Source organism: Bradyrhizobium sp. Mp27, assembly GCF_029953005.1.
Lineage (GTDB): Bacteria > Pseudomonadota > Alphaproteobacteria > Rhizobiales > Xanthobacteraceae > Bradyrhizobium > Bradyrhizobium barranii.
On record NZ_JASAUS010000001.1, the window covers coordinates 173,015 to 362,916 of the forward strand.

Genomic DNA, 189,902 nt, shown 5'->3' on the forward strand with positions numbered 1-189,902 from the left:
CGTCTTGCCAACCAAAATGAGCGCGGTGCGCTCCATCTCGGTGCCGACGGCGGCATCGAGTGTCGCCAGCGTGGCGCGAACGATGCGCTGGTCCGGCCAGCTCGCGCGCCAGACGATCGCGACCGGGCAGTCCGCGCCGTAATGCGGCGTCAGCTCGGCGACGACCTTGTCGAGCAGATGGATCGACAGATGGATCGCGAGCACCGCACCGGTGGCGGCGAACGCCGCGAGCTTTTCGCCCTCAGGCATCGCGCTGGCGCGGCCCGGCGTGCGCGTCAGCACGACTGACTGGGCAAGACCGGGCAGCGTCAGCTCGGTCTCCAGCGCGGCTGCCGCGGCCGAGAAGGACGGCACGCCCGGCGTGACCGTGTAGGGGATACCGAGCGCGCGGAGGCGGCGGAGCTGCTCGCCCATCGCCGACCAGATCGCGAGATCGCCGGAATGCAAGCGGGCAACATCCTTGCCGGCGGCATGCGCGGCGGCGATCTCCGCGATGATCTCGTCGAGCGACAGCGGCGCGGTGTTGACGATGCGCGCACCGGGCGGGCAATGCGCCAGCACGCCCTCGGGCACCAGCGAGCCCGCATAGAGGCAGACCGGACAGGCCGCGATCAGGTCGCGTCCGCGCAACGTCAGCAAATCCGGAGCGCCCGGTCCTGCACCAATGAAGTGCACCGTCATGCGCCGTCTCCTTCCGCGATCGCCGCCGTTGCGGTGCGATCCCGCGAGACCGCCCGCGTCGCAATCAATCGCGCGCGAGGGCCAGCGGCAACGAGCGCCGCGGCTTCAGCGACCGAGCCCGTGCCGAACTTTTCCGCGACGAGTTTTGACTGCGTCGGCGTCTCGATGCCCGCCAGCATGTCGGCCGGAACCGGCTTGATCGGCACGCCGCATTCACGCGCGAGCTGTTTGAGCGGCTCCGCGTCGGCCTTGTCGCTGACAGTCGCGACCGCCGCAAGGCCTTCGGAACCACCGGCTGCCAGCAGCGCCTCGCGCAGCGAAGCGAGCGTCACACCCTTCTTGAATCCGAGTCCGGCGACTCTCATCGAACCGCACTCCACTGCACCACGGGCCGCGACGCTTCCCAGGAGCGGTAGCGGCCGAGCGGGCCGGCATGTGCGATTTCGACCCGCATCAACTCACCGCCATGGCGCTGGTGCAGTTCGCCGAGCAGCGCCTCCGTCTCCAGCGTCACCGCATGCGCGACGAGCCGCGCACCCGGCGAGAGCCGCGGCCAAATGGCATCGAACATTGCGATATCGAGACCGCCACCGATGAAGACGGCATCCGGCGCTTCCAGTCCGGCGAGAGCGCCCGGCGCGCTCCCCGCGATGACGGTGATCCGATGCGCCAATCCGAACGCCGCCGCATTGCTGCGGATATTCGCGGCACGATCCTCACGCGCCTCGATGGCGGTCGCCGTCCCGCCGCACAGCGCCCATTCCACAGAGATCGAGCCAGAACCCGCGCCGATATCCCACAGCCGCTCGCCGGGACGCGACGCCAGCGCCGAGAGCGCCAGCGCGCGCACCGGCCGCTTGGTGATTTGGCCGTCATGAGCAAAGAGATCGTCGGACAGGCCGGAGCTGCGGGGAATGCCTTGCCCGCCCCTCGCCTCGACGGCCACCGCGACCAGGTTTTCGGCGAGACCGCCAGCAAAGCTGTCGGCACGATGCTCAGCAATGCTTTCGCGCGCCCCGCCGAGCGCGGCGAGAGTCCAGAACGCCGAGGCGCCCCATCCGCGATCGCTCAACCATTTGGCGAGCTCACCGGCTGCCTTGCCGTCACGCACAAGGCAAATGATGCGCGCACCTCGCACCAGATGCGGCACGAGACGCTCGAATGGTGCAGCATGAAGCCCGAGACAAGCAATGGCTTCGAGGCGCCAACCCAGCCGCGCGGCGGCAAGCGAGAAGGTCGATGGCGCCGAATGCGCGATCCACTCGTTGGCATCGAGCTTCTCGGCGAGACTTGCACCCGCGCCGTGCCAGAACGGATCGCCGGAGGCGAGTACCACCGTCGGCCGGCCGCGGCAGCTCAGCACGATGTCTGCGTCGAACGGCACCGGCCACGGACGACCGCGCCCCCCAACATCAGCAAGCGCGAGATGACGCTCGCCACCAAAAACAGTTTCTGCCTTGGCAAGCGCCTTTCGGCTTGCCTCGGACAGCCCGGCAAGGCCATCTTCGCCGATACCGATGATGGTCAGCCAGGGATCAGCCATGACGCGCGCCCTCATTCTGGGCGGAACCGCCGATGCGAGCTTGCTCGCCGCGGAAATCGCACGCGCGCGCATCGACGCCGTGTATTCCTATGGCGGCCGAACCCGCGCGCCCGCCGATCAGCCGCTGCCGACCCGCATCGGTGGCTTCGGCGGCGTGAGCGGGCTTGCCGGCTATATTCGCAGCGAAGGCATCACGCATGTGATCGACGCGACGCACCCCTTCGCCGCCGAGATGAGCCGCCACGCGGTCGAGGCCAGCGCGGAAACCGGCACGCAATTGATTGCGTTGGAGCGCGCACCCTGGACCAGGGCGCCCGGCGACAACTGGATCGAAGTTCACGACGTCAACGCCGCGGTCGCCGCGCTGCCCGAGGCGACGGCTAAAGTGTTCCTCGCCATCGGCCGCCAGCACATCGCGCCGTTCGCGACGAAGCCACAGCATGCCTACACGTTGCGTTTCGTCGATCCGCCCGAGGCACCCCTGCCCTTCGCTGCCGACGTGATCGTGTCGCGTGGACCATTCACGCTTGAGGGTGAGCTGGAGATGATGCGCACACGCAGCATCGCGTGGATCGTCGCCCGCAATTCCGGCGGCGATGGTGCGCACGCCAAGATCGACGCGGCCCGCATGCTCGGCCTGCCCGTGATCATGATCGGGCGACCAAAACTGCCCGAACGGTTGCGGGTCGAGAGCGTGGGCGAGATCATGCAGTGGCTCGGTCATCGCGCCTGCCTCGGGGCATAGACCCAGCGGCCGACGCGGCGCGTCTGCGAATTGCCGACGATGACCAACGTGCGCATGTCGGCCATCTCAGGCCGCGCGTCGTTCAGCGCGACAGTTTCGATCCGCTCGTCCGAACTGCTGATCGCGCGCGCGAAGATCACGAGGCGCTCGCCGCAGCCGGCGTCCTTCAACACCGCAAGCGCACGGCCAAATCCCTCCGGCCGGCTTGCCGAGCGCGGATTGTACATCGCAATGGCAAAATCGGCTTCGGCAGCCAGCCGCAGGCGCTTCTCGATCACCGCCCACGGTTTGAGATTGTCGGAGAGATTGATCGCGCAGAAATCATGGCCGAGCGGCGCGCCGGCACGCGCGGCCGCCGCCAGCATCGCGGTGATGCCGGGCAAAACGCGAATGGGAAGCTCGCGCCATTGCGGCGCCTGTTCGAGCGCCTCGAACACGGCCGACGCCATCGCGAAGACGCCGGGGTCGCCGGAGGAGACGACGACGACCTGCCCGCCTTCGGCCGCGAGCCGCAGGGCCTCGCTTGCGCGCTGCAGCTCTTCGCGATTGTCGGAGGGGTGCAAGGTGAGCCCTGCCCGCGGCGGCACGCGCGCGACATAGGGCGCGTAACCCAGAATGTCCGTGGCAGCGGCAAGGGCGGCGGAGACCTCGGGCGTCACCAGCGCATCGCTGCCCGGCCCGAGGCCCGCGATGGTCAGCGTGCCCGTCATTCGGCGGCGTCCAGATGCCGGCCCTTGCCGTGCACGAGCACGATCGCAAAATAAGGACAGTCGGCGGCATCGATATCGGCGAGCCGCACCACGCGCTCGCCCGGCATGGTACCGCGCTCGACCAGCCAGGCATCGTCCAGCCGGCCGGCGGAAGCCAGCGCGCGGCGCACCTTTGCGAGATTGCGGCCGGTCTTCATGATGACGAGCGCATCGGAATCGCGCATGCGCCGTTCGAGCTCGTCTTCGGGAAGCGTGCCCATCAGCACCGTCGTCACATCGTCGCCGAGCGCGATCGGCTGTCCGACGCCGTTCCAGCAGCCGACCATGCCGGGAATGCCCGCGATCACCTCGATCTCGACGCGCCCTTGCAGGCGCGTGTGCAGATGCATGAAGGAGCCGTAGAAGTAAGGATCGCCCTCGCAGAGCACGACGACGTCCACCGCACGCGAAAGCCGCGCCAGCCGCTCGGCCCATTCGTCGTAGAAGCCGGCGAGCAGCTGCACATATTCCTGGCTATCGAAAGCGAGCTCCGTCGTAACAGGATATTCCATTGCGTATTCGGTAACGTCGGAGGCCAACATGCCTTCGACGATCCGCCGCGCCTGGCCGGGCCGGCCCTTCTTGCGAAAATAGGCGACATGCTTCGCAGCCCGCACCGTCCGGTCGGCGCGCACGCTCATCAGATCAGGATCGCCGGGGCCGAGACCGCAGCAGATGATGCGTCCCATGGCTATTCGCTCCGGCTCGCGAGCGCATTCACGGCGGCGACCGTGATCGCGGAGCCGCCGAGGCGACCCTCGACCGTCAGCGCCGGCACCGGCGGATCGGCCATCAGCGCGGCCTTGGATTCGGCCGCGCCGACGAAGCCGACGGGGCAACCGATGATCGCCGCGGGCCGCGGGCAGCCCGGGTCTTCGAGCATGTTGAGGAGATGAAACAGCGCGGTCGGCGCGTTACCGATTGCAACGATTGCGCCGTCGAGATGCGGTCGCCACAACTCCAGCGCCGCAGCCGAGCGCGTGTTGCGCATCGACTGCGCGAGCGCGGGAACGGCTTCGTCGCCGAGCGTGCAGATCACGGCGTTGGCCGCAGGCAGTCTCGCGCGCGTAATTCCTTCCGAGACCATGCGCGCATCGCACAGGATCGGGGCGCCTCTCTGCAAGGCCGCGCGCGCAGCAGTCGCCATGCCTGATGTGAAGCGGATATGCGCCTCGAGGCCCACCATGCCGGCGGCGTGGATCATCCGCACCACCACCTGCTCCTCGTCCGGCGTGAAGCGCGCAAGGTCGGCCTCGGCCCGGATGGTCGCAAAGGACTGCCGGTAGATCGCAGCGCCGTCAGTCTCGTAAGTGTGCGGCATCAGTGCCCTCCAACCAGGATGGCGGGATCGCTGACGATGTCGTCACCATTCAGGCCGCGCAGAACCGGCTCGTCGCGGGTCGAGCCGGCGCGGACGAGATCGAAGCCGGCGCTGGTTGCAACCAGCGTCACCGCGGACGCGCCGGAACGCGCGCAGCCCTTGGCGCAGCCGGAGACGTGAAGGCGCGTATCGAGGGCGATACGCGGCGCAAGGGCGGAAGCGAGCGCTCGGGTATCGGCATGCGCCTCGAGGCAACGCGGGGCGCCGCTACAAGCAATCACGCGCAACGCGGGATCGTAAGGCTCGGTGATGAGGCCTGCCCCGCTCGGCATCTCGCGCTTGCCCTCGCTCAGCACCATCCGCCATGGCGTCATGCGCAGCGCATGTCCGCAGCCGGAAAATTGATGGAGCGTCGTGTGCAGCATCTGCCCGAACGCGACGCCGACCAGGGCGCCATGCGGATAATGCCCGGGTCGTGACGCGGCCATGACCGGAGCGGGCTCGGCTTCGCCGCTCAACGACTGAGGCAATTCCGCGCCGGCCGCGATATGAGCCGCCATGCGCCCTCGCCCGCCCTTCGCGCCGCCGGACGAGATGAACCAGCTCGCGAGCGCGAGCGCGGTGCTCACGGCCTCTCCGCGTGCGACCGAGCGGCCGAGCCTCGCGCCATCGGCCCGCACCAGGAGCCGGCCGCTGCGATCGCGCTCGATGCGCAAATCGGCTGAATCGCCGGCGAGTACGCGCGACTTTCCATCGTCGATCGCGAAGCCGAACTTTGTGGGAAGATCGAGCGCGCTGTCAGCGAGCGCTTCTTCAAGCTCCGCGGCGAGCGCCTGCGTCTCGTCAACGTTGTTCCAGAACGGCGTCACCAAAATGTTGCGCCGGGCTTCGATGTCGGAATCGGGGTCGAGCAGCCGTAGCAACGCGAGTCCATCGAGCAGCCGGCGATGGCCCTGCTCGCTGACGCCTCTGATCTGGAGGTTGGCCCGGCTCGTCACATCGATGAGACCGTTGCCGTAGCGTTCGGCGAGCTCGGCAAGCCCGGCCACCTGTGCAGCTTCGAGGCGCCCGCCGAACGGACGCACGCGAACCACGAGCCCGTCGCCCGATTGCATCGGGCGCAGCGCGCCGGGACACCAGCCCTTGATCGCGGCCGCACTCATGAAGCCTCCTTCAGCGCAGCCGCGATCGAATTGCGGCGCGTTCGCCAGAGCGAGGCTTCGTGCAGGCGCGTGAAGCAGGTCTCCATCGCGGCGAGCGCCGCCGGATTCTCGCGGGCCATGAAGCTGCGGACATCGGCGTCGCCGAGCGTCGCATCGTAGTAGAGATCGAACAGATGCGGCGGCACAGCGCCGGCCAGATGCGCGAAGGCGGCCATATGCTCCAGCGTCGCGGTGATCTCGGCGGCACCACGAAAACCGTGCCGCATCATGCCGGCGATCCAGGCCGGATTGGCCGCGCGTGCACGGACGACACGGGAGATTTCCTCGGTCAGCGTCCGCGCGTGCGGCTGCTCAGGCCGCGTCGTATCGAGGTGATAGAGCGATGGTCCTGCCGCACCGATATGCGCTGCGGCCGCCGCGATGCCGGCTTCATGCGCGGCATAGTCGGCGGCAAGCAGAAGATCGGTCTCCGGCAGATCCTGGACGTGCACGAAAGCATCGGCGGATGCGAGCCGCGTCTCGATGCCGGCACGATCCGGCTGCATCGCACCGTCCGCCGAGAACGCCCAGGACGATGCCGACAGCCAGGCTTCGCCGGCGGCATCGCGCGTCTCGGCCGTGAAGGCATCCGGGATCGCCGAGAGGCCGACGCCGTATTGTCCGGGACGCGGCGCGAACACGCGCGAGGCGCGGTGGCGATAGGGATTCTCGTCGCCCTCATCCTCGCGCGACGCGAGCGCCTCGGCGGCGGCCTCGAACAATTGCGCAAGGCCGGAGAAGACATCGCGGAACAGGCCCGACACGCGCAGCGTGACGTCGATACGGGGGCGCCCGAGCTCGGCCGGCGCGATAATGTCGTAGCCGGTGACGCGGCCTGAGGCGTGGTCCCAGCGCGGCGCAAGGCCGGCGAGATGCAGCGCCATGGCAAATTCCTCGCCGGCGGTCCGCATCGTCGCCGAGCCCCAGAGATCGACCACGAGGCCTTTCGGCCAGTCGCCGTGATCCTGCAAATGGCGACGCAGCAGCTCTTCCGCGAGCCTGATGCCTTGCGCATGCGCCGACGGCGTCGGCACCGCGCGCGGATCGACGGCAAAGAGATTGCGCCCCGTGGGCAGAACGTCCTGGCGTCCGCGATACGGCGAGCCCGACGGCCCCGGCGCAACGCGCTGCCCCGCGAGCGCGGCACGCAACGCATCGCGCTCCGCGTCGGCGCAGGCGCCGCGGCCGAACACGTGCAAGCCGTCGCCGAACTGGCTCTCCTTGAGATCGCAGACGAAGCGATCGATCCGCGGGATCGCTTCCGCCGGTGCTGCGGATGCATCGAGACCGAGATCGTCTTCGAGCCCTGCCGCACGCGCTTCGTCGCGAATCGCGGCGATCAGACGCTGACGTCGGGCGGGGTCGAGGCCATCGGCGGTCGAATATTCGTCCAGGAGACGTTCGAGCCGACGCAGGCCTTCCGGCACCGCGGATTGTTCGAGCGGCGGCGGCAGATGGCCGATGGTGACGGCACCCAAGCGCCGCTTGGCCTGCGCGGCCTCGCCGGGATCATTGACGATGAAGGGATAGATGACCGGCAGATCGCCGATCAGGGCTTCCGGCCAGCAATGTGAGGACAGCGCCACGGATTTTCCGGGCAGCCATTCCAGCGTGCCATGGGCGCCCATGTGCACAACGGCATCGATGGCCTGCCCGCGGAGCCAGAGATAGAACGCGACATAGGCATGGCGCGGCGTGCGGGCGAGATCGTGATAGTCGCCATCGCGCGCGGCCGTATCGCCGCGCTCGGGCTGAACGGCGATGATAGATCGGCCGCATTGGATAGCAGCGAAATGAAAGGCGCCGTCGCGGCAACCCGGATCGGTCTCCGGCGCGCCCCAGGCCTGCGCGAGACCGTCCTGCAAGACTTGCGGCAGGCGCGAGAGCGCGGCGCGGTAATCGGCGCCACCCCAGGTCAAGTTCTGCTTGAGCAGCGTTTCACCGAGCGCCTGAACCGGCGCAACATCGAAGCCGGCCTCCGTCAGATCGGACAACAGCGCCTCGACCGACGCCAGCGCATCGAGACCGACCGCATGCGCGATCTGATGCGGACGGCCCGGGTAGTTCGAGAGCACGAGCGCCACCCGTTTCCCGGCGGCAGGCGTCTCGGCGAGGCGCCGCCAGGCCGCAACGCGCGCGGCGACGGCCTTGACGCGCTCCTCATCGGGCCGGTGCGCCAGATGCGAAAATTGCAGATCGGGATCACGCTCCGCCGCCGATTTGAAACTCACCACGCCCGCGAACAGGCGGCCGTCGACCTCCGGCAGCACCACATGCATCGCGAGATCGCCGGGCGACAGGCCGCGCAGCGATTCCGCCCAGTCCTCGCGCCGTGCCGATGAGAGCGCGACCTGGAAGACGGGACATGATGCCGCATCAAACGGTGTCGTGCCGTCGTCGCCCATCGCCGAGAACGCGGTCGCGTTGACGATCGCGGCCGGAGGATTCGTCGCGAAATACGTCCGCAGCCAATCCGCAACGCCCGGAGCCTTCAGCGAGGTAACGAACACGCCGTACGCGTCAAAGCCGCGCTCGCGCAGCACCGCGATCAGGGCGTCGACCGGCCCGGTATCCGCGGCGGTGAGATAGGAACGATAGAAGGTCACGAGCGCGAGCGGCTTTCCCTCGCCTGCCATCGGCGCAGCAATGACGCCACGCGCGGGATCGTAAAGGCCCATCTCAGGCAGGTTCATCTCGCCGACGACCGGGCCTGCGTAAAGGCCCGAGGCCAGCGCGAGCTGCGCAATCGCGGCCTGGGCGGCAACGGGACCGCCGGTGTCGCAGAGCACTTTGAGCCGGCGCAGCGTCGAAACCGGCAGGGTCGAGTAGGCATCGAGCCGCGTGTCGTCGCGGCCGTCGGCCGGCAGCACGGCCAGCACGATGTTGCGGTTCTTCGCAAGCTGCTGCAGGGCCGCGAGCCCGTACGGCCAGTAGGACTCACCGCCGATCAGTCGCACCAGGATGCCGCGTGCCTGCGACAGCGTGCGCTCGATATAGGTGTCGACCGACAACGGATGACGCAGCTCCGCGAGATTGGCGAGCCGCAGCGACGGCAGGCTGTTGCGGCCGCGCCGCCAGCCGGCCGCGAACGCGGCAAGGTCGGAATCCGAGTACGAGAGCACCACGAGATCGGCCGGGTCCTGGCCGATGTCCCTTGGCGTCGCGGTCTCCTCGAGACCGCGGCTCTCGCGGAAGACGACGTGCATCAGATACCAGATCCTGAAAGCCCAAGTCCGACCTTGATCGCGGCCTCGTCGATATCGCCGTGCTCGCCGATCACGACAAGCTTCGACTGCCTGAGAGCTGCGCCCCAGGGCTTGTCGAACTGGTGGCGCACCCGCTCGCCGACCGCTTGCAGCAACAGGCGCATCGGCTTGCCCACGACCGCGATATAGCCCTTGACGCGCAGCACGTTCTGCTCGCGCGAAAGACGCTGCACCGACGCGACCAGTGCGTCGATGTCGCTGATTTCAGGAAGATCGATCACGACGGAGGCGAAATCGTCGTGCTCGTGATCGTCCTCGCCGTCGTGATGCGAGGGGCGCGCGGCGAGATCATTCTCTGCGGCGGCGCCGAGGCCGAGGATGACACGCGCATCGATCGCGCCATCGGTGACGGATAGCATCGGCACCCGGCGCGGCATCTCCGCGGTGATGGCGGCTTTGGCGGCTTCGATCCCTGCAGGCCCAGCAAGATCGGCCTTGGTCAGCAGCACGATGTCGGCGCAGGCGATCTGGTCCTCGAACACTTCCGACAGCGGCGTCTCGTGATCGAGATTTTCATCCGCGGCGCGCTGCGCTTCCACCGCAGCCGGGTCCGGCGCAAAACGGCCGGCGGCGACAGCCTCGGCATCGGCGAGCGCGATCACGCCGTCGACCGTGATCCGCGAGCGGATCTCCGGCCAGTCGAACGCCTTCAGCAGCGGCTTCGGCAGCGCCAGGCCAGAAGTCTCGATCAGGATGTGATCGGGCCGCACCGGCCGCGCCAAAAGCTTTTCCATGGTCGGAATGAAATCGTCGGCGACGGTGCAGCAGATGCAGCCATTGGCGAGCTCGACGATGTTCTCCTCGGGGCAATTCGCGTCGGCGCAGGATTTCAGGATCTCGCCGTCGACACCCTCGCTGCCGAACTCGTTGACGAGCACGGCGAGCTTCTTGCCGTCAGGGTTTGCGAGCAGATGCTGGATCAGCGTCGTCTTGCCGGAGCCGAGAAAACCCGTGACCACCGTCACAGGGACTTTTGCGAGCGAGTTCATTCGGCGGCCTCCGGCAACACGGCAATGGGGGGAATGCGGGCAAGCGATTGCTTGCGGAAGATTTCGGGACGGCTGCGCCAGGGCACGAGGCCGTCGGGCGCGGCGGCATAGGCCGCAGCACCCGCGACCACGTCGCTCGCATGGGCCTCTGACAGACGGCCATAGACATAGGACCAGCGGCCGGGCGCGCTGAGCGCAACCGAGCAACCCTGGCTGCATGCCGACAGGCATTCAACGGGAACCACATTGACGCCCTCGGGCACGCCGGCGTCGAGGATTGCACCATGCAGGCGCTTGCCGGGCGTCGTCTCACCCTCGTCGAGCGTCTGGCCGGCACGGCAGGTAATACAGACGTGAAGTGTGACGGTCATCGCCTCTTCCAGGATAGACAGCGGGAGGCGAAGAGGCACACGGACCATTCCCCCGAAGGTCCGTTTCCCCGTCGCGGAACACCCCGTCCGCCGGTCCAAAACTCGTCCGCGCTGGCAGGTCTCCCGGCTTGCGGAGCAGGGCTTTTGGCCCTTCGATCCCCGCCTTCCCGATCCCCTAGGGGATCAGTGGCTTCGGGCATCTCTCCGGTCACGGTCGCGGGGGCGGCTGCAGTTTGGACCGAATCTTGTCGATTCGGACCCTATCGCATTCCCTCTTCGCCTGTCATAGGACAGGAACCAACGCCGGGCCACCATTTGCCCCCGGCCGCCTCTTGTCAAGCCGACGGACCCTGTCAGATGACGCCTGAACCGGATACCCAAACGGCCGAGGAAACCGACGCCCGCCACGCCGCGAAAATGGCGAAAATCAAGGTCGCCCGCGACAAGATCATGGCGACCAAGAGCGGCGAAAAGGGCCTCATCATCGTCCACACCGGCGCCGGCAAGGGCAAGTCCTCCTCCGCCTTCGGCATGATCGTCCGCTGTGTCGCCCATGGCTTCCCCTGCGCGGTCGTGCAGTTCATCAAGGGCGCCTGGGACACCGGCGAGCGGCGCCTGCTCACCGGCCATTTCGGCGAGCTCTGCCAGTTCCATGCGATGGGCGAAGGTTTCACCTGGGAGACGCAGGACCGCGCCCGCGACATCGCCGCAGCACAGGCCGGCTGGGCGAAGGCCAAGGAGCTGATCTCAGATTCCAATCTGCGCATGGTCGTGCTCGACGAGATCAACATCGCGCTGCGCTACGACTATCTCGACATCGCCGAGGTCGTCGACTTCCTGAAAACGCACAAGCCGCCGATGACGCATGTCGTGCTCACCGGGCGCAATGCCAAGGACGAGCTGATCGAGATCGCCGACCTCGTCACCGAGATGACGCTGGTCAAGCACCCCTTCCGCTCCGGCATCAAGGCGCAAGCCGGCGTCGAGTTCTGAGCACGGCCCCAGGTTCTGAAAACACCATGGCGCGCGCATTGATGATCCAGGGGGCCGGCTCGGACGTGGGCAAGTCGCTCATCGTCGCCGGCCTCGCCCGCGCCTTCACGCGGCGCGGCCTGCGCGTGCTGCCCTTCAAGCCGCAGAACATGTCGAACAACGCGGCCGTCACTGTCGACGGCGGCGAGATCGGTCGCGCCCAGGCGCTTCAGGCGCTGGCCGCCGGCGTCGAACCGCACACCGACATGAACCCGGTGCTGCTGAAGCCCGAGACCGATGTCGGCGCACAAATCATCGTCCAGGGAAAGCGCATCGCGACCGCGCGGGCGCGTGAATATGCGGCGATGAAGCCGTCGCTGATGGGCGCGGTGCTGGAGAGTTTCGAGCGGCTAAAAGCGCGCGCCGATCTGGTGCTGGTCGAAGGCGCCGGCAGCCCGGCCGAGGTCAACCTGCGCAAGGCCGACATCGCCAATATGGGCTTTGCGCGCAAGGCCGACGTGCCGGTCGTGCTGGTCGGCGACATCGACCGCGGCGGCGTGATCGCCCAGCTCGTCGGCATCAAGACGGTCATCGACCCCGACGATGCCGCGATGATCCAGGGCTTTGTCATCAACAAGTTTCGCGGCGACCCCTCGCTGTTCGACGACGGCTACAAGCTGATCGAGCAGAAGACCGCGTGGCGCGGCCTTGGTGTGCTGCCCTGGTTCACGCGCGCCGGCGAGCTGCCGGCCGAGGATGCGCTGGGGCTGAGCGATGCGCGCAAGCCGGGCCAATGCAAGATCGCCTGCCTCGCGCTGTCGCGAATCGCCAATTTCGATGATCTCGATCCGTTGAAGCTCGAGCCTGGCGTGGATCTCGTGATGGTGCGGCCGGGCGAAGCGATTCCCGGCGACGTCCGTCTCGTCATCATCCCCGGCTCGAAATCCACCCGCGGCGATCTCGCCTTCCTGCGCGCGCAGGGCTGGGACATCGATCTCCTGGCGCATCACCGCCGCGGCGGCCATGTGCTTGGCCTCTGCGGCGGCTATCAGATGCTCGGGCGCAGCGTCGCCGACCCCGATGGCATCGAAGGCCCTGCCGGCGACACGCCGGGCCTCGGACTTCTGGACGTGGAAACGGTGATGAGCCCGCAGAAGACGCTGACGCGCGTCGCGGCCGTGCATGCCGCCACGAACCAGCCGATCGAGGCCTACGAAATCCACATCGGCCGCACCGACGGACCGGATCGCGCGCGCCCGTTTGCGAAACTGAACGGCGAGCCCGAAGGCGCGATCTCCAGCGATGGCCGCGTGCAAGGCAGCTATTTGCACGGCCTGTTCACGTCGGATGATTTCCGCAGGGCGTATCTCGCGAAGCTCGATATTCCCGCAGGCGACGAGCCTTATCACAGCAGGGTCGAGAGCGCGCTCGACGCCCTCGCCGATCACATCGAACAGCATCTCGACGTCGGCAGCCTGCTGGCGCTAGCGCGCTAGCGCCTCGGCAAGGCGTGTCCATTCGGCTTCGCTGCCCGGAAGTCCGAGGCGCAGCCATGTCGGCTGTTTCGCGAACACGCGCGACCAGATCTGGCTACGCGCCAGTTTCTCCTGCGCAGCAAGCGCGTCAGCTGTCTCGTAAAGACGAAACAGCGGCGCACCACCGACGAGCCGCCAGCCTTGCGACTCCACGATGTCGTCGAGGCGGGTACAGTCGCGCGCAAGCCGCGCGGTCGTGGCCTCGGCCCAGGCGTCGTCGCGCAAGGCGCGGCAGCCGATCGCGATCGCCGCTCCTGACACCGGCCATGGACCTGACGCCGCCGCGAGCTTCGTGATGTCGACAGCATGGCCGAGCGCAAACCCAAGCCGCAGGCCGGCAAGACCATAGAACTTGCCGAACGAGCGCAGGACCAGCAGTCCAGGCCGATCCGCCCCGGCTGCGAGCGACAGCTGCGGGGCAGCATCGGCAAAACTCTCGTCGATGACGAGACGGCCGACGCGCGGCAGCAGCGCCAGCAAATCCTGTGGCGCAAAACGCCGGCCATCGGGATTGTTGGGATTGACGACGACGGCGAGATCCGCGCCCGCCAGCGCGTCGAGCTCGCCGACCTCCTGGACATCCCAACCCGCGGCCGACAAGACCCCGGAATATTCATTGTAGGTCGGCGCGAGGATGCGCGCGCGGCCGGCTGGCGCGAGTTGCGGAAGCAATTGAATGGCGGCCTGCGCACCGCCCATTGCGACGATCGGCGCGCTTGTGCGGTAGGCGTGCCGCGCGGCCTGATGCAGGCTCTCGATCTCCGCGCGCGACGGCAGCGCGTTCCATGCACGCGCGCTCACCTCGCCCACCGGATAAGGCAGGCGGTTGATCCCGGTCGACAGATCGATCCAGTCCTCCGCGCGCCCGCCAAAACGTTGCTGGGCCAGATCGAGATTTCCACCGTGCTCGCGCATGCCCCGTTCTTTCACGCGAAGGCCAGGATCGCAAGGATTCCAGCAAGCAGCAGCATGGCGCGGCGGTAGATCGTCAATCCCTGGCTGATGTCCGCGGCAAGCGGATCGCGCGCGCCTTCGTTGAGCCAGGGCTCATCGGTCGCGCTGCCGTGATAGATACGGGGGCCGCTGAGCCGCACGCCAAGCGCACCCGCCATCGCCGCCTCCGGCCAGCCGGCATTGGGCGAGCGGTGACGGCGGGCATCGCGCGTCATGCACGACAGTGCCTCCGATCGCCGCGACGCCAACAGGGCGAACAAGAACCCGGTCAGGCGCGCCGGAACAAAATTTGCGACATCGTCGATGCGCGCCGCGGCCCAGCCAAAAGCTTCGTGGCGTTCGCTGCGATGACCGATCATGGAGTCCAGCGTGTTGATCGCCTTGTAACCCAAAATGCCGGGCAGTCCGAACAGCGCGCCCCAGAACACCGGCGCCACGATGCCGTCGGAGGCGTTCTCGGCGAGGCTCTCGATCGCCGCGCGCGCGATGCCGGCTTCGTCGAGGGTCGCGGGATCGCGTCCGACGATCCGCGACACCGCTTCGCGCGCAGCGGTGATGTCGCCGGCCAGCAACGGCTTTGCGACGGTAGCGACATGATCATGGAGCGAGCGCAAGGCGACCAGCGGCCAGGCCAGGATGCCGACCAGTACGATCTCGATCCAGCCCAAGGGAAGCAAGGACTGAAGCACCCAGCCGAGCGCGACCGAAAGCGCAATGACGACGAGCGCTCCGGCAACGCCCGCAGCACGGCGAAATGCCGGCGGAACAGACGCGCGATTCCAGGCGGCGTCGATGGCAGAGATCAGCCGGCCCAGCCAGGTCACGGGATGGCCGATCCGCGCGAACAGCCACGACGGCCAGCCCAGCAGGGCATCCACCGCCATCGCCACCGCCATCGCCCCCGCAAAACCCACGCACGCCTCCTGTCCCGCCCCTGTTGCGCAAAGCGAAGGCGGAGCGCAAGCCCCCGGCCGTCTGATTTCGGCTTTGTCTTTGGCCGCGATTGGTGATTAGTCAGGCCCACAGGAGACCTTTATGGCCGTCATCTTGATCACCGGCGGAGCACGATCGGGCAAGAGCGCCCACGCGGAAAAGCGCGCGCGCAGCTTTCCGGGCCAGCCCATCTACATCGCGACGGCCGAGGCGCTCGATGCCGAAATGGAGGTGCGCATCGCCAAGCATCGAGCCAAGCGCGCGGCCGTCGACTGGATCGAGCGAGAGGTACCACTCGATCTCCTGCAGGCTCTGATCGAGACCGATGGCGGTGGCCCAAGGCTGGTGGATTGCCTGACCTTGTGGCTCTCCAACATCATGCATGCGGGGCGTGACTGGGAACACGAACTCATGAAGCTCGCCGCTTTCATGGGCGGCCAGAAGAGCCCCGTCATTTTCGTCACCAACGAGGTCGGGCTCGGTATCGTGCCCGACAACGCGCTGGCGCGCAGCTATCGCGACGCCGCCGGAATCATGAACCAGGTCATCGCGGCGGTTTCCGACGAAGTCGAGTTCGTCGTCGCCGGCCTGCCGATGAAGCTGAAATGATGCCGCGCGCCGAATTTTTGCGAGACGTCCTTGCCGATCTCAGGATGGCGGCATCGTTCGTCACGATCCTGCCGGTGGCATCGTCCAAGCCAGCAGCCGAAGGCGCCGTCGCGCGCGCGACATGGGCACTCCCCGTCGCCGGACTGCTGGTCGGCCTTGCCGGCGCTTTGGTCTACAAGATCGCCAGCCGGTTCGGACTGACGCCGCACCTCGCCGCCCTGCTCACGCTGGCCACGACCGCGCTCATCACCGGCGCGCTGCATGAGGATGGCCTTGCCGACACGGCCGACGGGCTTGGCGGCGGCCGGACGCGCGAACGCAAGCTCGAGATCATGCGCGACAGCCGGATCGGCACCTATGGCGTCTGCGCGCTGATCCTGTCGTTCGGCCTGCGCTGGAGCGCGCTCGCGGCGATCGCCAATCCCTGGGCCGTCGCGCTCGCGCTGTGCGCCGCGCACACTGCCGCCCGCGCGGGCGTGCCGGCTTTCATGTCGCTGGTCCCGCCGGCACGATCTGATGGACTGTCGGCAAGCGCGGGATCGCCGCCGGACCGCAGCGTCGCCATCGCCTTCGCTGTCGGAACGCTCGCCCTCGCGCTCGTGCTCGGGCCTGGCAAGGCGCTGGTCAGCCTGATCCTGCTGTCCCTCACCGGCTTGATGCTGGCGCGGCTTGCCATCCGCCAGATCGGCGGGCAGACCGGCGACATTCTCGGCGCATTCGAGCAGACCGGCGAGATCCTCATTCTGCTGGTGGCGGCATCCTTCCGGATGGGAACCTGATCTCATGGTCGAGTTCGACGACACCTTCCGCCAGCACTTGCGCGAGCTGTTCGTGTGGCGCCGCGATGTGCGCCGCTTTCGCGCCGATCCGCTGCCGGCCGGCGCCATCGATCGCCTGATCGAGACCGCCTGTCTCTCGCCCTCGGTCGGCCTGAGCCAGCCCTGGCGCTTCGTTGTCGTTGAAGATGCCGCACGACGCCGCGCCGTGATCGACGACTTCAGGGCATGCAACGCCGATGCGCTGAATGCCTATGCCGGCGAACGCGCCGCGCGCTATGCGACGCTAAAGCTGTCCGGTCTCGAACAGGCGCCCGGCCACCTTGCCGTGTTCGCGGACAAGGCGAGCGACATCGGCCACGGCCTCGGCCGCGCGACCATGCCGGAGACGACCGAATATTCCGTGGTGGCCGCGATCACCGCCATGTGGCTCGCCGCGCGCGCCGACGGCATCGGCATCGGCTGGGTGTCGATCCTCAATCCGGAGCGCGTTCACACCACTCTCGACGTGCCCAGCTCCTGGAAGTTCATCGCCTATCTCTGCATCGGCTATCCGGAAGTCGAATGCGACCAGCCCGAGCTCGAGCAGGCGAAATGGGAGCACCGTCGCGGCGCTGAGGAATTCACGCTGCGGCGTTGAGACGCCCCGAGTTCGTCATGCCCGGGCTTGTCCCGGGCATCCACGTCCTGGTTTCTATGTCGAAGAACGTGGATGGCCGGGACAAGCCCGGCCATGACGGAGAGAGAAGCAATCCGCGCTACGACCTGCTCTTGCCGGCGGCAGCCGCCACCGGCGCAGGGCTCTCCTGCTTCTGGAACATCAACAACGGCCGGAAGATGACGCGGCCATAGGCCTCGTAATGGTTCTGGGTCGAGACGGCCATCTTCAACGGCGTCGCGTAATTTGCCTCGAACGTCATGAACGACGCGTAGGTCCATGAGAAGCCGACGCCGACCGACGCGAGCTCGGTGATCCCCGGGAATGTCGAATAGACCGCACCCCAGTCGGTGAAGATGTAGGTGTCAAAGCCCTTCAGCCATTGCGACCAGTTGTAGTGCAGCTCGGCGTTGAAATAATAACCGCTGTCGCCGGACGCGGAGTTGGAGGGATAGCCGCGCACGGTGGTGGGACCGCCGATCGAGAAGATCTGGTCGCCCGGCAGCTGCTTTTCCTGCGTGTACTGCCAGCTCGCCAGCACGTTGGCGCTGAAATTCTGAGGCCCCGCCGCGCTGGTCGCGATCAGCGAGCCGGTATAGGTGTTGAACGCGCGGTTGTTGCCGAGCACATAATCATGCCAGGTGATGTAGTTCACCGCCGGCGAGACCGTGATCGAATAGGTGTTGCCGGAATTGGTCACCGAGAGCCCGGCGGTGGCCTTGTCGTAATGGTCGTCGGTCACGGAGACCGTGGCAAAGCGGCTGACCGTCTTGCCCTCGGTCTCGGCGGCGTTGAGCAGTACCAGCCAGTTCTGCGTCACCCAGATCGGCTGGCTGAAATTGACCGCGGCCTGGCTCGAGCGTCCGGTGACGTCGAGCGCGACGAACGGCCCCTGGATGATCTTGATCTTGCCTTCGGTATAGCTGACGCCGACGCGGCCGCCCCAGGGATTGACCGGAATGCTGTAGGCGGCGTTGCCGTTGAGATTGCCGTCGGAGCGGACGCCGTAGAAGGTCAGGCGATCGTCGACGCCGAACAGGCCGTGGCGCTTGTAGAAGGCGCCCCCTTCCCAGCGGCCGGTATTTTCCACGCCCTGGTTGTCGGTGAAGAGCTGCAGGGTGTCGATCGGCGGCTCGATCACCGCGAACTGGAGATCGGTCAGGCCGAAGCTCGTGCCGGGCTGGAGCAGCGCCTTGATCTGCACGTCGTTGGTCCGGTTGAACCAGATCACGTCGCGATTGAGCTTTGGAACGTCGAGGACCTCGCCTTCGGGCTCCTTCACGCGCTGAAGGATGTAATCGGTGCGGGTCTGCTTGTTGCCCTCGATGGTCGTCTTCTGGAGCCGGCCCTCGGTCAGCTTGATCTTCACCACACCGCCTTTGGCATCCTGATCCGGCAGCGTCGCGATGCCCGTGACGATGCCGCGCTCGGTGTAGATGGCGTTGATGTCGGCGACGAGTTGCAGCAGCGCGGCGATGTCGACGTTCTTGCCGACATACTTCTTCGCGATCTCATCCAGCTCCGCCGGCGTGATGAACTTGGAGGAGTCGAACTCGACCTTCCGCAGGCGGAATTTGGGCCCGCCCGGCTTCAGCTGCGATTTTTCCCGCTCGCCGCCAATCACCGCGGGACCGCTCAGCTTTGGCGGCGCGCTCTGCTGTTCGAGCTGGCGGCGCTGCCGGTCGATGTCGTTCTGGATCACGCCGGGATTGATCGACTGGGCGCGAGCGGAGGCGATGCAGCAAGCTGCAAGCCCCACCCCCAACGCTGCCCCCCAAATCCGCATCCCGAATCCCGTTACCATGCCTGTGCGAGACGGCCAACGGACGGCTTCGCCGTCTCGACCGCCGCATCCTTCCAGCCCGGACGACCCACGCGCTGTCCCTGACGGCGCAGCTTGCGCAGGTCGCTCAGTCCCTCGATGTTGACGGCGGGACCGGAGCCGATGGTCTCGACCGGACGCGGCGTCAGCAGCGCATCGAGCCGCGCCTGGCCGGAGAGACCGAGCAAATAGAACGTCCCCCCATCCTTCTTCGCGAGCCAGGTCTCGATGCTCTCCTTGCCCTCGCCGTCGACCGGGATGTTGCGCACCATGCTGGCGCCGGTGAAGTCGTAGCAGCAGGTGTGGGTCGGCCCGTAATTGGTGACGCTCGCCGAGACGTCGCCGGTGTAGAACACCACATAGGCGTTGCTGACATTGGCGTTGCCGATCTGGCTCATCGTGAACACGCCGCCCGGCTGGTAGAGCTGGAGCGTCGGCCCGTTGGTCGGCGCCAGCGTCCGGTTGTTCAGGAACACCTGCTGGGTGGCGGTGGTGAGCATGAGCTGGCCCGGGACATAGCCGTTCAGGATCGTGACCGCATGCGCGTCGGTCCAGAAGTTCGCGTCCACCACCCTGAACTGGTTGACGATGATGCTGTCCGGGTCGATCGAGATGTTGGCGGACTTCGCGACGCCGCCGTTATAGCCGGTGATGTTCATGATCAGCGGGATCGCCGGATTCGAACGGATCTGCTCGCCCCTGACGTTGATCGTGTCTGCCGCCAGGTCGAGCTCCCGGACGACGCTGACCCAGTTGATCGTCAGGTCACCCGACGACGTCATCTTGACGATGTCGCCGCTGATCCGGTCGAACGAGACCGATCCGGCCACATCGAAACGCGTCTCGCCGTTGGCGGTGATCGATCCGCCGCGGAGCGAGCCCGTGTCGGACTTGACGTTGAGGTCGCCGGCATCGCCCGGGATACCGGTCGTTGTGAGCTGGCTGAAGACGATATCGTTGACGGCATGAAGGGTCTGCGTGCCGCCGCTGATGGCGGTGCCGACGGTGATCCCTCCGGCCGTCGCGGTGACGTCGAGCGTGCCGCCCACGTTGAGATTATCCCAACGAACGACGGTGCCGCTCAGGACCGCGTTTCCGGTCGTGGCCGTGAGGTTATGACCGGTGTTGGTCCCCGCCGCGATCAGCCTCGCCGAGCCGTTGGCCGAGACCGAGCCGAGCGTCGCCACGCCGCTCGACATCACCGTCTGCGCGAGGATGAAGCCATTGTCGGCATTGACGTTGATGCTGCCGGCGTCGCCGTTGATGCCCGTCGCCGTCAGCGCGTTGAAGGTGACGTTGTCGTGGGCATGGATGGTCTGCGTGCCGCCGCTCTGCGCCGTCTGGAACGTGATGCTGCCCTGGCTTGAAGTCACGCCCAGCGTCGTGCCGACATTGAGGACATTCCAGTTGACCGGACCGCTCGCGGTCAGCAGGCCCGAGCCGGTCGTGGCAGCGAGCGTGTTGCCGGTGATGGTCGTGGCGGCAAGCAGCGTCGCCGAGCCGTTGGCCGAGACCGAGCCCTGGCTCGTCACGCCGCCAGACGTCACCGTCTGCGCGAGGATGAAGCCGTTGTCGGCGGTGACGTTGATGCTGCCGGCATCGCCATTGATGCCGGTCGTCGTCAGCGCATTGAACGTCACATTGTCATGGGCGCTGATGGTCTGCGTGCCGCCGCTCTGCGCGGTCTTGAAGGTGATGCTGCCCTGGCTTGCCGTCGCACCCAGCGTCGTCCCGACGTTGAACGTGCTCCAGTCGATCGGGCCGGTCGCGGTCAGCACGGCCGAGCCGGTCGTGGTGGCAAGCGTATGGCCGGTGATGGTCGTGGCCGCCAGCAGCGTCGCCGAGCCATGGGCCGAGACCGAGCCCAGCGTCGTCACGCCGCCCGACGTCACCGTCTGCGCCAGGATGAAGCCGTTGTCGGCGGTGACGTCAATGTTGCCGGCGTCGCCGGCATTTCCGGTCGTCGTCAGCGACTTGAACGTCACGTTCTGGCTGGCGTGGACCGTCTGCGAGCCGCTGCTGTCGGCGGTCCCGATGACGATGCTGCCGTTGTTCGCGACGGCACTGAAGCTGCCGCTCGCGCCGGTCGCCGTGCCCGCCAGCACCTGGTCGAGCGTCAGCGCGCCGGTGCCGATGATGTCCACGTTGCCCTTCACCGCGGAGAGCAGGCTCGCCTCGGTGTCGGTCAGCGCCTTCAGGTAGATGCCCCCGGCGCTCGCGCTCGCCGACAATTGTACGGCGTTGAAGGCGAGCCGGCTCGTGGCACTTCCGATGCCGTTCGATGCACTCAGCGACAGCTCGGCGCCCGCGCCGGATGCGACGAACCTGGTCTGGCCGTCGCCATTGTCGAGGATCGCGCCCAGCGAGGCGACGCCACCGGCGGTGACGATGATCGAGGGCGCGTTCGAGGCAGCCGCATAAGACAGCGACGAATTCAGCTGGCCGATCGTCGCATCGCCCGTGGTGGTCACCGAGATCAATCCGGCCGCGTTGATGGCCGAATAGGCGCCCATCGTCAGCGTCGCGGCGACCAGGGTGACGCCGTCCGAGCTGCTGGTCGCAACCACCGGCGCCGCACTGGTGCCGGCCGCGAAACTCATGCCGCGGTTGGCGAGCAGCTGCATCAGGCCGCCGCTTGTGATGTCGGCATTGACGGTGAGCCCGCCGCGCGCTGCGTTGAGGGTCAGCGCGCCGCCGGCCGTCAGCGTCCCATAGGTGCCGCTTGTGCCGACCATGAGATCGCCGGTGACGGCGAGGATGCTGAGGTCGCCGACCGCCGAGCCGGTCACCGCGCCGGAGATATTCACCTGCAGCGGTTGGAAGGTCGAGCCGTTGAAGCCGATGTTGCCGCCGGCGCGCAGATCGAGGTCGGCGCCCAGGATGTGGATTGCCGTACGGTCGGTGAAGCCGGCCTCGGCGTAGATGCTGCCGGTCGCGGCGAGCTGGATCGCATTGCCGGCGGCGATGTTGCCGAGAATGAGATCGCCGGTGGTCTGCTTCAGGTAGATGCCCTGCGCCGACGAGACCTGGTCGAGCTGGTCGTTGGACGGATCTGCGAACGCGATCTGAAGCGCGTTCGTATTGTTCGCGGGGTTGCTTCCGGCGGTTCCCGAGGGGGCACCGACATTGCCGTGCTCGGCGATCAGGGTCAGGTTGCCGATATCGCCCGAAATCACGGCTCCGCCCGCATTGTTGGAAATGCTGTTGACGGCGTCGAGCTTGACGTCGCCGCGGCCGGTCACCTGGATGCCATTGGCCTGCGCGGCCGTGATCGGGCCGTAATTGGCGGTGACGCCGCCGAGCGCGAGGCTGTTCTTGCTGCCGAGATAGATATTCGTCAGCGCCTTGGCCGAGATCGCGATCGGGTTGTCGACGACGACGAGGTTTTGTTGCGACAGGCTGACCGTATAGGTCGTGACATGGGTCGTCGGATCCGTGACCGCGCCGACGGTGAGCTGACCGGGACCGGCGGTGGCGAGCAATCCCCTCTGCTCCGGTGTCAGCGACGAGGAATCGACGCTGGTGAAGGTGAAGGTCTGGGGCGCGGCCGAATTGCCGACCGAGCCGCGCGGCGCGTAGAGCATGATCTGGTTGGCGCTGACATTGGCCACGACGTTCTCGTCGATCGGCGGCGGCGCCGCGCCGACGGCCGACGACGACACGGTGTAGGCTAGCTGGCTCTGCGTCCACTGCGAGCCCGCGGTGATGATGCTGTAGACCCGCTCGGTCGATGCGAGCGTGTAGCTGTAGTTCGCATTATAGGTGTTGAGCGCAGTCTGCAGCGCCGTGTTGCTAGGCAAGCGCTGATTGGCTGTCGTCACACCCTCGAACAGCTTCGTGAACAGGGTCGCCGACAGCGAGCTGCCGAACACGGTCCCCAGCGGATCGGTGGGAGCGGTGCCGAGCAATGTTGTCAGCGAGGTCTTGAGTTCGTCGGTGGTGATCTTGCCGAGCAGGAACTGGTCCCGCAGGAACCGCGTCGTGGCCTCGACCTTCATGTCCGTCGTCGAGACGTTGGCGGGATCGATGCCGAGCTTGGCCGCCACCTGCGCCCGCAGCACCGTCTGCCCCACCGAGGTCGGGTTGTAGGTGCTGCCGTCCTGGAACGCGATGTTCTTGAGCTGGAAGTAGTCGTTGTAGGCCGACGTCACCATCGACTGGTAGCTGTTGACGGCGTTGGTGGCGGCGTTGCCGCTGAGCAGGTCGAGGCTGGCCCAGACGTCCTGCAGATGCTGGCTCTGCGCCTGGGTGAGGCCGACCGCCGCGCGGCCATTGAGGATGCTGGCCTGGTTGCCGTCGGAGCCGGCGGCTTCCAGGAAGACCGGACCGCCGGTCGACTGGATCGTGCCGAGGCGGAGATCGCCCTTGGACTGGACGATGTAGGTGCCGGTCGCCGAGGCGCTGTCGAGAACGCCCCCATCGACGGCTCCGCTCGCCTGTGTCGTGCCCGTCGCCTGGATCACCAGCGGGTTGATGTTGGTCAGGGTGCTCGCGCCGTTGACCACGGCGCTCTTCGCGCCGATCGCGCCGGAGGTGGAGTTGATCTCGATGTTCTTGCCGATCACGACGGGATTGGCGATGTTGTAGGCGGACGCCGAGTTGATGTCGCCGGTCGCCGAGAGGAAGACGCTGCCCTGCGGCGTGGCGCCTGCCGAATTCACCTTCACCTGGTTGATCGACAACGCGCCGATCGCGGAGATCGCGATGTCACGGTCGATCGAGCTGGCGGTCAGGCTGCCGCCATAGATCTGCACCTGGACGGGAGCCTTGGTGGTGCCGAGCGTGCCGATGCCGCCGTCACCCCGAAGCGTCACGCTCGTACCCGATATCACCGGGTTGTTGGCATTGGCGCCGACCGTAATGGACGAGTTGGCGCCGGTGGCGGCGAGCGTCGTCGTGCCCTGAAGGTTGTTGATCGACCCGTTGATGACGATACCGGAGGTCGAATTGACGACGACGTCGCTACTCCCGCCGCCGGTGAACTTGATGTTGATCGGGTTCGACGCCTTGACCGTGTTGGTCAGCGTGAGCGTCAGGTGATCATAGATCGCCTGGTACCAGTTGAACTGGGCGTCCGCGCCGCAGCACTTGTCGGGGTGGGTGCCGAGCGGGACGGGACTTCCGTCCGCATACGTTCCGTCGGCCCAGTGATAGCTGCCGGTGGCGGTGGTGACTTTCTGGTAGTTGCTGGTCTGCGGGCCGGTGGAGCCGCCGCCGCCCGTGGCCTGCTGCACGTTCTCAACCAGGCTGATCGTGCGGGTCCAATTCTCTCCGGTGGTCGCGTTCGGCGTGAAGTGCCAGCCATAGTCGAACTGCGTGCTGTTGGTCGGACGATCGATCGTCGCCGTGTCGACCCACTGATAGTACATATTCTCCTTCGTCGCATATTGGATGCCCGCCGTACCTGTCCTGGCTGCAAGCATCGAGGGATCGATCGCGTTCGCGGTGACACTGTTGACCTCGTACCGCGACACCTGCTGGCTGCTCGCAGCCTTGGGATCGTAGACCCACCACGTGGTCTTCCCCTTGAGCTGATCGACGATCTCGACCACGCTCTGGGCGGTAGCGCCGGTATTGATGGTGTTGGTGACGAGCGCAAGCCCGCTGGTGTTGTTGACCGTGATGGTGCCGGCGCCGCCCTTGATCTCGATATTACCCTGGGTCTGGGTGCTGTCGGTCGAGGTCGAGATGATCTTGCCGTTCAGATAGACATAGCCGCCCGCGCCCTGCACCACGCCGTTGAGGATGAACTGGTCGGTGAGCGCGTTGTACTTGACCCCGATCTTGACGTCGCCGGTACCCGACGTCGTCAGATTGGTCCCTGAAATATCGACATAACTGCCGTTCCGCGCGTTGGCCTGGGCCTGGGCAAAGGCGGCGCTGTTGTTCTTGAGATCCGTGACCTGCTGCGCCGCGGCGGCGCCGATATTGACCGAGTAGTTGCTGCTTGAGCCGGCCTGGATGGTGCCGTTGATGTTGATCACCGACGCCGAGATGATGACCGCCTGGCCGCTGATAGTCTGGGTGGCTGTCGCGGTGGCCGGTGTATCCGCAGTCTTGGGCGTGATCGCATCCGGCTGGATGTTGATGACCTGGAAGAAGGCTGAGCAGCCCGAGCAGTTGAACGGCGTCTTGTACGGACCGCTATCCGCGTAGACGTTCCGCCCGTCATAGGTCGTTTTCTCCCACGGTGCAGTCGAGATGACCTGACTGGTCGGCCCCTCGATCTGCTGGAGCGTGCTGACGCTCGGCACGCTGCCGGCGTTGGGATTGCCGTTGCCGGGCGCGCCTTGGCCCACCGGCAGGAAGATCGATGAATAGAGCGAGGTGCCGTCGTAATACGTCATCAGCATGCGCGCGGTGAAGATCGTGCTGGCGTCGGCGTTGCCGACGGGTTGATACACGCCGTGGCTGCCGTCGGTGCAGCAGTAATAGAAATAGGGGTGATCGGTTCCCGAAGCGATATGCGGAGCGGTATAGTAGTCGCCGTAGGCGCCGAGATAGGTCGCCGCCGTCATCACCGCGGTCAGCGTGTCTTCCGGCCTGTTTTCGGTGGTGGCCCATTGCGAGGTGACTGCGCTGCCGCTGTCGTAGAAGCTCCCGATACCGCCGAGGAAGGTGAACGTGCCTTTGGGCACCACGATCTGGACGGTCGCGGCACTGAGCGACTGCGATGCGACGACGCTGCCGAGATTGTTGATGATCTTGAGCAGGCCGTTCGCGTTGTTGACGGCGCCGTTGAAATAGATGTCGGGCGTGCGCGTCAGCACGTTGCCGTTCTGGTCGATGCCTTGACCGGAGTCAGGATCCAGGCGGTTGTAGGTGGCCGAGACGTCGATGACCGGCGTCGCGCTCGGCATCGCGGTGAAGGTCACATTGGAGTGCGAGTCCGGGTCGACATGGTCGATCTGGCGGTAGGTGATGTTTCCTCCGGTCACATCGGTGACCGTGAGGTTGCCCAGGCTCATGAAGTCGAGGCCCTTGTTCTCGATCTTGATCAACGGCGAGCTGCGCGCGATGACCGCCGGTGCCGCGGGATTCGATCCGCTGTTGCCGGTCAGCTTCTGAGCCAGGATCGAGACGTTGCCGGCGGACACCATGATGTCGCCGAACGCGAAGGCGTTGCCGGGCGCGTCGGAGGTAAACGGCGCCTGCTTGATCAGCGTGTCGATCTGGCGCTGCTTGTCGCCGGTCGGGTCGGTGCCGGTCGGCGACATGCTGGCGGGCGCGGTGGGTGTCGCCGCCGCGAGCTGGGAGCGGACCTGCGCCTCGGTCAGGCCGGTCAGCGACGCCAGCTGGTTGACCACCAGCTGGTAGGGATTGAAGTTGCCGACGACGGCATACTGGACCGTCTGGTGGTTCCAGCTCATCACCGGGCTCAAGTGATTGACGTCGGAGACGAGCTCAAGGACCGATGAAGAGCCGTTTGTCAGCAGGGAATAGGGACTGGTCGTGCTCAGCGTCGGCGCGGCCGCACCGAGCTCGATCGTGATCGTCAAATCGTTGTTGACGCCGGCCACCACCAGGCCATTGAGCGCGACATCGCCGATTCCGCTGGTGTGGCTGTGGTTGTCGCTGTTCTTGGCGCTGAAGATGTCCAGATACGGATTGTAGTTGCTGCCGTTGCCGGCCGCCGTGACCTGCCCTTGCGTTGCACCGAGATAGATGTCGCGCGCGCCGAGGATGCTCGAGGTCGGGGCCAGCGTCAGGCTCGTCGTGTCGTCGGCATTGGCCGTGCCGCGATAAAGCGTGGAGATCGGAACGGCGGTGTTGTTGTAGACGACCGTCGTCGCCGTCGCCTGCACGCTGCTGAAGACGGTGCCGTCGCCGGACATGCCGGCATAGATGGTGATGTCGCGCCAGGCCGCGATCTTCGCGCTGTCGCCGACATTGACGGACTGGTTGGCGTGGACCCAGCTGTTGGTGCTGGCGCCGACGCCCGCGATCGCGCCGTAGAGGCTGGCATTGGCGTTGTTCGCCGCCGCCATCTTCGCGGCCGTCCCGATATAGATCTTGCCCACGCTGAACAGCTCGCGGGCATTGATGTTGACCGCGAGCGTGGCGTTCGCCGTCATGTTGGATTCGGCGCCGCCGCCGGCGAAGAAGCTGGCCGTGGCCAGGCTCGCCGTATCGTTGGTGTTCAGCGTGTTGTAGGCCTCGATATTGATGAACGCCGCCGACGTCCGCGGATCGCCGTTGAGGCTCAGGACCGTGCCGGCGCCGATATTGGTGTTGATGTGCTGGGTGACGGTCGAGGTGCTGAGTGCGGCTGCGCCCGAGAACGAGCCGCCGGAGCCCGACCGCGCGCCGCCGCCGCCCTGGTTGACGATGTCGTTGGCGATGACGACCATGTTGCCGCCCGCCGAATTGATGATCAGGTGCGTTCCGATCTCGGCAGTGGTGGTGGAGTCGACGTCGTTCTGGGCCTTGCCGGCCGAGACGCCGGCCGTGGACGCCTGATAGGCATCGCCGCTCGCGGCATAATTCGTGGTGTGGATGGCATTGATGCGGAGGCCGCCGAAATAGAGCGTGTCATCCGCTGTGCCGCCGTCGAACCGCGCATTGGTCACGGCGGTCGAGCTGGTGGTCGCGACCGCTGCGGCGCCGGCATAGGTGCCGCCGGCGCCGACCGTCGCATTTGAGACGTTGGTATCGGTGCCGGTCGCCGTGATCCGGAGGATACCCGTGTAGCTGCCATGGTTCAGGGTATCCATGTCCGCGGGCGCACCCAGATAGGCATAGGTGTGCGCGCTCGACGACGTCTGCGCGACGGTGGCGCCGAGCGCCAGGAACCCGGTCGAAAGGCCCGTCCCCTCGGCATATTGCGCGCTGTCGTTCTCGGCCGCGATGGTCACGTTGGCGTTGGGCAGCACGATGCCCGTTCCGCCATAGGCGTTCACCGTCGCATTCTCCGAAGCCACGGCCAGGCTGCCCTGCGCGCCGATCAGCGAGCCGCCGCCGCCGGCGAGCGCCTTGGCCCAGGTCGTGGTGCCGCTGGTCGGGACCAGCGCCATGGCGGTCACCGCGAGCGCACCGCCCGAGAAGCTGACGTTGTCGCCGACATCGGCCGTCACCGTGGCGCCGACCGTGGACTTGGCGATGGCAACGCCCACGGCACCGCCGCCGACCGAAACGCCGATCGCCTCGCTCGACAGATTGGGCGTGATCGACGCCGACACCAGCGTGCCGACGCCGGTCGCCGATGTCGTGATCGAGGCACTGCTGCCGATCTCTGCCAGCACGGACGAGTTCTCGTGAGCCTCCGCATCCGCACCGACGCCGGCGACGATGCCGCCGCCGAGGGCGGTGGACGTCGTCGTCAACGTGCCGGCGCCGCTTGCGCCAACCGCCAAGGTCGCGACGTTGACGGTGGAGCCGTTCAGAACCCTTGCTGCGACCGAGTTCGTTCGGCTTGCCGTCGCGACCGACGCGCCGACAGCCACGGCGCCGCCGGTGACGCCGCCGGTGAAGACCACCTGGGTCGTCGAGTCCTGCGCCATGACGGCGGCGCCATTGCCGGTGCCGCTCGCGCCGGTGATCTGGCCACCGAGCAGCGCCACCACGGAATTGCTGACATTGCCGACCGCCACCGCCGCCTGCGCGCCGAAGTAAAGCGCGGCACCGCCGGCGACCGCCTCGGTGTCGATGGTCTTGCCGGCATAAGGTCCAGTGGTCGCGTCCTTGACGACCGCCGCAACGGTGACGACAGGTGCCGTGACGGCCAAGGGCGTATCTGCGGCCACCAGCACGCCGGAGCCGTCGCGTCCGTAGTCACTCAGATTGGCGAGCACGGTGCTGTTGACGCTGGTGTAGCCAATGCCGGCCCCGATGCCGACATTTTTCGCAAAGCCGGCGCCGAGCAGATACATCTTGGCCGCATTGGCGCTGGTGGCAGTGACATTGACCTGCGTGCCCGTGACGTTGCCGCCCGTGATCTGCGCGACGACGGCGTCGTTGCCGCCGCTCAGCACGCTGCTGACGTCGTAGGTCGAGCTGACGTTGGCGCTGTTCGGATTGCCGGCCGTGCCGCTGGCGACCGCGTTGCTGCCTTGCGTGTGGTTGGTGCCGTTGTTCACGGACGCGATGGTGCCGTTGTTGCCCTGATTGAGCTGGCCGGTCTGCTGGCCCTGGGTATCGGCATCGGCGGTGTTGGTGCCGATGATGATGACGCCGACGGTCGCGCCGATACCGACGCTGCCGCCGATGCCCGCGGTGACCGCGTAGGACAGCACCTCCTTGGTGCTGAGCGCATTGACGTTGATCGCGCCGGCCGAGTTCAGATTGCTGTTGCGGCTTTCCGCAATGGTCTGGCTCTTGAAGCTGATGACGTTAGCCGCAGCGCCCACGCCGACGCCTGCGCCGCTCGCACCGACCGCAAGCGCGCCTGCGATCTCCTTGATCGCCACGTCCTCGTTGGCGTTGATGGTGACCGCACCGGCCGCACCGCCCGTCACCGATTGCAGCGTGGTGTCGTAGACGCCGGCGATGGTGGTGTTGTTGGCGATCTCGATGTTCGCCATGCCGGCGATCGCGGCCGTGCCGGTCGAGAGCGCACCGCCGATCGCATAGGCCTCGAAGCGGTTCTTGGTCTTGGCCTCGACGTCGAGCGCGCCGCTCAGATTGAGCGCGGTCGTGTGTGCAGCGCCATTGCCCTGATAGTGGAACTCGTCGCCGACATAGGCCTCGGTCCGGTTCGAGGAGACCTGGACCAGGAACGCCGCGCCGATCGCGGCCTGGCTGCCATAGGCCCCGGAGCCGTTCGCGGAGAAGATGCCGGTGTTGTTGGTGGCGTTCACCGTCAGCGACGCAGCCGTCAGCGCGCCGCCGTCGACATAGGCTTCCGTCGTGGCCTGGAAGACGTTCAACCCGACCGAGCCGGTGTTGAAGCCGATCGCGATCGAGGACGCGTCCTGCTCGGCATTGGCCTTCACGGTGACGGCTCCGACCGTCGCGCTCGACGACTGCACGCCGCCGACCGTGGCATTGGTGATGTACGCGAACGTCCCGCGCTGCATCGTGGTGCTGATGATGGTGGCACCACCGCCGCCATTGCCGGTGGGCGGGATGATGCCGGCGCCGAATGCGCCGGAATAGGAGAAGCTCGACGCGGCAACCTCGATCTGCGGCGCCAGCGTCGACGAGGTCAGGCGCGTGTCGATGGCGGCGCTGTCGATATAAGCCCGGGTCTGCCCGCTCATCACATTGGTGATCGGGTTGATCATGATGGCGATGCCGCTGCTCGCGGCGAGCGAAGCGACGTTGGTCACGACCGCCTGGTGCGAGCTCGCGACCACGGCAAGGCCGCGCACGGTGTCCTGGGTCTCAGTGAGGTCGGGCGTGGTGTCGGTCGGCGCATGCGCGGTGCCGAGGTCGAAGGCATGGGCGAGCGAGCCGCTGTTGACCGACAGCGTATCCGCGCTGCTGGTCCCGAGCGCATCGACCTTGGTGTTCGCCCCGCTGATATAGGCCGCGGTGGTGCCCGTGATCTGGTTGGTGACCAGCGAGCCGGCGCCGCCGGCCGCCCCCTTGCTGATCGACACGGCGCCGGCGAACACGCCCGCCTTGTCGTTGTTGCCGGCGATTACGGCGACGTTGTTGGTGGCGGTGACGTCGGCGCCGTTGATACCATTGGTGCCGGCGGCGGTGATGCTGGCGGTGACGTTGGTCCCCATCAGATTGGTGGCGACCGAGCCGGCCAGACCGACCTGCGAGGACATCGCGATACCGACCGCAACGGTCGAGATGTTGGCGTTCGAGTTCGCACCGACGGCGACGCTGCCCGAGGCGGTCAGCTTGGACCCGGTGACGCCGGCGCTGACATTGTTGGCGATGCTGCTGTAGACGAGCGCCAGACCCGCAGCGCTGCCTTGCGTCGAGGCGCCCGCGACCGCGGCGGTTCCGGTGATGCTGGAGTTGTCGGTCGCGGAGACGGAAATGTTCTTGGCCGTGACGCTCGATTGCGTCGCGCTGGACTGGCCGTTGCCGATGGCCGCCGTAACGGTATTGGAGATGCTGCTGATCGTGGTGCCGCCGACGCCCGCAAATTGTCCGGTCGCCAGACCGAAGCCGATCGTGACCGCCTGGATCTTGGAGGAGTCGACCGCGCTCACACTGACATTGCCGTTGCTGCCGGCCGTCATCAGGACGTTGGCGATATAGGCCGAATGCGTGGTTGCGATGGTGTTGTAGACGATCGAGGCGCCGACATTGTTCTTGCCCGCCTGGATGAGACCCGCAACGGAGACGATGCTGGCTCCCGGACCGTTGCCCGTGCCGCCGTTGAGCGCAGCTGCGCCGAAGTCGATGCAGTTCTGCCCGCCGGTGCCGCCGGCGACCGTGCAGGTGTCCTCGGCGAGATGATTGTTGTTCGACTTCTTGACGAGGTTTCCGAGCGCAGTGTCGAGCGCCGACACCGCGCCGCTGTCCGCCAGCACCGTCACGCGGCCGACATTGATGCTCACCGTCGAGCCGCTGTTGATATAGGCTGTCGTGGTCGGCGTGATCTCGCTGACGACGATCGCGCCGGCAAGTCCGTTGGCGCTGGCCCCGCCCCCGCCTGAGGCCGCACCGGCCGCAATCACGCTGGCGCTGTCGGCCATCACCAACAGGGTGTCGTAGTTCGAGATCGCCGTGCTGCGGATGTGCGCGTCGGTCGCGTTTCCGCCCGTGGGATCGGCGATCGAGGCATAGGTCAGCCCGATGCCGACTCCGGCCTGGCCGCCCGATATATAGAGAGAGCCGCCGCCGATCGCGATGTTCGTGGTCTGGTAGGCATCGACCTCGAGCGCCCGGTTGACGCCGGACGCCTGCCCCGTGATCGTCGAGCTCTCGATATAGGCGTTGGCGCTGTCCGTGATGATGCCGACGGAGGCCGACAGCGACGCTGCATTGGATTTCGATCCCGCCACGCCGATGGCAACGACGGTCTCCGAGCCGCCATTGAGCGCCTGCACCGTCACCGAACTCTGATTGTTCATGGTGGTGCCGTAGATATAGGCGAGCGTCGCATTGTTCGACATCGCCGCCGCGATCGCGCCGCCGATCGCAGCCCCCGTGGCAGACCCTCCGGCCAGATTGAGCGCCGCGGAGCCGGAACCATTGTTGAGCATAGTGTCGTTCAGCGCCTGAACGATCGTGTTGGTCAGCACGGCGCCGGTCGTGGTGTACTTGTTGACCGTCGTGTTCCTGATATAGGCGCTGGTGCCGAGCGAGACGTCGCTCACCGACGAGCTGCCGGCGAGATCGAGGCTGAAGCCGCTCGTGCTCGATCCCGAGGTCGAACCAATCTTGCCCGCCGCCGTCGTCACGCCGGCGGTGCCTCCGGTCGAGGCGGCGCCGGCAGCGCCTGCCTTGTCGGAGAAACTCGACGACGCCGGGTCGGAGACGGCTGCCGCGACGGCGGCCGCCGTGATGCGTCCCGAAGTGGTCGCGCTGAGTGTCAGATTGTCGACATTGACCGCCCCGCTTCCGCCGCTGGTGCCGGCGAACGGATCGTTGGCGCTGAACACGCCGGGCCGGATGTCGGAATGGTTGTCGCCGATATAGGCGGAGGTGTCGGTATTTGCGCCGAGATAGGCGACCGACAAGCCGACCGCCGAACCGCCGCTCCCGTTATAGCTCATCGCGCCGGACAGCGTCACGACCGACAGATCCTGCTGCGCCAGAATGCCGACGGTCGGGGCATAGACGGTGGCCTGGCTCGAGATCGACGCGTGCGTCGTGTTGTTCAGGAAACCGAGCGAAGTGATGCCGTTCAGCGCCAGCGTGCCGGCAGCCTTGCCGGACGACGGTGCGACAGCGACGAACCGGTCGGAAGTGATCGCGTTGACGGCGATGTCGTCCGCAGCACGCAGCGTCGCACGGTCCGAAACGCCGGCGATGGTATTGGTGTTGAACTGGACGAGATTGAGCGCGCCGCCGACCGAGGAGCCGCCCGAGGTGTTGCCGAACAGGAAGCCGAGCGTGCCGACATTGCCGGCGGCGTCGATCGACGCCGTGGTCGTGGTGGCCGCGATCTGGAGGCTGGCGTTGTAGGTATGGACGTCGCCATTGTCCATGCCGGCCGACCAGCTGCTGCCGCAGGTCGCGGTCGTGCAGGTCGCAGTCAGGCTGGCGGAGCCGGCCACCCACGCCGTCGTGTTGTTGTTCACCACGAAATGGTTCAGCGAACCTGCGATGCCGATCGTGTCTCCGGCATCGGCCGTTGCGTTGGCATAGCTGGTCAGGATGTTGCCGCCGACGCCGAGATTGCCGTTGAGATGGCTCAGGACCGCACCCAGCCCGTCCCACTTCAGCCAGGTGTTGGTGATCGGCAATTCGGTGGTGGCATCGACGGCGATATTGGCCGCGTTGATCAGCGTGCCGTTGCCGACATAGGCGTTCGAATTGTGGGTGAAATTGCCCCAGGCAATGGCTGCGCTGATCGCCGTCCCCTCGCCTGTCGACACGTCCTTCGTGATCGCGCTGGACGTCGCATTGCTGCGAACGCCGCGATCGATGACGTTGCTGGCGACAGCGACGTTGCCGCTGGCATAGATGCTCGGCGCGCCGCCGCTCGGATTCTGCGCGATCGCAGCGGTCGCGCTCTGCGTGCTGTTGGCCAGCGAGAGTGCGCCTGCGACCTTGAAATCGAAGCTCAGCGGCACCAGCGAGGTCATGTGGTCCATGACGAAGTGCGTCGGCGAAGCGACGTTCGAGACCGCGAATTCCTGGATGGCCGCGACCAGCGCCGGCAGGCCGGCGATGGCCGAGGCCATCGTGGAATTGCTCGTGGTGTCGGACGTCGCCTCGACCAGAACAGAACCGTTCATCCGGTCGCCGGCACTGGTTCCGAGCGATGCGCCGAGCGTCGCGGTCGCAGACGTCGTGACGTCGCTGATGGCGACCGCGGCGCCGACAGCGCCGCTCGCATTCGGCCCGCTCGCCGCAACCGACGTTGCGCTGGTCGAGAACGAATTGTTGTTGATCGCGCGGACCTTCAGGGTGCTGCCGCTCGTGTTCACCGTGCCAGCCGCAATATGCGCGCCGGTTGCAACGTTGGCGGTCGTCGTCACCGATCCCGTGGAATAGGCCACCGTCGGGACGATCTGCGCGCTGGTCGACGCTGCGACAGCGGAGACGGCGATGGTCGCATCATTGAGCGCCTTGATCTCGAGGTTGCCACCAGCGTTGACCGTCGCACCCGAGGCCACGTTGGTCGTGGCAGTGCCGTCGATCTTGCCGACGACCACACCGGCCGCGACCGGCGTGAGGCTGCCGAGCAAGGTGGTAGCGACCGCCGGATCCGACACGGTCTCCGTGGCGTGCGCCGAAATGGTCACATCGCCGCGCCCGTTGATGTCGGCATGGCTGTTGATGTTGAGGGTCGCCGTAGCGCTTGCGGCGAGATAGCCGCCATTGAGCCCGAGCACCGAGGCGGCAAGCGTCGAGCCGACAAGCGCGAAATCACCGGCCACCGAACCGTTCAGGAAGCTCGACACGGCCGTCGAGGTTGCGCTGATCGAGATGATGCCGCCGGTGACCTTGCCGTCGACCGTGATCGACGTCGTGGCGGTGGCCTGGCCGGACAGCTTGATGTCGCTCGCGGTTGCCCTCAGCGTCACGTTGCCGTCGGCGTAGGTGGTCCCGCCGAAGTTGACCGACTGGGCCAGGATCTGCGCGCCATTCATGATCTCGATGTTCGGCGCGTCGATGATGACGTTGTTGGCGTTGCCGGTCGAATGGCCGGAGCCATCGAGACGGCGGGCATCAATCATCGCATGCGCGGCGAGCGTGATGGAATGATCGGCCTGGATGAGGTAGTCGGCACCGGCGCTGAGCCCGGCGAGCGCATTCACGATGGAGCTGTTCGACAGCGTCACGCCGGTGTCGCCCTGAGCGGCATCACCCACGACCACGTCGGTCGGGTCGATCAGCAGCGTGCCGGCCTTGCCGTTGTCCGCACTGAGGTCGACCTTGATGCCTTTCCCAATGTCGATGATCCCGTTCGCGCTGAAGTCGACGAGACCGGCATTGCCCGTCTTCGCGCTGGCATCGAACCTGGCGCCGCCCGCGACGGTCAGGTTCTGCGCCGCCTTCAGGCGGATCTCTCCGGCATTGCCGTTTGCGCTTGCTATGTTGAGATTGGCCTTCTTGCCGACATCGATGTTGTTGCCGGCCTGAACCGTGATGTTGCTCGGCGTCGAGGTCTTGCTTTGCGCGGTGAGACGCCCGTTGACCCTGGCATTGTTGACGGCGCCGATATGGATCGAGCCGTTGCTCACGGTGATCGCGCTGGCGCTGCGCAGGCCCTTGGAGTTGACGGAGGCTGCGAACTTCGCGGCGTGGTCGAGATTGGCGATGTCGCGCTGGCTGGCGCCGCCGACAAAGACGTTCTGCCCGGTCAGGCGCACACCGTCGATCGCGTTGATGCGGCCATAGATACGGATGTTGCCGTCGGGCGAGACCGGGAACGAGCCCGCCATCAGATTGCCGACCGCCGACTGGTTGATCTGCCCGCCTGCGCCGATCAGGCTGTCGGTGAACTCGCGTGTCGGCGTCGAGACGTTGAGGCTGCCGACATTCACCGTGCCGCTGCGGCCGACCACGAACCCCTTGGGGTCGGCGAAATAGACGTTACCGCCGATCGCGCCGTTCATGTAGGAGTTCAGCGTGCCGTTGACGTAGACCGGGGCGTCGCGAACGATGTTGACCAGGTTCTGCGTGCCGGTCGGCAGCTGCAGATTGACGGTGTTGCCCTGCCCGACGCTGAACTGCGAGAACGAGTTGAAGGCGTTGTTGCCCGAAATCGTCGACGTCGTGACGTTGGTGACGCTGCCTGATGTCTGAAGGCTCGTCCCGGTGCGGCCGTCCGGGGTGATCACGTTCGCCGTCTGCGCCTGCAGGCGGACGCTGAACACCGGCAGGAAGACCATCTGCATCGCGCAGAGCAGCGACATCGAGCGGAAGCGTGCCAGCCTCCGCAGCGTCGTCAGCTCGTCATTGTGTTGCGTCGCAGATGGTCCGCGCATTTCATATCCTCTTCATCGACATTCGCGCCGATCCACAACTGGGTGGGAGAATGTCGTGAGGTCGTCCGGCATCAGAACTGGCCGGGCGGCAGCTTGAAGATGTCGGGGCTCTTGGCGTCGGCCACGTAGAACAGCAGCAGGCTCGTGGGGGTCAGCACACGCTGGTTGTTCTCCTTGTTCTCGAACGTGCCCTGCAGAAGCAGGATCACCGAGCGATCCTTGGCGTCGCTGCCACGGAACATCACGATGCCGCCGGCGACAGGCATGTTCATCGCGATCGAATCGGGCTTGAAGCCTTCGCCCATGAAATGGGCGCGCAGGATGTTGGCGTTGGAGAACAGCTTCTCCGGCGTCATCGCCGTGTCGGTCCCCTTCGACCAGACCGAGCCGACCTGGATCAGCGACTTGGACTTGTAGCCGAACACATAGGAGAGCTCGGCGGTGCCGCCGTTCGGCAGCAGCTCGGGAACGGAGAGCAGCAGGCTGTGCGTCAACTCGGACGCGTTGTCCTGCGCCCTGATCGCGTCGGGCTTGGCGCTGAAGTCCTTGGTCATCGCCGCGCGCACGTCGGCTTCGTTCATGCCGAATTTGGCGGAGCGGAAGCCGTCGATCGCCTTGGTCGTCTTGTCGTCCGCACCGGCGGCCGGCATCTCGGTCGCAGCAGCGACCGGCGCACCGGCGGCGGCAGCCGGCGCCGCACCGGCAGCTCTGGGTGCCGGCGCAGCCTTCTGCTTCGGCACCACTCCCTGAGCCGCGAGCGGCCCGGCTGCAACTGAGGTCAGCAGGCCCACGAGGGCCGGAAAAAGATAGATTTTGCGCATCGACAACCTTCGAAACAAACCTGAAACAACGCTTCAAAAAATCAGCCGCTCAGAAATCGACTTCTCCGAACCGTCGTCTCAACGAGACGGAAAATGTTGCAACGCCACAATGCGTTGCAGATCGTCACGGAGCAGACAAAGCTCGAAACAGCGACTCTTTGGCGGGGTAGGAATACGGTATCGGACTGCCGAATGCTGCGAATGAACATTCATAAGCGCATTTTTTCATCAATTGTGGACACCGCCCTTTCGCGTTAAGCATCCGGCTGGGACAGACCATCGTGCAAAGAATTCCATGACCGAACGGCCTTCCGCGTTCGCGCTCGATCGCCGCGGCTTCATTCGCCTCGCAGGCACAACCGCCGCAGGCTGGATTGCGCTCGGCGCAACGTCAGATCGCATGCGGATCGTTGCCTCGCTGACGGGATTGCCGCTCGACGACGAACTGACCAGACGGAGCATGACCGACAGCCCGACCTCCCGCCTGGGTGGTCTCATCGTCGGCTTGAGGCAGCGAGGCTGGGTCGAAGGCGTCAACTTCCGCCTCGAACTTCGTTCGACCTTCGGCGGACCGGACAAGCTCAAGACCGCGGTCCAGGAGTTGCTCGAGCTCAAGCCGGACGTGATCCTGACCGGCTCGACCATCGAAACCGCCGCAGTCTTTGCCGCCACCAAAACCATCCCGATCGTTTTCGCGACCGCCAACGATCCCGTCGGCAACGGCTTCGTCGAAAGCCTCGCGCATCCCGGCGGCAACGTCACCGGCTTCACCAACAGCACCGCCGAAATGGGCGGCAAATGGCTTCAGCTCATCCGGGAGGCGGTGCCGGGTCTCGCGCGCGTCGGCGTCCTTTTCAACCCGGCGACCACGCCGCGCGCCGGGCGCTTCTTCCTCGACTCGATCGAGCAGGAAGCTGCGACGTCAGGGGTGTCCGTGACCCCCGCGCCCGTCAATGCGCCAACGGACATCGACGAAACCATCAGGCGCTTTTCCGAATCGCCCAAGGCGGCGATGGTTGCGCTGGTCGACAGCTTCCTGGTGATCCACCGTCAGGCGGTCGTGGCGGCGGCGGCCAAACATCGCGTCCCCACGATCTATCCGTTCCATTATTTCATGGATGCGGGCGGACTGATGAGCTACGGGCCGACGCTGGAGGTGCGCTCGGCCGACTACGTCGATCTCATCCTGCGCGGCACCAAGGCCGGAGATCTGCCGGTGCAATCGCCGCGGAAATACGAGCTCCTGATCAACCGCACGGTCGCCCGCTCGCTCGGATTGACCATTCCATTCACGCTGCTGGCGCGCGCCGACGAGATCCGCGAGTGAACGAGGCGATCGACCAGGGACATTTGCGGACGCCCCCGGGCCAGTTGTTCCGAAAATATCTCTACTCGATCGTCGCCCTCGCCTTTGCCGCACTCGCCATCAACACCGGCTTCGACGTCTGGTTCTCCTATCGCGAGCAGAAGCAGCTTCTCGCGGCGACCCAGCGCGAGCAGGCAGCGAGCGCGGCTATCCAGATCGGCCAGTTCATCGGCCAGATCGAAAGCCAGATCAGATGGCTCTCGCGGCTGCCTCCGGAGCTGTCGAGCAACGAAGACGACCGCCTGAACGCGATCCGGCTCCTGCGCCTCTCGCCCGCGATCGCGGAAATTGCCGAGCTCGATTCGCAGGGCCACGAGCAGGTGCACGTGTCGCGCCGCGTCGCGGACAGGGTCGGCAGCAAGGCCGATCTCTCGGCCTCGCCGGCCTTCCGCGGTGCCAACGAGAGCCGGGCCTATTACGGGCCGGTCTACTTCCTCGGCGACACCGAGCCGTTCATGACGCTCGCCACGCGCGGGACCGGGCGGAATCCCAATGTGATCGTGGCCGACGTCAATCTGCGCTTCATCTGGGACCTCGTCGCCGGGATCAGGGTCGGCAACACCGGCAAGGCCTATGTGGTCGACCGCATGGGAGTCCTGATCGCACATCCCGATCTGTGGCCGGCGCTGCAACGGAGCGATCTCTCCGGGCATGCGGACGTGCGCGCCGCGCTCGATGGCGTGGGGCCGCCTTCGGGCGGCCTGGTCAAGGAGGATCTGTCGGGCCAGCGCGTGCTCTCGACTTATGCGACGGTCCCCTCGCTCGGCTGGCTGGTGTTCGTCGAGCTTCCGCTCAGCGAGGCCTACGCCCCGATCTATGCATCGATCGGACGCGCGACGTTTCTCCTGGTCGTCCTGCTCGCCTGCGCGGTCCTGGTGTCGCTCTGGCTCAGCCGGCGCATGACCGTGCCGATCCAGATCCTGACGCAGGGCGCGCGGCGGATCGGCAGCGGCGATCTCGGCCTGCGGCTCGCGATCAAGACCGGCGACGAGCTGGAAGCGCTCGGCGACCAGTTCAACCGGATGGCCGCGCATCTTCGCGACTCCTATGCGACCCTCGAGCGCAAGGTCGCCGAGCGGACCGCCGAACTCGAAAAGACCCGCGATCAGGCCCTGGCCGAACATGACGCCGCCGAGCGCGCGCGCAGGGCCGCCGTGCTGGCCAACGAGACCAAGTCGCGCTTCCTCGCCGTCGTCAGCCACGAGCTGCGCACGCCGCTGAACGGCGTCATGGGCGTGCTGCAGCTGCTCGACGACAGCAGCCTCGGCGAGGCCCAGCGCCGCCACCTCGCGACCGCGGAAGCATCGGGCGAAACGCTGATCGCGCTGGTCGATGCCATCCTGGAATATGCCCGCCTCGAGGCCAGCACCGAAACGCTGGAGACGCGCGACTTCCGCCTCCGCCAGCTGATCGAGACCGCGGCGGAGCTGATGTGTCCGCAAGCCTTCGGCAAGGGCCTGACCTTCGACCTCGCCTGCGATGCGACGGTCGACACATCCGTGCACGGCGATCCGGTCAGGCTCAACCGCATCCTGCTCAATCTGATCGGCAACGCCATCAAGTTCACCCCGCACGGCGGGATTGCGCTCGCGGCGGCCACCGAGCAACGCGACGATCATGTCCTGCTGCGCATCACCGTTCGCGATACCGGCATCGGCATCGCGCCCGACATGCACGAGCGCATCTTCGAGGATTTCGTCCAGGCCGACGATAGCATCGCGCGACGGTTCGGCGGCACCGGCCTCGGACTCGCGATCGCGCGCCGGCTCACGCGCCTGATGCGCGGCGAGCTGACGGTGGAGAGCACGCCGGGCGCGGGCAGCACGTTCACGCTTCAGGTGCCGCTCGGCCTCGCCGCAAGCGGCGTGGCGCAAGGCGCGGTCCCGCCGCCGTCGCGGCAGCTCCGCGTGCTGCTGGTCGACGACGATCCCGTCAATTGCGAGGTCGGTGAAGCCATTCTGAACCGGCTCGGCCATCGCGCGACGATTGCGAGAGACGGCGCGTCGGCCATCGCGCTCGCCCGCGATCAGGCGTTCGACATCATCCTGATGGATCTGCACATGCCCGACATGGACGGCGTCGAGGCGGCGTCGCGGATCGGCAAGCTCGATCTGCCGAAAATGCCGCGCATCATCGCCGTGACCGCCGACGTGTCGCGCAGCGCCCGCGAGCGGCTCGCCGGTGCCGGCATCGCCAAGGTCGTCAGCAAGCCGATCCTGATCAACGCGCTGCGCGAGGCGATCGAGGACGATCCAGCGCAGAAGATGCCCACGGCACAGCTTGCGGCCGGCGCATTGATCGATCGGCATTTCCTCGACGATCAAAAAGAACTGCTGGGCCAGGCACAAATCACCAAGCTGCATCATCTGCTCCAGGAGACCAGCGACAAGCTGATCGATGACATCGCCAAGGCCGCGGCGATCGGCGATCACAAGCAGCTCGCGCGGCTCACGCACCAACTCGGCAGCGCCGCCGGCGCGCTCGGCCTCGTCCGCCTGTTCGAGCGCTGCCGCGAAGTCGAGCTGGCAGCGGCCTCAATGTCCCCGCCTGAATGCCAGAGCGCAACGCGCGAGCTCGCCGCGCTTCAGAAGGCCTCGATGCGCGCGCTGGACGAATTGCTGCGGCCAGAAGAGCAGCGCGCGGGGCCCAAGACTGAGATTTCCAGCCATTGACACCTCGCATCGAACTGGCTTGTCTCAAGCTTGGCGGACGCGTTCAAACAGGCCGCGGACAAATTAGCGCAGCCACCCTGTGCGGGACTGAGAGGGGCGAAATTGCTGCAGACCAGGGGTTTTCTGTTTTTGGCGTTGACGCTGATCATCAGCCTAACGATCGTTCATGGCTCGCTTTGGGTCCGAGGAGTTAGGCCATCACCTCGAACGAGCTTATGGGAGCACTTGATCTGGGAGGTTTTCCCCAGGGATGATCAGCAAAGGCAATACCTGAAGCAGCGATTTTTGACGGTGATCGTCGTGCTTCCAATCGTCGCGTTCGCGGTCCACGCACTTCTTGAAAAGCTTGCCGGATAGCTTGCGACCTAAAGGGGATATCGCCGCACGGCCCGCTTCTCGGGCTCGGCAGACATCGGCCCCTTGGCCTCAACGCGCCTCGTCGCCGCTAAACCGCTCGACCAGAAAATCAATAAACAGCCGCACCTTCACCGACAGATGCCGCGTCGGCGGATACACCGCATAAAGCGCGAGCGGCGGCGCGGAATAATCGTCCAGCACCGTCCGCAGCTCGCCCTTCTTCAACGCATCGGCGGCGATGAATTCCGGCAGCAGTGCCAGCCCCCTGCCCTTGATCGCGACGTCGCGCAGCACTTCGGCGTTGTTGACGCAGAGCGACCAGGCCGGCTGGATCCAGTGATCGCCATCAGTGCCGGTGAGCTTCCACTGATTGCCTGTCAGCAGGAAGCCGTAGGTCAGCGAGGCATGCTCGCGCAGGTCCTGCGGGTGCTTTGGCGTGCCGTGACGCGTGAGATAATCCGGCGAAGCGCAGATCATGCGCGCCACCGGCATGATTTTTCGCGCGATCAAACTCGAGGATTCCAATTCCGCGATCCGCAAGGTCACGTCAAAGCCGTCCTGGACGGGGTCGAGCAGATCGTCGCTGAGCACGATCTGGAGCTGAAGCTCGCCATAGCGCGCCATGAAATCGGCCAGCACAGGACCTAGCCGCATCGTCCCGAACGACATCGGCGCGTTGGCCCGCAGCAGGCCGCGCGGCGCCGACTGGGCCTGCGCCACCGCCTGGTCGGCGGCCTCGATCTCCGAGAGGATCACGACCGCGCGCTCGAAATAGCGCTGGCCGTTCTCGGTCGGACTGGCGTGGCGCGTCGTCCGGTTCAGGAGCTGGACGCCGAGGCTCTCTTCGAGGTCGGCGATGTATTTGCTGATCGCCGAGCGCGACAGCCGCAGCTGCCGGCCCGCCTCGGCAAAACTGCCGCTTTCGACCACCTTCACGAAGGCCCGGAGGCTGGCGACCTTATCCAAGGGGCGGCCCCGGCGATTGTTTCCAAATCGTAGACATAGACGTCATATTTGCATGGATTGTCTCCAATCCAAAGCGGAACGATATTTCGACCCAGAGCAAGACCGCTCCCCGAATTTTGGAGGACGACAATGTCTGGACTGCACCACGTCACCGCGATCGCCGGCGATCCCATCCGCAATTTCGGCTTCTACACCCGGGATCTCGGCCTGCGCTTCGTCAAGAAGACGGTCAATTTCGACGATCCCGGCACTTACCACTTCTATTACGGCGACGAGACCGGCCGCCCCGGCACCATCCTGACCTTCTTCCCCTGGGCCGGCGTGCCGGCCGGGCGTCGCGGCGTCGGCGAGACCCATCAGACCGCCTTCCGCGTGCCGCAGCGCTCGCTCGGCTACTGGACGCAGCGCTTCACCGAGAAGGGCATCGCCTACGAGGCGCTGGAGAAGCGTTTTGGCGAGTCCGTGCTGCCGTTCACCGACCCTGACGGCATGGCGCTCGCGCTGGTCGGCATTCCCGGCGCCGAGACCGAGCCCGGCTGGAGCAATGGCGACGTCCCGGCCGAGCACGCGATCCGCGGGTTCCACGGCGTGACCTTGCTGCTCGACAGCGCGGCGAAGACGGCTGCCGTCCTCACCGACGTGTTCGGCTTCAAGGAGACCGGACGCGAGGGCTCGGTGATCCGCTTCAAGGCGCTGGGCGATGCCGAAGGCAGCGTCGTCGACATCTACGAAGCCAAGGGCTTCTTGCGCGGACATCAGGGCGGCGGCTCCGTCCACCACATCGCCTTCCGCGCGGCCGATGACGCCGAGCAGGGCCGGATGGCGCAAAAGCTCGTGAGCAATCACGGCCTGCATCCGACCGAGCAGAGGGACCGCAACTACTTCCGCTCGATCTACTTCCGCGAGCCCGGCGGCGTGCTGTTCGAGATCGCGACCGATATCCCCGGCTTCGCCGTCGATGAACCGGTCGCAACGCTGGGACGCGACCTGAAGCTGCCGAGTTTCCTCGAAGCGCAGCGCAAGCAGATCGAAAATGTTCTGCCGAGCCTGGAAGAAAGCGCGTCATGACCGAGAGCACATTCATCCATCGTTTCGAGCCCGCGACCAGCGCGGGCTCCCCTCCGCTGCTGCTGCTCCATGGCACCGGCGGTGACGAGAACGACCTGCTCGGGCTCGGCAAGATGATCTCGCCCGGCTCTGCCCTGCTCTCGCCACGCGGCCGCGTGCTCGAGCACGGCATGCCGCGTTTCTTCCACCGCCTCGCCGAGGGCGTGTTCGACGAGGACGACGTGCGCCGGCGCGCGCTGGAGCTCGGCGACTTCGTCGCGGACGCGCGGCAGCAATACGGCATCGCCGCTCCCGTTGCGGTCGGCTTCTCCAACGGCGCCAACATCGCAGCCGCGCTGTTGCTGCTGAAGCCGGACGTCCTGGCAGGCGCGATCCTGCTGCGTGCCATAGTGCCGCTGTCGGATCCGCCGGAGGCAGAGCTTGGTGGCAAGCCGATTCTGCTGCTGTCCGGGCGGGCCGATCCGATCGTGCCCGCGAGCAATTCGGCAAAGCTTGCGGCGCTGTTGTCGGAAGCCGGTGCGTGTGTCGACCACAGGGTGCTCCCCGCAGGCCATCAATTGTCGCAGGCCGACGTCACGCTGGCCCGCAACTGGATCGGCAGCATCGACGCCAAAGCGGCATGAACCAACGAGCGGCGCATCGTTCATGAACGGTGCGCCGCTCATTCGCCTTGCGAACTGTCAGGCAGATTTTCGAAGCGGTTGTTTCTTCGGCTGCGGTCTCGCCGCGCGGCCAATGGCGGCGATCGCCTCCATCTCGTCGACCAGGCCGGACCGATCGATATCGACTTTCATGGCCTCGCCGAGCAGACGGGCCGCCTTCCTGAATTGCGGCTCCGCAATCAATCGGTTCACCGCCGCGGCAATCTCCGCTTCGGACGCGGTTGGAGGCAATTGAAGCCCTGCCCCCTTCGCTTCGACGCGCGCGGCATTGGCAGCCTGGTCGCGCCCCATTGGCAGGATGAGCTGCGGCAGTCCGTTGATGAGTGAACGCGTGGTCGTTCCGTGGCCGCCTTGCGAGATCACTACGGAAACATCCTTCATGACGAGGTCATGGGGGGCGCCCCGGACCAAATGCACGTTGTTCGGAGCCCGGAGATCGGCGACGTCGACATTGGGACCGGCTGTTGCAAGCGCATCGATCTCGACCGCTTCCATCGCTGTGATAATGCGCTGAAACAGTTCGCGCTGACCTTGCGCGCCCGTGCTGCATGCGATCAGCCCGCGAGGACGACCCGACTGAGCCGACCATGGCGCTCGCCACGCCTCCGTCTGCCGAGATTTGGACCAATTCGGCACATCGAGCAGCGGTCCGACGTAGCGGAAATTCTCGGGCAGCGAGTCAGCTTGAAAGTCGAACACTCGACTGGTCGCGAGCAAAAGCCGGTTGGCCCGATCGAACAGATCGTAGACATCTGCGAGAGGCGGAAGACCCAGATCGGCACGCGCGCGGTTGAGACTTGGCAGAAACACATTGAGTGTTTCGGCCAGCCTGGCATTGGCGGCGTCGACTTCGGCGCGCTCTTCCGGCGTTTTCGGTTGCCTCAACCCGCTGGTGGCCGGCGGCATGCCCGGCAGGGGCCGAATGCTGACATGAGGGGACAGAAGAGCGAAAGGCTCGCCTGACGCCTCCGCCCCGAGCGCAGCACCAAACAGCACGTCGAGCACGAGAACGGCATCCGTCGGCATACGGCCGATCTCATCCCGGACATCGGCCGCATAGAGCGCGGCAGGATCAAAGACGGCCTGGCGTAGAAAGTCCTTCACATCCGAGACGTCCACCGGATCCGCGGCCTTTCCGGTCGGGGCACGGCGCCATGCTACAAATGCAAAGCCGGAGGCCTCGACTTCAGAGCGCATCGCCGGATCCGCCATCACCCGGATATGATGTCCATTCCGGTGCAACCTTCGCGCCGCAGTCAGCAGCGGGCTCAAATTCCCGAGGGTCCCCCACGACGCCAGCAGAAAATCATAAGACATCGTAGAACCTCTTTCGCCACAGGGATGAATTCGCCGGTGCAATCCATCCTGGGCGCAGGCTTCCGGACGGATGCTTGGCCGCGCCTGTGTCCGCGCGGGCCACGCCAAGAATGGCGGGGCGCGCGCTACCGAACGATGTCTCCTCAGAGTGAGATGGTTACACCTGTAAGAATGAGGATGGCCGCTAAAGGGCGCATCGGGTGGGGGCAAAAGCAGTCCATCAGTTCAGAACGCGAATTTGTCCGCTAAGCGATAGTGCTTAGCCACTCGTTTCGGTTGCCCGCCCCTTCTTCAGTGCAATAATTCAGGGCATCCAGCACGAGGCAGGAACCGTAGTCAGTCGCCGCCCCACTCCAATTGACAGTCAATCCGACCGCTGAGTTTTCCTCCGGGCTCGCGAGCCAATACCCGTTTGCCTGGACGAGCTTGAGGAAGCGTCGCGCTTGCTCTTCCGGCAAAGAGCCGGCAGCTGAACTCGATATCTCCTGCAGAAACCGGGCCATCTTTGTTGTTGTCACGCATATGATCGAAGCAGCCAGTTGCGACGAATTTCTCCAAGCGTGCTTGGCACCGTCTCGCACATCGAAGACATCGCCTGGTCCAAGCTCCTCCCAGCGGTCTCCGCGAAGAGCATTTATGCTACCGGACACCACGTAAAACGTCTCTCGATCGGCGTGACTGTGCATCGGCACCACCGCGCCCGCGGGCAGGGTACATCGGATGAGACAGTAGTCTCCTGCATTATCGGAAACCTCAGTGAGATACTCGTTCATCGGACGCAAGTTTTGCTGCGGGGAAAACACTTCTTGGGCATTGATTGCGCTCGTCGAGCGACAATCATTCGGATTGAGATTGTCAGACATCGTCAGAGACCTCTTGCATGATGCTGCAGGCAAGACACTTGCAGATAACGCTCGGCTTGTTGACCGCAGCAGTTTGCCACCAGAGCGCCGTCAGATCGGCACAAGGATTGCTGTGCTGGTCCGATCACTCTCTCGAGCGGTTGACATCTAGAGCAATGAGGAATGAACGTGGAGTGGCTGGCGCGCCCTTTCCGATGCGGTGACGCGCACTCCTTAAACGAACAGGAGCGCGTCATTTCCCAGCAACGGCTGGGAACACATTTTTGTGTGCCGCTGTTGCAGCATTCAGACTTGTGCGCACTTGCGGTAAAGAGGTCGCCTCATTCCTTGGTTGCGAAAGGGAAAGCGAGATGCCTAGCCGCAGTGAATTTCTCATCGGGCCAACATCGGATTACGAGACGTGGCTAACCGGCATCCGCTCAATCGGTGTTTTCGGTTCTCAAGGCGTCGATTCCAGAATTTGTAGAGGTTCGGTCCGTGGCTCATGCATGTGGGGAATGACTGCGCTCGATACTGCATTTGCGAGCCCCAACATCAGCCGGTTCGATCGGATGCGCCGGGACCCTCGCCTCAATAGCAGCGATTATTACAACGTGGTGTTTCAGATCTCCGGTCGGTCGACACTGATACAGGACGATCATGAGGCCGAGCTTGCTGTGGGCGACATTGGACTTGTCGATATGGCCCGACCAGTGAGCTTGATCTCTGGGAGCACATCCTGCCGATGGCTTTCTCTGTCTATCCCACGACGGCGGCTGATCTCCCATTTGGGCTTGGAACCACGCGGCGGAATATGCTGGCATGGTGCAACACCCGCGTGTCGCCTCCTATTCCGTCTCGTTTCGGCCGCCCCTGGCGAAGACGATAGTTCATCCACTGCGGCCGAACCCTACAGCCAGTTCGCGATCTACGATCTGCTCGGCGCCTTATTCGCCGAGTCCGATTTGCCGCCTAATTCCTCTCACACTGACAAGCTGTTCACGCGCGTCTGCAGCATCGCCAGGAACCACTTCTCAGATCCTGACCTTTCCCTTCGCGATGTGGCCAGCGAAGCAGGAATTTCATTGCGCTATCTCCAAAAGCTGTTCACGGCGCGCGGACTAACGTGCAGCCGGTTCATTCAGTCGCTTCGTTTGGATCACGCGGCACATCTTCTGACCAGACGAAAGCCAACCAAATCGCACCAGATGCTTAGCGAGATCGCCTATTCCTGTGGCTTCCGCGACTACGCGCATTTCTCTCGAATGTTCCGCCTTCGATTTGGGTGCAGCCCAAGCGTAGCCTCGGACGCGCATGTCCGAGCTGGTTCAAATTGAGAAGACCTCGGTGCGAGCAAGTGTTTTCCGGCTAGCCCTCGAACGCAGAGATTTCAACTGACGGTCGGCATGTCTCAGAAGAACCCAGGAACGGTCACCAGCTTGAGCGGGCATTCAGTCAAAGCGATGTTGGCGCCAGTCCGGGTTGAGCGCAGGTTGGCGGCGATAGTGGCAGCTGACGTGGCTGGCTATTCGCGGCTGATGCACGAGAATGAAGAGGCGACCTACGCCAAGGTGACGGCGCTCCTCGCGGACGCTGTCGCACCGGCAGTCGCCGAACACGGCGGCCGCATCGTGAAGAACATCGGCGATGGCTTCTTGGCGGAGTTTCCGAGCGCTGTCGAAGCCGTCCGAACTGCGGTGCAGTTTCAGACCCGCATCGGGGAACTTACAATCGACGACGCGGAAGACAGGCGCATTGCTTTCCGTGTGGGTGTCAACATCGGTGACGTCATCGTTGAGCCTCATGACATCTTTGGAGACGGCGTTAACATCGCTGCGCGGCTTGAGAGCATCGCTGAGCCCGGCGGTATCTGCATCTCGTCCGCCGCCTACGATCAAATCCGAGACAAGATCGAGGTTGAGTTTGCCGATCTTGGCGAGCAGAACCTCAAAAACATCGACCGCCCAGTGCGAGCCTACGCTGTGCTCCAGGAAGGACCTAACCCGCCGGTACAAGCCGACCGCGCGAGGCCGGCCGTGCTTCCAGCGCCACGACTTTCGATCGTCGTCCTGCCTTTCATGAACCTTGGGGGCGATACCGAGCAGGATTATTTTGTCGATGGCGTGACTGAGAACCTCACGACGGACCTGTCGCGCATCAGTGGCGCATTCGTAATCGGCCGACACACCGCATTCACCTATAAGAACAAAGTGATTGATCTCAAACAGATCGGTCGCGAGTTGAATGTTCGCTACCTGCTCGAGGGCTCCGTGCAGCGTGGCGGCAATCGGCTTCGAGTAAATGTGCAGCTGATTGACGCCGAAACCGGGTCGCATCTATGGGCCGAGCGCTTCGACAAGCCTGTCACCGACCTTTTCGATACGCAGGACGAAATCGTAGCAAGGCTCGCCAATGCGCTGGACGCCCAGCTTATCGCGGTTGAGGCGCGCCGAGCGGAACGTTCGCGGCATCCCGATGCGATGGACTTCTATTTCCGAGGCGTGGCCTTGTGGAACAAGGGGATCACGTCCGAATCGATGGCACAAGCCCGCAGCTTTTTTGAACGAGCCTTGGCGCTCGATGCTGGAAATATCGGAGCAATGGTCGGTGTGGGGTTGGTGGATGCGTCCATCGGAGCGATCTTCCTGGCCGACGACCGGGCCGCGCATCTCGCGGCAGCCGAGACGACGTTGACAAAGGCGCTGTCTCTCGCGCCGAACCACGCCTTGGCCCACATGATATTAGGGGTAGTCCAGATTTTTACGAATCGTGCGATTCAAGGCATCGCCGAATGCGAGCGAGCGTTGGCGTTGGATCGAAATCTGGCTAACGCGCACGCGGCCATCGGTTTCGCCATGAATTCTCTCGGGCGCGGCGCAGAGCTGAGGCCCATGTCAACGAAGCGCTCCGCCTCTCTCCTCGCGACATCTCCGCCTTCCGGTGGCTGCAGATGGTCGGCTTCGCCAAAGTGCAGCTCAATGCCGACGCCGAAGCGGTAGCTTGGTTCCGTCGAAGTCTCGAGGCCAACCGAAATTATCCGATTACGCATTTTGGACTCGCCGCCGTCCTGGCGCTGCTCGGCTCGCTGGATGAGGCGCGGGCCGCTGCGAAGGCAGGACTTGCGCTTGATCCAAGCTTTACCATCCGCCGGTTCCGCCTCGGCGCAGCGAGTGATAACCCCACCCATCTCGCCGGACGCGAACGCGTCTATGAAGGTATGCGTTTGGCCGAGGTACCGGAGGGATGATGTCTGGTATGGGTCCAAGCCGAAATCTGCATCGAGCAACGCCACGTCCGCGAAGGGCCACAAGCGGACATTGCATACTGCGCCGTTGATGGGAATTGGAATGAGACCGGTCTTTCCCGACAACCGCATGCACTCATGGGGGCAGACCCATGATGGAGCAAGCTCGCATGACCCTTTCGAGGTATTCCGGCCCGTAAAATCGAGCGAGCTTTGGAACGAGTGTGGAGACGCGGAGAGCCGGCCTCGCTTCCATCAGGCGTGCACCGATCATCCGGGCTTCCTCGACCCTTCCAGACATTGCGTGGCATGCCGCCAGAATGAATTGTGCGTTGAGATAGTTGGGCCGGTGCAGCACAGCCGACTTGGCCCATGACGCCCCGTCCTCGTATCGATCCGTCAGGAAATGCGCAAACGCTATGCCGGTCTGCGTCAGAAAAAGAAACGGATCCATCGGGCTTAGACGCCCCCCGGCGTGGAACTGCTTAAGCGCCCCCTCTATGTCGCCGCGCCGTATGTGTTCCCAGCCGATCGTATACCGTGCGACAGCCAGGTTCGGGTTAAGTTCATACGCTCGGGAGACGAGGGCCACGCCTTCGTCGATCTCATATAATACGGCGCCAATTGCCTGCCCGGCTCTCACAAGTACGGTTGGATCATCCTTATCGAGCTCGATCGCACGTCTTGCCAACCGTCGGGTGTCGTTCAGTTCCTGAGCCGCGTCGATCGTCCAGCCGAAGATCTTTCGTTGCAGATAGCAGTAAGCACCAAGCGCGTACGCTGAGGCCAATCCGGGATCGATCTCGACAGCAAGACGGATCAGCCTGAGGGCTTCAATGTTCTGTTCGCGGGTGAATTCATAGAAGCTCGAGAGTGCACGCAGATAGTAGTCGTAGGCCTGAAGATTTTCGGTTGGCTTGCGTTTTGCGCGCTCTATCTCGGCGCGCTCCAATTGAGGAAAGAGCGCGCTAATCACGCTACTCGTCACTTGGTCCTGCAGATCGAAGATATCTTTGAGTTGGCTGTCGAACCGGTCCGCCCAAAGATGAGCACCCGTCGTGGCCTCGATCAACTGCCCGGCAATGCGAACCCGATCGCCGGACTTGCGCACACTGCCTTCGAGCACATACCGAACGCCCAGCTCGCGCCCGACCTGCCTGATGTCGATAGCCTTGCCTTTGTAGGTAAAAGTGGACTGTCGCGCGATGACGAACAGCGATTTGGACCGTGAAAGGCCGGTGATGATGTCCTCGACCATGCCGTCGGCGAAATACTCCTGCTCTGGATCGGAGCTCAGGTTGGTGAATGGCAGAACGGCGAGCGACGGTTTGTCGGGAAGTGGGAGGGCGGGTTCAGCCGTCTCCTTCTGGATTTCTGTTACCGCCACAGTGGGGGCGCCGTCAGCCTCCTGCACCATACCGATAAAGCGATAGCCCTTCCTTGGCAGCGTCTTGATCAACCGCTGTTTCTCCCCGGAATCGCCAATTGCGGACCGGGCGGCATTCAGGCGGGTCGTCAGCGCGGCATCCGATACGCACCGCCCCTTCCAAATGGTTGTGATGAGCTCATCCTTGCAAACCACGCGCTCACGGTTGCGGATGAGGTAGTCCAGAAAGTCAAAGGTCTGTGGCGCCAGGGCAACGACGTTTGTGTCGCGGTACAGCTCGCGGCGGCCGGAATCCAGTTGGTAGTCTTCGAAGAGATAGCGCAAGACGCGAAATCCCTTGGACGGTCTCCGGTCAGGCCCGGCAACACCTTGGAAAATAAAGAATAAGCTGTCCGTAAGGAAAATGTAAGCAGCAGATCAAGCGCGCTGACCCGGATTTTGGCAGCATGCCAGGGTGGAAACAAGGTGCCCGAGGATGCTGCGATGAGCATGATTTATCAGACAACGGGCTTGGTCCAGACGACAGACTCTCAGCGACGCAATGTCAGCGTTTTCAAGAATTGCTGGAACGCTTTTCAGGAGTGGCGGAAATGGGAGCGCCTGCGGCGCGATCTTTGCAGCCTAAGTGATCAGGAACTGAAGGATATCGGGATTACGTATGGCGAGATCGACTACGTGGCCTCGAACCGAAATACTGACCCGCGAGGCATCCGATCGGTCGGATGATGTCGACCTCCAGGAGCGGTGGACGGTCCGTCGGAAATTGGTCGACGCGAGCCGCTTGGCGGCCCAGATACCGGCTTGCGCTCGGGGTCAAAAGCCGACACCGCGCCAACGCCCCAACACGCCAGCTTGGGATCACAAGCCGAAATCAGCATCGAGCAACGCCACGTCTGCGAAGGGCCACAAGCGGAAGTAGTCAGCTACCCAACAGCCGTGTACGCTGGCTTTTTCGCTTTGGAGAATTGCCATGACTGCCAATACTCCTGAACAGCTGCCGCCGCACATCCAATTGATCCAAATGAGAGCGGCGGTTACCTCAAGAACCGTTTGCGTCGCTGCAAAGTTGGGACTAGCCGATCAGCTCGCATCTGGGCCGAAGAGCGCTTTGGAACTAGCTGGTCCGATGCAGGTGCATGCACCATCACTGCATCGATTGATGCGCACTCTAGCGAGCCTGGGCATCTTGACAGAGCAATCGGCGCAGCGATTTGCGCTGACTAGCTTAGGCGAGGCTCTGAAGACCGGTGCGCCGGGCTCGGCAAGATCGTCCCTGCTTGTTTTCGGGAGTGCCTGGCAGCGCGGTGCTTGGGATTATATGGAATACTCTGTTCAAACGGGCAAACCCGGCTTTAACAAAGCGCATGGTGTGCCATTCTTCGAATATCTCGCACATCATCCAGAACAAGCATCGCTGTTTAGCGAGACAATGATCGGCCTCCACAATCAGGAACCTCCTGCCGTCGCCGCTGCATATGGATTTGCGGCTTTCAAGACCATCGTTGACGTTGGCGGTGCGACCGGCAACATGTTGGCCACTGTGCTTTCCCGTCATGAGGGACCGCGCGGCATCCTGTTCGATCGTCCGCATGTCGTGACTGACGCGCCGGCATTGCTAACTGCCAGGGGTGTAAGCGACTGGGTGACAATAGTGCCTGGTGATTTCTTCCAGAGCGTCCCTGCTGGGGCGGACGCTTACATTCTTTCGCACATCATTCATGACTGGGACGAGGACCAGTGTCTCACAATCCTTGGCCACGTCCGCAAGGCAATGAACCCCGCCGGACGGCTGCTTGTCGTCGAAATGGTTCTTCCGTCCGGCGATGCAGCACATCAGGGAAAGATGCTCGATATGGCGATGCTAGTGCTATTGGGCGGGCAGGAAAGAACGGAGTCCGAGTATGCGTCACTTCTTGGCAAAGCCCGTTTTCGCCTTGCGCGGGTCGTCCCCACCAATTCAGCTGCAAGCATCCTCGAAGCAGTAGCGGCTTGAGCGAGAGAAGTTTGACCGACGTCCGCTGTGGGTCAAAGGCCTACACCGCGCCAACGCCCCAACACGCCAGCTTAGGGTCCAAGCCGAAATCAGCATCGAGCAACGCCGCGCCTGCGAAGGGCCAAGAGCGGCCGTTGCACACCGGCCCATGAATGAGAGAGGTCGCCTTGCGAACGACCTCTCCTTCGTGTCCGGAAATGTACGCTTGTTGCGATCAGCTTTTTTGAACGGCGGCCGCGGCTTTGCGTATCACGTCGATCACCACATTTGGCTGGGAGAGCATCGGCACGTGGCTGCTCGCCACCTCGGTGACGGTCGCTCCCATGCGCTTCGACACCCAGCGCTGCAGATCCGGATGCACAGTATGGTCTTGCGTGGCCAGAATGTACCAGCTCGGCTTCGACCTCCACGCGATCTTGTCGGCGCTGAGCCTCTGTTGCTGGAACAGATTGTAGACGGGCGCATAATGGGTGGCCCAAACCAGCTTCTGGTCTTCTGCGGAGAGGTCTCCTGCGAAGAACTCGGTGCCGCTCGGAAGCATCCAGGCACGCCCATCGGCGACCTCGACGCGGGAGAAGATATCCGACGGATACTTGTCGAGCTGGTCCTGAACGGTCTCGCCGGCATCCGGCGCGACCGCTGCAATGTAGACGAGACCGACCACGCGTTCATCGGTGCCCGCGCCTGTGATGGTGGCGCCGCCATACGAATGGCCGACGAGAAGGACCGGGCTGCCAACACGATTGAGTGTGCGCTTCACCGTCGCCAGGTCCTCCTCGTAGGAGTCCAGGCCATATTGAACGGCGATCACTTCGTACCCCTCGGCCTGCAATGCTGGAATGACTTTGCTGAAACAGGAGCCATCGGCCCAAATGCCGTGACAGAAAACGATCGTTGGCTTGGTTTGCGCAGACATACTGCTTTTCCTTTTTTGCACGAACTTCAGCGATGGAGGGCATTGGAAGACTAACTCGGTTGCCGGGGCCCCCATTGCGAAAGTCAGACTATTCGTTCATAAATGGCCGATTAGCCGTCTTTCGTTCGGTTCTTTCGCGATCAAAAGTCCTGAATGACAACGATTCTAGAAAGAACGGCCGGTCTGCTGGCCTTCGTGCGGACGGTTGACGCGGGTTCTTTCGCCGGCGCCGCGCGATCGATCGGCGCCAGCCCCTCAGCGGTATCGAAAAGCGTTTCGCGCCTCGAACAACGTCTCGGTGTGCGCTTGCTGCAGCGCTCAACGCGCACACTCAGCCCGACGTCCGAAGGCGCCGCTTACTACGAGCACGTCGCTCCCCATCTGCGCGCGATAGAGGAAGCCGACGACATCGTGCAGGTTCCAGGAAACGTCCGTGGCCTGCTTCGGGTCACTGTGCCGAGTACATTTGGGCGCCCGTTGATTTCCGCATGGGCGGGCTCGTTCCTGGAGCGCTATCCAGACATCAAGCTTGATCTCAGCGTCACGGACCGCCGTGTCGATCTCATCCGCGAGGGTTTCGACCTCGCTGTCAGAATTGGCGAACTGGAAGACACAAACCTGATCGGCCGCTCGTTAGGTGTCCTGCAATATGTTCTGGGCGCATCGCCGGAATACCTTCAGCGACGAGGAATCCCGCAGTCGATCGACGATCTCACGCAGCATGCCTGCCTTCGCCATCTGCTTGGCGGCCGGCCGCAAGCATTTACTTTTGCGGACGGCACACGGGTCATCCCCAATGGCCCCTTCGATAGCGACGATGCTCAGTCGTTGATTGAGGCGGTCATAAAAGGCGTTGGCATCACGCAGTTCATGCGCATCGCAATCGAGGACGAGCTCGCCGCCGGCGATTGAATGTCGTGCTGCCGGGCATACCGATGTTCACCACACCGGTTTACGTCCTGCACGCATTCGGACGACAACTCCCCCTGCGAGCCCGCCTGTTCATCGATTTTCTTGTCGATGCCTTGGGCGTGTCGCGCAATTTGTCGCTCTGAACTTTTGGAGCTGGCCGGGAACGCGATCCGACGCGCGAGCAGGGATTTCCGCCTGATGCTCTCGGCCAGTGAAATCTAAAGCGCGGGCAAGCCGGGCGGCGGCTTGCGCGTGTTTGGAGGCCTGCTCACAGGCGTAGGCCAGGCGCAGCAGCCTGTACTTGCTCCAGGCTCGATCCGCGAGAGTTGCGCCAAAATACACGCTAATGTTGTGACTCTATTAATAGTTGTTGTGGCACGTACATTCCCGCAACACAGGGAGTGGCTGCAAATGGCGCCGGGTTTCTGTTGGATGCCGTCACAATCGCCCAAGAGGAGCAAGGCTAGCGCCTGATCGCGTGCATCGATGGGCCTCTTGCGATTACTCCTGGCGCTGGCCGTTGTCGGCGACCACGTGCTGCCGCCATTCCCGTGGCTGCGTCTCACCACAGGGGTCATGGCGGTCGAAGTCTTCTTTGTTGTCTCCGGATTCTACATGCAGATGGTCCTGTCGCAGCGCTACGCGTCCGCAGGAGCATTCTATCTCAGTCGAGCCTTTCGAATTTTCCCGACATACTGGCTCGTGGCTGCGCTTGCCTTCGCGCTCTGGCCCGTGAACGATTTCCGCGAGATTGCCAGCCTGGGGTGGCAGCCCGCCATTCTCGTGTTCGCATCCAGCATCCTGATCTTTCTTCAGGACACATTGCTGTTCCTCGGAGTGGATCGCGGCGAGCTGTTCGTTACCGCAAATTTCCACTCCACTGCCCCTCAACTGTCCTCGTACCTGGTTGTGCGCCCATCGTGGACGCTGGCATTGGAGCTGTATTTCTACCTGATGGCTCCGTTCCTGGCGCGGCTGAGCAGCTTCCGCCTGGGTGCAATCGCTCTCATACTCACCGGAGCGAGACTTGCAGCGTATAGCGTCGGATTGGATCACGATCCCTGGTACTATCGCTTCTTCCCGTTCGAGCTTCCCCTGTTTGTGCTCGGCATGCTCAGCTTCCGATTGTTCAACCAGATCGAAACGCTTCCGCTCTCGAAACCCAGGGCCGTGGCGCTCGTCGCAATCGCCAGCTTGATCGTGCTCGGACAGTATTTTGTTCTGAACGTGCCGGAACAGTACGGCTTCGTTGCGGCTGCAATGGCCGCGGCGGTCGTTCCGGTTGCCTTCGCAGCCTTCAAGGACGTCAGCATCGACCGGTTTGTCGGCGATCTCTCATTTCCGATCTATCTCGTGCATTTTCCGGTCATTCAGTTTCTGAGCAACAATTATGTTGTCGTAGTCGCGACAAGCCTGTTGGTGTCTTGTCTCATCGTCGTTGGTCTTGAGAGGCCACTGAATCGCCTTCGCCATCGCCTCGCCGGCGAAAATCGGGCCAAGAAGCAGCCCATACCAGCGATCACGGCCGAAGCGGCGTTTGAATTGGCCAACACAGCCGACCAGAAATCCTGATACATCGCCCAGTGAAATCTAAAGCGCGGGCAAGCCGGGCGGCGGCTTGCGCATGTTGGTGGCCTGCTCATAGGCGTAGGCCAGACGCAGCAGCTGGTGCTCGCTCCAGGCACGGCCCGCGAAGGTGACGCCGAGCGGATAGTCGGGCGTGTCCTTGTCGTCTGCTCCCGAAATGAAACCGCCCGGCACGATGACGCTGGGATAGCCCGCCTTCGCTGATATCACGCAGCCTCCGCTGCCTGGAAACAGCACCGCGTCGAGCTTGTGCTGGTTCATGTAGGCGTCCATGCCGCGCGTCTTGGCGGAGAGCAGGTCCATGGCCCGCGCCGATTTGTACTCGCGCTCGCTGAGATCGCCTCTGGTCAGGTTGGCGGCGAGGAACAGGTCCTGGCCGAACCGCAGCGCCGTCTCCGCGTTCACCTCGTTGAAGGCCACGATGTCGGCCATGGTCTTCATCTCTGTGTTCGTCGCCCAATCCCTGAGGTAGAGGTTGAGATCGTGCTTCAGCTCGTAGAGGAAGACGATCGGCGGCGCCGCCAGATTACCCCTATTGCGACTCAGGGGATTGCGGTTGAGCACACTCATGCTCGTGCCCGGGCCGCCGATCCAGCCGAGTGTCGGCATGTTGGCGCGCACGATGATCGCGCCGAGATCCTCCAGCACCTTGATCGCGTCGGCCATCACCTTGGCCGACCTGGGCGGCAGCTTGCCGTAGTAGCGATCGTTCAGCGGATCGGCCGGGTCGCTCGGCACGCCGATGCGTGCGCCCCTCATCGCGTCGGTTGCAAGATCGGCGCTGTAGTCGACCGGCCGCCGCTGCCGCTCGGTCGCGGGGTCGAGTGGGTCTTCGGCCGCGAGCACGTTCAACAGCATCGCAGCGTCGCGCACCGTGCGCGTCATCGGTCCTGCGGTGTCCTGGCTGTGCGCGATCGGCACGATCCCGGCCCGACTGACCAGCCCAACGGTCGGCTTCACGGTGACGAGGCCGTTTTGGCTCGCGGGATACAGCAGCGAGCCGGACGTTTCGGTGCCGATCGAGGCTGCGCACAGGCCGGCCGCCACGGCGACGGCCGAGCCCGCGCTCGATCCGCCCGGCGGCACGACCGGGATGCCGCGATCATCCATCAGCGCCGGCGCATAAGGGTTCTTCACCTGACCGCCCAGAGAGGAATATCCCGCGGGCATGTCGGCCGCGAGAATGTTGGCGAACTCCGTCAGGTTCGCCTTGCCCAGGATCACCGCACCGGCCTTTCGCAGCAGCTTGACGACGGTCGCGTCTCTCCTGGCGCGCGCGCCCTCCAGCGCCAGCGAGCCCGCGGTCGTCGGCTGCTTGTCGCCGGTCGCGATGTTGTCCTTCACCAGGATCGGGATGCCCGCCAACGGCCGCCTGGCCGATGGTTTCGTGTCGTCGAGCTTGCCCGCGATCCCAAGCGCGTCGAGATTGAGCGCGCGCACGGAGTTGAGCGCGGGCCCGTTGCGGTCATAAGCTTCGATGCGCGCGAGGTAAGCTTTAGTCAGCGCCGTGGCAGTGACCTGCCCGCTGGCCAGCGCACGAGCGATATCGCTCATCGGCGCATTGTCGAGCTTCAGGGTGATCGGTGCTTCAGCGCTGACGACAGCCGCGGCGATGCCGGCATCGCGGCGGGATGGCTTCTTCATGGCGTGCCTCGCCTGACGGCGCGTCCCGAACCATGACGCCGCGATGATCGTATATTGCCGGTGTTTTGCCCGACGGGTCAACCGCATCGCGTGGCTCAGCAAGCCATCGAGCGGACCGTGCAAGCCATTGAAATATTTAAGCCCGGCTACTGTGCATGGGGTTGTTTTTCAGGTTTATGTTTGGGTTTCCCAAAAAGATTGACCTCTCCCCGATGGGGAGAGGTCAACGTTGCAGCAGGTTCGACTTGATCGAACGGCCCCTACTCCCAGGACCAGGTCGAGAAATCGTTCTCGTATTGCGGGACGTCCTTCCAGACGCCCTTCAGCTTCTTGTTGGTGATGGTGATGAGCTGCGGTTGGTACAGGAAGCCGGCGACCGCGTCGGTGGCCAGCATGCGCTGGGCATCGCCGAGCAGCTTAGCGCGGCCGGCTTCATCCGGCGTCGACACGATCTGCTTGTAGAGCGCGTTGAAGGCCTCGTTGTTGTAGCCGAGATAGTAGTCCGGCTCGGTGATCTTGACGAGGTCGAACGGCTCGACATGGCTGACGATGGTGAGGTCGAAATTGTGCGGACCATTGCCGGCGAACACCTGCGACAGCCACTGCCCCCATTCGACATTCTCGATCTTGGCGATGATGCCGACCTTGGCGAGCTGCGCCGCCAGGATCTCGCCGCCCTGCCGCGCATAGGACGGCGGCGGCAGCTTCAGCGACAGTTCGAGCGGCGTGGTGACGCCGGCTTCCGCCAGCAGCTTCTTGGCCTTCTCGGGATCGTAGGGGTTGATGCCGGAGGTGTCGACGAAGCCAAGCGCGCCCGGCACGTAGAAGCTGCCGATCGGCGTGCCGAAACCGTCAGCCGCGCCGTCGATCATCGCCTTGCGGTCGATCGCGGCGAGGATGGCACGGCGCACGCGGACGTCGTCGAGCGGCTTCTTGCGCTCGTTGATGCCGACGATGGTCTTGGCCCGGGAGCCGCCGACCATCACGTTGAAGCGCGGATCGGCCTTGAACTGTCCGATGGCGCGCGCTGCCGCAACGCGTGGGAACGCATCGACGTCGCCCGAGAGCAGCGCCGCGGTCTGCGCGGCCGGATCGGAGATGAAGCGGATCGTCACCTTCGAGAGCTTGATCGCGGCGGCGTTGCGATAGTCGGCCCATTTGTTCAGCGTGAGCGAGGACCCCTTGGCCCAGGCCCCCAACTGATAGGGCCCGGTCCCGACCGGCTGCGTGCCGTTGGTCGCAGCGCTCTTCGGCTCGACGATCGAGCCGCTCGCCTGCCCGAGCAGGAACGGCAGGTTCGGCTCGGAATATTTCACTGCGATCACGACCGTGTCGGCGTCGGGCGCGTCGACCTTCTCGAAGGCCTGGAACAGGCTCTTGTCCTTGTTGGTGCTGGTCGCGATCGCGTTGCGCTCGAACGAGAACTTCACCGCCGCGGAATCGAACGGCTCGCCGTTCTGGAATTTGACGCCCTTGCGCAGCTTGAACGTGTAGGTCTTCAGGTCGGGCGAGGCGGTCCAGCTCTCCGCCAGCAAGGGCGAGACGGAGCCGTCCTCGTTGATCTTGGTCAGCGTCTCATAGATGTTGTAGAGCGTCACTTCGGCGATCGCGGCCGCGGCGGCGATGGTGGGATCGAGCCCCGGCGGCTCCAGCGCCATCGCCATGACGACGCTGTCCTTCTTGCTCTGCGCCTGGACCGGCAGCGGTGCTGCGACAAGCGCGGCGGCAAATGCGACGATCGATAACTTCCTGAACATGCGTAACTCCCCGGCCTTCTCTTGTCTCAGCCTACGCCAATCCCATGGGGGACACTAACCTTCCATGACCGTGTGCGGCAATGCCATCACGGCCTCCGCCTTGTGGCAGGCGGCGAGATGGGCTTCGCCGGCCTTGCGTAGCAAGGGCGGAACCTCGCGGCAATGCTGGTCGGCCAGCGGACAGCGCGCGACATAGGGGCATCCGGCAGCGGCCGCCGATTGCGAGGCGATCGCCTGGGCCCCGCGCCGCCGCCGGCCCCCGCCGGCGCGTGCCCGCGGCACGGCGTCCAATAGCGCCCGCGTATAGGGATGGGCACAGCGCTCGAACAGGTCCTCCGGCCTGCCCTGCTCGACGATCCGGCCGAGATACATCACCGCGACCTCGTCGCAGAGATAGTCGACCACGGCCAGGTCATGGCTGATCAGGATGTAGCTCAGGCCGAACTGCTCCTGCAGATCCTGCATCAAATTGAGCACCTGCGCCTGCACGGAGACGTCGAGCGCGGAAACCGGCTCGTCGGCGACGATCAGCTTGGGCTGGGTGATCAGCGCGCGCGCGATCGCGATGCGCTGGCGCTGGCCGCCGGAAAATTCGTGCGGATATTTGTCCATGTCGGCATCGCGCAGGCCAACCTGCCGCAGCACCGCGGAGACGCGGGCGCGGAACGTGGTGCGGTCGGCATCTTCCAGCACGGTGAGCGGCTCGGCGACGATGCGCGCGATGGTCTGGCGCGGATCGAGCGACCCGTAAGGATCCTGGAACACCATCTGGAAATCGCGGCGCGCGCGGCGCAACTCGTCGGGCGAGATGCGGTTGAGATCGCGCCCGAGCAGTGCGACCTGCCCCGACGTCGGTCGCTCCAGCGCCATCACCACCCGCGCGAAGGTCGACTTGCCCGAACCGGACTCGCCGACAACGCCGAGGCTCTTGCCGGCATCGACCTGCACGCTGACGCCGTTGAGCGCGCGCACCTGGCCAGGCGGGCGGAACAGGCTTTCCCGCGGCAGCGTGTAGCGCTGCTCGAGATTTTTGACGTCGAGAAGCGGTGCTGCGGTCATGCGGGCAGCGCTCCGACATTCGCGGCCATGGAAACATCGGTGCGCACACAGCGCACGCCGTGACCGGGACCGACTTCGACCATCGGCGGCAGCGCCACGCGGCACTTGTCCTCGACCAGCGGGCAGCGGTCGCCGAATGTGCAGCCGGCAGGCAAATCCGCAAGTTCGGGCACCGTGCCCGAGATCGTCGTCAGCCGCGTCCCCTTGCGCGCGCCGAGCTTCGGCCGGGCGCGGAACAGGCCCTGCGTATAGGGATGGCCCATGCGGCGGAACACCTCGTCGGTCGGCCCGCTCTCGACGACCGTGCCGCCATACATCACCATCATGCGCTGCACGTTCTCGGCGATGACGCCGAGATCGTGCGAGATCAGGATCATCGACATGCCGCGCTCCTCGACGAGATCGGCGATCAGGTCGAGGATCTGGCCCTGGATGGTGACGTCGAGCGCCGTGGTCGGCTCGTCCGCGATCAGGAGGTCGGGCTCGCAGGCCAGCGCCATCGCGATGGTGACGCGCTGGCGCTGACCGCCGGAGAACTGATGCGGATAGGCGTCGATCCGCCTTGCGGGATCGGGCAATCCGACACGGTCGAGCAAGGCGATCGCTTCTTTGCGCGCCTGCGCCGCCGAATACTTCTTGTGACGCCGCAGCGGCTCGGCGACCTGATGGCCGATCGTGTGCATCGGGTTGAGCGCCGTCATCGGCTCCTGGAAGATCATGCTGATGCGATTTCCGCGCAGCTTGCAATAATCCGCATCCGACAGACCGGCGAGCTCGCTGCCATCGAGCTTGATACTGCCGGTCACGACAGCACTGTCCGGCAAGAGGCCCATCAGCGACAGCGCCGTCACCGACTTTCCGCAGCCGGATTCGCCGACGAGACCCAGCGTCTCGCCGCGCTTGAGGGTGAAGCTGACACCGCGCACGGCCTGTGCCGGTCCGCGGCTGGTGTTGAGGCGAACGCCGAGATTGGCGACCTCGATCAGCGGCAGGGTTGAGCGCTCCCCCATCGTCATCGCTCCCGCGCCAGTCGCGGATCGAGCAGATCGCGCAGTCCGTCGCCGAGCAGATTGAGCCCGAGCACCGCGATGGCGATCGCCGCGCCCGGATAGACCGCGAGCATCGGCGACTGGAACAGCAGCGTCTGCGCATCGTTCAGCATCCGTCCCCAGGACGGCTGCGGCGGCTGCGTGCCGAGGCCGAGATAGGACAGCGCGGCTTCGGCCAGGATCGCGAGCGCGAACTGAATGGTGACCTGCACGATCAGGATCGACAGGATATTCGGCAGCACATGCTCGATAGTGATGCGGAATTTGCCCTTCCCCGAGGCGCGCGCCGCCAGCACGAATTCGCGCGCCCAGATCGCGTTGGCCGACCCGCGCGTCAGCCGGGTCAGCGTCGGGATCTGGAAGATGCCGATCGCGATGATCGAGGTCACCATGCCCGGCCCGACGACGGCGGCGAGCATGATCGCGGAGAGCACCGCCGGAAAGGCGAAGGTGAAATCGGAGAAGCGCATGATGATCTCTTCGGTCCAGCCGCGCTTGGCCGACGCGATCAGGCCGAGGCAGACACCGAAGGTGAGACCGATGCTCACGGCGATGATGCCGACCAGAATGGTCGAGCGCGCGCCCGCGAGCAGCAGCGAGACGATGTCGCGGCCGAAGGAATCGGTGCCGAGCCAGTGCGCCGCCGACGGCGGCCGGAGTTTCGAGGCGATGTCGATCTCGTAGGGCGACCACGGCGTCCACACCAGCGACAGCAGCGCCGAGGCGAGTACCAGCAGGCTCAGCACTCCGCCCAGCACAAAGCTGCGGTGACGCAGCGCGCGGGCCCAGAAGGTGCGGGCCGGCAGCGGACGCGTTGCGATCGGGGCGTCGACCGAAGTGGTCAGAGGCGCGCTCACAAATCGTGGACCTTGATGCGGGGATCGATGAAGGCGTAGAGTACGTCGACCACGAAATTCACGATGACGACCATGGCCGCAAGCAGCATCACGCAATTGCGCACCACGATCAGGTCGCGGTTGGCGATCGACTGGAAGATCAGGCGGCCGAGGCCTGGCAGGTAGAAAACGTTCTCGATCACGATGGTGCCGGCGAGCAGATTGGCGAATTGCAGCCCCATCACCGTCATCACGGGGATCATGGCGTTGCGCAGCACGTGGCTCCACAGCACCTCGCGCTTGCCGAGACCCTTCGCGCGCGCCGTGCGGACGAAGTCTTCGCGCAGCACTTCGAGCACGGCCGAGCGCGTGACGCGCGCGAGAATCGCGGCCTGCACCACCGCGAGCGAGATCGCCGGCAGCAGCAGCGACTTGATGCCGAGCCAGATGCCATCCTCCCAGCCGGGAAAGCCGCCTGCGGAGAGCCATTGCAGCCGCACCGAGAACAGCAGGACCAGGAGGATCGCGAACCAGAAGTTCGGCAGCGCGATGCCCACTTGCGTCAACGACATCACGCCGACGTCGCCGAGCTTGTTGTGGTTGGCCGCGGTGTAGATGCCGGCCGAGAGCGCCAGCGTCACCGTGATCAGCATCGACATAATCGCGAGCGGAACGGTCAGCACCAGCCGCTCCGCGATCAGGCTCGCGACCGGCGTACCGTAGACATAGCTGTTGCCGAGATCGCCGACGAAGAGGCCCTTGATCCATTGCAAATAGCGAACCGCCAGCGGCTGGTCGAGCCCGAGCTTGACGGTGAGCGCGCGCACCGCGTCGGCCGAGGCATCGGCGCCCATCAGCATCTGCGCCGCGTTGCCCGGAAGAGCGTCCAGCACCAGGAAAATGATCACGGATGCGCCGACCAGCGTCGCCAGCAAGGTCAGCAGACGTCGAAGAAAGAATACGCTCATGCGCGCTCGGCTTCAGGGCTCATCCGCCGCACGATCAACATGTCCGGGCGCCGGAGGCAAGTCCTTTGCGGCATGTGTCTCACCTCAGCCGGGCCGGCGGGACAGAAGATCGTGCGAGGCCTCGAACAGCGCGCTCACCCGCAGCAATTCGGCATCGGCGCGGAAGCGCCCGATGAGCTGAAGCCCGATCGGCAGGCCGTCACGGCCGAAGCCGCAGGGCAGACTGATCGCGGGGTGTCCGGTCATATTGAATGGCATGGTCCAGGGGAACCAGTGCGGCCGGACGCTGTCGAAATGCTTGCCGTCGATCTCGATGGTGCCGAACAGGTCCTGGTCGATCGGCAGCGCGGTGCGGGTAAGGGTCGGCATCGCCAAGAGGTGCCCGCGCGCAAGCAGGGATTGCACGCGGCGGAACAGCGCGGTACGCGCGAACATCGCCTCCTGATAGGCGACGCCGCTGACATTGGTCGCGAGCGCGACCTGCTTGACGAAGGCCTCGCTGAGGACGTCGCCATGCTCGGCCACCAGCTTCGCGAAACGCGTGCGCCAGACGGTGTGGTTGATGGCGCGCCAGATCGGCTCGATGTCAAACCCCTCGCCGGAGAACTCCTCGAGCTCGGCACCGAGACCGGCCAGCCGGTCGAGGCTCGCCTTGAAGCTGGCAGCGACATCTGACGACACCGGGCGGCCGGGCGGCGACGCACAGAACAGGATCCTTTGCCCGCGCAGATCGCCGCGCGGCAAGGCGGTGCCGATGAAATCGGGCACGGGCACGCCGATCGACCAGGGATCGCAGGAATCCTCGCCGGCCATCGCCTGCATCATCAGCGCGGTGTCTGCGACCGTGCGCGTCGTCGGCGTGACATAGGTCTGATTGCCGAAGGCGTCGAGCGCCTGGCTGTGTGCGATCACCCCGTTGCTCTGCTTCAGCCCGACCACGCCATTGCAGGCGGCGGGAATTCGCGTCGATCCGCCGCCATCGGTCGCAATCGCGAGCGGCGCGATGCCGCTCGCCACCGCCACGGCCGCGCCGCCACTGGAGCCACCGGAGGACCGCTCCGCACTCCACGCATTGCGGGTGCGGCCGAACAAGGGCGAGTCGGTCAGGCACTTGCTGCCGAATTCGGGCGTCGTGGTCTTGCCGATCAGGATCGCGCCTTCCGCGCGGAGCTTTGCAACCGCGACGGCATCCTCGCTCGGCACGTTGTCTTTGTAGGGAACGGCGCCGAACGTGGTCTTCACGCCGCTGGTGTTGACGATGTCCTTGACGGTGACGGGAAGGCCATGCAGCAGGCCAAGCGGCTCGCCGGCCATCATTTTGCGCTCGGCCTTGCGTGCCGCCGCCATCGCCTCGTCGCCGCAGAGCGTAATGAAACAGTTCAGCTCGGGCTGAAGCGCCTCGGCGCGCGCGAGCACGGCGCGGGTGACTTCGACAGGCGAAATCTTCTTCGTGGCAACGAGGCCGCGCAGCTCGGTTGCGGACAGCAGGCAGGGATCGCCGTTCATCGTCAAATCATCGCTCCGGAGCCGGCCCTCGTTGGCCGATGGCATTGACAGCGAGAATGACACTTCTGTTAACTCAGCGTCCAATACCATTTTGATGGTCAACCCATACGTTTTCGGTATGCCAATGGATCTTCACCGGCTTCGCTATTTCGTCGCCGTGGCCGAGGCGCGCAGCGTCGGCAAGGCCGCCGAACGGCTGCGGATGGCGCAGCCGCCGTTGTCGGTCCAGATCCGCAAGTTAGAGGCCGAGGTTGGCGCGCCGCTGTTCCGCCGCGGCACGCGCGGCATGGACCTGACGGAAGCGGGCCAGGCCCTGCTGGTGCGCGCCGGCGAGGCGCTGGCGCTTGCAGCCGACGGGGTGGAAGCCGCGCGCGCGGTCGCGGCCGGGAGCCGCGGGCGGATTTCGGTCGGATACATGTTCGTGCTGGCGAACGCGATGCTGCCGCGCCTGATCCCCGAGCTGCGACGATCCATTCCCGGCGTCGACCTCGACTTCGCCGAGCTCAGCGCCTCGACGCGCGAGGCGCGGCTGCTCGACCGCAGCGTCACCGTCGCGCTGTGCATGCCGGCGATCCACCATCCCGAGATCCAGGTGGCGCGGATTGGCGCGCAGCCGTTCATGCTGGCGATGCCGAAGCGTTCGCCGCTTGCGCGCCTGAGCGCCGTGCCGATGGCGCGACTGCAGGGCCGCCCGCTGATCGCGCTGCCGCCGCCGGAGCAAGACCCCGCCTCCTCCGCGGTCGCAGCCCTGCTGCGGCGGCATCAGATCGTAATGCCGATCGCGAGCCGGGTGGAGACGTTGCATTCGGCGATGAGCCTCGTTCTCGCCGGTGAAGGCCTTGCGATCCTGCCGGCCTGCGCAAAACTCGGCGCGCCGCAGGGCATCGTGTTCAGGCCGCTGCGAGATGCCGCCGACTCCATCGATATTGCCGTGTGCTGGCGGCGGGATTCGCAGAGCCCGCTGATCCGCACCTTCCTCAAATGCGCCGAGAAGGTCGTGGCACGGCTGTGATGCGCAGCCGCGCTAGACGCCCCACGTGACTTCATGGCTCCACGGCGGATCGGCACCCGGGCGGGTACAGGTCAGGCCGGCGCATTTGGCGGCAAAGGACAGCGCGCGGCGGAGCTCGTCCGCGCTGATGTCTTTCAGCTGCTGCCGGCTGATGCGGCCCTGCTTGTGCAGGGCGAACAGGAGCGCAGCCTGAAAACTGTCGCCGGCGCCGATGGTGTCGGCGATCTCGACCTTCGGCGCCTGAACTTCGATCTGCCCTGCTCCCGCGTGCCAGGCAATGGCCCCGTTGTTGCCGCGGGTGATGACGACGAGGCTCGTGCCCTGCCCCAGCAACGCGTTCGCGCGCTGCTCGTAGGGCTCCTCGCCGAAGAGATACGCGAAATCGACATCCGACATCTTGATGAGATCGGCGTGGCCTGCGAACTCGGCCATGCGCGCGAGATAGGCCGGCTTGTTCTTGACCAGATTTGGCCTGCAGTTCGGATCGAAGGAGATCGTCGACGACGCGCGCGCGTCCGCGATCAGGGCTTTCGTCTCGGCCGCGCCCTGGTCGTTCACCAGCGTGGTCGAGCCGACATGAACGGCCTCGATATTCGCGAACGGAACTGCGCCGCGCCGGTAGGTCCAGTTCCGTGTCGCGGTTTCGGCATCGTAGAAGGCGTAGTGCGACTCGCCCGCGACGATGCGCACGAAGGCGAGCGTGGTCTGGTGATCGCTGCGGGTGGCCAGCCCCAGCTCGACGTTCGACGCCGTCGCATGATCTGCGATCATTCGTCCGAACATGTCGGTCGAGACGCCGCCGACAAATCCTGTCGGCGCGCCCAGCCGCGCCATGCCGATCGCGACGTTGAGGCAGGAGCCGCCGACCGCAGGCATCACCGCCTCTCGCCCCTCGGTGTTTCGCGTCGGGACGAAATCGATCAGCGCATCGCCGCAGGCAATCAACATCCGCTTCAATCTCCGTCACCCTCGCGCATCGCTTTACGGCTGCCGCGATCGACCTCGCGCAGCAGCTTGTAGACCTCGCGCTTGCGGGCATGAAACGCGGCCATGCCGGGCGCGGTCGGCTCGCTCTTCCGTCCCAGCGCCGACATCTTCGCCATGGTCTCGCCGATCGAGGCATAGGCGCCGCCGGCCACCGCGCCGAGCATCGCAGCGCCCAGCAGCACGGGCTCTTTCGTTTGCGGCAGCGCAACGGTGAGACCGGTGGTATCCGCCATGATCTGCCGCACCAGCGGGCTGCGGCTCGCGCCGCCGCCCATGATCATGATGCTGGAATGGACGCCATGCGCGGCAAAGGCCTCGATCACCTCGGCAAGTCCATATGCCAGACCGCAGAGGCCGGCGACGAACAGCCGCTCCATCGCACCAACGTCGCTGTCGAGATCGAGGCCCGCGATCACCGCGCGGGTGTCGGGGTCGGCGTAGGGCGAGCGGTTGCCGATGAATTCGGGAAGCACATGGACGTCGCGGGCGAGCAGCGCGGCGCGGCTGGCGTCACCGGCGCGCGCGATGATGCGCCGCTCGAGGTACTCGATGAGGTCGACGCCCTCGCTCAGCGCCGCCGCGCTCGCCTCGGCATGGCCGGGATGCGACTTGAGGAGATGGTCGATCGCCGCGCCCGCAGCCGACTGGCCGCCCTCGTTGAGCCAGAAGTCCGGCACCATGCCGGAATAATAAGGGCCCCATACGCCGGGCACGAAGCACGGCTCCTTCGTCGTCGCCATGATGCAGGCCGACGTCCCCATGATGTAGGCGAGGCGGTCGCTGACATCGCTCGTTCCGCCCGATCCGTCGCGCCCGCCGATCGCGCCGATGCCGCCGGCATGGGCATCGATCAGCGAGGCGCCGATCGGCGTGCCCGGCGACAGGCCGAGCTCCGCAGCCGCAGTTCGGGTGAGGCCTTCGCCGAGCCGCGTGCCGGGCGCGACGATCTCGGTGCCGATGCGGGCGTATTTCTCGCTGACGAAATCGGAGAGGCCGATGCGCTTGAAGAACGGCGCGCTCCAGCCGCCGCCGTCGTGTGCGAGGTAGTTCCACTTGCAGGTGACCGTGCAGGTCGAGCGCTGCAGCGACCCGGTCGCGCGCCAGGTCAGATAATCTGCCAGATCGAAGAAATCACCGGCGGCATCGAAGCTCGCGCGCATGTGCCGCTTCAGCCAAAGCAACTTCGGCATCTCCATCTCGGGCGAGATCGAACCGCCGACATAACGCAGCACCGCGTCCCCGGTCTCATTGATCAGCCGTGCCTCGGCCGTGGCGCGATGGTCCATCCAGACGATGACATTGCGCTGGCGGTCGCCGGAGGCACTGACGGTGACCGGCTCGCCTTGCCGATCGAGGACGACCAGCGAACAGGTGGCGTCGAAACCGATGCCGCCGACACTGTCGGGCGCGATGGCAGCTTCCGCCATCGCCGCTCGCACTGACTTGGCGCAGGCGTCCCAGATGTCGGACGACGATTGCTCGACGATGTCGCCGGCCTCGTGCCAGATCCTGATCGGGTGCTTGGCGGTGGCAACGAGGGTGCCGGCCTCGTCAAACACCCCTGCCCGCGTGCTCGTGGTCCCCACGTCGACGCCAATATACGCTCGCGGCATTGTCGCTCCCGGTCGCTCTCGTCAGTTTTGACGCAAGCCTACCAGCAAGTGTAGCCGCCATCCACCAGCACGATGCTGCCGGTCATCAGGCTCGCAGCCTCCGAGGCCAGGAACAGCACGACGGAGGCGATCTCCTCGACCTGCCCCATCCGCGCCATCGGGGTTCCGCCGATCCAGGCGTCATACATTTTCGGGGTGCTTTTCACGAAAGCATTGAGCGGCGTGTCGATATAGGTCGGCGCCACCGCGTTGACGCGGATGCCGCGCGCGCCCCATTCGGCGGCCAGCGACTTGGTCAAATGGTGCACGCCGGCCTTGGAGGCGTTGTAGAAGCACTGCTCCTGCGGCTTGTTGACGATGAAGCCCGACATCGAGCCGACATTGACGATGGCGCCGCTCCTGGCCTTCAGCATGTGCTTGCCGAACTCGCGGCAGCACCAGAAGGTGCCGTTGAGATTGACGTCGATGACGTTGAGCCAGTGCTCGTCGGTGACGGTCTCGGCCGGCGTCTCGCTGCGGGCGATGCCGGCATTGTTGACGAGGATGTCGACCTTGCCGTGGCGGGCGACGAGGTCGGCCGCGACCTCCGCCACGCGCTTCGTGTCGGTGACGTCCATGATCGCCGTCTCGATGTCAAAGCCCTTCGCCTTCAGGCTGGCCTTCGCGCTGTCGGCAACCTTGCTGTCGCGGTCGCCGATGATGACCTTCGCGCCGGCTTCGGCCAGCGCTTCCGCGCAGGCGAGGCCAATGCCTTGCCCGCCGCCGGTGATGAACGCGGTCTTGCCGCTCAGCTTGAATTTTTCGAGATACATGGTGGTCTTTCCGTTTCTTGCCGTCTCTTGCCGTTTCTTGTCAGCCCCGAAGCGCGTTGCCGCTGTCGTCGAAGCGATGGATGCGCGCGGGATCCGGCACCAGCGACACGTGGTCGCCGGCATGCAGGCTCAATTCGCCGATGTAGCGCGCCGTCAGCATGCCGAGCGGTCCGGCATCGACATAAAGGAAGGTGTCGCTGCCCAGATGCTCGGCGACCGCGATCGTTCCCTGCCAGCCGCCGGCGCCGTCGCGCTCGATCTTGAGATGCTCCGGCCGCACGCCGATCGTCGCCGCGCCCTTCTGCAAGGCGTGCTCGCCAGTGACGAAGTTCATCTTCGGCGAGCCGATGAAGCCGGCGACGAAGAGATTGGCGGGCCGCTCATAGAGTTCCAGCGGCGAACCATATTGCTCGATCTTGCCGCCGTTGAGCACGACGATCTTGTCGGCCATGGTCATGGCCTCGACCTGATCGTGGGTGACGTAGATCGCGGTGGTGCCGAGCTGCTTCTGGAGCCGCGTGACTTCTATCCGCATCTGCACCCGCAAGGCCGCATCCAAATTGGACAGCGGCTCGTCGAACAGGAACGCTTTGGGCTCGCGGACGATGGCGCGGCCGATCGCGACCCGCTGGCGCTGGCCGCCGGAGAGCTCGCGCGGCTTGCGGTCGAGATAAGGCGAGAGATTCAATGTCGCTGCGGCGGCCTCGACCTTGCGGTTGATCTCGTCCTTGGCCAGGCCCGCCATCTTCAGGCCGAAGCCGATATTGCCGCGCACGCTCATGTGCGGATAGAGCGCATAGGACTGAAACACCATCGACAGCCCGCGCTTGGCCGGCGGCGTGTCGACCACGTTCTTGCCGTCGATCAGGATCTTGCCGCCTGAGACGTCTTCGAGCCCGGCGATCAACCGCAGCAGCGTGGTCTTGCCGCAGCCTGAGGGACCGACGAACACCACGAAGGAGCCGTCGGCGATGTCGAGATCGGCGCCCTTGATGATGTGCACGGGGCCGAACGATTTCTGCACGTCCTGAAGTGTGATCTGACCCATGATCCGCCGGCCCCTTTACTTCACCGCGCCGAAAGTGAGCCCGCGTACGAGCTGCTTCTGGCTGAACCAACCGAGGACGAGAATGGGCGCGATCGCCAGCGTCGAGGCCGCCGACAGCTTTGCCCAGAACAGCCCTTCCGGGCTCGAATAGGAGGCGATGAACGTTGTGAGAGGTGCGGCGTTCGACGTTGAAAGGTTCAGCGTCCAGAACGCCTCGTTCCAAGCCAGAATCAGATTGAGCAGCATGGTCGACGCCAGCCCCGGGATCGCCATTGGCGTCAGGACGTAGATGAGCTCGCGCCCGATGGTGGCGCCATCCATGCGCGCGGCTTCGAGGATGTCGCGCGGAATCTCCTTGAAATAGGTGAACAGCATCCAGATCACGATCGGCAGATTGCCGAGGCAGAGGATGAAGACGAGGCCGATACGGGAATCGAGCAGGCCGAAGGTCTTGAAGATCAAATAGATCGGCACCAGCACGCCGACCGGCGGCATCATCTTGGTCGAGAGCATCCAGAGCAGGATGTCCTTGGTGCGCTTGGTCGGCGAGAATGCCATCGACCAGGCCGCGGGGATCGCGATCAGCATCGCAATGAGCGTCGAGCCGCCGGCGATGATGATCGAGTTCAGCGCGTGGTGGAAATAGTCGCTGCGCTCCTGCACGGTCGCGTAATTTTCCATGGTCCAGTGGAAGAACAGGAAGGACGGGGGAATGGCGAAGGCCTCTAACTCGGTCTTGAAGCTCGCCAGCACCATCCAGAGGATCGGGAAGAAGATCAGGAAGCCAAAGAACCACGCCCCGATCGTCGAAACCACCACCCGCTGCGTCGTCGCCATCCGCGCCATTTTTCATGCCTCCAGATTGCGGCCGACGATGCGGACGAGGAAGAAAGCGACGACGTTGGCGATCACGACGGCAACGAGGCCGCCTGCGGAGGCGCTGCCGACGTCGAACTGGATCAGCGCCTGCGAATAGATCAGGAAGGCGATGTTGGTGGTTTGCAGGCCCGGTCCGCCGCCGGTAGTGACGAAGATCTCCGCGAACACCGTGAGCAGGAAGATGGTCTCGATCAGGATCACCACGGTGATGGGCCGCGCCAGGTGCGGCAGCGTGATGTAGATGAAGGTCGAGACGGCGCTGGCGCCGTCCATCTCGGCGGCCTCCTTCTGCTCCTCGTCGAGCGATTGCAGCGCGGTCAGCAGGATCAGGGTCGCGAAGGGCAGCCATTGCCAGGCGACGATCAGGATCACCGCGAGCAGCGGCGCGTCGGTGAACCAGTCGATCGGCGTCAATCCGACCAGCTTGGCGAGCCAGGCGAACAGGCCGGAGACCGGGTGCATCAAGAGATTCTTCCAGACCAGCGCGCTCACCGTCGGCATCACGAAGAACGGCGCGATCACCATCAGCCGCACGATGTTGCGGCCGATCACGGGCTGGTCCATCAGCAGCGCCAGGGGGATGCCGAGCAGGATCGTCAGCGCCAGCACCGAGCCGACCAGCACCAGCGTGTTCTGGAGCGAGGCGAGGAAGGCGGGGTCGGTGAGGAAGTAGCGGAAATTCTCCAGGCCGACGAACGCCTCGGAGCCGGGATCGAGCAGGCTGTAGCGCAGGGTCGAGAAATAGATCGTCAGCGCCAACGGAACGATCATCCAGATGAAGAGCAGCCCGACCGCAGGCGTCAGGAGCGAGCGCGCAAGAAACTGCGTCTGCCGGGTTGCCATCCTTGGCGTCTCCGCTCAGAGGAAGAAGGCGGCCATCCATTCGGGGCTGGTTGGTGGATGGCCGCCAGTTTGAGCTCAGGAGGGAGAGCTCGGGTTCACTTGATGTAGCCGGCGCGCTTCATCTCGCGCTCGGTGGCGGACTGCGCCGCGGTAAGCGCGGCATCGACCGTCATCGATCCCGCGAGCGCGGCGGAGAATTGCTGGCCCACCTGGGTGCCGATGCCCTGAAATTCGGGGATCGCGGCGTATTGCACGCCGACGTAAGGCACCGGCTTCACGGTGGGCTTGTTCGGGTCGGCAGCATCGATCGAGGCCAGCGTCAGCTTCGCGAACGGCGCGACTTTCAGATAGTCCTCGTTCTGGTAGAGCGAGGTCCGCGTGCCCGGCGGCACGTTGGCCCAGCCCTCCTTCGACGCCACGAGTTTTGTGTAATCCTTGCCCGTCGCCCAGGCGATGAACTTTTCGGCGGCCTCCGTCTTCTTGGAGCCGGCGGGGATCGCGAGGCTCCAGGCCCACAGCCAGTTGGCATTCTTGCCGAGCCCGGTGTTGGGCGCGAGCGCAAAACCGACCTTGTCGGCGACCTTGGACTCCTTCGGATTGGTGACGAACGACGCCGCCACTGTCGCGTCGATCCACATCGCGCACTTGCCGGCGTTGAACAGCGCCAGATTCTCGTTGAAGCCGTTCGAGCTCGCGCCGGGCGGGCCGGCCTCCTTCATCAGATTGACGTAGGTCGTGAGCGTCGTCTTCCATTCCGGCGTGTTGAACTGCGGCTCCCACTTCTCGTCGAACCAGCGCGCGCCGTAGGAATTGGCCATGGCCGACAGGAACGCCATGTTCTCGCCCCACCCGGCCTTGCCGCGGAGACAGATGCCGTAGGTACCGGCGCTCTTGTCCGTGAGCTTCTTGGCGGCATCGATGACGAAATCCCAGGTCGGCTTTTCCGGCATCTTCAGACCGGCCTTCTCGAACAAGTCGGTGCGATACATCACCATCGAGCTCTCGCCATAGAACGGCGCGGCGTAGAGCTTGCCGTCGACGGAGACCGCGTCCTTGATCTTGGGCAGCAGGTCGGCGATGTCGTAGTCCGCGCCGAGATTGGCAAGCGGCACCAGCCAGCCTTTCTTGGCCCAGATCGGCACCTCATAGGTGCCGATGGTCAAAACGTCGAACTGGCCGCCCTTGGTGGCGATGTCCGTGGTGACGCGCTGGCGCAGCACGTTCTCCTCCAGCGTCACCCATTTGACGGTGATGTCTGGATTTTTCTTGGTGAATTCGCTGGTCAGCCCCTGCATGCGGATCATGTCGCCATTGTTGACGGTGGCGATGGTCAGGGTCGTTTCGGCCATCACAGGGACGGCCAGCAACAGGCAAGACGCGCCGCAGACGGCGCCGAGGACGTGTTTCACGGTGACCTCCCTAGGATCGCGCTTCTGAGCATATGCCCACGCGTTGGGCGTATGTTCGGCCGAGGTGCAGCGCTTGTCAAGCAGGCGCGCGGACGTTCCCGCAACTTATGAGTGCTGCGGTGCGGGAGGGGATGAAGATGTTGCCTCGCCCACGGCTGTCATGCCCCGCGAAAGCGGGGCATCCAGTACTCCGTGTCGTCTATTGGTTTGCCCCAAGAGGAGCCGCGGCGTACTGGATCGCCCGCCTTCGCGGACGATGACAGTGTCGGGGGTGGTGAGACCGTCAGCCTCGCTGACGCTGGAAACGCGCCCGCCCTACCGCTCCAAAATCGCCCTTGCCGTCGCCTCGTCCGTGATCAGGCCGTTGATCAGGCGCCCGTTCAGCGCGGCCGCGATCGCCGGCACCTTGGCCGCACCGACCGCGGCGCCGATCGTGGTGGTCTTGGCCGGCACCTCCGGCGGAATGCTGGTGAGGCGCTTGTTGGTGCCGGCCTTGAGCAGGCGGCCCTTGGAATCATAGGCCCAGCCGGTGATTTCGCCGATCGCACCCTGCCGCATCATCTCGAACAATTCGTCGCGGGTGACGAAGCCGTCGATGTGGATTTGCGCCTTCTGGTCCATCTGACCGATGCCAACGAGGCGCAAGTCCGCCTTGGCGGCGACCGCCTTGACCTTCGCGATCGGCTCGATCCGCACCATCTTGTTGCGCTCGTCCTCCGACGACATCAGGAACGGCAGCGGCATCGGATAGTGCCGCGCACCGGTGCGGTCGGCGAGCCGGCCGACGGTGTCGTAGAAGCTCGCAGAACCGTCGGCGGAGATGTTGCCGACCAGCGAGACGATCTGGTGGTTGGGCCGGTCGATCGGCGTCACGCGCTCGACCGCGGCGCGCACCGCCCGCCCCGTGCCGAGCGCGACGATGACGGGCGTTTCCGAACGCAACGTCGAATCCAGCAGATTGGCGCAGCGTTCGGCGATGCCCGCCGTGGCCTGCGGCGCGGCAGGATCGGCCGGCACCACCTCGCAATGGCTGAGGTCGAAGCGCGCCTTCAGGCGTGCCGCCAGTTCCATGCAGGCGGCGATGGGATGTTCGAGACGGAAGGTGATGAGACGCTCGGCCAGGCACAGCGAGACCAGCCGCTGCGCGGAGGCCCGCGAGACCTGGAGCATCTTTGCGATCTCGTCCTGGGTGTGACCGGCAATGAAATAGAGCCAGCCGGCACGCGCGGCATCGTCGAGCCTGGACTTTTCGTTCTCGACGGCCATGGCGGCCTATGCCTCCCAGAAATCGCTCATGCGCGCGAAGACCCGATCGGCCCCGGCACGGGACAATATAGCCTGCCCGTCGCGCCCGCGATAATGGCTGCCGCCGACAAATCCCCAGACGGTCATGCCGGCAGCCTTCGCGGCCAGCACGCCACTGACGCTGTCCTCGATCACCAGCGTGCGCGCGGGTGTCACGCCCATTTTCTCCGCCGCGTGGAGAAACAGATCCGGCGCGGGCTTGCCGTGCGTGACCATCTGCGCCGTGTAGATCCGGTCGCCGAAATGGGGCGCGAGACCGGTCACCCTCAGCGACAGCGCGACGCGGTCGAGATCACTCGACGAGGCCACGCAATTCGGCACGCGCAGGCCGGACAGGACGGTATCGGCATCGGGAATCGGATGGAGCGCCTTCTCGAAAGCGGTCAGTACGCGCGACTTCAGCCGGACAGGAAAATCGGCCGGCATCGCCTGGCCGAGTTCGCGATAATGCTGCGTGACCGCGCTCGTGCTTCGTCCGAGAAACAGCTCGAGCGCCTGCGCGAGTGTCAGCGATACCCCAAATCCGGACAGCTCGTCCACAAGGCACTGGCAGCTCACGAGTTCGCTGTCGACGAGCACGCCGTCGCAGTCGAAGATGACGAGATCGGGCCTTTGCCGGCTTCGGTCCATCCGGCCATTCGATCATATACCCATGCTTTGAGCAATAGTTCACCCGGTGGAGGACATATGCGGGTTCTCCGGGGTCAATGGGCGACCTGTCGATAGATCGCCGGCAAGGCCGCAGGCAAGCGGCGGATGTTGCCGACGATGGCGTAGCCGCTGCGGCCGAACAGCGTCGGGACGTAGGATTGCGCCGTCGCATCGACCGTCACGCCGAAGACTGCGATGCCGAGCCGCCGCGCCTCCTGCACGGATTTGCGGGTGTCCTCGACCGCAAAGCGTCCCTCATAGTGATCGACGTCGTTCGGCTTGCCGTCGGTGAGAACAAGCAGCAGCTTCTTGCGCTGCGGCTGGCGCGCCAGCTGGGCCGAGGCGTGACGTACCGCCGCACCGATCCGCGTGTAATAGCCGGGCTTCAGCGCGCCGATCCGGCGCTCGATCGCGCCACTCATCGGCTCGCCGAAGGCCTTGACGGTTTCGAGCCGCACCCAGGAACGCCGGCGCGAGGTGAAGGTGAGGATACTGTGGTGATCGCCGCAGGCTGACAGGCCGTGCGCAAGCACCAGCAGCGCCTCCTTCTCGACGTCGAGGACCCGATAACCATCGACCCAGGCGTCCGTCGAGAGCGAGACGTCCACGAGCAGCGTGACGGCAAGATCGTCCCCTCGCGGTCGCATCGCGACATGGACGCGATCGAGACCGCCTCCGCCACTTCCGGCGCGGAGATCGCACCGCGCACGCACGAGCGCGTCGAGGTCGAGGTCGTGCCCATCGGCTTGGGCGCGCATCAATTCACGACGCGGCCGCAACACCTCGAAGCGGCGGCGCACCTGGCGGATATGCCGACGCATGGCGTCATCAGGCGTCCAGCCCTCACCCAGCTCGGAGGCCGCACCCGCGAGCACGCGGCAATGATCGGGCAGATAGGAGCCGCTGCGATAATCCCATTCGGGATAGCTCAGGTCCGCGTTCAATGGCGATAAATCGAGGGCTTCCGGCGGCAGGTCGAGATCGAATTTGAGTCGGCTCGCCGGCTTGCTGCTGCGGCGGCTGAGCGTGATCTCCTCGAGGTCGTCGGCTGCCTTCTGCGCATCCTCGTCCTCACTGTCGTCGGCCGGGCGGTCGACATTGATCATCTCGGCCATCGCGAGGATCTTTTCAAAGCGATTGAGCACGAAAGGATCGCGGCGATTGGTACCGTCTTCGCGCTCGCGGACGGCGAAACGCTTGCGATCGTCCGATGGCGCTGGCGCGGCGGTCGGCGCCCACTCGTCGTCGCCTTCATGTGTGGGCGACAGCGCCCGTGTCCAGCAATCGCCCCAGAGCGGGCATGGCAGGATCGAACGATAGCCGGGCGGCGCCCTGTCCGGCAGCGGCCCCGTCCCCATCATCGCCGGCCACAGCTTTCCCACCGGCGGCGTATCGGCGCCGAGCAGAGCAAGCACGATCTGCTCCATGTCCTGCTCGACGCGCGGCAATGGCCGGTGTGGCCGCGCCATGGCCGTGGCCGCGGCCAGCCGGGCGTAGTGCTCGGCAAGGCCGGGACATTCCGTCAGCACAAGCACCGCGACTTCGCTGGCCTGCCGCAGCGTCAGCAGATCGCGCCGCAGCGGATCGGCCTCGGCGATCGCGTCGACCGGCGCAAAGGCAAACCACGCGGCCAGCCACCGGTACAGCGCAGCATTCAGCCCGCGATCGGCGAAGATCGCGATGTTGTTGGGCAGGAAGATCGTCGCGGCGTCACGCCCGGGTTGCCCGAGCCGCTCGTCGCCGAGCCCGATGCGCTGCCGCCATCCGAGCCGATGCCCGGTCCGGCGGGCACTCGCGCTCGCGATCTGCACGCCCGTCTCCCCGCCAAGCGCGCGGAACATGATCGCGATCCGGCTGCGCACCTCCGCGAGCGACACCGCGTGTTCGGCATGGGCCGGATAGCTCGCGGTACCGCCGACCAGACGATGCCAGGCGCGGCCGACGGTTTCTTCAAGCTCGAGGAAATCGAGCATCGCATCCCCCTCAGGATATCACGGCGCGTGCGACGTCGAGCAGCGCCGCCTTGACGTCTGCGTCATCGGTGAGCGGTTCGATCATGCCGGCCAGCACCGCATCCGTAATTGAGGCTCCCGCCGCAATCAGGGTGGCGCAATAGACGACGAGACGGGTCGAAACGCCCTCCTCCAGGTCGTGCCCCTTCAGCGCGCGCAGCCGGCCGGCCAGCAGGACCAGCGGTCGCACATAGTCGGGCGCGAGCCCGCTCTCGGCCGCGACCACCGCGATCTCCTGCTCCGGGGCTAAGAAGCCGAACTCGATGGCAACGAAGCGCTGACGCGTCGACGGCTTCAACGCCTTCAGCAGCGTCTGGTAACCGGGATTGTAGGAGACCACGAGCATGAAGCTCTTCGGCGCGACCAGCTCCTCGCCGGTCCGCTCCAGCGGCAGGATACGGCGGTCGTCGGTGAGCGGATGCAGCACCACCGTGACGTCCTTGCGCGCCTCCACGACCTCGTCGAGATAGCAGATGCCGCCCTCGCGCACCGCGCGTGTCAGCGCACCGTCGGTCCATACGGTGTCGCCGCCCCTCAGCAGGTAGCGGCCGGTAAGATCGGCGGCGGTGAGATCGTCGTGGCAGGCGACGGTATGAAGCGGCAATCCCAGCCGCGCCGCCATGTGGGCGACGAAGCGCGTCTTGCCGCAGCCGGTCGGTCCCTTCAACAGGACCGGGAGCTGATGCCGCCAGGCCTGCTCGAACAGCGCGCATTCGTTGCCGCTCGGAACGTAAGCCGGGAGCACGAGCGCGGGTGCCGCCAGGGCGTGAAGTGCTGCTGTCATGGTTCTTCTCCGGAAATCATTCTGGAACGGCGGCCGCGACTTGCGCGGCCGCCTTGTGTTTATTCGGCCGGTTGCAGGGCGCCCGGGATAGTCGCCTGCTTCTCGCGACCGGGCACCAGCACCGCCCAGACGAACATCAATGCCGAGATCGCGACGAACACGCCGGAGCCGAGCCGCACCCAGTAGAAGAAGGCAAGCTGGTCCTGCACGTCCATGTAACTCTGGCCAAGCACGCGCTGGAGATGGACCTGAATCACGCCGGCAAAGGTCAACGCGAAAGTCATGGTCATCATCGCCGTGCACATGATCCAAAAGCTGGTCATGCTGAGCCACTGGTTATAGGGCGCACGTCCCTTGATCTGCGGGATCGCGTAAGCCATCACCGACAGGTTCAGCATCACATAGGCGCCGAAGAAGGCGAGATGGCCATGTGCGGCGGTGACCTGCGTGCCGTGCGTGTAGTAGTTCACCGAGGACAGCGTGTGCAGGAAGCCCCAGACGCCGGCGCCGAGGAACGCCATCACAGAGCAGCCGACCGACCACAGCAGCGCGGCGCGGTTCGGATGCTTGCGGCCGGCCTTCCAGGTCATCTGCACCGTGAAGATCACCATAGTGAAGAAGGGCGCGACCTCGAGCGTGGAGAACAGCGAGCCGATCCACTGCCAGTAGCCGGGCGCGCCGATCCAGTAGAAGTGGTGGCCGGTGCCGAGGATGCCCGAGAACAGCGCAAGGCCGATGATGACGTAGAGCCACTTCTCGACCACCTCGCGGTCGATGCCGTTGAGCTTGATCATCAGATAGGCGAGCACGGACGCCATGATCAGCTCCCAGACGCCTTCGACCCAGAGATGCACGACGTACCACCAGTACATCTTGTCGACCGCGAGATTGGCCGGATTGTAGAAGGCGAACAGGAAGAAGATCGCAACACCCCACAGGCCGAACAACAGGATGTTGGTGACCGTCGTCTTGCGTCCCCTAAGCGCCGTCATCGTCACGTTGAACAGGAACATCAGGCAGACGACCACGATGCCGACCTTGATGATGAAGGGCTGCTCGAGGAATTCGCGGCCTTCGTGGTAGTGGAAGAGATAGCCGACCACGGCCACGCCAGCGGCGCCGAAGAACATCCAGAACTGGATCTTTGCGAGCAGCGGGCTGTAAAGCTCGGTCTCGGTTTCCTCAGGCAGCAGGAAGTAGGTCGCACCCATGAAGCCGATCAGCGACCACACGATCAGCGCGTTGGTATGAATCATCCTGACGATGTTGAACGGAAGCAGCACCGAGAGCGTGTTGGGCAGGACGTAGATGGTTCCAGCAAGCAGGCCAAACAGGACCTGCGCCAGGAACAGCGTCAGCGCGCCGTAGAAATACAGCATCGCGACTTTCTGGGTCTGATATTTCATTTCGGGTTCTCTCTGTCTTGAAAGAGGCAAGGTCTTGAAAGAGGCAAGGCCCTGAAAGAGGAAGGCGTCAGCCGGCCTTGTTCGGCGGCCACTCCTGGCGCTTGATCTTGCTGGTCCATTGCAGGAAGTCGGCGAGATCGTTGAGCTCCTGGTCGGTGAGGTTGAACTGCGGCATCTGCCGCCGGCCCTCCGCGCCCGAGGGCTGCGATTGCATCCAGGCCTTCAACGTCTCGCGCGCACCGGCCGGATCCTCATTGCCGCCCCAGCGATCCCAGACATTGCCGACCTCAGGGGCGAAATAGGCGCCCTCGCCGAGCAGCGTGTGGCAATTGATGCAGGAGTTCTTCTCCCAGACATGCTTGCCGCGCGCGACCGACGATGTCAGCGTCGTCGCATCCGTCGAGGTCGTCGCCATATAGTAGTGGCTGTGCGCCGTCAGCCCGATGAAGATGGCGAAGAAGAAAGCCGAGCCGCCGTAGAAGACGTTTCGAGCCGCCGACTTGGTCAGGCGTTCAGCCATTGCCAGTCCTTTCCGTTGTGAGTCCAGTCGTGAGGAAGCAGTGATGCTGTATCTTGCCGATTGGTGCCGTCGGGTCTTTGTCCGGGCGCAATGAGCGCTGCGTTGGCGGCGTCAGATCAATGCGACGACGGCGGAGGCGAGCCAGGCAACCAGCACCACGATGAGGATCCATGCGCTGACGAGGCCGCGCCAGAGCGCCGGCACCGCCCGAAGGTCCATGAAATCGAGCGCGATTCGGCGGCCCTTGATGGCGGCAAGGACCAGGAGAAGTGCGTTGGCGAGCAGCGGACGCGGCATCAGCGGCGGAAGCAGGATCGTCGCGAGCGCGAAGCCGATCAGCACGAGCCAGGTGATGTCGAGACGGCCGGGCATGATCAGCGCACCAGATAGAGGATCGGGAACATGACGATCCAGACCAGATCGACCATGTGCCAGAAGGCGGCGCCGGTCTCGACGCCCGAGATCTCGGCGCGGCGGCAGACCACGGCAAGGATGATGATGCCGAGGCCGACATGCAGGAGATGGAAGCCGGTCAGGAGGAAGTAGAGGGTGAAGAACGGGCTGGTCTCGAGGCCAACGCCGCGACCGATCTCCTCGGCATATTCGGTCAGCTTGATCGCGATGAAGAGGCCGCCGAGCGCCATGGCAATCAGTAGCCAGCGGCGCGATGCCCGCTTTTCACTGGCGCGCGCAGATCTGGTCGCCCTCGCCGCGGCCCAGCCGCTGGTCACCAGCACGATTGTGTTGAGGCCGGCGAGATTCGCGTTGAGTGCCGCCTGCCCCGCCGCGAACACAACGGGATGGATCGCCCGGGCAACGACGAAGGCGCCGAGGAACAGGCCGAAGGCGACGAGCTCGCTGAAGATCAGTACCCAGATCATGGGATCGCCGGGGAGATCCTCCAGGATTCCCCAGCCGGTTCCCTGTTGCTCGCAATCGGCTGCCGACATCTGCTTTCCGGATCAGGACACCGGCCAGACTTAGCTCAACCGTCCAGTTCGGAATTTGTCGCAGGACAAACTGGGGGGCCACCGGCCGAGATGTTTGCGCCGACGCAACGTCCCGCTCGCCGGAGCCCGGTACGAACAGACTCAGGGTTCGCAAGGAGCGGTGAGCAATGACATGAGCGATGCACAAATCGGGCTAATGACCGCGACACCCATCATCATCGCCTTCGCCATCGCGCTCCGGCGCATGGGCGTGCTGTCGACGGTGGCGACGGTATCGGCGGTGAGCCTCTCCGTCGCGATCGCGACGGTGCTGTTCACGACGCAGTAGCCGGGCACTACCGATGAGGAAACGATCAGCTATCGCCGGTCGGGCGCCATTCTCGGCAGGATGAGCTGAAACCGCGTCCCCGCGCCGGGCAGGCTCTCGAGCCGGAGCTGCCCACCCAGCCGGTCGACGACGATGCTGTGCACGATATGCAGACCGAGGCCGCTGGCGCCGTCGTGCCGTCGCGTGGTGAAGAACGGGTCGAAGGCCCGCCGTTCCACATCGGGAGCCATGCCGCAACCGTCATCGGCAAACAGCAGCTCAACGTGGTCATCATTGACCGCACGGAGCGAGACGTTGATCGTCCCTGTCTCACCATCGGAGAACGCGTGCGTCATCGCATTGACTGCGAGGTTGGTGAGCACTTGGCCGAAAGGCCCGGGATAGCTGTCCATGGCGAGATTCGTTTCGCAGTGGAGGCTGAACGCGATGTCGCGCACCCGCAACTGCCGCTCGAACTGCGACAGAACCTGGCCGGTCAGCTCGCCTGCGTCGAAGCTGCGCCGCAGTGACTCGGTCTGGTCAGCCGCCACCTGCTTGAAGGATTGCACCCGCTCGGCGGCGCGACCGAGATTCGTGACCAGCTGCGCCGACGCATCGCTGACCAGTTCCAGAAACCCTGTCAGTGTCGAGCGCTTGAGATTACCCCGCGCGACCTCCGCCGCGAACTGCTCCGCCTTGCGCTGGAGCGTCGATGCCACCGTCAGACTGCTGCCGAGCGGCGTGTTGATCTCGTGCGCGACACCGGCAACCATGCGCCCGAGCGCCGCCAGCTTTTCCGCCTCGATCAGGGTGTCCTGGATATCGCGCAGATGGCGAAGCGCGGTCTCAGCGGCGTCCCTGGAGCTGCGAATCTCCCGCTCGGCGCGCTTGCGCTCGGTGATCTCCTCCGCCGCCACGTTGACCGCGACAATCTCGCCATCCGGCATTCGCAGCGGGTGCCAATAAGTAACCCAGGAACGCTCCTCGACCTGATCGGCCCGCTGCCCCGCCACCTCGATACCGATCACGGGTTCGCCCGTCGCGACGATCGAGCGCACAATCTGCTCGACGGAATCCGCCAAGGCCGGCACGCAGTCCCTGACCGTACGTCCAAGATGGCCTTCGATGGATATGCCGCAGATCTCGGTCAGACGCTGGTTGATCAGCAAATAGCGGCAGTCCGGCGACAGACAGGCCAACCCGATCGGGGCGGTGTCGTAGATCAGCTGCAACGCCGGCAAAGTCGAGACCAGCATCACCTCCGAAGCCGGCGATGACCTCACTGTACTCGTCACTCAGGTTCCCCGTGGTCCCTTGCGTCGACCACATGAGATTAGCACGGAATGGGCGATCGGTTGATCTAGATCAAGAAGACGCGCCGGCGCCTCTCGTTCCGAGGCTCTGGCGTGAATCGCCTCGTTCAAAACAGAACAAAGGCCCCGATCAATAAACCTGCAGCAAAGGAGCCTAGCCCGAGGGTGCAGACGGAAACGATGCGCAAGAGGATGCGAAGCCGGCCCTCAAATTCATCGTCTGTCATCTCGTGGATATGAGCCGCCACTGGTGCTGCCCTGCCCGTGCCCTGCTCGGCACCCCCCGGATCTAGTCCCCAAATCATGGTCATCGCGAGGCATCGGTTCCGGTCGCGATGCCGTGATCGAAATTGACGAAAGTGGTAGTCGCCTGGCGGGGCGGCGCCAGAGCCTCCCCCGCGACGTGATTTTGCGCCTACCGCCGCTGGTTATACACGTCGATGCACACGGCCCCGAGCAGCACCAGGCCCTTGATGACCTGCTGATAGTCGATGCCGATGCCGAGGATCGACATGCCGTTGTTCATCACGCCCATGATCATGGCGCCGACCACGGCGCCGCCGACGCGACCCACCCCGCCATAGGCCGAGGCGCCGCCGATGAAGCAGGCGGCGATGACGTCGAGCTCGAAGCCGAGGCCCGCTTTCGGCGTCGCGGTGTTGAGGCGCGCGGCAAAGACGAGGCCGGCAAGCGCGGCCAGCACGCCCATGTTGACGAAGGTGAGGAAGGTCAGCCGCTCGGTCTTGATGCCCGACAGGCTTGCCGCCTTGGCGTTGCCGCCGACGGCATAGATCTGCCGGCCGATCACGGTGCGGCGGGTGACGAAGCCGTAGAGCGCGATCAAGGCGCTCATGATCACCAGCACGTTCGGCAAGCCGCGATAGGTCGCGATCAGGTAGGTGAAGTAGAGCACGGCGCAGGCCAGCACCACGCTCTTGCCAAGGAAGAACGCATAAGGCTCGACCTCGATGCCATGCGACTGCTCGCGCGCGCGGCTCTTGGCGCTGGCATAGACCAGCCCCAGCGCCAGCACCGCGCCGATCAGCATCGAGGTCGGATGCAGCGTGCCGGTTTCAGGCAGGAACTCCGGAATGAAGCCCGACGACAATTTCTGGAAGGTCGGCGGAAACGGCCCGAGCGACTGCCCCTGCAACACCGCCAGCGCAAGTCCCTTGAACACGAGCATGCCGGCCAGGGTCACGATGAAGGACGGTATCTTGAAATAGGCGACCCAATAGCCCTGCGCCGCGCCGATCGCAGCACCAACCACGAGGCAGGCGATGAAGGCGAGCGTATAGTCGACCTTGTACGTCACCATCAGCAGAGCGGCGACCGCGCCGACGAATCCCGCGACCGAACCGACCGAGAGGTCGATATGGCCGGTGACGATCACGAGCAGCATGCCGAGCGCCATGATGACGATGTAGCTGTTCTGGAGCACCAGATTGGTCAGGTTGAGCGGCTGGAGCAGCGTGCCGCCGGTCATGACCTGGAAGAACAGCATGATCGCGATCAGCGACATCAGCATGCCGTAGTTGCGCAAATTGTTCTTGATGAAGCTGCCGGTCCGGCGCTCCTCGGGCAGCGACACCGTCTTGTCGGTCATGGCTGCAATCCTCCCATCTCCGCGGCCTCAGGCACGCCGTTTCCGTTGCTTCTTTCGTTGCGCATGATGGCGCGCATGATCTTCTCCTGCGTCGCCTCTGCGCCCTTGAATTCCCCGACGAAGGCGCCGTCGTTCATGACGCAGATGCGATCGCAGATACCGAGCAGCTCGGGCATCTCCGAGGAGATCACCACGACGCCGCGCCCGGCCTCCGCAAGCTCGTTGATGATACAGTAAATCTCGTATTTGGCACCGACGTCGATGCCCCTTGTCGGCTCGTCCAGGATCAGGACTTTTGGATCGGTCATCAGCCATTTCGACAGCACCACTTTCTGCTGGTTGCCGCCGGAGAGCTGGCCGGTCTCCTGGTACACGTCGGAGCAGCGGATGCGCATGCGGCTCCGGTAGTCGCTGGCGACCTTCAGCTCGGCGATGTCGTCGATCACCCGGCCGGGTGCGACCTGGTCGAGGCTTGCGAGCGTGATGTTCTTGCGGACGTCGTCGGCCAGGATCAAGCCGAGCTGCTTGCGGTCCTCGGTGACATAGGCAAGGCCGGCGTCGATCGCGGCCGCAACGCTCGGCAGCACGATCTCCCTGCCCTCCAGCCGGATCCGGCCGCTGATAGTGGTACCCCAGGAGCGGCCGAACAGGCTCATGGCAAACTCGGTGCGGCCGGCGCCCATCAACCCGGCAATGCCGACGACCTCGCCGCGCTTCACGCCGAAATTGACGTTCTTGATCACCTGCCGCTCGGGATGAATGGGGTGATAGACCGACCAGTTCTCGACGGTCAGGACAGGCTCGCCGATCTTGGCGCTGCGCTCGGGAAAGCGATGGGCGAGATCGCGGTTGACCATACTGCGGATGATGCGGTCTTCCTGGATCGGCTCGCTGCGGCAGTCGATGCTGTCGACGGTGCGGCCGTCGCGCAGCACGGTGATGTGGTCGGCGACCTTGGCCACCTCGTTGAGCTTGTGCGAGATCAGGATCGAGCCGATGCCCTGCTCGCGGAAGGCCATCAGGCGTTCGAGCAGCGCGGCGCTGTCGGCCTCGTTGAGGCTCGCGGTCGGCTCGTCCAGGATCAGCATCCGCACCCGCTTGGACAGCGCCTTCGCGATCTCGACCAGCTGCTGCTTGCCGACGCCGAGATCCGTGATCAGCGTATCCGGCGATTCCTTCAGTCCGACCTGCGCGAGCAGCTCGCGGGTGCGCCGGTAGACCTCGTCACGGTCGATGACGCCGAATTTTGACGGCGGATGCGACAGGAAGATGTTCTCCGCAATCGACATCAGCGGGATCAGCGCTAGCTCCTGGTGGATGATGATGATGCCGAGCGCCTCGGAATCGTTGATGTCGCGGAAGCGGCGCTCCTCACCCTCGAAAACGATGGTGCCCTCGTAGCTGCCGGCCGGGTAGACGCCGCTGAGCACTTTCATCAGTGTGGATTTGCCGGCACCGTTCTCGCCGACAAGCGCGTGGATCTGCCCGGCCTCGACCGAGAAGTTCACGTCACGCAGAGCCTGCACGCCTGAAAAGCTCTTGCTGACGTTGCGCATCTCCAGCATGGCGGTCATGATTTCACATCCCTCGATCGCTGCTAGTTCACCTCTCCCCGCTTGCGGGGAGAGGGAGAAGAGGCCCTCCCCGCAGGCGGGGAGAGAGGAAAGAAAGAAGCTTACTGGAACTGCGACTTCTTGTAGTAGCCGCTGTCGACCAGAGTCTTCTCCCAATTGTCCTTGTAGACCACGACCGGCTTCAAGAGATAGGATGGCACCGTCTTGGCGCCGTTCTCGTAGGTCTTGGTGTCGTTGACGGTGACCTGCTTGCCGGCGAGTGCGGCGTCGACCATATCGGCGGTCACCTTGGCGAGATCGCGGGTGTCCTTGAAGATGGTCGAATACTGGTCGCCGCGCAGCATCGCCTTGATCGAGGGCACCTCGGCATCCTGGCCGCTGATGATCGGCATCGGCTGGCCGGCGCTGCCATAGCCGACGCCCTTCAGCGAGGAGATGATGCCGATCGAGAGGCCGTCATAGGGCGACAGCACAGCGTTGACCTTCTTGTTGCCGTAGTAGGCGCTGAGCAGGTTGTCCATGCGCGCCTGGGCGGTGGCGCCGTCCCAGCGGAGCGTCGCGACCTTGTCCATGCCCATCTGGCCGGAGACGACGACGAGCTTGCCGCTGTCGATGTACGGCTTCAGCACGCTCATCGCGCCGTTGTAGAAGAAGTAGGCGTTGTTGTCGTCGGGCGAGCCGCCGAACAGCTCGATGTTGAACGGGCCCTTGCCGTCCTTGAGGCCGAGCCCCTGGACAAGCGACTCCGCCTGCAGCACGCCGACCTGGAAATTGTCGAAGGTCGCGTAATAGTCGACGTTCGGCGTGCCGCGGATCAGGCGATCATAGGCGATCACGGTGATGCCTTTTGCTTTCGCCTGCTTGAGCACGTCGGACAGCGTGGTGCCGTCGATCGCGGCGATCACCAGCGCTTTCGCACCCTTGGTCACCATGTTCTCGACCTGCGAGAGCTGGTTCGGGATGTCGTCCTCGGCGTATTGCAGGTCGGTGTTGTAGCCGCGCTCCTTCAGCACCTTGACCATGTTGTTGCCGTCGTCGATCCAGCGCGCCGACGATTTGGTCGGCATGGCAATGCCAACCGTCGCCTTGTCCTGGGCGGAGGCGGTGATGCCCGAGGCCATCGTCGCTGCGCCGGCAAGCGCCAGCGCGAGGAATGTCGTCTTCAGTTTCAGCATGTTTTACTCCCTTGGGTGTCAGACTGTTTCTTCGTTTCGTCGAGAACGTTGGTCGTGTGCGGCTTCGAGCCTCCTATGCAAGCTTGACGTCAGGCTCCGCGCGGCCACGCGCAGATGCCTGCAACAGGAAAGTGCAGCCGGCTTGCGGATCGGCGGCGCGCGCCGCCGCGTCCATATCCTGCCAGGCCGACGTGACGAGGAGGCGCGACAGATCAGGGCCGACGAAGGCCGGGCAGCTCGACTGCTTTGCCGGCACGCGCAGCGAGCGCAGACGCTCGCCCTGCGGAGAGTAGACATCGATCCGGCCCGCACCCCAGCAGGCGTTCCAGATCTGCCCATCGGCATCGCACACCGAGCCGTCGAGGCCCCCGATGCCGGTGTGGCGCAACAGAACGTCCGGCTCGCCTCGCGGCAAACCGGTCGCCGGATCAAGTGGAACGGCGTAGAGCACGGCGCGCGCGGTGTCGGCGAAGTAGCCGGTCGCACCATCAGGTGAAAAGCAGATCGAATTTGGAATGGTGATGCGGGGGAACAGCATCGAGATCTTGCCGCGATGAAACGCGTAGATCGCGCCCGCTCCTGCCTCCGCATTGCGGCCCATGGTGCCGATCCAGAACGTGCCGGACTGGTGCACACGGGCATCGTTGGAGCGCGTCGCGGGATTGTCGGCTTCAAGCGGACAGACCAGCGTCAACGCGCCGTCGGCGAGCTTGCGGATGTAGAGGCCGTCTTCGGCGACGATCAACTGGCGCTCGGCGTCGATGCGCCCGAGACCGCTCGCCATCCGGCCGAGCGCGTGGACGCGAATGCTGCCGCCGCCGAGATGCGCCTCGAACAGCCGCCCCTCGCGGATATCGAACCACCAGGCCGTGTCGGTGGCCAAATCATAGGTCGGCCCCTCGCCGAGATGGCATGGATCGTCCGAGAGAACCGAGGTCGGCACCTCTTCCATCATGGCGTCCTCACTCCAAGCGATAGACCGTGTGATGGCGGTAGAGCTCGCCGGGATTGAGGCGCGGGCTCGGGAAATCCGGCCGGTTCGGCGCATCCGGCCAGATGTGCGGCTCGAGACACATGGCATCCGACTGCCGGATGAGCTTGCCGCCCTTGCCCGAGATCGTGCCGTCGAGATAGTTGCCGGAATAGACCTGAAGGCCGGGCTGATTGGTCAGGAGCTCCATGATGCGCCCTGAACGCAGCGCCTCCAGGCGGGCCGCGAACGCAAGCTTGCCGTCACGCCCGAGGCAGTAGGTATGGTCGTAGCCCCTGCCGTTGCGCAATTGCTGATCGCTCTCGCGGATGCGCGCGCCGACGGCCTCGCCGTCGCGGAAGTCGAACGGCGTTCCGGCCACCGCGCGCGGCGGCTCAGGCAGCGGGATGGCGGTGGGATCGATGGCGAGGAAATGCTCGGCGGCGACCGTCAGCTTGTGGTCGAGAATGGGTGTGCCTGAGGTCGCGCCGTCCAGATTGAAGAAGCTGTGATTGGTCAGGTTGACGATGGTCGGCCGGTCGGTTCGCGCCTCCATCGTCAACGACAGCTCGGCCGGGCCGATGACGCGATAGGTCAGTTGTACGTCGAGCCGGCCGGGATAGTTTTCTTCGCCATGCGGACTCGAATAGGTGAGCGTGACGCCCGGCTCCGCGCCGTCGTCGATGCCGACGATCTCCCAGAGCTTGCGATCGAACCCATCGAGGCCGCCATGCAGCGCATTCGGGCCGTTGTTGACCGGAAGCTGCACCGTTTCGCCGTCCAGCGAAAATCGTCCGTTGGCGATGCGGTTGGCGTAGCGGCCGACGGTGGCACCGAAGAACTTTCGTTCGGCGAGATAACCGGCAAACGTGTCATGGCCGAGCACGACGTCGTCGTAACCGCCTTTGGCATCCGGCGCGATGAGCGCCTGGATCGCCGCGCCATGGGTGATGATGCGGGCTTCGAACCCGCCCTCCCCGCGCAGCACGATGCGCTCGACGTTGCGGCCGTCCGGCAGCGTTCCGAAGATGTCTTTTGTTATTCTTGAGCCAGCCATGTTCAGTCCACAAACGGTTCGACGATGTTACGCTTGCCGAGCAGGAAGGCATCGGCAACGAGACGCAGCGGCGCCAGGTCGACGTCGCGCGCGCCGGTCGCGGTGAGCTTGACGAAGCGCCCGTACAGCTCGCGATATTCCTGATCGGGCGCCTCTGCAACGGTCTCGCCGTCGATCGCCATGCGCCGGCCGCCGCCCGACAACGTCATTCGGCCCTGGTCCGTTTCGACGAGGATATCCCAACTCTGCGGCCCGGTCTGGCGGAAATCGAACTCGGCGGTCACAGGCAGGCCGCCGATGTCGGTCAGCGTCAGGTTCGCGGCGATCGGGGCCTGGCAATTGGCTGGAAAGGCCAGCTCGGCCGCGGTGACGAACACCGGCCGGGGCAGAATACGGGTCAGGATCGAGAGCGCGTTGATGCCGGGATCGAACACGCCGAGCCCGCCCGGCTCCCAAATCCAGCCCTGCCCGGGATGCCAGACGCGAACGTCTTCCTTCCAGTTGATGTGCACAGACTTGATCTGCCGCGTGAGAAGCCACGCGCGCGCCGGCTCGACCGCGGGCGCATAGCGCGAATGCCAGGTCGCAAACAGCGTTCGCTTGGCCTCCTCCGCCATCGCGATCAGCGGGTCGAGCTCGGCAACGCCGGTGCCGGGCGGCTTCTCCAGCATCACGTGCTTGCCCGCGGCGAGCGCCACGGCGGCCTGGGCGCGCCGTACCTGCGGCGGCGTGCAGAGCGAGACGGCATCTATCGGCGGTCCCTTTTCCAGCAATTCCTCGATGGTCGCAAAATGCGGCACGCCCGGCAGCGATGCGTTGCGGCTCGCGACGGCCGCGAGCGTGGCGCCCGTCGTCGCGGCAATCGCACCGACATGCTGATCGCGCGCGATCTTGCCGAAGCCGACGATGGCAATGCGAAGTTCGGTCACGCTTTTTCTCCAATATCCGCGGACGGCAGCGCCTCGGCCTCGTGGCGGCGCATACCGTTGTGAATGACATAAACCATCGCTTCCGAGGCGGTCTGGGCGTCGCCGGCGGCGATGCCATCGACGATCTTCTGGTGCCAGAGCAGCACGGTGTCGCGGTCCTCCGGCTCGACCGGAGCGCTGAGCAGGAACGAGGCGCGCAGGGCGGCCTCGATGACGTGGCCGATCGAGCGCATGAACAGATTGCCCGAAGCGCGCGCCACCGCAACATGGAGCGCGAGGTCGGCGTCGGCAAAGCCGACGGAATCGGAAGCCTCAAACCGCATGCGGTCCATGCAACGACGGAGCTCGGCGAGGTCGTCCTCGGACCGCTGCGCCGCCGCCAGCATGGCCGCGCGCGGCTCGACCGCGAGGCGAATCTCGGCGAGGTCGTTGAGGAAGCGCTTGTCGATGCCGGCGTCCAGATGCCAGGCCAGCACGTCGGCGTCGAACATGTTCCAGGCGGCGCGCTCGCGCACGACCGTGCCGACCCGCGCCTTGGTGGTGAGCAGGCCCTTGGCGACCAGGGTCTTCACGCTCTCGCGCAGCACCGGCCGCGACACGCCGAACATCGCAATCATCTCGGCATCACCAGGCAGGCGCGTTCCCTCGGCGTAGCGGCCGGCGATGATGTCGACGCCGATCGAGCGGGCCACTTCCGCATGGTTGGAGTGAGCCCGGCGCGTCGGGATGACGACGATGCGCGACGTCATGTGGCTGCTCCTGCGCGCTTCGCCGCCGGCCGCCGCGCGAGCGCGACCAGCCCCTGCTGCAAGGCGATGAAGGCGAACAGTAGCACGCCGGTTGCGATCTTGGTCCACCAGCTCGACAGCGTTCCGTCGAAATTGATGTAGGTCTGAATCAGGCCCTGGATCAGGACGCCGAGGAAGGTGCCGATCACCGAGCCCTGTCCGCCCGTGAGCAGCGTACCGCCGATCACGACGGCCGCGATGGTGTCGAGCTCGACGCCGACCGCGGAAAGCGAATAGCCGGCGCTGGTGTAGAAGGAGAACACGATGCCGGCGATGCCCGCGAGCAGGCTCGACAGCATGTAGATCCTCACCGTCATCTTGCCGACGGCAACGCCCATCAGGCTCGCGGTCGCCCGGCTGCCGCCGAGCGCATAGACGTTAGCGCCGAACCGGGTGAGCTGCAGCAGCAGCGCGCCGCCGATCACGATCACGAGCATGATGATCGCAATCGCCGTCAATCGCCCCCCGCCGGGCATCCGCAGCGCGAAGTCCGACACGGTGGAATAGACCGGCGCGGTGATCGGCACCGATTCCGTCGAGAGCAGGAAGCTCGCGCCGCGGGCCAGGAACATCCCCGCCAGCGTCACGATGAACGGCGGCAGGTCGAAGACATGGATCACCGCGCCCATCGCCGCTCCGAAGGCCGCCGAGAGCGCGAGGATCGCGACGAAGGCAAGCAGCGGCGGTACGCCCCAGCGCTCGATCGCAAGCGCGACGAACACCGTGGTGAAACCGATCACCGAGCCGACCGAGAGGTCGATGCCGCCGGAGATGATGACGAAGGTCATGCCGGTCGCGACGATGCCGAGAAAGGCGTTGTCGGTGAGGAGATTGCCGACCACGCGGGTCGAGGCGATATTGGGGAATTGCACGGCGCACAGCGCAAAGCCGGCAACGAGCACGATGGCGGTGATGAGGACGGGCGGCAGGCCTTTCATGCTTTGGACCTCCGCAGCCGCGCGGCGATGCCGGCAATCCCCGAAAATTTCGGCGATTGCAGCAACAGCACCGTCATCACGACCACCGCTTTGACCAGCAAATTGAACTCCGGTGGATAGCCCGACAGCAGAATTCCGGTGTTCATGGTCTGGATGATCAACGCACCGAGCACGGCCAGCACGAGGCTGAAGCGGCCGCCGAACAGGGAGGTGCCGCCGATCACCACCGCGAGGATGGCATCGAGCTCGAGCCAGAGGCCGGCATTGTTGGCGTCCGCGCCCATGATGTCGGCCGCCGCAATCACGCCGGCGAGCGCGGCGCAGATGCCGCACCAGACGTAGACGGCCAGAATCATCGCACGCGTGCCGACGCCGGCAAGCTCGCTCGCCCGCGCGTTGCCGCCGGTTGCCTCGATCAGCAGTCCGAGCGCCGAGCCGCGCACCACCGCGCCGGTGAGAATCAGCATACCCAAGGCGATCGCGACCGGCATCGGCACGCCGAGCACCGCGCCATTGCCGAGCCAGACCAGATCCGGCGAGGAGAAGGTCACGATACGCCCCTCGGTAATGAGCTGGGCGATGCCGCGTCCTGCCACCATCAGGATCAGCGTCGCCACGATCGGCTGAATGCCGAGCACCGCGACGAGAAATCCGTTCCACAATCCGCAGACCAGGCCAGCGCCGAGCGCGGCCGCAAGGACCACGGCCAGACTGTGAGTGTCGGCAAGGCTCGCCGCGATCGCGCCCGAGATGGCCATGACCGCACCGACCGACAGATCGATGCCGCGCGTCGCGATCACCAGCACCATGCCGAGCGAGAGCAGCGCCACCGGCGTGCCACGGTTGAGCACGTCGATCAGGCTGCCGAACAGCCGGCCGTCCTGGAGGCGCAGATCGAAGAATTGCGGCGACACGATGCGATCGACCGCCAGGATGACGATCAACGCGAGGATCTGGGCAAGGCCGCGGCGCGGCAACAGCGCTGTCATGCCCGGCCCTCATGCGCGACAGCGGCGCCATCCGCGGCGATGGCCGCGAGAATGTTGCCGACGTCGATCGCCTCGCCCGCGAGCTCCTCGACATGGGCGCGGTCGCGCAACACGACCACGCGGTCGGAATAGGTCACGATCTCGTCCAGCTCGGAGGAGATCACGAGCAGCGCCAGCCCGTCGTCGCAGAGCTCGCGGATCAGGCGGATGATCTCGGCATGCGCGCCGACGTCGATGCCGCGGGTCGGCTCGTCCAGCACCAGGAGGCGCGGCGAGGTCGCGAGCCAGCGGGCCAGCAGCACCTTCTGCTGATTGCCGCCGGACAGCAGCCCCACGGGGCGCTCCGGATCGGGCGGGCGGATGTCGAGCACCTTGACGTAACGGCCTGCGATCTCGTCCTGTTCGCGGCGCGACAACGGCCGGTGCAGGCCGCGCTTGGCCTGGAGCGCGAGCACGATGTTCTCGCGCACGGTGAGCTCGGCGACGATGCCGTCGGTCTTGCGCTCCTCCGGGCAATAGCCAAAACCGTGGCGCACGCCGTCGCGCGGCGATTGCAGCCGCACGGGCGTCCCCTCCACCCTCGCCTCCCCGCCATCGGCGCGCTCGGCGCCGAACACCAGCCGCGCCGTCTCGGTCCGGCCCGAGCCGAGCAGGCCGGCGAGACCCACGACCTCGCCATGGCGCAGCTCGAGATTGAACGGCGCGACATAGCCGGCCTTGCCGTAGTTCTCGAAACTCGCGCAGACCTCGCGCGCCTGATGCTCTCCCGCCGACGCGCGGGCGCTGGTGGTCTCAGCCAGCTCGCGGCCGAGCATCATCCGGATCAGCTCGAGCCGCGGCAGCGAGGCGGTCTCGCGCTCACCGACCAGGCGGCCGTTGCGCAACACCGTGATCCGGTCGGAGATCTCGTAGACCTGATCGAGGAAGTGGCTGACGAATACGATGCCGATGCCGCGCTTGGCGAGCTGGCGCATGATGCCGAACAGGATCTCGACCTCGTGGCGGTCGAGGCTCGCGGTCGGCTCGTCTAGGATCAGCACGCGGGCGGAAAGATCGACCGCGCGCGCGATCGCGGTGACATGCTGGATGGCGACGGAATAGCTGCCGAGCGGCGCGCCGACGTCGATATCGAGACCGAAGTCCGTGAGAAGCGCCTTGGCGCGACGCCGCATCTCGCCTTCACGCACCATGCCGAAGCGCATCGGCTGTCGGTCGAGGAACAGGTTCTGCGCGACCGAGAGATTCGGCAGCAGATTGACCTCCTGGTAGACGGTGGCGATACCGGCCTGGAGCGCGGCTTTGGCCGAGCGCGGCGCGACCTCCTCGCCGCCGAGCCGGACGATGCCGGCATCGCGCGGGAATACGCCGGTGATCACCTTGATCATCGTGGATTTGCCGGCGCCGTTCTCGCCGAGCAACGCATGAATCTCGCCGGCACGAAGCGTGAAGTCGACCTCCTGCAACGCACGCACAGCACCGAAGCTTTTGCTGATCCCGCGCACCTCCAGCAGGGAAGGAGCAGGATCGGGGCTGTTCTCCATAACGACGTCACTCCCACCGGCGTCCGCTTATGCTGCGGACACCCAGCCTATTCGTTCGCGCAACGGTTTCGAAGGGGGGAGCGCCGGACCACGGGGAGCGGTCCGGCGCGGCACTCCGCCTCAGTAACCGAGGCCCTTCTTGCTGTCGTAGATCTTCTGCGGATCGTCGGCCGCTGTATAGAGCTTGGAGTCGGTCTGGATCCACTTGGGCGGAACGGTGCCCTTGCCCTTGAAGGCCGCAATGGCATCGAGCGCGGGGCCGGCCATGTTCGGCGTCAGCTCGACGGTGGCGTTGGCTTCGCCGGCAGCCATGGCCTTGAAGATATCGGGGACCGCGTCGATCGAGACGGTGAGGATCTCCTTGCCCGGCTTGAGGCCGGCTTCCTTCATCGCCTGGATCGCGCCGACCATCATGTCGTCATTGTGCGCATAGACGGCGCAGATCGACTTGCCGCCGCCTTCAGCCTTGATGAAGCTCTCCATCACCTCTTTGCCCTTGGCGCGGGTGAAGTCGCCGGTCTGGCTGCGCACCACCTTGAGGTTCGCATGCTTGGCGATGGCGGTGTCAAAGCCCTTCTTGCGGTTGGCGGCGACGCTGGCGCCGACCGTGCCCTGCAATTCGACGACGTTGCAGGCCTTGCCGCCTACGGTCTTGGCCAGCCAGTCGCCGGCAACCTCGCCTTCATGCACGCTGTCGGAGGTCACGGCGGTGAGATAGAGCTCCTTGCCGGAGGGATCGATGTCGCGGTCGAGCAGCACGACCGGGATCTTGGCCTCCTTGGCTTCCTTCAGCACCGAGTCCCAACCGGTCGAGACCACGGGTGCAAGGAAGATCGCATCGACGTTCTGCGCGATGAAGGAGCGGATCGCCTTGATCTGGTTCTCCTGCTTCTGCTGCGCGTCGGCGATCTTGAGATTGACCTTTCGCTTGGCAGCCTCCTGCTTGGAGACCGACGTCTCGGCCGCGCGCCAGCCGGATTCCGATCCGATCTGCGAGAAGCCGATGGTGAGCTCGGCGGCGCTGGCCGGGAGCGCGAGCAGCAACGCGGCCGTGGCGCTGGCCGCAAAGAGGGCTTTGAGGGTCATCAGGCGTGTCTCCCAAGAAGTCATCTTGTGTTATCTCGGGCGCCGATTGGTAGCATGGCACCCGCAGGCCGGCCCTTGAGGCGGCGGGAGGGACTATTTCACGGAAGACGAGTTCCGACTAGTCATATTATTTTACTATTAGCGCGAAACTTCGATTTGGCGGCATGGACGGTTTCTATGACACGCCCAGAGCGATTTTGTTCCGTGGATGCAACGGGGAGATGAAGGAGTATGTGCGGCTCGCAACCTCTCCTCCGCGTCATTGCGAGCGCAGCGAAGCAATCCAGAAACTGTCCACGGAGGGACTCTGGATTGCTTCGCTGCGCTCGCAATGACGGTGTGGATAGAGTTCGGCGTAGGCCGACCAAATCGACTCGCGGAGAGTCCGCATCACCCGGATTGCATCTTCGATGCAATCCGGCCTCTCCCCGCGTGCGGGGAGAGGCGAAGGGCAACGGAGCTAGATCAGCTTCCGTTGCGCGAGGTTCTTCATCAGCGCGCCGATTCCAAACGTCCAGGGCTCGCACTCGTCGCTGGTGCGCATGCGGTTGACGAGCTTGCCCAGCTGGGGCGCTGCGATCGTGACGATGTCGTCGCGCTTGTGGGTGAACCCCTGCCCCGGCGCATCGCGATCCTTGACCGGCGCGAACATCGTGCCGAGAAACAGCACGAAGCCATCGGGGTATTGATGCACCTTGCCGATCGTCTGCTCGACGAGGTCCGTCGGATCGCGGCTGATCATGCTGATCGAGGAATGGCCGTCGAGGACAAAGCCGTCCGCGCCCTTCACGTTCAGGCTGATATCGAGCTTGCGCGCATCGTCGAGTGTGAAGGTGTCGTCGAACAGGCGCAGCAGCGGTCCGATCGCACAGGAGGCGTTGTTGTCCTTGGCCTTTGAGAGCAGGAGCGCCGAACGCCCCTCGAAGTCGCGCAGATTGACGTCGTTGCCGAGCGCGCCGCCGACGATCTTGCCGCGGCTCGAGACGAACAGCACCAGCTCCGGCTCGGGATTGTTCCAGGTCGATTTCGGATGCAGGCCGGCATCCATGCCGGTGCCGACCGAGGACAAGGTCGGAGCCTTGGTGAAGACCTCGGCATCCGGACCGATGCCGACTTCGAGATATTGGCTCCAGGCGTTCTGATCGATCAGCACCTGCTTCAAATGCATCGCCTGGTCGGAGCCGGGCTTGAGCTTCGACAGATCGTCGCCGATCAGCCGCGTCACTTCTTTCCGGATGGCTTCGGCCGAGGCCGGATTGCCCTTGGCCCGCTCTTCGATGACGCGCTCCAGCATCGAGATGGCGAAGGTGACGCCGGCGGCCTTCAGGGTCTGGAGATCGAGGGGCGCAAGCAGCCACGGCTTCTTCGGATCGCGTCCATCTGGTGCCGTGTTGGCCACGATCGCTTCGAGATCGCCGATGCGCTCGCCCTTGACCGCGGCGAGCGCCTTGGCCGGGTTGTCTTCCTCGCAGAGCGCGCTGACGGTCGGAAATTTGGCGGTGACGTCGAAGACGCCGTCTCCACGGACGGCGACAACGGCCGGGCCGTTCGCCTGCGGCAGCCAGACGCGGCCGACCAGCGTCCCCTTCGTTCCATCCTCGGGGAGAAGATCTTTAACAGACAGTGTCGTCATGGCCGCGTCCTCGCTCTTTCTCGGATCGGCCACGCTGAAATAGCAGCCGATCCCATTGGCGAAGACCAATAAACGTCTGGCAGGGGAAGTCCAGACCGGCCGCGAAGAGCCGCTATGCCCCTGTCCGGGCCTTTATGCGCCTGCTCGCGCTTTGCGCGCCGCGATCTGCTGGAGCGCCCAGCGCGCGTTCTTGCGAACGTCTGGGTCGGCATCGTCGGCGATGACGGCCAGGAACGCCTCGCCGTCGGGATGGGCGATCTCGCCGAGCGCCGCGGCCGCCTCCTTCCGCAAATTGGCCTGGTCGTGGTTGATGCAATTGCCGATCGGGCGTACCGCGCGCTCGATCTTCATCCTGCCGAGGCTGCGGATCGCCTTCAGCCGCACCTGCCAGAATTCATCGGCAAGCGAGCCGACAAGCTGATCGGCCGCGAGCGAGCCGTTGACGTTGAGGCCGAGCGTTTCCGCGGCCATCTCGCGCACCATCCAGTCCGAGTCCTTCAGCCCGCGTGTGATCGTCTCGGCCGCGGGCTTCAGCTGCGAGAAGGCCAGCGCGCTCACCGCGGCGCGACGCACATGGGCGTCGGGATCGTTGATCAGCGCGGTCAGCGCGGGGATGGATTCCTCCAGCTTGAGGAAGCCGATCACGCCGATCGCCTGCACGCGAACGGCCGCATCTTGATCCAGGAGCGCTTCCAGTGCCGGCTTCAGCGTGTCCTTGCAGCGCAGCTCCTTCAGGGCGCGCAGCGCGCCCATGCGCACGAAGGCGTGGGCGTGCTTGACCAGCGGCAGGATGATCTCGGCGCACGCCGGATCCTTGAATTCGGCCATGCTGTCGGCCGCGGTCGCCGCCACGATTCTTTCGGGATCGACCAGCAGCTTGACCAGCCCATTCGCGGCCTCCGGCCCGTCGAACTCGCCGAGCGCCATCGCGACCTGCTGGCGCACGCCGGCGTCGGGATCGGATACCATGTTGGCGAGATGCGCGACGGCTGCGGGATCACCGGAGTGACCGAGCGCGATGATAGCGACACGGCGCTCGGCGGGATCAGCAGCTTGCAACCGCTCATCGGCATCTTCGAGGTCGTCATAGGATTCGAACGGGCTCGACATGATCACCTCAACAGATAGGGAATGTTGACGGTGACGGCGCCGGTCGGGCAATCGGCCTCGCACGGCATGCAGTACCAGCACTCGTCATAGGCCATGTAGGCCTTGCCGGTCATGTCGCTGATGCGCAAGACGTCGAGCGGGCAGACGTCGACGCACACGGTGCAGCCCTTGTCGGCGATGCATTTGACGTCGTCGACGACCACCGGAACCGATGTCTGATAGGACGCGAGAGGCATTTTATGTCTCCTGTTGCGATGTTGCGGTGGATCAGGCGGAGGCGCGGATGCGCTGCTTGTCGTAGAGGTCCTTCTCGTCGTCGGCGATCGGCACGACATAGGGCTCGACGGCGCGCTTCTCGCTGGTCATCTTGCCGTTCTGCTTGGAGAGCAGCGTGTGGCAGAACCAGTTCTCGTTGTCCTTCTCCGGGAAATCCGTGCGCCAGTGGTAGAGGCCCCAGCGGCTCTCCTCGCGGTACAACGAGGCGTGCACCGCCATGTCGGCGCAGTCCATGATCGACTGCACTTCGAGCGCGCGGAGTAGCTCGTGCGCGCTGCGCGCGATCATTTGCTCCTGCATGTCCTGCCGCGTCTCGGCGAGGCGGCGCATGCCGAGCTCGTATTTGCGGGTGACCTTCGGCGGCTGGAGATAGTCGTTGACGAGGCGGCGGGTCTTGTACTCGACCTGGTTCGGCGGAATGCCGTCTTCGCGTTTGGTCGGCGCCAGTACGCGGTCGCGCTCCAGCGCGACATCGGCCGCATCGAACTCCGCAAAGTCTTGGTTGTCGGCGAACTCCATGGCGTCGATGCCGGCGACCGAGCCGTTGGTGAAGGCGCCGAGCATGTAATTGTGCGGCACGCTTGCCATGTCGCCGGCGGCATAGAGGCCGGGCACCGTCGTGCGGGCATTGTCATCGACAAACACGCCGGAGGCGCTGTGGCCGGAGCAGAAGCCGATCTCCGAGATGTGCATCTCGATCGACTCGCTGCGGTAATCGACCCCGCGCCCCTGCTGGAACAGGCCGCGCGTGGGACGCTCCACCTTGTGCAGCGTGGATTCGATCTCGGAGATGGTGTCGGGATGGAGATGCTTGAGCTGGAGGAAAACCGGGCCCTTGCCTGACAGCAGTTCGTTGTAAAACTCCAGCATCATCTGGCCGGACCAGTAGTCGCATTCGATGAAGCGTGATCCCTCGTTGTTGGCGGTGAAGGCGCCGAAGGGACCGGCGACATAGGCGCAGGCCGGGCCGTTATAGTCCTTGATCAGCGGATTGATCTGGTAGCATTCGAGGTTCGCCAGCGCCGCGCCGGCGTGATAGGCCATGGCATAGCCGTCGCCGGAATTGGCGGCGTTCTCGTAGGTGCCGAACATGTAGCCGGAGGTCGGCAGACCAAGCCTGCCGGCGGCGCCCATGCAGAGGATCACGGCCTTGGCCTTGATCACCAGGATCTCGGCGGTGCGGGTGTTGACGGAGATCGCGCCGGCGATGCGGCCGTCGGACGATTTGAGCAGCCGCGTCGCCATGTAGCGGTTGGAGATCAGGATGCGGGCGCGGCGGAGCTGGCGATAGAGCGCTTTCTTGACCGTCTCGCCGTTCGGCATCGGCAGCACATAGGTGCCGATGTGGTGCACCTTCTTGACCGCGTAGTCGCCGTTCTCGTTCTTGAGGAAGCGGATGCCGAAACTGTCGAGCTCTTCGATGATCTTGTAGCAATTTTGCGCGTATTTATAGACCGCCTTCTGATCGACGATGCCGTCGTTGGCGATGGTGATTTCCTTGGTGTACTGCTCCGGCGTGGCGTAGCCGGGGATGACGGCGTTGTTGAGCCCATCCATGCCCATCGAGATCGCGCCGGAGCGCTTGACGTTGGCCTTTTCGAGCAGGACGACGTTGGCCTTCGGATTCTTCAGCTTCGCCTTCAGCGCCGCCATCGGGCCGGCCGTGCCGCCGCCGATGACGAGCACGTCGCAAGAAACCTCCGAAAGTCCGTCGACGATCTCATCTAGTGCCATCACTTGCTCCTGGTTCGCCGGTCCGGCGCCTTCGCATCAGATTTGTTCAGGTGGTCGTCCGGCGATAGCAATTAGTTGTCGCCGGGACGCGATTTGCGCCTCAGCGCTCGACGAAGGCCTTTTCAATGACGAAATGGCCGGGCTGGCTGTAGTTGCCCTCGACAAGGCCGCGCGCGGCAAACATCGCGGGGAGTTCCTCGAGCATCGCCGGGCTGCCGCACAGCATGATGCGGTCGGTCTCGATATCGAGACCTGTTAGCCCGATGTCGTCGAACAGCTGATTGGAGGCGATCAGGTCGGTGATGCGACCGCGATTCCGGAACGGCTCGCGGGTGACGGTCGGATAGTAGACGAGCTTGTCGCGGATCAGGGAGCCGAAGAATTCGTGCTCACGCAGGCCCTCGACAAGGTGCTCGCCATAGGCGAGCTCCGAAACCTGGCGGCAGCCATGGGCGAGCACGATGGTCTCGTAATTCTCGTAGACATCCGGATCCTTGATCAGGCTGGCGAAAGGCGCGAGGCCCGTGCCGGTCGAGAGCAGCAGCAGGCGCTTTCCCGGGATGAGGTTGCCGGTGATCAGCGTGCCCGTCGCCTTGCGGCCGACCAGGATGATGTCGCCCTCCCGGATGCTCTGGAGACGCGAGGTCAGCGGACCGTCCTGCACCTTGATCGAGAAGAATTCGAGCGCCTCCTCGTGATTGGCGCTCGCCATGCTGTAGGCCCGCATCAACGGCTTGCCCTCGACTTCCAGCCCGATCATCGCGAACTGGCCGTTCTGGAAACGGAAGCTCGGATCGCGCGTCGCCGTGAAGCTGAACAGGGAGTCGGTCCAGTGCCGGACCGACAAAACCGTTTCCTTCTGAAATGCGCTCATGGTCTCTCCTCGGCCATCGTTGGCGCACAAGGTTTCGGAGAGAGCAGAGCCCGGCAATTCGGAAGTGAAATTCCCGGTCGATTAGTTTCACATTTGGTGGACGGTGATTGAAGAGGAGGCAGACGGCCACGCGTCCGCGCTGGCAATTAGTTGCTATTCGTGCGCGCCGGCGCCGACATAGAAAGAGGCTGGAGGTTCGTCATGACCATGACCTTGGTGGCGCCGACTGTGGCCGACTATGAAGCCAGCGCCGATCTCGCGACGCTCGTCGTGCGCACCACGCAGGACGATGTGGTCGGGATCGCTGCCGAGCAGCTCCGCCTCTCCTGCAAATGCGCCCACTGCACTCGCGCCCGCTTCGACGATCGCTTCCCCGAACGCTTTCCCGGCATCGCCATCACCGAGATCGGCGATCTCGGCTACGGGCTGAACATCTCGTTTTCGGATGGGCATAACAGGGGGATTTATCCGAAGCCGTATCTGCTGAGCTTGGCGGGGCGGTAGCGCCTCGACCGTTCCCCTTGCTCCGTTGTCATTCCCCGCGAAAGCGGGGAATCCAGTACGCCGCAGCCTATCCGTAACCCATTGCTGCCTCTGGAATACTGGGTCGCCCGGTCAAGCCGGGCGACGACAGCGGAGTAAAGCTGGCACGGACATTGCTCCTCTTTAGAACGATTTGAACGTTCCGGAGGCAGATGATGTTGCAGGCGGCCAATGTGGTTCGCGGGGCGGTTCCCGCAACGGTCCGGCCTGCCGGCGGCTCGTCGCTGCTGCTCACCGAGAACCAGCAATGGATCGGCGGACCGCCGCCGCTGATGGACAAGCTCACGCCGCGCGAGCGGGAGCTAGTGCTGAAGCAGGGCCGGCGAAAGGTGCTCAACCGCGGCCAGACGCTGTTCAGCCAGGGCGGCAAGCATGACGGTATCTGGCTGATCGAGAGCGGCCGCATCCGCGTGTTCTACACTTCGCCGCTCGGACGCGAGATCACGCTGGCCTATTGGCATGTCGGTAATTTCGTCGGCGGGCCCGAAGTGTTCGAGGGCACCGTGCATCAATGGTCCGGCGTCGCATCCAGCAATTGCAGCGTCGTGCACCTGCCCGGAAAGGAGCTGCGGTCGCTTGCCGTGGAGATCCCGAACCTCGCCATCGGCCTCATTGAAGGCCTCACCTTCAAGGGCAAATGCTATTCGGCGCTGGCGCAGATGCTGGGAACACGCTCGATCACCCAGCGCCTCGCGCATCTTCTGCTGCATCTGGTCGAGCTCTACGGCGTCGACGATGCCGACGGCCGGGTGATCGCGGCGGCCTTCACCCATGCCGACATCGCCCACATGGTCGGCGCCACCAGGCAATGGGTCACGATCAGCCTGAAACGGATGCAGGAGAAGGGAATCGTCGTCACCAAGCGCTCGCAGATCGTGGTGTGCCGGGCCGACGCTCTCGAGGAGATGCGCGGCCAGAATGGCGACTAGGGTCGATGCACAGGCAAGCGGCTTTATAGTGCAGGACTGCCCAAGGAGTATGCAATCAGCTTTTCCCGGCAACTAATCGACTGCGGCGGTCACTCCGGATTTGCCCTGCCCGCGGCCTCACCCAATCATGGCAACCACAGCACATCCAACCGAATGAGGATGAGAATGGTCCGCCATCTTCCCACGCTCTCGATCGCGATGTCGGTGACCTCGCTGGCGCTACTCCTTGCGCAGCCGGCTTCGGCGGAAACCGTCACGCTCGGCATTGGAACGCAGGACACCACGACCAACACGGTGACCGCCGGCGTCGTCATCCGCCAGCTGCATCTCCTCGAGAAATATCTGCCGAAGGACGGCAAATACGCGAACATCAAGTTCGAGCTGGAGTGGCAGAACTTCACCTCCGGCCCGCCCGTCACCAATGCGATGATGGCGAACAAGCTCCAGATCGGCATGATGGGCGACTATCCGCTGATCGTGAACGGATTCACCTTCGAGAGCAATCCGGAGAGCAAGAGCCGCCTGATCGGCGTGGCCGCCTACAGCCTGTCCGGCTCCGGCAACGGGCTCGTCGTCCACAAGGACTCGCTCTATTACGATCTCGCCGATCTCAAGGGCAAGCTCGTCAGCGTGCCGTTCGGCTCGGCCGCGCACGGCATGGTGCTGAAGGCGATGCAGGATCGCGGTTACGCCTCCGACTTCTTCCAGCTCGTCAGCCAGAGCCCGGAGGTCGGCTCGACCAATCTCCAGGAGAAGAAGATCGACGCGCATGCCGACTTCGTCCCCTTCGCCGAGCTGTTGCCGTTCCGCGGCTTCGCGCGAAAGATCTTTGACGGCGTCGAGACCAATCTGCCGACCTTCCACGGCATCGTGGTCCGCACCGATTTCGCCGAGAAATACCCTGAGGTCGTCGTTGCCTACTTCAAGGCGCTGATCGCCGCCAACCAGTGGCTGCGCGACGATCCGAAGCTCGCGGCCGAAAAGATCCAGGAATGGACCGGCATCAACAAGGAAGTCGTCTATATCTTCCTCGGTCCCAGCGGCAACATGACCACCGATCCCACGGTTAAGCCGGCGCTGATCGACGCGGCCGCGACCGACGTCAAGGTGCTGCAGAATCTCGGCCGCATGAAGGAGTTCGATCCGAAGAAGTGGGTGGATGATTCCTACATCCGCAAGGCCTATGCCGAGATGAAGCTCGACTACGACGCGCAGCTCGACAGCACGAAGAACTACGAAATCTCCGGCGAAGACTCGTTCTGCAAGAAGCCGATCACCCACCCGCGCAAGGCCGGCGAGGTCTGGGTCGACGATGCCGGTATCCTGCCGTTTGCGTCCGCCGCCTGCACGTTAGGGGCCTATGCCGACTACAAGGCCAAGGGCAAGAAGATCAACGTCGCCTATGTCTTCGACACCACGCGCGGAATCAAGCTGTTCGCCGACCAGGCCTTCTTCGCGGTCGGCGACGGCGAGGTCGCGCCGTTCCTGCTGAAGAAGGACGCGGAAGCCCATGCCGCCAAGATCGGCGGCAAGGTGCTCGGCTTCGACGGTGAAGGCTGCGGTCGGCGGAGGCAAGACGTGAGCAGTCCCGCCCTCGTCAGACATCCCGAGGACAGCATGTCGGCAGCAACTGCAATCGCCGAGGCGGGCCCCGTACCCGCCCCTTCCCCGCCCGCGACACCGCCTTCCTTCGGCACGCTTGCGCTGCGCTGGTACCGGCTCAATCGAGCGGGGCTACGCGCGACGGCGATCGGCATCATATCGCTGCTCGCCTTCCTGCTGGTCTGGCACCTGCTCACGACCTATCGCGTCGTGTTCTTCGTGCGCTTCACCAACGTGCCCTCGCCGCTCGCGGTCTATGCCAGCTTTACCAAGGCGATCCACGATCCCAAATTCCTGCTGCACATCCTCTTGAGCTGCCGGCGCATCTTGTTCGGCTTCTCGCTCGCGGCGGTGGTCGGCGTGCCGCTCGGCCTGATCATGGGCCGCTTCAAGCTGGTGCATGAAATCATCTTCCCGGTGGCCGAGGTGCTGCGGCCGATCCCGGCAATCGCCTGGGTGCCGATGGCGATCATGCTTTGGCCGACCAACGAGCAGAGCATCGTCTTCATCACCTTCCTCGGGGCGTTCTTCCCGATCCTGGTCAACACGCTGCATGGCATGTCGCTGGTCGATCCCGTGCTGGTGCGCGCCGCGCAATGTCTCGGCGCGCGAGAACGATCGATCTTCCGCGAGGTGTATTTCCCGGCGTCGATGCCGCACATCTTCACCGGCCTCACCGTCGGCATGGGCGTGGCCTGGGTGTCGCTGATCGCCGCCGAGATGATCTCGGGTCAATACGGCATCGGCTACTTCACCTGGGAGGCCTATTCCCTTGTCCAGTATGCCGACATCGCGCTCGGCATGATCGCGATCGGCGTGCTCGGCCTAGGATCGAGCCTGCTTATCAGGGGCGCCGGGCAGTTGGTGATGCCGTGGAGGCTGAAATGAGCGAAATCCTGACCAAAGCACCGCAGGGCCATATCGAGGTCAGGAATTTCTCCCTCAGCTATGACAGCATCGAGGGGCCGGTGCAGGCCGTCACCGACACGCAGATCCATGTGAAGCCCGGCGAGTTCGTCTCGATTGTCGGCCCCTCCGGCTGCGGAAAGTCGACGCTGCTCAATGCCGTTGCCGGCTTCCTCAAGCCGACCACCGGTGTAGTCACCGTCGACGGCGAGCGGGTCAACGGCCCCAGCGCCGAGCGCGGCATGGTGTTTCAGCAATATTCGCTGTTTCCGTGGAAGACGGTGCGGGAGAATGTCGAGTTCGGCCTGAAGATGCGCGGCATGGCGCGCTCCCAGCGCGAGCGCGCGGCGCGCACGCTGCTCGGGCTCGCGGGGCTCGAGGCCTTCGAAAAGCATTATCCGGAGAAGCTGTCCGGCGGCATGAAGCAGCGCGTCGGCATCGTCCGCGCGCTCGCCACGGGCCCGAAGGTGCTGCTGCTCGACGAGCCCTTCGGCGCGCTCGACGCGCAGACGCGCGTCATCATGCAGCAGATCCTCACCAACATGTGGCAACGGCTGAAGATCTCGGTGCTGTTCGTCACCCACGACATCGATGAAGCCATCTTCCTCTCCGACCGCGTCTATTGCATGACCGCCCGCCCCGGCTCGATCAAGGCGGAGATCCCGATCCCGCTGGAGCGGCCGCGGCAGCAATCGATGATGATGTCGTCGGAGTTTTTGGCGCTCCGCCGCGGGCTGATGTCACTGATCCGCGAGGAGAGCCTGAAGGCGATGGGCGGCGAGATCAGCGACATGGGCATGCAGGGGCTCAACATCGAGCTGCATGGGCATTCGCTGGCGGATGTGATTTAGGCGCCCCATCTCGACGATTGCGCGCTTACTTCCCTTCTCCCCTTGTGGGAGAAGGTGCCTTGCCGAAGGCAAGGCGGATGAGGGGTCTGCTTCGGCAAACTCCCCTCTCAGTTCGGACTCGCTGATAGAACCCCTCATCCGGCGCTTCGCGCCACCTTCTCCCACAAGGGGAGAAGGAAGAGGAGTTCGCAGCCGCTGCGCTCCCCTTACTTAAACCAGTGCACCAGCGCGATGCTGATCCCGAGGAGCAGCATCAGCGACAGTGTCACGGCGGCCGTCACCCGGCCCCCGACATTCGCCAGCACCTTCACGTCGACACCGAGGCCGAGCGCGGCCATCGAGACCACCGTCAGGAAGCTCGTGATCTTCGTCACCGGCCCGACCACCGTGCCCGGCACGATCTCCAGCGAGCGCAGGGTCGCCAGCGCAAGGAAGCCGAGGATGAACCAGGGGACCAGGCGGAAGAAGCCGACATTGGATTTCTTGGCGCCGGTCTGCCAGCGCGAGGCGACCAGGGAGAGACCGACGACGACGGGCCCGAGCATCAGCACGCGCATCAGCTTCACCAGCGTGCCGATCTGCGTCGAGACGAGCCCGGCCGGGACCGTTGCCGCAAGCACCTGCGGCACCGCGTAGACGGTCAGGCCTGCGAGGATGCCATATTGCGTGGCCGACAATTGCAGCAGCGGAATCAGCAGCGGCAGGCCCAGCACCATCATCACGCCGAGGATCGCCGTAAAGGAAATCGAGGACGCGATCTCGTCGTTGTTGGCACCGATGATCGGCGCCACGGCGGCGATCGCGGAATTGCCGCAGATGGAATTGCCGCAGGCGATCAGGATCGAGAGCCGCGTCGACAGGCCCAGCATGCGACTGAGGCCGAAGGAAACGCAGAGCGCGATCACGACGACCGCCGCGATCGATGCCAGCAGCGCCACGCCGGAAGCCGCGATGGCGGCGAAGCTGATCGATGCCCCCAGCAGCATGACCGCGACTTCGAGCAGCTGTTTGGCGCTGAAGGCGATACCAGCCTGCCAGCGCGGCGCCGGTTTCCAGAAGCTGCGCAGCGCCATCCCCAGTAGGATCGCCATCACCAGCGCTTCGACATAGGGGTGCTCGAAGACACCCAGCTCGGCCCGTTCGAGCAAGGCCGAGATACCGGCCACGGCGATGCACAGGAGGATTCCCGGAATCAGCGCCGCAATACGGCTCACGACAGTGGTTGGCTTGGCGTCGGCCGGGTTGGATGCTTGATTCTGCGACACAAATCTCTCCCAGAGGAGAAATATTTATACGCAGTGCTAGCCGATTGGGGAATAAGTTTTCAGCATATCAGGGCCGAGGGAAGTTCTATCCTCAGCCCGGAATAATCGGCTCAGAAGATCAGGCTTTTGGCGAGCGAGGCGACGCGGCTGAAGCTGTCATAGACGCCCGGCTCGAAGAAGGCCGCACGCGCGAGCACGATGCCCGCGACCAGCGACCAGAACACCGTGGTGCCGGCCCGCAGCAGGAGCTTTGACGTGCGCGATCGCGGCTGGGTGTCCGTTGCGGACACCAGCTGCTCGCCGAAGGGCTCAAATCCGGTGCGTTCCATGACCGTCAATCCATCAAATTCTGAATGGAATGTCGTCGTTTCGGACCCAAACGGCAATGGAAGCGATTGGCGTTTTTGGCCCTCGACGGGGAAACTCCTTCCGTCTGACGAACCCGAGACAACAGTTTTCTTCTTTGGGCCGGTGTGGCGGTCCGGAACCCGGTTACAGCGCCAGATAACGGCGACGGATCGCGTCGTTGGCCTTCAGCTCATCGATCCCGGCAGTATAGACGATCTGGCCCTTGTCGATCACCGTGGCGTGGCTCGCAAGCCCCAGGCAGAAATGCATGTTCTGCTCGGCGATCAGCACGGTCGCGCCGAGCTGGCGGAGCTGCCGCAACAGCTCGCCGATCCGCTGCACGATGATCGGCGCGAGGCCCTCGCTCGGCTCATCGAGCAGCAACAGCGCAGGGTTGCCCATCAGCGTGCGCGCGATGGCGAGCATCTGCTGCTCCCCGCCCGACAGACGTCCAGCAATGCGATGGCGCAGCGGCTCCAGCAGCGGGAAGACGTCGTAGATGCGCTTGATCGGCCATTCGTCCTGGCCCTCCGGCCCTTTCTTGCGACCGATGACGAGATTGTCCTCGACCGTGTGCTCCGGAAAGATCTGGCGATCCTCCGGCACGAAGCCGAGACCGGCGCGCGCGATATGGTGCGGCCTCTGGCCCGAGATCACCGCGCCGCGCAGGCTGATCCTGCCCCGCCGCGGCGGCGCCAGCCCCATGATCGCCTTCATGGTCGTCGATTTTCCCGCGCCGTTCCGCCCGAGCAGCGCCATGGTCTCGCCCTGCCGCACCGAGAGGCCGACGCCGAACAGGATCTGGCTCGTGCCGTAGTAGACGTCGAGATCGGCGACTTCGATAATGGTCGCGCTCATGCAGCGGCCCCCGCATGTTCGGTGCCGAGATAGGCCTCGATCACGGCACTGTTGTTGCGGATTTCGTCGGGCGTGCCGGTCGCAAGGATGCGGCCGTAGCAGAGCACGACGATCTTTGGGGCGATCTTGAACACGATGTCCATGTCGTGCTCGATGAAGACGACGGTGATTTTCTGCGTCTCCCAGAGCTCGCGCACCTTGTCGATCATGCGCCAGCGCTCTTCCGGGCCCATGCCGGCAGTCGGCTCGTCCAGCAGCAGCACCTTTGGCTCGAGCACCAGAGCGAGCGCAATGTCGAGTAGCTTCTGGTCGCCATGCGACAGCGTCGCGGCGGTGCGGTTGCGCTTGCTCGCCAAGCCCAGCAGTTCCATCACATGCTCGGCACGGCCGCGCGTCTCGGGCAACGGAAAGCGCTTGTGCAGCACCGCGGACGTACGCTGATCGGCGCTGACGGCGGCGAGCATGGTCTCCTGCACCGTCAGCGATTTGAAGATGCTGGCGACCTGAAAGGCGCGGCCGATGCCGTGGCGCACGATCTCCGGCGGCGAACGGCCGGCGAGATCGACGCCGTCGAGCAGCACCTCGCCGGAATCCGGCCTCAAGGCGCCGGTGATCAGGTTGAAGAACGTGCTCTTGCCCGCGCCGTTCGGTCCGATCACCGCCGTGAGCGAACCGTCGGGGAAGTCGAGCGTGACGTCGTTGGTCGCCTTCACGCCGCCGAAGGATTTTGCGAGGTTGCGGATCTCGAGCATCGCTAGCGCCCCTCGCCTGCGTCACGCCGGTGCGAAAACCAGTCGGCAACGAAATCCAGCAGGCCTTTGCGCAGGCCCAGCGCGAAGAACAGGATGACCACGCCGAGCACGATGCCGTGATATTCGGTGAAGCGCGTGACGGTGTCGTTGAGCAGAAGCAGCAGCACGGTGCCGACCATCGGCCCCAGGAAGGTCGAGACGCCGCCGAGCATGTTGATGAAGATGCCCTCGCCCGAGATCGTCCAATAGGCGAATTCCGGATAGGCACCGGAGACGAACAGCGCCATCACCATGCCGCCCATCGACGCGAACAATGCCGCCAGCACGAAGACCGTCAGCTTTGCCCGCCAGACGTCGATACCGAGGAAGCTCGCGCGCGCGGCGTTGTCGCGGATCATGCGCAAGGTGTAGCCGAACGGCGATTGCGCGATCTGGCGCATCGCGAGCAGGCCGAGGATCAGCAGCGTGCAGCTCGCAACATAAAGATGGACGTGGTTGGACAGATCGATGCCGAGAAACACGGGTCGCGGAATGCCGCCGCGCAGGCCCTGGTCGCCGCCGGTGAAGGACGCCCAGGACAGGATGGTCGAGTGGATCAGCATCTGGAAGGCGAGCGTGACGAAGGCGAAATAGATCTCCTTCAGCCGCACGCAGATCGCGCCAATGATTGCGGCGATCACCGCCGTGATCGCCAGCGTCGCGACGAAGGCCACGGGAATCGGCACGCTCAGCTTCTGCATGATCAGGCCGAAACCGTAGGCGCCGAGGCCGAAGAACATGCCGTGGCCGAACGAGGTCAGGCCGGTATACCCGACCAGCAGGTTCAGCGAGGTCGCGAACAGGCCGTAAGCCGAGCAGCGGATGACGAAATCGAGCAGCGCCTTGCTGCCGGTGAACAGCGGCAGGCTCGCCAGCACGGCGAACGCGATCAGGGCAATCAGGACGTCGCGATAACGTTGCAGTGCCGCAGCGCTGCGCACCGGCGCCAGCGTTTCGGCGCGTCCGGCCTCGAGCTCGGTCATGCCGCCTCCTTGCCGAACAGGCCGGTGGGTTTTGAGACCAACACGATTACCATGAACAGGTACATCAGGCCTTCCGTGAACAGGGGAAAGCCGAGCGAGCCGAAGGACCTGATAAGGCCGAGCAGCAGCGCGCCGATCAGAGCGCCCAGGATCGATCCCATGCCGCCGATCACGGTGACGATGAAGGATTCGATCAGCACCGAAAATCCCATGCCGGGGGTGAGCGAACGAACGGGCGCCGCGAGCGCGCCGGCAAGGCCCGCCAGCATGCCGCCGAGTGCGAACACGCCCCCATAGATCAGACCGGTGTTGATGCCGAGCGCCGAGACCATACCGGGATTATGTGCCGCCGCCCGGATCACCTTGCCGATACGGCTGCGCGACAATCCGATGCCGAGCACGATCGCTGCGACGAGCGCGACGCCGATCAGCAGCAGGTAATAGGGCGGCACCACGCCGCCGGCGATGAACAGCGGCATCACCTGGAATGCCGCGGGCATGCCCATCGACTTGAATTCCGGCCCCCAGATGATGCGCACGACATCGTCGAAGATCAGCACGAAGGCGTAGCAGACGAGGAGCTGCATCAGCACGTCGGCGCCATAGACGCGGCTCATGAAGACGCGCTCGAAGATCAGACCGAGAATCGCGGTCCCCGCCGCGCCCGCGAACATCGCCAGCGCGAAGCTCCCGGTGAGCTGATAGGCCGTCATCGCGAAATAGGCGCCGAACATGTAGAAGGCGCCGTGGCTGAAATTGACGACCTTGAGCACGCCGAAGATCAGCGTCAGCCCGACTGCGACCAGGAACAGGAGCATGCCGATGATGACGCCGCTGGTGGTTTGCGTCACCAGGCAGGCGGAACTGGAGAGGCAGCCGGCGAGCGCGTCGAGATCCACGGGAGCACTTTCATTGCGACGCGCCGGACTTGGCGCGGAGAACCAAATAAAAACGGCGGAGACGGTCGCCCGTCCCCGCCGCGCATCGGATCAGGTGTAGCCCTTGCTCTTCTTCCACTCGGCCTCGAGCTCGAAGATGGTCTTCCAGTCGCCGGCCTTGACCTCCGGCACGTAGGGCTCCTGCGGGATTGTGGTGCCCCAGCCGATGGCGTAGCCGACCAGCGTGTGGTCGTCACCGCGCATCGTTACGGTGCCGTCGGCGCCGAACGGGCACTTGATGGTCAGGCCCTTCAGCACCTCCGCGATCTTCTTGCCGTCGGTGGAGTTCGCCTTCTTCGCGGCCTCAGCGAGGAACATCACCGCCGTTGCGTTCTGCCACGACCAGTTGGTCGGATACTCGTTGTACTTCGCCTTGTAGGCATCGCCCCAGGCCGCGTTCTCCGGCGTGGTCGGGAAGGTCTTGATGTAGCGGTTGCCGGAGTGGATGCCCTTGGGCAGGTTCTTCACCACCGTGAGCGCGGTGTAGTCGGCCATGTTGACCGCGAACACCTCCATCTGGCCGAACATCGCGTAGATGTTGGCCTGGTCGATATAGGAGGTGAGATCGCCGCCCCAGAGGCAGGAGTACAGCGCCTGCGGCTTGGCCTGGAGGATCTTCGTCACGACTTCGGTGTAGTCGGGCTGGAACAGCTTAGGCCAGGACTCGCTGATGATTTCGACGTCGGGCGCAAAGCGCTTCAGGTACAGCGTGAACTCGCCGGTGGTGTCGCGGCCATAGGCATAGTCCGGCGAGCAGGTCGCCCATTTCTTCAGGCCCTTGGCCTTCGCGATCGAGGCGGCATAGCTGCCGCCGACGATGGAATCGTGGATGCCCTGGCGGACGCAACGGAACGCATTCGGAATGTGCTGCTTCGGATCGGCCGTCAGCGAGGACGCTTCCGAGCAGGTGTGGACGCAGAGCACACCGAGATCGCGCGCGACTTCGTGAACCGCAAACGATCCGGACGACGCCTCGCCGTCGATCAACCACTCGCAACCATCGGTGTTGACGAGCTCGCGCGCGACGCGGGCGGCTTCCTGCGGCTGGCCCTTGGAGTCGCGGATCACCATCTCGATCTGGCGGCCGGCAAGTCCGCCGGCGGCGTTGACCTTGTCGACCTCGAGCATCACCGCATTGCGCGACGACGTGCCGAGCTGCGCGACGCGGCCCGACAGAATCGTCGGCATGCCGATCTTGATGGTCTTGGCTTGCGCGCGCGCCACCCACGGTGCGGCAACACTCATCGCACCGGCGCCCGTCAGCGCCAGCGTTGAACGGCGGCTGATGCCCGGCATGCGGGTTCTCGTCATTTTCCCCTCCCTCTTTCGGGTCGGCGTTTCCTGGTCCCTTGCCGGAGATCGTCTCGTCTCCGTGTTCCCAACAATTTCAGAGGCAGGGGGGTGACGTCAAGCCAAAGATGAATTACGAGTCATAATTCATCAAAGGAGGAAACGAGGCCAGTAATCGGCCCAAAACCCGCAAAATGATCAATCTTTCGAGCTTCATCACCTTTCATGCCCGGCGCACGCCGGACCGGCCCGCGCTGAAATATCGCGGCGAGGAGATCTCCTACGCCGATTTCGATGCGCGCATCCGGCAAGCGGCCGGCTGGCTCGCCGCGCAGGGCATCGACGCGGGCGACGTCGTGGCCGTGCTGATGAAGAACAGCGCGGCGTTCCTGGAGCTCGTCTTCGCCACCAGCCATCTCGGCGCGGTGTTCTTGCCGATCAACTTCCGTCTCTCGCGCGACGAGGTCGGCTACATCGCGGGCAATGCCGGCGCGCGGTTGTTGATCGTCGATGAAGAACTCACCGCCAATGCAGCGGGCGCGAAGATTGTCGTGCTGAACGAAGCCGCGCAGCAAAGCATCACGCACCTCGAGGGCGAGGCCACGCCGGCGCCGATGCACGTCCGCACGCCGTCCGACCTGATGCGGCTGATGTACACCTCGGGTACGACCGACCGCCCCAAGGGCGTGATGCTCACCTACGATAATTTCTACTGGAAGTCCGCCGACCAGACGATCGCGCTGGGCCTCAGCGCCGAGACGCGCCTCCTCGTCGTAGGTCCGCTCTACCATGTCGGCGCACTCGACCTGCCCGGCATCGCCGTGCTCTGGCACGGCGGCTTCATCCGCATCGAGCGCAATTTCGAGCCGGAGACCCCGCTTGCGGCGATCGCAGAGGACAAGCTGAACGCGGCATGGTTCGCGCCGGTCATGACCACCGCGATGCTCACCTGCCCCACCCACGATCGCTACGACGTCTCCAGCCTGAGATGGGCGATCGGCGGCGGCGAGAAGACGCCGGAGGTGCGCATCCGCGCGTTCTCGAAGCTCTTCCGCAATGCGCGCTACATCGATGCCTATGGCCTCACCGAGACCGTCGGCGGCGATACTTTCATGGAAGCCGGCCGCGAGATCGAGAAGATCGGCTCGACCGGCCGCGCCATCGCCCATGTCGAGATCGAGATCCGCGACGAGGACGGCAAGACGCTGCCGCCGAACGTCAATGGCGAGATCTGCTTGCGCGGACCGAAGATCACGCGCGGCTATTGGAAGGATCCGGAGAAGACTGAAACCGCGTTCTTCGGCGACTGGTTCCGCAGCGGCGATGTCGGCTATCTCGACGAGGAAGGCTTCCTGTACCTGACCGACCGCAAGAAGGACATGATCATCTCGGGCGGCGAGAACATCGCCTCCTCCGAGGTCGAGCGCGTCATCTACGATTTGCCTGAGGTGCGCGAAGTCGCGGTGATCGGCCTGCGCGATGCCCGCTGGGGCGAGCGGCCGGTCGCGATCGTGGTGCTGGCCGAAGGCGCGAGCCTTGAACTCCCTGCCCTCACAGAGCACTGCCGTACGCGCCTGGCGAGCTTCAAGGTGCCGAAGGAGCTCGTCATCCGCGACAGCCTGCCGCGTAATCCGAGCGGAAAGATCCTCAAGCGCGTGCTGCGCGCCGAGCTGGAGACCTCTGAATGACGCAAGCGAATGCCAAGGTCACAAAGCTCAACCGCGTCGAGCGGAACGCCTGGACCAAGCAGAAGATCTTTGACGCCGCGACCAAGGTCGTCGGCAAGCATGGCTATGCCGAAGCCTCCGTCGCCCGCATCACGGAAGAAGCCGGCGTCGCGCAAGGCACCTTCTACAATCATTTCGAGAACCGCCAGGAGCTGCTCGACCAGCTCCTGCCGAAGATCGGCCTCGACATGGTCGAGTTCATCCGCGCCCGCACCGGCACCGCCGATGCCGCGCGGCAGGAGATCGCCCGCTTCTCCGCCTTCTTCGACTTTATCCGTGAGGTGCCGGAGTTCCTGCGCATCCTCAACGAGGCCGAATTCTTCGCGCCCATCGGCTACCAGAAACATCTCGACAACATCTCGGTCGCCTATGTCCGCATTTTGCGCCGCGCACGAGCGGCAGGCGCGATCGAAGATTACAGCGACGAGGAATTCGAGGCGATCGTCCACATGCTGATGGGCGCGCGCGGCTATCTCAGCCGTCGCTACTCCTATTCGGCCGGCGGTGTCACCGCCGTCCCCGACCACGTCATCTCCGCCTATCGCAAGCTGATGACGCGCGGCCTCTTCAATGCATCCGGAGATCAGGACACGCCATGAACATCGCATCTCCACAAAAGCCGCACGATCTCGTCTCCGCGATCGCCGAAGGCGATATCCGCTGCCTGCTGATGGTGCTGGTGCACATGACCGGCGATGAGCGCTGGCTCGAGCCGCCGTACTTGCCCAAGCGCGACATCCGCCTCATTCCCGACCCGGAGGCCGGCGTGCCCCAGGAGGTCCAGGACGAGATCCGCGCTGCGGTGGTCAAGCTGTTTGCCGACGGCACGCCAAAGCCCGTCATCACCGATCCCGGCGAGGCGCTGCTGCTGAAGATGATGCGCGCCTGCCTCGGCGAGAACGTCGCGCCGGAATATGCACCGCTGATGCGCGAGGAGATGGGATTTGTAGCGCGCGAGCCGCAATGGACGCAGCGCCCCTCCGCCGAGAAGCTTGCCGGCCAGCACGTGCTGATCGTCGGCGCCGGCGTCTGCGCCATCGCGCTCGGCGTGGCACTCGGCCATCTCGGCATCCCCTACACCATCGTCGAGAAGAACGCCGAGCTCGGCGGCACCTGGTGGATCAACCGCTATCCCGGCTGCGGCGTCGATACGCCGAACCATTCCTATTCCTACTCGTTCGGCTCGGGCAATGCATGGACGCGCTATTTCTGCCAGCGCGAGGAGCTGCTCGGCTATCTGCTGAAGGTCGCCGAGGAATACGGCATCCGCAAGCATCTGCGGGTCAATACCGAGCTGACAGCGTCGCGCTGGGACGAAGGCAAGCGGCGCTGGATTTCGACGCTGAAGACCAAGAACGGCGAAGAGACCTTTGAATCCACCGCGCTGGTCTCGGCCATCGGCCAGCTCAACGATCCCTCTCGCGCCCGCTTCAAGGGCGAGGAAGACTTCAAGGGCACGATCCTGCATTCGGCCCTGTGGTCGGACGACGTCAATCTCGAGGGCAAGCATGTTGCCGTGATCGGGACCGGCGCGACATCGATGCAGCTGGTGCCGTCGATCGCCGGCCGCGTCGCCTCCGTCACGGTCTATCAGCGCAGCGCGCAATGGGCGCGGCCCGTTAACGGCTATTCCGATCCCATCACCGAGGGCGCGCGCTGGCTGCTCGCGCATCTGCCGTTCTATGTGCAATGGTACCGCTTCAACATGTTCTGGCGCTATGGCGACGGTCTGCTGCCGTTCCTGCGCAAGGACCCGACCTGGCCGCATCCGGAGCGCGCCGTCAACAAGGGCAATGACCGGCATCGCCAGGAACTGACCGATTTCATCCTCACCGAGCTGAAGGACCACCCCGACCTGATCGCCAAGTGCGTGCCGACCTATCCGCCCTATGGCAAGCGCATCCTGCTTGACAACAACTGGTTCAGGACGCTCACGCGGGACAATGTCGAGCTCGTCACCGACACGATCGATCATTTCGACCGCGACGGCATCGTCACCGCTGACGGCGAGCACCGCCCCGCCGACATCATCGTCGTCGCCACCGGTTTCAAGGTGACGGAGATGGCGGCACGCCTCAACATCAGCGGCCGCGGCGGCAAGGATCTGCGGCAGGCCTGGGCCAACGACAATCCGACCGCGTTCCTCGGCCTCACCGTCCCGGACTTTCCGAACTTCTTCTGCATGCTGGGCCCGAACTCCGGCCCCGCCCACGGCGGCAGCGTCATCTTCCAGTCGGAATGCCAGAGCCGCTATATTTCCGCCTGCCTCGCTGACATGATCGAGCAAGACGTCGCCGCCATCGACGTCCGTCAGGACGTGCTCGACGACTACGTCCGCAAGGTCGATGCCGAGCACGAGGCGATGATCTGGACCCATCCCGGCATGAGCACCTATTATCGCAATTCGAGCGGCCGCGTGTTTTCCGCGATGCCCTGGCGGTTCGTGGACTACTGGCGCATGACGCATGACCCGGATCTGGGGCAGTATCGGCTGACGAAGGGGTAGGAGGTTGAGGCATTGAGGCGTTGATTGCGCCACGCCGGCACTGCACCCTCTCCCCTTGTGGGAGAGGGTGGCTTCGCGAAGCGAAGCCGGGTGAGGGGTTCTATCCTCACGAACGATACCGCGAGTGGACAGATACCCCTCATCCGGCGCTTCGCGCCACCTTCTCCCACAAGGGGAGAAGGAAGAAAAAGGGAAACGCCAATGCCCAAGCCGCTTGTCCGCGTCTACACCGACTACAAAAGCCCCTACGCGTTCGTCGCCAACAAGCGGCTGTTCTCGCTCGAGGAGACGCACGGCGTCGAGCTCGAATGGCTGCCCTATACGCTGCGCGTCGCCGAATTCATGGGGACGGTCGAGGAGCGCACGCCGCATTTCTGGCGCAAGGTGCGTTACGCCTATATGGACGCGCGGCGCTATGCCAATGCGCAAGGGCTCGTCATGAAGGGGCCGCGTCGGATCTATGACGCCTTCTATTCCAGCGTCGGGATGTTGTTCGCCCAACAGCACGGCTTCTTCCGCACCTACCACGACACAGTGTTCCGCAAGTTCTGGAGCCATGAGCTGGAGATCGACGATCTCGCCGCAATCACGGACGTCATCACCGCGTGCGGCGGCTCGGCGAACGAGTTCGAAGCCTACGTCAACGGCCCTGCCCGCGCCGAGCACGACCGCATCATCGACGAGGCCGAAGCACTCGGCGTGTTCGGCGTGCCCACCATGGTGTTCATCGGTGAGCTGTTCTGGGGCGGTGATCGCATCGACATGCTGATCGAACGGATCGAGCGTCCGGAAACGATCGAGGCCGCGCTCGGCAGCCGCCACCGCAAATCAGTTTAGCCGTTACGCGGCGAGGCCGCTCTCGACCGGAGCAAATTCCAGCCCGAGGCTCTCGGCAACCGCCTTGTTGGTTATGCGGCCACGATGCACGTTCAGTCCGGTGCGCAAATGCGGATTTTCCAGGACTGCAGCAAAGCCCTTGTTGGCGAGCATCAGGCCGAACGGCAGCGTTGCGTTGTTCAGCCCCTGGCTCGACGTCACCGGCACCGCGCCCGGCATATTAGCGACGCAATAATGCACGATGCCGTCGACCTGATAGGTCGGATCGGCGTGCGTGGTCGGATGCGATGTCTCGAAGCAGCCGCCCTGGTCGATCGCGACGTCGACCAGCACGGCGCCCTGCCGCATCGACTTGAGCATCGCGCGCGTGACGAGCTTTGGTGCGCTGGCGCCCGGCACCAGCACCGCCCCGATCACGACGTCGGCGGCGAACACCTCGTCCTCGACCGCTTCGATGGTCGAGAAGCGGGTGCGCACCCGCCCGAGAAACACATCGTCCAGCTCGCGCAGACGGGGAATCGAGCGGTCGATTACAGTGACTTCCGCACCGAGGCCCGCCGCCATGCGCGCGGCCTGCGTTCCCACCACGCCGCCGCCGAGCACGACGACGCGCGCCGGCTGCACGCCGGGCACACCGCCGAGCAGCACCCCGCGGCCGCCGGCCGATCGCTTGAGCGCGGCGCCGGCGGCTTCGACGGCGAGGCGGCCGGCGACTTCGCTCATCGGCGCGAGCAGGGGGAGGTGACCGGCCGCGTCGGTGACGGTCTCATAGGCGACCGCAGTGCAACCCGAGGCGAGCAGGCCCTTGGCTTGTTCGGGATCCGGCGCAAGATGGAGGTAAGTAAAGAGGATCTGGCTCTCGCGAAGCTGGGCCCACTCGCTTTTCTGCGGCTCCTTCACCTTCACGATCATGTCGGAGTTGGCGAAGATGTCGCGGGCGCTCTCCGCGATCGCGGCCCCTGCCCGCTGGTACACCTCGTCGGACGCGCCGATGCCACTGCCGGCGCCGGTCTCGACCGTCACCTGGTGCCCGGCCGCGACATATTCGCGGACCGCGCCCGGGGTGAGCCCGACGCGATATTCCTGCACCTTGATCTCCTTGGGCACACCGACGCGCATTTTGGGCTCCTTCCAACGTCCTGGTTCACCCCGTCATCGTAGCGATCGGGCCAGTTTGGTTTCGTGCAAATATCCGCTAGCTTTGACTTCCCCGCGCCGGTTTCCGGCGTACAAACGCCCTTTCACGCTGGAAACGAAACCTTGGCCCTCGACCGGAAAGATCTCGCCATCCTCGCGGAACTCACCACCAATGCGCGGGCCAGCCACACCGAGCTCGCCACGAAGGTCGGGCTATCAAGCACGGCGCTGGCGCGGCGGCAGAAGGCGCTGGAGGACGACGGCTACATCCAGGCCTACCAGGCCGCGCTCGATCTCGCGCAATTCGGCCTCACCACGACGGTGCTGGTCCGCATTGCGCTGGAGAGCCAGAGCGACGAGGCGCTGAAGGCGTTCGAGGCCGAGGTGGTGAAATGCCCGTCCGTCGTGCGCTGCTTCCTGATGTCCGGCACCGACGACTACATCCTGATTGTGCGCGCCCGCGACATCCAGGATTTCGAGCGCATCCATCGTACCGAGCTGTCGCGCCTGCCGCGCGTGGCGCGGGTCCAATCGAGTTTTGCATTGCGCGAGATCGTCAACCGCGCGGTGCCGACGGTGGTGTTCGGCGAAGCCAAGCGCTGACCGCCTTCGCCGAAGAGACAATTCGCCGCAAGGAACCAAGCGACCGTTTGCCCGTTGGCGCTACTGGCCAGCAGAGACGATGCGCCCTCGCGTCAACACGGCTTGATGTCTCGGCTCGGCCTCCGTCGCAGGGGAAACGACATGGCCGACGCCGCAAATCAAATTCCCGACCGCATTCCGATCAATCTCGTGGTCAATGGCGTCCGGCGCGCGCTCGACCTGATGCCTTGGACCACGCTCCTGGACGCCTTGCGTGACCATCTTGCTCTGACCGGCACCAAGAAAGGCTGCGATCACGGCCAGTGCGGCGCCTGCACCGTGCTGATCGACGGACGGCGCATCAATTCCTGCCTGACGCTCGCCGTCATGAAGGACGGCGCCGAGATCACGACGATCGAAGGGCTTGCCAAGGACGGAACGCTTCATCCCGTCCAACAGGCGTTCATCGACCACGACGCCTTTCAGTGCGGCTATTGCACGCCGGGACAGATTTGCTCGGCGGCGGGCCTTCTGGCCGAAGGCCGCGCCCGGGATGCCGACGAGATCAGAGAGCTGATGAGCGGAAATCTCTGCCGTTGCGGCGCCTATCCGAACATCGTCGCCGCGATCCAGCAGGCAATGGGCCGGCCATGAACAACTTCCAGTATTCCCGCGCCACCGACATCGCCGATGCGATCCGCCTGCTGACCGCCGATCCCGGCGCCAAGCTGATTGCCGGCGGCACCAATCTGATCGACCTGATGAAGCAAAATGTCGAGCGGCCCTCCCGGCTGATCGACATCTCCCGCCTGCCGCTCCGCGACATCAAGGAGACGGCCGACGGAGGGCTGCGCATCGGCGCCTTGGTGCCGAATTCAGACCTCGCCTACCATCCGCTTGTCGAGCAGCGTTATCCCCTGCTCGCCGCCGCCATCCTCGCCGGCGCTTCCGCGCAATTGCGCAACATGGCCTCCGTTGGCGGCAACCTGATGCAGCGCACGCGCTGTGCCTACTTTTATGACACGGCGACGCCTTGCAACAAGCGAGAACCCGGCAGCGGTTGCTCGGCAATCGACGGCCTCGACCGCAACCACGCGATCCTCGGCACGAGCGCGTCCTGCATCGCGACCAATCCGTCTGACATGAGCGTCGCACTTGTCGCGCTCGGTGCGCTCGTGCACATCGCAGGTCCCTCCGGCCAGCGCACGATCGCATTGACCGATTTCCACCGGCTCCCGGAGGACAAACCCCATATCGATACAAATCTCGGCACCGGCGAGATCATCGCGGCCGTCGAACTTCCTCCGCACAGCTTCGCCCGCAACTACAGCTATCTGAAAATCCGCGACCGGCTGTCCTATGCTTTTGCTTTGGTCTCGGTCGCGGCCGCGCTCGAACTGGATGGCAACGCGATCAGCGAAGCCCGCCTGGCGCTCGGCGGCGTGGCTCACAAGCCCTGGCGCAGCCTTGAGGCCGAGGCGGCGTTGCGCGGCCGGGCAGCGACGCCGGACCACTTCTCGCGCGCGGCCGATCTGCTGCTGCACGGGGCAACGGCCCGCGCACATAACCGCTTCAAGATCGAGCTCGCACGCCGCGCCATCGTGCGTACGCTGATACAGGCCGCGAGCGCCACGCCACAATCACAGGCTCACAAGAAAATCGCGTGAGGGACCGATGAACACCTATGTCGGAACGCCAACGTCCCGCGTCGATGGCCGCGCCAAGGTCACCGGAGCCGCCAAATATGCCGGCGAATTTCCGGCGGACGGCCTCCTCCATGGCTTCGTCGTCGAGGCCACGATTCCGCGCGGACGTATCGCTCGCCTCGACGCCAGCGACGCGCTGCAAGTGAAGGGCGTGGTCGACGTGCTCACGCATGCGCATCGTCCGCCCCTCGCCGACAATGACGATGCCTGGAAGGACGAGGTGGCGCCGGAGAAGGGCTCGCCCTTCCGCCCGCTCTATGACGACAGTATCTGGTTCAACGGCCAGCCCATCGCGCTCGTCGTGGCGGATGACTGGGAAACCGCTAAATTCGCTGCGACCCGCGTGCGCGTTGAATACGACCGGGAGGCATTTGCAACCGATCTCGAATCCGAACATGGCAAAGCCGGCAAAGTGGATCGGCCGCACAAGCCGCGCGGCAACGCTGCCGCGGCGCTGGATGGGGCCGCTGTGCGGCACCAGGCGGATTACGTCGTGCCGACCGAGCACCACAACCCGATGGAGCTCTATGCGACCACGGTGGTCCGAGATGGCAGCGGCAGGCTTACCGTCTATGACAAGACGCAAGGTGTCCAGAACGTCCACAAATATCTATGCAGTGTGTTCAAAAAGAAACCCGATGACCTCCGCGTGATCTCGCCCTATGTCGGCGGCGCCTTCGGCTCCGGATTGCGGCCGCAATACCAAGTGGTGCTGGCGGTGCTTGCGGCGCTCGAACTCAAGCGATCCGTTCGTGTCGTGCTGACACGGCAGCAGATGTACGGGCTCGGCTACCGGCCGATGACCATCGAGCGTGTCGCGCTCGGCGCAAGGCCCGATGGCACGCTCGATGCCGTCACGCACGAGGCCACTGCCGTGACTTCGCGCTACGAGGATTTTTCGCGCAATGACACCGGCTGGGCGGAACAGCTGTACAAGAGCCCGAACAGCCTCTTCTCCCACAAGCTCGTCGATCTCGATCTCTCCACGCCCTGCGACATGCGCGCACCCGGCGCCGCGTCCGGCGTCTGCGCGCTCGAATGCGCCATGGACGAGCTGGCCGTCGCGCTTAAGCTCGACCCGATCGAGCTGCGGCTGAAGTGCTATTCGGACCGCGATCAGAGTGAAAACGTGCCCTACACCAGCAAGCAGCTGCGCGAATGCTACGCCCGCGGCGCGGAAGCGTTCGGCTGGACCCGGCGCAATCCTGCGCCGCGCTCCATGCGCGAAGGCAAGGAGCTGGTCGGCTGGGGCATGGCGACGGGGGTGTGGGAGGCGCTTCAGATGCCGGTCGCCGTCCGCATCGTGCTGACGTCGAACGGCCATGCCGAGGTATCCTGCGCCGCCTCCGATATCGGAACCGGCACCTACACCATCGTGGCACAGGTGGCCGCCGACGCACTCGGGCTGCCGATCGAGAATATCGACGTGAAGCTTGCCGATTCGACCTTGCCGCAGGCCCCCGTCGAAGGCGGCTCCTGGATGGCGGCGTCGAGCGCGCACGCCGTGCTGGGTGCGGCCGAAGACATCCGCCAGGAACTCGCACGGCTCGCCAAGGCGATGCCCGCCTCGCCCCTCGGCGGCGTCGATGCGCCCGATGTGATCCTGGTCGACGGCACGATCGCCAAGGCCGGCGACAAGGCTCGTGCCGTCTCGATCGCCGATGCGATGCGTCACGGCAAGCTCGAGCGGATCGAGAAGCAGAAGCTCAATCATTTCGCCGAGGACAAGTCGCACGCGCGCAACACCCATTCGGCGGTCTTCGCCGAGGTCAAGATCGACGAAGACCTGGGCGTCATCCGCGTCACGCGCGTCGTGAGCGCGGTCGCAGCCGGACGGATCCTCAATACCAAGACCGGTCGCAGCCAGATCATGGGCGGCGTGGTCTGGGGCATCGGAATGGCGCTGCACGAGGAGACGGTGATGGATCACCGCTTCGGCAGGATCATGAACGCGAACATCGCCGAGTACCACATTCCCGTGAATGCCGACGTTCACGACATCGACGTCATATTCGTCGACGAACCCGACGACCGGATCAACAGGCTGGGCGTCAAGGGCCTTGGCGAGATCGGCATCGTCGGCGTGGCTGCGGCAATCGCGAACGCGGTCTATCATGCAACCGGTAAGCGCATCCGGCGCTTCCCGATCACGCTGGACAAGCTGCTGGACTGATCGCCCGTCACACGATCCCGCTGGATCGGGCGACTGTCATAGAACTGTCATTGAAAGTGCAGAGACCTGCCAGTCTCTGTACATTCGGGACACACCATGGATTATTTCAAGCGCTTCAACTTCCTGTTCGCCGCACCTGTATTCGACGCCGACGATCTGGAAGGCATCCGCTTCAACCAGATTATCGAGGAGATCCAGCGTTCCGGCTTCGAGGTCGTGAGGGCCCGCAGGTTGGAGGACGCGGAGATCGCGGTGCAGACCGACGCCGCGATCGGCTGCATGGTGGTGGACTGGGGCAAGAAGGGCCTCGAGGGGAAGACCTCGGCGCTGATCAACCTGATGCGGCGCCGCGGCCTCGACTTCCCGATCATCCTCCTGATCCGGCGCAAGCGCTTCGAGGATTTGCCGGTCGAGGTGCTCGACTTCATCGACGGCTATGTCTTCCTCTCCGAGGAGACGCCGACCTTCATCGCCAAGAATTTGATCAGCCGGCTCAAGCAATATGCCGAGACGCTGAAGACGCCGTTCTTCGGCGCGCTGGTCGATTATGCCGAGGAAGGCAACCAGCTCTGGACCTGTCCGGGTCACAATGGCGGCGTGTTCTACAACCGCAGTCCGATCGGCCGGGTCTTCGTCGAGCATCTCGGCGAATCCGTGTTCCGCGACGACCTCGACAATTCCGTGCTCGACCTCGGCGACCTCCTCACCCATGAGGGTCCCGCGCTGAGGGCGCAGAAGGAAGCCGCCCAGATTTTTGGTGCGGAAAAGACCTATTTCGTGCTCAACGGCACCTCGACCTCGAACAAGGTCGCGCTCGGCGCCCTCGTCACCGACGGCGACCTCGTGCTGTTCGACCGCAACAACCACAAGGCCGCCCATCACGGCGCGCTGATGATCAATGGCGGCATCCCGATCTACGTGCCGACCATCCGCAATGCCTGGGGCCTGATCGGCCCGATGCGCTGGGACATGCTCGACGAAAAGGCCCTGCGCGAGGCGATCCGGAACCATCCGCTGGTGACGGACAAGGACGCCTGGCGCAAGGAGCGGCCGTTCCGCGTCGCCGTCGTCGAGCAGTGCACCTATGACGGCTCGATCCACAGCGCCGAGATGATCCTGAAGCGCATCGGCCATCTCTGCGAATACATCCTGTTCGACGAGGCCTGGGCCGGCTTCATGAAATTCCACCCGCTCTATGCCGGCCGCTTCGCCATGGGGCTGGCGAACCTTCCCCCCGAAGCACCCGGCATTATCGCGACGCAGTCCACCCACAAGCAGCTCGCGAGCTTCTCACAGGCCTCCCAGATCCACATCAAGGACCGCCATATCCGCGGCCAGAAGCGGCGCGTCGAACACCGCCGCTTCAACGAGAGCTTCATGCAGCACGCCTCGACCTCGCCGTTCTACCCGCTGTTCGCCTCCCTCGACGTCGGCGCGCAGATGATGAAGGGCCGCTCGGGCGAGGTCCTCTGGGACGACACGATCCGGCTCGGCATCGAGCTGCGCAAGAAGATCCGCGCCATGCGCCGGGAGTTCGAGGAGAAGGAGCAGAATCCGGATCGCCGCTGGTTCTTCGAGCCCTTCGTTCCCGATCGCGTCGCCATTCCCGACGTCAGCCGCCCCGGCACCGCGCACAACGTCGCCTGGGAGACCCTCTCCACCGATGAGCTCGCCACCAATCCGGCGCTGTGGCAGCTCTCGCCAGATACCAACTGGCACGGCTTTCCCGATCTCGCGGAAGGCTTTGCCATGACCGACCCGAACAAGCTGACGCTGCTGACGCCCGGCTTCGATCGCACCACCGGCGCCTATGCCGAACACGGCATCCCCGCGCCTGTGGTCGCGCAGTACTTGCGTGAAAACCGCATCGTCCCTGAGAAGAACGACCTCAACTCCCTGCTCTTCCTGCTCACTCCCGGCGTCGAGGCGAGCAAGGCCGGCACGCTGATCTCCGGTCTTGTCGCATTCAAAAGGTTGCATGACGACAACGCGTTGCTGGCCGACGTCATCCCTGAATTCTACCAGCGGCGTCAGGCGCGCTATGCCGGCGTGCGGCTGCGCGATCTCTGCGGCGAGATGCACCGCTTCTTCCGCGCCGCCGACGTCAGCGCCCTCCAGGCCCGGCAGTTCATGCCCGAGCACATGCCCGAGATTGCGATGTCGCCCCGCGATGCCGCGCGCTATCTGTTCAAGAACGACGTCGACTATTTGCCGATCGAGGCGATCGCGGGCCGCATCGCCACCACGCCCTTCGTGGTCTACCCACCCGGCATCGCCACCATCGTCCCCGGCGAGCGGCTGACGGAGCGGGCCAAGCCCATGGTGGATTATCTCAAAATGTTCGAGACCTGCTTCAACACCTTCCCGGGCTTCGATGTGGAAATCCAGGGCGTCTACGAGGAGATCGATGCGCAAGGCCGCATCGGCCTCTATACTTACGTCGTTGCCGAGTAGGTGCCGATGAACGAAACAGCGATCGCGCGTACAGATGACGAACCGGTTCTGGTCCGCCCCTCACGGGAGAGCGATGTCGAGGCGATGCTGGCGATCTACCGCCATCACGTCCGCAATGGGGTGCCCCGCGACGTCGAGGGAACCGGCGCGCCCGAACCGGACGATCTGCGCGACCGCCGCAAGAACCTGAAGCAGACCCGTCTGCCGCATCTGGTCGCGACCTATCGCGGCGAGGTGGTGGGCTATGCCTATGCCGTGCTGTTCCGCAAGCGGCCGGCCTATCGCTACACGGCCAAGCATTCGATCTACGTCCATCACGAGCATCTCGGCCGCGGCGTTGGACGGCTGCTGCTCCAGGGAATGATCGATGCGTGTGCGGCGGCCGGCTTCCGCCAGATGATCGGCTATATCGATGCCGACAACGCGCCCTCGCTGGCGCTGCACGAAAAATTCGGCTTCGCGCGCGCCGGCCTGCTCTGCGGCGTCGCCTATCGCCACGGCCGCTGGTCGGACACGGTCATGGTGCAGCGATCGCTCGGCGCGGGCGTCACCGCTCCGCCGGCGCTAACGGCACCAGGCCGTTAAACCTTACGAGGGAAAGTCAGCCGGTTTGACCTGGATCCGGTCGGCATGCAGCGACCAGTGATGCAACGCCTGGTCCTTGCAAAACCTCGCCTTCGCCCGCTCCCTGGCTTCGTCTTCGTCGGTGGCGTCAATTTCGAGCGTGCCCTGGCAAACCTCGATCTGCCGGCCGTACTGGCCGAGCACGTCCTTCATGAACCTGACGACATAAGTTGACATGGGACCTCCTGCCTGCGCCAGCCTGCCCCGGCGGCACTCTAATCCAATTTAGCCTGAACCGGGAAAGGAGATTTTGACGCGGATCAAGATCAGTGACGGTTCCCGCCGCCAATGCAGGGCGTCGATACAATCCGTCAGCGATCACGTCTTGATATCGAGGAGGGTCTGTTCTGTCTCGGCGTAGGCTTGGATGACCTTCGCATTGGCAATGAAGCTGTACTTTGCGGTCGCCAGCTCAGCGAACTCGCTGACCAGATCGACATTCGGCGCTGCGACCAGGCCGTCCTGGTTTGCGAAGGGAGCGCTCGGGTCGGATTGCGCGGTATAGCTCGGCGAAACCGTCGACACGGTCGCGACTGTACCGCCCGGCGTCGAGCCGCTCGATTGCGAGACCTGATCGACGCGCAGCGGCACATAGGCCGCTGGAAACGTCGGGGCAATGCCCGCACCGGCCTGTGTGCTCGATCCGCCTGACGCGGGCAGCGGGCCGGTCGTGCTGATGTTGGCAATGTTGCTCGCGGCCACGTTCACACGCAGGCTCGCTGCAGAAAGTCCGGATGTCGCAATCGAAAGTATGCTCATGCCCCTGATCTACAGGACAAGTCATACGCCTTCATTCACGCCATCGGTAAAATCCGCCGCTTTCTGTTTTCATCCGCGTAACCAACGGACGGAGCACGATCACACTTCGCGCGCCGCTACCCCGGCGTCACGCCGAACGCCTGCTTGAAGCGCTCGGCGTAGCGCGGCCAGACCTCGGGATTGATGATGCGCGGCGGGCGTTTGCCGTCGAGCGTCTCCAGCACCTGCTCGGCGGCGATGCGGCCCATGTTCTGGCGCGCCTCGATCGTGACGCCCGCGGTGTGCGGGCTCGCCAGCACGTTGTCGAACTGGAGCAGCGGATGCTCGGGCGGCGGCGGCTCCTTCGACCAGACGTCGAGGCCAGCACCGGCAATGCGCTTGTCGCGGAGCGCCTGGAGCAGCGCATCCTCGTCGTGGATGAAGCCGCGCGCCGTGGTGATGAAATAAGCGTGCGGCTGCATCAGCGCGAATTCGCGCGTGCTGATCATGTTGCGGCTTTTCTTGTCGAGCGGACAGGAGATCGAGACGAAATCGGCGCGGCGCAGCAGCTCGTCGAGCTCGACCTTCTCCCCGCCCCGCTCGGCCATCACCTCGGCCGACAAATACGGGTCATAGGCCAGCACCGTCATGCCGAGCAGGCCCTTGCACAGCGCGGCAATGCGGCGGCCGACATTGCCGAGGCCGATGATGCCCACGGTCTTGTGCTCGACCTCGTTGCCGACGAGCTCGTTGCGGTTGACGTCGCGCTCGCGGCGCAGGCGGCGGTCGGACTGGATGATGCGCTTGGACAGCGTCAGCATCATCGCCAGCGCATGCTCGGCGACCGAATGGGCGTTGCCACCGGACTGGTTGACGACCAGCACGCCCGCATCAGTGCAGGCCTCGACGTCGACGGGATCGAAGCCCGCGCCATTGCTGGAGACCAGCAACAGATTCTGCGTGCGCTTCAGGAAGGCGGCATCGACATGGAAATGCGGGGCAAGTTCGTCGCGGGCGGCGCCGATCTGGTAAACATGCGCCGCGTTCAGGATCGGGGCATAGAAATCTTCGGGGCTCTCGTTCTCGATGCGGTCGAGCCGGACGTCGGACCGCGCCTTCAGGATGTCGATATAGATCGGATTGGCCAGGTATTTGACGTAGAAGACGCGCTTGCTATTGACGGACATCAGGACCCTTCCGGCTCTCTCAAGGAGACCCGCAAGGCCAGCGCACCCCGCGCTCCGTCCATGCGTTCCTCCCGTTTTTGCATTATCGCCGCTTATGACATGGCGGCGCCGGCTACGGCAGGCCGTCTGGCGCAGATCACGGTGCGGGCCCGGACATGTTGACAATCCCGCTGCCTGCGTCAAGTTCGGCAGACCGCCGCGACGACCAGAACCAAGAAGCATGCGCGGCTCAAGGGAGAACGCAATGGCGCTTGCGGAACAGCAGACCTCGCCCCAGGCGGCACAAGGCGCCAGCGACAGGAGCTGGCACGGCATCGTCCTGCAGACCCTGAAGCGGAACGAGATCAGCCTGATCCCTTACGTGCCCGACCGCGTGCTGACGCCGCTGATCAAGAACCTGCACGCCGACCCCTTCTTCACCACCTTTGCCACCGCCCGCGAGGAGGAGGCCGTCGGCATCGTCTCCGGCGCCTGGATGGGCGGACGTCGCGGCGCGGTGCTGATGCAGACCTCCGGCTTCGCCACGCTCGCCAACGTGCTGGCCTCGCTCGCGGTGCCCTATCAGATCCCGCTGATCATGTTCGTCTCCGAGCGCGGTACGCTTGGCGAGTTCAATTACGGGCAATCGCTGGTCTGCCGAACCATGCGCCCGGTGCTGGATTCACTCGCGCTGGAGCACCACACCATCACCCGGCTCGACGAGCTCGAATTCATCGCCGACCGCTCGATCAAGCAGGCCGTCACCACGCAGGCGCCGGTGGCGCTGATCCTCAACCCGCTGCTCACCGGCGGCAAGGTTTTCGACAAGTGAGGCCGGCCATGGACAATCGCAACACCAAGGTGATGAACCGTTTCGACGTCACCTCGCGCCTGATCGCCAAGCTCAAGCACGAGGAAGCCGTGATCGGCGGCATCGGCAACACCAATTTCGATCTCTGGGCCGCCGGCCACCGCCCGCAGAATTTCTACATGCTCGGCAGCATGGGCCTCGCCTTCCCGATCGCGCTCGGCGTGGCGCTGGCCCAGCCCGATCGCCGCGTCTTCGCGCTCGAAGGCGACGGCTCGCTGCTGATGCAGCTCGGCGCGCTCGCGACGATTGCGGCGTTGAAGCCGAAGAACCTCATCATGGTCGTGATGGACAACGGCATCTACCAGATCACCGGTGCGCAGCCGACACCGGCCGCTGGCGTCGCCGACATCGTCGCCATAGCCACAGGCTCGGGACTTGCCAACAGCGTCTGGGCCGCGGACGAGGAGGATTTCGAGCGGCTGGTCGACGAGGCCATGTCCGCCTCCGAGCCGAGCCTGATCGCGGTCCGCATCGACGACAAGCCGGGCGTCGGCACCACCCGCAGGGATCCCGTTCAGATCCGGGAACGCTTCATGCACGGCCTCGGCGTACGCGAGCCACTTTAACGTTTCGTCATTAACTACACGGCGATCTGATCCCTGCTCCGTAACAGGCCGTTGCAAATCCGTGCTATCGGCACCGGATGCCTATTTTTATTCGCTTTTTTGCCTGGCTGCTCGCGGCCGCCGTCACTTTCGCAACCCTCGGCCCGCCCGGCCTGCGGCCCCATTCCGATCTCGGCCAGGACGGCGAGCACGCCCTCGCCTTCATCCTGGTGGGACTGGCCTTCGGCCTCGCCTACCGGAATCGCCGCTGGGCCGTCGCCGCCGTCGCGGTGGTCCTGATCGGCGTGCTCGAGCTGATGCAGTTCTGGGCACCGGGACGGCATGCACGGCTGGAAGATTTTTTGGTCGATGCCGGCACCGCCTGCATCGGCTTGGCGCTCGCCGCCGTCACCGATTGGATCATGGCGCGCTTCCGCGCCAGTTCGGCCCTGACGAACTAGGGCCCCGCGGAGTGACGCTCCGCAGGGCCCGGCTGTTCAAAGCCTTCACGATCTGATCGATCAGTCGATGATCTTGACGACGCGGCGCGTGCGCGGTTCGACGATGACGCGGCGATCGTTCACGACCGCGTAGCGATACTCGGTGTAGTTCGGCACGGGGCGCAGCACCACCGTCGGGGGCAGCGGCTCGCCGACGACGACGCGCTCGTGGATCACGACGGAATCGTCGCGCGGGATTCCGCCGAGCACGGCATTCGGAATTTCGAGGCCGGCGCCGACGGCCGCACCGACGGTGCCGCCGACCATCGCGCCGATCGGTCCGCCGATGTCGCCACCCGCACGCGCGCCGTCCCTGGCGCCCTGTTCGGTCGTCGACTGGGCAAAGGCTGCACTCGTTGCCAGCAGCGACACGGCAGCCAGCGAAATCGCAAGACGGGTCTTCATGTCCACACTCTCCAGTGATTGTTCTGCGCCTTCAACCGCGGGGTCGGACCATTGTTCCGGTTCCCGCACGATGAAAGACAGGCCAAATCTGGAGAGTGTTACTGCGTAACGCTTACGCTGCGGCGATCTCGTGCCCCGCCATCAGTTCCAGTGCGCGCACCATCGCGGAATGATCCCAGGCCTTGCCGCCATGCGCGGCGCAGGACGAGAACAATTGCTGCGCCACCGCAGTGCTCGGCAGCGACAGGCCGAGCGCGCGCGCACCTTCGAGCGCGAGGTTGAGGTCCTTCTGGTGCAGCTCGATGCGGAAACCCGGCTCGAAATTGCGCTTCACCATGCGCTCGCCATGCACTTCGAGAATCCGTGACGACGCAAACCCGCCCATCAGCGCCTTGCGTACGAGAGCGGGATTGGCCCCCGCCTTGGATGCGAACAGCAGCGCTTCGCTCACCGCCTCGATCGTCAGCGCGACGATGATCTGGTTGGCCACCTTCGTCGTCTGGCCATCGCCATTGGCGCCGACATGCGTGACGTTCTTGCCCATCTTGTCGAAGATCGGCTTCATGGTGCCAAAGGCCCGCTCCGGGCCGCCGACCATGATGGTGAGGGTCGCGGCCTTGGCGCCGACCTCCCCGCCCGATACCGGCGCATCGAGATAGTCCGCGCCGAGCGCCTCGATCTTCCTGGCGAACTCCTTGGTCGCCAGCGGCGAGATCGAGCTCATGTCGACGACGATCTTGCCCTTGGAGATGCCGCTCGCGACGCCGTCCTTACCGAACAGCACCGCCTCCACATGCGGGGTGTCAGGCACCATGATGATGACCGCATCCGCCTCCTCCGCGACCTCCTTGGCTGACTTGCAGGCGATGCCTCCCGCCGCGATCAGCTCGGGCGACACGGGCGCAACGTCGTGGAGCAGTACGCGATGGCCTGCGGCCAGAAGGTGGCCGGCCATCGGCCGTCCCATGGTGCCAAGTCCGATGAAGCCGATATCGATCATGTCTACGTTTCCTCAGGTCTCGAATGTCTGCGCGGCATGCCAGGACAGGCCTTCCAGCGTCGTGGTGCGCGGCTTGTATTCACAGCCGATCCAGCCGCGATAGCCGATCGCGTCGAGGTGGCGGAACAGGAAGGGGTAGTTGATCTCGCCGGTGCCGGGCTCGTGGCGACCGGGATTGTCGGCGAGCTGGATATGGGCGATCTGGGGGAGATATTCCTGCATGGTCCGGGCGAGATCGCCCTCCATGATCTGCATGTGGTAGATGTCGTACTGGATGAACAGATTGTTCGACCGCACCTCCGAGATCAGCTGAACCGCCTGCTCGGTGCCGTTGAGGTAGAAGCCGGGAATGTCGAGCGTGTTGATCGGCTCGACCAGGAGCTTGATGTTCTCGCGCGCCAGCGTCGAGGCGGCAAAGCGAAGGTTGCCAACCAGCGTTTCGTTGAGCTCGCGCGGGTCGGCATCGGCAGGCGCGATGCCGACGAGGCAATTGAGCTGCTCGCAGTCGAGCGCCTTGGCGTAGTCGATGGCACGAAACACGCCGTCGCGAAATTCACTGACGCGATCGGGCAGAATCGCGATGCCACGCTCGCCCGCAGCCCAGTTGCCCGCCGGAAGGTTGTGCAGCACCTGCGTCAGCCCGTGAGCCTTGAGCTGTTCGCGCAGCAGCGCCTTGTCGAAATCGTAGGGCAAGAGATATTCGACCCCGGCAAAGCCCGCCGCCTTCGCCGCGGCGAAGCGATCGGGAAACGGCATCTCGTTGAAGAGCATGGTGAGGTTGGCGGCAAATTTCGGCATGATGCTCTCCCCTATTCCGCCGGCTGCAGCACGCCGGGCCGCTTGGTCTCGACCTCGTCCAGCGGCAGGTCCAGCACCTCCTCGAATTCGACGATGTTGTCGATCTCCGTGCCCATCGCGATGTTGGTGACGCGCTCGAGAATGAACTCGACCACGACGGGCACGCGGTGCTTCGCCATCAACTCACGCGCGGTCGCAAACGCCGCCTGCGTATCCTTGGGATCGGTGACGCGGATCGCCTTGCAGCCCAGGCCTTCGGCGACCGCCACATGGTCGACGCCGTAGCCACCAAGCTCCGGTGCGTTGACGTTCTCGAAGGAGAGCTGGACGTGGTAATCCATGTCCAAGCCGCGCTGGGCCTGGCGGATCAGGCCGAGATAGGAATTGTTCACGACGACGTGGATGTAGGGCAGATTGAACTGCGCGCCGACCGCGAGCTCCTCGATCAGGAACTGGAAGTCGTAATCGCCTGAGAGCGCGACGATCTCGCGATCCGGGCATGCCGCACGCACTCCGAGCGCGGCAGGCAGCGTCCAGCCGAGCGGGCCGGCTTGCCCGGCATTGATCCAGTTGCGCGGCTTGTAGACGCCCAAGAACTGCGCGCCGGCGATCTGCGACAAGCCGATCACGGTGACATAGGTGGTGTCGCGGCCGAAGGCCTTGTTCATCTCCTCATAGACGCGCTGCGGCTTGATCGGGACATTGTCGAAATGGCTCTTGCGCAGCATCGTCTTCTTGCGATCGCGGCAGGCCGCGGGCCACGCCTGGCGCTCGCGCAACCTGCCTGACCGGCGCCACTCCCTGGCGACGGTGACGAACAGCTCGAGCGCGGCCTTGGCGTCCGAGACGATGCCGAGGTCGGGATTGAACACGCGCCCGATCTGGGTCGGCTCGATGTCGACATGCACGAAGGTGCGACCCTTGGTGTAGGTCTCGACCGAGCCGGTGTGACGGTTGGCCCAGCGGTTGCCGATGCCGAGCACGAAGTCGGATTCCAGCATCGTCGCATTGCCATAGCGGTGGCTGGTCTGAAGGCCGACCATGCCGGCCATCAACACGTGGTCGTCGGGGATCGCACCCCACGCCATCAGCGTCGGCACGACCGGCACGTTGGCGATCTCGGCGAATTCCACCAGCAGGTCCGAGGCGTCGGCGTTGATGATACCGCCGCCCGCGACGATCAACGGCCGCTCGGCGGCGTTGAGCATCTCCAGCGCCTTCTCGACCTGCTTGCGCGTCGCGGTGGGCTTGTAGACCGACAGCGGCTCATAGGTCTCGTCGTCGAACTCGATCTCGGCGAGCTGCACGTCGAGCGGCATGTCGATCAGCACCGGACCCGGCCGGCCGGAGCGCATGAGGTGAAAGGCCTGGCTAAACACACGCGGCACCAGCGCCGGCTCGCGCACGGTCACGGCCCATTTGGTCACGGGCTTGGCGATCGACTCGATGTCGACGGCCTGGAAGTCCTCCTTGTAGAGCCGTGCGCGCGGCGCCTGCCCGGTGATGCAGAGGATCGGAATGGAATCGGCGATCGCCGAATAGAGCCCGGTGATCATGTCGGTGCCGGCCGGCCCCGACGTGCCGATGCAGACGCCGATATTGCCGGCCTTCGCCCGCGTATAGCCCTCGGCCATGTGCGAGGCGCCCTCGACATGGCGCGCGAGAATGTGGCGGATCGACCCGCGCTTCTTCAGCGCCGAGTACAGCGGATTGATCGCGGCACCGGGAACGCCGAAGGCAGTCGAGATGCCTTCCTTCTCCAGAATTCGCACGGCAGCATCGACGGCTCGCATCTTCGCCATATCGGACCTCGCTTGAGTTGCGTCAGCGAGCGTGATCATCAGGCGTGCAAGATGCGATCTCAACGAGATCGATATTATTTTCCACGATGCGGCAGCCGCGGAAAAACCGCGGCGGTCTCAAGCGGTTAGATCGACATAGGCGTGAAAGCCGCTCACTCGAACAGTGGCGCCAGCTCCATCTGCGGCACCAGCACGAGGCCCTTGTCGGTGATGCGAATTTCCGGAATGACCGATAGCGGAATCAAATTGAAGCCCATGTAGGGGATGGTGCAGCCGGCCTCCGCCCATTCCTTCTTCAGTACCTTGACCGCTTCGGCGACCTCGGTGACCCGTTTGTCGGAGAGCAGGCCTGCAATCGGCAGCGGGACCAGCGCCCTCACCTTGCCGTCGGCGACGACGCAGACGCCGCCCTGCTCCGCCTTGATGGCTGATATCGCCGCCTGCATGTCGCCCTCGTTGGTGCCGGCGACGATGATGTTGTGGCTGTCGTGCCCGACGCTAGAGGCGACCGCGCCGCGCTTCAGGCCGAAATCCTTCAGCAGGCCGTAAGCGACATTGCCGGCCGACTTGCCATGGCGCTCGACCACCGTGACGAAGCACAGGCCGTAGCGCTCAAACAGCGACGGCCAGTCCTTGGCCGGCTCGATCGCGACCTTCTCATGGATCAGCGTAATGCCCGGCAACGCGGTCTTGATAGCGTTGACGGTACACGCCTTCGCCGGCAATTCCGGCGTCAGCTTGACCTTCTCCGGGAGCTTCACCGTCGCATAGGCCGCCTTCGGATATTGATAGCGTTGCGACAGCGCCTGATCGAGCAGCTCTGTGATCTTGCCATGCTCGACCACCAGCTCGCCGCCATACCAGGTGCATTGCGGTCTGAGCTGATCGTCCATCAGGACGAGATCGGCGCGGCGGCCACCGCCGAGCCCGCCGATGTCGCCTTCCATGCCGAACCGTGTGGCGCCATGCAGCGAGCCCATCGACCAGGCCTGTTCGGGCGACATGCCGGCCTTTACGGCCTCGCGCACCACCCAGTCGAGACCGAACAGCAGAAGATCATCAGCATCACGGTCGTCGGTACACACGGCCGTACGTTTGTGCGACGCGCCGAGCTCGGTGATAGTGCGGATCGCCTGCGGCAGCGAATGCCAGGGCGTGGTCGGCGGACCGCCGCGCAGGAACACCCAGACGCCGGCGTCGAGCAGATCGTCGGCGATGTCGCGATCGATCGCCTCATGGGTGTCGGTGACGCCGGACGCCGCATAGGCCGCGACGAATTCACGGCCATAGACATGGCCTGACACCGGCCGTCCCCGCTTCAAGGCAGCGGCAAGGATGGCATGACTGCGCTCGTCGCCCATCGTGACAGGCACGAAATCCATCTTCTCGCCGAGCGCGACCGCTTCGGGCCAGCGGTCGAACAGGCCGGCGATCTTGTCCGGCGTGAGGTCGCCGCCCGCGGTCTCCAGTTCCGCCGACGTGGCCGGCACCGTGCTCGGCACCGTCAAAAAGATCGAGAGCGGCGCCTCGCGCGCGTCCTCCAGCATCGCCTCGACACCGGCGACATCCATGACGTTGCCGATCTCGTGGCTGTCGCAGAAGATCGTGGTGGTGCCGTTGAGGAGCGCGGCCTCGGCATAGGCGCAGGCCGTCACCATGGAGGATTCGATGTGGATGTGCGGATCGACCAGCCCCGGCGCGATGATGCCGCCGGCGGCGTCGTAAAGCGGCACCCCGCCCCAGATCTTCTTCGCCGTCCCGGCCGGTTTCACCGCTGCGACGCGGCCACCGGTGATCCAGACCTCCCGACCGGGATGAATACGCTCCGAATAGGTCGAAAGCACCCGGGCCCCCGTGACCACGAGATGCGGTGTGACGCGCGCGGAGGCGACATCGGCCAGACGCCGGGTCATTGAATGCAGCGGTGCGACGGCGAAGCGGGTAAGTTTGGTCATCGGGACCCTCGCGTGGCGTTACGGCCCAGCGATGGTTACGCCCTGCGCTATAGCGGGCAAGCGCAAATATAACGGCAGGCCCTGCTTACGCCTTAGGCGCCGAACTGCCCGTCGTCCCCGCCCTTGCGGGCCTGCGCGGGTTCCGCCTTCTCGGCGGTGCGGCGGCAGCGGGCTTGACGCGAATTCGCATCGACCGGCCCTTTGGCTCATCGATCTCGAACGAATTCGTCTTGCGCACGAGGTCGCTCAGCTTGCGGAACCCGAACGTTCTCGGATCGAAATCGGAGGCCAGATTGGCGAGCTGCCGGCCGACTTCGCCGAGCGCGACCCAGCCGTCCTCGCTCTCCATCTGGGTGATGACCTTCTTGATGATGGGCGTGGCTGCATCGGGCGGCTGAAGCGACGTCGATCTTGAGGCGGCATCCTGGGTGGTCGCCGGGACGGAGACCAGGTTCTCGGTGTAGACGAACCTTCGGCAGGCCTGCCTGAAACTTTCCGGCGTCTTCTGCTCGCCGAACCCGAACACGTCGACGCCCTGCTCACGGATGCGGGCGGCCAGACGGGTAAAGTCGCTGTCGGACGAGACCAGGCAAAAGCCGTCGAACCGGCCGCTGTGAAGCAGGTCCATCGCGTCGATGACCAGGGTTATGTCGGAGGCATTCTTTCCCGTCGTATAGGCGAATTGCTGCTGCGGGATGATGGCGTGTTTGGACAGGATGTCGGCCCAGCCCCTGGACCGCGCATTGGAGAAGTCGCCATAGATGCGGCGGACGCTGGCCTCGCCGATCTTGGCAATCTCCTCGAACAGCCCGTCCGCGATCTTGGCGGAGGCGTTGTCGGCATCGATCAGGACGGCGAGACGGGGCGAGCGAAGTTCCGACGGCATGGCGTTTCCTCAACGAGCTGGACGCAGCATTAGAGGACGCGCGCGCCGGGACGGCTAGTCCTCGTTCGCCTTGAAGCGCCCCATCCCCTTCAGCACGAACGGGGCCAGCAGCGCAACCAGCGCGATGCCGAGCAGCGTCGCCGAGATCGGGCTCTGGAGCAGCGTCATGGGATCGCCGAGGCTGATCGCGAGCGCGCGGCGCAGCTGGCTCTCGGCGATCGGACCGAGGATCAGGCCGACGACGACGGGCGCGATCGGAAAATCGAACCGGCGCATCAGGAAACCGAGCACGCCGAAGCCGGCCAGCATCGACAATTCGACCACCGACGGCTTTGCGGCGATGGTGCCCATGGTCGCGAACACGAGAATGCCCGCATAGAGCCAAGGCTGCGGGATCGCGAGCAGTCGCACCCACAGGCCGACCAGCGGCAAATTAAGCACCAGCAACATGCAATTGGCGATGAAGAGACTGGCGATCAGGCCCCAGACAAGGTCAGGCCGCTCGGCAAACAGCAGCGGCCCCGGGTTGAGGCCGTACTGCTGGAACCCCGCCAGCATCATCGCGGCCGTCGCCGAGGTCGGCAATCCCAGCGTCAGCAGCGGCACCAGCGTGCCGGCGGCGGAGGCGTTGTTGGCGGCCTCCGGTCCCGCGACGCCTTCGATCGCGCCCTTGCCGAATTCTTCCGGATGTTTTGTGAGCCGCTTCTCAGTAGAATAGGAGAGAAAGGTCGGAATCTCCGCGCCGCCCGCGGGCAGCGCGCCGATCGGGAAGCCGAACATGGTGCCGCGCAGCCACGGCTTCCACGAGCGCTTCCAGTCTTCCTTGGTCATCCACAGCGAGCCGCGCACCGGCTCGAGCTTCTCCTCGGTGTGGTGGCGCCGCGATGCGACATAGAGCGCCTCGCCGACCGCAAACAGGCCAACCGCAAGCGTCGTCACCTCGACGCCGTCGAGCAATTCAGGGACGCCGAACGCAAGCCGCGCCTGCCCCGTCAGCTTGTCGATGCCGACCAGACCGAGCGTCAAGCCGATGAACAGACTGGTCAGGCCGCGGATCGGAGAATCGCCGAAAGTCGCCGACACCGTGACGAAGGCGACGCACATCAGCGCGAAGTAATCCTCGGGACCGAAGCGCACGGCGAAATCGACCAGCCATGGCGCGAGGAACGCAAGCCCGATGGTGGCGATGGTGCCGGCGACGAAGGAGCCGATCGCGGATGTCGCAAGCGCCGGCCCGCCGCGGCCGGCCTTGGCCATCTTGTTGCCCTCGAGCGCGGTCGCCATCGAGGCGCTCTCGCCGGGCGTGTTGATCAGGATCGCGGTGGTCGATCCGCCATACATGCCGCCGTAATAGATGCCGGCGAACATGATCAGCGAGCCGCCGGGGTCGAGCTTGTAGGTCACCGGCAGCAGCAGCGCGACCGTCAGGGCCGGGCCGATGCCGGGCAGCACGCCGACGGCGGTGCCGAGGAACACGCCGATCAGCGCATAGAGCAGGTTCATAGGCTGGACGGCGACCGCCATGCCGTGGGCCAGCGCCGCAAAGGTGTCCATCACAGCAATCGCTCCAGCGGGCCGGTCGGAAGGCTCAGCGTCAACAGCCGGTCGAACGCGAGATAGATGAGGGTCGACATCACGAGGGCGATGATGCTGTCGACGAGGATGGCACGGCGCCCGAAAGCTGCCGACGTCGTCACGAACAGCGCCGACGTCGCCAGGATGAAGCCGCCGCCGAAGCCGATGATGGCGATCAGCAGCGCAAGGCCTACCAGGATCAGAACCACCGGCACGGGATCGGCGCTCTCGCGCGCCGGCAGATTGCCGCGCAGCGCGTCGATGAAATTGCCGATCGCGAGCAGCGCAAGGCCGGTGGCGACCACGACCGGCATCGCCTCCGGTCCCATCCCGTACATCGCAGTGGATTGCAGCCCGCGCGCGTCCCAGACCAGCACCGCGGCGAGACCTGCGAGCAATACAGCGATGACGATGCCGGCGCGATCGACGCGCCGCGGCTGGGCGGGATCGCCTGAGGTCATGACTTGACCAGGCCGACCGATTTCAGCACGTCGGTGACGCGCACGGTTTCCTTCTTCAGGAAGTCGGCAAAGGCGTCGCCGCCGAGATAGGCATCCTCCCAGCCCTTCTGCTTGAGGATCTCCTTCCAGGCGTCCGACTTCACCATCTTCTCGACCGCATCGCTCAGCGTCTTGCGTTGCTCCGGCGTGATGCCGGGAGGCGCGACCACCGAACGCCAGTTGGCGATCACGAGGTCGATGCCTTGCTCTTTAAAGGTCGGGATGTCGCTGCCGGCGATGCGCTTCTCCGAGGTCACGCCGATCGCGCGCAGCTTGCCGGACTTGATCTGCCCTTCATATTCGCTCAGCCCCGAAATGCCCGCGGTGACCTTGCCGCCGAGGATTGCCGCCAGCGACTCGCCGCCGCCGGAGAACGGGATGTAGTTGATCTTCTTCGCATCGGCGCCGACGGCGCCCGCGAACAGCGCCGCCATGACATGGTCGACGCCGCCGGCCGAGCCGCCGGCGAAGGTCACCTTGGCGATGTCGGCCTTCACCGCGGCGGCGAGATCCTGCGCGGTCTTGATCGGCGAATTCGCCGGCACCACGATCACCTGGATTTCCTCGGTGAGGCGCGCGATCGGCGTCACCTGCTCGAGCGTGACAGGCGATTTGTTCATGGCGAGCGCGCCCACCATGACGAAGCCGTTGACCATCAACTGGTTGCCGTCGCCCTTGGCGCCATTGACGAACTGCGCGATGCCGACGCTGCCGCCGGCGCCGGGAACGTTGACGACCTGCACGCTGCGCGCCACGCCAGAGGCCACCAGCGCCTGCTGCATCGACCGCGCGGTCTGGTCCCAGCCACCGCCCGGGGCCGCCGGCGCCATCAGCTTGAGCTCGAGCTGCTGGGCGAAGGCGGGCGCGGCTGCCGCGAGGGTCAGCGCGACGGCTGCGCCGACAAGGCGCGCGGGAAATTTGAACATGGGGGCATTCTCCAGGGCTCGTGCGGACGTCGTTGATCGGTTGCCGCATTGTGTCGTTTGGTCGCATATCAGCCAAAACGGCCGATGCTGTCCAGCGACAGGCCTGGTTCCTTGTTAGCCAGATTTCGGCATCACCCCGCCGAGTGCGACGGTCAATTCGCCGGCGACTTCGCGCACGATCTGGCCGATTTCCGGCAATCTGTCGTCGGTCAGGCGGCTGGTCATGCCCGAGACCGAAATCGCCGCGAGCGGCTCGGCGCAGTCGTTGTAGACCACTGCGGCAATACAGCGCAGGCCCATACAGGCTTCTTCATCGTCGAGCGCAAAACCCTGCTTGCGGATCTTCTCGAGCTCCTTGAACAGGTCGCCCGGCCGCACGATCGACTTCTCGGTCAGGCGAGGCATGCCGTGATGGCGGATGACCGCGCTGACGTCCTCGTCCGAATAAGTCGCGAGCACTGCCTTGCCGACGCCTGACGTCACCATGGCGACGCGGCCGCCGACCTGGGTCAGCGAGCGCATGATCTCGCGGCTCTCCATGCGGGTCAGCACGATGATGAACTCGTCGTCGACGACGGCGAGGTTGGCGGTCTCGCGGGTGAGATCGCGCAGCTTGCGCAAGTAAGGAATCGCCTGCGTCGAGAAATTGCGCCGCCGGGCAAAGCTCGCGCCGACTGTGAAGCTGCGCACGCCGACATGCCATTTGGACGCGGCGCGGTCGAACTGCACGAAGCGGCGGCTCTCCAGCGTCGCCAGCAGCCGGTGCACGGTGGAAGCCGACAGGCCGGTGCGAACGGCGAGGTCGCTGAGGCGATAGCCTTCGTCGTCTTCGGCCAGCGTTTCGAGGATCGACAGCGCGCGGTCGACGGACTGCACGCCGCCATCGCGCGCGTCGTGGTCGGCCTCCGATGGCGATCGAGGCTCAAGCGATTTGCGCCGGATCACGTTCTTGCTCATCGCGACCTGACCGTTCTCCCTCGCCCTATTCTTATTTCCCTCTCCCCGCTTGCGGGGCCGCGACGAGCTTCGCTCGCGCTGAGTGGGTCAGGGTGAGGGGGAGTCTCCGCAAGGACGGTGACAGTTAGACTCGTGGAGAGTCCCCCTCACCCGAATTGCTTCGCAATTCGACCTCTCCCCGCGCGCGGGGAGAGGTGAATAACCACCCGCTCCGGATCATACCGAAGCGACTTCGTCATCTCAGAGCAGCCCTGCCCCGCGCGCCCACTTGTACTTGGCACCAAGCACCTCGACCGGGAGCTCGGTGGAGTAGGCGTAGGCCGGGATGCCGTTCTGGTAGAGATATTCGGCGGCTTCCTCGACCTCGACGTCGCCGGCGAGCGAGGCGACGATCGGCTTCACGAAGCCCTTGGCCTCCATCTCCTTCTTCACCTCGACCATGTTGCGAGCGAACACCATCGGCGGCGTGACGATGGTGTGCCAGTAGCCGAGGATCAGCGAATGGATCCGCTCGTCCGACAGGCCGAGCTTCACCGTGTTGACGTAGGTGATCGGCGGCTCGCCGCCGGTGATATCCACAGGATTTCCGGCCGCACCGAACGGCGGGATGAACTTGCGGAAGGCCGCATCCAGATCCGGCGGCATCGACATCAGCGACAGGCCGTTGTCGACGCAGGAGTCCGACAGCAGCACGCCCGAGCCGCCCGCACCGGTGATGATCAGCACGTTCTCGCCCTTCGGCGTCGGCAGCACCGGCACGCCACGGGCGAATTCGAGCAGCTGCCGCAGCGAGCGGGCCCGGATCACACCGGACTGCGCCAGGACATCCTCGTAGATCTTGTCGTTACCGGCGAGCGCGCCGGTGTGCGACGAGGCCGCCTTGGCGCCGGCCGAGGTGCGGCCGGCCTTGAGCACGATGACCGGCTTCTTCTTGGAGACGCGCTTGGCGGCTTCCGCGAAGGCGCGGCCGTCCTTGAGGTCTTCGCAGTGCTGCGCGATCAGGTTCGTGTTCGGATCCTGCTCGAAAAAGGCGAGCAGATCGTCCTCGTCGATATCGGACTTGTTGCCGAGGCCGACGATCGCCGAGACGCCCATCTTCGCCGAGCGCGAGAAGCCGATGATGGCCATGCCGATGCCGCCCGACTGCGACGACAGCGCGGCGTGACCCTTGACGTCATAGGCCGTACAGAAGGTCGCGCAGAGATTGGCCGGCGTGTAGTAGAAGCCGTAGATGTTCGGCCCCATCAGGCGGATGTCGTACTTCTTGCCGACCTCGACGATCTCGGCCTGAAGCTCCGGCGCGCCGGCTTCAGCGAAGCCCGACGGAATCAGCACCGCACCCGGGATTTTCTTCTCGCCGCATTCGGTGAGCGCCGCCGCCACGAACTTCGCGGGGATCGCGAACACGGCCGTGTCGATCACACCCGGAACGTCCTTGACGCTCTTGTAGGCCTTGTAGCCGAGGATCTCGGCGGCCTTGGGGTGGATCGGATAGATGTCGCCCTTGTAGCCGCCGTTGATGAGGTTCTTCATCACGGAGTTGCCGATCTTGCCGTCCTCGGCGGAGGCGCCGACCACGGCGACCGCCTTCGGCTGCATGATGCGGCTCATGGCCGCGACGATCTCTTCGGTCGGGCGCGGCTTCGGCTTCGGCACATAGGCGAAGTCGACGACGATGCGCACGTCGGCGGCGATCGCGTCCTTGGCCGTCGCGAACACCGGGTTGAGATCGAGCTCGACGATCTCAGGGAAATCGGTGACGAGCTGCGAGACCTTGACGATGACGTCGGCAAGCGCCGTGCGGTTCACCGCCTCGCCGCCGCGAACGCCCTTCAAAATCTCATGCGCCTGGATGCCGTCGAGCATCGAGAGCGCGTCTTCCTTGGTCGCGGGCGCGAGACGGAAGGTGATGTCCTTCAAGACTTCGACCAGCACGCCGCCGAGGCCGAAAGCGACCAGCTTGCCGAACGAGCCGTCGGTGATCGAGCCGACGATGACTTCGGTGCCGCCGGCCAGCATCTGCTGCACCTGGACGCCCTCGATCTTGGCATCGGACTTGTACTTCTTGGCGTTGGAGAGAATGGTCTCGTAGGCCTTCTCGGCATCCTCGGCCGTCTTGAGGCCGACGATGACGCCGCCGGCTTCGGTCTTGTGGAGAATGTCCGGCGAGACGATCTTCATCACCACCGGGAAGCCCATCGAGGAGGCCATTTTGCCGGCCTCGCCCGCCGACCTCGCCACGCCCTCCTTCGGCACCGGAATGCCGTAGGCGTCGCAGACCAGCTTGCCTTCCGGCGCGGTCAGGCTGGTGCGGTTGTCCGCCTTGACCTGGTCGAGCACTTTGCGGACGGCATCTTTGGAATTGGACATATGGCTTCTCCCTTGACCTCAGTTCGTTCTTTCAAAGCGCGCGCGCGTAGCGGCTGCCCGTGATGCTTGCCATTCGCCGCGCTCTGTTCCATGTCGCGGAACGGAGTGGCATAAAGCCCACATTACTCCGCCGCTTTGGATCAAAAATGGCTGGCGATGGCATTTGGTATGCCAGAAGCCAACTTGTCAAGCTGCTGCATGACTTAGAACGCCGCAAAAAATAGCCAGCTTGACATTCTGGCATGTGGTATGCCAAAAACTTTCCCGTTAATAATCCTGTAAAAGACGACTCCCACTGGAGGAGATTCGTCGTGTCACTGCGGAAACCAACCAAGGCGTTGCCGAACATGACCGAGGCAGATATCGCAATCGTTCGTATTGCCCCGGAGAGCAGCTTCAAGAACAAGGCGTATGACGCCTTGAAGGAAGCCATCCTCAAGATGGACATCTACTCGACGCCCGAGCCGGTGATGCTCGACGAGCGCGCGTTGTCCGAACGCCTGGGTGTCAGCCGCACCCCGATCCGCGAAGCCATCGCGATGCTCGAGCAGGACGGTTTCGTGAAGACGGTTCCGCGCCGCGGCATCATGGTGGTGCGCAGGACCAAGAGCGAGATCGTCGACATGATCCGCGCCTGGGCGGCGCTCGAGAGCATGGCGGCCCGCCTGATCACCACCACCGCACGCAAGAAAGACATCACGGCGCTGCGCGACTACTTCAAGGATTTCGGCAAGGATCGCCTGCCCGAGGATCACGTCGAGGAATATTCGCGCGCCAACATCGCCTTCCACCAGGCGCTGATCTCGCTGTCGGAATCGCCGGTGCTGGTCGATCTCACCAACGACCTGCTGCTGCACGTGCGCGGCTACCGCCAGCTCACGATCGGACGCAAGGACCGCACCGCGACCTCCCTGCCCGAGCATCTCGCCATGATCGAGGCGCTGGAGGCGCGCGACACCGAGCTCGCCGAGAAGCGCGCCCGCGACCACACCCTTGGCCTTGCCGCTTACGTCGAAGCACACGGTCAAGAACTGTTCACCTAGCAACGTCCACCAGAAGGGCGAGCCATTCGCCCACAAAGCCAAAAACGGCATATGAGACCAGGGAGACAAGGCCCATGCTGAATACCGCGACCAAGTCCGAAGCACCGGGCACCGAGCAGGAATTGACGGATGGTTTTCATCTCGTCATCGACGCGCTCAAGCTGAACGGCATCAACACCATCTATAATGTGCCGGGCATCCCGATCACGGATTTGGGCCGCATGGCGCAGGCCGAAGGCATTCGCGTGATCTCCTTCCGCCACGAGCAGAACGCCGGTTACGCCGCGGGCATTGCCGGCTACCTCACCAAGAAGCCCGGCGTCTGCCTCACGGTGTCGGCGCCCGGCTTCCTCAACGGTCTCACCGCGCTCGCGCACGCAACCACCAACTGCTACCCGATGATCCTGATCTCGGGCTCCTCCGAGCGCGAGATCGTCGACCTCCAGCAGGGCGACTACGAAGAGATGGACCAGCTCGCGATCGCCAAGCCGCTGTGCAAGGCGGCCTATCGCGTGCTGCGCGCCCAGGACATCGGCATCGGTCTCGCCCGCGCCATCCGCGCCGCGGTCTCGGGCCGTCCGGGCGGCGTCTATCTCGACCTGCCGGCGAAGCTGTTCGGCCAGGTGATGAACGCCGATGCCGGTCAGAAGTCGCTGGTCAAGGTGATCGACGCCGCGCCCGCGCAGATCCCCTCGCCCGCTTCGATCAAGCGCGCGCTCGACGTGCTCAAGGCGGCGAAGCGCCCGCTCATCATCCTCGGCAAGGGCGCGGCCTACGCGCAGGCCGATGAAGAGATCAAGTCGTTCGTCGAGAAGAGCGGCGTGCCGTTCCTGCCGATGAGCATGGCCAAGGGTCTCCTCCCCGACACGCATCCGCAATGCGCTGGCGCCGCGCGCTCCACGGTGCTGAAAGAATCCGACGTCGTGCTGCTGATCGGCGCCCGGCTGAACTGGCTGCTCTCGCACGGCAAGGGCAAGAGCTGGGGCGAGACCCCGAAGAAGTTCATCCAGGTCGACATCGAGCCGCGCGAGATGGACTCCAACGTCGAGATCGTCGCGCCCGTGGTCGGCGACATCGGCTCGGTCGTATCGGCCTTCAATCAGGCGATCAGCACGGGTTGGACCGCGCCGCCGGCCGAATGGACCAAGGCCATCGTGTCTAAGCGTGACGAGAACGTCGCCAAGATGGCGCCGAAGCTCATAAACAACAAGTCGCCGATGGACTATCACGGTGCGCTCGGCGTGCTGAAGAACGTGATCAAGGACCATCCCGAGGCGATCCTCGTCAACGAGGGCGCCAACACGCTCGACCTCGCCCGCGGCGTCATCGACATGTACAGGCCGCGCAAGCGCCTCGACGTCGGCACCTGGGGCGTGATGGGCATCGGCATGGGCCAGGCGATCGCGGCGGCGCTCGAGACCGGTCACCCCGTGCTGGCGGTGGAAGGCGACTCGGCCTTCGGCTTCTCCGGCATGGAGGTCGAGACCATCTGCCGCTACAACCTGCCGATCTGCGTCGTCATCTTCAACAATGACGGCATCTATCGCGGCACCGACGTCAACAGCGTCAACGCCGATCCCGCAACGACGGTGTTCGTCAAGGGCGCGCGCTACGACAAGATGATGGAAGCCTTCGGCGGCGTCGGCGTGAATGCCACCTCGCCCGACGAGCTCAAGCGCGCCGTCAACGAGGCGATGGCCTCGGGCAAGCCGACGCTCATCAACGCGGTGATCGATCCGGCCGCGGGCTCGGAGAGCGGCCGCATCGGCAACCTCAATCCGCAGAGCGTTCTGCAGAAGAAGAAGTAAGGCGTGATCCGGAAAGGCGCCCAGCGGTTTTCCGAACAGATCATGCCCAAACAAAAGAGCTGAAGCGCCAAGCGCGCTTTAGCCTCCTCTCCTTCAACCCTATTCCCTGCCGGGTGCAGGGGCAGACACAGAGTACGGAGCAATACGATGACCAAAGCGCTCACGGGCGTTCGCATTCTCGACTTCACCCACGTCCAGTCCGGACCGACTTGCACGCAGCTGCTGGCATGGTTCGGCGCCGACGTGATCAAGGTGGAACGTCCGGGCGTGGGTGACATCACCCGCGGCCAGCTGCAGGACATCCCGAACGTGGACAGCCTGTATTTCACCATGCTCAACCACAACAAGCGCTCGATCACGCTCGACACCAAGAACCCCAAGGGCAAGGAAGTCCTCACCGAGCTGATCAAGAAGTGCGACGTGCTGGTCGAAAACTTCGGCCCCGGCGTGCTCGACCGCATGGGCTTCCCCTGGGAGAAGATCCAGGCGATCAACCCGAAGATGATCGTCGCCTCGATCAAGGGCTTTGGCCCCGGCCCCTACGAAGACTGCAAGGTCTATGAGAACGTCGCGCAGTGCACCGGCGGCGCCGCCTCGACCACCGGCTTCCGCGACGGCCTGCCGCTCGTCACCGGCGCGCAGATCGGCGACAGCGGCACCGGCCTGCACCTGGCGCTCGGCATCGTCACCGCGCTCTATCAGCGCACGCATTCGGGCAAGGGCCAGAAGGTCACCGCGGCGATGCAGGACGGCGTGCTCAACCTCGCCCGCGTCAAGCTGCGCGACCAGCAGCGCCTCGCGCATGGTCCGCTCAAGGAATACAGCCAGTTCGGCGAAGGCATTCCGTTCGGCGACGCCGTGCCGCGCGCCGGCAACGATTCCGGCGGTGGCCAGCCCGGCCGCATCCTGAAGTGCAAGGGCTGGGAGACAGATCCCAACGCCTACATCTACTTCATCACCCAGGCCCCGGTCTGGGAGAAGATCTGCGACGTGATCGGCGAGCCCACCTGGAAGACCGATCCGAACTACGCCAAGCCGGCCGTCCGCCTGCCGCGCCTCAACGAGATCTTCGCCCGCATCGAACAGTGGACGATGACGAAGACGAAATTCGAGGCGATGGAGATCCTCAACAAGGACGACATCCCCTGCGGCCCGATCCTGTCGATGAAGGAGATCGCCGAAGACCAGTCGCTGCGCGCCACCGGCACCGTGGTCGAGGTCGATCACCCGACCCGCGGCAAGTACATCTCGGTCGGCAACCCGATCAAGCTGTCGGACTCCCCGAGCGACGTGGAGCGCTCCCCGCTGCTCGGCGAGCACACCGACGAGATCCTGCGCTCTGTGCTCGGCTTCAGCGACCACCAGGTCGCCGACATCCACAAGTCCGGCGCGCTCGATCCGCCGCAGAAGCAGGCCGCTGAGTAAGCCGCACCACGTTGAACGAGACGAAAGGGCCGCCCGAAGGGGCGGCCCTTTTTGCTTGTGCAGGCCGTGCGGTCGCGGCTCTGACCAAAAAATTGAAAAACAACCCCATGCACAGTAGCTAACCTCTTGGCCACGAAGGAATTTCGTATTTCACGAAATGTCTTTGACGCGTCGGGCAAAACAGGGGTATTATGCCATCATCCGAAAAGTGAACGTTTTGCGCGGCGACGAGCACTTCGCGGCACGATCGAGGTGATTATCTCGAGACAAAGGGCCGCCGGTTTCGGCGGCGAGCTCCGGCATAGCTTTCGGCTTTTTCAGAGAATTCATTTCATCGAAGGGATTTGGCCATGCTTGCTGAATTCATCGCACGGCATGCGGCAGCGCGAAACATCCACTACGGTTGGGTAATGGCTGCACTGGGATTTCTCTATTCGCTGTTTGCAAGCTCGGCGCTCGGCGTGCCCAGCGTCCTGATGCGGGAGATCGCTTCTGACATCGGCGTCAGCATGAGCGAGTTGTCTGCATCGCAAGGACTTCGCTTCGCGCTGTTCGGACTGGTGGCGCCGTTCGCCGGCGGCTTGATGCTCCGCTACGGTCAGCGGATGATGCTGTCAATCGCCGGAACGCTGGCGCTAGCCGGACTGCTGCTGACGATCGTCATGACGAACCGGTTCGAAATGTGGCTCGGCCTCGGGCTTATTCTCGGCATCGCGCCGGGGCTCACGGCCCTGCAACTTGCCGCGGTCATCTCGGTACGCTGGTTCACGACCCATCGGGGATTGGTGGTCGGCCTCCTGAACGGATCAATCGCAACCGGCACTTTGATCTTCATGCCGCTGGGCGCGTGGATCGCCGAGAATTGGGGCTGGCGCGTCGCGCTTGTTCCGTCCGGATTCGGTCTTCTCGTCTCGCTCGTCCTCTTTCTGCTGCTCGGGAAGGACCGCCCCCAGGAATTGGGGCTGGCGCCACTCGGAGAGACGGCGATGCCGCCGGTGCCCGCAATTCCCGCGCAGAACTTTGCGGCAATCAGTTTCCGGGGCCTGCGCCTGGCATCAACCCGTCTGGTGTTCTGGGTGCTGGCGCTGACGTTCTTCATCTGCGGTGTATCCAGCTACGGGCTGACATCGACACACTTCGTGCCATTCTGCGGCGATCTCGGCTTGCCGGTCGTGACATCGGCAGGTTTGCTCGCCATGATCGGGGTGTTCGATCTGATCGGTACGATCGGATCGGTACGATCGGATCGGGATGGCTGTCCGACCGCTACGACAACCGATGGCTGCTGGCGATCTATTACGGCTTTCGCGGACTTGCGTTGATCTGGCTCGTGGAGTCCAACGCAACGTTGGGAGCGATGAGCGCGTTCGCGATACTCTACGGCCTGGATTTCATCGCGACTGTTCCGCCTACGGTGAAGTTGACGGTCGGTACGTTTGGGCGGGAGATGGGGCCGGTGGTCTTCGGCTGGATTTTTGCCGCCCACCAGCTCGGCGTTGGCCTGATGGCATTTGCCGCGGGCGTCAGCAGAGATACGCTAGGGACTTATGTGCCGGCGTTTCTTCTCGCCGGGGTCCTCTGCCTTTTGGCCGCTGCAGCCTTTGCGCTGGTGAAGGGTCCGGCGGTTCCGGCTCCCGCATAACGGACCCCTCTCGCCCCGCCGCAGAAGCAGGCTGCTGAGTAAGCGGGACCATCAGAGAAGACGAAGGGCCGCCGATTTCGGCGGCCTTTCTTTATCTGGCGTTGGCTAGAGCCTTTCCCGTTCCGATGGAATCGGAACAGAGCTCTAGATTCTTGTTTTGACGCGTTTTCTTGACGCCAACCGGCATGCACTTCGCTCGAAAACGCTCTAATCCGGAAAGCGCACAGTGGCTTTCAAGAGGGATCACGCTTCAGAGCGCCTCCAGTCCGAGCCGGCGGAACAACTTTCGATCGGCTTCGTCCTGCGGATTGCCTGCCGTCAGCAGCGTGTCGCCGACAAAGATCGAGTTTGCACCGGCAAAGAAGCACAGCGCCTGCATCTCGTCGGTCATCGCCGACCGCCCCGCCGAGAGTCGCACGAAAGAGGCCGGCATCATGATACGCGCCAGCGCGACAATGCGCACGAACTCGATCGGACCTATCGGCGTCGCCTTCGCCATCGGCGTTCCCGGAATCGGGATCAGCATGTTGATCGGCACACTCTCCGGCGCTTCCGGGAGGTTGGCGAGCGTGACCAGCATGTCGACGCGGTCCTGTTCGCTCTCACCCATGCCGAGAATTCCGCCGCAGCACACTTTCATGCCGGCCTCGCGGACATGCTCCAGCGTATCGAGACGATCGGCGAACGTGCGGGTGGAGGTAACGCTCGGATAGTAGCGCTGCGAGGTATCGATATTGTGATTGTAGTAATCAAGCCCGGCGGCACTCAGCCGCTCGGCCTGATCCCGGTCGAGCATGCCGAGCGTCATGCAGGTCTCGAGCCCGAGTTCCTTCACGGCTCCGACGACCTCGACAATGGCATCCATGTCGCGCGGCTTCGGATTGCGCCAGGCCGCCCCCATGCAATAACGCGTCGCGCCGCTGTCTTTTGCCTTGCGTGCCTCGGCAACGATCTTCCCGACCTCCATCAACTTGGAGGCTGCAAGAGCGGTCGCATGATGCGACGACTGGCTGCAGTAACCGCAGTCTTCCGGACAACCACCTGTCTTGATGTTCAGCAGCCGGCTCAACTGCACGCGATTTGGGTCAAAATGCTCCCGATGTACGGATTGTGAACGGAAGAGCAGATCGTTGAAGGGAAGCTGGTAAGCCGCCCATGCATCTTCAGCGGTCCATCTTTGAGACCTTTGCGGCCTTTCCTTCGCGGGGGTTGTCTCCCCGTCGTTCGCACCGAGCATTGCACATCTCCTGACATTGCGGCGGGACAATCGCACTATCGCAAACCTGGCGCCAGTCCGCAGGTTCCTTGGAACATAAGCGGCGGCGTGCCGTTGTTGCCTAAGCCGGCGTGCTATCCCGACGTACGAGCAACGCAGCCGCCAAGGCGAGTAACTGAAACACATCGCAAAAGCATCTGCGCAACGCCGCAGAATTGGCCTTCTTCTCGCCCCGAAAGGTAGCAAGCCTACGCACAGCGTTTGCGGGTGGGAGGCGTCGGCCAGCACCTGTCCCGTCACAGCTTGTTGATCAAAACGAGGTCGAAATGTTGAGAGATCAATCCTCGGATCGGGCCAAGCGTGAAGCCAACAAGGCGTTCAAGCCTGTCAAAACGCAGAAGCCGATGAATGACTATGCGAAGGACCAGCACTCCTTCAACGAGAATCGCGAACGGCTGAAAGCGGAGCGACTGGCCCGCGAGGCCGAGCCGAAGCACCGCCCTGAATAGGACGCGTTCGCTGCCGGGTCACGATGTTGCATCCGCGCGATGAAGGCTGGCGCTGGGCGCGTCGCGTCGAAATCGACGCCTGACCCAGAGCGCGATGAGATCGGAATGAATCGTCATCGCGCTTTAGGCTATTGTTTGAGCATGATCTTTTCTGAAAACCGCTTCGCACTTTGCGCTAACGCGGCCCTTCGGGTCCGGATCATGCTTCAGAGCATCGAGAGCACGACGATCCCGTCTTCGAGCTCCCCGGAGGCCAATCGGCTCCGCGCGATGCGCTCGAACTCCGTCCGGTACTTCTGAAGATAGCTGAAGGCCTGCTTCTGCGTCTGGAACGTGGTCGCAAGGCGGCACATCTGCCGGCCGGCGCCAAGCGCGAGAAAGAAGGTGATTGTGCCACCGCTGTCCGACTTGATCCTAGGCACGATCCGCACTCTTTGGCATGTGACCGGCCCTCTCCAGATTTTCGTCGACGCAGTTGAATTCGACTATTGCGTCAGCTTTCTCTTGCGCTTCGTCAGGGTTGGCGGTGGCAGCGATGCTTGAAGAGTTGCGTCGGCCGCTTCCTTGGCCTCACGCAGTTCGCGAAGCCGCGCCATGTTCTTGCGAACATCGACGGCCTGTCTCTCGACGTCCGCCATTGCTCGCGTTCCCTCCTCGGCAGCCAAACGCTGACGGTTGGAACGCGCAATGCTTTGGGGTGACGGTTCAGCCGACTTCTTGCCGCTCATGCTTCACCCACTCCGGAAACGGACAAAACCCGCTCAATCCCTGGGATCGAGCGGGCAGCGTGGCCGTTTCAGTACATCCGTGAAACGGCGCAGGATCTTAGGCCAGCGAGAGATTCTCTGCGCTGACCTTGCCTCGCATCTTGTCGGTCTTGGCCTCGAAGTTGACCTTCTGGCCCTCGGCGAGACCTGAGAGACCAGCCCGCTCGACCGCGCTGATGTGAACGAACACATCGTTGCCGCCGTCGTCGGGCTGAATGAATCCAAAGCCCTTTTGGCCGTTGAACCACTTCACGGTACCTGTCGTCATTATTCTTCTCCAAAGCGCATACGCGCACATTCCGCGTGACACTCACGCAGAACCAGATTCAATTCGTCGATGTCTCTGGAAAAGGAGCCCGCGGGCGCATTCAACAAGGCACAGCGGCTGAACGAACAGCACCAACGTATACCTCATCGGCGCCAGTTGCAAGGCTTGGCGGGATTTAATGCCTCATGGGCTTCCGCGGAACAATTCCGACTTTGCGGATTCAGGCCCGAAAGGCGCCTGAGGCAAGGTGAATTGCGCGTTCGCAGCCGCGATTTGATGCCGGCTAACTGTGCTGGCCCGAGAGCGTCGACACGATGCCGCGCTATCGAGCGCTCACCGTACACCACCAGCAAGCCGCTCTCGGAAGAACCGAACCACGGCAACGTCGAACTCGCGGTGAAAGTCGGCCCGGTCAAAGCCCTCGGGATCAGAGCAAACCTGGGGCCTCAATGCTGCGAGTTCTGCCGTACAGGGTGGCAGAAATGCATAATGACCGGCCCGCACGACGTGAATGTCGGGCTTACCCGGCAGACTGCCCGTCACGCGCGCGACGCCTGCCGCGTCTACGCCTCCGCCGCCCAGCTCGGATCGCCAAACCTGTAGCGGGGCTCCGATGCCCGCCAGATTCTCGGGCGTGAATGAAAAACTCACGGCAGGATCGACGATCACCGCGGCCTTGATCCGGGCATCGTGTGGCGGATCGGGAGGAAACTCGCCAGCGCGCAGCTCCTCGCAGACTTCCGACTTGTTCTCTTGCTTACAGACAAGCCTGCGAAAATCGGGCTGACCGCCAACCAGAACGAGTCCGGTGAAGGCGCCGAGGGAAAAGCCAAAGAGGCCTACCCTGGCAGGATCGATCGCGGCCTTGTCCTTCCACTCGTGCAACATGAAATCGAGGAGGCGGACCATATGTGCCGGACGCGACGCCCAGACAGACATCCCGCGCTCCGACATGTCGTTGGTATTGTTGCCGGGATGGTTGATCGCAGCGACGATAAAACCGGCGTTCGCCAGCGCTTCTATGATGTCGAGGTGAAGTGCGAAGTAGCCGCTATTTCCATGGGAGACGATGACCAATGGCAGCTTTGTGCCCGTGACGGGACAGTCCTTCGCTCCCTCCAGCCAATCGACCGTGGGCACCGAAAGGCTGCCAAGCGCCACACGTGCCGGCTCCGCCGCGCAGGGATACCAGATCGCACCTGACAGTGCGGGGTCGGATTGGAGAAGCTGAATGCCTGCAGCCTTCGCAGGCGAGCCAAGGCAACAGAGCGTGACAGCGAAAGCCCAAAGCGTGTTGCGCAACGGAAGTTCCCCCTGATTCCGGCAGCAAACTGACCGGAGAACGGCAGCGGAAATGTGGCTTCAACTCATCAAGCGTGAACGACTTGCTCCGGGCGTCGGCGTCGAGGCAAAGTGCTGGAAAACAGGGAGGTCAGCATGTCACTGCTCGGTCAGGCCGCCGTCGCGATGTGGTGGAGCGTCCGCCGCGAGCAGCGTGCGGAATTCGGCGACTGGCATTCCCACGAACATTTTCCCGAGCGGATGAGCATTCCCGGCTTCCGGCGCGGATCGCGCTGGACCAGCACGACGGACACCGACGGCTTCTTCGTGCTGTACGAGCTGGAGCGATACGAGGTGCTCACGTCGAAGGGATATCTCGACCGGTCAACGCACCGACGCCGTGGTCGACCAAGATGATGCCGCACCATCTCGGCATGGTCCGCAGCCAGTGTCGCGTCGCCGCCAGCTTTGGCGGTGGCGTCGCGACCTCGCTCACCACCATCCGGCTTTCGCCGGAGGCTGGGCGCGAGGCGGGATTGCAGACACATCTCGCGGAGACGCTCGGCACATTGGCGCAGATGCCGGGACTGACCGGCGCCCATCTCCTCCTGACCGACACGCCCCGGACCAGTTCGCCCACCACCGAGCAGCAGATCCGCGGCAAGGACGGGGCCGCCGACTGGATCATGCTGCTGTCGGGTTACGATGCCGACGCGATCGAGCAGGTGACCGCCAACCGACTTTCGCCGGTGGCGCTTGGCACCCTGGGCGCGCAGGGCAATCCGACGATCGGCCGCTACCGGCTCGCCTTCACGATGACGCCGCAGGATGTGGCAACGATCTGACGGATCGGTCGCCCGGCCGGCCGCGAGGTAGATCTCGCATCAGGCGAACGCGATTCGATTGAGCGCGCAAACGGCCAACCGTTGCACATGGGGTATATGTTTCAGGTTCTCGCGTGCAGCACGAAGGCGGACAAGGCACGCCAGGTGTGAGCTCAGCTCCCCTCGCCTGCATCCCCATCGCTGCCCTCATCGCCCGCGACATATTCGAGGATGTCTCCGGGCTGACAGTCGAGCTCGCGGCAGATCGCGGCCAAGGTCGAGAAGCGCATCGCCCTCGCCTTGCCCGTCTTCAGGATCGACAGGTTCTGGATGGAAATGCCGATTGCGTCGGCGAGGTCACCGAGGCGGCGCTTCCGCTTCGCAAGCATGACATCGAGGTTCACGACGATCGGCACAAGCATTCACCTCAGATCGTCAGTTCGTTTTCGGACTGCAGCAGGATGGCATGCTCGATGACGAATTTCAGCGCCATCAGGAACACCCCGCCCGCGATCGTGCCGATGTCGACGTTGTAGGACGGCAGGAAGAACTTGATATCGCCGATCTCATGCAAGGCATAAGCCACCGCATTGCTGGTGATCAGGTCAATGAACGGCCAGATCACCAGAATGATCCCCATCCACCACACTCCCTGAAGGGTCTCGGATACGAAGATCCGGCCGCGCGCGAATCGATGCACCATGCGGTGAAGGATGCCGATCAACACGGCGAAGAACGAGAGCTGAAGCGCAAATAGGGTCCAGAACAGCAGCTGGCCGTGGCGCGACATCTCGAGCGGGTTGGCGACAAGGGTTGCGCATTTCGCCTGCTCGGGACCAAGGCTCGCGGCGATCGCGGCAGAGGCCGTGGTGTTCGCGCGATAGGCGAGCCACACCACCACCGGCAGTGCCGCCCAGATCGCCCAGAACGCAAGATCGAGACGTCGAAACCAGCGCTGCCGGGCCTCGCGTACCGACGTCCCCACCGCAATCATGTCCAGGCACTCCACAGATACAAGGCCCCTTGCCATCTCCCCAATATGCATGTTCCGCACAATTGACTCAACCTTAAGCGCGATATATTGATCGTTTCTCATGAAATATTTCATGAAAATTGGTCCAATATGGAGCCCCCATGCGTTCCACCCTCGTCCGGCACCTGCTCGCAGCGCTGTTGTCCATCTCCCCGCTTGGAAACGCTGAAGCCGCAACGGCCAGCGGTCCCGCCGGCGTCTGGCTGACACAGTCGGGCGACGCGAGGATCAAGGTGAGCCGTTGCGGCAATGCGCTATGCGGCCGGGTCGTCTGGCTGAAGGAGCCGATCGACAAGAAGACGGGCAAGGCGCAGCTCGACGACCATAACGCCGATCCCGCATTGCGCGGCCGGAAGATCGTCGGCATCTCCCTGTTCATCGACATGCAGGCGGCCGGCGCCAATCAATGGTCGGGCAGGATCTACAATGCCGACGACGGAAAGACCTATGCGAGCACCGTCACCTTGCTGCCTTCGGGCAATCTCAACGTCCGGGGCTGCATGGGAACGTTGTGCGCCGGTGAAGACTGGACGCGGTGAGCGGCAACCCGATCCAGAACAACATCCAAGACAACTGCAAAGACAACATCAAGGGCCGCCGGTTTTCGGCGGCCCCCGTTTATCTGCAATGCCATGTCGGATCGGCGGCATCCCGGTCGTCCTTGAGACATGAATGGGCCGTAGACGCCAAGGTCGGGCCCATCAATGCAAGAGGATGAAGGAACATGCCCAGCACTGTACGTCTGCACCGCGTTCTCTCGACCAGTCCGGAGAAAGTCTATCGCGCCTTCCTCGAGGCGGATGCGCTGGCGAAATGGCTTCCGCCGAACGGCTTTACCTGCACCGTCCATCACCTCGAGCCCAAGGTCGGGGGTACGTTCAAGATGTCGTTCCGGAATTTCACGACGGGCAACAGCCACGCCTTCGGCGGCGAATATCTCGAGCTCGTCGCGGGCGAACGTCTCCGCTACACCGACAAATTCGACGACCCCAATCTGCCCGGCGAAATCCAGGTGACCGTGACGCTGAAGAAGGTCTCGGTCGGCACCGAGGTCGACATCACCCAGGCCGGCATCCCCGACGTCATCCCGCCCGAGGCCTGCTATCTCGGCTGGCAGGAATCGCTGCGCAATCTGGCACGGCTCGTCGAGCCCGAGATCAATCAGTAGCGGCGACATCAGTATCGTAGGGTGGGCAAAGCGCAGCGTGCCCACCGATGCTCTCTCAACCTCGGACAGATGGTGGGCACGGCGCTCCGCGCCTTTGCCCACCCTACGATACTGATGACAGCTCTCTCCGTCGTCATTGCGAGCAGCCAAGCAATGGCCGCTGTTGCTGGGCTACGCGCCCGCCTTCGGCGTAATCCCACCGCTTGCGGTCCATCGATCCGGATCGGGGCTGTGTCCGATCAGCGCAAGGCCGTAGGCGATCGACTCGAACTGGTCGCCCGACATCAGCCGTTCGTTGCCGAACCGCTCGGCGAACAGTTTTCGGACGGCGGGCACAAACGAGGTCCCGCCGGTCAAAAACACCTTTTCCACCTCGCGCGCGGTGATGCCGGCTTCGCCCAGCACCTTGTCGACGGTGGCGCCCAGCCTGGCGATGTCGTCGGCAATCCAGGATTCAAAATTCTTTCGCGTGATGGTCGAACCGATATCGACCCCGCCGCCCTTGAAGCGGAATTCCACCTGATCCTGCGCCGACAGCGCCACTTTGGCGTCGGACACTGCGCGGTACAGCGAAAAGCCGAGGTCGAGATCGACGATGGTGATGAAATCCTCGAGCAGCTCTGGCTTCAGCGCGGTGCGCGCAAGCTCGCGGAGCTCGCGCAGATCGCCGTTGCTCTTCATCATCGCGAGCTGATGCCAGCGCGCGAGGTTGGTGTAGTGGCCGGTGGGGACCGGCAGCACCTTGTCGAACGAACGGAAGCTGGACCCCTTGCCCAGCCGCGGCGAGACGACGTGGTCGACGATGCGGTAGTCGAACGTGTCGCCCGCAATGCCGATGCCGGCGTGTCCCAGCGGCTCCGCACGCAAGGCACCGCCCACGCGCGAGAAACGCATCACGGAGAAATCGCTGGTGCCGCCGCCGAAATCCGCAACCAGGACGGTGGCGTCGCGCTCCAGCCGGCGGGCGAAGGAGAACGCGGCGCCCACGGGCTCGTAGACATAGCGCGCGTGGCCGGCGCCCAGGCGTTCGAACGCGGCCCGATAGCGCTGCATCGCCAGCGCCTCGTCGGGATTGCCACCGGCGAAGCGCACCGGGCGGCCGACCGTGATGGTTGACGTCTCGAAGCCGAACCTGTCCCCGCCGTGGCGCGCCAGCGTTCGCAGGAACGCCGCCAGAATATCCTCGAACTTGTAGCGCTGCCGGAACACCTGCGTGGTGTTGAAGCTGCTGCTCGCAGCGAAGGTCTTGAACGACTGGAGGAAGCGGTAGACGTGGCGGCCTTCAAGGAACTGCTCGATTGCCCACGGACCGCCCTCGGCCTGGGCTCCGGCTCCGGGCCGGTCCTCCCAGAAGCACAGGGCCGACACGTAGACGCTGTGTCGTTGTCCGCCGTGGTCGAAGCGGATGGCCTCGACCCGGCGGTCGTCCGCCGCGAGGGCTACGACCGTATTACTGGTCCCAAAATCGATGCCGATCGAGACGGCGGCCGAGGCGCTCGACATGAACCACTCTGACAGTTGATTGGAAGGGGGCAGACCACTAACGGCTTTGACCTGCCCTGCCAAGGCCCGGATCTTCAAGGTTTCCGTCCAAATCCGCTCAAATGCGCGGCTTCAGCAGCCGTTTTGCAATCTTCAGTCCGGGACGGCCCCTTTTACGCATCATTATGCTGCAATGCGGGATAGCGCATGCTGCTATGCAATGGCATACATAGACAGTGGCATCTGGTATACATAGATTGCCCTTCGAAATGAGACAGCAATACTGACTGTCTTGAGAAAGAGAATTCCGATGTCCAAAACCGCTTCCGTCGCGCTCGCCCCCTCCGCCTCGCTGTTCACCCGCTTCCTGGCCGCGGTCGACCGCTTCCTGATGGCGAGCGCCGAGATTTCGAATCACAACGGCGACCTGCCCCGCTTCGGCCTGTAAGACAGCCTTCGCAGCGCAGCCGAAACGGCGCGCGGTCGGCAATCCCGCAGACGCTACGTTTGATCAATGGCCCCTCATCGGGGCCATTTTCTTTTGGGTCTCGCTTCGAGCCGCGAAGACAACTGCGACGATTGGTCCGCCGAGGTAGCTGGCTGATCCAATTGTTTGCCTGCTGGCATCTCGCATACCATCCGGCAACCAAAAACGATTGCACGATCAAAGGTGCAAGACGGGGATGCATAACGCAGGACGGGAACCGCCGAGGGCACATTTGCCGTGATCCTTAGCGGGAGCCTTAGCCCAAAGGAGCGGATGCCGCGCCTTGTCCCCGCTCATAAACTTCTAGTTGGTGAGGCTGCAATGGGAGATCGACCGCAAAGGATGACCCCAAGCATGTGAAGCGGGATGGGCTGACGCGAGCCGGCAAAGAGCGGCCGCGTTTAGGGTTCGACAGGGAGAGAAACAAAATGAAGCCATTCGTTCTGAATGTCGCTTTCGCGGCGATTGCAATGTCGTGCGTCAACAGCACCGCAAGCCTTGCGGCCTGGGAGCCGGTTCGTCCGGTCGAGTTCATCGTGCCCGCGGGCACCGGAGGCGGCGCCGATCAGATGGCACGCACCATCCAGGGCATCGTTACCAAACACAACCTGATGAAGCAGCCGCTGGTCGTCATCAACAAGGCCGGCGGCGCGGGCGGCGAAGGCTTCCTCGACGTGAAGACGTCGACGAACAACCCCCACAAGATCATCATCACGCTGTCGAACCTGTTCACGACACCGCTGGCGACGGGGATTCCGTTCAACTGGAAGGATTTGACCCCGGTCGCGATGCTGGCGCTCGACGAGTTCGTGCTCTGGGTGAACGCCGAGAAGCCGTACACCAGCGTCAAGGACTACGTCGACGCCACCAAGAAGGCGCCGAGCGGCACATTCAAGATGGGCGGCACCGGCTCGAAGCAGGAAGACCAGATCATCACGGTCGGCATCGAGAAGGTGATCGACGCCAAGTTCACCTACATCCCCTACAAGGGCGGCGGCGAAGTCGCCGTTCAGCTCGTCGGCAATCACGTCGATTCAACCGTCAACAATCCGATCGAGGCGGTCGCGCAATGGCGTGGCGGCAAGCTCCGTCCGCTCTGTGTCTTCGACGCCCAGCCGATGGCCTATGATGAACCGATCGCCGAGGGCAAGGCCTGGAAGGATATTCCAACCTGCAAGTCGCAGGGCCTCGCGATGGAATATCTCATGCTGCGCGGCATCTTCATGTCGCCCAAGGCCACGAAGGATCAGATCGAATACTATGTCGAGCTGTTCAAGAAGGTCCGCGCCACGCCGGAATGGCAGGATTTCATGAAGAGCGGTGCCTTCAACACGACCTTCCTGGCTGGAGCCGACTACGCCAAGTGGATCGAGGCGGAGGAGAAGCGTCACGAGGGCTTGATGAAGGAAGCCGGCTTCCTCGCATCGGGCAATTGACGCGCGGCATTGATGACGGCTGAGGGCGCTGGTCGTCCTCACGCCTGCCGCCACCGCGAAAGACTGCGTTTCCGCCTGGAGGTCCCATGACTGAACGATCCGGATCCGAATCTGGCCCGGCACACAAGACGCTGGAAATCGGCATGGCGCTGTTGATCGGCGCCTTCGGCCTGGTCGTGATCTTCGGCAGCCTGAAGGCCGGCATCAACTGGGGCGCGGAGGGCCCGCGTGCCGGTTTCTTCCCCTTCTATGTCGGCGCTGCCATCGTCGGCGCAAGCGCCATCAACCTCTGGAGCGCGCAGCGCGACGACGACGGCCGGCTGTTCGCGGAATGGGGACAGCTTCGCCAGGTCATGAGCGTCGTGGTGCCGACCGCGATCTATGTCGGCTCGATGCCCTTCATCGGCCTCTACGTGGCCTCGATGGTCTTCATCGCCTGGTTCATGCGCTGGCTCGGCGGCTATCGCTGGCTGACGGTCGCAGCCGTGGCGATCGGCATGCCTGTGGTGACCTATCTGGTTTTCGAGCGCTGGTTCCTGGTCCCGCTTCCCAAGGGGCCGCTCGAGGAATGGCTCGGTCTGTGAGAGCTGCGCATTCAATCAATTGCTGTTGCAGGACGTCTTGATATGGAAGAGTTGGCCAATCTGTTTCACGGCTTCGCGGTCGCGCTACAGCCCTACAACATCATGCTGATGATCATCGGCATCACGCTCGGGGTCATCATCGGCGTGCTGCCGGGGTTGGGGGGCGCCAACGGCGTGGCGATCCTGCTTCCCCTCACCTTCAGCATGCCGCCGACATCGGCAATCATCATGCTGTCCTGCATCTATTGGGGCGCGTTGTTCGGCGGTGCCATCACCTCGATCCTGTTCAACATCCCCGGCGAGCCATGGTCGGTGGCGACCACCTTCGACGGCTATCCGATGGCGCAGCAGGGCAAGCCCGGCGAAGCGCTGACGGCCGCCTTCACCTCCTCCTTCGTCGGCGCATTGTTCGCCGTCATCATGATCACGCTGGTCGCGCCGCTGGTCGCGGGGTTCGCGCTGCGATTTGGTCCGGCGGAGAAGTTCGCGGTCTACTTCCTCGCCTTCTGCAGCTTCGTCGGCCTCAGCAAGGAGCCGCCGTTCAAGACCATCGCGGCGATGATGATGGGCTTTGCGCTCGCGGCGGTCGGCCTCGATTCGATCACGGGACAATTGCGGCTGACCTTCGGGATCACCGAGATGCTCAACGGGTTCGACTTCCTGATCGCCGTGATCGGCCTGTTCGGGATCGGCGAGATCCTGCTGACCATGGAGGAAGGGCTGGCGTTCCGCGGCGGCAACGCCAGCATCAACCTGCGCGTCGTGCTTCAGACCTGGCGGGAGCTGCCCGCCTACTGGATGACCTCGCTGCGCTCCTGCCTGATCGGGTGCTGGATGGGCGTCACGCCCGCTGGAGCCACGCCGGCCTCCTTCATGAGCTACGGCATCGCCAAGCGGCTGGCGCGACGCGGCAACAATTTCGGCAAGGGCGAGATCGAGGGCGTGATCGCGCCGGAGACGGCGGCGCATGCCGCGGGCACCGCAGCGCTGCTGCCGATGCTGTCGCTCGGCGTGCCCGGCTCGCCGACGGCTGCCGTGCTGCTCGGCGGACTGTTGATCTGGGGGCTCCAGCCCGGCCCGATGCTGTTCGTCGAGCAGAAGGAATTCGTCTGGGGCCTGATCGCCTCGATGTATCTCGGCAATCTCGCCGGCCTGATCGTCGTGCTCACCTGCGTGCCGCTCTTTGCCGCGATCCTCCGCGTGCCGGTCGGCATCATCGCGCCGCTCATCCTGGTGCTCTGCGCGATCGGCGCCTATTCGGTGCACAACAGCACCTTCGACGTCATGCTGATGCTGGTGTTCGGCGTGCTCGGCTATCTCCTGAAGAAGTGCAACTACCCGCTCGCGCCGCTGGTGCTCGCCATCGTGCTCGGCGACAAGGCGGAGGAAGCCTTCCGCCAGTCGCTGCTGGGATCGCAGGGCTCGCTCGGCGTGTTCTTCTCCAACGGCCTCGTCAGCACGATCATGGCGCTTGGTCTCGTCGCCCTGTTCTGGTCCGCGATCCAGGAAGGCTACAGCCGGCTGCGCACATCGATGGCGTGACCCGCTCGGCCTGCGTCAGACTGCCGCGAGAGTCGCGTCAAATCCGCCGCACCCCGGACTTCTGGAATAAAGAATTCCAGGAATCGTCAGTCATCTGACGGCCGCGCATCCATGCGAGAGGACTGCGCGCATCGACGTGTGCAAGTTGGAAGTCGGTGCTGAATCGGCTTCCCACAGCCTGTTTGCGGCTTCACGCGGCAAGCAAGAATTCTCGCGAAATCAATGAATTGAGTAGGCACGATCGCTGCTAACGCTGTCGCGCGGCCGCATGGGGGCTTTACAATTTGCCGACCGAAGTGCATGTGGACTGATCCCGCGATATTTCGCCGCACCCTCCAGTCCGTCGGTTGAATCTTGGCATAATGAATACCAAGATGCGGGACAGCGCACGCATAAAAATGATCGGCGCCTTCGGGAGGGTTTTTTTAATGACGGACATGGTGCAGTCAACAGTGGCCCCTAGTGCCGCGCGCGTCAGTGATGCCTATCGCTGGACGCAGTTGGCGGTGGGCGTCGCCGCAATGGTGATGATCGCCAACTATCAATACGGCTGGACGTTCTTCGTCCCCGACATCCAGAAGAAGTTCGGCTGGGATCGCGCCTCGATCCAATGGGCCTTTACGCTCTTCGTGCTGTTCGAGACCTGGCTGGTGCCGGTCGAAGGATGGTTCGTCGACAAATACGGCCCGCGCATCGTCGTGCTCGTCGGCGGCGTGCTCTGCGCCATCGGTTGGGCGATCAACGCGCAAGCCACCACGCTCAACGGCTTCTATCTCGGCATGATCATCGCGGGCATCGGCGCGGGCGGCGTCTACGGCACCTGCGTCGGCAATGCGCTGAAATGGTTTCCCGACAAGCGCGGTCTTGCTGCCGGCATCACGGCGGCCGGTTTCGGCGCGGGCTCCGCGCTCACGGTTGCGCCGATTCAGGCCATGATCAAGGACAGCGGATTCCAGACCACCTTCCTGTATTTCGGGCTCGGCCAGGGCATCATCATCTGCATCCTCGCCTTCTTCCTCTACGCGCCGAAGGCCGGACAGGTGCCTCCCGTTGTGCAGAACGCTGCGTTGCAACAGACCCGCCGCAACTATCAGCCGACCGAAGTGCTGCGCCAGCCGATCTTCTGGCTGATGTACTTCATGTTCGTGATCGTCGGCGCCGGCGGCCTGATGGTGACGGCGAACCTGAAGCCGATCGCAGTCGACTGGAAGGTCGACAGCGTTCCGGTGACGCTGATGGCGGTGACGATGACCGCGGTGACGTTCGCAGCCACGATTGACCGCGTGCTCAACGGCCTGACGCGTCCGTTCTTCGGCTGGATCTCCGACATGATCGGCCGCGAGAACACGATGTTCATCGCCTTCGGCATGGAAGGGTTCGGCATCTGGATGCTCTACCTCTGGGGACACGACCCGCTCTGGTTCGTGTTGCTGTCGGGCTTCGTGTTCTTCGCCTGGGGTGAGATCTACTCGCTGTTCCCCTCGACCTGCACCGACACGTTCGGCGCCAAGTTCGCGACCACCAATGCGGGCCTGCTCTACACCGCAAAGGGCACGGCCGCGCTGCTTGTCCCGATCGCCAACTACATGCAGCAATCGTCGGGCACGTGGGATAGCGTGTTCATCATCGCGGCCGGCGCCAACATCCTGGCTTCGCTGCTGGCGATCATGGTGCTCAAGCCCTGGCGCAAGGTCGTGGTCGCGAAATCGACCGCCGCCGCCTGACGCGCGCCACCACATCTAAACCAAGCACGACGCCCGGCCTCACGGCCGGGCGTTTTCGTTTTTACAGAACCCGCCTTGGCACCCGCTGACCTGAAGGGAACCGTGCACTTTTCTTGCGCTGCGTCACAAGATTGGGCTTGCCTTCTGGAATATGGTATACCAATGTCCCCGCCGCGCTTGCGACGATAAGCCACAATATTTGCGACACTGGGTCATCTTGCAATTCCAGGTCGCATTCAATCAGGCGCGTTGGGAGGTTATTGATGATTTCCAGCACGGACGGCGCCGTCACAGCCGCGCCTCTTCGCACAGGTTTCCGTTGGTTCCAGCTTGCCATGGGCATCGTCTGCATGGCGATGATCGCGAATTTACAATACGGCTGGACGCTGTTCGTCGATCCGATCGATGCGGCGCACCATTGGGGACGCGCCGCGATCCAGCTCGCTTTCACCATCTTCGTCGTCACCGAGACCTGGCTGGTGCCGATCGAGGCCTGGTTCGTCGACAAATACGGTCCGCGCCTCGTCATCATGTTCGGCGGCGTCATGATCGCGCTGTCCTGGGTGCTCAACTCCTACGCTGACTCGCTCGCCCTGCTTTACGCCGCCGCGGTCGTCGGCGGCATGGGCGCCGGCGCGGTGTACGGCACCTGCGTCGGCAACGCGCTGAAATGGTTCCCCGATCGCCGCGGCCTCGCCGCCGGTGCGACCGCCGCCGGCTTCGGCGCGGGCGCCGCGCTCACGATCGTGCCGATCGCGACCATGATCGCAACGAGCGGCTACCAGCACGCGTTCCTCACCTTCGGCATCGGCCAGGGCGTGATCGTGTTCGTGCTCGCCTTCTTCATCCAGCCGCCGCGGATCTCGATCCCGCCGAAGAAGAAGCAGCTCAATCTGCCGCAGACCAAGATCGACTTCACCCCGCCGCAGGTGCTGCGCACCCCTATTTTCTGGGTGATGTATCTCGTCTTCGTCATGGTCGCCTCCGGCGGCCTGATGACCGCGGCGCAGATCGGCCCCATCGCGCACGACTACAAGATCGCCGACACGCCGGTGACGCTCGCGGGCTTCCAGATGGCGGCATTGACGTTCGCGATCTCGCTTGACCGCATCTTCGACGGTTTCGGACGTCCCTTCTTCGGCTGGGTCTCCGACACGATCGGCCGCGAGCACACCATGTTCATCGCGTTCGGCACCGCGGCGGTGATGCTGCTGACGCTGTCGGCCTATGGAAACATCCCGATCGTGTTCGTGCTCGCGACCGCGGTGTACTTCGGCGTGTTCGGCGAGATCTATTCGCTGTTCCCCGCCACCTGCGGCGACACCTTCGGCTCGAAATACGCAACCACCAACAACGGCATGCTCTACACTGCGAAAGGCACGGCATCCCTGCTCGTCCCGCTCGCAAGCGTGATCTCGGCAACGTACGGCTGGAAGGCCGTGTTCGTGGTCGCAGTGGCGCTGAACGCGACGGCGGCGCTGACGGCGCTGTTCGTGATCAAGCCGTTGCGCCGCTCCTTCATCCTCGGCAAGGAAGCCGAGAGCGCCAACGCCGCGACCGGCACCGCCAAGACCGGCAATGCCAAGACCGAGACAGCGTAGCGACCACACGCCTTTCAATCGGTCGAAAGGGGCGCAGTGATGCGCCCCTTTTCTTTTTGGCATGATGACAAACGTCAGTATTGCTGCCGCAAGAATTTTCGGATCAGCCAAATCGAATGCTTGACGATTGGCATTATGTATACCACATTTCCCCTGTCATTCACCTAGGGAGGTTGCAATGCTGGTCGGAGACATTCTGCGCAAGAAGACACCGCGCGTTGTCACGGTGCGAATGAACGAAACGGTGGGTATCGCCGCCAAGCTGATGCGCGCCAACAATATCAGCGCGCTGGTGGTCAAGGACGTGGTCCGCTCCGAAGGCAACACCGCGGTCGGCATGTTCACCGAGCGCGACGTGGTGCGCGCCGTCGCCGAGCATGGTGCCAACGCCATCAACGTCAAGGTCTCGCAGCTCGTGTCGGTGCAGCAGCTGGTGTCCTGCAGCTCCTCAGACACGATCGAGCACGTCCGGCATCTGATGAACCGCAATCACATCCGTCACCTGCCTGTCATCGACGATTACAGCCTCGTCTCCGTCATCAGCATGCGCGACATCGCAGCTGCCGTTGACGAAGCGCTCAACGGCGCGCCGCAAGCAGCCGCTTAAAGCGTCACACTTCCCCTGCGACTACCGGCCCCGGCTCGGACCTCTCCAAGCCGGACCGGATCTTTCGTCCCAAAATTCCGGACACCCGCGAGGATTTCATGAAGATCTGCATCTACGGCGCCGGCGCGATCGGCGGATATCTCGGGGTTCAGCTCGCACGCGCTGGCGCCGACGTCAGCCTGATCGCGCGCGGCGCCCACCTTGCCGCGATGCGTGAGCGCGGGCTGACCCTGCTCGCGGGCGAGGAGAAGCACACCGTGCATCCGCGCTGCACCGACGATCCCGCCGAGCTCGGCGTGCAGGACTACATCATCATCACGCTGAAGGCGCATTCGATCACCGGCGTGATCGAGAAGATGCAGCCGCTGCTCGGGCCGCACACCCGCATCGTCACCGCCGTCAACGGCATCCCCTATTGGTACTTCTACAAGCACGGCGGCCAATACGAGAATTCGACGCTTGAAAGCATCGACCCCGGCGGACGGCAGTGGCGCGAGATCGGCGCCGAGCGCGCCATCGGCTGCATCGTCTATCCCGCCACCGAGATCGAAGCGCCCGGCGTGATCCGCCACGTCTACGGCAACAATTTTCCGCTCGGCGAGCCCTCCGGCGAAATCACCCCGGACGTGCAGCGCCTCGCCGATCTCTTCGTCGCCGCCGGACTGAAAGCGCCGGTGCTCGACCGCATCCGCGATGAGATCTGGCTGAAACTCTGGGGCAATGTCTGCTTCAACCCGATCAGCGCACTGACCCATGCAACGCTCGACGTGATCTGCACCGATCCCTCCACGCGTGCGTTGTCGCGCGCGATCATGGTGGAGACGCAAGGCATCGCCGAGACGTTTGGCGTCAAATTCCGCGTTGACGTCGAGCGCCGCATCGAGGGCGCCCGCAAGGTCGGCGCACACAAGACCTCGATGCTCCAGGATCTCGAGCGCGGCCGTCCGATGGAGATCGACCCGCTCGTCACCGTGGTGCAGGAGATGGGCCGCCTCACCGGCATCGCCACGCCCGCGCTTGACTCGGTGCTGGCGATGGTGACCCAGCGTGCCCGCATCGCCGGCCTCTATGACGGCGTCTCCGCGCCTGCCGATCCCCGTGCACTGGCGGTGGCGTGATGGCGGGCGAGATGAAACAATGGCTGCGCTTCCGCCATGCCGGTGCGACCGGCTTCGGCACCCTGACGCCATCAGGCATCAGCGTGCTCGAGGGCGAGATGTTCGGCCGCCATGCAGCCACCGGCAAGACGCTGGCGCTGTCGGAGGTCGAGCTGCTCGCGCCCTGCGCGCCCAGCAAGATCGTCGCGCTCTGGAATAATTTCCACGCGCTCGCCGCCAAGCTGAACCAGCCCGAGCCGCCGGAGCCGCTCTATCTGCTGAAGGCGACCACCACGATCACGACGCCGGGCGCCGTGATCCGCCGCCCCTCTTACTACGACGGCAAGACCACCTATGAGGGCGAGCTCGGCATCGTCATCGGCAGGACCTGCGCCCGGGTCTCGCCGGCAGAAGCGGATAGCTTCATCTTCGGCTACACCTGCGTCAACGACATCACCGCCAACGACATCCTGACCAGCGATCCCACTTTCCCGCAATGGGCCCGCGCCAAGGGCATCGATGATTACGGCCCGTTCGGCCCCGTCATCGCAACCGGCCTCGATCCGGCCAAGCTCACCGTGCGCACCATCCTCAACGGGGCGGAGCGGCAGAACTATCCGATCTCGGACATGATCTTCACCGCGCAGGAGCTGGTCAGCAAAATCTCCCACGACATGACCCTGCTTCCCGGCGACCTCATCGCCGTCGGCACCTCGGTCGGCGTCGGCGTGATGAAGGAGCCGGTGAATACGGTCTCCGTTGCGATCGAGGGCATCGGCGAGCTGACCAACGAGTTTCGGCTGTAACTCGCTGCGTCATTCCCAGCCCGCAAATCCATCGTGGGCCCGGAATGAAGGCTCGCCGGCCATTTGCGCCGCAGCCCGGCAAAAATTGATCCTGCGCAAATCGGAGGTCGCGGCTGCCGCTATCCTTCCCGGCAACAGATCGATTTCTGATGCAAGGGAGGATGTCATGTCGAATGCCAGTAATGCACTTCTCTGGGCGGCTCTGTACTTCGCTCTCTCGTTCGCTGCGATCTTCGTGGTCTGGTTCGCCGACAAGATGCGCACGAACTTCCTCGGGAAATGATAGCCCGAGGCTCGCCGGCTCGCGCCGACGCCTGCTGCTAGCCTCCCCGAAAGGGGCCCACGCAGTGCCGTAGCCCGGATGGAGCGAAGCCTGATCCGGGACGGGCGTTTCTGCGCGCGCAGACCCCGGATTGCGCTTTGCTCCATCCGGGCTTACAGGCCTTGCCCCGCTCCCCGGGAAAACCTGGCACCCCGCTCTCCGCCAATCGACTGACGCAACCAGCAGTGGATCGCGCGACCGGAAACATCTGGCAACCCCGCCCGCCCCTTGATCTCGGTTCCGCTCTCCAATAGCAACTATGGCGAGAATGTGTCCCGGGTGGGGAAGTCACGATGTGGCTGTTTTTCGTGGTTGCCTGGTTTGTCCTGCTAGCCGCCATCGCGATCCTCGCCCAACAGGCGTTTGGTTATGACGTCGCGCACTTGCCTGCCCTGTTTGCGGACCTGCCTATGCCGCAGCGTATCGCAACCGGCGCGATCGTGACGCTTGGGCTGGCGCTGATCGGCGCCCCCGCCTGGCGGCTCTCGCGTCAGGATCGCCGCCTCAATACCCTGCGCGACCGCCTCAAGAAGACCCGCGAGGATGTCGTCGTCGCCCACGCCCTGCAAAACCACCTCGACGCCACCGTCCAGCACCTGATCGAAAGCGATCCCCGCGAGGCCGTCTCCGCCCTCCATGACAAGCTGGGCGAGACTGAGCAGCGCGCCCTGCTCCAGCAGGGCCGCAACGAATCCACCGACATGCACGACCAGCTCGCCGAGATCCGCCGGCGCCAGCAGGGGGTGCGAGAAATGGTTGGCAAGGTCGCCGACCAGCGGCGCGCGGTCGAGCCTGTTTTCACCGAGATCCGCGACCGCCAGAACCAGCTCGAACGCTCCCTGCTCGACCTCGAGACCGACGACCGCAAGAACAACCTCGCCGACCGCCTGAAAGATGTTGCGCGCGACGTATCGGCGCTGCTGTCACGGGTGAACGCGGTCCAGGACACGTTCGTGACCCTCAACCAGTACAAGGAAGATCTGGCGAAATCCCATGCCGAGCTGCTCCCGCTGCGCTCGTCGGACGCCGGCATCAATGCCCTGATCGGCGAACTCGGCCTCAGCCATGACCGGCTGGCCAAGAGCATCGACGAGCTCGAGACCGGCGGCGAGGCGCCGCTCGACACTCGCGTCGAGACGCTCTCGAAGAACAAGATCGAGATCGCGCAGCGCCTCGCCCGCATCGACGACAGCTTCAACATCCTGAAAGCGATCCGGCTCGATTTCGAGGAGCTCGGCCAGCGCCAGGCCCAGCTCGAACGCTCGCTCGCCGACGTCGAAACCGACCCCGACGGCAAGACCCTCGTCGACCGCCAGAATGCGCTGAATGATTTCGTCCTCCGGTCGCGCCTGCGCCTCGGCGCGTTGCAGGAGACGCTGGCGACGCTGAACGCCTTCAAGACGGAGCTGTCGAAGTCGCAGGCCGACCTCGTCCCGCTGAAGGCGCCAGTGTTCGGCATCGAGGCTCTGATCGCGGAGGTCGGCACGACCCGCGATCTTCTTGCGAAAACCGTCGGCGAGATCGAGGCGAGCGGGGACGTCACCCTCGCCTCGCGCGTCGATGCCCTCGCCAGGAGCAAACGCGAGGTCGAAGACCGCCTCGCCCGCATCTTCGACAATTTCAACGCGCTCGATGCCTTGCGCAAGGACATCGGCGGCATCTTCTCGACGATCAGGAACAGCCTGAACCGAATCGGCTGATTAGCTGCATGGGAAGGGTCGAGCGAAGCGACACCCATCATCTGTCCTCGCGTAACCGGCCGATGGGTTTCGCTGCTCTACCCATCCTACGAGCCTCAATCGCGCCGCGCCGAAACATCCAGACACATCACATCTCCGCGCACCCGATCAATGCCGCCAACTTGTCCCGCGCGCGCCGCAACTTGGACGCATTCCGACGTCCTTTTGTGAAGCGTGTCTGGGGGCACGGCACTGCCGTGTTTGGACTAAACCTTCTAGGGGTATCACTGTGAAGAAGATTGTAATTGCGCTGGGTGCGACGCTTGCTCTGGTGACGGCTGCGAACGCTGCGGATCTGCCGCGTCGCCAGCCCGTTCCCGTCTATCCTGCGGAGCAGGCGCAGATCGGCAAGATGCCGATTGGCAAGAGCCCGATTGGAAAGGCCCCGATCGGCAAGGCGCCCGGCCCGGTCGCTGCGCGCTACTGACGCGCAACAGAAATACGCGCAAGACATCTGCGTAAGCGGCCGGTAGTCGAGGGGCACAGCGTGACGAACACATCTGATCGATCGGGATCCTGCATTCTCGCGGGATTCGCCCTCGCGGCGATGCTCGCCTGCACGACCCCCTCGGCCTCGGCCCACGAAGCGAACAAGCGCGTTGCCGATGCCAATGCGCTTGTTACGACCGACACCGCATCACGACCGGCGCCGCAATCGACGCGGCGCCCCGTCGCGCGCGCGGAGAAAGGTCCCTACTACGTCGACTTCCGCGCGCGGACGGCGGCGAGCTGGGGCCATGCGTTCGTCTGGTACGGCAAGACCAGCGAGCGCGCCGTCGAAGTTGCGGGCCTCACGCCCGCCGGCGACACCTGGGCTTATGTGCTCGGTCACCTCACCTGGGTGCCAGCCGAAACCGGCGCGAGCTACGGCGATCTCGATCCGGACTATCTGACCGCGAACTACCGCGTCTATCTGAGCGAAGCCGACGCCAAGCGCGTGTTCGCCTACATCAAGAAATTGCAGGCAAGCTCGCCGGTCTGGAACGCCGAGACCACCAACTGCACCGGCTTCATCGGCGACATCGCCGAGTTCATGGGCCTGCAGGTCCCCTACCGCTGGCAGCGCCCGGAAAACTTCGTCAACAGCCTCAAGGAAATGAACGGCGGCCGCCAGATGGTGCGGCTGTCGGCGGAGTAGCCGCGCGCCCCGTAGCCCGGATGGAGCGAAGCGAAATCCGGGACCGCTGTCACATGCTGCACGAATCCCGGATTGCGCTTCGCTCCATCCGGGCTACAAGATCGCGCCATCAGCCAAGCCGTCATTGCGAGCGCAGCGAAGCAATCCAGAGTCCCTCCGCGGAGACGAGTCTGGATTGCTTCGCTGTGCTCGCAATGACTGTGTGGAGGCAATGGCGCCCTCAATTGTCCGCCCCGCGGAATCACCCTCGTCTCCCGCATGATCCCCCGCACGCCCGCGCAATAGACTTTTGCCACCCCCGGCGGCATCCTGACGCCATCAACCGATAACAGTGCCTGCGGCCCGCGCAGGCGGGGGAAACAGATCATGCTGCAGACACGGTTCACAAAGCTCGTCGGCGTCGAGCACCCGATCGTCCAGGGCGGCATGCAATGGGTCGGACGCGCCGAGCTGGTCGCCGCGGTCGCGAACGCCGGCGCGCTCGGCTTCATCACGGCGCTGACCCAGCCGACGCCGGAAGACCTGACCAAGGAGATCGCGCGTTGCCGCGACCTCACCGACAAGCCCTTTGGCGTCAACCTCACCATCCTGCCCGCGATCAAGCCGCCGCCCTACGCCGAATACCGCGCCGCCATCATCGAGGCCGGCATCACCGTGGTCGAGACCGCCGGCAACAAGCCGCAGGAGCATGTCGACGAGTTCAGGAGGCATGGCGTCAAGGTCGTGCACAAATGCACCAGCGTCCGCCACGCGCTCTCGGCTGAGCGCATGGGCGTCGATGCCATCTCGATCGACGGGTTCGAATGTGCCGGCCACCCCGGCGAGGACGACACCCCCGGCCTGATCCTGATCCCGGCCGCCGCCAACAAGATCAAGATCCCGATGATCGCCTCGGGCGGCTTTGCCGATGCCCGCGGCCTCGTCGCCGCCTTGGCGCTCGGCGCCGAGGGCATCAACATGGGCACCCGCTTCATGGCGACCAAGGAAAGCCCGATCCACCAGCTCATCAAGGAGAAGATCGTCGCCAATGACGAGCGCGAGACCGAGCTGATCTTCCGCACCATGCGCAACACCTCGCGCGTCGCCAAAAACGAGATCTCGACCAAGGTCGTCGCGATGGAGAAGGAAGGCGCCAAGTTCGAGGACATCCGCGAGCTGGTTGCGGGCGCCCGTGGTAAGATGGTCTATGCGACCGGCAATTCGGACGAAGGCATCTGGTCGGCGGGCCAGGTGCAGGGCCTGATCCAGGACATCCCGAGCTGCGCCGAGCTGGTCTCCCGCATCGTGCGCGAGGCCGAAGCCATCATTCGCAGCCGGCTCGAAGGCATGATCGCTCATCCGAGCGCACAAGCCGCTGAATAATCACTGCAAGAAGCGAGAGTAATTCATGAAGGCTTATGTCTACGGCCCTGACGGCGCTCAGATTTCCGACGTCACTCAACCAAAGCCTAAGGGCACGCAGGTGCTGGTCCGCGTCCGCGCCTGCGGGCTGAACCGCGCCGACACCGGCATGCGCAAGGGCCACGCCCATGGCGCCGCCGGCGGTGCCGGCACCGTGCTCGGCATGGAATGGGCCGGCGAGGTCGTCGAGCTCGGACCGGATGCCAAGGGCGTGAAGGTCGGCGACCGCATCATGGGCTCGGGCGGCGCGGCGTTCGCCGAATACACCCTGGCCGATCACGGCCGGCTGTTCCGCGCGCCCTCGAACATGAACTTCGAGGAAGCCGCCACCCTGCCCGTCGCGCTCGCGACCATGCACAATGCCGTCGTCACCGTCGGCGGCGTTCAGCCCGGGCAAGCCGTGCTGATCCAGGGGGCGAGCTCCGGCGTCGGCCTGATGGCGATGCAGATCGCCAAGCTCAAGGGCGCCAAGCTCGTGATCGGCTCGTCGACCGATGCCTATCGCCGCGGCCGGCTTAGGGAGTATGGCGCCGACCTCGCCGTCGACTCCTCCGACCCCAAATGGGTGGACGAGGTGCTGAAGGCGACGAACGGCGAAGGCGTCGACCTCATCGTCGACCAGGTCTCGGGCAAGGTCGCGAGCCAGAACCTCGCAGCCACCAAGGTCAAGGGCCGCATCGTCAATGTCGGCCGGCTCGGCGGCACCCATGCCGATTTCAACTTCGACCTGCATGCCGCACGCCGGATCGACTATGTCGGCGTCACCTTCCGCACCCGCACCATCGAGGAGGTCCGCGAGATCTTCGACGAGGTCCGCAAGGACATCTGGGGCGCGGTCGAGTCACGCAAGCTGCAGCTGCCGATCGACAAGGTCTACGCCTTCGCCGACATCGACAAGGCGTTCGAGCACATGGAGGCGAACAAGCATCTGGGGAAGATCGTCGTGACGCTGTAGCGGCAGCGGGAGAAGAGTGACTGCGCACCACTCTCTCCACTCGTCATGGCCGGGCTTGACCCGGCCATCCACGTCTTTGCCGCGTGGTACGAAGAACGTGGATGCCCGGGACAAGCCCGGGCATGACGGAGCCAGGAGCAATGGCCCGCATTCAATTCAGAAGCATTCGCAATAGCTTCGCTTCTGCAACTCACTCGCGACTACAGTTGTGGATCGTCGCTTGATGTTCAGCCCTAGGCTGCTAAATCCCCGGCCATGAGCGCACACCACAACAAGACCTCGGTCGCCGCAATCTCGATCTTCGCCAGCGGCGGCATGGCAGCGGCCAAGTTCGCGGTCGGGATCGCGATCGGCTCGCTGGCGCTGATTTCCGAGGCCCTGCATTCCTCGATCGACCTGGTCGCGACCATCATCACCTGGGCGGTGGTGCGGGTGTCCGACAAGCCGGCCGACGAAGAGCACCATTACGGCCACGGCAAGCTGGAGAGCATCTCCGCGCTCGGTGTCACCGCCCTGCTCTACGTGCTGGCCGGGGGCATCCTGGTCGAATCCTACAGCCGCCTGCGCGAGGGAACTCCGCCGCCGACCATCTCGGCCGTACCGTTCGTGGTGCTGGTGATCGACATCGTCGTGAACCTGTGGCGTGCCCGCGCGCTGCATCGTGCTGCGCGGGAGACGCGCAGCCAGGCGCTCGCGGCGGACGCGCTGCATTTCGCCTCCGACGTACTCGGCTCGTTCGCCGTGATCATCGGCCTGATCCTCGCCGCCCTCGGCTTCTGGTGGGGCGACGCCGCGGCCGCCGCCGCCGTCGCCGTGATGATCGCCCTGCTCGGCCTGCGCATGGCCGGCTCGACCGTGCAGACGCTGGTCGATCGCGCCCCCGAGGGCGCGCAGGAGAAGGCCACGGCCGCGATCCTTGGCGTGCCCGGCGTGATCGACGTCGAGCGGCTGCGGCTGCGCATGGTGGGGGCGACCATGTTCATCGACACCATCGCGAAGGTGCCGCGGACCTATCCGATCGACCGCGTCGAGGAGATCAAGCGCAAGGCGCAGGCGGCGGTCGACAAGGCATTCGGCGACGCCGACCTTACCTTCACCGCCGTCCCCGTCGCGCGCGACAACGAGACCGTGCGCGACCGGATCATGGTCATCGCCCACAATTCCGGCCTCGCCATCCACCACGTCACGGTGCACGACCTCGGCGCCAAGCTGATCGTCGGCATCGACCTCGAGGTCGACGCCGGGATGCAGCTCGACGCCGCCCATGACATCGCCAACACGCTGGAGCGCAGCATCCAGGAGGAGTTCGGCGCGGACGTCGAGGTCGACGTCCATATCGAGCCATTGGAACCGGAACTGCCGTTCGGGGTCGACGCCGTGCCGGAACGGGTGCGGGCCATCGCCTCCGCCCTGACGGAATATGCCGCCGGCGGCGAGATCTACGACATCCACAATGTGCGTGTCCGCAACACCGACGCCGGCGAGATCGTCAATTTCCACTGCCGCGCCACGCCCTCGATGAGCGTGATCAAGGTCCACGAGCATGTCGACGCGATCGAGCGCGCGCTCCGCCGCGCGTTCCCGAGCGTGAAGCGCGTGATCAGCCACGCCGAGCCGCCGCGGGCGTGACGCGAAATGTGCGGGGAGTCACACGTTCTCGTTTCGGACTCGCCACGCACGTAAGTTTGCGGACGCAAAATGCGCAAACTGCGCGTTGGATAAGAATAAATTCGCGTTAACGATTCGTTGACTCTCGACAGCCTGCGAAAACTGGATTCAAATCGGTCATGATTCGGAAGCGATGTGGGGCTGCTTCCGAACTCAAGTTGCAAGCAGGTTTTCCAGGGGGCAGAAGGCATGTCGCGTGCAGACGCCGCGAACGTGCGCGTCCAATCCGATTCGATCAAGGGATTGGCGCAATCGATCGCGAAACCTGCCTATCATCGGCTCCTGATCGCGGAGCCGGCGCTGCGCCGCGCCGTGCCGACGCTGATCATCGCGTTCCTGGTCACGATCTGTCTCGGCGCGTTCGTGCAGGTCGTCGATCAGACGCGCCAGAAGCGTCAGGTGCTCCGCCACGACATCTCGGCGCTGGCCGACCTGCTCGCCGAGCGGATCGATCGTCTGACCTCGTCGCGGCAGGAGCGGCTCAAGAACATCGAGAACCTGCCGACGCTGCTGCCCGATCTCATCCCGTCCTGGGGCACGGCCTCCGGCCGCCACGTCGTCGTCACCTCGGCCGGCGTCGACCGCCGCATCCTCGCCCGTATTCCGATCGACCGTGCCCCCTCGGGCAACGACCGCCTGCTCGATGCGATCACCACGGCGCAACTGGTCGCGGCGCCGCCGCGCGACAACAACGTCTCCGACATGACGCTGCCGAACGGCAACGCCGCGATGGTGACCTCGCGGCAGATCAAGTCGCTGCCGGGCCTCGTCACCGTGATCCAGGAGCGCAACGAGCCGATCTGGGGCTCGGACGCCGCGCTCTCGGTGACGCTGTCGGCGACCACCGGCTTTGTGGTCCTGATCCTCGGCTTCGCCTTCCACTGGCAGTCCACCCGCGCCCGCGAGGGCGACCTCATCAACGACGCCGTGCGCGGCCGCATCGACACCGCGCTCAACCGCGGCCGCTGCGGCCTGTGGGACTGGGATTTGTCGCGCGGCCGGATCTTCTGGTCGCAGTCGATGTTTTCGATGCTCGGCCTCGACGGTCGTCACGAGCTCCTCACCTTCGGCGAGGTCAACGCGCTGGTGAAGTCCGACGACATCGACCTGTTCGAGATCGCCGACCAGCTCATCTCCGGGAAGATCGACCATATCGACCAGACCTTCCGCATGCAGCACGTCGACGGTCACTGGATCTGGCTCCGCGTCCGCTGCGAGAAGACGCACGGGGCGACCGACTCCAGCGTGCACTTGATCGGAATCGCCGTCGACATCACCGAGCAGAAGAGCCTCGCCGAACGCACAGTCGAAGCCGATCTGCGCCTGCGCGACGCCATCGAGACCATTCCGGAGGCGTTCGTGCTGTGGGACGCGAGCGACCGCCTCGTGCTCTGCAACTCGCACTTCCAGCGCCTGCACAAGCTGCCCGACAGCGCCGTCATCCCCGGCACCTCCTACGAGACCGTGCTCGAAGTCGGCCGCATGCCGGAAGTGCGCACCCGTCACAACGAGACGGCCAGCCAGGGTCCGGGCGCGCGCACCTTCGAGGCGCAGCTCGACGACGGCAGCTGGCTGCACATCAGCGAGCGCCGCACCAAGGACGGCGGCTACGTCTCGGTCGGCACCGACATCACCCGCATCAAGGAGCACGAGCAGAAGCTGGTCGACAACGATCTGCGCCTGCGCGCCACCGTCATCGACCTGAAGCGCTCCCAGGCGGCGCTGGAGCGCCAGACCAACGAGCTCGCCGACCTCGCCGAGAAGTACCAGCGCGAGAAGACCCGCGCCGAGGAAGCCAACCAGACCAAGTCGAAATTCCTCGCCAATATGAGCCACGAGCTGCGCACGCCGCTCAACGCCATCATCGGCTTCTCCGAGATCATGGGCTCGGGCATGTTCGGCGAGCTCGGCTCGGAGAAGTACCAGGAATACTGCCAGGACATCCTGACCAGCGGCCATTACCTGCTCGAAGTCATCAACGACATCCTCGACATGTCCAAGATCGAAGCCGGCCGCATGAAGCTCGACATGGAAGAGCTCGACCTCGGACAGACGCTCGCGGAGTCCCTCCGCGTCGTCTCCGGCCGCGCACAAGACAAGCATCTGACGCTCGACGCCGGGATCGAGAAATCGATCTCGGTCGTTGCCGACCGCCGCGCGACCAAGCAGATCATCGTCAACCTGCTCTCCAATGCGGTGAAGTTCACGCCCGACGGCGGACGCATCGTGGTGCGCAGCCGGCAGCTCGACGACAAGATCGTGCTGTTGATCGCCGACACCGGCATCGGGATCGCGCCGCATTCGCTGGCACGGCTCGGCCGCCCGTTCGAGCAGGTCGAAAGCCAGCTCACCAAGACCTATCACGGCTCCGGACTTGGACTTGCGATCGCGCGCTCGCTGGCGCAGCTCCACGGCGGCTCGATGCGGCTGCGCTCGAAGATCGAGGTGGGCACCGTCGTCCGCGTGACCCTGCCGCGCGATGCGATCAAGGCGGCGTCCGGGATGTCGGCTGCGGCCTAGAGCATGATCGGTTCTGATTGAATCAGAACCGAAGCTCTGGATTCTTGTTTTGACGCGTTTTCTTCACGCGAACCGGTATCCACTTCGCTCGAAAACGCTGTAGACCCTACAATTGCAGCGACGGCGCAACTTCGCGCGCGACGTTGACCAGCGCCGCAATCAGCGGCGTCATCGGATCGCGCTGCGGGATCACCATGCCGATGCTGTAATTGACATCGGGGTCGGTGATCGGGATCGAGCGCACCGTATCGGACAGGCCGAGCGTCTCGGCAAGCTTGGCCGGCATCACGCTCGCCCAGCGCCCCGTCTTCACATGCGTGAACAGCACGAGCAGCGAGTTCGAGGTCAGGGTCGGCGTCGCCTCCGCGCCGACCGAGCGGAGCGCGCGATCGATGATGCGGCGGTTCTGCATGTCGGGCGTCAGCAGGCACAGCGGCACCTGCCCGACCTCCTTCCACGTCACCGTCTCGCGATCGCCGAACATTCCATCCGGCGCGGTCAGCAGGCGATAGCTCTCGTTGTAGAGCGGAATGGTGCGCACCTTGCCGATCGGCTCGTTCTCGATATAGGTCAGCCCCGCATCGACCTCGAGATTTTCGAGCAACCCCAGCACCTCGGATGAGGTGGTGGACTGGATGCGGAAGCGCACCTCGGGATGCTTGGCGCGGAACGGCGTCGTCAGCTGGGCGACCATGCCGAGCACGGTCGGGATCGCCGCGATGCGGATCTCACCGGAGAGCTGGTGCTTCAGCCCGTTGATCTCGTCACGCATGGCGCGGGCATCGCCCACGATCCGCCGCGCCCAATCCAGCGCCCGCTCGCCCTCGGGGGTAAAGCCCTGGAAGCGGGAGCCGCGCTGCACCAGCATCACGCCGAGAATCTCCTCGAGCTGCTTGAGCCCGGTCGACATCGTCGGTTGCGTCACGCCGCAGACTTCTGCCGCGCGTCCAAAGTGCCGCTCCTTCGCCAGCGCCAGCAGCAGTTCAAGCTTGTCGATCAACCGGTCGTCCCCTCGGATGCCATCGTGGCATGCAAGCTAGCACGGCAGGTCATTACCAACACGGAAAAACCGGCAAGCGGAACGCGATTAATTGCATTTCCGTATCGTCCGATTGCGCTTCCAGATCGATCTGAATTCGCAATCGCAGCATGAGACAGCTTTATTGATCTTCGAACGATTCCAAATAGTTTGCGATCAAGGGACGCTCAATCTGAGAACAAAGAATGACAGCGGTTTACGAGCCTTGGGACGAGACGCGCGGCGCCGAGATCATCGCCGAACATGCGAAGCAAGAGGGCGCGACGCTGGTCATTCTGCACGCCCTTCAGGAGGCGTTCGGCTACGTGCCGGAGGCAGCAATTCCCATGGTGGCGCAGGCGCTGAATCTGTCGCGCGCCGAGGTGCATGGCGTGTTCACCTTCTACCATGATTTCCGCCACAGGCCGGCCGGACGTCATGTCTTGAAGCTTTGTCGCGCGGAAGCATGTCAGGCTGCGGGCGGCGATGCTCTCGCTGCGCGCGCCGAGGCGAAGCTTGGCGTGCCCCTCGGCAACACGACCGCCGATGATCGCGTCACGCTGGAGCCGATCTACTGCCTCGGGCTGTGCGCGACCGCACCGTCCGCCATGCTCGACGGCCGCCTCATTGGCCGGCTCGATGAGAAGCGCCTCGATGCACTGGTCGCGGAGGCCCAGCGATGAGCATGCGTCTATTCGTCTCACGCGACGCGGGTGCGATTGCGGTTGGCGCCGACGAGGTTGCGCTGGCGCTGGAGCAGGATGCGGCCAAGCGCGGCGTTGCAGTCGAGATCGTCAGGACTGGCTCGCGCGGCATGTACTGGCTGGAGCCGCTGGTCGAGGTTGCGACGCCGCAGGGCCGGATCGCCTTCGGCCCGGTGACCGAGGCCGATGTGCCCTCCCTGCTCGATGCCCTCGCCAGCAACACGCCGCATCTGCTGCGGCTGGGCGCAACCGACGAGATCCCCTGGCTGAAGCGCCAGACCCGCCTCACCTTCGCCCGCTGCGGCGTGATCGATCCGCGCTCGCTCGACGACTACCGCGCGCATGGCGGCTACAAGGGCCTCGAGCGCGCGCTGTCGCTCGACTCGGATGCGATCCTCGCCGAGGTCACCGCGTCCGGCCTGCGCGGCCGCGGCGGTGCGGGCTTCCCGACCGGCATCAAGTGGAAGACCGTCGCGCAAGCGAAGGCCGACCGCAAATTCATCGTCTGCAACGCCGACGAAGGCGACAGCGGTACCTTTGCCGACCGCATGATCATGGAAGGCGACCCCTTCCTGGTGATCGAGGGCATGACGACCGCCGGCATCACCGTCGGCGCGACCAAGGGCTACATCTACATCCGCAGCGAATACCCGCACGCCGTCGAAGCGATGAACGCGGCCATCAAGGCGGCGAAGCGCGGCGGCTATCTCGGCGACAAGATCGGCGGCTCCACCTACAGCTTCGATCTCGAAGTGCGGGTCGGCGCCGGCGCTTACGTTTGCGGCGAAGAGACCTCGCTGCTGGAAAGCCTCGAAGGCCGCCGTGGCCTGGTCCGCGCCAAGCCGCCGCTGCCAGCGCATCACGGCCTGTTCGGCAAGCCGACCGTCATCAACAACGTGCTGTCATTCGCCGCCATCCCCTTCATCCTCGCCGAGGGCGCCAAGGCCTATGCCGATTTCGGCATGGGCCGCTCGCGCGGCACGATGCCGATCCAGCTCGCCGGCAACATCCGCCATGGCGGGCTGTTCGAGACCGCGTTCGGCGTGACGCTCGGCGAACTCGTCGACGACATCGGCGGCGGCACCGCCACCGGCCGTCCGGTTCGCGCGGTGCAGGTCGGCGGCCCGCTCGGCGCCTATTTCCCGCGCGCGCTGTTCGACACCCCGTTCGACTACGAAGCCTTCGCCGCACGCGACGGCCTGGTCGGCCATGGCGGCATCGTCGTGTTCGACGACAGCGTCGACATGCGCAACCAAGCGCGCTTCGCCATGGAATTCTGCGCCATCGAATCCTGCGGCAAGTGCACGCCCTGCCGGATCGGCTCGACCCGTGGCGTCGAGACCATCGAAAAGATCATCCGCGGCGAGCGCGTGAGCGAAAACCTCGCGCTCGTCGAAGACCTCTGCAACACCATGAAATTCGGCTCGCTCTGCGCACTCGGGGGTTTCACGCCCTACCCCGTGCTCAGCGCATTGAAGCATTTCCGGGAAGATTTCATCCCGGCCCCGACCACGCTTCAGGCCGCGGAATAGGAGAACGACGATGTCTCTGATCGAAGAAATCGACTACGGCACGCCACGCTCCAAATCGACGACGATCGTGACGCTGACCATCGACGGCAACCAGGTCACGGTGCCCGAGGGCACCTCGATCATGCGGGCCGCGATGGACGCAGGCCACCAGATCCCGAAACTCTGCGCGACCGACATGGTCGACGCGTTCGGCTCCTGCCGTCTCTGCGTCGTCGAGATCGAGGGCCGCGCCGGCACGCCGGCCTCCTGCACCACGCCCGTTATGAACGGCCTCGTCGTGCACACCCAGAGCGAACGGCTGAAGAAGCTGCGCAAGGGCGTGATGGAGCTCTACATCTCCGACCATCCACTCGACTGTCTCACCTGCGGCGCCAATGGTGATTGCGAATTGCAGGACATGGCCGGCGCCGTGGGCCTGCGCGACGTGCGCTACGGCTATGAGGGCGAGAACCACGTCTTCGCCAAGACACCTGGCAAGTCCAACGGCGAGGTCAACGCCGCCTGGATGCCGAAGGACGAGTCCAACCCCTATTTCACCTACGATCCGTCGAAGTGCATCGTCTGCTCCCGCTGCGTCCGCGCCTGCGAGGAGGTGCAAGGCACCTTCGCACTGACCATCTCGGGCCGCGGCTTCGACAGCCGCGTTTCGCCCGGCATGAGCGAGAGCTTCCTCGGCTCCGAATGCGTCTCCTGCGGCGCCTGCGTGCAGGCTTGCCCGACCGCGACGTTGACCGAAAAGTCGGTGATCGAGATCGGCCAGCCCGAGCACTCCGTCGTCACCACCTGCGCCTATTGCGGCGTCGGCTGCGCCTTCAAGGCCGAGATGCGCGGCGAGGAAGTCGTGCGCATGGTGCCGTACAAGGACGGCAAGGCCAATCGCGGGCATTCCTGCGTCAAGGGCCGCTTCGCCTGGGGCTACACCAACCACAAGGAGCGTATCCTCAACCCGATGATCCGCGAGCGGATCGAAGACCCCTGGCGCGAAGTCTCCTGGGATGAGGCGTTCTCGTTTGCCGCTGCCAAGATGCGCGGCATCCAGAAGAAATACGGCCGTGACGCCATTGGCGGCATCACCTCGTCCCGCTGCACCAACGAAGAAACCTATCTGGTGCAGAAGCTGATCCGTGGCGGCTTCGGCAACAACAATGTCGACACCTGCGCCCGCGTCTGCCATTCGCCGACCGGTTATGGCCTGTCGCAGACCTTCGGCACGTCGGCCGGGACGCAGGACTTCGACTCGGTGGAAGACACCGACGTCGCGGTCATCATCGGTGCAAATCCCGCCTCCGCTCACCCGGTGTTCGCGTCGCGCCTGAAGAAGCGGCTGCGCCAGGGCGCCAAGCTGATCGTGATCGATCCGCGCCGGACCGAAATGGTGGAATCGCCGCACGTAAAGGCGTTGCACCTGCCGCTGATGCCCGGCACCAACGTTGCGGTCGTGACGGCGCTGGCGCATGTCATCGTCACCGAGGGCCTCGCCAACGAAGCCTTCGTGCGCGAGCGCTGCGACTGGGCCGAGTTCGAGGAATGGGCCGCCTTCGTCGCCCAGCCGGAACACAGCCCGGAAGCCACCGCGATCCTCACCGGCGTCGATCCGCAGGTGTTGCGTGAAGCCGCGCGCATCTACGCCACCGGCGGCAATGGCGCGATCTATTACGGCCTTGGCGTCACCGAGCACAGCCAGGGTTCGACCACCGTGATCGCGATCGCCAACCTCGCGATGGCGACCGGCAATATCGGCCGCCCCGGCGTCGGCGTGAACCCGCTGCGCGGCCAGAACAACGTGCAGGGTTCCTGCGACATGGGCTCGTTCCCGCACGAGCTGCCGGGCTATCGCCACATCTCGGGCGACGCCGTGCGCGACCAGTTTGAGGCGCTCTGGAACGTCAAGCTCAACCCCGAGCCGGGCCTGCGCATTCCCAACATGTTCGATGCCGCGATCGAAGGCACGTTCATGGGCATCTACGTGCAGGGCGAGGACATCCTCCAGTCCGATCCCAACACCAAGCACGTGGTGGCGGCGCTGTCGTCGATGGAATGCGTCATCGTTCACGACCTCTTCCTGAACGAGACCGCAAACTACGCCCATGTCTTCCTGCCCGGCTCGAGCTTCCTCGAGAAGGACGGCACCTTCACCAACGCCGAGCGCCGCATCCAGCGCGTCCGCAAGGTGATGTCACCGAAGAACGGCATGGCCGACTGGGAGGTCACCATCGCCCTCGCCAAGGCCATGGGCTTCGAGATGAACTACAGCCATCCGTCCGAGATCATGGACGAGATCGCTGCACTGACGCCGACGTTTACCGGCGTCTCCTACGCCAAGCTCGACGAACTCGGCTCGGTGCAGTGGCCCTGCAACGAGAAAGCGCCGGAGGGCACCCCGGTGATGCATATCGGCGGCTTCGTCCGCGGCAAGGGCAAGTTCATCGTCACGGAATATGTCGCGACCGACGAGCGCACCGGCCCCCGCTTCCCGCTGCTGCTCACCACGGGCCGCATCCTCAGCCAGTACAATGTCGGCGCGCAGACAAGGCGCACCGAGAACGTGGTCTGGCATGCCGAGGACCGGCTCGAGATTCATCCGCACGACGCCGCGCAGCGCGGTGTGCGCGACGGCGACTGGGTGCGGCTCGCGAGCCGAGCGGGCGAAACCACGCTGCGCGCGGAGATTACCGACCGCGTCTCACCGGGCGTCGTCTACACCACCTTCCATCACCCGGACACGCAGGCCAACGTCATCACCACCGACTATTCGGATTGGGCCACCAACTGCCCCGAATACAAGGTCACGGCGGTGCAGATCTCGCCGTCGAACGGCCCGTCCGACTGGCAGAAGGCATACGACGCGCAGGCGCAGCACTCCCGCCGCATCGCGCCGGCCGAGGCCGCGGAGTAACGGCATGCACGTGCCGGTCCAGGCCATCGACCGCGAAATCTGGCGTGACGGTGTCGCGTCCGAAGGCGCGCGCCTGATCCCGGAGGAGACGCCGCTGGCGCTGACCTATAATGGCGGCACCTATGCCGTCATGATGGGGACGCCGCAGAACCTCGAGGATTTTGCGGTCGGCTTCAGCCTGGACGAAGGCATCATCAAGTCGGTCGATGACGTCAAGTCACTCGAGGTGGTCCGCCTCGACGACGGCATCGAGCTGCGCATGTGGCTGGCGTCGGACGATGCCGCGCGCATCAGCGAGCGGCGGCGGCACATCGCCGGCCCGACCGGCTGCGGCATTTGCGGCATCGATTCGATTGCCGAGGCCGTGCGGCCTGCGGCCGTCGTCTCACCAGGGTCCAGCTTCACGCCGCAACAGATCATGACGGCGATGCAGGCGATCGCGCCCCTGCAATCGATCAACATGCAGACGCGCGCGGTCCACGCCGCGGCCTTCTGGTCGCCATCGAATGGCATTGTGGCCCTGCGCGAGGACGTCGGCCGCCATAACGCGCTAGACAAGCTCGCAGGTTCGCTGGCGCGCAGCCGGACGGACGCTAGCGTGGGCATGGTGCTGCTGACGAGCCGTGTCTCGGTCGAGATGGTGCAGAAGACGGCCTCAATCGGCGCCCCGGTGCTGGTCGCCGTCTCGGCACCCACCGCGCTCGCGGTTCGCACCGCGGAGGCCGCCGGCATCACGTTGATCGCGATTGCCCGCAGCGATGGGTTTGAAGTATTCACGCACCAGAGTCGCGTTACGGCTCATCGTGCTCAGGAGCTTATCGATGTCGTCGCCTGACCGCCTCGTCTACATGGCCAACCAGATCGGCACCTTCTTCAAGAGCCAGGGCCACGACAAGGCCGTGCCGGGGATCGCCGATCACATCAAGAAGTTCTGGGATCCCCGGATGAAGCGCGCGATCTTCGCCCATCTCGACGCGGGCGGCGCAGGCCTGGAGCCGAACGTGCGCGAGGCCCTCACCTCGCTGAAGCAGACGACGTCCCTTCCAGCAGCGCCGTAAATACGCGCCTCACCTCGCTCTGCGTTTCCTTCACGCGCGCCTCCAGTGACGAGAAGTCGGGCGCATCGCCGGCGCGCGCCATCACGCGCTGAAGGTCGGTACCAGCGGTCTCGGGCTTGAAGCCGTCGCTGACGCAGAGCCGCAGGATCTGCGTCAGGTCGTGATAGAGCCGCGCCGCCGCGCGCAGGATCTCCGCCTCCGATTGCGGAAGCACGTTGAGCTTGGCGGCGTTGTCCAGAACCTGAAGGGTACTGACGTCGAGAATTTCAGGCTTGTCATGGGCGTGCACGAGCTGGAGATATTGCGCGATGAAGTCGATATCGACCATGCCGCCGGCGGCGTATTTGAGATCCCAATGGTCGCTCTCGCCCTTCTCCTGCGCGATGGCACGCCGCATGTCGGCGACGTCGTTGGCAATGGTCGCCCGATCGCGGCGGCGGATCAGGACGTCGCGGATGATACGCTCGATCCGCTCACGGAATTGATCCGAGGCCGACACCACGCGGGCGCGGGTCAGGGCCATGTGCTCCCAGGTCCAGGCTTCGTTGGCCTGGTAGTCCGCGAATGAGACGAGGCTCGACGCCACCGGACCGGCGCGTCCCGACGGGCGCAGCCGCATGTCGATCTCGTACAGCACGCCGTAATTGGTGCGCGTGGTGAAGGCACTGATCAGGCGCTGGGTGAAGCGCGCGAAGTAGTGGGCGCCCTGAAGCGATTTTGGCCCGTCGGAGTCCGGATTGTCGCTGTCGAAATCGTACAGCAGGATCAGGTCGAGATCGGACGATGCCGTCATCTCGCGGCTGCCGAGCCGACCCATCGCGATGATCGCGGTCTCCTGATCCTTGATACGTCCGTGTTGGGCGGCGAAGCGTTCGGCGACAAGATCGTGCACGGTGTGGACGATACCTTCGGCGACATCGGCGAAAGCCGTGCTGGCCTGCTGCGCCGAGACAGTGCCGGAGAGAATACGCGTGCCGATCAGGAACAGGCTCTCCTGCCCGAACAGGCGGAGACGGTCGAGAAATTCCTCATAGGAGTCGGCGTCGCGCACCGTCGCGGCCAATCGCGCCGACAATTCCTGCTTGTCCGGCATCGCGCCGAAGAATCTGGGATCGATCAGGCCGTCCATGAGCTGCGGCTTCCGCGCGAGCATCTCGCCGAGCCGCGGTGCCGCGCCGAGCACCAGCGCTACGAGCGCGACGAGATCGCGGTTCTGGCCGAGCAGCGTGATCAGCCGGCCGCCAAGTTGGAGTGCCTGGAGGAACTGATCGAACGCCACGACGGCGCGATCCGGCTCCTCGGCCCGCGCGAGGCCGTCGATCAGGGCCGGCACGAACTCGACGAAAGCGCTTCGCGTCTGGTCGTTGCGGAACACGCGGTAGTCGCCGGTGATCCAGTCGCGTATCGTCTGCGCGAGCGCGGCCGGCTTCTTGAAGCCGAGCGTCGTCAAATATTGCAGCAGGCGCGGATCGTCAGGACCTGCACTGTAGTCGAGCGCCGGCAATTTTGCCGTGCCGGTCGGGTCATCGCCCTCGAACAGCTTTTCGTAGTGTCCCTGCACGATCTGGAGCTGCCGCAACAGGTCACGCGCAAAGGCTTCGCGATCCGGATAGGCGAAGAAGCGCGCAAAGCGCTCGACCGCCTCCTTGTCTTCGGGCAACGCATGGGTCTGCTCGTCGGCGATCATCTGGAGGCGGTGCTCGACGCGGCGCAGGAATTCATACGCAATGGTCAGCTCGTCACGCGCGGCAAAGGTGATCCAGTTGCTGGAGGCGAGAATATCGAGCGCGGCGAGCGTCGGCCGCACCCGCAACTCCGGATGGCGACCGCCGGCGATCAGCTGCTGCGTCTGCGCGAAAAATTCGATCTCGCGAATGCCGCCACGCCCGACCTTGACGTTGTGCCCCTCGACCGCGATCTCGCTCTGGCCGCGATAGGTCTGCATCTGCCGCTTCATGTCGTGGACGTCGGCAAGCGCGGCGAAGTCGAGATGCTTGCGCCAGACGAACGGCGCGATTTCGGCGAGCAGCGCCTCGCCCGCTTTGGGATCGCCGGCGCAGGCTCGCGCCTTGATCATCGCAGCTCGCTCCCAGGTGCGCCCCTCCCGCTCGTAATAGTTCAGCGCGGCGTCGCGCGAAATCGCCACTTGCGTCGAGGACGGATCGGGACGCAGGCGCAGGTCGACGCGGAAGACGTAGCCGTCATAGGTGCGCTGCTGGAGAATGCGCGCCACCCCCTGCGTCACCCGCACGAAGAACGGCTGAGGCTCGATGTCGGGCGCGAGCGTCGTGGCATCGGGATCGAAGAACGCGATGAGGTCGATGTCGCTGGAATAGTTCAGCTCGCCCGCCCCCATCTTGCCCATCGCGAGCACGATCAGGCCGCAGCCCTCTTCCGGAGCTTCGGGATTGGGCGGCAGGATCTTTCCACGTGCGGCTTCCTGCCGCAGCTGGTACTGGAGCGCCGCCTGCACCGAGGATACCGCGACATCGGTCAGCGCCGCCGTCACCCGCATCACCGGCCAGACGCCGCCGATATCGCACAGCGCGGTGAGAAGCGCCGCTTCGGCCTTCATCCTGCGAAGCCGCCGCATCACCTCGGCCTCGTCGGTCGCCGCGAGGACCGCGTCCCTCGCCTCCGCGATGAGCGTGGCCAGATGCGCGTCCGGATCGCATTCGAGCAGCCGGATCAGGCGCGGCGCGTCGGCGCGCACGAGATCAAACAGATAGGGCGAGAATTCGGCGATGCCGGCCAAAATATCCCGTGCGAAGGGATGGACCAGCAAGGTTTCAAGACGGGCTGATTGAACCGGCTCAAGCTCGGCCAGCCAGCTTTCAAGACGTCGTTCATCAATTGTGGAAGCGGCAATATGGGGAGCTTCCGCAAAGCGCGCGGCCAGGCCCTCTCCATGCTTGTCCGCGTTTCCCGGCGCGGAGTGGTTCATGCCACCTTCTGTGGCACATCCTGCATTGGCGGAGCAACCCTGTCGCCGGCACGCGCCGGGAGCACCAGCGTGGCGACGAGGCCGGGCTGGGCATCGCCCAGGCGCAATTCTCCGCCATGCAATGTCGCAACCGCGGCGGCAAGGCTGAGACCGAGGCCCGAGCCCGGCAGCGTGCGGCTGGCTTCAAGCCGCACGAATCGCTCGACGACATGCTTGCGGTCGGCTTCGGGGATACCAGGGCCGCGATCGGTGACACTGAGCAGCACCTGGTCGCCCTCGCGCTTCGCCTCGATGATGATCTGCCTGGAGTCCATGCTGACCACGGTTCCACCGGTCTGCGCGACCGGCTGGCCGTATTTGATCGCATTCTCGACCAGATTGGCGAGCGCCTGGCTGATTAGCTCGCGGTTGGCGTGAACCGGCGTCGGCTCGGCCTTGACCTTCAAGGTCATGCCGTCGTCCTCGGCCAGCGGCTCGTAGAGCTCGTGAATGCCGCCCGCGACTTCGGCGGCGTCGAAATCATCCATGTTGCCGCGCGCCTGGCCGGACTCGGCGCGCGCGATCATCAACAGCGCATTGAAGGTGCGGATCAAGCCGTCGGATTCCTCGATGGTCCGCTCCAGCGCCGCCCTGTAATCGGTCTCGCTGCCCGATTTCGCCAGCGCCTCCTCGGCGCGGTTGCGCAGACGCGTCAGTGGCGTCTTGAGGTCGTGGGCGATGTTGTCGGAGACCTCCTTCAGTCCCGCCATCAGCGCCTCGATCCGCTCCAACATGGCGTTGAGGTTCTCGGCGAGGCGGTCGAGCTCGTCGCCGCTGCGCCCCACCGGCAAGCGCTCGCTGAGGTCGCCGGTCATGATGCGATGCGCAGTGCCGCTCATCGCATCGATGCGCGTGAGCACGCGGCGCGCGACGAAGATGCCGCCGCCGAGACCAAGCACCACGACGATCAGGACCGACCATTGCGCCGCCTTGGCGACGATGCCGAACAGGCGCCGCCGTTCGTCGAGATCGCGGCCGATCAGGAGACGGAAACCGTTTTCGAGCTCGGTGACGCGCACCAGCGCGCGATGGTTGCGCTCGTCGGCGTCCTCGATCCGCTTGTAGGCCGTCTCCGACCAGCCGCGCGTCGCCATCACGCCCGGCGCCAGCGAGCCGACATTGCCGGCGATCGCCTGCCCGGTCGGCGTGGTCACGAGGTAGAGATTGGCGCCCGGCCGCAGCGCCCGATACTCGATCGCGCGCACGAGGCCGACCAGGCCGCGACGGCCGTAGATCTCGTTGATCTCCGAGGTCTCGGAGTTCACCGTTTGGGTGATTTCCTCGGTGATCAGCCGCCGCGTATTCCAGGCGAAATAGCCGAGCAGCGAGGCCGCGAAAATCGCAAACAGGAACAGGTAGACCAGCGTCAGCCGGAATGCCGTGGTGCGGACGAGTTTACCGAATGCCGTCACGGATCCGGTACCTAAAAGCTGCTATTGCGTCGATTGTCATGCCTTATCGTCCTTCCGACAATTGTCATTTAATTTCAATAAGATAAATATCACAAATTGTCGTCAACTCACATCGATAATCGTCCGGCGCCGACCGACCTCGGTAAAATACCGGTAAGCATCTGGCTAGCCCACTTCCAAATGATCCGTGCCGGTCGTACATATTTGGTTGTTTCTGCCGAAGTGGCCGTGACGCAAATGGTAAGTGGGGAGCGTAAAGTGAAGCTGAACTCGACCCAAGTTAAATCCCTGAAAGAAGGCGTTCACGCTGATGGCTCCGGCCTCTATCTGGTCGTTCGCCCGACCGGGCGCTCTTGGCAGTTCCGCTTTACGGCACCCGATGGCAAGCGCGCGGCCATGGAGTTCGCCAAGGTCGGCGACAAGGAGGGGGAGCTGAGCCTGACCGAAGCCCGCGATCAGGCTCGTGCCTACCGGCTGGCGCTGAAGAAGGACGGCATCGACCCCCGCCACAAGAAGCAGCTCGCGTTGAACGGCGACAAGTCCTTCAAGGAATTCGCCGAGGAGCAGTATCCGGGTTGGTGCAAGGGTCTGTCGAGCGAAGAGGAGAAGCAGTGGGCGCGATCGATCGCCGACGTGCCGAGCCTCCATAAGCGCAAGCTGCACGAGATCACGACCGACCACGTGCTGGCCGCGCTGAAGCCGATCTGGAGCGCAAAGCCGGTCACAGCCATGCGCACGCGGCAGCGCATTGAACGACTGCTCGACGCCGCCAAGGCGCTGAAGCTGCGCGTTGGCGAGAACCCTGCCCTATGGCGCGGCAATCTGAAGTACCTGCTGCCGAGCCCGCGCAGGCTGAACAGAGCTGGCCCCGGTTGTTTGGACAGCGCCCCGCTGGATTTAAGTGGATTCCTGCCGGGTTATGCTGAACGCGGGGCTTTACGGTTTTGTCGTTGCGTCGGGAGGGCGT

General features: G+C 64.6%; 160 protein-coding genes, 2 pseudogenes and 1 riboswitch (1 of these 163 cut by a window edge). Of the genes and pseudogenes, 69 read left to right on the forward strand and 93 right to left on the reverse strand.

From position 1 onward, the window contains the following. The 3 genes in view from cobM to QJT78_RS00745 are tightly spaced (each overlapping or abutting the next) and all read right to left on the reverse strand, a layout consistent with a single transcriptional unit that may run on beyond the window. A protein-coding gene (gene cobM, locus QJT78_RS00735; protein ID WP_028148461.1) for a precorrin-4 C(11)-methyltransferase crosses the window boundary here: on the reverse strand, positions 1–681 show its 5' portion. It extends 102 nt beyond the left edge of the window; 681 of the gene's 783 nt are visible here — the first part of the coding sequence; the start codon lies at positions 679–681; its stop codon lies off the left edge, out of view. Beyond that, positions 678–1,046, reverse strand: coding sequence for a cobalamin biosynthesis protein (locus QJT78_RS00740; protein WP_028148462.1), 369 nt, complete (start codon positions 1,044–1,046; stop codon positions 678–680). Before QJT78_RS00740 ends, cobM begins: the two co-directional genes overlap by 4 nt. Continuing rightward, complete coding sequence (locus tag QJT78_RS00745; protein WP_028148463.1) at positions 1,043–2,224, reverse strand: bifunctional cobalt-precorrin-7 (C(5))-methyltransferase/cobalt-precorrin-6B (C(15))-methyltransferase; 1,182 nt, start codon at positions 2,222–2,224, stop codon at positions 1,043–1,045. The genes QJT78_RS00740 and QJT78_RS00745 overlap by 4 nt, the downstream gene beginning before the upstream one ends. Here QJT78_RS00745 and QJT78_RS00750 point away from each other — a divergent pair. Further along, positions 2,223–2,969, forward strand: coding sequence for a cobalt-precorrin-6A reductase (locus tag QJT78_RS00750; RefSeq protein WP_028148464.1), 747 nt, complete (start codon positions 2,223–2,225; stop codon positions 2,967–2,969). The two genes, QJT78_RS00745 and QJT78_RS00750, sit on opposite strands and share 2 nt — an antisense overlap. Here QJT78_RS00750 and cobJ read toward each other — a convergent pair. From cobJ to QJT78_RS00785, 7 genes are read right to left on the reverse strand one after another with little or no spacing between them, the layout of a single operon-like run. Then, on the reverse strand, positions 2,945–3,679 hold the full coding sequence (cobJ, locus tag QJT78_RS00755; RefSeq protein WP_028148465.1) for a precorrin-3B C(17)-methyltransferase: 735 nt from the start codon (positions 3,677–3,679) through the stop codon (positions 2,945–2,947). The genes QJT78_RS00750 and cobJ overlap by 25 nt on opposite strands. Continuing rightward, complete coding sequence (locus tag QJT78_RS00760) at positions 3,676–4,407, reverse strand: precorrin-2 C(20)-methyltransferase (RefSeq protein ID WP_028148466.1); 732 nt, start codon at positions 4,405–4,407, stop codon at positions 3,676–3,678. The genes cobJ and QJT78_RS00760 overlap by 4 nt, the downstream gene beginning before the upstream one ends. 2 nt (positions 4,408–4,409) lie before the next feature. Next, positions 4,410–5,039, reverse strand: coding sequence for a precorrin-8X methylmutase (locus tag QJT78_RS00765; protein ID WP_028148467.1), 630 nt, complete (start codon positions 5,037–5,039; stop codon positions 4,410–4,412). Next, positions 5,039–6,202: a precorrin-3B synthase gene (gene cobG / locus QJT78_RS00770; RefSeq protein ID WP_038941884.1), complete on the reverse strand. Its 1,164-nt coding sequence runs from the start codon at positions 6,200–6,202 to the stop codon at positions 5,039–5,041. Before cobG ends, QJT78_RS00765 begins: the two co-directional genes overlap by 1 nt. Then, the gene (gene cobN / locus QJT78_RS00775; protein ID WP_038941885.1) at positions 6,199–9,447 is read right to left on the reverse strand and encodes a cobaltochelatase subunit CobN; all 3,249 of its coding nucleotides are present in this window, start codon (positions 9,445–9,447) and stop codon (positions 6,199–6,201) included. The genes cobG and cobN overlap by 4 nt, the downstream gene beginning before the upstream one ends. Next, positions 9,447–10,496, reverse strand: a complete 1,050-nt coding sequence (cobW, locus tag QJT78_RS00780) for a cobalamin biosynthesis protein CobW (protein ID WP_028148470.1) — start codon at positions 10,494–10,496, stop codon at positions 9,447–9,449. The genes cobN and cobW overlap by 1 nt, the downstream gene beginning before the upstream one ends. Beyond that, complete coding sequence (locus QJT78_RS00785) at positions 10,493–10,867, reverse strand: DUF1636 domain-containing protein (RefSeq protein ID WP_028148471.1); 375 nt, start codon at positions 10,865–10,867, stop codon at positions 10,493–10,495. The genes cobW and QJT78_RS00785 overlap by 4 nt, the downstream gene beginning before the upstream one ends. A gap of 95 nt (positions 10,868–10,962) precedes the next feature. Continuing rightward, positions 10,963–11,184, reverse strand: a riboswitch (cobalamin riboswitch). A 40-nt stretch (positions 11,185–11,224) separates the two neighbouring features. On the opposite strand from QJT78_RS00785, the gene cobO reads away from it, so the two are divergent. Then, positions 11,225–11,860 carry a cob(I)yrinic acid a,c-diamide adenosyltransferase gene (gene cobO, locus QJT78_RS00790; RefSeq protein ID WP_028148472.1) on the forward strand — a complete coding sequence of 212 codons (636 nt, stop codon included), beginning with the start codon at positions 11,225–11,227 and terminating at the stop codon, positions 11,858–11,860. Between the two features lie 26 nt (positions 11,861–11,886). Beyond that, positions 11,887–13,335, forward strand: coding sequence for a cobyric acid synthase (locus QJT78_RS00795; protein ID WP_028148473.1), 1,449 nt, complete (start codon positions 11,887–11,889; stop codon positions 13,333–13,335). Here the strand turns inward: QJT78_RS00795 and cobD are convergent. Further along, positions 13,324–14,289: a threonine-phosphate decarboxylase CobD gene (gene cobD / locus QJT78_RS00800; RefSeq protein WP_028148474.1), complete on the reverse strand. Its 966-nt coding sequence runs from the start codon at positions 14,287–14,289 to the stop codon at positions 13,324–13,326. The genes QJT78_RS00795 and cobD overlap by 12 nt on opposite strands. Before the next feature lie 11 nt (positions 14,290–14,300). Next, complete coding sequence (gene cbiB, locus QJT78_RS00805; protein ID WP_028148475.1) at positions 14,301–15,242, reverse strand: adenosylcobinamide-phosphate synthase CbiB; 942 nt, start codon at positions 15,240–15,242, stop codon at positions 14,301–14,303. Between the two features lie 121 nt (positions 15,243–15,363). Here cbiB and cobU point away from each other — a divergent pair, with 121 nt between their 5' ends. Genes cobU through bluB form a run of 3 tightly spaced genes read left to right on the forward strand, consistent with a single transcriptional unit; the run spans position 15,364 to position 17,286 of the window. Beyond that, positions 15,364–15,870 carry a bifunctional adenosylcobinamide kinase/adenosylcobinamide-phosphate guanylyltransferase gene (cobU, locus tag QJT78_RS00810; protein WP_028148476.1) on the forward strand — a complete coding sequence of 169 codons (507 nt, stop codon included), beginning with the start codon at positions 15,364–15,366 and terminating at the stop codon, positions 15,868–15,870. Further along, positions 15,867–16,649, forward strand: a complete 783-nt coding sequence (gene cobS, locus QJT78_RS00815; protein WP_028148477.1) for an adenosylcobinamide-GDP ribazoletransferase — start codon at positions 15,867–15,869, stop codon at positions 16,647–16,649. The genes cobU and cobS overlap by 4 nt, the downstream gene beginning before the upstream one ends. 4 nt (positions 16,650–16,653) lie before the next feature. Continuing rightward, the gene (gene bluB / locus QJT78_RS00820) at positions 16,654–17,286 is read left to right on the forward strand and encodes a 5,6-dimethylbenzimidazole synthase (protein WP_028148478.1); all 633 of its coding nucleotides are present in this window, start codon (positions 16,654–16,656) and stop codon (positions 17,284–17,286) included. Positions 17,287–17,404: 118 nt separating this feature from the next. On the opposite strand, the gene QJT78_RS00825 is transcribed toward bluB, so the two are convergent. The 3 genes from QJT78_RS00825 to QJT78_RS00835 form a co-directional block, all read right to left on the reverse strand. Continuing rightward, on the reverse strand, positions 17,405–19,090 hold the full coding sequence (locus tag QJT78_RS00825) for a ShlB/FhaC/HecB family hemolysin secretion/activation protein (protein ID WP_028148479.1): 1,686 nt from the start codon (positions 19,088–19,090) through the stop codon (positions 17,405–17,407). A gap of 11 nt (positions 19,091–19,101) precedes the next feature. Beyond that, positions 19,102–36,135, reverse strand: a complete 17,034-nt coding sequence (locus tag QJT78_RS00830) for a leukotoxin LktA family filamentous adhesin (RefSeq protein WP_281460165.1) — start codon at positions 36,133–36,135, stop codon at positions 19,102–19,104. A 71-nt stretch (positions 36,136–36,206) separates the two neighbouring features. Continuing rightward, the gene (locus QJT78_RS00835) at positions 36,207–36,956 is read right to left on the reverse strand and encodes a hypothetical protein (protein ID WP_038941896.1); all 750 of its coding nucleotides are present in this window, start codon (positions 36,954–36,956) and stop codon (positions 36,207–36,209) included. A gap of 295 nt (positions 36,957–37,251) precedes the next feature. Between QJT78_RS00835 and QJT78_RS00840 the strand changes: the two genes are divergently transcribed. Continuing rightward, positions 37,252–38,283, forward strand: coding sequence for an ABC transporter substrate-binding protein (locus QJT78_RS00840; RefSeq protein WP_038941897.1), 1,032 nt, complete (start codon positions 37,252–37,254; stop codon positions 38,281–38,283). Continuing rightward, positions 38,280–40,994 carry a hybrid sensor histidine kinase/response regulator gene (locus QJT78_RS00845; protein ID WP_038941898.1) on the forward strand — a complete coding sequence of 905 codons (2,715 nt, stop codon included), beginning with the start codon at positions 38,280–38,282 and terminating at the stop codon, positions 40,992–40,994. The genes QJT78_RS00840 and QJT78_RS00845 overlap by 4 nt, the downstream gene beginning before the upstream one ends. 426 nt (positions 40,995–41,420) lie before the next feature. Here QJT78_RS00845 and QJT78_RS00850 read toward each other — a convergent pair whose 3' ends face one another. Beyond that, positions 41,421–42,317: a LysR family transcriptional regulator gene (locus tag QJT78_RS00850; protein ID WP_038941899.1), complete on the reverse strand. Its 897-nt coding sequence runs from the start codon at positions 42,315–42,317 to the stop codon at positions 41,421–41,423. A 129-nt stretch (positions 42,318–42,446) separates the two neighbouring features. Between QJT78_RS00850 and QJT78_RS00855 the strand changes: the two genes are divergently transcribed. Then, on the forward strand, positions 42,447–43,385 hold the full coding sequence (locus tag QJT78_RS00855; protein WP_028148484.1) for a ring-cleaving dioxygenase: 939 nt from the start codon (positions 42,447–42,449) through the stop codon (positions 43,383–43,385). Beyond that, positions 43,382–44,008 (forward strand): alpha/beta hydrolase, encoded by a 627-nt coding sequence (locus QJT78_RS00860; RefSeq protein WP_038941900.1) that lies wholly within the window; start codon positions 43,382–43,384, stop codon positions 44,006–44,008. The genes QJT78_RS00855 and QJT78_RS00860 overlap by 4 nt, the downstream gene beginning before the upstream one ends. A gap of 57 nt (positions 44,009–44,065) precedes the next feature. Here the strand turns inward: QJT78_RS00860 and QJT78_RS00865 are convergent, their stop codons facing one another. Continuing rightward, positions 44,066–45,319: a glycosyltransferase gene (locus tag QJT78_RS00865; RefSeq protein WP_312016834.1), complete on the reverse strand. Its 1,254-nt coding sequence runs from the start codon at positions 45,317–45,319 to the stop codon at positions 44,066–44,068. Between the two features lie 290 nt (positions 45,320–45,609). Further along, positions 45,610–46,227 carry a cupin domain-containing protein gene (locus QJT78_RS00870; RefSeq protein WP_080586975.1) on the reverse strand — a complete coding sequence of 206 codons (618 nt, stop codon included), beginning with the start codon at positions 46,225–46,227 and terminating at the stop codon, positions 45,610–45,612. Positions 46,228–46,724: 497 nt separating this feature from the next. Between QJT78_RS00870 and QJT78_RS00875 the strand changes: the two genes are divergently transcribed. Together QJT78_RS00875 and QJT78_RS00880 are read left to right on the forward strand one after the other, a co-directional pair. Next, on the forward strand, positions 46,725–47,543 hold the full coding sequence (locus QJT78_RS00875) for a helix-turn-helix domain-containing protein (protein WP_162136473.1): 819 nt from the start codon (positions 46,725–46,727) through the stop codon (positions 47,541–47,543). A gap of 126 nt (positions 47,544–47,669) precedes the next feature. Next, positions 47,670–49,453 (forward strand): annotated as a pseudogene (locus QJT78_RS00880) (adenylate/guanylate cyclase domain-containing protein). A 133-nt stretch (positions 49,454–49,586) separates the two neighbouring features. On the opposite strand, the gene QJT78_RS00885 reads toward QJT78_RS00880, so the two are convergent. Then, positions 49,587–51,161: a winged helix-turn-helix domain-containing tetratricopeptide repeat protein gene (locus QJT78_RS00885; RefSeq protein ID WP_028148487.1), complete on the reverse strand. Its 1,575-nt coding sequence runs from the start codon at positions 51,159–51,161 to the stop codon at positions 49,587–49,589. Between the two features lie 159 nt (positions 51,162–51,320). Between QJT78_RS00885 and QJT78_RS00890 the strand changes: the two genes are divergently transcribed. Continuing rightward, a complete protein-coding gene (locus tag QJT78_RS00890; RefSeq protein WP_028148488.1) occupies positions 51,321–51,563 on the forward strand; it encodes a DUF1127 domain-containing protein in 243 nt (80 codons plus the stop codon). Positions 51,564–51,807: 244 nt separating this feature from the next. Next, positions 51,808–52,830 carry a methyltransferase gene (locus QJT78_RS00895; protein WP_038941903.1) on the forward strand — a complete coding sequence of 341 codons (1,023 nt, stop codon included), beginning with the start codon at positions 51,808–51,810 and terminating at the stop codon, positions 52,828–52,830. 214 nt (positions 52,831–53,044) lie between these two features. Here QJT78_RS00895 and QJT78_RS00900 read toward each other — a convergent pair whose 3' ends face one another. Next, on the reverse strand, positions 53,045–53,746 hold the full coding sequence (locus QJT78_RS00900) for an alpha/beta hydrolase (RefSeq protein ID WP_038941904.1): 702 nt from the start codon (positions 53,744–53,746) through the stop codon (positions 53,045–53,047). Between the two features lie 153 nt (positions 53,747–53,899). Between QJT78_RS00900 and QJT78_RS00905 the strand changes: the two genes are divergently transcribed. The 3 genes from QJT78_RS00905 to QJT78_RS00915 all read left to right on the forward strand — a co-directional run bounded on the left by QJT78_RS00905 (position 53,900) and on the right by QJT78_RS00915 (position 56,230). After that, on the forward strand, positions 53,900–54,658 hold the full coding sequence (locus tag QJT78_RS00905) for a LysR family transcriptional regulator (RefSeq protein ID WP_202801332.1): 759 nt from the start codon (positions 53,900–53,902) through the stop codon (positions 54,656–54,658). After that, positions 54,655–54,801, forward strand: a complete 147-nt coding sequence (locus tag QJT78_RS00910) for a hypothetical protein (protein WP_281460166.1) — start codon at positions 54,655–54,657, stop codon at positions 54,799–54,801. The genes QJT78_RS00905 and QJT78_RS00910 overlap by 4 nt, the downstream gene beginning before the upstream one ends. A gap of 352 nt (positions 54,802–55,153) precedes the next feature. Further along, the gene (locus tag QJT78_RS00915; protein ID WP_157790098.1) at positions 55,154–56,230 is read left to right on the forward strand and encodes an acyltransferase; all 1,077 of its coding nucleotides are present in this window, start codon (positions 55,154–55,156) and stop codon (positions 56,228–56,230) included. A gap of 18 nt (positions 56,231–56,248) precedes the next feature. Here QJT78_RS00915 and QJT78_RS00920 read toward each other — a convergent pair whose 3' ends face one another. The 7 genes from QJT78_RS00920 to QJT78_RS00950 form a co-directional block, all read right to left on the reverse strand. Beyond that, positions 56,249–57,889, reverse strand: a complete 1,641-nt coding sequence (locus QJT78_RS00920) for an amidase family protein (RefSeq protein WP_028152520.1) — start codon at positions 57,887–57,889, stop codon at positions 56,249–56,251. A 260-nt stretch (positions 57,890–58,149) separates the two neighbouring features. Further along, positions 58,150–59,646, reverse strand: a complete 1,497-nt coding sequence (locus QJT78_RS00925) for an ABC transporter substrate-binding protein (protein WP_038941905.1) — start codon at positions 59,644–59,646, stop codon at positions 58,150–58,152. A gap of 54 nt (positions 59,647–59,700) precedes the next feature. Next, positions 59,701–60,705 (reverse strand): oligopeptide/dipeptide ABC transporter ATP-binding protein, encoded by a 1,005-nt coding sequence (locus QJT78_RS00930; RefSeq protein ID WP_028152522.1) that lies wholly within the window; start codon positions 60,703–60,705, stop codon positions 59,701–59,703. Next, complete coding sequence (locus tag QJT78_RS00935; protein WP_028152523.1) at positions 60,702–61,715, reverse strand: ABC transporter ATP-binding protein; 1,014 nt, start codon at positions 61,713–61,715, stop codon at positions 60,702–60,704. The genes QJT78_RS00930 and QJT78_RS00935 overlap by 4 nt, the downstream gene beginning before the upstream one ends. 2 nt (positions 61,716–61,717) lie before the next feature. Further along, on the reverse strand, positions 61,718–62,611 hold the full coding sequence (locus QJT78_RS00940; RefSeq protein WP_028152524.1) for an ABC transporter permease: 894 nt from the start codon (positions 62,609–62,611) through the stop codon (positions 61,718–61,720). After that, entirely contained in the window at positions 62,608–63,558 is a 951-nt protein-coding gene (locus tag QJT78_RS00945) for an ABC transporter permease (protein ID WP_038952516.1), read from the reverse strand. The genes QJT78_RS00940 and QJT78_RS00945 overlap by 4 nt, the downstream gene beginning before the upstream one ends. Before the next feature lie 84 nt (positions 63,559–63,642). Beyond that, the gene (locus QJT78_RS00950; RefSeq protein ID WP_038952515.1) at positions 63,643–65,064 is read right to left on the reverse strand and encodes an amidase; all 1,422 of its coding nucleotides are present in this window, start codon (positions 65,062–65,064) and stop codon (positions 63,643–63,645) included. A 124-nt stretch (positions 65,065–65,188) separates the two neighbouring features. Between QJT78_RS00950 and QJT78_RS00955 the strand changes: the two genes are divergently transcribed. Next, on the forward strand, positions 65,189–66,076 hold the full coding sequence (locus tag QJT78_RS00955) for a LysR substrate-binding domain-containing protein (protein ID WP_028152526.1): 888 nt from the start codon (positions 65,189–65,191) through the stop codon (positions 66,074–66,076). Between the two features lie 12 nt (positions 66,077–66,088). On the opposite strand, the gene QJT78_RS00960 is transcribed toward QJT78_RS00955, so the two are convergent. The 15 genes from QJT78_RS00960 to QJT78_RS01030 form a co-directional block, all read right to left on the reverse strand. After that, positions 66,089–67,024, reverse strand: a complete 936-nt coding sequence (locus tag QJT78_RS00960; protein ID WP_028152527.1) for a carbohydrate kinase — start codon at positions 67,022–67,024, stop codon at positions 66,089–66,091. A gap of 5 nt (positions 67,025–67,029) precedes the next feature. Beyond that, positions 67,030–68,676: an FGGY-family carbohydrate kinase gene (locus tag QJT78_RS00965; protein ID WP_038941909.1), complete on the reverse strand. Its 1,647-nt coding sequence runs from the start codon at positions 68,674–68,676 to the stop codon at positions 67,030–67,032. A gap of 38 nt (positions 68,677–68,714) precedes the next feature. After that, positions 68,715–69,488, reverse strand: a complete 774-nt coding sequence (locus tag QJT78_RS00970) for an SDR family oxidoreductase (protein ID WP_028152529.1) — start codon at positions 69,486–69,488, stop codon at positions 68,715–68,717. Between the two features lie 40 nt (positions 69,489–69,528). Continuing rightward, positions 69,529–70,536, reverse strand: a complete 1,008-nt coding sequence (locus QJT78_RS00975; protein ID WP_028152530.1) for an ABC transporter ATP-binding protein — start codon at positions 70,534–70,536, stop codon at positions 69,529–69,531. A gap of 15 nt (positions 70,537–70,551) precedes the next feature. Further along, positions 70,552–71,382: a carbohydrate ABC transporter permease gene (locus QJT78_RS00980; protein WP_028152531.1), complete on the reverse strand. Its 831-nt coding sequence runs from the start codon at positions 71,380–71,382 to the stop codon at positions 70,552–70,554. Between the two features lie 3 nt (positions 71,383–71,385). After that, on the reverse strand, positions 71,386–72,258 hold the full coding sequence (locus QJT78_RS00985) for a sugar ABC transporter permease (RefSeq protein ID WP_028152532.1): 873 nt from the start codon (positions 72,256–72,258) through the stop codon (positions 71,386–71,388). A gap of 95 nt (positions 72,259–72,353) precedes the next feature. Further along, positions 72,354–73,667 (reverse strand): sugar ABC transporter substrate-binding protein, encoded by a 1,314-nt coding sequence (locus tag QJT78_RS00990; RefSeq protein WP_038941910.1) that lies wholly within the window; start codon positions 73,665–73,667, stop codon positions 72,354–72,356. A gap of 315 nt (positions 73,668–73,982) precedes the next feature. Then, positions 73,983–74,933, reverse strand: a complete 951-nt coding sequence (locus QJT78_RS00995; protein WP_028152534.1) for a sugar-binding domain-containing protein — start codon at positions 74,931–74,933, stop codon at positions 73,983–73,985. 6 nt (positions 74,934–74,939) lie between these two features. Further along, the gene (locus QJT78_RS01000; RefSeq protein WP_028152535.1) at positions 74,940–75,602 is read right to left on the reverse strand and encodes an HAD family hydrolase; all 663 of its coding nucleotides are present in this window, start codon (positions 75,600–75,602) and stop codon (positions 74,940–74,942) included. Positions 75,603–75,676: 74 nt separating this feature from the next. Then, positions 75,677–77,596, reverse strand: coding sequence for a VWA domain-containing protein (locus tag QJT78_RS01005; RefSeq protein ID WP_038941911.1), 1,920 nt, complete (start codon positions 77,594–77,596; stop codon positions 75,677–75,679). 10 nt (positions 77,597–77,606) lie between these two features. Continuing rightward, positions 77,607–78,419: a CbbQ/NirQ/NorQ/GpvN family protein gene (locus tag QJT78_RS01010; protein ID WP_038941912.1), complete on the reverse strand. Its 813-nt coding sequence runs from the start codon at positions 78,417–78,419 to the stop codon at positions 77,607–77,609. Positions 78,420–78,478: 59 nt separating this feature from the next. Beyond that, a complete protein-coding gene (locus QJT78_RS01015) occupies positions 78,479–79,825 on the reverse strand; it encodes a cbb3-type cytochrome c oxidase subunit I (protein WP_028152538.1) in 1,347 nt (448 codons plus the stop codon). A 67-nt stretch (positions 79,826–79,892) separates the two neighbouring features. After that, positions 79,893–80,345, reverse strand: a complete 453-nt coding sequence (locus QJT78_RS01020; RefSeq protein WP_014496596.1) for a cytochrome c — start codon at positions 80,343–80,345, stop codon at positions 79,893–79,895. A 111-nt stretch (positions 80,346–80,456) separates the two neighbouring features. Further along, entirely contained in the window at positions 80,457–80,717 is a 261-nt protein-coding gene (locus QJT78_RS01025; RefSeq protein WP_038941913.1) for a cytochrome C oxidase subunit IV family protein, read from the reverse strand. A gap of 2 nt (positions 80,718–80,719) precedes the next feature. After that, positions 80,720–81,295, reverse strand: coding sequence for a cytochrome c oxidase subunit 3 family protein (locus QJT78_RS01030; RefSeq protein ID WP_028152540.1), 576 nt, complete (start codon positions 81,293–81,295; stop codon positions 80,720–80,722). A 172-nt stretch (positions 81,296–81,467) separates the two neighbouring features. On the opposite strand from QJT78_RS01030, the gene QJT78_RS01035 reads away from it, so the two are divergent. Then, positions 81,468–81,623 (forward strand): hypothetical protein, encoded by a 156-nt coding sequence (locus QJT78_RS01035; protein ID WP_085965373.1) that lies wholly within the window; start codon positions 81,468–81,470, stop codon positions 81,621–81,623. A 29-nt stretch (positions 81,624–81,652) separates the two neighbouring features. Here QJT78_RS01035 and QJT78_RS01040 read toward each other — a convergent pair whose 3' ends face one another. The 17 genes from QJT78_RS01040 to QJT78_RS01120 all read right to left on the reverse strand — a co-directional run bounded on the left by QJT78_RS01040 (position 81,653) and on the right by QJT78_RS01120 (position 101,195). Then, on the reverse strand, positions 81,653–82,858 hold the full coding sequence (locus QJT78_RS01040) for an ATP-binding protein (RefSeq protein ID WP_080586469.1): 1,206 nt from the start codon (positions 82,856–82,858) through the stop codon (positions 81,653–81,655). Between the two features lie 472 nt (positions 82,859–83,330). Further along, complete coding sequence (gene mmsB, locus QJT78_RS01045) at positions 83,331–84,521, reverse strand: multiple monosaccharide ABC transporter permease (protein ID WP_028150318.1); 1,191 nt, start codon at positions 84,519–84,521, stop codon at positions 83,331–83,333. Continuing rightward, the gene (mmsA, locus tag QJT78_RS01050; RefSeq protein WP_028150317.1) at positions 84,518–86,095 is read right to left on the reverse strand and encodes a multiple monosaccharide ABC transporter ATP-binding protein; all 1,578 of its coding nucleotides are present in this window, start codon (positions 86,093–86,095) and stop codon (positions 84,518–84,520) included. The genes mmsB and mmsA overlap by 4 nt, the downstream gene beginning before the upstream one ends. A gap of 101 nt (positions 86,096–86,196) precedes the next feature. Then, positions 86,197–87,270, reverse strand: coding sequence for a multiple monosaccharide ABC transporter substrate-binding protein (gene chvE, locus QJT78_RS01055; protein WP_014496603.1), 1,074 nt, complete (start codon positions 87,268–87,270; stop codon positions 86,197–86,199). A 73-nt stretch (positions 87,271–87,343) separates the two neighbouring features. Further along, a complete protein-coding gene (locus tag QJT78_RS01060) occupies positions 87,344–88,222 on the reverse strand; it encodes an SMP-30/gluconolactonase/LRE family protein (RefSeq protein WP_028150316.1) in 879 nt (292 codons plus the stop codon). Positions 88,223–88,232: 10 nt separating this feature from the next. Beyond that, entirely contained in the window at positions 88,233–89,297 is a 1,065-nt protein-coding gene (locus tag QJT78_RS01065) for an aldose epimerase family protein (RefSeq protein ID WP_038941918.1), read from the reverse strand. A 2-nt stretch (positions 89,298–89,299) separates the two neighbouring features. Next, positions 89,300–90,226 carry a Gfo/Idh/MocA family oxidoreductase gene (locus QJT78_RS01070; protein WP_028150314.1) on the reverse strand — a complete coding sequence of 309 codons (927 nt, stop codon included), beginning with the start codon at positions 90,224–90,226 and terminating at the stop codon, positions 89,300–89,302. Then, positions 90,223–90,975 carry a FadR/GntR family transcriptional regulator gene (locus tag QJT78_RS01075; RefSeq protein ID WP_028150313.1) on the reverse strand — a complete coding sequence of 251 codons (753 nt, stop codon included), beginning with the start codon at positions 90,973–90,975 and terminating at the stop codon, positions 90,223–90,225. The genes QJT78_RS01070 and QJT78_RS01075 overlap by 4 nt, the downstream gene beginning before the upstream one ends. Then, positions 90,972–91,952: a galactofuranose ABC transporter, permease protein YjfF gene (gene yjfF / locus QJT78_RS01080; RefSeq protein WP_028150312.1), complete on the reverse strand. Its 981-nt coding sequence runs from the start codon at positions 91,950–91,952 to the stop codon at positions 90,972–90,974. Before yjfF ends, QJT78_RS01075 begins: the two co-directional genes overlap by 4 nt. Beyond that, positions 91,949–92,941: an ABC transporter permease gene (locus tag QJT78_RS01085; protein ID WP_038941919.1), complete on the reverse strand. Its 993-nt coding sequence runs from the start codon at positions 92,939–92,941 to the stop codon at positions 91,949–91,951. Before QJT78_RS01085 ends, yjfF begins: the two co-directional genes overlap by 4 nt. Beyond that, positions 92,938–94,482 carry a sugar ABC transporter ATP-binding protein gene (locus QJT78_RS01090; RefSeq protein WP_028150311.1) on the reverse strand — a complete coding sequence of 515 codons (1,545 nt, stop codon included), beginning with the start codon at positions 94,480–94,482 and terminating at the stop codon, positions 92,938–92,940. Before QJT78_RS01090 ends, QJT78_RS01085 begins: the two co-directional genes overlap by 4 nt. Positions 94,483–94,602: 120 nt before the next feature. Beyond that, the gene (gene ytfQ / locus QJT78_RS01095; RefSeq protein ID WP_028150310.1) at positions 94,603–95,568 is read right to left on the reverse strand and encodes a galactofuranose ABC transporter, galactofuranose-binding protein YtfQ; all 966 of its coding nucleotides are present in this window, start codon (positions 95,566–95,568) and stop codon (positions 94,603–94,605) included. Positions 95,569–96,028: 460 nt separating this feature from the next. After that, a complete protein-coding gene (locus tag QJT78_RS01100) occupies positions 96,029–97,201 on the reverse strand; it encodes a fumarylacetoacetate hydrolase family protein (RefSeq protein ID WP_028150309.1) in 1,173 nt (390 codons plus the stop codon). Between the two features lie 132 nt (positions 97,202–97,333). Then, positions 97,334–98,311, reverse strand: coding sequence for a HEAT repeat domain-containing protein (locus QJT78_RS01105; RefSeq protein ID WP_028150308.1), 978 nt, complete (start codon positions 98,309–98,311; stop codon positions 97,334–97,336). Between the two features lie 2 nt (positions 98,312–98,313). Next, complete coding sequence (locus QJT78_RS01110; protein ID WP_038941920.1) at positions 98,314–98,547, reverse strand: ferredoxin family protein; 234 nt, start codon at positions 98,545–98,547, stop codon at positions 98,314–98,316. 31 nt (positions 98,548–98,578) lie between these two features. Beyond that, positions 98,579–100,321, reverse strand: a complete 1,743-nt coding sequence (locus QJT78_RS01115) for a fumarate reductase/succinate dehydrogenase flavoprotein subunit (RefSeq protein WP_038941921.1) — start codon at positions 100,319–100,321, stop codon at positions 98,579–98,581. 100 nt (positions 100,322–100,421) lie between these two features. After that, on the reverse strand, positions 100,422–101,195 hold the full coding sequence (locus tag QJT78_RS01120) for a ferredoxin--NADP reductase (protein WP_038941922.1): 774 nt from the start codon (positions 101,193–101,195) through the stop codon (positions 100,422–100,424). 207 nt (positions 101,196–101,402) lie between these two features. Between QJT78_RS01120 and QJT78_RS01125 the strand changes: the two genes are divergently transcribed. From QJT78_RS01125 to QJT78_RS01145, 5 genes and pseudogenes are all read left to right on the forward strand, one after another. Then, a complete protein-coding gene (locus QJT78_RS01125; protein WP_028150304.1) occupies positions 101,403–101,699 on the forward strand; it encodes a gamma-butyrobetaine hydroxylase-like domain-containing protein in 297 nt (98 codons plus the stop codon). Between the two features lie 191 nt (positions 101,700–101,890). Further along, positions 101,891–102,667, forward strand: a complete 777-nt coding sequence (locus tag QJT78_RS01130) for a Crp/Fnr family transcriptional regulator (protein WP_028150303.1) — start codon at positions 101,891–101,893, stop codon at positions 102,665–102,667. A 165-nt stretch (positions 102,668–102,832) separates the two neighbouring features. Next, positions 102,833–104,249, forward strand: a pseudogene (locus tag QJT78_RS01135) (ABC transporter substrate-binding protein). Then, positions 104,246–105,157 carry an ABC transporter permease gene (locus tag QJT78_RS01140; protein WP_085965369.1) on the forward strand — a complete coding sequence of 304 codons (912 nt, stop codon included), beginning with the start codon at positions 104,246–104,248 and terminating at the stop codon, positions 105,155–105,157. Before QJT78_RS01135 ends, QJT78_RS01140 begins: the two are co-directional and overlap by 4 nt. After that, positions 105,154–106,026, forward strand: a complete 873-nt coding sequence (locus tag QJT78_RS01145) for an ABC transporter ATP-binding protein (RefSeq protein ID WP_028150301.1) — start codon at positions 105,154–105,156, stop codon at positions 106,024–106,026. Before QJT78_RS01140 ends, QJT78_RS01145 begins: the two co-directional genes overlap by 4 nt. 206 nt (positions 106,027–106,232) lie before the next feature. On the opposite strand, the gene QJT78_RS01150 is transcribed toward QJT78_RS01145, so the two are convergent. The 7 genes from QJT78_RS01150 to QJT78_RS01180 all read right to left on the reverse strand — a co-directional run bounded on the left by QJT78_RS01150 (position 106,233) and on the right by QJT78_RS01180 (position 112,520). Further along, positions 106,233–107,291: a putative sulfate exporter family transporter gene (locus QJT78_RS01150; RefSeq protein WP_038941923.1), complete on the reverse strand. Its 1,059-nt coding sequence runs from the start codon at positions 107,289–107,291 to the stop codon at positions 106,233–106,235. A 110-nt stretch (positions 107,292–107,401) separates the two neighbouring features. Then, positions 107,402–107,620 carry a hypothetical protein gene (locus QJT78_RS01155; protein ID WP_028150299.1) on the reverse strand — a complete coding sequence of 73 codons (219 nt, stop codon included), beginning with the start codon at positions 107,618–107,620 and terminating at the stop codon, positions 107,402–107,404. A gap of 163 nt (positions 107,621–107,783) precedes the next feature. Beyond that, a complete protein-coding gene (locus QJT78_RS01160; RefSeq protein WP_028150298.1) occupies positions 107,784–108,497 on the reverse strand; it encodes an ABC transporter ATP-binding protein in 714 nt (237 codons plus the stop codon). Further along, a complete protein-coding gene (locus QJT78_RS01165; protein WP_028150297.1) occupies positions 108,494–109,249 on the reverse strand; it encodes an ABC transporter ATP-binding protein in 756 nt (251 codons plus the stop codon). Before QJT78_RS01165 ends, QJT78_RS01160 begins: the two co-directional genes overlap by 4 nt. A 2-nt stretch (positions 109,250–109,251) precedes the next feature. Then, positions 109,252–110,271: a branched-chain amino acid ABC transporter permease gene (locus QJT78_RS01170; protein ID WP_028150296.1), complete on the reverse strand. Its 1,020-nt coding sequence runs from the start codon at positions 110,269–110,271 to the stop codon at positions 109,252–109,254. Beyond that, complete coding sequence (locus tag QJT78_RS01175; protein WP_028150295.1) at positions 110,268–111,170, reverse strand: branched-chain amino acid ABC transporter permease; 903 nt, start codon at positions 111,168–111,170, stop codon at positions 110,268–110,270. The genes QJT78_RS01170 and QJT78_RS01175 overlap by 4 nt, the downstream gene beginning before the upstream one ends. A gap of 90 nt (positions 111,171–111,260) precedes the next feature. Beyond that, positions 111,261–112,520: an ABC transporter substrate-binding protein gene (locus QJT78_RS01180; protein WP_281460167.1), complete on the reverse strand. Its 1,260-nt coding sequence runs from the start codon at positions 112,518–112,520 to the stop codon at positions 111,261–111,263. Between the two features lie 173 nt (positions 112,521–112,693). Between QJT78_RS01180 and QJT78_RS01185 the strand changes: the two genes are divergently transcribed. The 4 genes from QJT78_RS01185 (at position 112,694) to QJT78_RS01200 (ending at position 117,569) form a co-directional block, all read left to right on the forward strand. After that, entirely contained in the window at positions 112,694–114,187 is a 1,494-nt protein-coding gene (locus QJT78_RS01185; protein ID WP_028150293.1) for an AMP-binding protein, read from the forward strand. Then, complete coding sequence (locus QJT78_RS01190; RefSeq protein WP_028150292.1) at positions 114,184–114,825, forward strand: TetR/AcrR family transcriptional regulator; 642 nt, start codon at positions 114,184–114,186, stop codon at positions 114,823–114,825. The genes QJT78_RS01185 and QJT78_RS01190 overlap by 4 nt, the downstream gene beginning before the upstream one ends. Further along, positions 114,822–116,732 (forward strand): NAD(P)-binding domain-containing protein, encoded by a 1,911-nt coding sequence (locus QJT78_RS01195; RefSeq protein WP_028150291.1) that lies wholly within the window; start codon positions 114,822–114,824, stop codon positions 116,730–116,732. The genes QJT78_RS01190 and QJT78_RS01195 overlap by 4 nt, the downstream gene beginning before the upstream one ends. 201 nt (positions 116,733–116,933) lie before the next feature. After that, positions 116,934–117,569, forward strand: a complete 636-nt coding sequence (locus QJT78_RS01200; protein ID WP_038941924.1) for a DsbA family protein — start codon at positions 116,934–116,936, stop codon at positions 117,567–117,569. A 3-nt stretch (positions 117,570–117,572) separates the two neighbouring features. On the opposite strand, the gene ald is transcribed toward QJT78_RS01200, so the two are convergent. After that, positions 117,573–118,688, reverse strand: coding sequence for an alanine dehydrogenase (gene ald / locus QJT78_RS01205; protein WP_028150289.1), 1,116 nt, complete (start codon positions 118,686–118,688; stop codon positions 117,573–117,575). Between the two features lie 141 nt (positions 118,689–118,829). Here ald and QJT78_RS01210 point away from each other — a divergent pair, with 141 nt between their 5' ends. The 6 genes from QJT78_RS01210 to QJT78_RS01235 all read left to right on the forward strand — a co-directional run bounded on the left by QJT78_RS01210 (position 118,830) and on the right by QJT78_RS01235 (position 126,206). After that, positions 118,830–119,309, forward strand: coding sequence for an Lrp/AsnC family transcriptional regulator (locus QJT78_RS01210; RefSeq protein WP_038941925.1), 480 nt, complete (start codon positions 118,830–118,832; stop codon positions 119,307–119,309). Between the two features lie 141 nt (positions 119,310–119,450). Beyond that, on the forward strand, positions 119,451–119,942 hold the full coding sequence (locus tag QJT78_RS01215) for a (2Fe-2S)-binding protein (RefSeq protein ID WP_028150287.1): 492 nt from the start codon (positions 119,451–119,453) through the stop codon (positions 119,940–119,942). Then, complete coding sequence (locus tag QJT78_RS01220) at positions 119,939–120,955, forward strand: xanthine dehydrogenase family protein subunit M (protein WP_028150286.1); 1,017 nt, start codon at positions 119,939–119,941, stop codon at positions 120,953–120,955. The genes QJT78_RS01215 and QJT78_RS01220 overlap by 4 nt, the downstream gene beginning before the upstream one ends. A 7-nt stretch (positions 120,956–120,962) precedes the next feature. Continuing rightward, the gene (locus QJT78_RS01225; RefSeq protein ID WP_038941926.1) at positions 120,963–123,167 is read left to right on the forward strand and encodes a xanthine dehydrogenase family protein molybdopterin-binding subunit; all 2,205 of its coding nucleotides are present in this window, start codon (positions 120,963–120,965) and stop codon (positions 123,165–123,167) included. A gap of 96 nt (positions 123,168–123,263) precedes the next feature. Beyond that, on the forward strand, positions 123,264–125,621 hold the full coding sequence (locus QJT78_RS01230) for an Orn/Lys/Arg decarboxylase N-terminal domain-containing protein (RefSeq protein ID WP_028150284.1): 2,358 nt from the start codon (positions 123,264–123,266) through the stop codon (positions 125,619–125,621). 6 nt (positions 125,622–125,627) lie between these two features. Further along, complete coding sequence (locus QJT78_RS01235; protein WP_028150283.1) at positions 125,628–126,206, forward strand: GNAT family N-acetyltransferase; 579 nt, start codon at positions 125,628–125,630, stop codon at positions 126,204–126,206. A gap of 3 nt (positions 126,207–126,209) precedes the next feature. On the opposite strand, the gene QJT78_RS01240 is transcribed toward QJT78_RS01235, so the two are convergent. The 3 genes from QJT78_RS01240 to QJT78_RS01250 all read right to left on the reverse strand — a co-directional run bounded on the left by QJT78_RS01240 (position 126,210) and on the right by QJT78_RS01250 (position 128,170). Beyond that, positions 126,210–126,422, reverse strand: coding sequence for a hypothetical protein (locus QJT78_RS01240; RefSeq protein WP_028150282.1), 213 nt, complete (start codon positions 126,420–126,422; stop codon positions 126,210–126,212). 141 nt (positions 126,423–126,563) lie between these two features. Beyond that, positions 126,564–127,004, reverse strand: coding sequence for a flagellar basal body protein (locus QJT78_RS01245; protein WP_028150281.1), 441 nt, complete (start codon positions 127,002–127,004; stop codon positions 126,564–126,566). 116 nt (positions 127,005–127,120) lie between these two features. Then, on the reverse strand, positions 127,121–128,170 hold the full coding sequence (locus tag QJT78_RS01250) for a hydroxyacid dehydrogenase (RefSeq protein WP_028150280.1): 1,050 nt from the start codon (positions 128,168–128,170) through the stop codon (positions 127,121–127,123). A 244-nt stretch (positions 128,171–128,414) separates the two neighbouring features. On the opposite strand from QJT78_RS01250, the gene QJT78_RS01255 reads away from it, so the two are divergent. From QJT78_RS01255 to QJT78_RS01265, 3 genes are all read left to right on the forward strand, one after another. Beyond that, positions 128,415–128,981, forward strand: coding sequence for a thiamine pyrophosphate-binding protein (locus QJT78_RS01255; RefSeq protein ID WP_014496644.1), 567 nt, complete (start codon positions 128,415–128,417; stop codon positions 128,979–128,981). 8 nt (positions 128,982–128,989) lie between these two features. Then, the gene (locus QJT78_RS01260) at positions 128,990–129,586 is read left to right on the forward strand and encodes a thiamine pyrophosphate-dependent enzyme (protein ID WP_028150279.1); all 597 of its coding nucleotides are present in this window, start codon (positions 128,990–128,992) and stop codon (positions 129,584–129,586) included. A gap of 77 nt (positions 129,587–129,663) precedes the next feature. Then, complete coding sequence (locus QJT78_RS01265; RefSeq protein WP_028150278.1) at positions 129,664–130,026, forward strand: VanZ family protein; 363 nt, start codon at positions 129,664–129,666, stop codon at positions 130,024–130,026. Positions 130,027–130,086: 60 nt separating this feature from the next. Here the strand turns inward: QJT78_RS01265 and QJT78_RS01270 are convergent, their stop codons facing one another. From QJT78_RS01270 to QJT78_RS01320, 11 genes are all read right to left on the reverse strand, one after another. Further along, positions 130,087–130,470 (reverse strand): DUF1236 domain-containing protein, encoded by a 384-nt coding sequence (locus QJT78_RS01270; protein WP_028150277.1) that lies wholly within the window; start codon positions 130,468–130,470, stop codon positions 130,087–130,089. 112 nt (positions 130,471–130,582) lie between these two features. Continuing rightward, a complete protein-coding gene (locus tag QJT78_RS01275) occupies positions 130,583–131,470 on the reverse strand; it encodes a 2-hydroxy-3-oxopropionate reductase (RefSeq protein WP_028150276.1) in 888 nt (295 codons plus the stop codon). 12 nt (positions 131,471–131,482) lie between these two features. Then, positions 131,483–132,268, reverse strand: a complete 786-nt coding sequence (gene hyi / locus QJT78_RS01280; RefSeq protein WP_028150275.1) for a hydroxypyruvate isomerase — start codon at positions 132,266–132,268, stop codon at positions 131,483–131,485. 11 nt (positions 132,269–132,279) lie between these two features. Next, positions 132,280–134,070, reverse strand: coding sequence for a glyoxylate carboligase (gene gcl / locus QJT78_RS01285; RefSeq protein WP_028150274.1), 1,791 nt, complete (start codon positions 134,068–134,070; stop codon positions 132,280–132,282). A 152-nt stretch (positions 134,071–134,222) separates the two neighbouring features. After that, the gene (locus tag QJT78_RS01290; protein ID WP_038941927.1) at positions 134,223–136,025 is read right to left on the reverse strand and encodes an adenine deaminase C-terminal domain-containing protein; all 1,803 of its coding nucleotides are present in this window, start codon (positions 136,023–136,025) and stop codon (positions 134,223–134,225) included. Between the two features lie 85 nt (positions 136,026–136,110). Further along, a complete protein-coding gene (locus QJT78_RS01295) occupies positions 136,111–136,911 on the reverse strand; it encodes an NYN domain-containing protein (RefSeq protein WP_028150272.1) in 801 nt (266 codons plus the stop codon). 54 nt (positions 136,912–136,965) lie between these two features. Next, a complete protein-coding gene (locus tag QJT78_RS01300) occupies positions 136,966–138,465 on the reverse strand; it encodes a tripartite tricarboxylate transporter permease (protein WP_028150271.1) in 1,500 nt (499 codons plus the stop codon). Next, positions 138,465–138,947, reverse strand: coding sequence for a tripartite tricarboxylate transporter TctB family protein (locus tag QJT78_RS01305; RefSeq protein WP_028150270.1), 483 nt, complete (start codon positions 138,945–138,947; stop codon positions 138,465–138,467). Before QJT78_RS01305 ends, QJT78_RS01300 begins: the two co-directional genes overlap by 1 nt. Then, the gene (locus QJT78_RS01310; protein WP_038941928.1) at positions 138,944–139,912 is read right to left on the reverse strand and encodes a tripartite tricarboxylate transporter substrate binding protein; all 969 of its coding nucleotides are present in this window, start codon (positions 139,910–139,912) and stop codon (positions 138,944–138,946) included. The genes QJT78_RS01305 and QJT78_RS01310 overlap by 4 nt, the downstream gene beginning before the upstream one ends. Before the next feature lie 114 nt (positions 139,913–140,026). Beyond that, on the reverse strand, positions 140,027–140,869 hold the full coding sequence (locus QJT78_RS01315) for an IclR family transcriptional regulator C-terminal domain-containing protein (RefSeq protein ID WP_038941929.1): 843 nt from the start codon (positions 140,867–140,869) through the stop codon (positions 140,027–140,029). A gap of 240 nt (positions 140,870–141,109) precedes the next feature. After that, positions 141,110–143,239, reverse strand: coding sequence for an acetate--CoA ligase family protein (locus tag QJT78_RS01320; RefSeq protein ID WP_028150267.1), 2,130 nt, complete (start codon positions 143,237–143,239; stop codon positions 141,110–141,112). A gap of 347 nt (positions 143,240–143,586) precedes the next feature. Between QJT78_RS01320 and QJT78_RS01325 the strand changes: the two genes are divergently transcribed. From QJT78_RS01325 to QJT78_RS01345, 5 genes are all read left to right on the forward strand, one after another. Beyond that, positions 143,587–144,282 carry a GntR family transcriptional regulator gene (locus QJT78_RS01325; RefSeq protein ID WP_162136472.1) on the forward strand — a complete coding sequence of 232 codons (696 nt, stop codon included), beginning with the start codon at positions 143,587–143,589 and terminating at the stop codon, positions 144,280–144,282. A 74-nt stretch (positions 144,283–144,356) separates the two neighbouring features. Then, positions 144,357–146,090 carry an oxalyl-CoA decarboxylase gene (gene oxc / locus QJT78_RS01330; protein ID WP_281460168.1) on the forward strand — a complete coding sequence of 578 codons (1,734 nt, stop codon included), beginning with the start codon at positions 144,357–144,359 and terminating at the stop codon, positions 146,088–146,090. A gap of 147 nt (positions 146,091–146,237) precedes the next feature. Next, entirely contained in the window at positions 146,238–147,515 is a 1,278-nt protein-coding gene (frc, locus tag QJT78_RS01335) for a formyl-CoA transferase (protein WP_028150264.1), read from the forward strand. Between the two features lie 350 nt (positions 147,516–147,865). Beyond that, a complete protein-coding gene (locus QJT78_RS01340; RefSeq protein ID WP_049831743.1) occupies positions 147,866–148,837 on the forward strand; it encodes an MFS transporter in 972 nt (323 codons plus the stop codon). Then, positions 148,834–149,157 carry a hypothetical protein gene (locus QJT78_RS01345; RefSeq protein WP_240537460.1) on the forward strand — a complete coding sequence of 108 codons (324 nt, stop codon included), beginning with the start codon at positions 148,834–148,836 and terminating at the stop codon, positions 149,155–149,157. The genes QJT78_RS01340 and QJT78_RS01345 overlap by 4 nt, the downstream gene beginning before the upstream one ends. 250 nt (positions 149,158–149,407) lie before the next feature. On the opposite strand, the gene bioB is transcribed toward QJT78_RS01345, so the two are convergent. After that, entirely contained in the window at positions 149,408–150,394 is a 987-nt protein-coding gene (gene bioB / locus QJT78_RS01350; RefSeq protein ID WP_028151475.1) for a biotin synthase BioB, read from the reverse strand. A gap of 305 nt (positions 150,395–150,699) precedes the next feature. Here bioB and QJT78_RS01355 point away from each other — a divergent pair, with 305 nt between their 5' ends. After that, positions 150,700–150,882, forward strand: coding sequence for a hypothetical protein (locus QJT78_RS01355; RefSeq protein WP_028151476.1), 183 nt, complete (start codon positions 150,700–150,702; stop codon positions 150,880–150,882). A 206-nt stretch (positions 150,883–151,088) separates the two neighbouring features. Here the strand turns inward: QJT78_RS01355 and QJT78_RS01360 are convergent, their stop codons facing one another. The 4 genes from QJT78_RS01360 to QJT78_RS01375 all read right to left on the reverse strand — a co-directional run bounded on the left by QJT78_RS01360 (position 151,089) and on the right by QJT78_RS01375 (position 153,219). Beyond that, positions 151,089–151,313, reverse strand: a complete 225-nt coding sequence (locus QJT78_RS01360; RefSeq protein ID WP_028151477.1) for a hypothetical protein — start codon at positions 151,311–151,313, stop codon at positions 151,089–151,091. 54 nt (positions 151,314–151,367) lie between these two features. Continuing rightward, positions 151,368–151,610 (reverse strand): hypothetical protein, encoded by a 243-nt coding sequence (locus tag QJT78_RS01365; RefSeq protein WP_028151478.1) that lies wholly within the window; start codon positions 151,608–151,610, stop codon positions 151,368–151,370. A gap of 97 nt (positions 151,611–151,707) precedes the next feature. Then, positions 151,708–151,917, reverse strand: coding sequence for a cold-shock protein (locus tag QJT78_RS01370; protein ID WP_028151479.1), 210 nt, complete (start codon positions 151,915–151,917; stop codon positions 151,708–151,710). A 333-nt stretch (positions 151,918–152,250) separates the two neighbouring features. Then, positions 152,251–153,219: a hydrolase gene (locus tag QJT78_RS01375; protein ID WP_028151480.1), complete on the reverse strand. Its 969-nt coding sequence runs from the start codon at positions 153,217–153,219 to the stop codon at positions 152,251–152,253. A gap of 135 nt (positions 153,220–153,354) precedes the next feature. Here QJT78_RS01375 and QJT78_RS01380 point away from each other — a divergent pair, with 135 nt between their 5' ends. Together QJT78_RS01380 and QJT78_RS01385 are read left to right on the forward strand one after the other, a co-directional pair. Continuing rightward, on the forward strand, positions 153,355–153,615 hold the full coding sequence (locus QJT78_RS01380) for a hypothetical protein (protein WP_240537461.1): 261 nt from the start codon (positions 153,355–153,357) through the stop codon (positions 153,613–153,615). Further along, the gene (locus QJT78_RS01385) at positions 153,612–154,043 is read left to right on the forward strand and encodes a hypothetical protein (RefSeq protein ID WP_240537462.1); all 432 of its coding nucleotides are present in this window, start codon (positions 153,612–153,614) and stop codon (positions 154,041–154,043) included. The genes QJT78_RS01380 and QJT78_RS01385 overlap by 4 nt, the downstream gene beginning before the upstream one ends. Positions 154,044–154,195: 152 nt before the next feature. Here QJT78_RS01385 and QJT78_RS01390 read toward each other — a convergent pair whose 3' ends face one another. Next, complete coding sequence (locus QJT78_RS01390) at positions 154,196–154,438, reverse strand: helix-turn-helix transcriptional regulator (RefSeq protein ID WP_028151481.1); 243 nt, start codon at positions 154,436–154,438, stop codon at positions 154,196–154,198. Positions 154,439–154,449: 11 nt separating this feature from the next. After that, positions 154,450–155,016: a DUF2975 domain-containing protein gene (locus tag QJT78_RS01395; protein WP_028151482.1), complete on the reverse strand. Its 567-nt coding sequence runs from the start codon at positions 155,014–155,016 to the stop codon at positions 154,450–154,452. Between the two features lie 140 nt (positions 155,017–155,156). On the opposite strand from QJT78_RS01395, the gene QJT78_RS01400 reads away from it, so the two are divergent. Beyond that, positions 155,157–155,594, forward strand: a complete 438-nt coding sequence (locus tag QJT78_RS01400; RefSeq protein ID WP_038941930.1) for a DUF2147 domain-containing protein — start codon at positions 155,157–155,159, stop codon at positions 155,592–155,594. A gap of 185 nt (positions 155,595–155,779) precedes the next feature. Next, positions 155,780–156,223 carry an SRPBCC family protein gene (locus QJT78_RS01405; RefSeq protein ID WP_028151484.1) on the forward strand — a complete coding sequence of 148 codons (444 nt, stop codon included), beginning with the start codon at positions 155,780–155,782 and terminating at the stop codon, positions 156,221–156,223. Between the two features lie 171 nt (positions 156,224–156,394). On the opposite strand, the gene QJT78_RS01410 is transcribed toward QJT78_RS01405, so the two are convergent. After that, positions 156,395–157,726: an Hsp70 family protein gene (locus tag QJT78_RS01410; protein WP_028151485.1), complete on the reverse strand. Its 1,332-nt coding sequence runs from the start codon at positions 157,724–157,726 to the stop codon at positions 156,395–156,397. A 289-nt stretch (positions 157,727–158,015) separates the two neighbouring features. Between QJT78_RS01410 and QJT78_RS01415 the strand changes: the two genes are divergently transcribed. The 5 genes from QJT78_RS01415 (at position 158,016) to oxlT (QJT78_RS01435) (ending at position 163,478) form a co-directional block, all read left to right on the forward strand. After that, positions 158,016–158,153: a hypothetical protein gene (locus tag QJT78_RS01415; protein ID WP_166098301.1), complete on the forward strand. Its 138-nt coding sequence runs from the start codon at positions 158,016–158,018 to the stop codon at positions 158,151–158,153. 467 nt (positions 158,154–158,620) lie between these two features. After that, a complete protein-coding gene (locus QJT78_RS01420) occupies positions 158,621–159,628 on the forward strand; it encodes a tripartite tricarboxylate transporter substrate-binding protein (protein WP_028151486.1) in 1,008 nt (335 codons plus the stop codon). An 86-nt stretch (positions 159,629–159,714) separates the two neighbouring features. After that, positions 159,715–160,212, forward strand: a complete 498-nt coding sequence (locus QJT78_RS01425; protein WP_028151487.1) for a tripartite tricarboxylate transporter TctB family protein — start codon at positions 159,715–159,717, stop codon at positions 160,210–160,212. A 42-nt stretch (positions 160,213–160,254) separates the two neighbouring features. After that, entirely contained in the window at positions 160,255–161,754 is a 1,500-nt protein-coding gene (locus QJT78_RS01430) for a tripartite tricarboxylate transporter permease (RefSeq protein ID WP_028151488.1), read from the forward strand. Positions 161,755–162,182: 428 nt separating this feature from the next. Continuing rightward, entirely contained in the window at positions 162,183–163,478 is a 1,296-nt protein-coding gene (gene oxlT, locus QJT78_RS01435) for an oxalate/formate MFS antiporter (protein WP_028151489.1), read from the forward strand. Positions 163,479–163,539: 61 nt separating this feature from the next. On the opposite strand, the gene QJT78_RS01440 is transcribed toward oxlT (QJT78_RS01435), so the two are convergent. Beyond that, positions 163,540–163,755 (reverse strand): hypothetical protein, encoded by a 216-nt coding sequence (locus tag QJT78_RS01440; protein ID WP_157790421.1) that lies wholly within the window; start codon positions 163,753–163,755, stop codon positions 163,540–163,542. On the opposite strand from QJT78_RS01440, the gene oxlT (QJT78_RS01445) reads away from it, so the two are divergent. From oxlT (QJT78_RS01445) to QJT78_RS01495, 11 genes are all read left to right on the forward strand, one after another. Then, positions 163,742–165,079, forward strand: coding sequence for an oxalate/formate MFS antiporter (gene oxlT / locus QJT78_RS01445; protein WP_038941932.1), 1,338 nt, complete (start codon positions 163,742–163,744; stop codon positions 165,077–165,079). The two genes, QJT78_RS01440 and oxlT (QJT78_RS01445), sit on opposite strands and share 14 nt — an antisense overlap. Positions 165,080–165,257: 178 nt before the next feature. Continuing rightward, a complete protein-coding gene (locus tag QJT78_RS01450; RefSeq protein WP_028151491.1) occupies positions 165,258–165,686 on the forward strand; it encodes a CBS domain-containing protein in 429 nt (142 codons plus the stop codon). A gap of 98 nt (positions 165,687–165,784) precedes the next feature. After that, the gene (locus QJT78_RS01455) at positions 165,785–166,804 is read left to right on the forward strand and encodes a 2-dehydropantoate 2-reductase (RefSeq protein ID WP_028151492.1); all 1,020 of its coding nucleotides are present in this window, start codon (positions 165,785–165,787) and stop codon (positions 166,802–166,804) included. An 11-nt stretch (positions 166,805–166,815) separates the two neighbouring features. After that, the gene (locus QJT78_RS01460; protein WP_038941934.1) at positions 166,816–167,589 is read left to right on the forward strand and encodes a fumarylacetoacetate hydrolase family protein; all 774 of its coding nucleotides are present in this window, start codon (positions 166,816–166,818) and stop codon (positions 167,587–167,589) included. 615 nt (positions 167,590–168,204) lie between these two features. Next, positions 168,205–169,611, forward strand: coding sequence for a hypothetical protein (locus tag QJT78_RS01465; protein WP_028151494.1), 1,407 nt, complete (start codon positions 168,205–168,207; stop codon positions 169,609–169,611). 262 nt (positions 169,612–169,873) lie between these two features. Next, positions 169,874–170,077: a hypothetical protein gene (locus QJT78_RS01470; RefSeq protein ID WP_049807392.1), complete on the forward strand. Its 204-nt coding sequence runs from the start codon at positions 169,874–169,876 to the stop codon at positions 170,075–170,077. A 60-nt stretch (positions 170,078–170,137) separates the two neighbouring features. After that, complete coding sequence (locus tag QJT78_RS01475; protein ID WP_028151496.1) at positions 170,138–170,788, forward strand: hypothetical protein; 651 nt, start codon at positions 170,138–170,140, stop codon at positions 170,786–170,788. Positions 170,789–171,154: 366 nt separating this feature from the next. Then, the gene (locus QJT78_RS01480; protein ID WP_028151497.1) at positions 171,155–172,150 is read left to right on the forward strand and encodes a nitronate monooxygenase family protein; all 996 of its coding nucleotides are present in this window, start codon (positions 171,155–171,157) and stop codon (positions 172,148–172,150) included. A gap of 25 nt (positions 172,151–172,175) precedes the next feature. Further along, positions 172,176–173,144 (forward strand): zinc-binding dehydrogenase, encoded by a 969-nt coding sequence (locus QJT78_RS01485; protein WP_028151498.1) that lies wholly within the window; start codon positions 172,176–172,178, stop codon positions 173,142–173,144. Between the two features lie 255 nt (positions 173,145–173,399). Then, positions 173,400–174,773 (forward strand): cation-efflux pump, encoded by a 1,374-nt coding sequence (locus QJT78_RS01490; RefSeq protein ID WP_028151499.1) that lies wholly within the window; start codon positions 173,400–173,402, stop codon positions 174,771–174,773. 228 nt (positions 174,774–175,001) lie between these two features. Then, positions 175,002–177,332: a PAS domain-containing sensor histidine kinase gene (locus QJT78_RS01495; RefSeq protein WP_028151500.1), complete on the forward strand. Its 2,331-nt coding sequence runs from the start codon at positions 175,002–175,004 to the stop codon at positions 177,330–177,332. A gap of 106 nt (positions 177,333–177,438) precedes the next feature. Here the strand turns inward: QJT78_RS01495 and QJT78_RS01500 are convergent, their stop codons facing one another. Continuing rightward, on the reverse strand, positions 177,439–178,332 hold the full coding sequence (locus QJT78_RS01500) for a LysR family transcriptional regulator (RefSeq protein WP_014496684.1): 894 nt from the start codon (positions 178,330–178,332) through the stop codon (positions 177,439–177,441). Between the two features lie 224 nt (positions 178,333–178,556). Between QJT78_RS01500 and QJT78_RS01505 the strand changes: the two genes are divergently transcribed. Genes QJT78_RS01505 through QJT78_RS01525 form a run of 5 tightly spaced genes read left to right on the forward strand, consistent with a single transcriptional unit; the run spans position 178,557 to position 184,540 of the window. Beyond that, positions 178,557–179,033: a formate dehydrogenase subunit gamma gene (locus QJT78_RS01505; protein WP_038941935.1), complete on the forward strand. Its 477-nt coding sequence runs from the start codon at positions 178,557–178,559 to the stop codon at positions 179,031–179,033. Further along, positions 179,030–180,586 (forward strand): NADH-quinone oxidoreductase subunit NuoF, encoded by a 1,557-nt coding sequence (locus tag QJT78_RS01510; RefSeq protein ID WP_028151501.1) that lies wholly within the window; start codon positions 179,030–179,032, stop codon positions 180,584–180,586. The genes QJT78_RS01505 and QJT78_RS01510 overlap by 4 nt, the downstream gene beginning before the upstream one ends. Positions 180,587–180,596: 10 nt before the next feature. Then, positions 180,597–183,482, forward strand: a complete 2,886-nt coding sequence (fdhF, locus tag QJT78_RS01515) for a formate dehydrogenase subunit alpha (RefSeq protein ID WP_212480458.1) — start codon at positions 180,597–180,599, stop codon at positions 183,480–183,482. Positions 183,483–183,486: 4 nt separating this feature from the next. Next, positions 183,487–184,317: a formate dehydrogenase accessory sulfurtransferase FdhD gene (fdhD, locus tag QJT78_RS01520; protein ID WP_028151502.1), complete on the forward strand. Its 831-nt coding sequence runs from the start codon at positions 183,487–183,489 to the stop codon at positions 184,315–184,317. Next, complete coding sequence (locus tag QJT78_RS01525; protein WP_028151503.1) at positions 184,304–184,540, forward strand: formate dehydrogenase subunit delta; 237 nt, start codon at positions 184,304–184,306, stop codon at positions 184,538–184,540. The genes fdhD and QJT78_RS01525 overlap by 14 nt, the downstream gene beginning before the upstream one ends. On the opposite strand, the gene QJT78_RS01530 is transcribed toward QJT78_RS01525, so the two are convergent. Both QJT78_RS01530 and QJT78_RS01535 read right to left on the reverse strand, forming a co-directional pair. Further along, positions 184,497–187,484 (reverse strand): bifunctional [glutamine synthetase] adenylyltransferase/[glutamine synthetase]-adenylyl-L-tyrosine phosphorylase, encoded by a 2,988-nt coding sequence (locus tag QJT78_RS01530; RefSeq protein ID WP_038941937.1) that lies wholly within the window; start codon positions 187,482–187,484, stop codon positions 184,497–184,499. The genes QJT78_RS01525 and QJT78_RS01530 overlap by 44 nt on opposite strands. Continuing rightward, complete coding sequence (locus tag QJT78_RS01535) at positions 187,481–188,935, reverse strand: ATP-binding protein (protein ID WP_028151505.1); 1,455 nt, start codon at positions 188,933–188,935, stop codon at positions 187,481–187,483. The genes QJT78_RS01530 and QJT78_RS01535 overlap by 4 nt, the downstream gene beginning before the upstream one ends. A 258-nt stretch (positions 188,936–189,193) precedes the next feature. Between QJT78_RS01535 and QJT78_RS01540 the strand changes: the two genes are divergently transcribed. Next, the coding region (locus QJT78_RS01540; RefSeq protein ID WP_281460169.1) for an Arm DNA-binding domain-containing protein at positions 189,194–189,902 on the forward strand (709 nt) is incomplete at its 3' end.

What these genes read in the sequence shown, in the direction of transcription:
- QJT78_RS00740 (WP_028148462.1), bottom strand. Translation starts at nt 1,046, where the DNA reads ATGAGAGTCGCCGGACTCGGATTCAAGAAGGGTGTGACGCTCGCTTCG.
- QJT78_RS00750 (WP_028148464.1), top strand. Translation starts at nt 2,223, where the DNA reads ATGACGCGCGCCCTCATTCTGGGCGGAACCGCCGATGCGAGCTTGCTC.
- QJT78_RS00745 (WP_028148463.1), bottom strand. Translation starts at nt 2,224, where the DNA reads ATGGCTGATCCCTGGCTGACCATCATCGGTATCGGCGAAGATGGCCTT.
- cobJ (WP_028148465.1), bottom strand. Translation starts at nt 3,679, where the DNA reads ATGACGGGCACGCTGACCATCGCGGGCCTCGGGCCGGGCAGCGATGCG.
- QJT78_RS00760 (WP_028148466.1), bottom strand. Translation starts at nt 4,407, where the DNA reads ATGGGACGCATCATCTGCTGCGGTCTCGGCCCCGGCGATCCTGATCTG.
- QJT78_RS00765 (WP_028148467.1), bottom strand. Translation starts at nt 5,039, where the DNA reads ATGCCGCACACTTACGAGACTGACGGCGCTGCGATCTACCGGCAGTCC.
- cobG (WP_038941884.1), bottom strand. Translation starts at nt 6,202, where the DNA reads ATGAGTGCGGCCGCGATCAAGGGCTGGTGTCCCGGCGCGCTGCGCCCG.
- cobN (WP_038941885.1), bottom strand. Translation starts at nt 9,447, where the DNA reads ATGCACGTCGTCTTCCGCGAGAGCCGCGGTCTCGAGGAGACCGCGACG.
- cobW (WP_028148470.1), bottom strand. Translation starts at nt 10,496, where the DNA reads ATGAACTCGCTCGCAAAAGTCCCTGTGACGGTGGTCACGGGTTTTCTC.
- QJT78_RS00785 (WP_028148471.1), bottom strand. Translation starts at nt 10,867, where the DNA reads ATGACCGTCACACTTCACGTCTGTATTACCTGCCGTGCCGGCCAGACG.
- cobO (WP_028148472.1), top strand. Translation starts at nt 11,225, where the DNA reads ATGACGCCTGAACCGGATACCCAAACGGCCGAGGAAACCGACGCCCGC.
- QJT78_RS00795 (WP_028148473.1), top strand. Translation starts at nt 11,887, where the DNA reads ATGGCGCGCGCATTGATGATCCAGGGGGCCGGCTCGGACGTGGGCAAG.
- cobD (WP_028148474.1), bottom strand. Translation starts at nt 14,289, where the DNA reads ATGCGCGAGCACGGTGGAAATCTCGATCTGGCCCAGCAACGTTTTGGC.
- cobU (WP_028148476.1), top strand. Translation starts at nt 15,364, where the DNA reads ATGGCCGTCATCTTGATCACCGGCGGAGCACGATCGGGCAAGAGCGCC.
- cobS (WP_028148477.1), top strand. Translation starts at nt 15,867, where the DNA reads ATGATGCCGCGCGCCGAATTTTTGCGAGACGTCCTTGCCGATCTCAGG.
- bluB (WP_028148478.1), top strand. Translation starts at nt 16,654, where the DNA reads ATGGTCGAGTTCGACGACACCTTCCGCCAGCACTTGCGCGAGCTGTTC.
- QJT78_RS00825 (WP_028148479.1), bottom strand. Translation starts at nt 19,090, where the DNA reads ATGCGGATTTGGGGGGCAGCGTTGGGGGTGGGGCTTGCAGCTTGCTGC.
- QJT78_RS00830 (WP_281460165.1), bottom strand. Translation starts at nt 36,135, where the DNA reads ATGCGCGGACCATCTGCGACGCAACACAATGACGAGCTGACGACGCTG.
- QJT78_RS00835 (WP_038941896.1), bottom strand. Translation starts at nt 36,956, where the DNA reads ATGCGCAAAATCTATCTTTTTCCGGCCCTCGTGGGCCTGCTGACCTCA.
- QJT78_RS00840 (WP_038941897.1), top strand. Translation starts at nt 37,252, where the DNA reads ATGACCGAACGGCCTTCCGCGTTCGCGCTCGATCGCCGCGGCTTCATT.
- QJT78_RS00855 (WP_028148484.1), top strand. Translation starts at nt 42,447, where the DNA reads ATGTCTGGACTGCACCACGTCACCGCGATCGCCGGCGATCCCATCCGC.
- QJT78_RS00860 (WP_038941900.1), top strand. Translation starts at nt 43,382, where the DNA reads ATGACCGAGAGCACATTCATCCATCGTTTCGAGCCCGCGACCAGCGCG.
- QJT78_RS00870 (WP_080586975.1), bottom strand. Translation starts at nt 46,227, where the DNA reads ATGTCTGACAATCTCAATCCGAATGATTGTCGCTCGACGAGCGCAATC.
- QJT78_RS00875 (WP_162136473.1), top strand. Translation starts at nt 46,725, where the DNA reads ATGACTGCGCTCGATACTGCATTTGCGAGCCCCAACATCAGCCGGTTC.
- QJT78_RS00890 (WP_028148488.1), top strand. Translation starts at nt 51,321, where the DNA reads ATGAGCATGATTTATCAGACAACGGGCTTGGTCCAGACGACAGACTCT.
- QJT78_RS00895 (WP_038941903.1), top strand. Translation starts at nt 51,808, where the DNA reads ATGACTGCCAATACTCCTGAACAGCTGCCGCCGCACATCCAATTGATC.
- QJT78_RS00900 (WP_038941904.1), bottom strand. Translation starts at nt 53,746, where the DNA reads ATGTCTGCGCAAACCAAGCCAACGATCGTTTTCTGTCACGGCATTTGG.
- QJT78_RS00905 (WP_202801332.1), top strand. Translation starts at nt 53,900, where the DNA reads ATGACAACGATTCTAGAAAGAACGGCCGGTCTGCTGGCCTTCGTGCGG.
- QJT78_RS00920 (WP_028152520.1), bottom strand. Translation starts at nt 57,889, where the DNA reads ATGAAGAAGCCATCCCGCCGCGATGCCGGCATCGCCGCGGCTGTCGTC.
- QJT78_RS00925 (WP_038941905.1), bottom strand. Translation starts at nt 59,646, where the DNA reads ATGTTCAGGAAGTTATCGATCGTCGCATTTGCCGCCGCGCTTGTCGCA.
- QJT78_RS00930 (WP_028152522.1), bottom strand. Translation starts at nt 60,705, where the DNA reads ATGACCGCAGCACCGCTTCTCGACGTCAAAAATCTCGAGCAGCGCTAC.
- QJT78_RS00935 (WP_028152523.1), bottom strand. Translation starts at nt 61,715, where the DNA reads ATGGGGGAGCGCTCAACCCTGCCGCTGATCGAGGTCGCCAATCTCGGC.
- QJT78_RS00945 (WP_038952516.1), bottom strand. Translation starts at nt 63,558, where the DNA reads ATGAGCGTATTCTTTCTTCGACGTCTGCTGACCTTGCTGGCGACGCTG.
- QJT78_RS00950 (WP_038952515.1), bottom strand. Translation starts at nt 65,064, where the DNA reads ATGAACGGCGATCCCTGCCTGCTGTCCGCAACCGAGCTGCGCGGCCTC.
- QJT78_RS00955 (WP_028152526.1), top strand. Translation starts at nt 65,189, where the DNA reads ATGGATCTTCACCGGCTTCGCTATTTCGTCGCCGTGGCCGAGGCGCGC.
- QJT78_RS00960 (WP_028152527.1), bottom strand. Translation starts at nt 67,024, where the DNA reads ATGTTGATTGCCTGCGGCGATGCGCTGATCGATTTCGTCCCGACGCGA.
- QJT78_RS00965 (WP_038941909.1), bottom strand. Translation starts at nt 68,676, where the DNA reads ATGCCGCGAGCGTATATTGGCGTCGACGTGGGGACCACGAGCACGCGG.
- QJT78_RS00970 (WP_028152529.1), bottom strand. Translation starts at nt 69,488, where the DNA reads ATGTATCTCGAAAAATTCAAGCTGAGCGGCAAGACCGCGTTCATCACC.
- QJT78_RS00975 (WP_028152530.1), bottom strand. Translation starts at nt 70,536, where the DNA reads ATGGGTCAGATCACACTTCAGGACGTGCAGAAATCGTTCGGCCCCGTG.
- QJT78_RS00980 (WP_028152531.1), bottom strand. Translation starts at nt 71,382, where the DNA reads ATGGCGCGGATGGCGACGACGCAGCGGGTGGTGGTTTCGACGATCGGG.
- QJT78_RS00985 (WP_028152532.1), bottom strand. Translation starts at nt 72,258, where the DNA reads ATGGCAACCCGGCAGACGCAGTTTCTTGCGCGCTCGCTCCTGACGCCT.
- QJT78_RS00995 (WP_028152534.1), bottom strand. Translation starts at nt 74,933, where the DNA reads ATGGCCGTCGAGAACGAAAAGTCCAGGCTCGACGATGCCGCGCGTGCC.
- QJT78_RS01000 (WP_028152535.1), bottom strand. Translation starts at nt 75,602, where the DNA reads ATGGACCGAAGCCGGCAAAGGCCCGATCTCGTCATCTTCGACTGCGAC.
- QJT78_RS01005 (WP_038941911.1), bottom strand. Translation starts at nt 77,596, where the DNA reads ATGCTCGATTTCCTCGAGCTTGAAGAAACCGTCGGCCGCGCCTGGCAT.
- QJT78_RS01010 (WP_038941912.1), bottom strand. Translation starts at nt 78,419, where the DNA reads ATGACAGCAGCACTTCACGCCCTGGCGGCACCCGCGCTCGTGCTCCCG.
- QJT78_RS01015 (WP_028152538.1), bottom strand. Translation starts at nt 79,825, where the DNA reads ATGAAATATCAGACCCAGAAAGTCGCGATGCTGTATTTCTACGGCGCG.
- QJT78_RS01020 (WP_014496596.1), bottom strand. Translation starts at nt 80,345, where the DNA reads ATGGCTGAACGCCTGACCAAGTCGGCGGCTCGAAACGTCTTCTACGGC.
- QJT78_RS01025 (WP_038941913.1), bottom strand. Translation starts at nt 80,717, where the DNA reads ATGCCCGGCCGTCTCGACATCACCTGGCTCGTGCTGATCGGCTTCGCG.
- QJT78_RS01030 (WP_028152540.1), bottom strand. Translation starts at nt 81,295, where the DNA reads ATGTCGGCAGCCGATTGCGAGCAACAGGGAACCGGCTGGGGAATCCTG.
- QJT78_RS01035 (WP_085965373.1), top strand. Translation starts at nt 81,468, where the DNA reads ATGAGCGATGCACAAATCGGGCTAATGACCGCGACACCCATCATCATC.
- QJT78_RS01040 (WP_080586469.1), bottom strand. Translation starts at nt 82,858, where the DNA reads ATGCTGGTCTCGACTTTGCCGGCGTTGCAGCTGATCTACGACACCGCC.
- mmsB (WP_028150318.1), bottom strand. Translation starts at nt 84,521, where the DNA reads ATGACCGACAAGACGGTGTCGCTGCCCGAGGAGCGCCGGACCGGCAGC.
- mmsA (WP_028150317.1), bottom strand. Translation starts at nt 86,095, where the DNA reads ATGACCGCCATGCTGGAGATGCGCAACGTCAGCAAGAGCTTTTCAGGC.
- chvE (WP_014496603.1), bottom strand. Translation starts at nt 87,270, where the DNA reads ATGCTGAAACTGAAGACGACATTCCTCGCGCTGGCGCTTGCCGGCGCA.
- QJT78_RS01060 (WP_028150316.1), bottom strand. Translation starts at nt 88,222, where the DNA reads ATGGAAGAGGTGCCGACCTCGGTTCTCTCGGACGATCCATGCCATCTC.
- QJT78_RS01065 (WP_038941918.1), bottom strand. Translation starts at nt 89,297, where the DNA reads ATGGCTGGCTCAAGAATAACAAAAGACATCTTCGGAACGCTGCCGGAC.
- QJT78_RS01075 (WP_028150313.1), bottom strand. Translation starts at nt 90,975, where the DNA reads ATGACGTCGCGCATCGTCGTCATCCCGACGCGCCGGGCTCACTCCAAC.
- yjfF (WP_028150312.1), bottom strand. Translation starts at nt 91,952, where the DNA reads ATGAAAGGCCTGCCGCCCGTCCTCATCACCGCCATCGTGCTCGTTGCC.
- QJT78_RS01085 (WP_038941919.1), bottom strand. Translation starts at nt 92,941, where the DNA reads ATGACAGCGCTGTTGCCGCGCCGCGGCCTTGCCCAGATCCTCGCGTTG.
- QJT78_RS01090 (WP_028150311.1), bottom strand. Translation starts at nt 94,482, where the DNA reads ATGGAGAACAGCCCCGATCCTGCTCCTTCCCTGCTGGAGGTGCGCGGG.
- ytfQ (WP_028150310.1), bottom strand. Translation starts at nt 95,568, where the DNA reads ATGACCCTCAAAGCCCTCTTTGCGGCCAGCGCCACGGCCGCGTTGCTG.
- QJT78_RS01100 (WP_028150309.1), bottom strand. Translation starts at nt 97,201, where the DNA reads ATGACGACACTGTCTGTTAAAGATCTTCTCCCCGAGGATGGAACGAAG.
- QJT78_RS01105 (WP_028150308.1), bottom strand. Translation starts at nt 98,311, where the DNA reads ATGTCGAGCCCGTTCGAATCCTATGACGACCTCGAAGATGCCGATGAG.
- QJT78_RS01110 (WP_038941920.1), bottom strand. Translation starts at nt 98,547, where the DNA reads ATGCCTCTCGCGTCCTATCAGACATCGGTTCCGGTGGTCGTCGACGAC.
- QJT78_RS01115 (WP_038941921.1), bottom strand. Translation starts at nt 100,321, where the DNA reads ATGGCACTAGATGAGATCGTCGACGGACTTTCGGAGGTTTCTTGCGAC.
- QJT78_RS01120 (WP_038941922.1), bottom strand. Translation starts at nt 101,195, where the DNA reads ATGAGCGCATTTCAGAAGGAAACGGTTTTGTCGGTCCGGCACTGGACC.
- QJT78_RS01125 (WP_028150304.1), top strand. Translation starts at nt 101,403, where the DNA reads ATGACCTTGGTGGCGCCGACTGTGGCCGACTATGAAGCCAGCGCCGAT.
- QJT78_RS01130 (WP_028150303.1), top strand. Translation starts at nt 101,891, where the DNA reads ATGATGTTGCAGGCGGCCAATGTGGTTCGCGGGGCGGTTCCCGCAACG.
- QJT78_RS01145 (WP_028150301.1), top strand. Translation starts at nt 105,154, where the DNA reads ATGAGCGAAATCCTGACCAAAGCACCGCAGGGCCATATCGAGGTCAGG.
- QJT78_RS01155 (WP_028150299.1), bottom strand. Translation starts at nt 107,620, where the DNA reads ATGGAACGCACCGGATTTGAGCCCTTCGGCGAGCAGCTGGTGTCCGCA.
- QJT78_RS01160 (WP_028150298.1), bottom strand. Translation starts at nt 108,497, where the DNA reads ATGAGCGCGACCATTATCGAAGTCGCCGATCTCGACGTCTACTACGGC.
- QJT78_RS01165 (WP_028150297.1), bottom strand. Translation starts at nt 109,249, where the DNA reads ATGCTCGAGATCCGCAACCTCGCAAAATCCTTCGGCGGCGTGAAGGCG.
- QJT78_RS01170 (WP_028150296.1), bottom strand. Translation starts at nt 110,271, where the DNA reads ATGACCGAGCTCGAGGCCGGACGCGCCGAAACGCTGGCGCCGGTGCGC.
- QJT78_RS01180 (WP_281460167.1), bottom strand. Translation starts at nt 112,520, where the DNA reads ATGACGAGAACCCGCATGCCGGGCATCAGCCGCCGTTCAACGCTGGCG.
- QJT78_RS01185 (WP_028150293.1), top strand. Translation starts at nt 112,694, where the DNA reads ATGATCAATCTTTCGAGCTTCATCACCTTTCATGCCCGGCGCACGCCG.
- QJT78_RS01190 (WP_028150292.1), top strand. Translation starts at nt 114,184, where the DNA reads ATGACGCAAGCGAATGCCAAGGTCACAAAGCTCAACCGCGTCGAGCGG.
- QJT78_RS01195 (WP_028150291.1), top strand. Translation starts at nt 114,822, where the DNA reads ATGAACATCGCATCTCCACAAAAGCCGCACGATCTCGTCTCCGCGATC.
- QJT78_RS01200 (WP_038941924.1), top strand. Translation starts at nt 116,934, where the DNA reads ATGCCCAAGCCGCTTGTCCGCGTCTACACCGACTACAAAAGCCCCTAC.
- ald (WP_028150289.1), bottom strand. Translation starts at nt 118,688, where the DNA reads ATGCGCGTCGGTGTGCCCAAGGAGATCAAGGTGCAGGAATATCGCGTC.
- QJT78_RS01215 (WP_028150287.1), top strand. Translation starts at nt 119,451, where the DNA reads ATGGCCGACGCCGCAAATCAAATTCCCGACCGCATTCCGATCAATCTC.
- QJT78_RS01220 (WP_028150286.1), top strand. Translation starts at nt 119,939, where the DNA reads ATGAACAACTTCCAGTATTCCCGCGCCACCGACATCGCCGATGCGATC.
- QJT78_RS01225 (WP_038941926.1), top strand. Translation starts at nt 120,963, where the DNA reads ATGAACACCTATGTCGGAACGCCAACGTCCCGCGTCGATGGCCGCGCC.
- QJT78_RS01230 (WP_028150284.1), top strand. Translation starts at nt 123,264, where the DNA reads ATGGATTATTTCAAGCGCTTCAACTTCCTGTTCGCCGCACCTGTATTC.
- QJT78_RS01235 (WP_028150283.1), top strand. Translation starts at nt 125,628, where the DNA reads ATGAACGAAACAGCGATCGCGCGTACAGATGACGAACCGGTTCTGGTC.
- QJT78_RS01240 (WP_028150282.1), bottom strand. Translation starts at nt 126,422, where the DNA reads ATGTCAACTTATGTCGTCAGGTTCATGAAGGACGTGCTCGGCCAGTAC.
- QJT78_RS01245 (WP_028150281.1), bottom strand. Translation starts at nt 127,004, where the DNA reads ATGAGCATACTTTCGATTGCGACATCCGGACTTTCTGCAGCGAGCCTG.
- QJT78_RS01250 (WP_028150280.1), bottom strand. Translation starts at nt 128,170, where the DNA reads ATGTCCGTCAATAGCAAGCGCGTCTTCTACGTCAAATACCTGGCCAAT.
- QJT78_RS01255 (WP_014496644.1), top strand. Translation starts at nt 128,415, where the DNA reads ATGGCGCTTGCGGAACAGCAGACCTCGCCCCAGGCGGCACAAGGCGCC.
- QJT78_RS01260 (WP_028150279.1), top strand. Translation starts at nt 128,990, where the DNA reads ATGGACAATCGCAACACCAAGGTGATGAACCGTTTCGACGTCACCTCG.
- QJT78_RS01265 (WP_028150278.1), top strand. Translation starts at nt 129,664, where the DNA reads ATGCCTATTTTTATTCGCTTTTTTGCCTGGCTGCTCGCGGCCGCCGTC.
- QJT78_RS01270 (WP_028150277.1), bottom strand. Translation starts at nt 130,470, where the DNA reads ATGAAGACCCGTCTTGCGATTTCGCTGGCTGCCGTGTCGCTGCTGGCA.
- QJT78_RS01275 (WP_028150276.1), bottom strand. Translation starts at nt 131,470, where the DNA reads ATGATCGATATCGGCTTCATCGGACTTGGCACCATGGGACGGCCGATG.
- hyi (WP_028150275.1), bottom strand. Translation starts at nt 132,268, where the DNA reads ATGCCGAAATTTGCCGCCAACCTCACCATGCTCTTCAACGAGATGCCG.
- gcl (WP_028150274.1), bottom strand. Translation starts at nt 134,070, where the DNA reads ATGGCGAAGATGCGAGCCGTCGATGCTGCCGTGCGAATTCTGGAGAAG.
- QJT78_RS01290 (WP_038941927.1), bottom strand. Translation starts at nt 136,025, where the DNA reads ATGACCAAACTTACCCGCTTCGCCGTCGCACCGCTGCATTCAATGACC.
- QJT78_RS01295 (WP_028150272.1), bottom strand. Translation starts at nt 136,911, where the DNA reads ATGCCGTCGGAACTTCGCTCGCCCCGTCTCGCCGTCCTGATCGATGCC.
- QJT78_RS01300 (WP_028150271.1), bottom strand. Translation starts at nt 138,465, where the DNA reads ATGGACACCTTTGCGGCGCTGGCCCACGGCATGGCGGTCGCCGTCCAG.
- QJT78_RS01305 (WP_028150270.1), bottom strand. Translation starts at nt 138,947, where the DNA reads ATGACCTCAGGCGATCCCGCCCAGCCGCGGCGCGTCGATCGCGCCGGC.
- QJT78_RS01310 (WP_038941928.1), bottom strand. Translation starts at nt 139,912, where the DNA reads ATGTTCAAATTTCCCGCGCGCCTTGTCGGCGCAGCCGTCGCGCTGACC.
- QJT78_RS01315 (WP_038941929.1), bottom strand. Translation starts at nt 140,869, where the DNA reads ATGAGCAAGAACGTGATCCGGCGCAAATCGCTTGAGCCTCGATCGCCA.
- QJT78_RS01320 (WP_028150267.1), bottom strand. Translation starts at nt 143,239, where the DNA reads ATGTCCAATTCCAAAGATGCCGTCCGCAAAGTGCTCGACCAGGTCAAG.
- QJT78_RS01325 (WP_162136472.1), top strand. Translation starts at nt 143,587, where the DNA reads ATGACCGAGGCAGATATCGCAATCGTTCGTATTGCCCCGGAGAGCAGC.
- oxc (WP_281460168.1), top strand. Translation starts at nt 144,357, where the DNA reads ATGCTGAATACCGCGACCAAGTCCGAAGCACCGGGCACCGAGCAGGAA.
- frc (WP_028150264.1), top strand. Translation starts at nt 146,238, where the DNA reads ATGACCAAAGCGCTCACGGGCGTTCGCATTCTCGACTTCACCCACGTC.
- QJT78_RS01340 (WP_049831743.1), top strand. Translation starts at nt 147,866, where the DNA reads ATGCTTGCTGAATTCATCGCACGGCATGCGGCAGCGCGAAACATCCAC.
- bioB (WP_028151475.1), bottom strand. Translation starts at nt 150,394, where the DNA reads ATGCTCGGTGCGAACGACGGGGAGACAACCCCCGCGAAGGAAAGGCCG.
- QJT78_RS01355 (WP_028151476.1), top strand. Translation starts at nt 150,700, where the DNA reads ATGTTGAGAGATCAATCCTCGGATCGGGCCAAGCGTGAAGCCAACAAG.
- QJT78_RS01365 (WP_028151478.1), bottom strand. Translation starts at nt 151,610, where the DNA reads ATGAGCGGCAAGAAGTCGGCTGAACCGTCACCCCAAAGCATTGCGCGT.
- QJT78_RS01370 (WP_028151479.1), bottom strand. Translation starts at nt 151,917, where the DNA reads ATGACGACAGGTACCGTGAAGTGGTTCAACGGCCAAAAGGGCTTTGGA.
- QJT78_RS01380 (WP_240537461.1), top strand. Translation starts at nt 153,355, where the DNA reads ATGTCACTGCTCGGTCAGGCCGCCGTCGCGATGTGGTGGAGCGTCCGC.
- QJT78_RS01385 (WP_240537462.1), top strand. Translation starts at nt 153,612, where the DNA reads ATGATGCCGCACCATCTCGGCATGGTCCGCAGCCAGTGTCGCGTCGCC.
- QJT78_RS01395 (WP_028151482.1), bottom strand. Translation starts at nt 155,016, where the DNA reads ATGATTGCGGTGGGGACGTCGGTACGCGAGGCCCGGCAGCGCTGGTTT.
- QJT78_RS01400 (WP_038941930.1), top strand. Translation starts at nt 155,157, where the DNA reads ATGCGTTCCACCCTCGTCCGGCACCTGCTCGCAGCGCTGTTGTCCATC.
- QJT78_RS01405 (WP_028151484.1), top strand. Translation starts at nt 155,780, where the DNA reads ATGCCCAGCACTGTACGTCTGCACCGCGTTCTCTCGACCAGTCCGGAG.
- QJT78_RS01410 (WP_028151485.1), bottom strand. Translation starts at nt 157,726, where the DNA reads ATGTCGAGCGCCTCGGCCGCCGTCTCGATCGGCATCGATTTTGGGACC.
- QJT78_RS01415 (WP_166098301.1), top strand. Translation starts at nt 158,016, where the DNA reads ATGTCCAAAACCGCTTCCGTCGCGCTCGCCCCCTCCGCCTCGCTGTTC.
- QJT78_RS01420 (WP_028151486.1), top strand. Translation starts at nt 158,621, where the DNA reads ATGAAGCCATTCGTTCTGAATGTCGCTTTCGCGGCGATTGCAATGTCG.
- QJT78_RS01425 (WP_028151487.1), top strand. Translation starts at nt 159,715, where the DNA reads ATGACTGAACGATCCGGATCCGAATCTGGCCCGGCACACAAGACGCTG.
- QJT78_RS01430 (WP_028151488.1), top strand. Translation starts at nt 160,255, where the DNA reads ATGGAAGAGTTGGCCAATCTGTTTCACGGCTTCGCGGTCGCGCTACAG.
- oxlT (WP_028151489.1), top strand. Translation starts at nt 162,183, where the DNA reads ATGACGGACATGGTGCAGTCAACAGTGGCCCCTAGTGCCGCGCGCGTC.
- oxlT (WP_038941932.1), top strand. Translation starts at nt 163,742, where the DNA reads ATGATTTCCAGCACGGACGGCGCCGTCACAGCCGCGCCTCTTCGCACA.
- QJT78_RS01450 (WP_028151491.1), top strand. Translation starts at nt 165,258, where the DNA reads ATGCTGGTCGGAGACATTCTGCGCAAGAAGACACCGCGCGTTGTCACG.
- QJT78_RS01455 (WP_028151492.1), top strand. Translation starts at nt 165,785, where the DNA reads ATGAAGATCTGCATCTACGGCGCCGGCGCGATCGGCGGATATCTCGGG.
- QJT78_RS01460 (WP_038941934.1), top strand. Translation starts at nt 166,816, where the DNA reads ATGAAACAATGGCTGCGCTTCCGCCATGCCGGTGCGACCGGCTTCGGC.
- QJT78_RS01465 (WP_028151494.1), top strand. Translation starts at nt 168,205, where the DNA reads ATGTGGCTGTTTTTCGTGGTTGCCTGGTTTGTCCTGCTAGCCGCCATC.
- QJT78_RS01480 (WP_028151497.1), top strand. Translation starts at nt 171,155, where the DNA reads ATGCTGCAGACACGGTTCACAAAGCTCGTCGGCGTCGAGCACCCGATC.
- QJT78_RS01485 (WP_028151498.1), top strand. Translation starts at nt 172,176, where the DNA reads ATGAAGGCTTATGTCTACGGCCCTGACGGCGCTCAGATTTCCGACGTC.
- QJT78_RS01490 (WP_028151499.1), top strand. Translation starts at nt 173,400, where the DNA reads ATGAGCGCACACCACAACAAGACCTCGGTCGCCGCAATCTCGATCTTC.
- QJT78_RS01495 (WP_028151500.1), top strand. Translation starts at nt 175,002, where the DNA reads ATGTCGCGTGCAGACGCCGCGAACGTGCGCGTCCAATCCGATTCGATC.
- QJT78_RS01505 (WP_038941935.1), top strand. Translation starts at nt 178,557, where the DNA reads ATGACAGCGGTTTACGAGCCTTGGGACGAGACGCGCGGCGCCGAGATC.
- QJT78_RS01510 (WP_028151501.1), top strand. Translation starts at nt 179,030, where the DNA reads ATGAGCATGCGTCTATTCGTCTCACGCGACGCGGGTGCGATTGCGGTT.
- fdhF (WP_212480458.1), top strand. Translation starts at nt 180,597, where the DNA reads ATGTCTCTGATCGAAGAAATCGACTACGGCACGCCACGCTCCAAATCG.
- fdhD (WP_028151502.1), top strand. Translation starts at nt 183,487, where the DNA reads ATGCACGTGCCGGTCCAGGCCATCGACCGCGAAATCTGGCGTGACGGT.
- QJT78_RS01525 (WP_028151503.1), top strand. Translation starts at nt 184,304, where the DNA reads ATGTCGTCGCCTGACCGCCTCGTCTACATGGCCAACCAGATCGGCACC.
- QJT78_RS01530 (WP_038941937.1), bottom strand. Translation starts at nt 187,484, where the DNA reads ATGAACCACTCCGCGCCGGGAAACGCGGACAAGCATGGAGAGGGCCTG.